The 230,686-nt window shown below is 25.4% G+C and carries 206 protein-coding genes, 9 tRNA genes and 2 other RNA genes (1 of these 217 cut by a window edge); 123 read left to right on the forward strand and 94 right to left on the reverse strand.

Going from position 1 to position 230,686, the window contains the following annotated elements; genetic code table 11:
- From nusA to aspS, 3 genes are read left to right on the forward strand one after another with little or no spacing between them, the layout of a single operon-like run.
- Positions 1-1,254 carry a transcription termination factor NusA gene (nusA, locus tag BGIGA_RS00005; protein WP_014726332.1) on the forward strand — a complete coding sequence of 418 codons (1,254 nt, stop codon included), beginning with the start codon at positions 1-3 and terminating at the stop codon, positions 1,252-1,254.
- Between the two features lie 47 nt (positions 1,255-1,301).
- Positions 1,302-3,923: a translation initiation factor IF-2 gene (infB, locus tag BGIGA_RS00010; protein ID WP_041178358.1), complete on the forward strand. Its 2,622-nt coding sequence runs from the start codon at positions 1,302-1,304 to the stop codon at positions 3,921-3,923.
- Entirely contained in the window at positions 3,923-5,635 is a 1,713-nt protein-coding gene (aspS, locus tag BGIGA_RS00015) for an aspartate--tRNA ligase (RefSeq protein ID WP_014726334.1), read from the forward strand. The genes infB and aspS overlap by 1 nt, the downstream gene beginning before the upstream one ends.
- Here the strand turns inward: aspS and BGIGA_RS00020 are convergent.
- Together BGIGA_RS00020 and BGIGA_RS00025 are read right to left on the reverse strand one after the other, a co-directional pair.
- Positions 5,621-6,118, reverse strand: a complete 498-nt coding sequence (locus tag BGIGA_RS00020; RefSeq protein ID WP_014726335.1) for an inorganic diphosphatase — start codon at positions 6,116-6,118, stop codon at positions 5,621-5,623. The two genes, aspS and BGIGA_RS00020, sit on opposite strands and share 15 nt — an antisense overlap.
- A gap of 2 nt (positions 6,119-6,120) precedes the next feature.
- Positions 6,121-7,311, reverse strand: coding sequence for a dihydrolipoamide acetyltransferase family protein (locus BGIGA_RS00025; protein WP_014726336.1), 1,191 nt, complete (start codon positions 7,309-7,311; stop codon positions 6,121-6,123).
- 97 nt (positions 7,312-7,408) lie between these two features.
- On the opposite strand from BGIGA_RS00025, the gene BGIGA_RS00030 reads away from it, so the two are divergent.
- Positions 7,409-8,953 (forward strand): bifunctional ADP-dependent NAD(P)H-hydrate dehydratase/NAD(P)H-hydrate epimerase, encoded by a 1,545-nt coding sequence (locus BGIGA_RS00030; RefSeq protein ID WP_014726337.1) that lies wholly within the window; start codon positions 7,409-7,411, stop codon positions 8,951-8,953.
- A gap of 6 nt (positions 8,954-8,959) precedes the next feature.
- On the opposite strand, the gene lnt is transcribed toward BGIGA_RS00030, so the two are convergent.
- The 7 genes from lnt to BGIGA_RS00060 form a co-directional block, all read right to left on the reverse strand.
- The gene (lnt, locus tag BGIGA_RS00035; protein WP_014726338.1) at positions 8,960-10,609 is read right to left on the reverse strand and encodes an apolipoprotein N-acyltransferase; all 1,650 of its coding nucleotides are present in this window, start codon (positions 10,607-10,609) and stop codon (positions 8,960-8,962) included.
- A gap of 33 nt (positions 10,610-10,642) precedes the next feature.
- Positions 10,643-11,043, reverse strand: a transfer-messenger RNA (tmRNA) gene (ssrA, locus tag BGIGA_RS03090).
- A 46-nt stretch (positions 11,044-11,089) separates the two neighbouring features.
- Positions 11,090-12,337, reverse strand: coding sequence for a rod shape-determining protein RodA (rodA, locus tag BGIGA_RS00040; protein WP_014726339.1), 1,248 nt, complete (start codon positions 12,335-12,337; stop codon positions 11,090-11,092).
- Positions 12,321-14,228, reverse strand: coding sequence for a penicillin-binding protein 2 (gene mrdA, locus BGIGA_RS00045; protein WP_014726340.1), 1,908 nt, complete (start codon positions 14,226-14,228; stop codon positions 12,321-12,323). The genes rodA and mrdA overlap by 17 nt, the downstream gene beginning before the upstream one ends.
- Positions 14,225-14,737 (reverse strand): hypothetical protein, encoded by a 513-nt coding sequence (locus tag BGIGA_RS00050; protein WP_014726341.1) that lies wholly within the window; start codon positions 14,735-14,737, stop codon positions 14,225-14,227. Before BGIGA_RS00050 ends, mrdA begins: the two co-directional genes overlap by 4 nt.
- Positions 14,737-15,570 (reverse strand): rod shape-determining protein MreC, encoded by an 834-nt coding sequence (gene mreC, locus BGIGA_RS00055; protein ID WP_014726342.1) that lies wholly within the window; start codon positions 15,568-15,570, stop codon positions 14,737-14,739. Before mreC ends, BGIGA_RS00050 begins: the two co-directional genes overlap by 1 nt.
- 11 nt (positions 15,571-15,581) lie before the next feature.
- Complete coding sequence (locus BGIGA_RS00060) at positions 15,582-16,622, reverse strand: rod shape-determining protein (RefSeq protein WP_014726343.1); 1,041 nt, start codon at positions 16,620-16,622, stop codon at positions 15,582-15,584.
- 97 nt (positions 16,623-16,719) lie between these two features.
- On the opposite strand from BGIGA_RS00060, the gene folK reads away from it, so the two are divergent.
- From folK to BGIGA_RS00095, 7 genes are read left to right on the forward strand one after another with little or no spacing between them, the layout of a single operon-like run.
- Positions 16,720-17,217 carry a 2-amino-4-hydroxy-6-hydroxymethyldihydropteridine diphosphokinase gene (gene folK, locus BGIGA_RS00065; RefSeq protein WP_014726344.1) on the forward strand — a complete coding sequence of 166 codons (498 nt, stop codon included), beginning with the start codon at positions 16,720-16,722 and terminating at the stop codon, positions 17,215-17,217.
- Entirely contained in the window at positions 17,210-19,414 is a 2,205-nt protein-coding gene (locus BGIGA_RS00070) for a putative LPS assembly protein LptD (protein ID WP_238526737.1), read from the forward strand. Before folK ends, BGIGA_RS00070 begins: the two co-directional genes overlap by 8 nt.
- Before the next feature lie 6 nt (positions 19,415-19,420).
- The gene (locus BGIGA_RS00075) at positions 19,421-19,804 is read left to right on the forward strand and encodes a Rid family detoxifying hydrolase (RefSeq protein WP_014726346.1); all 384 of its coding nucleotides are present in this window, start codon (positions 19,421-19,423) and stop codon (positions 19,802-19,804) included.
- A 30-nt stretch (positions 19,805-19,834) separates the two neighbouring features.
- Positions 19,835-21,478, forward strand: a complete 1,644-nt coding sequence (locus BGIGA_RS00080) for an OstA-like protein (protein WP_014726347.1) — start codon at positions 19,835-19,837, stop codon at positions 21,476-21,478.
- A 16-nt stretch (positions 21,479-21,494) separates the two neighbouring features.
- A complete protein-coding gene (locus tag BGIGA_RS00085) occupies positions 21,495-22,682 on the forward strand; it encodes an aspartate aminotransferase family protein (protein ID WP_014726348.1) in 1,188 nt (395 codons plus the stop codon).
- A 15-nt stretch (positions 22,683-22,697) separates the two neighbouring features.
- Positions 22,698-23,465, forward strand: a complete 768-nt coding sequence (truA, locus tag BGIGA_RS00090) for a tRNA pseudouridine(38-40) synthase TruA (protein ID WP_014726349.1) — start codon at positions 22,698-22,700, stop codon at positions 23,463-23,465.
- Positions 23,446-25,197, forward strand: a complete 1,752-nt coding sequence (locus BGIGA_RS00095; RefSeq protein WP_014726350.1) for an ABC transporter ATP-binding protein — start codon at positions 23,446-23,448, stop codon at positions 25,195-25,197. Before truA ends, BGIGA_RS00095 begins: the two co-directional genes overlap by 20 nt.
- Here BGIGA_RS00095 and BGIGA_RS00100 read toward each other — a convergent pair.
- Positions 25,194-26,456, reverse strand: a complete 1,263-nt coding sequence (locus BGIGA_RS00100) for a peptidylprolyl isomerase (protein WP_014726351.1) — start codon at positions 26,454-26,456, stop codon at positions 25,194-25,196. The genes BGIGA_RS00095 and BGIGA_RS00100 overlap by 4 nt on opposite strands.
- A 65-nt stretch (positions 26,457-26,521) precedes the next feature.
- Between BGIGA_RS00100 and lptB the strand changes: the two genes are divergently transcribed.
- Both lptB and BGIGA_RS00110 read left to right on the forward strand, forming a co-directional pair.
- Positions 26,522-27,262: an LPS export ABC transporter ATP-binding protein gene (gene lptB / locus BGIGA_RS00105; RefSeq protein WP_014726352.1), complete on the forward strand. Its 741-nt coding sequence runs from the start codon at positions 26,522-26,524 to the stop codon at positions 27,260-27,262.
- The gene (locus BGIGA_RS00110; protein WP_014726353.1) at positions 27,259-27,891 is read left to right on the forward strand and encodes a thiamine diphosphokinase; all 633 of its coding nucleotides are present in this window, start codon (positions 27,259-27,261) and stop codon (positions 27,889-27,891) included. Before lptB ends, BGIGA_RS00110 begins: the two co-directional genes overlap by 4 nt.
- 4 nt (positions 27,892-27,895) lie before the next feature.
- On the opposite strand, the gene mdh is transcribed toward BGIGA_RS00110, so the two are convergent.
- The gene (gene mdh / locus BGIGA_RS00115; protein ID WP_014726354.1) at positions 27,896-28,813 is read right to left on the reverse strand and encodes a malate dehydrogenase; all 918 of its coding nucleotides are present in this window, start codon (positions 28,811-28,813) and stop codon (positions 27,896-27,898) included.
- A gap of 59 nt (positions 28,814-28,872) precedes the next feature.
- Here mdh and gcvP point away from each other — a divergent pair, with 59 nt between their 5' ends.
- Positions 28,873-31,752, forward strand: coding sequence for an aminomethyl-transferring glycine dehydrogenase (gcvP, locus tag BGIGA_RS00120; RefSeq protein ID WP_014726355.1), 2,880 nt, complete (start codon positions 28,873-28,875; stop codon positions 31,750-31,752).
- A gap of 15 nt (positions 31,753-31,767) precedes the next feature.
- Here gcvP and tsaD read toward each other — a convergent pair whose 3' ends face one another.
- The gene (gene tsaD, locus BGIGA_RS00125; protein WP_014726356.1) at positions 31,768-32,799 is read right to left on the reverse strand and encodes a tRNA (adenosine(37)-N6)-threonylcarbamoyltransferase complex transferase subunit TsaD; all 1,032 of its coding nucleotides are present in this window, start codon (positions 32,797-32,799) and stop codon (positions 31,768-31,770) included.
- A 24-nt stretch (positions 32,800-32,823) separates the two neighbouring features.
- Here tsaD and BGIGA_RS00130 point away from each other — a divergent pair, with 24 nt between their 5' ends.
- The 6 genes from BGIGA_RS00130 (at position 32,824) to BGIGA_RS00155 (ending at position 39,924) form a co-directional block, all read left to right on the forward strand.
- Entirely contained in the window at positions 32,824-36,687 is a 3,864-nt protein-coding gene (locus BGIGA_RS00130; RefSeq protein WP_014726357.1) for a translocation/assembly module TamB domain-containing protein, read from the forward strand.
- Positions 36,688-36,908: 221 nt separating this feature from the next.
- Positions 36,909-37,451 (forward strand): Lrp/AsnC family transcriptional regulator, encoded by a 543-nt coding sequence (locus BGIGA_RS00135; protein WP_014726358.1) that lies wholly within the window; start codon positions 36,909-36,911, stop codon positions 37,449-37,451.
- A gap of 103 nt (positions 37,452-37,554) precedes the next feature.
- Positions 37,555-39,588, forward strand: coding sequence for an HD family phosphohydrolase (locus BGIGA_RS00140; protein ID WP_014726359.1), 2,034 nt, complete (start codon positions 37,555-37,557; stop codon positions 39,586-39,588).
- 80 nt (positions 39,589-39,668) lie between these two features.
- Positions 39,669-39,753, forward strand: a tRNA-Ser gene (locus tag BGIGA_RS00145).
- Between the two features lie 20 nt (positions 39,754-39,773).
- Positions 39,774-39,848, forward strand: a tRNA-Pro gene (locus BGIGA_RS00150).
- Between the two features lie 2 nt (positions 39,849-39,850).
- A tRNA-Arg gene (locus BGIGA_RS00155) sits at positions 39,851-39,924 on the forward strand.
- Here BGIGA_RS00155 and clpP read toward each other — a convergent pair.
- Entirely contained in the window at positions 39,922-40,596 is a 675-nt protein-coding gene (gene clpP / locus BGIGA_RS00160; RefSeq protein WP_014726360.1) for an ATP-dependent Clp endopeptidase proteolytic subunit ClpP, read from the reverse strand. The two genes, BGIGA_RS00155 and clpP, sit on opposite strands and share 3 nt — an antisense overlap.
- Before the next feature lie 117 nt (positions 40,597-40,713).
- On the opposite strand from clpP, the gene BGIGA_RS00165 reads away from it, so the two are divergent.
- The 13 genes from BGIGA_RS00165 (at position 40,714) to BGIGA_RS00225 (ending at position 58,782) form a co-directional block, all read left to right on the forward strand.
- The gene (locus tag BGIGA_RS00165; RefSeq protein ID WP_014726361.1) at positions 40,714-42,174 is read left to right on the forward strand and encodes a lipopolysaccharide biosynthesis protein; all 1,461 of its coding nucleotides are present in this window, start codon (positions 40,714-40,716) and stop codon (positions 42,172-42,174) included.
- 9 nt (positions 42,175-42,183) lie between these two features.
- On the forward strand, positions 42,184-42,564 hold the full coding sequence (locus tag BGIGA_RS00170) for a hypothetical protein (protein WP_014726362.1): 381 nt from the start codon (positions 42,184-42,186) through the stop codon (positions 42,562-42,564).
- Positions 42,565-42,573: 9 nt separating this feature from the next.
- On the forward strand, positions 42,574-43,590 hold the full coding sequence (locus tag BGIGA_RS00175) for a sugar phosphate nucleotidyltransferase (RefSeq protein ID WP_014726363.1): 1,017 nt from the start codon (positions 42,574-42,576) through the stop codon (positions 43,588-43,590).
- 41 nt (positions 43,591-43,631) lie between these two features.
- The gene (locus tag BGIGA_RS00180; RefSeq protein WP_014726364.1) at positions 43,632-43,835 is read left to right on the forward strand and encodes a twin-arginine translocase TatA/TatE family subunit; all 204 of its coding nucleotides are present in this window, start codon (positions 43,632-43,634) and stop codon (positions 43,833-43,835) included.
- Positions 43,836-43,913: 78 nt separating this feature from the next.
- Entirely contained in the window at positions 43,914-45,011 is a 1,098-nt protein-coding gene (locus tag BGIGA_RS00185; protein WP_014726365.1) for a lytic transglycosylase domain-containing protein, read from the forward strand.
- A gap of 60 nt (positions 45,012-45,071) precedes the next feature.
- Entirely contained in the window at positions 45,072-46,058 is a 987-nt protein-coding gene (gene recA / locus BGIGA_RS00190; RefSeq protein WP_014726366.1) for a recombinase RecA, read from the forward strand.
- Positions 46,055-46,825, forward strand: coding sequence for an MBL fold metallo-hydrolase (locus tag BGIGA_RS00195; RefSeq protein ID WP_014726367.1), 771 nt, complete (start codon positions 46,055-46,057; stop codon positions 46,823-46,825). The genes recA and BGIGA_RS00195 overlap by 4 nt, the downstream gene beginning before the upstream one ends.
- A 38-nt stretch (positions 46,826-46,863) precedes the next feature.
- The gene (gene ccsA / locus BGIGA_RS00200; RefSeq protein ID WP_014726368.1) at positions 46,864-50,025 is read left to right on the forward strand and encodes a cytochrome c biogenesis protein CcsA; all 3,162 of its coding nucleotides are present in this window, start codon (positions 46,864-46,866) and stop codon (positions 50,023-50,025) included.
- A gap of 43 nt (positions 50,026-50,068) precedes the next feature.
- A complete protein-coding gene (locus tag BGIGA_RS00205; RefSeq protein WP_014726369.1) occupies positions 50,069-50,836 on the forward strand; it encodes a 1-acyl-sn-glycerol-3-phosphate acyltransferase in 768 nt (255 codons plus the stop codon).
- A 14-nt stretch (positions 50,837-50,850) separates the two neighbouring features.
- Entirely contained in the window at positions 50,851-53,538 is a 2,688-nt protein-coding gene (alaS, locus tag BGIGA_RS00210) for an alanine--tRNA ligase (RefSeq protein WP_014726370.1), read from the forward strand.
- A gap of 52 nt (positions 53,539-53,590) precedes the next feature.
- Complete coding sequence (locus BGIGA_RS00215; RefSeq protein ID WP_041178329.1) at positions 53,591-56,323, forward strand: 2-oxoglutarate dehydrogenase E1 component; 2,733 nt, start codon at positions 53,591-53,593, stop codon at positions 56,321-56,323.
- Positions 56,324-56,361: 38 nt separating this feature from the next.
- Entirely contained in the window at positions 56,362-57,582 is a 1,221-nt protein-coding gene (odhB, locus tag BGIGA_RS00220; protein WP_014726372.1) for a 2-oxoglutarate dehydrogenase complex dihydrolipoyllysine-residue succinyltransferase, read from the forward strand.
- Positions 57,583-57,621: 39 nt separating this feature from the next.
- Positions 57,622-58,782, forward strand: coding sequence for a hypothetical protein (locus tag BGIGA_RS00225; protein WP_014726373.1), 1,161 nt, complete (start codon positions 57,622-57,624; stop codon positions 58,780-58,782).
- Here BGIGA_RS00225 and BGIGA_RS00230 read toward each other — a convergent pair.
- Genes BGIGA_RS00230 through BGIGA_RS00240 form a run of 3 tightly spaced genes read right to left on the reverse strand, consistent with a single transcriptional unit; the run spans position 58,779 to position 60,713 of the window.
- Positions 58,779-59,339, reverse strand: coding sequence for a hypothetical protein (locus BGIGA_RS00230; RefSeq protein WP_014726374.1), 561 nt, complete (start codon positions 59,337-59,339; stop codon positions 58,779-58,781). The two genes, BGIGA_RS00225 and BGIGA_RS00230, sit on opposite strands and share 4 nt — an antisense overlap.
- A 12-nt stretch (positions 59,340-59,351) precedes the next feature.
- Complete coding sequence (locus BGIGA_RS00235; RefSeq protein WP_014726375.1) at positions 59,352-60,023, reverse strand: alpha/beta hydrolase; 672 nt, start codon at positions 60,021-60,023, stop codon at positions 59,352-59,354.
- Between the two features lie 9 nt (positions 60,024-60,032).
- The gene (locus tag BGIGA_RS00240; RefSeq protein ID WP_014726376.1) at positions 60,033-60,713 is read right to left on the reverse strand and encodes an ABC transporter ATP-binding protein; all 681 of its coding nucleotides are present in this window, start codon (positions 60,711-60,713) and stop codon (positions 60,033-60,035) included.
- Between the two features lie 96 nt (positions 60,714-60,809).
- Here BGIGA_RS00240 and sucC point away from each other — a divergent pair, with 96 nt between their 5' ends.
- The 4 genes from sucC to nth are packed head-to-tail and all read left to right on the forward strand — an operon-like array spanning position 60,810 to position 66,263.
- Positions 60,810-62,015: an ADP-forming succinate--CoA ligase subunit beta gene (gene sucC, locus BGIGA_RS00245; RefSeq protein WP_014726377.1), complete on the forward strand. Its 1,206-nt coding sequence runs from the start codon at positions 60,810-60,812 to the stop codon at positions 62,013-62,015.
- A gap of 14 nt (positions 62,016-62,029) precedes the next feature.
- Positions 62,030-63,520, forward strand: a complete 1,491-nt coding sequence (locus BGIGA_RS00250; RefSeq protein ID WP_014726378.1) for an AAA family ATPase — start codon at positions 62,030-62,032, stop codon at positions 63,518-63,520.
- Positions 63,520-65,622 carry an ATP-dependent Clp protease ATP-binding subunit gene (locus BGIGA_RS00255; protein ID WP_014726379.1) on the forward strand — a complete coding sequence of 701 codons (2,103 nt, stop codon included), beginning with the start codon at positions 63,520-63,522 and terminating at the stop codon, positions 65,620-65,622. Before BGIGA_RS00250 ends, BGIGA_RS00255 begins: the two co-directional genes overlap by 1 nt.
- A complete protein-coding gene (nth, locus tag BGIGA_RS00260; protein ID WP_014726380.1) occupies positions 65,619-66,263 on the forward strand; it encodes an endonuclease III in 645 nt (214 codons plus the stop codon). The genes BGIGA_RS00255 and nth overlap by 4 nt, the downstream gene beginning before the upstream one ends.
- On the opposite strand, the gene BGIGA_RS00265 is transcribed toward nth, so the two are convergent.
- The 5 genes from BGIGA_RS00265 to BGIGA_RS00285 all read right to left on the reverse strand — a co-directional run bounded on the left by BGIGA_RS00265 (position 66,260) and on the right by BGIGA_RS00285 (position 70,715).
- Positions 66,260-66,619, reverse strand: a complete 360-nt coding sequence (locus tag BGIGA_RS00265) for a DUF3127 domain-containing protein (RefSeq protein WP_014726381.1) — start codon at positions 66,617-66,619, stop codon at positions 66,260-66,262. The two genes, nth and BGIGA_RS00265, sit on opposite strands and share 4 nt — an antisense overlap.
- A gap of 12 nt (positions 66,620-66,631) precedes the next feature.
- On the reverse strand, positions 66,632-67,573 hold the full coding sequence (locus BGIGA_RS00270; RefSeq protein WP_014726382.1) for an SPFH domain-containing protein: 942 nt from the start codon (positions 67,571-67,573) through the stop codon (positions 66,632-66,634).
- 10 nt (positions 67,574-67,583) lie between these two features.
- Complete coding sequence (locus BGIGA_RS00275) at positions 67,584-67,898, reverse strand: iron-sulfur cluster assembly protein (protein WP_014726383.1); 315 nt, start codon at positions 67,896-67,898, stop codon at positions 67,584-67,586.
- A gap of 5 nt (positions 67,899-67,903) precedes the next feature.
- On the reverse strand, positions 67,904-69,274 hold the full coding sequence (locus BGIGA_RS00280; protein ID WP_148265045.1) for a pitrilysin family protein: 1,371 nt from the start codon (positions 69,272-69,274) through the stop codon (positions 67,904-67,906).
- A gap of 61 nt (positions 69,275-69,335) precedes the next feature.
- Positions 69,336-70,715, reverse strand: a complete 1,380-nt coding sequence (locus BGIGA_RS00285; protein WP_148265046.1) for a pitrilysin family protein — start codon at positions 70,713-70,715, stop codon at positions 69,336-69,338.
- A 130-nt stretch (positions 70,716-70,845) separates the two neighbouring features.
- Here BGIGA_RS00285 and BGIGA_RS00290 point away from each other — a divergent pair, with 130 nt between their 5' ends.
- The 6 genes from BGIGA_RS00290 to BGIGA_RS00315 are packed head-to-tail and all read left to right on the forward strand — an operon-like array spanning position 70,846 to position 78,910.
- Positions 70,846-72,183 carry a c-type cytochrome gene (locus BGIGA_RS00290; RefSeq protein WP_014726386.1) on the forward strand — a complete coding sequence of 446 codons (1,338 nt, stop codon included), beginning with the start codon at positions 70,846-70,848 and terminating at the stop codon, positions 72,181-72,183.
- Positions 72,184-72,200: 17 nt separating this feature from the next.
- Positions 72,201-75,173 carry a 4Fe-4S dicluster domain-containing protein gene (locus BGIGA_RS00295; RefSeq protein WP_014726387.1) on the forward strand — a complete coding sequence of 991 codons (2,973 nt, stop codon included), beginning with the start codon at positions 72,201-72,203 and terminating at the stop codon, positions 75,171-75,173.
- An 8-nt stretch (positions 75,174-75,181) separates the two neighbouring features.
- Entirely contained in the window at positions 75,182-76,561 is a 1,380-nt protein-coding gene (gene nrfD / locus BGIGA_RS00300) for an NrfD/PsrC family molybdoenzyme membrane anchor subunit (protein ID WP_014726388.1), read from the forward strand.
- Positions 76,558-77,091, forward strand: a complete 534-nt coding sequence (locus BGIGA_RS00305) for a DUF3341 domain-containing protein (RefSeq protein ID WP_014726389.1) — start codon at positions 76,558-76,560, stop codon at positions 77,089-77,091. Before nrfD ends, BGIGA_RS00305 begins: the two co-directional genes overlap by 4 nt.
- A 16-nt stretch (positions 77,092-77,107) precedes the next feature.
- Positions 77,108-77,704, forward strand: coding sequence for a cytochrome c (locus tag BGIGA_RS00310; protein ID WP_014726390.1), 597 nt, complete (start codon positions 77,108-77,110; stop codon positions 77,702-77,704).
- Positions 77,705-77,707: 3 nt separating this feature from the next.
- Complete coding sequence (locus BGIGA_RS00315; protein ID WP_014726391.1) at positions 77,708-78,910, forward strand: hypothetical protein; 1,203 nt, start codon at positions 77,708-77,710, stop codon at positions 78,908-78,910.
- A 45-nt stretch (positions 78,911-78,955) separates the two neighbouring features.
- Here the strand turns inward: BGIGA_RS00315 and BGIGA_RS00320 are convergent, their stop codons facing one another.
- The 3 genes from BGIGA_RS00320 to tsaB form a co-directional block, all read right to left on the reverse strand.
- Complete coding sequence (locus BGIGA_RS00320) at positions 78,956-79,642, reverse strand: TrkA family potassium uptake protein (protein ID WP_014726392.1); 687 nt, start codon at positions 79,640-79,642, stop codon at positions 78,956-78,958.
- A 20-nt stretch (positions 79,643-79,662) separates the two neighbouring features.
- Positions 79,663-81,411 carry a TrkH family potassium uptake protein gene (locus BGIGA_RS00325; RefSeq protein ID WP_014726393.1) on the reverse strand — a complete coding sequence of 583 codons (1,749 nt, stop codon included), beginning with the start codon at positions 81,409-81,411 and terminating at the stop codon, positions 79,663-79,665.
- A 202-nt stretch (positions 81,412-81,613) separates the two neighbouring features.
- A complete protein-coding gene (gene tsaB, locus BGIGA_RS00330; RefSeq protein WP_014726394.1) occupies positions 81,614-82,270 on the reverse strand; it encodes a tRNA (adenosine(37)-N6)-threonylcarbamoyltransferase complex dimerization subunit type 1 TsaB in 657 nt (218 codons plus the stop codon).
- A gap of 50 nt (positions 82,271-82,320) precedes the next feature.
- On the opposite strand from tsaB, the gene nadE reads away from it, so the two are divergent.
- The 3 genes from nadE (at position 82,321) to cysS (ending at position 85,367) form a co-directional block, all read left to right on the forward strand.
- Positions 82,321-83,115 carry an NAD(+) synthase gene (gene nadE, locus BGIGA_RS00335; protein WP_014726395.1) on the forward strand — a complete coding sequence of 265 codons (795 nt, stop codon included), beginning with the start codon at positions 82,321-82,323 and terminating at the stop codon, positions 83,113-83,115.
- Positions 83,116-83,189: 74 nt separating this feature from the next.
- A complete protein-coding gene (gene folE, locus BGIGA_RS00340; protein WP_014726396.1) occupies positions 83,190-83,864 on the forward strand; it encodes a GTP cyclohydrolase I FolE in 675 nt (224 codons plus the stop codon).
- Positions 83,865-83,873: 9 nt separating this feature from the next.
- A complete protein-coding gene (cysS, locus tag BGIGA_RS00345; RefSeq protein WP_014726397.1) occupies positions 83,874-85,367 on the forward strand; it encodes a cysteine--tRNA ligase in 1,494 nt (497 codons plus the stop codon).
- On the opposite strand, the gene BGIGA_RS00350 is transcribed toward cysS, so the two are convergent.
- A complete protein-coding gene (locus BGIGA_RS00350) occupies positions 85,337-86,497 on the reverse strand; it encodes a PLP-dependent aspartate aminotransferase family protein (RefSeq protein ID WP_014726398.1) in 1,161 nt (386 codons plus the stop codon). The two genes, cysS and BGIGA_RS00350, sit on opposite strands and share 31 nt — an antisense overlap.
- A 171-nt stretch (positions 86,498-86,668) precedes the next feature.
- Between BGIGA_RS00350 and atpB the strand changes: the two genes are divergently transcribed.
- The 15 genes from atpB (at position 86,669) to ilvA (ending at position 102,149) form a co-directional block, all read left to right on the forward strand.
- Positions 86,669-87,736 carry a F0F1 ATP synthase subunit A gene (atpB, locus tag BGIGA_RS00360; RefSeq protein ID WP_014726399.1) on the forward strand — a complete coding sequence of 356 codons (1,068 nt, stop codon included), beginning with the start codon at positions 86,669-86,671 and terminating at the stop codon, positions 87,734-87,736.
- Positions 87,737-87,748: 12 nt separating this feature from the next.
- The gene (atpE, locus tag BGIGA_RS00365; protein ID WP_014726400.1) at positions 87,749-87,976 is read left to right on the forward strand and encodes an ATP synthase F0 subunit C; all 228 of its coding nucleotides are present in this window, start codon (positions 87,749-87,751) and stop codon (positions 87,974-87,976) included.
- A 5-nt stretch (positions 87,977-87,981) separates the two neighbouring features.
- Positions 87,982-88,488 carry a F0F1 ATP synthase subunit B gene (gene atpF / locus BGIGA_RS00370; protein ID WP_014726401.1) on the forward strand — a complete coding sequence of 169 codons (507 nt, stop codon included), beginning with the start codon at positions 87,982-87,984 and terminating at the stop codon, positions 88,486-88,488.
- Between the two features lie 6 nt (positions 88,489-88,494).
- Positions 88,495-89,031, forward strand: coding sequence for a FoF1 ATP synthase subunit delta (locus BGIGA_RS00375; protein ID WP_014726402.1), 537 nt, complete (start codon positions 88,495-88,497; stop codon positions 89,029-89,031).
- A 22-nt stretch (positions 89,032-89,053) separates the two neighbouring features.
- On the forward strand, positions 89,054-90,634 hold the full coding sequence (gene atpA / locus BGIGA_RS00380) for a F0F1 ATP synthase subunit alpha (protein ID WP_014726403.1): 1,581 nt from the start codon (positions 89,054-89,056) through the stop codon (positions 90,632-90,634).
- A gap of 8 nt (positions 90,635-90,642) precedes the next feature.
- Positions 90,643-91,503: an ATP synthase F1 subunit gamma gene (atpG, locus tag BGIGA_RS00385; protein WP_014726404.1), complete on the forward strand. Its 861-nt coding sequence runs from the start codon at positions 90,643-90,645 to the stop codon at positions 91,501-91,503.
- A 71-nt stretch (positions 91,504-91,574) separates the two neighbouring features.
- The gene (trpS, locus tag BGIGA_RS00390; protein ID WP_014726405.1) at positions 91,575-92,570 is read left to right on the forward strand and encodes a tryptophan--tRNA ligase; all 996 of its coding nucleotides are present in this window, start codon (positions 91,575-91,577) and stop codon (positions 92,568-92,570) included.
- 109 nt (positions 92,571-92,679) lie between these two features.
- A complete protein-coding gene (locus tag BGIGA_RS00395) occupies positions 92,680-93,255 on the forward strand; it encodes a nucleotide exchange factor GrpE (RefSeq protein ID WP_014726406.1) in 576 nt (191 codons plus the stop codon).
- 18 nt (positions 93,256-93,273) lie between these two features.
- Entirely contained in the window at positions 93,274-94,395 is a 1,122-nt protein-coding gene (locus tag BGIGA_RS00400) for a DnaJ C-terminal domain-containing protein (protein WP_014726407.1), read from the forward strand.
- A gap of 113 nt (positions 94,396-94,508) precedes the next feature.
- A complete protein-coding gene (mnmA, locus tag BGIGA_RS00405; RefSeq protein WP_014726408.1) occupies positions 94,509-95,735 on the forward strand; it encodes a tRNA 2-thiouridine(34) synthase MnmA in 1,227 nt (408 codons plus the stop codon).
- A 311-nt stretch (positions 95,736-96,046) separates the two neighbouring features.
- The gene (gene ilvD / locus BGIGA_RS00410) at positions 96,047-97,732 is read left to right on the forward strand and encodes a dihydroxy-acid dehydratase (RefSeq protein WP_014726409.1); all 1,686 of its coding nucleotides are present in this window, start codon (positions 96,047-96,049) and stop codon (positions 97,730-97,732) included.
- Positions 97,733-97,741: 9 nt separating this feature from the next.
- Entirely contained in the window at positions 97,742-99,442 is a 1,701-nt protein-coding gene (ilvB, locus tag BGIGA_RS00415) for a biosynthetic-type acetolactate synthase large subunit (protein WP_014726410.1), read from the forward strand.
- 28 nt (positions 99,443-99,470) lie between these two features.
- Entirely contained in the window at positions 99,471-99,776 is a 306-nt protein-coding gene (locus BGIGA_RS00420) for an acetolactate synthase (protein ID WP_014726411.1), read from the forward strand.
- 20 nt (positions 99,777-99,796) lie between these two features.
- Entirely contained in the window at positions 99,797-100,849 is a 1,053-nt protein-coding gene (ilvC, locus tag BGIGA_RS00425; RefSeq protein WP_014726412.1) for a ketol-acid reductoisomerase, read from the forward strand.
- 34 nt (positions 100,850-100,883) lie between these two features.
- Positions 100,884-102,149 (forward strand): threonine ammonia-lyase, encoded by a 1,266-nt coding sequence (gene ilvA, locus BGIGA_RS00430; RefSeq protein WP_014726413.1) that lies wholly within the window; start codon positions 100,884-100,886, stop codon positions 102,147-102,149.
- A 13-nt stretch (positions 102,150-102,162) separates the two neighbouring features.
- On the opposite strand, the gene BGIGA_RS00435 is transcribed toward ilvA, so the two are convergent.
- Positions 102,163-102,247 (reverse strand) — tRNA-Leu (locus BGIGA_RS00435).
- Between the two features lie 123 nt (positions 102,248-102,370).
- Between BGIGA_RS00435 and dapB the strand changes: the two genes are divergently transcribed.
- Both dapB and lepB read left to right on the forward strand, forming a co-directional pair.
- Entirely contained in the window at positions 102,371-103,081 is a 711-nt protein-coding gene (gene dapB / locus BGIGA_RS00440; RefSeq protein WP_014726414.1) for a 4-hydroxy-tetrahydrodipicolinate reductase, read from the forward strand.
- An 8-nt stretch (positions 103,082-103,089) separates the two neighbouring features.
- Positions 103,090-104,559 (forward strand): signal peptidase I, encoded by a 1,470-nt coding sequence (gene lepB, locus BGIGA_RS00445; RefSeq protein WP_014726415.1) that lies wholly within the window; start codon positions 103,090-103,092, stop codon positions 104,557-104,559.
- Here the strand turns inward: lepB and BGIGA_RS00450 are convergent.
- From BGIGA_RS00450 to BGIGA_RS00475, 6 genes are all read right to left on the reverse strand, one after another.
- Complete coding sequence (locus BGIGA_RS00450; RefSeq protein WP_014726416.1) at positions 104,553-105,257, reverse strand: rhomboid family intramembrane serine protease; 705 nt, start codon at positions 105,255-105,257, stop codon at positions 104,553-104,555. The two genes, lepB and BGIGA_RS00450, sit on opposite strands and share 7 nt — an antisense overlap.
- A 3-nt stretch (positions 105,258-105,260) precedes the next feature.
- Positions 105,261-106,985, reverse strand: a complete 1,725-nt coding sequence (gene mutL / locus BGIGA_RS00455; protein ID WP_014726417.1) for a DNA mismatch repair endonuclease MutL — start codon at positions 106,983-106,985, stop codon at positions 105,261-105,263.
- Entirely contained in the window at positions 106,982-107,470 is a 489-nt protein-coding gene (ribH, locus tag BGIGA_RS00460) for a 6,7-dimethyl-8-ribityllumazine synthase (protein ID WP_041178332.1), read from the reverse strand. Before ribH ends, mutL begins: the two co-directional genes overlap by 4 nt.
- Positions 107,471-107,482: 12 nt before the next feature.
- Entirely contained in the window at positions 107,483-108,094 is a 612-nt protein-coding gene (locus tag BGIGA_RS00465) for a tol-pal system YbgF family protein (protein WP_014726419.1), read from the reverse strand.
- Between the two features lie 38 nt (positions 108,095-108,132).
- Complete coding sequence (gldE, locus tag BGIGA_RS00470) at positions 108,133-109,476, reverse strand: gliding motility-associated protein GldE (protein WP_014726420.1); 1,344 nt, start codon at positions 109,474-109,476, stop codon at positions 108,133-108,135.
- Between the two features lie 89 nt (positions 109,477-109,565).
- Positions 109,566-110,618: an A/G-specific adenine glycosylase gene (locus tag BGIGA_RS00475; protein WP_014726421.1), complete on the reverse strand. Its 1,053-nt coding sequence runs from the start codon at positions 110,616-110,618 to the stop codon at positions 109,566-109,568.
- 82 nt (positions 110,619-110,700) lie between these two features.
- Here BGIGA_RS00475 and BGIGA_RS00480 point away from each other — a divergent pair, with 82 nt between their 5' ends.
- The 3 genes from BGIGA_RS00480 to BGIGA_RS00490 all read left to right on the forward strand — a co-directional run bounded on the left by BGIGA_RS00480 (position 110,701) and on the right by BGIGA_RS00490 (position 112,800).
- The gene (locus tag BGIGA_RS00480; protein ID WP_014726422.1) at positions 110,701-110,994 is read left to right on the forward strand and encodes an HU family DNA-binding protein; all 294 of its coding nucleotides are present in this window, start codon (positions 110,701-110,703) and stop codon (positions 110,992-110,994) included.
- 181 nt (positions 110,995-111,175) lie between these two features.
- Positions 111,176-112,693, forward strand: coding sequence for an Rne/Rng family ribonuclease (locus BGIGA_RS00485; RefSeq protein ID WP_014726423.1), 1,518 nt, complete (start codon positions 111,176-111,178; stop codon positions 112,691-112,693).
- A gap of 24 nt (positions 112,694-112,717) precedes the next feature.
- Positions 112,718-112,800, forward strand: a tRNA-Leu gene (locus tag BGIGA_RS00490).
- Here the strand turns inward: BGIGA_RS00490 and BGIGA_RS00495 are convergent.
- From BGIGA_RS00495 to fabD, 3 genes are read right to left on the reverse strand one after another with little or no spacing between them, the layout of a single operon-like run.
- Positions 112,801-114,051 (reverse strand): citrate synthase, encoded by a 1,251-nt coding sequence (locus BGIGA_RS00495; RefSeq protein WP_014726424.1) that lies wholly within the window; start codon positions 114,049-114,051, stop codon positions 112,801-112,803.
- Positions 114,052-114,098: 47 nt separating this feature from the next.
- Positions 114,099-115,034, reverse strand: a complete 936-nt coding sequence (locus BGIGA_RS00500; protein WP_014726425.1) for a GYDIA family GHMP kinase — start codon at positions 115,032-115,034, stop codon at positions 114,099-114,101.
- A 9-nt stretch (positions 115,035-115,043) separates the two neighbouring features.
- Complete coding sequence (gene fabD, locus BGIGA_RS00505; RefSeq protein WP_014726426.1) at positions 115,044-115,904, reverse strand: ACP S-malonyltransferase; 861 nt, start codon at positions 115,902-115,904, stop codon at positions 115,044-115,046.
- 44 nt (positions 115,905-115,948) lie between these two features.
- Here fabD and BGIGA_RS00510 point away from each other — a divergent pair, with 44 nt between their 5' ends.
- Positions 115,949-116,716, forward strand: a complete 768-nt coding sequence (locus tag BGIGA_RS00510) for a TatD family hydrolase (protein WP_014726427.1) — start codon at positions 115,949-115,951, stop codon at positions 116,714-116,716.
- Between the two features lie 17 nt (positions 116,717-116,733).
- Here the strand turns inward: BGIGA_RS00510 and fumC are convergent, their stop codons facing one another.
- Positions 116,734-118,119 carry a class II fumarate hydratase gene (gene fumC, locus BGIGA_RS00515; protein WP_014726428.1) on the reverse strand — a complete coding sequence of 462 codons (1,386 nt, stop codon included), beginning with the start codon at positions 118,117-118,119 and terminating at the stop codon, positions 116,734-116,736.
- Positions 118,120-118,302: 183 nt separating this feature from the next.
- On the opposite strand from fumC, the gene BGIGA_RS00520 reads away from it, so the two are divergent.
- The gene (locus BGIGA_RS00520; protein ID WP_014726429.1) at positions 118,303-118,611 is read left to right on the forward strand and encodes a septum formation initiator family protein; all 309 of its coding nucleotides are present in this window, start codon (positions 118,303-118,305) and stop codon (positions 118,609-118,611) included.
- On the opposite strand, the gene mnmG is transcribed toward BGIGA_RS00520, so the two are convergent.
- On the reverse strand, positions 118,608-120,482 hold the full coding sequence (mnmG, locus tag BGIGA_RS00525; RefSeq protein ID WP_014726430.1) for a tRNA uridine-5-carboxymethylaminomethyl(34) synthesis enzyme MnmG: 1,875 nt from the start codon (positions 120,480-120,482) through the stop codon (positions 118,608-118,610). The genes BGIGA_RS00520 and mnmG overlap by 4 nt on opposite strands.
- Positions 120,483-120,488: 6 nt before the next feature.
- On the reverse strand, positions 120,489-120,908 hold the full coding sequence (gene ybeY / locus BGIGA_RS00530; protein WP_014726431.1) for an rRNA maturation RNase YbeY: 420 nt from the start codon (positions 120,906-120,908) through the stop codon (positions 120,489-120,491).
- 39 nt (positions 120,909-120,947) lie between these two features.
- Here ybeY and BGIGA_RS00535 point away from each other — a divergent pair, with 39 nt between their 5' ends.
- Together BGIGA_RS00535 and BGIGA_RS00540 are read left to right on the forward strand one after the other, a co-directional pair.
- Positions 120,948-121,658 carry a phosphatidylcholine/phosphatidylserine synthase gene (locus BGIGA_RS00535; RefSeq protein WP_014726432.1) on the forward strand — a complete coding sequence of 237 codons (711 nt, stop codon included), beginning with the start codon at positions 120,948-120,950 and terminating at the stop codon, positions 121,656-121,658.
- A 4-nt stretch (positions 121,659-121,662) separates the two neighbouring features.
- Positions 121,663-122,430, forward strand: coding sequence for a 3'-5' exonuclease (locus BGIGA_RS00540; protein ID WP_014726433.1), 768 nt, complete (start codon positions 121,663-121,665; stop codon positions 122,428-122,430).
- Positions 122,431-122,434: 4 nt separating this feature from the next.
- On the opposite strand, the gene htpG is transcribed toward BGIGA_RS00540, so the two are convergent.
- From htpG to rpmB, 5 genes are all read right to left on the reverse strand, one after another.
- A complete protein-coding gene (gene htpG / locus BGIGA_RS00545) occupies positions 122,435-124,306 on the reverse strand; it encodes a molecular chaperone HtpG (protein WP_014726434.1) in 1,872 nt (623 codons plus the stop codon).
- A gap of 84 nt (positions 124,307-124,390) precedes the next feature.
- On the reverse strand, positions 124,391-125,350 hold the full coding sequence (gene ftsY / locus BGIGA_RS00550) for a signal recognition particle-docking protein FtsY (RefSeq protein WP_014726435.1): 960 nt from the start codon (positions 125,348-125,350) through the stop codon (positions 124,391-124,393).
- Complete coding sequence (locus tag BGIGA_RS03095) at positions 125,350-125,526, reverse strand: DUF4295 family protein (RefSeq protein ID WP_014726436.1); 177 nt, start codon at positions 125,524-125,526, stop codon at positions 125,350-125,352. Before BGIGA_RS03095 ends, ftsY begins: the two co-directional genes overlap by 1 nt.
- Positions 125,526-125,708, reverse strand: a complete 183-nt coding sequence (gene rpmG, locus BGIGA_RS00555; RefSeq protein WP_014726437.1) for a 50S ribosomal protein L33 — start codon at positions 125,706-125,708, stop codon at positions 125,526-125,528. Before rpmG ends, BGIGA_RS03095 begins: the two co-directional genes overlap by 1 nt.
- Position 125,709: 1 nt before the next feature.
- The gene (gene rpmB, locus BGIGA_RS00560; protein ID WP_014726438.1) at positions 125,710-125,937 is read right to left on the reverse strand and encodes a 50S ribosomal protein L28; all 228 of its coding nucleotides are present in this window, start codon (positions 125,935-125,937) and stop codon (positions 125,710-125,712) included.
- Between the two features lie 64 nt (positions 125,938-126,001).
- Here rpmB and BGIGA_RS00565 point away from each other — a divergent pair, with 64 nt between their 5' ends.
- The 3 genes from BGIGA_RS00565 to BGIGA_RS00570 all read left to right on the forward strand — a co-directional run bounded on the left by BGIGA_RS00565 (position 126,002) and on the right by BGIGA_RS00570 (position 127,117).
- The gene (locus tag BGIGA_RS00565) at positions 126,002-126,715 is read left to right on the forward strand and encodes a YebC/PmpR family DNA-binding transcriptional regulator (RefSeq protein ID WP_014726439.1); all 714 of its coding nucleotides are present in this window, start codon (positions 126,002-126,004) and stop codon (positions 126,713-126,715) included.
- Between the two features lie 4 nt (positions 126,716-126,719).
- Positions 126,720-127,032: RNase P RNA component class A (gene rnpB, locus BGIGA_RS03085), an RNA gene on the forward strand.
- Between the two features lies 1 nt (position 127,033).
- A tRNA-Ser gene (locus BGIGA_RS00570) sits at positions 127,034-127,117 on the forward strand.
- A gap of 6 nt (positions 127,118-127,123) precedes the next feature.
- Here the strand turns inward: BGIGA_RS00570 and BGIGA_RS00575 are convergent.
- From BGIGA_RS00575 to rho, 3 genes are all read right to left on the reverse strand, one after another.
- Entirely contained in the window at positions 127,124-128,290 is a 1,167-nt protein-coding gene (locus BGIGA_RS00575; protein ID WP_014726440.1) for a DNA recombination protein RmuC, read from the reverse strand.
- A gap of 9 nt (positions 128,291-128,299) precedes the next feature.
- Positions 128,300-128,372, reverse strand: a tRNA-Met gene (locus tag BGIGA_RS00580).
- Positions 128,373-128,428: 56 nt separating this feature from the next.
- Entirely contained in the window at positions 128,429-130,006 is a 1,578-nt protein-coding gene (rho, locus tag BGIGA_RS00585) for a transcription termination factor Rho (RefSeq protein ID WP_014726441.1), read from the reverse strand.
- 173 nt (positions 130,007-130,179) lie between these two features.
- On the opposite strand from rho, the gene BGIGA_RS00590 reads away from it, so the two are divergent.
- Complete coding sequence (locus BGIGA_RS00590) at positions 130,180-130,590, forward strand: DUF4293 family protein (protein WP_014726442.1); 411 nt, start codon at positions 130,180-130,182, stop codon at positions 130,588-130,590.
- 49 nt (positions 130,591-130,639) lie between these two features.
- Positions 130,640-131,713: a peptide chain release factor 1 gene (prfA, locus tag BGIGA_RS00595; RefSeq protein WP_014726443.1), complete on the forward strand. Its 1,074-nt coding sequence runs from the start codon at positions 130,640-130,642 to the stop codon at positions 131,711-131,713.
- Between the two features lie 20 nt (positions 131,714-131,733).
- Here prfA and accC read toward each other — a convergent pair whose 3' ends face one another.
- Genes accC through rpmF form a run of 3 tightly spaced genes read right to left on the reverse strand, consistent with a single transcriptional unit; the run spans position 131,734 to position 133,763 of the window.
- Positions 131,734-133,077 (reverse strand): acetyl-CoA carboxylase biotin carboxylase subunit, encoded by a 1,344-nt coding sequence (gene accC / locus BGIGA_RS00600; protein ID WP_014726444.1) that lies wholly within the window; start codon positions 133,075-133,077, stop codon positions 131,734-131,736.
- 5 nt (positions 133,078-133,082) lie between these two features.
- Complete coding sequence (gene accB, locus BGIGA_RS00605) at positions 133,083-133,568, reverse strand: acetyl-CoA carboxylase biotin carboxyl carrier protein (RefSeq protein WP_014726445.1); 486 nt, start codon at positions 133,566-133,568, stop codon at positions 133,083-133,085.
- A 6-nt stretch (positions 133,569-133,574) separates the two neighbouring features.
- On the reverse strand, positions 133,575-133,763 hold the full coding sequence (gene rpmF / locus BGIGA_RS00610) for a 50S ribosomal protein L32 (RefSeq protein WP_041178334.1): 189 nt from the start codon (positions 133,761-133,763) through the stop codon (positions 133,575-133,577).
- 101 nt (positions 133,764-133,864) lie between these two features.
- Between rpmF and proS the strand changes: the two genes are divergently transcribed.
- Positions 133,865-135,334 (forward strand): proline--tRNA ligase, encoded by a 1,470-nt coding sequence (gene proS / locus BGIGA_RS00615; RefSeq protein ID WP_014726446.1) that lies wholly within the window; start codon positions 133,865-133,867, stop codon positions 135,332-135,334.
- Here the strand turns inward: proS and BGIGA_RS00620 are convergent.
- Positions 135,321-136,274 (reverse strand): dihydroorotate oxidase, encoded by a 954-nt coding sequence (locus BGIGA_RS00620; RefSeq protein ID WP_014726447.1) that lies wholly within the window; start codon positions 136,272-136,274, stop codon positions 135,321-135,323. The genes proS and BGIGA_RS00620 overlap by 14 nt on opposite strands.
- Before the next feature lie 68 nt (positions 136,275-136,342).
- Between BGIGA_RS00620 and pyrF the strand changes: the two genes are divergently transcribed.
- Together pyrF and BGIGA_RS00630 are read left to right on the forward strand one after the other, a co-directional pair.
- Complete coding sequence (gene pyrF / locus BGIGA_RS00625; protein WP_014726448.1) at positions 136,343-137,710, forward strand: orotidine-5'-phosphate decarboxylase; 1,368 nt, start codon at positions 136,343-136,345, stop codon at positions 137,708-137,710.
- A gap of 149 nt (positions 137,711-137,859) precedes the next feature.
- A complete protein-coding gene (locus tag BGIGA_RS00630) occupies positions 137,860-138,435 on the forward strand; it encodes a MarC family protein (protein WP_014726449.1) in 576 nt (191 codons plus the stop codon).
- Here BGIGA_RS00630 and BGIGA_RS03180 read toward each other — a convergent pair.
- The gene (locus BGIGA_RS03180; RefSeq protein WP_083829893.1) at positions 138,426-138,602 is read right to left on the reverse strand and encodes a hypothetical protein; all 177 of its coding nucleotides are present in this window, start codon (positions 138,600-138,602) and stop codon (positions 138,426-138,428) included. The genes BGIGA_RS00630 and BGIGA_RS03180 overlap by 10 nt on opposite strands.
- Positions 138,603-138,792: 190 nt before the next feature.
- The gene (gene fbp / locus BGIGA_RS00635; protein ID WP_014726450.1) at positions 138,793-139,788 is read right to left on the reverse strand and encodes a class 1 fructose-bisphosphatase; all 996 of its coding nucleotides are present in this window, start codon (positions 139,786-139,788) and stop codon (positions 138,793-138,795) included.
- A 108-nt stretch (positions 139,789-139,896) separates the two neighbouring features.
- On the opposite strand from fbp, the gene BGIGA_RS00640 reads away from it, so the two are divergent.
- Both BGIGA_RS00640 and BGIGA_RS00645 read left to right on the forward strand, forming a co-directional pair.
- Positions 139,897-140,655 (forward strand): 1-acyl-sn-glycerol-3-phosphate acyltransferase, encoded by a 759-nt coding sequence (locus BGIGA_RS00640; protein ID WP_014726451.1) that lies wholly within the window; start codon positions 139,897-139,899, stop codon positions 140,653-140,655.
- Positions 140,646-141,152 (forward strand): ribonuclease HI, encoded by a 507-nt coding sequence (locus tag BGIGA_RS00645; RefSeq protein ID WP_014726452.1) that lies wholly within the window; start codon positions 140,646-140,648, stop codon positions 141,150-141,152. The genes BGIGA_RS00640 and BGIGA_RS00645 overlap by 10 nt, the downstream gene beginning before the upstream one ends.
- Here the strand turns inward: BGIGA_RS00645 and BGIGA_RS00650 are convergent.
- Positions 141,140-141,901 carry an RNA methyltransferase gene (locus BGIGA_RS00650; protein ID WP_238526740.1) on the reverse strand — a complete coding sequence of 254 codons (762 nt, stop codon included), beginning with the start codon at positions 141,899-141,901 and terminating at the stop codon, positions 141,140-141,142. The genes BGIGA_RS00645 and BGIGA_RS00650 overlap by 13 nt on opposite strands.
- Positions 141,902-141,963: 62 nt before the next feature.
- Here BGIGA_RS00650 and BGIGA_RS00655 point away from each other — a divergent pair, with 62 nt between their 5' ends.
- Both BGIGA_RS00655 and BGIGA_RS00660 read left to right on the forward strand, forming a co-directional pair.
- On the forward strand, positions 141,964-142,380 hold the full coding sequence (locus tag BGIGA_RS00655; RefSeq protein ID WP_014726454.1) for a deaminase: 417 nt from the start codon (positions 141,964-141,966) through the stop codon (positions 142,378-142,380).
- A 5-nt stretch (positions 142,381-142,385) separates the two neighbouring features.
- A tRNA-Leu gene (locus tag BGIGA_RS00660) sits at positions 142,386-142,468 on the forward strand.
- Positions 142,469-142,477: 9 nt separating this feature from the next.
- Here BGIGA_RS00660 and ureC read toward each other — a convergent pair.
- On the reverse strand, positions 142,478-144,184 hold the full coding sequence (gene ureC / locus BGIGA_RS00665) for an urease subunit alpha (RefSeq protein ID WP_014726455.1): 1,707 nt from the start codon (positions 144,182-144,184) through the stop codon (positions 142,478-142,480).
- Positions 144,181-144,810, reverse strand: a complete 630-nt coding sequence (locus BGIGA_RS00670) for an urease subunit gamma (RefSeq protein WP_014726456.1) — start codon at positions 144,808-144,810, stop codon at positions 144,181-144,183. Before BGIGA_RS00670 ends, ureC begins: the two co-directional genes overlap by 4 nt.
- 299 nt (positions 144,811-145,109) lie before the next feature.
- Between BGIGA_RS00670 and thrA the strand changes: the two genes are divergently transcribed.
- From thrA to thrC, 3 genes are read left to right on the forward strand one after another with little or no spacing between them, the layout of a single operon-like run.
- Entirely contained in the window at positions 145,110-147,557 is a 2,448-nt protein-coding gene (thrA, locus tag BGIGA_RS00675) for a bifunctional aspartate kinase/homoserine dehydrogenase I (protein WP_014726457.1), read from the forward strand.
- 5 nt (positions 147,558-147,562) lie between these two features.
- Positions 147,563-148,516, forward strand: a complete 954-nt coding sequence (locus BGIGA_RS00680) for a homoserine kinase (RefSeq protein ID WP_014726458.1) — start codon at positions 147,563-147,565, stop codon at positions 148,514-148,516.
- Positions 148,517-148,531: 15 nt separating this feature from the next.
- Positions 148,532-149,854: a threonine synthase gene (gene thrC, locus BGIGA_RS00685; RefSeq protein ID WP_014726459.1), complete on the forward strand. Its 1,323-nt coding sequence runs from the start codon at positions 148,532-148,534 to the stop codon at positions 149,852-149,854.
- A 7-nt stretch (positions 149,855-149,861) separates the two neighbouring features.
- On the opposite strand, the gene BGIGA_RS00690 is transcribed toward thrC, so the two are convergent.
- Positions 149,862-150,656, reverse strand: a complete 795-nt coding sequence (locus BGIGA_RS00690) for a thymidylate synthase (RefSeq protein WP_014726460.1) — start codon at positions 150,654-150,656, stop codon at positions 149,862-149,864.
- 55 nt (positions 150,657-150,711) lie between these two features.
- Here BGIGA_RS00690 and BGIGA_RS00695 point away from each other — a divergent pair, with 55 nt between their 5' ends.
- From BGIGA_RS00695 to BGIGA_RS00705, 3 genes are read left to right on the forward strand one after another with little or no spacing between them, the layout of a single operon-like run.
- Positions 150,712-151,650, forward strand: a complete 939-nt coding sequence (locus BGIGA_RS00695) for a ribose-phosphate pyrophosphokinase (protein ID WP_014726461.1) — start codon at positions 150,712-150,714, stop codon at positions 151,648-151,650.
- Positions 151,647-152,243 (forward strand): 50S ribosomal protein L25, encoded by a 597-nt coding sequence (locus tag BGIGA_RS00700; protein ID WP_014726462.1) that lies wholly within the window; start codon positions 151,647-151,649, stop codon positions 152,241-152,243. Before BGIGA_RS00695 ends, BGIGA_RS00700 begins: the two co-directional genes overlap by 4 nt.
- A gap of 22 nt (positions 152,244-152,265) precedes the next feature.
- On the forward strand, positions 152,266-152,697 hold the full coding sequence (locus BGIGA_RS00705; protein ID WP_014726463.1) for a nucleoside deaminase: 432 nt from the start codon (positions 152,266-152,268) through the stop codon (positions 152,695-152,697).
- Positions 152,698-152,706: 9 nt separating this feature from the next.
- Here BGIGA_RS00705 and BGIGA_RS00710 read toward each other — a convergent pair whose 3' ends face one another.
- The gene (locus tag BGIGA_RS00710) at positions 152,707-153,366 is read right to left on the reverse strand and encodes a DedA family protein (RefSeq protein ID WP_014726464.1); all 660 of its coding nucleotides are present in this window, start codon (positions 153,364-153,366) and stop codon (positions 152,707-152,709) included.
- Positions 153,367-153,644: 278 nt separating this feature from the next.
- Here BGIGA_RS00710 and aroB point away from each other — a divergent pair, with 278 nt between their 5' ends.
- Both aroB and gyrA read left to right on the forward strand, forming a co-directional pair.
- Positions 153,645-154,712, forward strand: coding sequence for a 3-dehydroquinate synthase (aroB, locus tag BGIGA_RS00715; protein WP_014726465.1), 1,068 nt, complete (start codon positions 153,645-153,647; stop codon positions 154,710-154,712).
- Positions 154,713-154,762: 50 nt separating this feature from the next.
- Complete coding sequence (gyrA, locus tag BGIGA_RS00720) at positions 154,763-157,204, forward strand: DNA gyrase subunit A (protein WP_014726466.1); 2,442 nt, start codon at positions 154,763-154,765, stop codon at positions 157,202-157,204.
- Positions 157,205-157,220: 16 nt separating this feature from the next.
- Here the strand turns inward: gyrA and BGIGA_RS00725 are convergent, their stop codons facing one another.
- Complete coding sequence (locus BGIGA_RS00725) at positions 157,221-159,350, reverse strand: carboxy terminal-processing peptidase (protein WP_014726467.1); 2,130 nt, start codon at positions 159,348-159,350, stop codon at positions 157,221-157,223.
- 60 nt (positions 159,351-159,410) lie between these two features.
- Here BGIGA_RS00725 and surE point away from each other — a divergent pair, with 60 nt between their 5' ends.
- From surE to guaA, 13 genes are all read left to right on the forward strand, one after another.
- Complete coding sequence (gene surE / locus BGIGA_RS00730) at positions 159,411-160,220, forward strand: 5'/3'-nucleotidase SurE (protein ID WP_014726468.1); 810 nt, start codon at positions 159,411-159,413, stop codon at positions 160,218-160,220.
- Positions 160,221-160,230: 10 nt separating this feature from the next.
- The gene (ruvB, locus tag BGIGA_RS00735) at positions 160,231-161,196 is read left to right on the forward strand and encodes a Holliday junction branch migration DNA helicase RuvB (protein WP_014726469.1); all 966 of its coding nucleotides are present in this window, start codon (positions 160,231-160,233) and stop codon (positions 161,194-161,196) included.
- Positions 161,197-161,262: 66 nt separating this feature from the next.
- Positions 161,263-162,558 (forward strand): adenylosuccinate synthase, encoded by a 1,296-nt coding sequence (locus BGIGA_RS00740; RefSeq protein ID WP_014726470.1) that lies wholly within the window; start codon positions 161,263-161,265, stop codon positions 162,556-162,558.
- 17 nt (positions 162,559-162,575) lie between these two features.
- The gene (gene purB / locus BGIGA_RS00745) at positions 162,576-164,012 is read left to right on the forward strand and encodes an adenylosuccinate lyase (protein ID WP_014726471.1); all 1,437 of its coding nucleotides are present in this window, start codon (positions 162,576-162,578) and stop codon (positions 164,010-164,012) included.
- 8 nt (positions 164,013-164,020) lie between these two features.
- Positions 164,021-167,698, forward strand: a complete 3,678-nt coding sequence (locus BGIGA_RS00750; RefSeq protein WP_014726472.1) for a phosphoribosylformylglycinamidine synthase — start codon at positions 164,021-164,023, stop codon at positions 167,696-167,698.
- A 17-nt stretch (positions 167,699-167,715) separates the two neighbouring features.
- A complete protein-coding gene (gene purE / locus BGIGA_RS00755; RefSeq protein WP_014726473.1) occupies positions 167,716-168,210 on the forward strand; it encodes a 5-(carboxyamino)imidazole ribonucleotide mutase in 495 nt (164 codons plus the stop codon).
- On the forward strand, positions 168,207-168,929 hold the full coding sequence (gene purC, locus BGIGA_RS00760) for a phosphoribosylaminoimidazolesuccinocarboxamide synthase (protein WP_014726474.1): 723 nt from the start codon (positions 168,207-168,209) through the stop codon (positions 168,927-168,929). Before purE ends, purC begins: the two co-directional genes overlap by 4 nt.
- 39 nt (positions 168,930-168,968) lie before the next feature.
- A complete protein-coding gene (purF, locus tag BGIGA_RS00765) occupies positions 168,969-170,408 on the forward strand; it encodes an amidophosphoribosyltransferase (RefSeq protein ID WP_041178367.1) in 1,440 nt (479 codons plus the stop codon).
- Entirely contained in the window at positions 170,405-171,397 is a 993-nt protein-coding gene (purM, locus tag BGIGA_RS00770) for a phosphoribosylformylglycinamidine cyclo-ligase (protein ID WP_014726476.1), read from the forward strand. The genes purF and purM overlap by 4 nt, the downstream gene beginning before the upstream one ends.
- An 11-nt stretch (positions 171,398-171,408) precedes the next feature.
- Positions 171,409-171,987, forward strand: coding sequence for a formyltransferase family protein (locus tag BGIGA_RS00775; RefSeq protein ID WP_014726477.1), 579 nt, complete (start codon positions 171,409-171,411; stop codon positions 171,985-171,987).
- Positions 171,988-172,061: 74 nt separating this feature from the next.
- Entirely contained in the window at positions 172,062-173,591 is a 1,530-nt protein-coding gene (gene purH / locus BGIGA_RS00780; RefSeq protein ID WP_014726478.1) for a bifunctional phosphoribosylaminoimidazolecarboxamide formyltransferase/IMP cyclohydrolase, read from the forward strand.
- Between the two features lie 4 nt (positions 173,592-173,595).
- Positions 173,596-174,831 carry a phosphoribosylamine--glycine ligase gene (purD, locus tag BGIGA_RS00785; RefSeq protein WP_041178368.1) on the forward strand — a complete coding sequence of 412 codons (1,236 nt, stop codon included), beginning with the start codon at positions 173,596-173,598 and terminating at the stop codon, positions 174,829-174,831.
- Positions 174,832-174,836: 5 nt separating this feature from the next.
- Complete coding sequence (guaA, locus tag BGIGA_RS00790) at positions 174,837-176,387, forward strand: glutamine-hydrolyzing GMP synthase (protein ID WP_014726480.1); 1,551 nt, start codon at positions 174,837-174,839, stop codon at positions 176,385-176,387.
- A 5-nt stretch (positions 176,388-176,392) separates the two neighbouring features.
- Here the strand turns inward: guaA and accD are convergent, their stop codons facing one another.
- Both accD and fbaA read right to left on the reverse strand, forming a co-directional pair.
- Complete coding sequence (accD, locus tag BGIGA_RS00795) at positions 176,393-177,232, reverse strand: acetyl-CoA carboxylase, carboxyltransferase subunit beta (RefSeq protein ID WP_014726481.1); 840 nt, start codon at positions 177,230-177,232, stop codon at positions 176,393-176,395.
- A gap of 9 nt (positions 177,233-177,241) precedes the next feature.
- Positions 177,242-178,312: a class II fructose-bisphosphate aldolase gene (gene fbaA, locus BGIGA_RS00800; protein WP_014726482.1), complete on the reverse strand. Its 1,071-nt coding sequence runs from the start codon at positions 178,310-178,312 to the stop codon at positions 177,242-177,244.
- A gap of 106 nt (positions 178,313-178,418) precedes the next feature.
- Between fbaA and BGIGA_RS00805 the strand changes: the two genes are divergently transcribed.
- A complete protein-coding gene (locus tag BGIGA_RS00805; protein ID WP_014726483.1) occupies positions 178,419-181,013 on the forward strand; it encodes an exodeoxyribonuclease V subunit beta in 2,595 nt (864 codons plus the stop codon).
- Position 181,014: 1 nt separating this feature from the next.
- Here BGIGA_RS00805 and lipA read toward each other — a convergent pair whose 3' ends face one another.
- On the reverse strand, positions 181,015-181,869 hold the full coding sequence (gene lipA / locus BGIGA_RS00810; protein WP_014726484.1) for a lipoyl synthase: 855 nt from the start codon (positions 181,867-181,869) through the stop codon (positions 181,015-181,017).
- Between the two features lie 91 nt (positions 181,870-181,960).
- Between lipA and BGIGA_RS00815 the strand changes: the two genes are divergently transcribed.
- From BGIGA_RS00815 to BGIGA_RS00825, 3 genes are read left to right on the forward strand one after another with little or no spacing between them, the layout of a single operon-like run.
- Entirely contained in the window at positions 181,961-183,064 is a 1,104-nt protein-coding gene (locus BGIGA_RS00815) for a Nif3-like dinuclear metal center hexameric protein (RefSeq protein ID WP_041178369.1), read from the forward strand.
- A 2-nt stretch (positions 183,065-183,066) separates the two neighbouring features.
- Positions 183,067-183,858: a zinc ribbon domain-containing protein gene (locus BGIGA_RS00820; protein ID WP_014726486.1), complete on the forward strand. Its 792-nt coding sequence runs from the start codon at positions 183,067-183,069 to the stop codon at positions 183,856-183,858.
- A gap of 3 nt (positions 183,859-183,861) precedes the next feature.
- Positions 183,862-184,416: a thioredoxin family protein gene (locus BGIGA_RS00825; RefSeq protein WP_014726487.1), complete on the forward strand. Its 555-nt coding sequence runs from the start codon at positions 183,862-183,864 to the stop codon at positions 184,414-184,416.
- Here BGIGA_RS00825 and BGIGA_RS00830 read toward each other — a convergent pair.
- From BGIGA_RS00830 to BGIGA_RS00845, 4 genes are read right to left on the reverse strand one after another with little or no spacing between them, the layout of a single operon-like run.
- Positions 184,400-185,422, reverse strand: a complete 1,023-nt coding sequence (locus BGIGA_RS00830; RefSeq protein WP_014726488.1) for a bifunctional oligoribonuclease/PAP phosphatase NrnA — start codon at positions 185,420-185,422, stop codon at positions 184,400-184,402. The genes BGIGA_RS00825 and BGIGA_RS00830 overlap by 17 nt on opposite strands.
- A 5-nt stretch (positions 185,423-185,427) precedes the next feature.
- Positions 185,428-186,846, reverse strand: coding sequence for a CCA tRNA nucleotidyltransferase (locus BGIGA_RS00835; RefSeq protein WP_014726489.1), 1,419 nt, complete (start codon positions 186,844-186,846; stop codon positions 185,428-185,430).
- Positions 186,847-186,858: 12 nt separating this feature from the next.
- On the reverse strand, positions 186,859-187,437 hold the full coding sequence (locus BGIGA_RS00840; protein ID WP_014726490.1) for an L-threonylcarbamoyladenylate synthase: 579 nt from the start codon (positions 187,435-187,437) through the stop codon (positions 186,859-186,861).
- Positions 187,438-188,265 carry a 2,3,4,5-tetrahydropyridine-2,6-dicarboxylate N-succinyltransferase gene (locus tag BGIGA_RS00845; RefSeq protein ID WP_014726491.1) on the reverse strand — a complete coding sequence of 276 codons (828 nt, stop codon included), beginning with the start codon at positions 188,263-188,265 and terminating at the stop codon, positions 187,438-187,440.
- 84 nt (positions 188,266-188,349) lie between these two features.
- On the opposite strand from BGIGA_RS00845, the gene ruvX reads away from it, so the two are divergent.
- Positions 188,350-188,784 (forward strand): Holliday junction resolvase RuvX, encoded by a 435-nt coding sequence (ruvX, locus tag BGIGA_RS00850; protein ID WP_014726492.1) that lies wholly within the window; start codon positions 188,350-188,352, stop codon positions 188,782-188,784.
- 11 nt (positions 188,785-188,795) lie between these two features.
- On the forward strand, positions 188,796-189,332 hold the full coding sequence (def, locus tag BGIGA_RS00855) for a peptide deformylase (protein WP_014726493.1): 537 nt from the start codon (positions 188,796-188,798) through the stop codon (positions 189,330-189,332).
- On the opposite strand, the gene rplT is transcribed toward def, so the two are convergent.
- The 11 genes from rplT to BGIGA_RS00910 all read right to left on the reverse strand — a co-directional run bounded on the left by rplT (position 189,320) and on the right by BGIGA_RS00910 (position 202,502).
- The gene (gene rplT, locus BGIGA_RS00860) at positions 189,320-189,670 is read right to left on the reverse strand and encodes a 50S ribosomal protein L20 (protein WP_014726494.1); all 351 of its coding nucleotides are present in this window, start codon (positions 189,668-189,670) and stop codon (positions 189,320-189,322) included. The genes def and rplT overlap by 13 nt on opposite strands.
- Before the next feature lie 6 nt (positions 189,671-189,676).
- Positions 189,677-189,865, reverse strand: a complete 189-nt coding sequence (gene rpmI / locus BGIGA_RS00865; RefSeq protein WP_014726495.1) for a 50S ribosomal protein L35 — start codon at positions 189,863-189,865, stop codon at positions 189,677-189,679.
- A gap of 10 nt (positions 189,866-189,875) precedes the next feature.
- On the reverse strand, positions 189,876-190,451 hold the full coding sequence (gene infC, locus BGIGA_RS00870; RefSeq protein WP_014726496.1) for a translation initiation factor IF-3: 576 nt from the start codon (positions 190,449-190,451) through the stop codon (positions 189,876-189,878).
- Between the two features lie 12 nt (positions 190,452-190,463).
- A complete protein-coding gene (gene thrS, locus BGIGA_RS00875; protein WP_014726497.1) occupies positions 190,464-191,738 on the reverse strand; it encodes a threonine--tRNA ligase in 1,275 nt (424 codons plus the stop codon).
- Positions 191,739-191,763: 25 nt separating this feature from the next.
- The gene (locus BGIGA_RS00880) at positions 191,764-192,516 is read right to left on the reverse strand and encodes an MIP/aquaporin family protein (protein ID WP_014726498.1); all 753 of its coding nucleotides are present in this window, start codon (positions 192,514-192,516) and stop codon (positions 191,764-191,766) included.
- 23 nt (positions 192,517-192,539) lie between these two features.
- Complete coding sequence (glpK, locus tag BGIGA_RS00885) at positions 192,540-194,042, reverse strand: glycerol kinase GlpK (RefSeq protein ID WP_014726499.1); 1,503 nt, start codon at positions 194,040-194,042, stop codon at positions 192,540-192,542.
- A gap of 18 nt (positions 194,043-194,060) precedes the next feature.
- A complete protein-coding gene (locus tag BGIGA_RS00890; RefSeq protein WP_014726500.1) occupies positions 194,061-195,674 on the reverse strand; it encodes a glycerol-3-phosphate dehydrogenase/oxidase in 1,614 nt (537 codons plus the stop codon).
- Positions 195,675-195,784: 110 nt separating this feature from the next.
- On the reverse strand, positions 195,785-197,137 hold the full coding sequence (gene ffh / locus BGIGA_RS00895) for a signal recognition particle protein (RefSeq protein ID WP_014726501.1): 1,353 nt from the start codon (positions 197,135-197,137) through the stop codon (positions 195,785-195,787).
- A gap of 18 nt (positions 197,138-197,155) precedes the next feature.
- The gene (argS, locus tag BGIGA_RS00900) at positions 197,156-198,916 is read right to left on the reverse strand and encodes an arginine--tRNA ligase (protein WP_014726502.1); all 1,761 of its coding nucleotides are present in this window, start codon (positions 198,914-198,916) and stop codon (positions 197,156-197,158) included.
- Between the two features lie 15 nt (positions 198,917-198,931).
- Positions 198,932-199,993 carry a branched-chain amino acid aminotransferase gene (locus tag BGIGA_RS00905; RefSeq protein WP_014726503.1) on the reverse strand — a complete coding sequence of 354 codons (1,062 nt, stop codon included), beginning with the start codon at positions 199,991-199,993 and terminating at the stop codon, positions 198,932-198,934.
- Positions 199,994-200,060: 67 nt separating this feature from the next.
- Positions 200,061-202,502, reverse strand: coding sequence for a thiamine pyrophosphate-dependent enzyme (locus BGIGA_RS00910; protein ID WP_041178372.1), 2,442 nt, complete (start codon positions 202,500-202,502; stop codon positions 200,061-200,063).
- Between the two features lie 86 nt (positions 202,503-202,588).
- On the opposite strand from BGIGA_RS00910, the gene ndk reads away from it, so the two are divergent.
- The 3 genes from ndk to BGIGA_RS00925 all read left to right on the forward strand — a co-directional run bounded on the left by ndk (position 202,589) and on the right by BGIGA_RS00925 (position 204,480).
- Positions 202,589-203,038, forward strand: coding sequence for a nucleoside-diphosphate kinase (gene ndk / locus BGIGA_RS00915; protein ID WP_014726505.1), 450 nt, complete (start codon positions 202,589-202,591; stop codon positions 203,036-203,038).
- An 18-nt stretch (positions 203,039-203,056) separates the two neighbouring features.
- Positions 203,057-203,659: a LemA family protein gene (locus tag BGIGA_RS00920; protein ID WP_014726506.1), complete on the forward strand. Its 603-nt coding sequence runs from the start codon at positions 203,057-203,059 to the stop codon at positions 203,657-203,659.
- 77 nt (positions 203,660-203,736) lie between these two features.
- The gene (locus BGIGA_RS00925) at positions 203,737-204,480 is read left to right on the forward strand and encodes a YgcG family protein (RefSeq protein WP_014726507.1); all 744 of its coding nucleotides are present in this window, start codon (positions 203,737-203,739) and stop codon (positions 204,478-204,480) included.
- Between the two features lie 9 nt (positions 204,481-204,489).
- Here BGIGA_RS00925 and BGIGA_RS00930 read toward each other — a convergent pair whose 3' ends face one another.
- Positions 204,490-207,153 (reverse strand): valine--tRNA ligase, encoded by a 2,664-nt coding sequence (locus BGIGA_RS00930; protein WP_014726508.1) that lies wholly within the window; start codon positions 207,151-207,153, stop codon positions 204,490-204,492.
- 33 nt (positions 207,154-207,186) lie between these two features.
- On the opposite strand from BGIGA_RS00930, the gene BGIGA_RS00935 reads away from it, so the two are divergent.
- Complete coding sequence (locus BGIGA_RS00935; protein WP_014726509.1) at positions 207,187-207,684, forward strand: dihydrofolate reductase; 498 nt, start codon at positions 207,187-207,189, stop codon at positions 207,682-207,684.
- Here BGIGA_RS00935 and BGIGA_RS00940 read toward each other — a convergent pair whose 3' ends face one another.
- Positions 207,685-208,314, reverse strand: coding sequence for a bifunctional nuclease family protein (locus BGIGA_RS00940; RefSeq protein WP_014726510.1), 630 nt, complete (start codon positions 208,312-208,314; stop codon positions 207,685-207,687).
- 168 nt (positions 208,315-208,482) lie between these two features.
- Between BGIGA_RS00940 and BGIGA_RS03150 the strand changes: the two genes are divergently transcribed.
- Both BGIGA_RS03150 and BGIGA_RS00950 read left to right on the forward strand, forming a co-directional pair.
- The gene (locus BGIGA_RS03150) at positions 208,483-209,208 is read left to right on the forward strand and encodes a hypothetical protein (protein WP_014726511.1); all 726 of its coding nucleotides are present in this window, start codon (positions 208,483-208,485) and stop codon (positions 209,206-209,208) included.
- 91 nt (positions 209,209-209,299) lie between these two features.
- Positions 209,300-210,283, forward strand: a complete 984-nt coding sequence (locus tag BGIGA_RS00950; protein ID WP_014726512.1) for a pyruvate dehydrogenase complex E1 component subunit beta — start codon at positions 209,300-209,302, stop codon at positions 210,281-210,283.
- A gap of 5 nt (positions 210,284-210,288) precedes the next feature.
- On the opposite strand, the gene metF is transcribed toward BGIGA_RS00950, so the two are convergent.
- Positions 210,289-211,251 (reverse strand): methylenetetrahydrofolate reductase [NAD(P)H], encoded by a 963-nt coding sequence (gene metF / locus BGIGA_RS00955; RefSeq protein ID WP_014726513.1) that lies wholly within the window; start codon positions 211,249-211,251, stop codon positions 210,289-210,291.
- Positions 211,252-211,264: 13 nt separating this feature from the next.
- Entirely contained in the window at positions 211,265-212,527 is a 1,263-nt protein-coding gene (gene serS, locus BGIGA_RS00960) for a serine--tRNA ligase (RefSeq protein ID WP_014726514.1), read from the reverse strand.
- Positions 212,528-212,605: 78 nt separating this feature from the next.
- Between serS and rsmA the strand changes: the two genes are divergently transcribed.
- Genes rsmA through BGIGA_RS00975 form a run of 3 tightly spaced genes read left to right on the forward strand, consistent with a single transcriptional unit; the run spans position 212,606 to position 214,871 of the window.
- Positions 212,606-213,379: a 16S rRNA (adenine(1518)-N(6)/adenine(1519)-N(6))-dimethyltransferase RsmA gene (gene rsmA / locus BGIGA_RS00965; protein ID WP_041178337.1), complete on the forward strand. Its 774-nt coding sequence runs from the start codon at positions 212,606-212,608 to the stop codon at positions 213,377-213,379.
- Entirely contained in the window at positions 213,376-214,239 is an 864-nt protein-coding gene (locus BGIGA_RS00970; protein ID WP_014726516.1) for a bifunctional 5,10-methylenetetrahydrofolate dehydrogenase/5,10-methenyltetrahydrofolate cyclohydrolase, read from the forward strand. The genes rsmA and BGIGA_RS00970 overlap by 4 nt, the downstream gene beginning before the upstream one ends.
- A gap of 20 nt (positions 214,240-214,259) precedes the next feature.
- A complete protein-coding gene (locus tag BGIGA_RS00975; protein ID WP_014726517.1) occupies positions 214,260-214,871 on the forward strand; it encodes a 7-carboxy-7-deazaguanine synthase QueE in 612 nt (203 codons plus the stop codon).
- Here the strand turns inward: BGIGA_RS00975 and hisIE are convergent.
- The 8 genes from hisIE to hisG are packed head-to-tail and all read right to left on the reverse strand — an operon-like array spanning position 214,868 to position 222,041.
- The gene (gene hisIE / locus BGIGA_RS00980) at positions 214,868-215,455 is read right to left on the reverse strand and encodes a bifunctional phosphoribosyl-AMP cyclohydrolase/phosphoribosyl-ATP diphosphatase HisIE (protein WP_014726518.1); all 588 of its coding nucleotides are present in this window, start codon (positions 215,453-215,455) and stop codon (positions 214,868-214,870) included. The two genes, BGIGA_RS00975 and hisIE, sit on opposite strands and share 4 nt — an antisense overlap.
- Before the next feature lie 16 nt (positions 215,456-215,471).
- Complete coding sequence (gene hisF, locus BGIGA_RS00985) at positions 215,472-216,239, reverse strand: imidazole glycerol phosphate synthase subunit HisF (RefSeq protein ID WP_014726519.1); 768 nt, start codon at positions 216,237-216,239, stop codon at positions 215,472-215,474.
- A gap of 2 nt (positions 216,240-216,241) precedes the next feature.
- Entirely contained in the window at positions 216,242-216,979 is a 738-nt protein-coding gene (gene hisA / locus BGIGA_RS00990; protein WP_041178375.1) for a 1-(5-phosphoribosyl)-5-[(5-phosphoribosylamino)methylideneamino]imidazole-4-carboxamide isomerase, read from the reverse strand.
- A 10-nt stretch (positions 216,980-216,989) separates the two neighbouring features.
- A complete protein-coding gene (hisH, locus tag BGIGA_RS00995; RefSeq protein ID WP_041178376.1) occupies positions 216,990-217,580 on the reverse strand; it encodes an imidazole glycerol phosphate synthase subunit HisH in 591 nt (196 codons plus the stop codon).
- A 21-nt stretch (positions 217,581-217,601) separates the two neighbouring features.
- A complete protein-coding gene (gene hisB, locus BGIGA_RS01000; RefSeq protein WP_014726522.1) occupies positions 217,602-218,765 on the reverse strand; it encodes a bifunctional histidinol-phosphatase/imidazoleglycerol-phosphate dehydratase HisB in 1,164 nt (387 codons plus the stop codon).
- 7 nt (positions 218,766-218,772) lie between these two features.
- Positions 218,773-219,855, reverse strand: coding sequence for a histidinol-phosphate transaminase (hisC, locus tag BGIGA_RS01005; protein ID WP_041178377.1), 1,083 nt, complete (start codon positions 219,853-219,855; stop codon positions 218,773-218,775).
- Between the two features lie 22 nt (positions 219,856-219,877).
- Complete coding sequence (gene hisD / locus BGIGA_RS01010; protein ID WP_014726524.1) at positions 219,878-221,173, reverse strand: histidinol dehydrogenase; 1,296 nt, start codon at positions 221,171-221,173, stop codon at positions 219,878-219,880.
- A 10-nt stretch (positions 221,174-221,183) separates the two neighbouring features.
- Positions 221,184-222,041 carry an ATP phosphoribosyltransferase gene (gene hisG / locus BGIGA_RS01015; RefSeq protein ID WP_014726525.1) on the reverse strand — a complete coding sequence of 286 codons (858 nt, stop codon included), beginning with the start codon at positions 222,039-222,041 and terminating at the stop codon, positions 221,184-221,186.
- Between the two features lie 182 nt (positions 222,042-222,223).
- Here hisG and BGIGA_RS01020 point away from each other — a divergent pair, with 182 nt between their 5' ends.
- The gene (locus BGIGA_RS01020) at positions 222,224-222,985 is read left to right on the forward strand and encodes an exodeoxyribonuclease III (RefSeq protein ID WP_041178338.1); all 762 of its coding nucleotides are present in this window, start codon (positions 222,224-222,226) and stop codon (positions 222,983-222,985) included.
- 13 nt (positions 222,986-222,998) lie between these two features.
- On the opposite strand, the gene BGIGA_RS01025 is transcribed toward BGIGA_RS01020, so the two are convergent.
- Positions 222,999-223,071 (reverse strand) — tRNA-Lys (locus tag BGIGA_RS01025).
- A 73-nt stretch (positions 223,072-223,144) separates the two neighbouring features.
- Here BGIGA_RS01025 and BGIGA_RS01030 point away from each other — a divergent pair.
- The 4 genes from BGIGA_RS01030 to BGIGA_RS01045 all read left to right on the forward strand — a co-directional run bounded on the left by BGIGA_RS01030 (position 223,145) and on the right by BGIGA_RS01045 (position 226,831).
- Positions 223,145-223,672 (forward strand): shikimate kinase, encoded by a 528-nt coding sequence (locus tag BGIGA_RS01030; protein ID WP_014726527.1) that lies wholly within the window; start codon positions 223,145-223,147, stop codon positions 223,670-223,672.
- Entirely contained in the window at positions 223,669-225,015 is a 1,347-nt protein-coding gene (gene tilS / locus BGIGA_RS01035; protein ID WP_014726528.1) for a tRNA lysidine(34) synthetase TilS, read from the forward strand. Before BGIGA_RS01030 ends, tilS begins: the two co-directional genes overlap by 4 nt.
- An 80-nt stretch (positions 225,016-225,095) precedes the next feature.
- Positions 225,096-226,160 carry a 3-phosphoserine/phosphohydroxythreonine transaminase gene (serC, locus tag BGIGA_RS01040; RefSeq protein ID WP_014726529.1) on the forward strand — a complete coding sequence of 355 codons (1,065 nt, stop codon included), beginning with the start codon at positions 225,096-225,098 and terminating at the stop codon, positions 226,158-226,160.
- A gap of 2 nt (positions 226,161-226,162) precedes the next feature.
- Positions 226,163-226,831, forward strand: a complete 669-nt coding sequence (locus BGIGA_RS01045) for a YggS family pyridoxal phosphate-dependent enzyme (protein WP_014726530.1) — start codon at positions 226,163-226,165, stop codon at positions 226,829-226,831.
- On the opposite strand, the gene trpA is transcribed toward BGIGA_RS01045, so the two are convergent.
- The 5 genes in view from trpA to trpD are tightly spaced (at most 52 nt apart) and all read right to left on the reverse strand, a layout consistent with a single transcriptional unit that may run on beyond the window.
- Entirely contained in the window at positions 226,824-227,591 is a 768-nt protein-coding gene (gene trpA / locus BGIGA_RS01050; RefSeq protein WP_014726531.1) for a tryptophan synthase subunit alpha, read from the reverse strand. The two genes, BGIGA_RS01045 and trpA, sit on opposite strands and share 8 nt — an antisense overlap.
- Positions 227,584-228,777, reverse strand: a complete 1,194-nt coding sequence (gene trpB / locus BGIGA_RS01055) for a tryptophan synthase subunit beta (RefSeq protein WP_014726532.1) — start codon at positions 228,775-228,777, stop codon at positions 227,584-227,586. The genes trpA and trpB overlap by 8 nt, the downstream gene beginning before the upstream one ends.
- The gene (locus BGIGA_RS03155; protein WP_014726533.1) at positions 228,774-229,400 is read right to left on the reverse strand and encodes a phosphoribosylanthranilate isomerase; all 627 of its coding nucleotides are present in this window, start codon (positions 229,398-229,400) and stop codon (positions 228,774-228,776) included. The genes trpB and BGIGA_RS03155 overlap by 4 nt, the downstream gene beginning before the upstream one ends.
- Positions 229,401-229,452: 52 nt before the next feature.
- Positions 229,453-230,247: an indole-3-glycerol phosphate synthase TrpC gene (gene trpC, locus BGIGA_RS01065; protein ID WP_041178379.1), complete on the reverse strand. Its 795-nt coding sequence runs from the start codon at positions 230,245-230,247 to the stop codon at positions 229,453-229,455.
- Positions 230,247-230,686, reverse strand: the 3' portion of a protein-coding gene (gene trpD, locus BGIGA_RS01070; RefSeq protein WP_014726535.1) for an anthranilate phosphoribosyltransferase. 559 nt of this gene lie beyond the right edge of the window; the window shows 440 of its 999 coding nt (coding positions 560-999); its start codon lies beyond the right edge, outside the window — the gene reads right to left on this strand; the stop codon is at positions 230,247-230,249. Before trpD ends, trpC begins: the two co-directional genes overlap by 1 nt.

The raw sequence follows: 230,686 nt of genomic DNA on the forward strand, positions 1-230,686 counted from the left end.
ATGGATAATGAAGCTTTAATAGATTCTTTTTCAGATTTTAAATATGAAAAAAATATTGATAGAGTAAGTCTTATCGGAATATTAGAAGAATCAATACGATGTGTTTTAAGAAAAAAATATGAATCATCAAAAAATTACGATATTATTGTAAATCCAGATCAAGGAGATTTAGAAATATGGAGAAATAGGATAGTAGTGGAAAATGGAAAAGTTAAAGATAAAAATAAGGAAATAGAACTCTCTATAGCTAGAAAAATAGAACCTGATTTTGAAATCGGAGAAGAAGTTACAGAAAAAGTGGAATTACAATCTTTAGGAAGAAGAGCTATTTTATCACTAAGACAAAATTTGCTATCTAAAATTAATGAACATGATAATACAAACACTTATAAAAAATTTAAAAATAAAATAGGAGAAATCATTAACGTGGAAGTCTATCATATTTTGCCAAAACAAATTATTATGAGAGATGATGAACAAAATGAAATGGTTTTGCCTAAACAAGAGCAAATTCCAAGTGATTTTTTTAGAAAAGGAGATCCAGTTAGAGTATTAGTTAAACGAGTAGACTGGAAAGATAATAAACCTTTTGCTATTCTTACCAGAAAAGATGAATCTTTTTTGGAAGAGCTTTTTAAACTGGAAATCCCAGAAGTTTCTGATGGATTAATTACAGTAAAAAAAGTAGCACGTATTCCAGGAGAGAAAGCGAAAGTAGCTGTAGAATCTTATGATGATCGTATTGATCCAGTTGGAGCTTGTGTGGGGATGAAAGGATCTAGAATTCATCCTATTGTTAGAGAATTAAAAAATGAAAATATTGACGTTATTAATTACACCTCCAATACACAATTATATATAACACGATCTTTAAGTCCTGCTAAAGTTTCCATGATGGAAGTGAATGAAGAACACAAATATGTTAATGTATATGTTAAAATGGAAGAAATATCAAAAGCAATTGGAAAAGGAGGTCAAAATATAAAATTAGCTAGTCAATTAACCGGATACAAAATTCATATATTCAGAGATTATCCTTACGAAGATGATGTAGAACTAACAGAATTTTCTGATGAAATAGAATCAGAAGTTTTGGAAAAATTCCATAAAGTAGGTTTAAATACTGCAAAATCAGTTTTAAATTACAGAAAAAATGATTTAAGTAGACGGACAGATCTTGAAGAAGAAATTATAAATAAAGTATTTACGATATTAAGAAAAGAATTTGAAGAAGAATTAAATATAAATACATAATTTTTTTCTTTTATTTTATTTATAAATATATTTTTATATTTATGTTTATGACTGATAAAATCAGATTAAAAACAGTATTAACCAAATTTAATATTTCCTTAAAAAGAGTAATTAGTTTTTTACAAAAAAAAGGAATTGAAATAGAAAATAATCCTAATGCAAAAATAGAAGAACAAGTATACAAATCTCTTGTTCGAGAGTTTCAAACTTACAAAGATATACGAGATGCATCTGAAAAAGTTTTTTTGCAAAAAAAAATGGAAAAAGAAAAAATAAAAGAAGAATTATTAAAATCAAAACATATTCATAATCATAAAGATTATAAAATTATACGAGTTAAACCAGAAAATTTAATTGAGTTAAAAAAAATAGGAAAAATAGATTTAGATAATAAATATGGGACTAAGGAAGAAAAAAAAAATAATTTACATCAATATAAAGAGAAAAAAATAGAGACAAATAAACATAAACCTGAACATATTGATACAATTTATCAAAAATTAGATGGCGTTATGTTAACAGGAGATAGAATAGATTTATCTCAATTTGAAAAAAAAAGAACGAAATCAGAAATTAAAAAAAAACGAAAAAGAATTAAACAAGAAATTTTCATTGAAGAAATAAAAAATATTTCTACAACAGGAAAAAAACAAAACAAAGAAAAAATCCCTTCCTTCAAGAAAATCAATAAAGAACATTCTTTTCATGCTAATGATAAAAAAATAGATAAACTAAAAAACAAAAAAAATACAAAAAAATCTGGGATTACTGATGAACAAATAAAAAAACAAATTAAAGAAACTTTGGAAAAGTTATCTTCCAAAGGAATAAAGTCAAAAGCTTCGAAAATTAGAAAAGAAAAACGTCAATCCAAAAAAGAAAAAAAGCTGATACAAAATGAAATAGAAAATAAAAAAGAAGAAAAAATTCTGAAATTGGCTGAATTCACTACAGTTAATGAACTAGCATCTATGATGAAAGTCAATGCGACGGATGTGATTGTTTCTTGCATGTCTTTAGGAATTATGGTTACTATGAATCAAAGATTAGATGCAGAAATATTAACTTTAGTTGCCGATGAATTTGGATTCAATGTAAAATTTGTAGGATTAGATTTAGAAGAGGCGGTTCAAGATGAGAAAGATTTAGAGGAACATTTAAAACCTAGATCCCCTATTATTACTGTCATGGGACATGTAGATCATGGAAAAACGTCTTTATTAGATTATATAAGGAATACCAATGTTATTGCAGGTGAAGCTGGTGGAATTACTCAACATATAGCAGCTTATAGTGTAGAATGTTCTGATCACAAAAGTATTACTTTTTTAGATACTCCAGGTCATGAAGCTTTTACTGCTATGCGAGCTAGAGGGGCTCAAATAACAGATATAGCAATCATAGTTATAGCCGCTGATGATCAGGTTATGCCACAAACTAAAGAAGCTATTAGTCATGCTCAAGCCGCTGCTGTTCCTATTCTTTTTGTTTTTAATAAAATGGATAAATCTAATGCAAATTCTGATAAAATTAGGGAACAATTAGCTAATTTAAATTTTTTAGTCAAAGAATGGGGAGGAAAATATATTACTCAAGAAATATCAGCAAAATTAGGATATGGGATAGATCAGTTATTAGAAAAAGTTCTTTTAGTTGCAAAATTATTAAATTTAAAAGCAAATCCAAATAAACCTGCAATAGGAACAGTTATAGAAGCTTCTTTAGATAAAGGGAGAGGATACATTACAACTTTGCTTTTACAAGGAGGGACATTAAAAGTTGGAGATTATGTTTTAGCAGGAAGTCATCATGGTAAAGTAAAAAGTATTTTAGATGAACGAGGAAAATCTATTTCTTCAGCAGGGCCATCTAAACCTATTACTATATTAGGATTAAATGGAGCTCCTACTGCTGGAGACAAATTTAAAGTATTTAAAGATGATAAAGAAGCGAAACAGCTCGCTTCTAGAAGAGAGCAGTTACAAAGAGAACAAAATATACGAGCTCAGAAACATCTGACATTAGATGAAATAGGAAGACGTATTGCATTGGGTGATTTTAAAGAATTGAAAATTATTATTAAAGGAGACGTAGATGGGTCTGTTGAAGCTATTGCTGATGCTCTTCAAAAATTATCTACAAATACTATTATGGTGAATATTATTTACAAAGGAGTAGGTCAGATTACAGAATCTGATGTTTTATTAGCAAGTGCTTCAGATGCTATTATTATAGGATTTAATGTTCGTCCTAATATTGGAGCTAAAAATATAGCAAAAAAAGAAAACATAGAAATACGAACATATTCGATTATATATAACGTAACCAATGATATTCAAGAAGCTATGGATGGAATGTTAACTCCAGAGATTAGAGAGAAAATATTAGGAAATGCTGAAGTTAGAGAAATTTTTAAAATCCCAAAAACAGGAACTATAGCTGGATGCATGGTTATAGAAGGAAAATTATTACGTAAAGCAAAAATCAGATTGATTAGAGAAGGAATTGTTATTCATAATGGAGAATTTACTTCTCTTAAACGTTTTAAAGAGGATGTAAAAGAAGTTTCAAAAGGATATGAATGTGGATTAGGAATAAAAAATTATCATAATATAAGATCTGGAGATGTTATAGAAGTTTATGAAGAATTATCTGAATATAAAAAATAATGTATAGAACACATAATTGTGGAGAATTGAGTCTAAAAGATATTGGAAAAAAAGTGATATTATCTGGATGGATTCAAAAAATAAGAAATTTAGGATCTTTATTTTTCATAGATATTAGAGATTATTTTGGAATCACACAATTGATTATTTATAAGAAATCAGTGAAAAAAAATATTTCTTTGGGAAAAGAATTTATAATTCAAGTAAAAGGAAAGGTAGTAGAAAGATTATCTAAAAACTACAATATTCCTACTGGGGAGATAGAAATTTTAGTCTATCACATAGATTTGTTAAATTCATCTTTGTCTCCTCCTTTCACTATAGAAAATCAAACAGATGGAAATGAAGAAATTAGAATGATTTATCGGTATCTTGATATTAGGAGAAATCCTATTAAAAATAATTTGATGATTCGTCATAATTTAGCTTTGGAAACACGTAATTTTCTTTCTAAAAATGGTTTTCTAGAAATAGAAACACCTGTTTTAATAAATTATACCCCAGAAGGAGCTAGAAGTTTTGTTGTTCCTTCTAGAACATCTCCTAATAAATTTTATGCATTAGCTCAATCTCCACAATTATTTAAACAATTATTGATGATAGGAGGAATAGATAAATATTTTCAAATTGTAAAATGTTTTAGGGACGAAGATTCTCGTTCGGATAGACAAATCGAGTTTACGCAAATAGATTGCGAAATGTCTTTCGTAGAAGTTCATGATGTATTGGTATTTTTTGAATATTTTATTAAACATATTTTCAAAAAAATTAAAAACATTCAATTAAATTCTTTTCCTTGTATTTCTTATTCTGAAGCTATAAAAATGTATGGAACAGATTCTCCTGATATTCGTTTTGACATGACTTTTGTCGAATTGAATGATTTAGTTAAAAGAGAAAAAATTAATTTGTTGAAAACGCAAGAATTAGTGATAGGAATTAAAATTCAAAAATGTCATAATATCCATGATAATGATCAAATCAATTTCTTTTTAAAAAAAATAGAAAATAAAAATTTTTTTTGGATAAAATGTTTATCTAATCAAACTTTACCTTCTTCCAATATAAATTTTTTAAACGAAAAAAATTTAAAAATTTTTGTAAAATATTTTAAAGCTTTACCTGGTGATTTATTATTTTTTTCTTATGGTAAAAAAAGAAAAACTAGAGAAGAACTTGGAAAAATACGATTGAAAATAGCAGATTTTTTAAATCTTAAAAATTCTAAAACTTTTCAACCTTTGTGGATTACAGATTTGCCCCTATTAGAATGGGAAGAACAATCTAAAAAATATAAATCTGTACATCATCCGTTTACAAGTCCAAAAGAAGAAGATCTTCATTTATTAGAAAAATATCCAAAAAATATTCGTTCTAAATCTTATGATTTAATTATAAATGGAATAGAAATTGGTAGTGGATCTATCCGTATTCATAATAAAAATATACAAAATATAATCTTTAAACATTTAGGATTATCTCAGAAAGAAATAGAACATAGATTCGGTTTTTTTATAAAAGCTTTTGAATATGGAGTTCCTCCTCATGGAGGAATAGCTTTTGGATTAGACCGATTAGTTAATCTTTTAGAAGGAAATAAAAACATAAAAAACTTCATTGCTTTTCCAAAAAATAATTATGGAAAAGACATCATGACAAATGCTCCATCTTTTTTAGAAAAAGACAAATTAAAAGAGCTACATATTCGTTAAATGATTTTGATATCGTAAACGAGATTGCTCATATACATAAATAGCTTCTTGTTTATCCTTCCAATTTCCTATTTTTACTTTTTTATTTTCCAAATCTTTATATACCAAAAAAAAATGTTCTATTTCTTTTTTAGTATGTAAAGCGATTTCATCAATATTATTGATAACATTATAATTAGGATCTGCTACAGGGACACAGATAATTTTTTCATCTTTTCCTTTTTCATCAATCATGAAAAAAATTCCTATAGGTTTTACTTCTATTAAACAACCTGGCACTGTAGGTTCTGTTAAAAAAACTAATACATCTAATGGATCTCCATCCATAGAAAGAGTTTTTGGAATAAAACCATAATCTGTTGGATAACTCATAGGAGAATACAAAACCCTATCTAATCGAATTAAGTTATTTTTTTTGTCAAATTCATATTTATTTCTGCTTCCTTTGGGAATTTCAATGAGAGCATCAAAACTGATTTTCATAATTATATTTTTGTATAACAATTAAATTTTTCTAAATATAAAGCTACTTTTTTAGCGAAAAATCCACCTAAAACACCATCTATTACACGGTGATCATAAGAATGAGATAAATAAATTTTATGTCTTATGCCTATTAAATCTCCTTCTGGAGTTTCTATTATAGACAATTTTTTTTGAATTAATCCTATCGCCATAATAGCAACCTGTGGTTGATGTATAATAGGTGTACCAAAAAGATTTCCAAAACTTCCTATATTACTTATAGTATAAGTTCCACCTTGAGTTTCTTCAGGTTTTAATTGATTAGATTTAGCTCTTTTTATTAAGTCATTTATAATTTTTATTAATCCTACTAAATTATAAGAATCTGCATTTTTTATTACAGGAACAACCAAATTACCATTAGGTAATGCTGTAGCTAATCCTATATGAATATTTCTTTTTTTTATTATGTTTGTTCCATTTACGGAAATATTTATCATGGGAAGATCTTTTATAGCTTTTACAACACATTCTACAAAGACGGACATTAAAGTTAATTTTTCTCCCGTATTTTTCTGAAAATTATCTTTTATTTTATCTCTCCATTTTACTATGTTAGTAACATCCGCTTCAACAAAAGAAGTTACATGTGCAGAAATATTTTTACTATTAATCATGTGTTCCGCAGTAATCCTACGTATTCTATCCATTTCAATGATTTCTTCATTTTCATCATTATTTATACTACTTTTAATATTTCTATCGCATTTAGGAATAACAATACTATTTTTTTTAATACGAATATATTTTAATATATCTTTCTTAGTAACACGTTCTTTTTCTCCAGTTCCTTTTATCGTTTCCAATTCATAAAAACTAATTCCTTCTCTATGAGCAATTGTTCGTACAAGAGGAGAATAAAAACGTTTTTTATTTTTTTCTATTGATATATCCTCTAAAGGAAATTTTTCTTCTATTTCTAAAATAGCAATGAAACTTCCCACTTTAGCAACTTCATTGGGAGCGAATAGTTTCTTTTTTAATATCCCATTTACAGGGGAAGATATTTCAGAATCTACTTTATCTGTAGCTATTTCAACTAAAACATCTTCTTTTTTTATAGAATCTCCCTCTTCTTTTAACCAACGAATGACAGTAGCCTCAGCTATACTTTCACCCATGGCTGGAAGGGGCAAATTATACTCGGCCATCTAGATAAATCGTTTTATATTTGCAGATATTAATTCTAATCAGATATCACAAAAATAAAAACTTATAAAATCAAAAATAATAAATTCATTTTAAAAAATGAAAATTCTTTCTTTAAATCAAATTAGAAAAGCAGATCAATATTGTATTGATTCAGAATCAATTTCTTCTGTTCAATTAATGGAAAGAGCCGCAAAAAGTTGTTTTAACTGGATGATTCATAATAAATATTTTAAAATTAAAGAAATTCCATTTATAATATTAGTGGGAAATGGAAACAATGGAGGAGATGGATTATCTTTATCTTATATGTTACATTTATACGGAGCAATGGTTTCGGTATATTTAGTTAACATTTCTAGTCATTTTTCAAATGAATTTTTAATCAAAAAAAATGAAATATTACAGCATGGAATAAATTTTAAAACGATTTTTGAAAATGAAAAATTTCCTTACTTTTATAAAGAAAGTTATATTATAGATGCTATTTTCGGAATAGGATTCAATCGTACAATTAATTCATATTGGAAATCTTTTTTTCGTTATATAAACGAAAAAAAATTTAAAGCAGTTATATCCATAGATGTTCCATCCGGACTTTTTATGGAAAAAAATCATGAAAATTTTGAAGGAATCATCAAAGCCACTCACACTTTAACTTTTCAAGTTCCAAAATTACCTTTTCTATTCCCAAATTATGCAGACTATGTTGGAAAATGGTATTTGATAAATATAGGGTGGAAAGAAGATTTTCTTCGTAAAATACAAACTAAAAATTTTTATATAGATAATGCATATATTCACGCTATATATAAAAAAAAAAGAAGACAAAAATTTTCACATAAAGGAAATTATGGACATGGAATGATTATAGGTGGAAGTTTTGGCATGATGGGATCTGTTGTTCTTTCCGCAACGGCTAGTTTTCGTACTGGAATAGGAAAATTGAACGTATACGTTCCTTATTATGGATATAAAATTATCCAAAATGCACTTCCAGAAGCTATTGTAAATACAGATAAAACGAAACAACATTGGATCAATAATATTGTTATTTCTAATGAAAATAATATAAACGCAATAGGAATAGGAATGGGAATGGGCGTGCATCCTAAAACGGTGTACGCTCTAGAATCTTTTTTATTAAAAATAAAAAATAAAAAAATACCAATGGTAATTGATGCTGACGCTATAAATATATTATCACATAAATTGCAATTATTGGATCTTCTTCCGGAAGAAACTATTTTGACTCCACATCCAAAAGAATTTCAAAGATTATTATGTAGATCATGGAAAAATGATTATGATAAATTACGTTTATTAAAAGAAATGTCTAAAAAATATAAAATTTTTATTGTGTTTAAAGGAGCTCATACCATTATTTCAACACCTAGTGGAAATTTATACTTTAATAGTACAGGAAATCCCGGAATGTCAACTGCTGGTAGTGGAGATATTCTCACGGGAATGATAATGAGTCTATTATCTCAAGGATATTCTACAAAAGAATCATGTATAATGGGAGTTTATTTACATGGATTAGCAGGAGATATTGCCTCAAAAAAATTAAGCAAAGAAGCTATCATTGCTAATGATATTATTAATCATATAGGGGAAGCTTATCTAAAAATAAAAATTTAAATCTATTTATTCAAATTTTATGTTTATAATTTTATTATATGTGATCGCATATAATAAAATTATAATTGTTGTCAATAAACTAATTCTAGAAAAAAAATCTCCATATTTAATGTAAAAAGTTTTCTTTTTATTTAAATATATTTTATCATACAAAATTCCTTCTTTTCCATAAGGAATGGATGATATAATTTCTCCTTTTTCGTTAATAAAACAAGAAATTCCTGTATTTGCCGATCTAGCTACACATTTTCGATTTTCAATCGCTCTAATACGAGCGTAACACATATGTTGTTTATGTCCTTGTGATGTCCCCCACCATCCATCATTAGTAACAACAACCATTAATTCTGCATTTTTTTTTCTAAAAAAATTCGAAACATATTCTCCGAAAACAGATTCATAACAAATAATAGGAGCTATTTTTATTCCTAAATAAGGATGTTTAAAAACAGAAGGATAATTTTCTTTTCCAAGTTCCATTATAGTTCCTCCAAAATTAAGTAATATATTTCCTAATATAGGTGAAAAAATTTTCCTATAAGGAAAAGTCTCCACTGCTGGTACTAGTTTAGATTTATGATGAAATTCAACATTTTCATGAGTTCCTATTTGAATTACAGAATTAAAAATATCTATCCATTGCATATTTTTTTTGTCTTTTGTAAAAATAGGAATGGAAGTTTTACTTTGATTTTTACGATATAAAGTAAATAATTCTATTCCTGTTATAAATACTGTATTTGGAGATTTATTTCTTAAATAATCTTTAAACGCGGAAATAATTTTATTTTTATTTATATCTTTTATTTGTATTTTATTTCCTTTTCCTGGAAACATAGTTTCTGGGGCTATGATTATCATCGGTTCTTCAGATATTTTTTTATCTATTAATTTTTTTAATTTTGAAATTAATTTATCTGTAGAAGTGTAATATTTTTGATTATATGGATCTATGTTAGGCTGTAAAATTAATACATTTGCAGTACGTTCATTGTGATTTCTTCTATATTTTATATATATAAGATTTGAAATAAAAATCATGAAAAAAATTATTCCTATATTAAAAAATATTCTTTTATATAAAAAAAAGATGTTTTTATCATTTTTATACTTAAAAATGGATTCTGTAAATCCAATATTTACTATCCATATCCATATAGATCCTCCTAAAATCCCCGTATATTCATACCACTGAATCCATTCTGTACGATTAGCAAAACCATTTCCTAAATTCAGCCATGGCCAAGATAACTCCCATTCTAAATGCATTTTTTCGAATGAGATCCATAAACAAACTAAAAATATATATCCTATTCTTTTATTTTTTATATGTTTTTTAATCCATGAATAAAAAGAAAAAATGATTGACATAAAAGAAGCATTAAGTAAAACTGGAACTAAATAAGCTTCTATTGCAAAAGTTCCATTAGGTCTTTTTGCATAAAATAACCACCATGTAGAAATAGCATTCCAGGTAAAAAAAGTAATAAAAGAAAATAATAAAATAGAAAATAAAGAATGATTTAAATAATTTTCTATATATAATAAAGGAATAAAGGCAATAAATAAATATATGGGAAATCCATCAGTAGGCCATCCAAATCCCAACAAAATACCCGAAAACACACTGTATATAAAAAACTCAATTTTACTCATTTTATGTAAAATTTTAATGAAAAAAAAATAAATAAATGGAGCTGGCGGGATTCGAACCCGCGTCCAAACAAGTCGTATAAAAGATTTATCCATATTTATCCAAAAAAATTTTTTACATTTTTATCCAAGTTTTGGATCCAGAATAAAAACTTAAGATTCAAAATATAATTCAGAAAACTTAAGAATCATCTGTTTTCTTATCCTTAATATTTTTAAGTACCTCTATATCAGAAATTATAAGGAAAAATTTCTGAGAGATATTTTGCTTCTGCGTTTTTTTGCAGATGAAGCTATAATGTTAACATTAAGCAGCAAAAGCGTATTCTTTTTCGCCATTTATATATTTGTAACGCTTGATTTTCGTGTAATACCTTACGTGACACGATATGCTTTCTTTTATGACTTATCTTGCTGTCAAATCCAAAATCAGCCCCTTATTAATGAAATTTCAAATCATTATTTTACTTAAACCTAAGTTCATCAGATCAAACTAGTTTGATCTGATGAATCCATTTTTATAAATATAAATAATAAAACAGTAAAAGACCAAAGAGAAGATCCTCCATAACTGAAAAAAGGCATAACAATCCCTATTGTTGGGAAAAGACCCATAACCATTCCTAAATTAATAATTATATGAATGAAAAAAATATTTCCAACTGAATACCCAAAAATCCTTCCAAAAACATCTTTTTGTCTTTCAGATAAAAAATAAATACGACTAATAAATAATAAATAAAATATAATTAAAATTACACTTCCTATAAAACCCCATTCTTCTCCTACAGTACAAAAAATATAATCAGTATGCTGTTCAGGAACAAATTTTCCTTTTGTCACAGTCCCTTTTTTATATCCTTTTCCAAAAAATTTTCCTGAACCAATAGCTGTTTTAGAATATAATAAATTATATCCTACATTATCTCTATATTTTCTATCAAATTCATTTTGAAATAAAATATTGATTCTATCTTTATGATGTTGTTTAAAAAATTTTTGAAAAAAAAATGGAGAAAAAATAGAAAAAACTGAAAAACTAATAAACAAAAATATGTAAAAAAATAAATCAGCAAGAGATGTATTTTTTTTAATTTTAAAAAGAAAGAAAAAAATAAAAATAATAAATAAAAGTAAAATAACAATCCAAGGAGATAAATTTAACGAAACCACAAACAAAAAAATATAAAATAAAAAATAAAGTAGAAAAGAAATAGATAACCCTTCTCTATATAAAGTAAGAAGAAAAGAAGAAAAAACTATAGAAGAACCAGGATCAGGTTGTAAAAATATCAAAAAAGCAGGCAATACTAATATAATAAATATATGGAATAATGCTTTATGATTATTTTCGATATTTTCTTGACTCATTACATGAGCTATTATTAAAGATGTTGATATTTTAGCTAACTCAGACGGTTGAAAACTAATAGGACCAAAAACATACCAAGATTTTGAACCATTTATATTTTTTCCAAAAAAAAAGACTCCAATCAAAAGAAATAACGTAAATAAAAAGAAAAATGGAGCTATATGTTTATAATGAATAGGTTTAAACAGAAAAACAATAAATATGAAAACAAAACTAAACAATATCCATATTAACTGTTTTTCTGCTTTTTCTGGAGATACAGAATATAAATTCATATATCCAAAAAAGATCATAATAATATAAATGATAACAACTCCCCAATCTATGTTTTTAAATAATATTTTATTTCTTTTTACCATTATATGTATAAGTGTAAAAGTTATTTAATTTCTTCATTTTTGCTATTGAATTATATACTTTTTGCAGTCCTGAAGTCATTATTTTTTTTTCAAGATTTTTTCTAATCACATTATTTTTGATATACTTTTCTGCAATAAGACTAGCAATAGGTCCGGCCCAACGAGATCCAAATCCTCCATTTTCTATTATAACAGAAATAGCAATTTTAGGATCTTCTATTGGAGCAAACAATATAAAAATAGAATGATCGGGTAAAGAAACTATTTTTTTATGATTCACTTTAATAAAATTCTGAGCCGTTCCTGTTTTTCCAGCCATTCTAATATCGTATGATCTAAAACTTCTTCCAGTTCCGATAATAAATACTTTTTCCATTCCATTAATAATTAAATCAAAATATTTCTTTTTTACTTTAGTCTGTTTAGCTACAGTGTAGTTAGGATTTGATATAAGTTGATGATTTATTCGTTTTACTATATGTGGAGTATAGAAAAAACCCCTATTTGCTATAGCGCAAACCATATTAGCTAATTGTATAGGAGTCACATTGATCTCTCCTTGACCTATACTATTAGAAATAATTGTAATAGCATTCCATTTTGTTGTTCCATATTTTTTATTATAATAGTCTCCAGAAGGAATAACACCTTTTTCTCCTGTAGCTAAATCGTTATACAAATAATTTCCAAAACCAAAACTTTTTATAATATCACACCATTCATTAACTCCTTTTGTCAAATCTTTAGGATATTTTTCTATCACACGTTTATAAACTTGTGCAAAATAATTATTACAAGATACAGCTACTGCTGTTTCTATCCCTATAGGAAATCCATGAATTCCAGAATGACAATGAATTCTCTTTTTCCCATATTTAAATCCCTTATAACATATAAAAGTCGTATTAGTGTCTACTACTCCCATTTGAAGACCTGCTAATTCAGTAAGCAATTTAAATGGAGAAGCTGGTGGATAACGAGCTTGTGTAGTTCTATCAAATAAAGGATTATCTATTGTATTTTTCATTAATTTTTTAAATTCTTTAGATCTATTTATACCTACAAATAAATTGGGATCATTAATGGGACTAGATACTAAGGATAAAATTTCTCCATTTTTAGGATTTATAGCAACGATTCCTCCCTTTTTTTGATACATAAGCTGTTCTGCGTAATTTTGTAAATTCCAGTCTATAGTTAAAGAAATATCATTTCCACTTATAGCTTTTATATTATTTTTATTATTATTATAACTTCCTATAATACATCCTTTTCTATCTCTTACCCAATATTTTACTCCTTTTTTTCCTCTTAAAATTTTTTCATAAGATTTTTCTACACCGGCCCAACCAATAAAATCTCCCATTTGATAATAATTAGATTCTTTTTTAATTACTTTTTGAGTAACTTCTCCTATATATCCTAATATATTGGATGAACTTTCTACTTTGTAATCCCTAAGAGAACGTTTTGTCCAATCAAACCCTTTGTATTTATAAAGTTTTTCTTGTATAGTAGCGAACTTTTCTTTTGAAATAAAAGGTAAAAAAACGGATGGCAAATATTTAGAATAAGCTTTTGCTTTTTCTAAATTTTTAGAAAAAGTATTTTTATCAATTCCTACGAGATTACAAAATTCTATAATGTTAAAATGTTCATCTATAAGAATAGGAATAACTATTAATTCATAAATAGATTTGTTAAAAACCAATAGATTCTCATTTCTATCAAAAATAGACCCTCTTTCAGGAATAATAATTTCTTGTTTTATAGAAGTATTAAAAGCATTCAAAATATACTTTTCTGTATATATTTGGATATAAAATAATCTGATTATGAGAATTATACCTATAAAAATTAACAAAATGTAAAATTTATATAATTTTTTCATTGTTTAATTTTTTTGAAAAAAAAATATATAATACATAAAATAGTTGTAAAAATACTGCTAAATGTTGTTCTAAATAAAACAATTTTGTTGAAAATACTACCTTTCAACATTCCTAATATTAACAAAGAAAAATGATGTGTAACAACTAACGAAAATATATAAAGCACTTTTCTTATAAAAGACAATTCATAAATTGAAAAATCGTTTCTATTTATAAAGTTTTTTCCGTCAAAAAATTGTAAAAATTTCAATCTTAAAAAAGCAGATAAAGTAGAAGAAAAAGCATGAATTCCTCCAGAATTCATGCAATGATCAATTATCCATCCTATTAAAAATGATAAAAACAAAAACAAAAATCTATTTTCATTGTATGGATATATTAATATAAAAAGAATATATATATAAGGATATAATTCTGATGAAAATAAAGAATTTAATATTGATACTTGAATTAAACAAAAAATGAAAATATAAAATACAGAAATAATAAAACTTTTAATTAGATTCATTACTTATTTTCAACTTTATAAAGTTGAACATCATTCCATTCTTTTTTAAACAAATTTTTTACAACATAAGCATTTTCTATGGTAGAAAAATTAGCCATGAGTTTCACTTTTATAATATAATTAGCATGTTCTTCATCCAATTTATAAGAATGAACTCTTCCAATTGTAATTCCTTCAGGAAAAGTGGAAGATTTACCATCTGTTTCGACAATATCTCCTTTATGTATCGTGGAATGTCTTGGTATATCATATAAAACTACATATTCATGATCCAATCCATTCCAACTAAGAGTTCCAAAATACTTATTTTTTTTTAGTCTGGCATTGACCTTAATTTTTGGATTTAAAAGAGAAATTGCTATACTAAAATGTGGAGAACTTTTTATAATAATCCCTGCAATTCCATCTGACAATATAATCCCCATATCTGGGGAAATTCCATCTATATTTCCTTTGTTTATGGTTATATAGTTGGATTGTTCGTGTATACTATTATTTATAATTTTTACTGGAGTAAAAGTATACTGTTGTAAATAATGAATATCCTCTTTTTGAAAATCTTTAGATATTTTTCTTATTTTAGAAGATATTTGAGCTTCATGTAATCTTTTATTTTCATTTAAAAGTTTTTTGTTTTCAATTTCTAATAAAAAATAACTACGCAATTTGTAGATGGATTCATAAATTTTTCCAATTATAAAATTTGAAGAACCTGCATAAATATATTGATGAAATTTTGAATTTGAAAAGGAAAGAAAAACAGCGAAAAATTCTAGTAAAAAAAAGAAAATCAGGAAACGCCATTTTAAAAAAAAATTAAAAATTTCACGCATAAAAATCAATCCTATTTCATTAAAAATGTAAATTTATCAATATTTTTTAACGCAACTCCTGTTCCTTTTACTACAGCTCTCAAAGGATCTTCTACTAAATAAACAGAAAGACCGGTTTTATTGGAAATTCTTTTATCTAATCCTCTTAATAGAGATCCTCCACCTGCCATATATATTCCTGTTTTGTAAATATCTGCGGCAAGTTCTGGGGGAGTTCTAGAAAGAGTTTCCATAACGGCATCCTCAATTCGTAAAATCGATTTATCTAAAGCAGGAATTGTTTCCTTATAAGAAAGATTCATTTCTTTAGGTTTTCCTGTTGGAAGATCTCTTCCTTGTATATGAATTTCCTTTGGAGGAGTTTCTATAGATTCCATAGCCGCTCCTATATCTATTTTTATTTTTTCTGCAGTTCTTTCTCCAATATACAGATTATATTTAGAACGAAGAAAATAAGCAATATCATTAGTAAAAACATCTCCAGCTATTTTTATAGATTTTTGACATACTATTCCACCTAAAGCTATGACTCCACATTCTGTGGTTCCTCCTCCTATATCAATAATCATATTTCCTTCAGCTTTGGTGACAGAAATACCTGAACCTATAGCAGCGGCCATGGGCTCTTCAATAAGATATACTTCTTTAGCATTAAGATGCTGAGCTGAATCTTTTACGGCTCTTTTTTCCACTTCTGTGATTCCGGATGGAATACAAATAACCATTGTTAATGATGGAGTAAAAAATTTGTTATTTACACCTGGAATTTTTTTAAGAAATTCTTTAATCATAAGTTCTGCCACTTGATAATCTGCAATGACTCCATCTTTCAATGGTTTGTAAATTTTTATATTTTCATGTGTTTTTCCTTGCATTTGTTTAGCTTCTTCCCCTACTGCTAATACTTTTTTTGTTCTTACATCTATAGCTATTATTGAAGGTAAGTCTACTATTACTTTGTTATTATGCATAATCAGTGTATTTGCTGTACCTAAATCTATAGCTATTTCTTGAGTAAAAAGATTCTTCATAAAATCTATTACTAATCCCATTAATATTTTTTTTATGAAAATATTTACCTAATTTAAGTAAAATAAGAATACAGTTTTTCTGTATATTATGAATATGTTGTAATAATTTTGTTTTAATATGAAAGAACACGATGTATTCTTGTTGCAAGGAAGTAATAAAAAAGATAAAAAAAAATATTTAGATAAATCTTTAATTTTAATTTCTAAAAAAATAGGTAAAATTATTAGAATTTCATCATATTTTGAAAGCGAAGCATGGAATATGAAAAATTATTCTATTTTTTATAATAGAGCTTTATACATAAAAACAGATTATTCTCCTATTGATCTTTTAAAAAAAATTTTTAATGTAGAATTTATTGTAGGTAGAAGAAAAAATATTTGTACAGGAGAATATCAAAATCGAGAAATAGATATAGATATTTTATTTTATGATCATATTATTATATATAGTTTCATTTTGACAATTCCTCATCCATTATTACATTTACGAAGATTTGTTTTAGAACCTATGTGTGAAATCGCACCAAATAAAAATCATCCAATATTTAATTTAACTATTTTAGAAATGTTAGGATTATGTATGGATAAATTATATGTAAAAAAAATTGTATAAAATTCGAATTTCTGTTTATATCATATTATTTATGTTTTCTATATCCATTTTTTACGGAAACGAAAAAAAAGAAAATCGTATTCTTGATAATCATCATAAAATAAAAAATGATTTTTCTTTTTTGAAAGATGTTTTAAAATATAAATCGGATATACAAGAACATGATATAAAAGAAGGAAAATCATATTTAAAAGGACAAGCTTCTGTAGAATATGATAACACAAAAATTGAAGCTGATTATATAGAATTAAGCTGGAAAACTGGAGATTTATATGCGAAATCAAAAGAACAATCTGTTTTTTTACAAAAAGGAAATCAACTATATTTTTTAAATAAAATTCATTTCAATTTAAATCATAAAATAGGAGAAGCAAAAAACTTCTATATAAAAGAAAAAAATCATATTGTGATAGCTAATGATATTTTAAAAAAAAAAGAGGATATTTTAATGAAAAAAATTACATATATATCAGATTCTTTTTTTTTAGAAAAAAAAGATAATTCTCCTGATTTTTATTTAAAAACAGATTATTTAAAATATTCTTATTTAAAAAAATATATTTTTTCTGGTCCAATTTTTTTTTATTGGTATAAAGTCCCAATGCCTATTTTTTTACCTTTTTTATATATGCCTATAGAATTGAAAAAAGCATCTTATGGTATTTTGTATCCAAAATTAGGAATTCAAGACAAAAAAATTTATATGGAAGATTTAGGATTATTTTTTCCTATTTCTGATTTATTCAATTTTAGAATAAATACTTCCATATATAATACTAAAAAATGGAAAATTCAAACAAAAATAGAATATAAATTGAGATATGCTTATGATGGATTGATTAATTTTGATTATCAAAATATGTTCAATGAACAAAAAAATTATTTATTTCAATGGAAACATAATTCAGATTTTAAATCGAATTCTGAAATAAGTTTTAATGCGAATATTAATTATGATAATATTTTTTTACATAATAAAAATATTAATTTTTCTTATATAAACATAAGAAAAAAGTTTTATAATTATTTATGGTTTATAGATTTTTATATGATTCAATATCATGATAAAAAGAAAATTAAATTTATCATTCCAGAATTTATTTTCCATACAAATAATATACTTTTTCATGATAAAAAAAATTCTTTTTTAAATCATATAAATATCGAAAACAGATTCCAATTCAATAATTTTATAGATGTTCATAAAACAATATATTTTCATGCTGGACTGAATCATAATATGAGCATGACTACTTATTTTTATTTTTTTTATCCTTATTTAAAGGGTTCATCTAAAATTTTGTATAAAGATTTTTATACATGGAATTTCCAAGATTTTTATGTTTCAAGTTTTCAAAACTTAGATTTTTCAACAAATATAGTATCTATTCCGTTCTATAAAATTTGGAATTTTAAAAATATTTTTTTATTAAAACATCAAATAAAACCTATTTTATCTTTTCATGTTAAATACTTTCCTCCTGTTTTTTATAACGTAAAAAATCATTTTGAGAAAAGAATAAATTTTATTTTAGATAACGATTGTATAAGTACAATAAAAAATCCATGGAATGGTGTTGAGAAAAAAATAGAAATTTTTAAAGAAATAAATACCTCATTTCTTATTGATCATAATTTTATGAAATGGGAAAATTTTCATATTACGGGTAATACTGATTTAGCAAAAAATTCGGAAATCAAATATAAAGTAGGAATAGATTTTGGAAAAAAAGAAAAAAAAAATAAAATAATATATTTTGATTTTTCTTTTTCTTCTAATTATAAAATAAATTTTTTTCCTGTTAAAAATAAATTTCAAAAAAAAGGGAAAAATCGTTATGATTACTTTTTTTTCGATAGAAAAAATTATGCAAAATATTCAATCCCGTTAAATTTAAAAATTGATTTTCATTCCAATTATGAAAAAAATTTTTTTAACAAAAAACAATTATTTCATACTCTTTTAAATTTTAATGGATCTATAAATATTACAAAATATTGGAAAATAAGTTTTAATACAGATTACAATTTGTTAAAAAATCAAATCATATTCGCTAATATTATTTTTGATAGAGATATAAGAAGCTTTGATATGAGTTTTAATTGTGTTCTTGCAAAAAATTATTCCTGGTCTTTTTTTATTGGATTAAAAGATCCAAACTTCAGAAATATTATACAATACAATGAAAAAAACTAATTAATCATGATACCAAAAAAATTTTCAATAGAAAAAATTCCATCTTATGGACCATATAATACATGTGTTCTTGTTGCAGGTTTTTTATTTATTTCTGGACAAATAGCTGTAGATGAAAAAAAAGAAATGCTAATATCAGGGAATATAGAAATAGAAACAAAAAAAGTTATGGAAAATATAAAAATTATTCTTTCAGAAAATGGAATAGGATTTTCAAATGTTGTAAAGACTTCTATTTTTATAACAGACATAAGTTTTATTTCTAGAATAAATAATGTGTATTCCAAATTTTTTCATGAAGGAAATTATCCTGCTAGAGAAACTATACAAGTTTCTGCTCTTCCAAAAAATGCTAATATTGAAATATCCTTAATAGCATATAAAAATTAATTATTTTAATAATTTATTGTGAAATATGTAATGTTAATTTTTATTTTTATTTTTTTTTTAAAAGGATTTTCTTCTACTTCTAATGAAGTAAAAAAAATTGTACAAATCGTTCATGCTGATATAATACGAAACAATAATAATCATGATCAAACTTTTGTTTTAATAGGAAACGTTCATTTAAAATATGATAAGTATCATCTTTTTTGTGATAAGGTTATATATAATAAAAAAAATAATAAATATTATGGATATGGAAATGTGAGATTAGAGTCAAAAAAAACTAAAATAGTATCTAAAAATATAACAGGTAATTTTTTTGATTTTCAATTATCAGGTAAGGTAATTCTGTATCAAAAAAAAATAAAATTAACAGCGGAAATTATTAATTATAATTTTCAAAAAAAATCACTTCAAGCTATCAATAATGTTGTCCTATTTTTTGATAAAACCAAATTAACTACTAATATATTAGAATATAATTTTATACTAAATCAAATTTTTTTACAAAAAAATAGCATTATATATTATGGAAATTATACTATATATAGTAAAAAAGGTTTTTTTTATTTTAATAAAAAAAAGATAGAATTAAAACATGAAATTAAATTGATTAGCAAAAATTATACTGCATATGCCAATACGTTAGAATATCTGTTGGAACAAAATCAAGTAAATTTTCGTGACACCGTGATTATAGTGCAAAATACAAATCTTAATAATTTTATTTATGCTAAAAAAGCACTATTCTCATTTAATAAAAAAATATTTTTATTTAAAAATTATGTAAGTATTTATTATAATGGAAAAATTGTGAGAGGAGAATATTTATTTTTTGATCACAAAAAAAAGTATGGATTTATTAAAAATGTTTTGTTTGAAGATTCAAAAAGAAAATATTTTTTGATGAGTGGACATGGAAAATTTGATTTTCATTCTGGATCCTTAATTTTCGAAAAAAATCCGAAAATTATAAAAATATTAAAAAAAAATAATTCTGTTTTCATTTATTCAAACATTTTAAAAATAAATATAAAAAAGGACTATACATATTCGATTCAAGCTTTTTCTGTAAAAAGTTTTTTATTGAATGAATCTATTCAAGGAAAATGTGATTCTTTTAATTATGAATCTTCAAATGATTATGTTCAATTTGATGGAAATCCCATATTTTGGTTTCAAAATAAACAAATTACTGGAAAAATCATATATATACATTTTGAAAAGGAAAATAATGATATTTTGAAATATATAAAAATTGTTAAAAATGCTTTTTATATAGAAAAAATAAACTCAAAAGAGTTTAATCATATAGAAGGAGATATTATGACTGGATTTTTTAACAAAGAAAATATTTTAGAAAAAATAATAATTAAAGAAAATATTAACAGTATTATTTTTTTTAATAAAATAATTAATAAATTATCCTGTGGTGTTCTATCTATAGATTTAGATAAATTAAATAAAATAAAAAAAATCTCTTGCATAGGAGAAGCATATTCAGAATTAATTCCTATTCATAAAAAAAGTCCTAAGGAACTCCTTTATTTTCATAAATTTTGGAAAGAAAAAGATAAACCGAAAAATGATAAAAAACTTTTTATATATAAAGAAATAAACAAATATAAAAAAGAAAGTTTATTAGAAAAAAAACAAATTAAAATTATGGTTAAATAGAATAAAATCCTTCTTTATGAAAGAATTAGAAAAGGACTTTCTTCAATATCAAACTCAAATCAATCCATCTCCCATGAATATCATAGTCAATCACGCGGAAGGAAGCTATATTTATGGAAAAGATGGTAAAAAATATTTAGATTTTGTAGCAGGAATTTCCGTAAATGTATTAGGACATGGAAATAAAAAAATAAAAGAAGCTATAAAAAAACAAGTAGATAAATATCTACATACCATGGTATATGGAGAATTTATACAAAATCCTAGTGTGATGCTTTGTAAAAAAATATCAGAAAATATTCCATATCCACTAACTACTACTTATTTAGTTAATTCTGGAACAGAAGCTGTAGAAGGAGCTTTAAAATTAGCTAAATGTTATACTGGAAGAGAAGAAATTATATCCTGTAAATGGTCTTATCATGGAAATACTCATGGCTCCATGAGTGTTATGGGTAATGAAAATTATAAAAGGTCTTTTAGACCTTTGTTACCTTTAATTAAATTTATCACATTTAATCATGTAGAAGAATTAATTAATTCTATTACAAACAAAACTGCTTGTATTATTTTAGAAACAATTCAATGTTCTGCTGGAATTATATTACCTAATATTTCTTTTTTAAAAGAAGTAAGAAAACAATGTAATTTAAAGAAAGCTTTAATGATCCTTGACGAAATCCAAACTGGATTTGGAAGAACAGGAAAACTTTTTGCATTTGAACATTATGGAGTCATTCCTGATATATTAATAATGGGAAAAGGAATGGGAGGAGGAATGCCTATCAGTGGTTTTGTCTCTTCTAGAAAAATTATGAAAACTTTTCGTGATATTACTCCTTTAGGACATTTAACTACTTTTGGTGGAAATGCTGTTTCTGCTTCTGCTTCTTTAGCTACTTTAAATCAACTTATTAATTCCAATATAATGGAACAAGTATCTGTGAAAGAAAAATGGATTAGAGAATATTTGGTTCATAATAAAATTAAAAATATTCATGGAAAAGGTCTTATTTTATCTTTTGAATTAAAAAATAAAGAGACAGTAGAAAAAGTTTTTAAAAATTGTATAAAAAAAGGATTAATATTATTTCGTTTTTTATTTCATAACAATTCTTTACGTATATCTCCTCCATTAACAATTACAAAAAAGGAAATCCAAAAAGGATGTTCTATTATTCTAGAAAGTTTAAATAAACTTTAAAAAAAAATAATATAAATGAGATTTTTCATTGAATTAGCTTATAATGGAAAACATTTTTTTGGATGGCAAATTCAAAAAAAAGTAAGTACAGTAGAAGAAGAATTAGAATATTGTTTATCAAAATTATTGAAAACATCTATAAATGTTGTAGGGGCTAGTAGAACAGATAAAGGAGTTCATGCTAAACAAATGTTTGCTCATTTTGATTATGAAAGAAAAATTAAAAATAATTTCGTAGATAGATTAAATGTTTTTTTACCTAAATCTATTAAAGTATTCAATATTTTTCCAGTAAAAAAAAATATTCATGCAAGATTTGATGCTATAAAACGAACATATAAATATTATTTAACGCGCGAAAAAAATCCATTTAATGAAGATTTATCTTGGTACTGTTTTTATCCACTCAATATTCAAACAATGAATATAGCTTCAAAAAAACTCATGGAGTATAAGGATTTTAGTTCTTTTTGTAAAAAAAAAAAAAAAAGAAAAAATGAAGAAGAAAACAATATATGTCAAATTTATCATGCAAGTTGGTCTGAGAATAATAACATTTTATGCTTTACAATTGAAGCTAATCGATTTTTAAGATCGATGGTTAGAGCTATTATAGGGAGGCTTATTGATGTAGGAAGAAATAAAATCAGCATAAATGAATTTGTAAAAATTATAGAATTAAGAGATTCTAATTTTTGCAAATTTATAGTCCCTGCATGTGGTTTGTTTCTAACTAATATTCTCTATACAGAAGAGATTTTTTATGAAAAAAAATTGGAATAAACAAAATTCATCTTTAAAACAGCTTATTATAATTAGTTTAAATTATAAACTTATATTAATATCAACGATTACAACTTCTATATTAATTTCTTTTATTTCAGCTTATCGTCCTAAGTTAATACAAAAAGCTATAGATACTCATATTCTTTACAAAGATTTTTTAGGATTGAAAAATATATTAATATTAATCAGCATACTTCTTTTTTTAGAAAGTATATTTCATTTTATTTTATTATATCTATCTAATGTATTAGCACAAAATGTAATTGAAAAAATTAGAATTCTTTTATTTGAAAAATTATTACATTTTAAAAATTCTTTTTTTAATAAAACTCCAATAGGAAAATTAGTATCTTATTCTGTATCAGATATAGAAACCATAACTGTAATATTTAATGATGGAATCTTGCTTGTTTCTGGAGATGTTTTTAGGATTATTATGATTATTATTATGATGTATACAGTTCATCAAAAACTATCTTTTATAGTTTCCCTAACTATTCCTTTTATGTATATCATAACTCGTTTTTTTCAAAAAACGTTAAAAAAAACGTTTCGTGAAGAACGGATTCAAACCTCACGTTTAAATAGTTTTTTACAAGAAAATATTATAGGAATGTCTATTATTCAACTTTTTCATAAGGAGAAAGAAGAATATTTAAAATTTAAATCTATTAATCATAAATTAATGAATGCTCATTTTAAAACCATCTTTTATTTTTCTATTTTTTTTCCTATAGTAGAAATAATTTCTGCTGTAACAATAAGTATTATCATATTTTATGGAGGATTTCATGCAATTGAAATAGGAAATGTTAAACCGGGACAAATTATTGCTTTTATTTTTTTTATTTATCTTCTTTTTCGTCCTATGCGACAAATAGCTGATAGATTTAATATAATACAAAGAGGAATAGCTGGTATTGAACGTATATTTTCTATATTAAATTCTAAAGAATTTATTATTAATAGAGGGAATTTACGTTTCAAAAAGTTAAAAGGACATATTGTATTTAATAATGTTTATTTTTCTTATATAGATAATGAAATGGTATTGAATGGAATTTCTTTTGAAATTAACCCAGGGGAAAAAGTAGCAATAGTAGGATCAACAGGTTCTGGGAAATCTACAATCACTCATTTAATTTCTAGATTGTATGAAATAAAAAAAGGAAATATTCGGATTGATGGACATTTAATTCAAGATATTGAACTGAAAAATTTAAGATCTCATATAAGAGTGGTTACACAAGAAACTTTTTTGTTTAATGATTCGATTATTAATAATATTACTTTAGGAAATCCATCTATTAGTCTTGATCAAATAGAAAACATGGCAAAAAAAATAGGAATCCATAATTTTATTACATCTTTACCTAACGGGTATAAATTCATAGTAAAAGAAAGAGGAAATTTACTTTCTATTGGAGAAAAACAATTGATTTCTTTTTTAAGAGTTCAAATGCATCCTTATTCTGTACTTATATTAGACGAAGCAACTGCTTCATTAAACAATGAATTAGAAAAAATGATCTATCATGCCACAGATATTTTAACTAAACATAAAACTTCTATCATCATCACTCATCGTCTTTCTACATTAGAAAATGCGGATAAGATATTGGCTATTGATAAAGGATGTATTGTAGAAAAAGGAACTCATAAAGAATTGATTCAATTAAATGGATATTATTCCGGATTATATAAAGAATCTTTGAACAAAAAAAATTAACAATTCATCTTTTTTGCATAATAAGTCTTTTTTAATATTTCCTTTGCCCAATTTTTTACTTTATCTTTTTTTTTAATGTCTATTACAAAATTTTTGAGTATTGAATAATTTTTTTCAAAAGAAACAGGTTGGGATGGAATTTCATCTAATAATTTAAATATAACAAATGCTTCTTTTCCGTTTATAATTTCTTTGTAAGGATAAGTAATTTTTCCTTTTTTTAAAAGAATAAATGCTTTTTTCATATTTTTTGATAGTTGATTTTCATCAATCCAAATTTTATTCTGCACTATTACATTTACTATTTTATTTTGACTTAATAAATTAGGTATTTGATCTATATTTATTTTGTGACTGATAATACGTTTTCTAAAAAATTCTGCAAATGATTTTGTTTTGTATAATTCATATTTAGAATATTTAGGTTTGATTAAAATGTGTTTAAAATCAATATCATTTTTCCTTTTTTTTTCCATCTTTATAAGATGAAATCCTAAATCTGTTTCGAAAGGTTCAGACATTTCTCCTTCTTTTAAGGATAAAACTAAATGTGCAAATTTTTTTGATAGATCGTTGATTTTTATATCCTTTACAAAACCACCCTGTAATGCAGAAGCTTCATCTTCAGAATATAAAATAGCTTTGATATAAAAATCAGTATCAGAATGTATTTCTTTTTTGATTTTATTCAAAAAACCAATTATTTTTTTTTTGTTAGTTTGACTTAATTTAGGATAAAAAATTATATAAGAAATACATATTTTTTTTGGGTAGTAAGGAATTTTATTCTGTTTTTTTAACAAAAAATATTTTACTTCTTCTGGAGAAGTTTCCACCTCTTTTGTAATTTTATTGTAGTATTTTTCTATATACTGTTGATTTATAATTTTTTCAGTTATTTCTTTTAAAAAATTTTTATTTTCTAATTGTGTTAAAAATTCTTCTCGATTAACATATTTTTTTTTCATTTCTGATATAAACATTTGAGTTCTTAATTCTAACTCTCGATCATTGATTTGTATGCTTTTATCTTTTTTTGCATAATAAAGCATAAATCTTTGAATCAAAAAATCATTTATAATATCAGGATTGCACAACGATTTTTTATCATCAAGGTTCCCAATTTCAGAATCTAAAATGATATCATTTCCAATTATTACAGAAATACCACTAAGTTTTTCTAAACTAGAAGAATATAAAAAATCAACATATAAAAATGCAACAAAAAAACATTTTATAATTATAATAAAGTTTTTCATCACATACAAATATTCATATTTTTTTATTAAATAAAAAAATAAAAAAAAATTTTAAAAATTAATTTATGACTTTAAAAGTCAAAAATATATATAAAAAATATAAAAATAAATATGTAGTCGAAAATGTTTCACTTCAATTAAATAAAGGTGAAATAGTAGGATTAATAGGGCCTAATGGGGCAGGAAAAACAACTTCTTTTTACATGATTATAGGATTAATTAAACCAGATAGAGGAAAAATATTTCTTTTTAACCAGGATATTACATCAAATCCAATGTATCAACGTTCTAAAAAAGGAATAGGATATCTAGCTCAAGAACCATCTATATTTAGAAAATTATCTGTAAAAGATAATATTTTATGCATATTAGAAATGCAAAAAATACCGGATCAAAAAAGAAAAAAAATAGCAGAAAAACTTATTGAAGAATTAGGATTACAAAAAATCATAAATCATCGGGGAGATATTATTTCTGGGGGAGAACGAAGACGTACCGAAATTGCTAGATGTTTAGCTATAAATCCTAAATTTATTTTTTTAGATGAGCCTTTTTCTGGGATAGATCCAATAGCTATAGAAGATTTACAAAAAATAATTCTTTCTCTAAAGAAGAGAAATATAGGTCTATTAATTACAGATCATAATGTGCAAGAAATTTTTTCAATAACAGATCGTATTTATTTAATGTTTAATGGTAAAATTATTAAATATGGATCCACCGAAGAAATTATGCAAGATCCTGTTGTAAAAAAAATTTATTTAGGGAATCGAATCATAAATTTTAATAATTACAATAAAAAATGAATCATCGATTTTATGGTCCGGAAGTGGGATTATTTCTTAATGGAGAAACTCCTCCTTTCTTGGAAAAAAAATTTTCTTTTTATAAAAAGATTTTTGCAGTGGATGGAGCTTTTTATTATTTAAATAGATATGGTATTTCAGTAGATTATGTTATTGGAGATTTTGATTCTCTTTCTATTTCAAAAAAGGATGTTCCTTTAGAAACTCTTTTATTAAAAACTTATGATCAAAGATATACTGATTTTGATAAAGCTTTAAATATTATTTATCATAAAGGATTTTTAAACATAAATGTTTGGGGAGCAAGTGGAATGGAACAAGATCATTTTTTGGGAAATTTATCAACAGCTTTAAAATATAAAAAAAAATTATCTATCATATTTCATGACAAACATCATTTCTATTTTTTTTCTGATAAAAAAACTTCTTTTTACCATAAAAAAAATAAAAAAGTATCTTTATTTCCATTTCCTAAAGTAGAAGGATTATATACCTATGGACTCAAATATTCTATAAAGAAAGGATTATTAAAAATAGGAAAAAATATAGGCATAAGAAATGAAGCTTACAGTCAGAGAATAGAAATTAATTACAAAAAAGGAGAATTGTTAATATTTATAGAAAGATAAAATTTTATAGTTTTTTGATCATATTTTTTACATGAAAAGCTGATCTTTTCAAAAGATTGTTTTCTTTTTGATTCAATTGTAGTTCTACAATTTTTTCTATTCCATTATTTCCTAAAATAACTGGAACTCCTAAACACATATCTTTCAATCCATATTGTCCTTTTAAAAAAACCGAACACGGAAAAATACGTTTAGAATCTTTTAAAATCGCTTCTACTATTTTTACAACAGATGCACTAGGAGCCATCCAAGCAGATGTGCCTAAAAAATTTACTATTTCTTCTCCTCCTTTTTTTGTTTTTTCAATAATTACATTATTATCTTCTTCTGATAAGAATTCTTTTATGGGAATTCCTGATACAGAAGTATATCTATATAAAGGAACCATTGTGTCCCCATGACCTCCTAATAATAAAGATTGTATATCAATAGGAGAAACATTTAATTTTTTTGATAAAAAAAAACGATATCTAGTAGAATCTAATATTCCGGCCATTCCAATGATACGAGAAGAATCCACTTTAGCCGTTATATAACTTACATACGTCATAACATCTAATGGATTGGATACAATGATCAATTTAGCTTTTGGAGAAAAGAAAATAGATTTTTCAGTTACAGAACGAATGATTTTTGCATTAGTTTTTACAAGATCATCTCTGCTCATTCCAGGTTTTCTCGGAATTCCACAAGTAATAATAATGATTTCCGAATTTTTGGATTTGGAATAATCATTGGAAATTCCAATAATTTCAGTATTTGATTGAATCATAGGAAGCATTTGAGATATGTCTAAACTTTTTCCTTCTGAAAGTTTTTCTATAATATCCAACAAAACAATTTTTTTGACTATATCTTTCTGAGCTAATAAACTAGCACAAGAAGCACCCACATTTCCTGCTCCAATAATAGTTACTTTCATTTTATTTTTATTTTAATAGCTAAATTTGTAATGTAATAAAGATAAACACAATTTCTATTATGAAAGAGGGTTCCGTTAAAAAATTCTATTATAGACATATAGGACCGTCTAGTCACGAAATCCGTAATATGTTAAAAAAATTAAAATATTCTTCTATTAAGGATTTTATAAATAAAACTATTCCAAAAGAAATACGTTTAAAAAAAAAATTAAATCTTCCTAAATCTATTTCTGAATATCAATATTTAAATCACATTTATAGAATAAGCAAAAAAAACAAAATTTATCGTTCTTATATAGGATTGGGATACAAAAATACCATAACTCCAAGTGTTATTCAAAGAAATATTCTGGAAAATCCTAGTTGGTATACTCCTTATACCCCTTATCAATCAGAAATATCTCAAGGACGTTTAGAAGCTTTAATTAATTTTCAAACTATGATTTCAGATATAACCGGAATGAAAATCAGTAATGCTTCTATGTTAGATGAATCCACCGCTGCAGCTGATGCGATGTTCATGATTTATCAAGAAAAAATCAAAAAAAAACAAATAGATAATAATTATCATTTTTTTATTTCTAATGAAATACTTCCACAAACTTTTTCTGTTTTAAAAACAAGATGTTTTGGATTGGGGATACATGTCATATATGACAGTCACAAAAATTTAAAAAAAAAATATGAAAATGAAAAAATATTTGGATTAATAATATCTTATCCTTCTAGCTTAGGAGAAATATACGATTACAGTGACACAATTGAATATGCAAAACGTCATAAAATCTCAGTAATAGTTTCTACAGATCTTTTATCTTTATCTTTGTTAAAACCTCCTGGGGAGTGGGGGGCAGATGTTGTTGTTGGATCCAGTCAATCTTTTGGTATTCCTATGGGATTTGGTGGGCCTCATGCCGCTTTTTTTTCTACTCATGAACGATATAAACGTTTTCTTCCTGGAAGAATTGTTGGAATATCTGTGGATAAAAAAAATAAAAAAGCTTTTCGTATGGCTTTACAAACAAGAGAGCAACATATCAAAAGAGAAAGAGCAACTTCTAATATTTGTACATCACAAGTACTTCCCGCTATAATGTCTTCTATGTATGCTTTATATCATGGAAAAAATGGATTAATAGAGATCGCAAAATGTATTCATGAATATGCTAAAAAATTAGAATTTTTATTAATAAATAATATAAATTATCTTTTTCAAGTAAATGCTTTTTATTTTGATACTCTAAGAATTAAAACAGATTACGTTAGTAAAATAAAAAAAGTGGCAGAACGTAGAAAAACTAATTTTAGGTATATAAATGAAAATTATTTAACGATTACTCTAGATGAAACAACTAGACAAAAAGATATCAATCATATTTTATCTATTTTTTATGAAGCATATAATCAAGATAAAAAAACGTATAAAAAAACATATAATACGAATATTCATGATAAATTTCCTAGTTTTTTAAAAAGAACTTCTAATTTTTTAGAACATGAAGTTTTTCGTAAATTTTATTCAGAAAATGAGCTAATACGTTATATAAAGAGATTGGAAAAAAAAGATATTTCCTTGACTCATTCCATGATTCCACTTGGATCATGCACTATGAAATTAAATGCTTCTGCGGAGTTATTTTCTTTAAGTCAACATGAATGGAAAAATATTCATCCTTTTGTTCCTGATATACAAGCAATGGGATATCATTTTGTCATTAAAAATTTAAAAAAATATTTGAAAGAAATTACTGGATTTTCTGGAATTTCTTTACAACCAAATTCAGGTGCACAAGGTGAATATGCAGGGCTCATGGTTATAAAACATTATCACAATTCATTACAAGAACATCAAAGGAATATAGCATTAATTCCTTATTCTTCTCATGGAACCAATCCTGCTTCAGCAAATATGGCCGGTATGAAAGTCGTATTAATAAAGACAACCAGTGATGGATCAATTAATAAAAACGATTTATTAAAAAAAGTAAAAGAAAATAAAAATTTATTATCTGTATTCATGATCACTTATCCTTCTACTTACGGAGTATATGAAAAAGATATTAAGGAAATTACAGATATAATTCATGAAAATGGAGGACAAGTTTATATGGATGGAGCAAATATGAATGCTCAAGTAGGATTAATTCAACCAGCATATTTAGGTGTAGATATTTGTCATCTTAATCTTCATAAAACTTTTGCCATTCCTCATGGTGGAGGAGGACCTGGAATGGGTCCTATTTGTGTAGCTTCACATTTAAAACCTTTTTTACCAAATCATCCTTTTCAAAAACAAAAAAAGAACGAAAGAGACAAAAATACATTAACTGTTTCCTCTTCTCCATATGGTTCTTCTTTAATTTTAACAATTTCTTATGCTTATATCCGTCTATTGGGACCAAATGGACTTCGAAAATGTACGGAAATATCTGTGTTAAATGCAAATTACATAAAAGAAAGATTGAAAAAGTTTTATAACATATTGTATGTAGGAGAAGACAACACTGTTGCACATGAATTAATTATAGATTGTAGAATTTTTAAATATATGGAAATAGGAGTTATAGACATAGCAAAAAGAATGATGGATTATGGGTATCACGCTCCCACTATCTCTTTTCCTGTAGAAGGATGTATGATGATAGAGCCAACAGAAAGTGAATCTAAAGAAGAATTAGATCGTTTTATTGAAACTCTTATCAGCATAAGAAAAGAAATTAAAGAGATTGAGGATGGCAAATTTTCTAAAATAAATAATGTATTAAAAAATGCTCCACATAGTATAGATATTTTGACTAAAAATGAATGGATATATCCTTATAGTAGAGAAAAAGCAGCTTATCCTTTACCTTGGATTAAGGACAGAAAATTTTGGCCTCCAATAAATCGTGTTGACGATGGATATGGAGATAGAAACTTAATATGTACATGTATGTAAACAAAAAACGAACAATTAAAATGTTTTAAATTTTGAATATGGTGTAACATGAATAGAGTCAAATAAATTTTTTTCATATTTAAGTAATCCTGTAATGGCGATCATAGCTCCATTGTCAGTGGTGTATTCTTTTTTTAGAATAAAAATTTTACATCTTTTGTCCTTTTTTTCAAAAGACATAAATGTTCGTATAATTTCATAGTTTGCAGAAACTCCTCCTGCTAAAGCTATTCTATAAATTCCAGTTTTTAAAATAGCTTTTTGTACTTTTTCTGAAAGTATTTCAGCTGTGGTTTTTTGTATAGAAGCACAAATATCAGATAAATTTTGTTTTATAAAAAACATATTTTTATTTAACCTTTTTTTTAGAAATCGAATGACATCGCTTTTAAATCCACTAAAACTAAAGTCTAGTCCAGTTACTGTAGGTTTTGAAAAAATAAATTTTTTATTATTTCCATTTTTAGAAAAATATTCTATCATGGGTCCACCTGGATAATCCAATCCCAATGCTCTAGCAATTTTATCTAAAACTTCTCCTACAGAATCATCTAAAGTAGATCCTAATATTTTCATTTTAAAAAAATCATCAACTTGTATAATTTGAGTATGACCTCCACTTATAACTAAACTTAAAAATGGAAATTTTGGATAGGAATTATTAATATTAGCATTTTGTATGAAATGAGAAAGAATGTGTGCTTGTATATGATTTACAGTCAATAAAGGAATTTCTAATCCCATAGAAAATGATTTTGCAAAAGAAGCCCCTACTAATAATGGGCCAATTAATCCTGGTCCTAAAGTAAAAGATACAGCATCAATTTGATTGATAGAAACTTTTGATAATAAAATAGCTTGTTTAACGGCTTTTGTAATATTTAAATCATGCTGTCTTGAAGCTAATTCAGGAACAACTCCTCCATATTTTTTATGAATTTTTTGATGAATAATAATATTAGACAAAACATTTCTATTTCGAATAATAGAAACTCCCGTATCATCACATGATGATTCAATCCCAATAATTATAGGTTTTTTTTTCATTAAAAAATAACAATATATTTGAAAATGAATAATGTTTATTTCCATAAATTTCAAAAAACAAAAATATTTATTTTATTTATTTTGTTAGGATTGTTTTTTTTTATTTTTTATCAAAAACAAGAAATAGAAAAAAAAGCTTCCACATTTTTTTTGAAATTTATTTTAAAAAAAGTAAAGAATCATTTGAATGAAAAAATTATTATAAAACATGCTTCTATTGATTTTTTAAAAAAAGAATTTATTTTTTATAATGTACAAATTTTAGATCATCATCATTTTTCTTTTATTCATTTCCCTAAATGTAAAATATCTATTGATAATTTGCTTTATTTTATTTTTATAAATTCGGGACATTTAAAAATAAAAAATATTTTTATTGAAAATTCTTCTTTTTTTATAAAAAAATATTTTCGAGAAAAAGAAAATAATATTCTTTTTTTTATAAAAAATTTTTTTATTCATAAAAAATTTGGGAAATATAATCTTATTACCTGTACTAAATTAACAATAAATAAATCTTTTCTAAAATATAATAACACAAATTCTAACAATCAATTTCAACATTTTTTTTCTAGTTGTATAAAAAATATTCGAATTGATAATAAAAAAATAAAAGCTTCTATTTTTTCTATAAAATATAAAGGACTCATGAAAGAGAATTCTTTCACAGAAAATAAATTTTATAATTTAATATATCATCATCCTTTAAAATTGGAAATTAACAATTTTTTTATAAAAACACCTAACAGCTATTTGAAGGGGTCTCTAATTTTGTATAAAGACAAAAATATAAATATACGATGTAAAATTTTTGATGGATCAAAATTAGGGTCAGATATAGGAACATTATTTTATAGAAAATGGAATTTTTGTTACAAAGTATTTATTCATGGTTATATTCATGGGGAGTTTAATGATAAAAAAAAAATATTTTCTCTTTACAATATTTTTATAAAAGATTCACAAGAAAACAAATTATTTTCAGATCGAATTCATGTTATTTATGAAAAGAAAAAATGTAAAAAAATCAAGTTTTTTAAAACTTTTATCAAATTTAATACTCATGAAATAATAAAAATAATTTCATATAATTTGAATTACAAATTCAAATTTTCAAGATTCATTTCAGATTTTAAACAATCTATTATCTATAAAGGAAATTTAACCTTATCCTTATCTGGTCATAATTTTTTTAAAGTCAAAGGACTTATAAAATATCGTGATTTTGTAGCCAGAATCTATACTTTTGTTGATTTATTAAATAACCAATATACAGGTAAAATTTCCATAGATAAAAAATATCTTTTCCTTTTGCTTAAAAAAAATAATATTTTTTGTTTTTTGTCAAAAAAAATACCGTTTTCCGATATATGGAACAATACATTATCGGATTTATATATTCTGAATTACAAAGGTAATTTTTCTAAATTTTTTATGTCTCTGTTGTTTTCCCATTCAAAATATAAAATACATTTCACAGGAAAAATACTTCCTTATTTTCAAAAAATATATGTTTCTATATATAATAATAATAGAAAAAACATTAAAATAATGTTTATCAATAATGAAAATCAATTTATTAGAAATATCAGTATAAATATATATGATATAATTATTGGTCGTATTTATGAATGTATAAAATGGAAAAATAAAATTTATGGATTAAAAAATCAAAATATATGTAAAAAAAAAATAAAATATGTAAACTTTAATTTTTTGATTAAAAAATCTTTTTTTGATTTGATCAAACCAATAATACCAAAAAACAAAAATACGTTTTCTGATATTTCTATTTCAGGAGAAAAAAAAGAAAATAAGTTTAAAATGACCTTTTATACAAAAGCAATGCAGTTAAACCAAATTTTTTTTGATAAATTATTTGTAATGGTGGATTCTCATTCTATAGATCAAATACAAATTCATATAGAAAAAATTGTTTTCAAAAAATTTTTTTCAAAAAAAATAAATATATTTGTTTCAAATCAAAAAAATTTTTGGATAATAAATTCTAAGTTTTTTCTAAAATTAAAAAAAGAAGAATACAAAGAGCAAATGCTCAATTTTATATGCAATAAAAAAGGGGATTTTTTAATATTTTATCCTTTATTTTCGAAATTAAACATAAATGGATATGATTGGATGATTGATTCCAATTATCCAAACTTGGGAATGGTGAAAATTGATTTCATCAATCAAAAATATATTATTGATAATATAATTTTTTTATCTGAAAAACAGAAAATTATTATTAATGCAAATTATATTAATAATCAACAGAAAACGTTTCAATTTTATCTAAAAAATGTGCAATTAAAAAAAATTATATTTTACAAAAATATAGATGGTTTTGCAAATGGTTCTTTTTTGTATAAAAGTATATCTAATAAAATAAAACCTAATATTAATATCGTAATTCAAAATTTTTCTATTGGAAAAAAAATTTTAGGAAATTTTTACATTTTTTCTTTTCATAAACATAAAAACAAAAACAATTATGAACTCAATGGAGTTATTAGAAAAAATTCTAATTCTGATGATATTTTAAAAATATCCGGAAATATTATAAATGAATCAAAAAATAAATCCAAACTGAACTTGGATATCATAGTTCAAAATTTTAGAATAGATAATTTTTCTTTTTTTTGGAAAAAAATGAAAAGTGAAGTAAGAGGATTTTTAACTGGTAAAATACAAGTTTTTGGTTATTTAAATGATCTTCATTATTTTGGAAAATTAAAAATTAAAAAATTTGGAATCAAAATTAATTCTGCAAATACAGATTATGAAATTCCAAATACAGCTTATCTCAATGTTATTTCTGAATATTGCATACTATCTACTTCTTCTTTTATAGACACTAAATATAATACTAAAGGATATATTAATGGTTTTTTTTCCCATAAAAACCTTATTAAATGGGATTTAATAAAATTATCTATCAATACAAATAATTTGCTTGTTTTAAACTCTAATGAAAAACAAAATAATTTTTTATTTGGGAGGATATTTACTCATGGAGAAATTCAAATAACAAAAAAAGAAAATAAAATTTGTATTTCTATGAATAATGGAAAAATTTTAAATTCTTCTCATTTATGCATTAACCCTAAAATGTTAAAAAATCATAAAAAAAATGTATCCTATAAATATGATTACAAAGAAAAAGAAGAAAATAATTATTTATTAATAGATATAAAAACTGTCATAGATAAAAATACAAAAGTATCAATATTCTTAAATAAAAATCATTTTATTGAATTTAGAGGAGAAGGAGTTTTTTTTATAGAAAAAACATATAAAAAAAATGTACAAACTAGTGGTAAATATTTTGTAAAAGATGGACTATATCATTTTTATAATAATGAAAAAATACCAATAAAATTAGAAAAAAAATTCAAAATAAAACCAGGAGGATTTATTGTTTGGAAAAACAATTTACATAAATCAAATATTGATTTGATTGTTTATGAAACTAAATACGTATACAATGTTATTGAATATATAGATTTCATCGAAAAACCAGAACATAATGTAATATTTACAGAATTAAGAATTAATATTTATGGTAAAATACAAAGACCTAATATTAACATGGAAATTTTGTTTCCTGGAAGTAATGAAGATATACAAAAAAAATTATCAGAAAAATTAAATTCTTTTGAAGAAAAAACTATGCAGTTTATGTCTATTTTAACATTAGAAAAGTTTTTTTTAAAAAAAGATATTATAAAAAATTTTTTATACTTTTCTATATATGGAAGTATTTTAAAAAAATTAAAAAAATTATATAATAATAAATCTATCAATCATTCTTCTATTTATTTAAATACTAAAAATCATTGTTTCTATAGTTTAATAAAAAAAAATTCAATATATAAAATAAAATGATTTTTTCAATTGCATGTTAATATTAAAAATCAATATGAACTCATGCATATCAACTATGAAATTATTTTCTATTTTTATTTTTATATAGAATATAAATTCCAAAATTTCTTGATAAACAAGAACCTATCTCTTCAAAAGAAAGTTTTGTACCTTGGGATTTTTATTTATTTAATACCTTTAATACCTTTATTCAAAAAAAATAAAAACAAAAATATAAAACAATGATTCTAAGATATAATACAGACGAAATCGACAATACTATTGTAAAAAAATTAAATATAAATGCGAGAACTCCATATACTGAAATTAGTAAACAAATAAGTAAAGAAGTTAAACCATTATCTGTTGGAACAGTTCATGTTAGAGTCAAAAAATTAGAAGATGCAGGAATTATAAAAGGAAGTACTTTAATTATAGGATATGAGTCATTAGGTTTTCATTTAATAGCTTTTGTAGGAATTTTATCGGATTCTCGTGAATCTAAATTAGTAAAAGAAGAATTAAAAAAAATACCGAATATAGTACAATTATATATTACTTCAGGTAAGTACAATTTATTTTGTAGAATTATAGCCAGAGATCCTTCAGATGCAAGAGATGTTATTTCTAAAATAGGAGAAATAAAAGGGGTGCTTAGGACAGAATCTACTATTTGCTTAGAAGAAAGCATAAATGATGAAAATAGATTGTTATCCAACATGTTACAAAAACATAAAACTGCTTATAAATATAAAAAAGAATATAATAAATATAATAAAAGTTAATTGATAATTATTATGATTATCATCATTATACTATGAACTTCTTATTTAAAGAAAAAAAAACTCATCCTTCCGAAAAAATTGTATAAGCTTCAATTTTTAGGTAATGGCTAACTTCTTCAAATTTTATAATAAAAATATTGCATATAAAATTTTAGTTATAATTATTGCAATCTTATTATTGACATTTTTTTTCCCGAAAAAAGAAATTTTTAAATATGAATTTTCAGAAGGAAAAACTTGGTCTTATGGAAATTTATTTTCTCCATTTAATTTTTTAGTTCCAAAAAATAGTCAAGATATAAACCTGGAAATCAAATATTTAAAAAATAATCCAAAAATATTTTGTATTAAAAATGAAGAAATAGTAAGAAATATAAAAAAAAAGATAAAAAAAATTTCATTTATACGAAAAAATAAACATTATTATAATGTTATTTATAGAATAATCAATACGGTATATAAATATGGATATATAGAAAATTATAATAATAATTTTATAAAACAAGAAAATAAAACTTACATAATTTTTTTTAAATATAAAAAAAAATGGATTCCTATTTCATATAAAAAAATTTTTACTCACAGTAAAGTGAGTAAGATTATCGAAAATAATTTTCGTTCGAAAAATTATCGTGCTAATATTTTAAAAAAAATTTTAATAAAGATTATCGTTCCTAATTTATTTTATAGTCAGTATCATACCGATTTTTTTTTTCATAAAAAAATACAATCTATTAAAAAAATTAAATATTCATTTACAAAAGGAGATAATATTATTAATAATCACGATATTATCAATAAAAATAAATTTAAAATTTTATCCTATTTCAAAAAAGAATATGAAAATAAAGTATGGAATCAAAGAAAATATTATGGTCTTGTTATAGGATATTTTTTAATGATAAGCATCATATTCTCTTTATTTATATTATATATTTTTTATTTTGAGAAAAAAATATTTCATAATAACAGAGAAGTTAATTTTTTAGTTATTAATATATTATTAATATCATTAATTACTATTACAATTTTGAAGTATCATTCAAAAATATTATATATAATTCCATTTTGTATACTTCCTATAAGTATACGTGCTTTTTTTAATTTTAATTTGAGCATTTTTATTCATTTAATAACCATTTTATTATTATCCTTAATTACACCAAATAGTTTTGAATTTATTTTTCTTCAAATCACTGCAGGTTTTTTAGTTATGTTGACAAAAAAAAATATCTACAAAATGGCAAATCTATTTATGGCTGCAGTAAAAATAACTATTACTTATACCATTACTTTTAGTTTACTTACTTTAATTCGTGAAGGATCTTTAGTAAAAATTTCTTTATATACTTTTTATTTATTTTTTTTTAGTGGAGTCCTAACTTTATTTGTTCATCCATTAATATTTCTTTTTGAAAAATTATTAAATTTAACTTCAGATATATCATTATTAGAATTATCTGACACAAATACTCCTATATTAAGATTATTATCTCAAAAAGCACCAGGAACACTACAACATGTTTTAACAGTAGCAAATATCGCAGAAGAAGCTGCTGTTGCAATTGAAGCCAATTCTTTACTAGTGAGAATCGGGGCTATTTATCATGATATAGGAAAGATCAAAAATGCTATATTCTTTACTGAGAATCAGTATAATATTATTGATCCTCACGAAAATTTAAGTCCAAAAGAAAGTGCTAAAATTATTTTAGAACATGTATCAATAGGAGTAGAACTTGCAAAAAAATATCATTTACCTGATTCTGTTACTGATTTTATACGGACTCATCATGGAAATAGTGTTGTTCATTATTTTTATGATAAACAAAAAAAAATACATCCAAATATAAAAGTGGATAAAAAACAATTTCAATATTCTGGACCAAAACCATTTTCCAAAGAAACTGCTATTGTGATGATAGCTGATTCTGTAGAAGCGGCTTCAAAAAGTATAAAAAATCCATCTACGAAAGATTTAGAAAATCTAGTAGAAAATATAATAAAAAAACAAAAAATAGAGAATCAATTTTCCAACGCAGATATTACTTTAAAAGAAATAGAAAAAATAAAAGAAGTTCTGAAAAAAAAATTAATGAATATCTATCATACTAGAATAGTATATCCTAATCCATAATTCTATATTATATAGGAATAAATTAAAGGAATTATTTGTTAATTTAATTTAATAGATCTATTTTAGATTTGTCTCTTTTTGGAGAATTGCCGGAGTGGTTAACGGAACAGTTTGCTAAACTGTCGGTATATAAATACCGCGTGGGTTCGAATCCCACATTCTCCGCAAAATAAATCAAAATAAAACGGGGTATAGCGTAGTTTGGTTATCGCGCCTGGTTTGGGACCAGGAGATCGTAGGTTCAAATCCTGCTACCCCGATAGATCACGTAGCTCAAATGGATAGAGCAACTGCCTTCTAAGCAGTAGATTACAGGTTCGAATCCTGTCGTGATCATTTTTTTCTTCCTTCTAATATTTCATCTATCATACCATATTCTTTCGCTTCTACAGAAGTCATCCAATAATCTCTGTCTGAATCTTTTTCTATTTTTTCAATAGGTAATCCTGAATGTTTTGATATAATATCATAAAGTTCTCTTTTTAATTTTAAAATTTCACGGACTGTTATTTCAATATCTGAAGCTTGTCCTTGTGTTCCTCCCATAGGTTGATGAATCATGATTCTAGAATGTTTTAATGCAGATCTTTTATTTTTAACACCTGCACAAAGCAATACAGCTGCCATAGATGCAGCCATTCCAGTACATATAGTTGCAACATCTGGTTCTACGATTTGCATGGTATCATATATACCTAATCCAGCATAAACATCCCCTCCTGGAGAATTAATATATATTTGTATATCCTTTATAGAATCTACAGATTGTAAAAATAATAACTGAGCTTGTACTATATTTGCTACTTGATCTTCTATTGGAGTTCCTAAAAAAATAACTCGATCCATCATTAAACGAGAAAAAACATCCATTTGAGCTACATTTAATTTTCTTTCTTCTACAATATAAGGAGTCATGAACTTAATATATTCATCAATTTTTAAGCTACTAATTCTCTTATGTTTTATGGCATACAGCATAAACTCTTCTGATTTTTTATGATAATCCATTTTTTTTATATATGTTGAAAACTTTATCAAAGTTACTTTCTTCTATGTAAAATTTTTCAAAAAAATTTGTACATAAAAATACAGAAATTATAAACTTTTAAATTTAAAAAATTTACTATGTACAAAAAATTAGCAATACAAACTATTGTCTACTCAATAGGATTCATATTTCCCAGAATTGTTAATTATGCATTTCTAAAATTTTTTACTATTTCTTTTAAAAGAGAAGAATTCTCTCTTTATACAGATATGTATGCATTATCTTTCATGATTATAGGATTTCTTTCTTTTGGATTAGAAAGTACCTATTTTAGATTTTTATATAAAAAAAATTATAATAAAGAAATAGTTTTCTCAACGGGAGTGATAATGCAACTCTTGATAAGTTCTTTTTTTTTCATCATTTCTATAAATTCAATAAAATACATATCCTACATTGCTGGATATCAAAATCATACAGAATATTTTTTAATGTTTTTTTTAATTATATTTTTTGATACAGTTTGTATACTTCCAATGGCTTGGCTTCGCGTAAATGATAAATATTTACAATATTCCGCAATAAATATAATTAATATATTAATACAATCATTTATAATAATATGTTTATTTTTTTGTGAAAATGGGATGGATGGCAGAAAAACTTTCTTTTTTTTCATTTTTAAATGGGTTAATTCTTTTACAGATAAAATCGGTTATATATTTTTTGCAAATATGATCTCTTCTTTAATCAATTTATTTTTAATATTTCCTATTCTTTTAAAAAAAGTAACTATAAGAAAATTTAATAAAATTCTTGCTATAAATATGTTAAATTATGGGGGGCCTATTATGCTAGGAACTATCGCTTTTTCTATTAATGAAAATTTGGATAAAATTTTGATTAAAAGATGTGTTTCAGATGAAATTAATGGATCTTATTCTGCTTGTTATAAAATAGCTACTTTTATGAGTCTGTATATAAGAATGTTTAGATTGGGGATTGAACCTTTTTTTTTTAAAAAATCTAAAGACTCTGATGCAAGATATTATTATGAAGAAATCACTTATATATTTGTTCTATTTGGATTAATTTTTTATGTATTAATATGTGGAAATATTAACATGTTTATGAAATTTTTAATTGATAAAAAATATCATATAGCAATTCCTATTATACCTATAATAATGATGGGAAATCTTTTTCTAGGAGTTTATACTAATTTATCTATATTTTATAAAATTATAGATAAACCTATTATTGGAACTTATATTTCTTTAATCGGAGTATTAATTACTTTTTTATTTAATACTATTTTTATTTTCATTTTTAATAATAGTTTTATGATTCCTGCTTGGGGTACTTTTACATCCTATGGAACTATGCTAATAGTTTTATACATTTGGGGTAAAAAAAAATTTATTAAATTTTGTAACAAAAAAATAAGAAACATCATCATTCATTTTTTATTTGCTATTTTTATCGTTTTTATGATAAAAATAAAAAAAGAAATGGAATTAAATTTATTTTTACAATTTTTATATTTAATAGTTATTTTTCTTTTAGAAAAAAAAAGATTGATTAATTTAATCAAATAAAAGAGAATTATGCGTAAAAAAATATATCAATCCACTTTAATCGCTAATATAGATAAATCTATTTCCATTAATTTTTTGGAAAGAAAATTAATTTCAACAGGTGTTTTTATTAAAATTTTAAAAGAGACTAGATATTCTTTTTTTTTGAAAAAAAAATTTATAGAATCTATTTGTATCATTCATACTACAAAGAATAAAAATAAATTTATTTCATGTAAAGAAATTCAAATTCTTGTAATCAACGTTTTTTTTAAAAATATAATGATAAAACCTCAGGAAAAATTAGGAATATTAGAGATTATTAAAAATGTTAAAAAAATAAAATGGAAAAAATGTTCTTTAAACATCAGCATAAGAGGAAGTAATGGATTTGGAAGTACTGGAATATAATAAAATGATATGAAAATCATAATTCCCATGGCTGGAAAAGGATCTCGTCTTCTTCCACATACTTTAAATACTCCTAAACCATTGATGTCTATTGCAGGAAAAACAATTTTAAGAAGACTAGTGGAAAATTTATACAAAATTATTCAAGTTTTTTCTATACAAGAAATTATTTTTATTATAGGAAATTTTGGAAATCAAGTTGAAAAACAATTAATAAGATTATCCCATGATCTGAGTCTGAATCCTATTATATATTATCAAATTATCCCACTTGGAACGGCCGATGCTTTGTTAAAAGCTAAAAATTCTTTAACAGGAGAACCAATTATTGTTGCTTTTTCTGATTCCTTATTCTATCAGAATTCTTTTGATAAAGAAATTACTCATGATAATATTATATGGACAAAAAAAGTAAAAAATCCTCATTTGTTTGGAATTGTGAAATGTGATTCTTCAGGGGTTATTACTCATTTTATAGAAAAACCAAACAATTATGTATCAAATCTTGCAATTGTGGGTCTTTATTATTTTAAAAATAGTTTGCTTTTAAAAAAAGAATTACAATCTATATTTGATCGTAATATTAAAAATGAAAAAGAATATCAATTAACATCTGTTTTAGAAAATATGAGAATCAAAGGAGAAAAATTCATCAGCAAACAAGTTAAAGAATGGATGGATTTCGGAAATCAAAAAAGAACTATTTATTCCAATTCAAGAATATTGTCCATTGAATCAAAAAATTCAAAATTAATTCATGAAAAAGTGATGATAAAAGATAGTTTGATTATAAAACCTTGTTCAATAGGAAAACATACAAGTATTGAAAATAGTATTATAGGTCCTTACGTTTCAATAGGAAAACATACAAAAGTAAAAAATAGCAATATAAAAAAATCTTTAATTCAAGATTATACAATAATTCAATATGCAAATTTAAATCATTCAATAATAGGGAATCAATCTATCTATATAGGAGAAAAATTCAAGAAAGTAAGTTTAAGTGATTATTCTGTTTATAAATAAATAGAAAATTCATAATTTTTTTTATATTTGATAAAAATTCCATGTATATGGATTTTATTTTCATTTTTTCTATATTAATATTACTTGGGACTTTCGGGACCACAGAAATCGTAGTCATTGTAATTCTTGCACTTTTGTTATTTGGAGGTAAAAAAATTCCAGAGCTAATGAAAGGATTAGGGACTGGATTAAAAGAATTCAAAAAAGCTTCTGAAGAAAAAGATTCAGAATCTGAAAAAGAATAAAAATTTCGCTTTCATTTTACGTTTGTTTATTAGTCCTTTTTTTTCTAAAATTTTAGAAACTAATCAAACTAATAAATAATGGGAACGACAACGATAAGAAATATTATGTTTTTTATGTTCATATTAAAAAGCTTGGTGATTCAATCTGTATCAAAACCATTTTTAGAACAAAAAAATGTGATAAACTTCCATAAGAATATTCGGAATCCAAAATTAGATTTAAATAATATATATCTCGAAAAATTATGGAAAAAAATGTTATGGGGAAAGGAAAAATTTTTATCTGTAAGAAAAATATATCATAATAATAAAAAAAATACTATTATTACCAATATAAAACCTGAAGAACTAAGACAAAGACTTAATTTTCTTAATCAAAAATCTCAAATTAAAATATTAAAATACAATAGTATTGTACATGCTTCCGTAGAAAGTTATCTTCGTATGGGAAAATATATAGGAAAAATCATTTCATTATCAGATTTTTATTTTCCTATGTTTGAAGAAAAACTTGAAAATTATCGTCTTCCAAAAGAATTAAAATATTTAGCTATTATAGAATCAAATTTAAATCCTGTTGTAACTTCTAAAACAGGAGCGCAAGGTATTTGGCAATTTATGCCTGAAACCGGAAAAATATATAATCTTAATGTGAATAATATTTATGATGAAAGAAATGATCCTATTCAATCTACAGAAGCTGCTTGCCGATATTTAAAATTTTTATATAAAAAAATAGGAAACTGGGAATTAGTATTAGCCGCTTATAATGCAGGACCCGGAACTGTAGATAAAATATTACAACGTCATAAAAATAGGAAAAATTTTTGGGAATTATGGGAATCATTTCCGAAAGAAACTCAAAGTTACATTCCAAAGTTTATTGCTATAAATTACATAATGAATTATTACAAGGAACATAATATTTATACACATTATCCTTCACCTTACAAATATAAATATACAGAAACTGCACTCATTCCTATAAAAGAAAAAATTTCATTGAAATTTTTTGCTTATAGTTTAAATATTTCCTATAAAGATTTAATTCTTCTCAATCCAAAATATCTTGTAGACCTCATCCCTTCTGGGAATAAATTAAGACTTCCAAAAAATAAAATTTTACTTTTTAAAAGTAAAGAGGGATTTTTTTCAAAAAAAATCCATAAAAATTAACTGTCATTTATGTATTTATAATAAAATGAATTTCTTGAAGAAAAATTTATTTTCAAAATTATGAACGAAAAAATTGAACAAAAAAGAAGATCTTTGCAACTTGTATTAGAAAAAATGGATAAAATGTATGGAAAGGGAACAGTTATGAAAATGGGAGATTCTAATACAGAAAATTTAGAAATCATTTCTTCTGGATCTTTAAGTTTAGACATTGCTTTAGGTATAAAAGGCTTTCCAAAAGGTCGTATTATTGAAATATTTGGACCAGAATCTTCTGGAAAAACAACTCTAGCCTTACATGCTATCACTCAATCTCAAAAAATAGGAGGGTTCGCCGGTTTTATCGATGCGGAGCATGCTTTTGATCGTGTTTATGCTCAAAAAATAGGTGTGAATATAAAAGAATTAATAATATCTCAACCAGACAATGGAGAACAGGCTCTAGAAATCGTGGATAATTTAATTAGATCTGGCGTTATTGATATGATAGTGGTTGATTCTGTAGCTGCTTTAACGCCTAAAAGTGAAATAGAAGGTGAAATGGGAGATTCTAAAATAGGATTGCAAGCAAGATTGATGTCTCAAGCTTTGAGAAAGCTAACTTCAAGTATAGGAAAATCTAAAAGTATATTGATATTTATTAATCAACTCAGAGAAAAAATAGGGGTTTATGGAAATCCAGAAGTAACAACAGGAGGGAATGCTTTAAAATTTTATTCATCAATACGGTTAGATATCCGAAAAGGAAATCAAATCAAAAATGGAGAAAAGATATTAGGAAATAAAACAAGAGTCAAAGTTGTGAAAAATAAATTATCTCCTCCTTTTAGAACGGCTGAATTTGACATTATGTATGGTGAAGGAATTTCAAAAATTGGAGAAATTTTGGATATAGGAGTGGATTTAGGAATTATTAAAAAGAATGCATCTTGGTTTAGTTATGGAGATATAAAATTAGGTCAAGGAAGAGATTCTGTAAAAGAGTTTTTGAAAGAAAAACAAAATATTATAAATGAAATACAAAAAAATATATATAAAAATATATGAAAATTACTTTTTTAGGAACTGGAACTTCTCAGGGAATTCCTGTTATTGGATCCAAACATCCAGTATGTTTATCTAAAAATTCAAAAGATAAAAGACTAAGAAGTTCAATTTTAATTGAAAAAGAGAAAAAAATTTTTTTGATAGATTGTGGACCAGACTTTCGTTATCAAATGTTAAGAAGTAACCATGAAAAATTGAATGCGATTTTTATAACGCATGAACATCAAGATCATATAGGAGGATTAGACGATATAAGGTCAATTAATTTGAATATGAATCAATCTATTCCTATTTATGGGTTGCGTAGAGTTATAGAAAATTTAAAAAAAAGATTTTTTTATATTTTTTCAAAAAACAAAAAATCAAATATTTCTGTAATTACTGTTCATGAATTAGATGATTGTAAAAAATTTTTTTTTGTAGAAAATTCTAAAATTTTTCCTTTATCCATATGGCATGATTATCTTCCCATTTTAGGATTTCGTATAGAAAATTTTGCGTATATCACAGATGCCAGTCGTATTCCCATTCAAACAATACAAAAATTAAAAGGAATCAATATTTTAGTTTTAAATGTATTAAGAAAAGTTCCGAAAAACCCTTTTTCCATCATACTTGATGATACCTTAAATATCATTCGTGAAATATGCCCTCAAAAAACTTATTTGACACATATTAGTCATACATTTGGATTTCACGAAAAAATTGAACCACAGTTGCCTAAAAATGTTTATCTAGCTTACGATAAGCTAATTCTGAATTTATAAATGAGGAAATAACATGCAATGTTAAAAAATACAAGTAAATGCAAAAAATATTAAAATATATCCTTTTTTCCACAAAAATTACTTCTTTTTTATTCTTATTATTGGCTTTATCTATGGCTATAGCTACTTTTATAGAAAAGAAATACTCTACAGATGTAGCGAAAATATTTGTTTATGAGTCCACTTGGTTCGAAGGAATTATGTTATTTATCATAATAAATTTAATAGGGAATATATGGAAATATAAATTATGGAATTATAAAAAATTACCTTTGTTCTTTTTTCATTTATCATTTGTATTAATTTTTATTGGGGGAATTTTTTCTAGATATTTCAGTTTTGAAGGAACAATGTCGATTAGGGAGGGTGAAATAAATGGAAAAATTATTTCTAGAACAAATTACATGAAGTTAAAAATAAGTAAAGGTTCCTACACTAGATTCTATCATGATCCTTACATACTTTCATCTTTTCATTATGGATATCAAGGGGAATTTGATTTTCAAAAAAATCCTTTGAAAGTAAAAGTCATAGATTATATATCATGTGCAAAAATGATTTTATCAAAAGAAAAACCAGAAGAAAAAATTATAAAAATAGTTTCAACCAATCAAAGAGGAAGAATAGATTATTTTATCAAGAATGGAGAGATAATAAATATAAATGGAATTTTATTTTCTTTTAACAAAGAAATCCCTTTTGGGATCAAAATTTTTGAAAAGAATAATAAACTTTATATCAAGTCATCTTTTTCAGGTAAAAATATTAACATGGTAAATAGAAAAATAAATATTTTTTTTAAAAATACCAATCATGTTCTGAAAATAAGAAATTTATATCAAATAAAAATAAATAAAGATCATGAAATTATGCAATGGGTTATCCCTGATGGAGTCGTGAAAGGAAAATTAAAATATATAAAATTATGTGATCATGAAAAAAATAATCAATTAAGTGCTATTACAACAAAAATATCCTTTAGAAATCAATCTAAATTAGTAACCTTTTTAGGAGGAACAAATACAATAAATATGAGTCGTCCTTTATTCTTTAAGGATTATAAAATATCTATTGGATATGGATCGATCTTTTGTAATCTTCCTTTTTTATTAAAATTGAAAAAATTCAAAGTAGAAAATTATCCTGGTTCTGAATTTCCATCTACTTTTATGAGTAATGTAACATTAATAGATAAAAATAATAGGAAAGATTATTTAATTTATATGAATAATGTTCTAAATTATAAAGGATTTAAATTTTTTCAATCTGGATACGATCCAGATGGAAAAGGAACTCATTTTTCTGTTAATAATGACTATTACGGAATGTATTTCACCTATATAGGTTATATTTTAATGAGTATAGGAATGTTTTTTACTTTGTTTTGGAAAGGAACTAGATTTAGTTTTCTTAAAAAAAAACTAAAATATTTAGCTTCTAAAAGCTATTCAATATTATTTTTTATAGTATTCTTTTTTTTGTTCATGATACATAATTCTGTGTCTGCTCAAATGCACGAATTCAAAAAAATTCCTTTAGAAAATGTTTTTGATGCTGTTCATATTCCCAAAAAACATGGTGAAAATTTCGGTCGTTTGTTAGTTCAAGATCAAAAAGGGAGAATTAAACCTATTAATACAATTGCTATTGAATTACTTAGTAAAATACATAAAAAAAATCATGTAGGAGGATTAAATGCTAACCAATGGTTCATATCTATACATCAAGATAATATTTTTTGGACAAAGATTCCTTTTATTAAAGTTGATAAAAAAGGAGGACATAAACTTTTAAAAAAAGTGAAAGCAAATAGACAATTTTATGTTTCTCTTATAGATTTATATTTTATTGATTCAATAACTTCGAAACTTAAATTTCTTTTACAAGAAGATTATCAACTAGCTTTTTCTAAAAGTCCGGTTCAAAGAAATGAATATGATAAAGCGGTACTTAATCTTAGTGAACGTGTAGGAATCATGCATGAAATTTTTCAAGGGAAATACACACGTATTTTTCCTATTCCTCATGATATCAATCATACTTGGTCTAGTTGGATTAGATCCGATTCAAACAAATTGAATCCTTTAGGGTTATCCATGTTTAATAGTTATCTTAAAGCTTTATTATTTTCTCAAAACGAAAAAAATTGGAACATTGCAGATAATGAAATTCAAAAAATACGATTATATCAACTAAAGCATGCCAAATCTATTTTACCTTCAGAAAATAAAATATCTGTAGAAATCATTTATAATAAATTAAATATATTTTATGTATTATCTTTTCTATACGCTTTATTTGGAACAATTATTATTATAAATTCTTTTTTTACAATTTTTTTAGAAACAAAAAACGTGTTTTTTATTTATAAAACACTCATTTTCATTTTATTTATTCTATTTATTTTAAATTTTTTAGGGTTAGTTTCTAGATGGTATATTTCTGGACACGCTCCATGGGCAAATGGATATGAATCTGCAATTTTTATTAGTTGGGGTTTAATTGGGATCGGCTTCTTATTTTATAAAAATCAATTTGTTTCAGGAATCACATCTTTAGTTTCATCTATTTTATTAATGATAGCGCATGGAAGCGCAATGGATCCAGAAATCACCAATTTGGTTCCTGTTTTAAAATCTCATTGGTTAATTATACATGTAGCAACGATAACATCAAGTTATGGTTTTTTCTTAACAGGATCATTTTTAGGATTTTTAGTATTGATTCTTTTTACATTAAAAATGTGTTTTCGTAATTATAGTGAAAGAATTCATGTTCATATTGAAAAATTAACTATTATTAATGAAATATGTTTGACTATAGGACTTTTTTTATTAACTATAGGAACTTTTTTAGGTTCTGTTTGGGCCAATAATAGTTGGGGGCGTTATTGGAGTTGGGATCCTAAGGAAACCTGGGCTCTAATTAGCATAATGATTTATGCTTTTGTATTACATATTCGCTTAGTTCCATATTTAAGAAGCATATTTACTTTTAATTTTTACAGTATATTATCAATTAGTTCTATTTTAATGACTTATTTTGGAGTAAATTACTATTTATCAGGATTGCATTCTTATGCAAAAGGAGATCCTGTTTCTATTCCTTGTTGGATATATTATAGTTTATTAATTTTGTTAATTATCGCTATTTTAGCTTATTACTCATTCAAATTTCATAAAAAAAATATAATAAAATAAATTGTAAACAGTGAGTTTTCATTCGTATTTTTTGAAAAAATATATGAAAAAAAAAGAAAGTACTCTATTTAGAGATGCATTTGGAAATTTGCATTTTATAAAACGTTTTTTAATTTTTACTTTTGGATGCTTTTCTTATAATCGTTATAATGGATTCAATCAGTTGCATTTAGAAGGAACTGAATATATAAAAGATTTGCCAGATAAAAAAGTTCTTTTTGTATCTAATCACCAAACTTATTTTGCAGATGTTTTTGCTATGTTTCATGTATTTTGCAGCGTAAAAAATGGTTTTATCAATAGCATTAAAAATCCTATTTATCTTTTAAATCCTAAAGTCAATTTATATTATGTGGCAGCTCAAGAAACTATGAATCAAGGATTTTTAACTAAATTATTTACTTATTCAGGAGGAATAACTGTAAAAAGACCTTGGATAGAAAGAAATAAACAAATTAATCGTTCCGTATATCTATCTGATATAACTCGTATGGGAATAGCTATTAATGATGGTTGGTTAATTACTTTTCCACAAGGAACTACTCAAGCTTTTGCTCCTGGACGAAGAGGTATTGTTCATGTAATCAGGAAATACAATCCTATTGTTGTTCCCATTGTTATAGATGGATTTCAAAAAGCTTATGATAAAAAAGGAATTCGGATTAAAAAAAAGGGAATTTTGCAAAAAATGAAATTTAAAGAACCTATTAAATTAGATTTAAAAAAAGATACGACAGATTCTATCATGGAAAAAATAATGGACGCTATAGAACAGTCTTCTAAATATAGATATAGAAAGGATAATTTATAAAATCTGTAAAAATAATGAAATATAAATTGATAAAGAACACTTTTCTCAGTTTTTTTCAAAAAAAAAAACATAAAATCATTCCTTCCTTTCCTATTTACTTGAAAAATGACCCCTCTCTTCTTTTTATTAATGCCGGAATGAATCCTTTTAAAGACTATTTTTTAGGACATATAAAACCTGAATATACAAGAATAGCGAATATTCAAAAATGTCTTAGAATTACTGGTAAACACAATGATTTAAAAAATGTAGGGTATGACAATTATCATCATACCATGTTCGAAATGTTAGGAAATTGGTCTTTTGGTGATTATTCTAGAAAAGAGACTATAGAATGGGCTTGGGAATTATTAATTGAAGTATATAATATTCCAAACAAAAATATTTATGTATCTGTTTTTATTGGAGATAAAAAAGATGAATTGTCTATGGACAAAGAAACATTGAAATATTGGAAAACTTTAATTAACAAAAATAATATTCTTTTTTTTGGAAAAAAAGAAAATTTTTGGGAAATGGGATTAACAGGGCCTTGTGGTCCTTGTTCAGAAATTCATATAGATTTACGAAACGATAAAGAAAAAAAGGTTTTACCCGGAAGATATCTTATTAATAGAAATCATCCTGAAGTCATAGAAATTTGGAATCTTGTTTTTATAGAATTTATACGTAAAACAGATGGAACCTTGAAAAAGCTTTCTACAAAACATATAGATACAGGAATGGGATTGGAGAGATTATGTATGATTTTACAAGGAAAAATTTCTAGTTATGAAACTGATATTTTTTATCCTATTATTCAAGATTTAGAAGATGATTTGGGAAATATTTATAATAGAGAAGATTTTCATCAAAAAGTGTCTATACAAATTATAGCAGATCATTTAAGGGCTATTGTTTTTTCTATATCGGATGGAAAATTACCGTCAAATAACGGCGCTGGTTATGTTATAAGAAAAATACTTAGAAGAGCTATTATTTTTGCTAACCGTTTTTTATATAAAAAAGAACCTTTTATTCATAAATTTGTAGATTCTTTAGTAAGAGAAATGAAAAATTCTTTTCCAGAATTGTTGAAAAAAAAAACATACATACAAGATATTATTAAAGAAGAGGAATTATCATTTTTCAATGTTATTGAAAAAGGAAACAAAAAAATTCAACATATCATTACTAAACATAAAGAAAAAAATGAAAAAATTGTTGGTGGAGAGACAATTTTTCAATTATACGATACTTATGGATTTCCCATTCAATTATCTAAAATATTAGTTGAAAAAAATAACCTGTTTATTGATGAAAAATCATTTCAAAAAAAATTATTAGAACAACAAGATAGATCAAAAAAAGAAAAAAATTCAATTCTAAAAAAAGATTGGATAAATGTTCATAATAATAATAATTTTGATAACAATCAAAATTTTATAGGATATGATTTTACAGAATGTGATATTTTTATATTGAAATACAGAGAAATAGAAAATAAATTCAATAAAATACATTACTATGAATTAGTTTTTTCTAAAACTCCTTTTTATCCTGAAGGAGGAGGACAGTTGGGTGATACGGGGATCATAGAAAATGAAATTGATAAAATTGATGTTTTTAATACTAAAAGAGAAAATTATATTATTATACATTGTGTAAGAAAATTACCTTTAAATATTTTTTCTTCTTTTAAGGCTATAGTAAATAAAGATAGAAGATCTAAAATAGAAAAAAACCATACATCCACACATTTATTACATTTTGTTTTGAAAAAAGTTTTAGGAGATCATATTCAACAAAAAGGATCTTATGTAGGAGACAATTATCTAAGGTTTGATTTCTCTCATTATAAAAAAATAACGATTCAAGAATTGCATCATATAGAAAACTTAGTTCAAGAACTAATTTTTTCTGATCTTGTATTAAAAGTAAAAACATTTAATTCTTTACAAGAAGCTAGAAAAAATTATTCTTTTAGTGAAATATTTGAAGAAAAATATAAGAAAGAAGTTAGAGTTGTTATTTTTGGAAAATCTTCCGAATTATGCATTGGAACTCATGTTAAACGAACTGGATTAATTCAAATTTTTGAGATATTATCAGAATATTCCGTATCGCATGGAATACGAAGAATTAAAGCTATCACTTCAAAAGAAGCAGTTCAACATTTGAAATCTATTCGTGATCAATATCAATCTTTAAAAAAGATGATAAAATATCCAGAATCTCCCATAAAAAGTTTTTTAACTTTACAAAAGAGTAATGAAAAATTTAAAAAAGAAATATCGAAAGTTCATTTACAAATTATAAAAATATTAAAAAAAGAATATTATTTGAAGGCTGTAGAATTATCTCCTATAAAAATAAAATATATATGTGAAATTGATCCTGATCAAGAAAAAGAAATAAATATTATGAAAAAAATAGTCTTAGATTTAAGATATGAAATTCATAATTTATTTATGATTATAGGATTTGTGACAAATGAAAAAGCAGTTATTTTTATATCTATTTCCGATTCTGTTATTAAAAATAATAATATTTATGCTCATAAAATAATATGTAAAATGGCTCCTCATATAGGGGGGAAATACTGGGGAAACTCTTTTTTTTCTACAGCTATGGGACCTAATAAAAATGGATTGAATTTAGTTTTAAAAGATGCTATAGCATATCAAAATCATTTTAAAAAAATAAACAATGAGATCAAATAAACTTTGATAGATATTTAAAATGTTTAAATTTGAAGTAAAAAACAATATATGTATGAATGATAGATATTCTTTTCTAAATTCCATTCATGATATAGAATTTCTGTATAATAAGTATAAAGAAAATCCTAATTCAATAGAATCAAGTTGGAGTGCTTTTTTTCATGGATTTGATTTTGGAAAAGAAATTTATGAATATGAAAATGTTGTAAAATCAGAATATGAGATTAATGATATCATAGAAAAAGAATTTTTAGTATTTAATTTAATTTATGCCTATAGAAAAAGAGGTCATTTTTTCACAAATACAAATCCTATACGAAAGAGAAGAAAGCATTTTCCTTCTTTAGATTTAAAGAATTTTGGATTATCTGAAAAAGAATTAGATACATGTTTTGAAGTTGGAAAATTAATAAGTGTAGGAAAAACTTCATTGAGAAATATAATTCATCATCTGAAAAATATTTATTGTGGATCTATAGGAATAGAATATATGTATATATCTAATCCTGAAAAAATTAATTGGATAGAACAATGGTTTCAGAAAGAAAAATTGCAATTTTCTCCAGAAGAAAAAAAATTTTTTTTAAAAAAATTAAATGAAGCAGTTACATTTGAAAATTTTATTCATACCAAGTTTGTAGGTCAGAAGAGATTTTCTATAGAAGGAAATGAATCTACATTACCTGCATTGGAAGAAATGATAGAATATACATCCGATAAATATCTAACTGAAGATTTTATAATTGGAATGTCACATAGAGGTCGTTTAAATATACTTTCTAACTTTTTTAAAAAAAATTATTCTCAAATATTTAGTGAATTTCAAGGAAAAGAATATAAAGAAAAAACTTTTTCTGGAGATGTTAAATATCATTTAGGATTTTCTAAAATAAGAAAAACACGTAAAGGTAGATATGTTAAAATGAATTTGGTTCCTAATCCGTCTCATTTAGAAACTGTAGATGCTATCGTAGAAGGAATTACACGTGCGAAAATAGATATAGTCTATAATCAAAATAGTAATTCAAAAAAAATAATCCCTATTTTGATTCATGGAGATGCGGCCTTATCTGGTCAAGGAATTGTATATGAAATTCTTCAATTATCTCAATTAAAAGGATATAAAACTGGAGGAACAATTCATATCGTAATTAATAATCAAATCGGATTTACCACGGATTATACTGAAGGGCGTTCCAGTATATATTGTACAGATATAGCCAAAACTATTATGTCTCCAGTATTACATGTTAATGCAGATGATGTTGAATCTGTTGTACGAGCTATTTATTTTGCTGTAGACTTTAGAATGCGTTATCATGAAGATATTTTTATAGATTTATTGGGATATAGAAAACATGGTCATAATGAAGGAGATGAACCTAGATTTACTCAACCCTTCTTATACAAAGCTATCTCGAAGCATCCTAATTCTTATAATTTGTACAAAAAAAAATTGGAAAAAGAGAGAATTATTAATAGTAATGACGTAAAAAATATGGAAAAAGAATATGAGAATATTCTTAATGTAAAATATCATGAGGCGAATAATATAAAATGGAATGTACTGAATTCTTTTTTAGAAAAAGAATGGAAAAATTTTCCTATAGTATATAATAATGAAGAAATTTTTAAAAAAGTTGATACACGATTTTCTATTGAAAATATTATAAAAATATCTAATAAAATTTTCTCTCTTCCCAAAAAGAAAAAATTTTTTAGGAAAACGGAATTCATTTTTAAAAAAAGATTAGAAATGATTAAAAAAGAATTGGTAGATTGGAGTATGGCAGAATTATTATCTTATGGAACACTTTTGTATGAAGGAATTCATATTCGTTTATCAGGAGAAGATGTAGCAAGAGGAACGTTTTCTCACCGTCATGCTGTTGTAAAAACAGAAGAAGAAGAAGAAATTGTTCTCCTTAATCAAATTGGATCAAAACAAGGAAAAATACAAATATTTAATTCTCCTCTTTCAGAATATGGAGTTTTGGGTTTTGATTATGGATATGCCATGTATTCTCCTCATGTTTTAACTTTGTGGGAAGCTCAATTTGGAGATTTTGTAAATGGAGGACAAATTATAATCGATCAATATATTTCTTCTGGAGAAAATAAATGGAAAATTAGAAATGGAATTGTATTGTTGTTGCCTCATGGATATGAAGGACAAGGTCCAGAGCATTCTTCTGCACGTATTGAACGTTATTTACAACTTTGTGCTAATAATAATTTATTTGTAGTGAATTGTACTACTCCAGCTAATTTTTATCATCTTATCAGAAGACAAATGAAATTAAAATATAGAAAACCTCTCATAGTATTTACACCTAAAAGTTTGCTTAGAAATACGAAATGTTTATCTACAATAAAGGATCTTGCTACAGGGATTTTTCAGGAAATATTGGATGATCCTTATGTAAAAGATGTAAAAAAAATTACAAAATTAATTTTTTGTTCTGGTAAGATATATTATGAATTACTAAATGAGAAAGAATCCGTTCAAGATGAAAAAACTGCATTGATACGCATAGAACAAATATATCCATTAAAAGTGAAAAGAATCCAAGAAATTATCAAAAAATATAAAAATAAAAAAGAAATTTTTTGGGTACAAGAAGAACCAGAAAATATGGGATTATGGAGTTTTATTTTAAGAAAATTAAAAAATGTTATCTCATTTAATTTAATAGCTCCATCTGAAAATTCTAGTCCGTCTACAGGATCTTATTCTTATTTTTTAAAAATTCAAAACAAAATATTAAAAAAAGCTTTTCTTTGAAATTTAAATTATAATAAAATTTATTGAAAATTTAAATTATGATAATAAAGGTAAAAGTCCCTTCTCCAGGAGAATCAATTACAGAGGTAGAAGTTTCTACATGGCTTGTGAAAAATGGAGATTATGTTAATAAAGGTCAAACAATTGCAGAAATAGATTCAGATAAAGCTACTTTAGAAATTTCTGCAGAAGAAAATGGAAAAATAACCTTAATGGTTAAAAAAGGAGAAAGAGTAAAAGTTGGAGATATTTTATGTCTGATTGATTCATCCAAAGAAAAAACGAAAGTACATAAGGAAAAAATAGTTCATGAACAAAAAAACCATGTAGAAAAAATATCTTCTATAAATCTTAAAATTCCTTCTCCAGCTGCAAAAAAAATTTTAAAGGAAAAAAATATTTCTATAGAATCTATTCAAGGGACTGGTAAACATGGAAGAATTACAAAAGAGGATTGCATTAATCATTTAGAAAAAAATAAAAGATCTTTTATTTCTAATATGGATAGATTCGTTCCTACAATATATAGATCAAAAACAATAACTCCACTTTCTTCTCTCAGAAGAAAACTTTCCGAAAGGTTAATTCATGTAAAAAATCAAACTGCTTCTCTTACCACATTTAATGAAGTAGACATGTTAGAAATTTTTCTCATTAGAAAAAAATATAAAGATTTTTTCAAAAAAAAACATGGAGTGAATTTGGGTTTCATGTCTTTTTTTACTTTGTCTTGTATAAGAGCTCTAAAACTTTATCCAGATGTCAATGCTATGATTAGTGGTAAAGAAAAAATTCATTTTGAATATTATGATATTAGTATTGCGATATCTGGTCCTAAAGGATTAATGGTTCCCGTAATTAGAAATGCTGAGCATTTATCATTTCGAGGAATAGAACAAGAAATATATAAATTATCAACACGGGTTCATGATGGAACAATATCTATAGATGATATGACTGGAGGAACTTTCACAATTACTAATGGAGGCGTTTTTGGATCTATGTTATCTACTCCAATCATAAATCCACCACAAAGTGCTATATTAGGAATGCATAAAATTATGGAAAGACCTGTAGTTATAAATGGATCTATTGAAATACGACCTATTATGTATTTAGCTTTATCTTATGATCATAGGATCATTGATGGAAGAGAATCTGTAGGATTTTTAGTATCAGTTAAAGAGTCCATAGAAAATCCTATAAAATTTTTGATGGAAGGAAGTGAAAAAAATATTTCCAAAAAATTAGAATTATGAAATTATAAGTTCAAAAAAAAGATTAGAACATGAAAATCCATGAAAAAAATTTTTATCATCCTTTTTTCTTTTGTTATTTTATTGGTTGGATGGAAGAATAAAAAGTCGGAATATAATAAAGAAAAATTAAAAATCATAAAAAAAGAAGATAAATTATATCCTATAACTCCTATCAAAACTATTAATATTATTTTTATGCTACCTTTGTTTTTTAGTTCTAGTTCTACAGAAATGAATCAGGAAAATAAAAAATTAAGTGATCATGCTATATCCTTTTATATTGGAGCTAAAACTGCAATTGATTTTATTTGTTCTTCTCTTGAATTGAATAAAAAAAAAAAAATAAATATTAAAATTTTTGATACTAAAAATGAAAAAAAAAGGATTATTAACTTTATACATTCATATGATTTATCTAAAATTCATGCTATTATAGGTCCTTTTTTTCGTTCTTCTTTAGAAGAAGTAGCAAAAAATAATAAAAAAATACCTATTATTTCTCCTTTCATATCTTCTGATGATTTAGACAATTATCCTAACATTATTCAATCTGAAACAAAAAATGTTTATTTAATAGAACCTATTCTGGAAGAAATTAAAATTCTTAACCAAAAAGAAAAAATAAAAACTTTATATCTATTAGGAGAAGATCCATCTAAAAAAATAACAAATTTTGTAAAAAAAAAATTGTTACAATGGAATCTTCATATTCAAATTTTTTTTCAAAAAAAAAATTTTTCTCATATTATTATAACAAAAGACGTTCCTTTTTTTGCAGTTTTTTTAGGAGGAAATTCTTCTTTAGGAGAAAAATTTATTGAATTTATTCAGAGATTTCCTGAAAAAAAAATTATCCCTTTTGGGATAGGTTATAATAATGTTTATTATAAAAATGTATCCTTTTTAAAAAAATATAAATTTTTATTTACAACTAAATATCATTTCAATCAAAATGATGAAAAAAAAAGAAAAATGTTTTTTTTAATAAGAAAAAAACTTGGATTTGATTTAAATAAATATCAATTATTTGGATTTGATTTATCTTATGATATATTATATAAATTGATTGAAAATAACAATTTATTTGAAATTATAGATAAAAAATCCTTTTCTGGATTAATTAGCAAATATAAGTACGAAAAAATTAGTCCAAATGGGGGATATTTTAATAAAGGATTATGGATTATTCGTTTACATTAAAATTTTTTTCTAATATAAGGGTTAGGTCTATTTATGTTTCCTATATTCATTTTTTTTATTTGTATTTTTATAATTTGAATTTGATCATGCAATAAACCAGTAACATCCATTTTTTTTGCTTCTAACAGTAAAGATTCAGCTTTTTTTTTATTTCCTTTTGATAAGGATGCTATTGCCAAATTCAATTTTGCAATAGCTATATTTTGTTTGAATTTTAAACCTAAATCCAAAGCTTTCTGCATGTAATTTTCTGATTGAAAAATATTATTTTCCGAATATAAAATTCCATTCAAAAAATAGTAATAAGCCATTTGATTTTTCGTTAATTGTAATTTAGGATTTTTAACATATCCTAAATATTTTTTTAATCCTTTCATATCCTTTTTTCGTATTTTAATAAAGGCTAATAATAAAAATTCATTTCTAAAAATGAAAAAAATAGGAATTAAACTAAATAAAAGTAAAATGAATCCATACAAATAATTTTTATGAAAAAATGAAAAAATAGATCCCAATAATATTAACAAAAACAATACTATTTTTGAATATTTACTCATAATTCAAATTTTTTAATTAATATTAGAATAAATATGTTTTTCTTTAATCCAATTAATAAGATCTTGATAATTTAGATTATTTAAAGTATGTCCAGATTCATATTCCTTATAAAATAAAGAAAGTATTTTTTTCTGTTTTAAAAATTTCAATCCTTTTTTTACCCAATTAATAGGAATTATGGTATCATGTTTTCCATGAGATACAAAAAATTCTAAATCGTTAAAAGAATTGTTATCTGTTGAAAACAAACTATTTTCTAAATATCCACTTAAAGCAATTACTTTTTTTATTTTATCAGAATTTTTTAATGCAATAGCATAGCTTAAAATAGCTCCTTGGCTAAATCCACATATCCATACTGGATTTTTTTTTAATTGGTATTCTTTTATAGCTTCATGTATAAAAAATGATATTTTTTCAACAGTTTTTTTAGCCTGTATTATATTAATAAATTTTTTTTCATTATTAAAATTTATATCATACCAAGAATACTTATCGACTCCAATAGAGTATAAACCTTGAATGCTAATTATAAAAAAATCTTCTGGAAGATCTTTTTTTAAGAAAAAAAGATCTTTTTCATTACTCCCATATCCATGAATCATTAAAAAAAGAGTATTTTTATTTCCATTTACAGATTTTTTTATAATATGTTTAATAGAAAGTTGATTTTTTAGTAGCATAAAATATTTTTATTGATCAATCTTGTAAACAATTCCATTTTCTATTTTTAATTTTTCATCAGCCATATCTGCTAATTGTAGATTATGAGTGACAATTAAAAAAGTTTGTTTAAACTTATAATTAAGTAAAGAAAAAAAATTATGTAAATTTTCTGCATTTTTTTCATCTAAATTACCAGAAGGCTCATCCGCAAAAATAATTTTTGGATTATTAATCAAAGCTCTTGTCACAGATAATCTCTGTTTTTGTCCTTCAGATAATTCTTCTATTCTAGAATTTTTGTACTTATATAGATTCAATTCTTTTAATAAATTTAAAGCTTTTTTTTTTACATGTTCTTTACTTTTTTTTTTGTTGATAAAACCTGGTAAACAAATATTTTCCAATACCGTGAATTCAGAAAGAAATTGAGTATTTTGGAATATAAAACCTATTTTTTGATTTCTTAAAATAGAAAGCTCTTTATCTGTAATAGATAATATTTCTTTTTTATCAATTTTGATAATAGTTTTTATTTTTTTCTTAATAGTTGGTTTTTCTAAAGTTCCTAAAATATGTAATAAAGTACTTTTTCCTGCTCCAGACTCACCTAAAATACACACCATACTTCCTTCTTTGATCATGATATTTACTCCTTTTAAAATTTCATCTTTTCCAAAAGATTTGTAAATATTTTTAGCTTGAATCATTTTTTCGTAAATTTAAAATTCTTCTTTTTTTTTGTAATAAATCAAATCGTTTCAAAAACGAATTTTAGTTTAAATTTACTTTTAAAATTATTTTTAATGAATTTATATGAATACCAAGGTAGAGAAATATTGAAATCTTTCTCAATTCAAGTTCCTGACGGAATGTTGGCTTATTCTCCTGAAGATGCTGTAAGAGTGGCTAAAATTCTTTTTAAAAAAACTAAAAAAAAATCTTTGGTTATTAAAGCTCAAATTCATGCTGGAGGAAGAGGGAAAGCAGGTGGTATTCAAATCGCAAAAAATTTGGATGAAGTTTATGAAAAATCTAAAAACATTTTAGGAAAATTTTTAATCACCCCTCAAACTTCTAAAAAAGGAAAATTAGTTAAAAAAATTTTATTGTCTGAAGATGTTTATTTTTCCGAATTAAGTCCTCCCACAGAGTATTATTTATCCATATTATTGAATCGTGATATAGAAAAAAATATGATTCTTTATTCTCGAGAAGGAGGGGTTAATATAGAAGATATTTCAAAAAAAAATCCAAATCAAGTATATACAGAAGTAATAGATCCTATATTAGGACTTCAATTCTTTCAAACAAGAAAAATTGGTTTCAATTTAGGAATATATAGCAATGATTTTTTAAAGAATTTTAGCTTTTTTTTATTCTCACTTTATAAGTCCTATATAAATTACGATGCTTTGTTATTAGAAATCAATCCTTTGATAAAAACATTTGATGAAAAAATCGTACCAGTTGATGTAAAAATTATTTTGGATGATAATGCTTTGTTTCGTCATAAGAAATACAATTTAATACGTGACAAAGATAATGATATTAATACGATTGAAAAAGAAGCTATTGAAGCTAAATTAAATTTTTTAAAATTAAAAGGAAATGTAGGATGTATGGTGAATGGAGCTGGTTTAGCTATGGCTACCATGGATATGATTAAATCTTGTGGAGGAGTTCCTGCTAATTTTTTAGATATAGGAGGATCTGCTGATCAAAAACGTGTAGAAACTGCTTTTGATCTTATTTTAAAAGATAAATCTGTGAAAACAATATTCATCAATATATTTGGAGGAATTGTACGTTGTGATACGGTTGCAGAAGGAATTATAAATTCTTATTCTAAAATAAATCAGAACATTGAAATTCCTGTAGTTGTTCGTTTACAAGGAACAAACGAAAAAATAGCAAAAAAATTGATCAAAAAAAGTTTATTACCTATTTATTCTACTGATTCTTTAAAAGAAGCTTCCTATAAAATTCAAGAAATTTTACATATAAAATAAGATTTATTTTTTTTATGAATAAAATTTTTTATGGATTATCTGAAAAATATAAACCCTTAAAATGGAATGAAGTAATAGGACAAAGTGATATAATTTTTATTTTAAAAAAAACAATACAAGAAAATTGTTTATCTCAAATTTTATTTTTTTTTGGTCCTGAAGGAGTTGGAAAAAATACATGTGCACGAATTTTATCAAATGAATTAAATTCTAGTTCAGAATTAGAAGATTTTTCTTTGAATACATTTGAGATTCATGAATTTTTTAATAATTCATCAGAATATATTTATAAAATTGTAAATCAATCTCGTTTTTATCCTAAAATAGGAAAATATAATGTTCTTATTATTAATAATATACACACTTTTTCTCAATATATATTCAACTATTTTCTTAAACTTATAGAAGAGAAACATCCGCATATATTATTTATTTTTTGTAGTTCGGAGGAAAAAAAAATTCCGAAATTGATTTTATCACGTAGTCAAGTTTATGAATTCAAAAGTATTTCTACAAAAGAAATTTTTTTACATTTAAAAATGATTGCTAAAAAAGAAAATATAGAAGTAGAAAATGAAGCGTTATTTATTTTATCAAAACATGTAAAAGGATCTATTAGTAAAGCTATTCATTTATTTGACAGATTAATTTTGTATAAAGAAAAAAGAATATCCAAAGAATTTATAATTAAAAAATTAGGAATCATTAACATTAAATACTATTTTGAAATAGTAGATTATTTAATAGACAAAAAAATACACAAAATATTGATTTTGCTAGATCAAATTTTACAAGAAAAAATTGATTTTTATGATTTAATTATAGGATTAACCAAGCATTTTAGAAATTTATTTTTATCTAAAAATTATGAAACAATTTCTATTTTGAAATTTAAAAAAGAAATAATATTTTCTTACATTGCACAATCAAAAAAAGTGTCATATTTTTCTTTAATAAATGCTTTTAGCATTTGTAACCGTTTTTCAAACGAATATAAAAAATTAAATAAAAATAATAGATTAACAATTGAAATTTATCTGATACAATTGGCGTATTTGTTCTATAAAAATTCTTCTTCTCTTGAAGAAAAAAAAAAAAAAAATGAAGAATTTTATGATTATAATAATCATGAAAAAATTAAATTTTTACAAAAAAATTGGATAAAATTTGTACAAAAACTTTCCAATAAAATAAATCCTATTTATTTATATTTTTTGGAAAATGAAATACAATTTGAAATAGAAAAAAACAAAATATATTTTATCATTCCCTATAAATTAGAAAATTATGGGTTTTCGCTAATTCAAACACGTTTTATAAAATATTTAAAAGAAAAATTCAAAAATTTACATATAGAATTTGAAGTTGTGAAAAAAAATTCAAATATAATAGAACAATATAATCTTTTGTATAAAAAGAACAAGTTAATCGAAACATTAATAGAACGATTAAATCTAAAAATTTCTTCTTCTAACATACAAGAAGATAAAAATTCTTATAATTAATGATTTATCATTATTCGTACAGTAAAAAAAAAACTTTCTTCTCATTTGCTTATTCAGATGAAGATATTGAAAATGATAGTTCTACCTCTTCTTATGGATCTGGAGGAAGTGGAACAGGTTATTATGGAGGAACTTCAATAAGAAGTAAAACTCCTGTTTTGGATAACTTTGGTAGAGATCTGAATTCCATAGCTATGGAAGGAAAACTAGATCCAGTGGTAGGTAGAGATAAAGAAGTTGAACGTGTATCTCAAATATTAAGTAGAAGAAAAAAAAATAATCCTCTTCTTATAGGAGAACCTGGAGTAGGAAAATCTGCTATTGCTGAAGGATTAGCATTGCGTATTGTACAAAAAAAAGTATCTAGAGTATTGTATAATAAGAGAGTAGTAGTATTGGATTTAGCAAGTTTAGTAGCTGGAACTAAATATAGAGGACAATTTGAAGAAAGAATGAAAGCAATTATAAATGAATCAGAAAGAACTACAGGTTTAATCCTCTTTATAGATGAAATTCATACTATGATTGGAGCAGGAGGAACTACAGGTTCATTAGATGCATCTAACATATTTAAACCTGCACTAGCAAGAGGATACATTCAATGTATTGGTGCTACCACATTAAATGAATATAGATTATATATAGAAAAAGATGGAGCTTTAGAAAGAAGATTTCAAAAAATTATAGTGCAACCTTCTTCTGAAGAAGAGTCTATAGAAATTTTAAAAAAAATAAAAGGTAAATATGAAAGCCATCATAATGTTCTTTATACAGAAGAAGCAATAAAAGCTTGTGTCCATCTTACTGTTAGACATATTGTAGATCGTTTTTTACCAGATAAAGCAATTGATGCTTTAGATGAATCTGGATCGCGTGTTCACATAAAAAATATAAAAGTTCCACAAGAAATTGTTCTTTTAGAAAAAGAATTAGAAAGTATTCGAAAAGATAAATCTAAAGTTGTTAAAAGTCAAAAATATGAAGAAGCGGCACGTTTGCGTGACACAGAAAAACGTATAGAACAACAATTAATCAAAGCTCAAAAAGAGTGGGAAGAGTCTTCTAAAAAGAATAAAGAAATTGTATCTGAAGAAAATGTTGAAGAAGTAGTTTCTATGATGAGTGGGGTTCCAGTAAATAAAATAGCTCAAGCTGAAATGAAAAAATTGAGCAAAATGATAGACAGATTGAAAGAAAAAATAATAGGACAGAATAAAGCTGTAGAAAAAATAGTAAAATCAGTTCAAAGAAATAGAACTGGATTGAAAGATCCTAATTCTCCTATAGGTTCTTTTATTTTTTTAGGACAGACAGGAGTAGGAAAAACTTATTTAGCAAAAATTTTTGCAAAAGAACTATTTGACTCAGAAGAATCATTAATTCGTATAGATATGAGTGAATATATGGAGAAATTTTCTGTATCTAGATTAATAGGAGCACCTCCAGGTTATGTAGGTTACGAAGAAGGAGGACAATTAACAGAGATTATCCGTCGTAGACCTTATTCCGTAATATTATTAGATGAGATAGAAAAAGCACATCATGAAATATTCAATCTTTTGTTACAAATATTAGATTATGGATGTGTAACAGATAGTATTGGAAGAAAAATAAATTTCAAAAATACCGTAATTATTTGTACTTCGAATACAGGAACCCAACAATTAAAAGAGTTTGGTCAAGGAATAGGGTTTCATACTAAAGCGAGAAAATCTAATAATTATATTAATAATATACTAGAACTAGCTTTGAAACGAACTTTTTCTCCTGAATTCTTAAATAGAATAGATGATATTATCATTTTTAATTCTTTAACAAAAGAAGATATATCAAAAATAACTTGTATAGAACTAAAAAAAATAATTATTCACATATCAAATTTAGGATATGAATTGGTATTATTCCCTGAAGTAATAGATTTTATTCAAAAAATGGGATTTGATCAAAAATATGGAGCACGTCCTTTAAAAAGAGTGATAGAAAAATTTATCAAAAATCCTATATCGGAATATATAATTAGTGAAAAATTGAAAAAAGGAGATAAAATTTCATTAAAAATGAATTCAAATAGTGACAATGTAGAAGTATTTATAAACAAATGAATTTAATTTCGAAAAAAATTAAAATTATTGAAAAAATATTGGATTTTTTATATCCTAATCCAACTAGTACTTTATATTATGTAAACGAATATACTTTACTCATATCTATAATATTAACAGCTAAGAGTAAAGAAGAAAGAGTCAATAAAATAACAAAATCTTTATTTAATAAGATAAATACTCCAATGGATACAATTCGTTTTTCTATTGAAGAAATCAAAAATATTATAAAAAATATTGGACTTTATAATATAAAATCTAAAAATATTTATAATTTATCTGTTATATTAATCAATAAATATAATGGAATTATTCCTAAAAATATTTTGAAATTAAAATCTTTACCTGGAGTAGGACATAAAACAGCATCTGTTTTTTTATCTCATGTATCTAATGAATTTGTATTTCCTGTGGATACTCACATTCATAGAATGATGTTTCGTTGGAAACTAAGTAATGGAAAAAATGTGGTACAAACAGAAAAAGATGCAAAACGTGTTTTTAAAAAAAAAAACTGGAAAAAATTACATTTTCAAATTATTTCTTATGCTAAAGAATACTCTCCATCTTATAGATGGGATTCAAAAAAAGATGTGATTTATCAAGAATTGTTAAATAATAATTTATTATTTTTAAATTAAAAAGGTAAATCATCAAAATCATCAGAAGATAAAGAAGAAGATGTAATAGAAGTTTTGTTTTCATCCCCTGTTTTTGTAGAACGAGAATAATGTTCTATTTTCCATCCTTGAATGGAATTAAAATATTTTATAATTCCTTCAGAATTTGTCCACTCCCTTCCTTTGAGATTAATGAAAATTTTTACTTTATCTTTTGGTTTTATATTTACTAACAAATCTATTTTATCTTGAATAAATTCAACTAATATATTTTGAGGATATGGCTCTTCAGTCGTAAGAACTATTTCTCTTTTTTGAAATCCGCTATTAAATTTTTGAACATCAAACAGTTTTTTTATTATTCCTATGATTTCCATGAAATTTAAAATTTATTTTTTTTTACTGTTATTTTTTTTTTTATTTTTAAGAGTTTCTCCAATTTGATTAGAAATATTAAATGAAGTGATCATATTGTTTAACATTTCACTAGCCGATCCCGGTGAATTAGGTAATAAAATTAAATTAGTATTTCCACTCTCTCCCATAGATTGAAGAGTGTCATAATGTTGTGTTACTACAATTAAAGCAGAAGCCTCTTGTGAATTAATTCCTACATTATTTAACACTTCCACAGAATCTAAAATTCCTCTAGCTATTTCTCTACGTTGATCTGCTGTTCCTTTTCCTTGTAATTTCTTACTTTCTGCTTCTGCCTTTGCTTTAGCTACAATTTTAATTCTATCTGCTTCTGCTTTATATTCAGCTGCAACTTTTTCTCTTTCAGCTGTATTAATCCGATTCATTGCCTGCTTTACTTGATCATCTGGATCAAGATCTGTAACTAATGCTTTAATTATAGAATATCCATAATCTAACATAGATCCTTCCAATTCTCCTTTAACAGCTAGAGCTATATGATCTTTTCGTTCAAAAACATCATCTAGACGCATTTTTGGAACCTCGGCTCTAACTACATCAAATATATAAGAAGTGATCTGAGCATGAGAATTATCTAATTTATAAAAAGCTTCATATACTTTATTTTTGATCACCTTGAACTGAACTGACACTTTAACTTTAACAAAAACATTATCTTTTGTTTTGGTGTCTACTAATACGTCTAATTGCTGAATTTTTAATGTAAGTTTTCCTATTATATTATCCATAATAGGAACCTTAAAATTCAATCCAGCATAACGAATACTATGAAATTTTCCCATTCTTTCAAGAATAGCTGCTGTTTCTTGATTTACTGTAAAAATAAAACTAGAAAAAATAGATAAAATTAAAAGAACTAACATTCCATAAAACAGAAAACTGAAAATACTCATATTCAAAAATTTATAATAATCCTAGTTCTAAACGAGCTTCTTCGCTCATAAATTCTCTACTCCAAGGCGGATCAAATGTTAAAACGACATCTACTTCCTTTATATTCTGTATAGATAGTACTTTATCTTTTACTTCCAAAGGTAAACTTTCTGCCACGGGACAATTAGGTGTAGTTAAAGTCATTATTATTTTAACTTTTTTTTTTTCAAAAACTTTTACATCATAGATCAAACCTAACTCATAAATATCTACTGAAATTTCTGGATCATATATACTTTTTAACACAGAAATAATACGTTCTTCTAAATCAGAATATTGATTCATTATTTTTATTTAATTAAATATCCAAATTGATTAAAGTAACGAATGGGATAACCTAGTTTTTTTATATTAGGTAATATATCACTAACTTTTCCTACAATTATAATTCTACCATTCTTTGTCAAAAAAAATTTTTTACATGATTGATAAACATCATCTATAGTAACTGATTCTATTTTATTTAAATAATTTTTATAAAATCCACTTGGAAGATTATTTTTTAATTCACATATGAAAAGATCACTCATTCTATTAGGATCTTCAAAATCAAGAATAAATTGACCATTTATTTCTTTTTTCTTTATGTTTAATTCTTCTAAAAGAATTTTATTTTCTGTTATTTTAACAATCTCTTTTATAATATTCTTTATCGCTTTTTCTGTTACTTCATTTCTAACTTGAGTATAAACTGAAAAATAACCAATATTTTTGTCAGATTTCAAAATGGAATAAGCGCCATATGTATAAGCTTTATCTTCTCTAAGATTTAAAAATAAACGACTTTGAGGCCCTCCACCCAAAATTCCATTTGCTAACATAGAAGAAAAATATTCAGGATCACTTTTTTTCAAACAAATAGGACCTCCAAAACAAATGGTAGATTGAGTTAAAAAAGGCAAATCCACTACATTTATTTCTATTTTAGATGGAATCATATACTCATTTACAATAGGATTATCTATATATGATTTTCTTTCCCACTTAGAAAAATAAAGATTACACAATTTTTCTGCTTCTTTTTTAGAGATGTCTCCAATAAAAGAAAGATAGGATATATTGGGAATATAATATTTTTCGTACAATTTTTTTAAATCATGAAGGGTAATATTTTTAATCGTATCACGAGTTTCGTATTCCCCATAAGGATGATTTTTTCCAAAATATAAAACGTTTCGTACTCGTTGTAAAATAGCATTTGGATCCTTTTCTGAAAGATCGATATCTATGATTCTTTGTTTTATTATTTTATTTAATTCTTTAGAATTATCAAATTTACTATTCATTAAAATATCACTCATTATAGATACAGATTTATCCAAATGTTTTTTCATAGTAAAAATAGATATCTCAGAAAAAGAAGTGTATAAACTACATCCTATATAATCAATAATATCATCCAATTCTTCTTTAGTATGATTTTTTGTTCCAGAACGAATCATTTGACCAAAAACTTTTTTTATCCCAGCTATTTCTTTCTCTAAAAAAGGGTTATAATCTAACTCTAAACCAACTCTAACTAAAGGAAGTTTATGATTTTCTACGACTAAAACTTTTAGTCCATTTTTCATCTGAAAAAATTTAGGAGGTTCAACATTTATAGTCGTTTTTCTTTTTAGAGATTCAGGGGGATGATTTCTGTTAAACGTATGAGCAAACATAATTATTGTATGAAAAAAAATTATTACGGTAAGGATAATTTTTATAAAAAATTTATTTAATTTATTTATTATTTGTGTTATTGTTATCTGGTACATTATACAAACGAACTCTGTTATTTTTATTTAAATATTTGTTAGCAACTCTTTTTATATCTTCTATAGTTATTTTTTGATATTTTTTTATATCAGTATTTATTAAATTTGCATCATGATAATATAAATAATAATGAGATAAATTAGCAGTGATCCCACTCATAGAATAATTATCGGAAATAAATTTTTTTTCAAAATAATTTCTTTGTTTTTCCAATTCATATGGTGTTATTCCTTTTTCTTTTAAAACATCTATTTCCTCATCTATTATTTTTGTTAATTTTTCCAATGAAATTCCAGGATTTATTAATCCATATATAATAAAAATCCCATAATCTTCCATTGTATCAAAAAATGAACCAGCATAAGAAGCTATTTGTTTTGTATTTACTATATTTTTTATTATACGAGAACTTTCTCCAGAAGACAATACGTGATCAATAATTTTTAACACATAAGAATCTTTACTTGTTATTTTTGGAGCTCTATATGATAAAAAAACTCCAGGTACTTTAGTATTTTTATCTACGTAAGTAAAAAATATTTCTTTTTTCATCGGCTCTTCTTCTATTTTTTTCATTTTAAAATTCATTATCCCTTTAGGGATAGATGAAAAATATTTTTTAATCAACATTCTCGCTTCATTTATATCAAAATCGCCTGATACAACTAAAACTGCATTATTTGGAACATAGTAAGTTTTATAAAATTCTTTATAATCCGTTTCTGTTGATGCATCTAAATCTTTATCAAATCCAATAATTGGATATTTATATGGATGTTTTTTAAATAATAAAGAAGGAACAATTTCCGTTATTGCTTTTACATAAGGTTGATTTTCTACACGCATTTTTTTTTCTTCTTTTACTATTTCTCTTTGTATATTAATACTTTCTTTGTCTACTTTAGCATGAAACATTCTTTCCGATTCCAACCACAAAGCTAATGGAAGACGATCAGATGGTAATGTTTCATAATAACAAGTTTCATCATGATTTGTATAAGCATTATTCTTTCCTCCATTAGAAGCTATATACTTAAAATATTCTCCTTTTTTAACGTTTTTGGAGCCTTCGAACATAAGATGTTCGAAAAAATGAGCAAAACCCGATCTTCCAGGAGTTTCGTTTTTACTTCCTACATGATACAAAACAGAAACAGAAACTAAAGGGTATGTTTTGTCTTGATGCAAGATAACATGTAATCCATTCGATAATTTTTCTTCGAAAAATTTAATTTTATATAAATCTATAGTTCTAGTAGGACTAGAATGATTAAAATCTTTGGAACTCAAAAAGTTAAATACCATAATTAATAACATTAAGAAAAATAAATAAATCCTATTCATATTCATGAAACAAAGTTAAAGATTAACAAAAGAAATTTACGAATTTTTTTTTCCAAAAAATGGGATTTTTTTCTTTTATTCTATTTTTGTTGAATTATGAATTTAAATTATAATAATAATTAGTGTTAGTATGAGAATAATTTCGTTTTTTATTTTCACTTTTTCTTTTTTTTTAATAACAACAGGAGGAGGAAAAATAAAAGTCAATGCCAATAATGAAGAAATTATAAAAATAAAAGGAGATGTTGAAAATGGGATTGAACTTTTTAAAAAAAATTGCACGGCATGTCACTCTATAGAGTTAGAAAAAAAAATGATAGGCCCTGCTCTACATGGCGTTACTAAAAAAAGAAGTCGTAAATGGTTACATCAGTGGATAAAAAATAATAAATCTTTAAGAGATAGTGGAGATCAGGAAGCTATAAGCATTTATAAAGAATATGGAAATATAGAAATGAACTCTTTTCCTCAATTATCAGATAATCAGATAGATGATATATTATCTTTTATAAAAAATCCAGATTCAATAAAAAAAAAAGAAAATCATGAATATGAAATCAACAAAAATGAAGAAAAAGAAGAAAATAAATTTTTAATAAAATTCATTGTTTTTTGTTTTATCATTTTATCTTTAATCTTATTTTGGATTTTATACAGAATACAAATATTAATTAGATTAATTAATGAAAATGAAGAAGAAAAAATTCTTGTAAAAGAGAATTTTATCATAAATTTTTTATACAAAAAAATATTAGGGAATGATAAAAAAAAATGGTATTTATTTTCTTGTTTTACTGGTATTTTTTTGTTACTAGGAACATATGAAACTTGGAATTTTTTAATGAAAATAGATGTTAACAAGGGATATAAACCTGAACAACCTATTTATTTTTCTCACAAAATTCATTCTGAAATTAATAAAATTGATTGTCAATATTGTCATTCTTCGGCAAAATATGGAAAAGTTTCTGGTATACCATCAGTTAATGTTTGCATGAATTGTCATATTACTATTCATGAATATAATGGAGATTATTTAGAAAAAGGAAAAAGTAGAGATGAATATAATAGAGAAATACAAAAAATATATAAGGCTGTAGGATGGAATCCAGAAACAAGAAAATATTCTAATAAAACTTATCCTATTCAATGGATCCGAATTCACAATATGCCAGATTTTGTCTATTTTGATCATTCTCAACATATCATAACAGGAGAACAAAAAATAAAAAAATTAAAAAAAGTAAATTTAGTTTGTAATGCTTGTCATGGAGAAGTTCAAAAAATGGATACTGTAGAAATGTCTAATGATTTTACCATGGAATGGTGTCTATCTTGTCATAGACAAGTTGAAATAGATAGTAATAACCCATATTATAAAGAATATTTTCCTAATAATACTAATAATAAAAATAAAATAACTGTTGATATGGTTGGAGGGACTGAATGTGCTAAATGTCATTACTAAACTGAAAAAAAAGAAATATGAAATCAAAAAAAAAAGATAAAAAGGAAAAAATATTAGAAAATTATAATCCTATAAAAAATCTTCTAAAAGGAGAAACATCTAGACGTGATTTTATTAAATGGTTAGGGTTTAGTACAGCATCTGTCACTTTAGCCGCTTGTAAAGGTCCAGTTATAAAATCTATTCCTTATGTGGTTAAACCAGATAATATAACTCCAGGAATTCCTAATTATTATGCATCAACTATGATTGATTCTTTTGACATAGGAAGTGTACTGGTAAAAACGAGAGAAGGTCGTCCTATAAAAATAGAACCTAATTCTTCTTCTGAATATTTTAATACAACTTCTGCAAGAATACAATCTTCTTTGTTATCTCTTTATGACGAGGAGAGATTAAAAAATCCTTTTTTAAAAGGAAAAAAAAGCTCTTGGAAAGAAATAGATAATTATATTATCCAACACTTAAAATATTTATCTCAAACAAAGAAAGATATAATTTTTCTTTCTTATTCTTTTCCAAGTTTTTCTACAAAAAAATTGATTCAAGATTTTAAAAAAAAATATCCTTATACTAATTGGATTACTTATGATCCTATTTCATATTCTAAAGTTTTAGATGCTTCAGAAAAAATATTTGGAATTCGTGGTTTTCCTTTTTTTGATTTAAAGGAATCAGAATTAGTAATTTCGTTTGATGCTGATTTTTTAGGAGATTGGAGTCCAGAGAATATGGCAAAATCTTATGCTCTGAACAGAGTTCCTAAAAGAAAAATGATGCAACATATTCAAATCGAAAGTAATATGACAATAACTGGAGCTAATGCAGATATTCGCATATCTAGAAAACCTTCTGATATCAAAAAAATGTTGATTGAAATTTTTCAAAAAATTTTTTTTGGAAAAAAAATTAAAGATAAAAATACGGAAAAAATAGCTTCATTAATAAAAAAAATAGGATCTAAAAGTGTGATTCTTGCAGATGGAGATCAAGAATCTTATGAATTGTCTTTTTTAATTAATAAAAAAATTAATAGTCATGCATTACAAAAAGATAAATATCTTTTTTCAAAAGAAAGTAATGATAATAAATTCAAAAATTTTTTGAAAAATTTAGAAGAAAATAATATTGGAGGTTTATTTATTCATAATGTTAATCCTATTTATAGTTTACCATTATCCATTTCTAAAAAAGTAAAAAAATTTATAAAAAAAATTCCTCTAACTGTATCTTTTTCTACAAAAGTAGATGAAACTAATGAAATTATGGATGTATTAGCTCCTACTACTCATTGGTTAGAAAGTTGGGGGGATACTTATCCTATGAGTAATGTTTATACATTAATTCAACCTACGATTCAACGTATTTTTAATACAAGACAATTTCAGGATTCACTAATTATTTGGAGCGGAATTAAAGAAAAAAATTATTACGAATATTTGAAAAAAACTTGGGAAAAAAATATTATACCTAAATCTAATGTTTTTTCTTTTAATGAAGCTTTATTTCACGGGGTAGTAAAAATTACAAATCACAAATCTATTTTCAATAATTTTTCAGTAAATGAAAAAAAAATACAAGAGTATGAAAAAAATATAGAAAACGAAGAAATAAAAAAAAATTTTGAACTTAAATTATACCCTAAAATTAGTATGGGTGATGGATTTCAATATAATAATCCTTGGTTACAGGAGCTTCCGGATCCCATTACACGCACAACATGGGACAATTATTTAACTGTATCACGTTTTGATGCAAATAATATGGGATTGAAAAATTGGAATTCTGGAGATGGATCCTTAAATGGAAACTGTGTCGATTTAATTAAAAATAATAAAATAATAATCCGAAATATTCCTGTTTTTATTCAACCTGGACAAGCTATAGGATCTGTAGGTTTATCTTTTGGTTATGGTCAAAAAAAAGGTAAACTGTCGAAACTAGTTAACGGAAAAAATGCTTACAGGATTTATGAAAATTTTCTTATAATACAAAATAATATACAACTCAAAAAAGTTGATAAAATACATAAATTTGCTTGCGTACAACTGCATAATATAACGGAAGGAAGAGATTTAGTGAGAGAAACAGATTTAGAAATATTTTTAAAAAATCCTAAAGAAATTTGGAATGAAGAAGAAAAAATTTTAACTCATGAAGGAATGCTTTCCCAAGAAAAAATTTCGATTTGGAATCAAAGTTCTAAAAAAATGGAAAATAAAAATGGACATCATTTCAATTTATCTATAGATTTAAACGCTTGTATTGGATGTGGAGCTTGTATCATTGCATGTCATTCAGAAAATAATGTACCTGTTGTTGGAAAAGAGGAAATAAAAAAATCTAGAGATATGCATTGGTTACGTATAGATAGATATTATTTTTCAAATAATCATCAAGAAGAAAACATTTTTGAAAATCCAAAAGTATCTTTTCAACCGATTATGTGTCAACATTGTGAACATGCTCCTTGTGAAACTGTATGTCCAGTTGGAGCCACTTCTCATGGAAAACAAGGTCAAAATATGATGACTTACAATCGTTGTGTAGGAACTCGTTATTGTGCCAATAATTGTCCTTATAAAGTAAGACGGTTTAATTGGTTTAATTATGCTAATAATCAAAAATTTGATTTTAACATGAATAACACTTTAGGTAAAATGGTATTAAATCCAGATGTAGTTGTCAGAACCAGAGGAGTAATGGAAAAATGCTCTTTATGCATACAAAGAACACAATATGTTATAGGAATAGCAAAAAAAGAAAACAGAAAAGTTAAAGATGAAGAATTTGAAACAGCTTGCAGTGTTTCTTGTCCTACTAAAGCCATTACTTTTGGAGATACTTACGATTCTACTAGCCTTATTTCTAATAAAATAAAAAATACTAGATCTTATAAATTATTAGATTTTATAGGAGTAAGACCTAATATATCTTATCAATTAAAAATTAGAAATAAGAAAAAAAATGAAATAGAGAAAATGAAATAGAAAAAATTATGTTTAATCATTATGAATCTCCGATAAGGAAACCCCTAATTTTAGGAAAAAAAACATTAAAAAATATTACCGATGATATATTAAATCCTGTAAAAAATAAAGCTGGAAATCTATGGTGGATTTCTTTATCTATCTCTATTTTAGCATTTTTATGGGGATTAGGATGTATTTTTTACACAATCGGAACAGGCATAGGTGTATGGGGATTAAATAGAACAATTAATTGGGCATGGGATATAACAAACTTTGTTTGGTGGGTTGGAATTGGTCATGCGGGAACTTTAATTTCAGCTGTTTTATTATTATTTCGTCAAAAATGGCGTTTATCTATAAATCGTTCAGCAGAAGCAATGACAATTTTTGCAGTAATCCAAGCTGGATTATTTCCCATCATTCACATGGGAAGGCCATGGAATGCTCATTGGGTTTTACCCATTCCTAATCAATTTGGAACTTTGTGGCCAAATTTTAATTCTCCTTTATTGTGGGATGTCTTTGCAATTAGTACTTATTTTTCTGTTTCTACAGTTTTTTGGTTTATGGGATTAATTCCAGATTTTGCAATGATTAGAGACCGAATTTCAAACCCTTTTCAAAAAAAAATCTACAATATTCTTAGTTTTGGATGGGGAGGAACATCAAAAGATTGGCAAAGATTTGAAGAAGTATCCTTAATTTTAGCTGGTTTATGCACTCCATTAGTATTTTCTGTACATACTATAGTTTCTTTTGATTTTTCTACTTCTGTAATTAAGGGTTGGCATAGCACAATATTTCCTCCTTATTTTGTAGCAGGAGCTATATTTTCGGGTTTTGCTATGGTACAAACTTTATTAGGCGTAGCGAGAAAAGTTCTTTCTTTGGAAAATTATATCACAAGAAATCATATTGAGTATATGAATATGATTATATTATTAACAGGAGGAATTGTTTTATTAGCTTATATCTCAGAATTTATTCTTGCTTGGTATTCAGGAAATCCTTTTGAAAAATTCATTTATTTTTCTGTAGAAGCATCTAAAGGACCATTTTGGTGGGCGTTTTGGACTTTGATCATTTGTAATATTATTATTCCTCAATTTTTATGGATAAAATCTGTAAGAAGAAGTTTTTTTTGGTCTTATGTTATAGCTATTATTATAAATATTGGAATGTGGTTTGAAAGATTTGATATTATAGTTTTAAATCTAAGTCATGATTATCTTCCTTCTTCTTGGACTGGATTTATTCCTTCGTTTGTAGATGTAGGAATTTTTGTAGGAACTATTGGGCTATTTTTTGTTCTTTATTTATTATACATACGTGCTTTTCCTGTGATTTCACAATCGGAATTAAAAACAATATTGAAACCTGATCATAATCAAAAAATAATGAAATGAATAATTATGTATATGTACATGCATTATATAATAATGATAATACGCTAATAAATAATATAAAAATTATACAGAATCACAATTATAATATACATGAAGTTTATTCTCCTTTTCCTATTCATAATTTAACTGAACTGTTAAAATTAAAAAAAACGAATTTATCTTTTTTATCTTTTATATATGGATTGATAGGTTTTTGCATAGCTTGTGTATTGACTTGGTATACTATGATTTATAGTTGGCCTCAAAATATTGGAGGAAAACCCTCTTTCTCCTGGATTATAAATCTTCCTTCTTTTATTCCTGTTATATTTGAATTATCAATTTTTTTTTCTGCACATTTTATGTGTATAACTTATCTTATTCAATGTAGATTATTTCCAGGACGTATGCCTAAAAATCCAGATTCAAGAACTACAGATAACATGTTTTTAATAGAAATTTATGCTGAAAAAAATAACGAAAAATTAGTGAATCTATTGAAAAAAAATGGAGCAATAGAGATCAATTTAATAAAAACTAAATCTAATTAGAAAAAGATAAATAAGTATGAATAAATATTTTCAAAGAATTTTTATTATTTTATTGGTGTTTATTTTAGAATCTTGTTGGTTTGATAAAACTAAACCTAATGTTGTGTATATGCCTGACATGTATTATTCAGAAGCATATGAACCTTATTCAGATCCTTATTTTAGTTATAACAAAAAAGCTAGAAAAATTGAAATTCCATTTTTTTCAAAAGGAAAAACTTCTTCATTATTACCAGTAAAAGGTACAATTTCTAGAAAAAAATTTTTTTATAAAAAAAATATCAAAAATAAAAAATTTAATTTTTCAAAAGATATAATAATTCAAAATCCATTATACGAAAAAAAAGAAATTACAAATAAAGGAAAAAAATTATATAAAATTAATTGTTCTATATGTCATGGTGAAAATGGGGATGGACAAGGAGAATTGGTGAAAAACGAAAAAATTTTAGGAATTCCTAATTATAAAGATAGAAATCTTACTGTTGAAAGTGTTTATCATGTTGTTACTTATGGTAAAAATAATATGAATTCCTATGCCTCGCAATTAAATGAAAGAGATAGATGGATAGTATCAGAGTATGTTTTATTTCTAAAAGAAAAAAATAAATAAAATATGTATCAGTTTTCTAGAATTAAAATTAATAAAAAAATTATCATTTTTTTAATGATAATAACTGTAGGTTTTATTATTATTTTTTTAGACAGAATATTTAACGTAAAAAATAATCACAAATCTTGGACCGTATTATATATTTCCATTTTTTATTTTACTTCTATATCTCTAGGAGCATTATTTTTTTTAGGAATACAAAATGTATCACAATCAGGTTGGTCCGTGATAATTCATCCTGTTATGGAGAAAATTTCTTCTTTCATACCATATGGAGGTGTTATGATTCTTATCATTTTATTATTAAATACAATGGATATCGTGCATATATTTTATTGGATGAATTCAAATTTATATAATCCTATTTTTTTAGAATATGATAAAATTGCTGCAAGTAAGAGAATATTTTTAAATATTCCATTTTTCTTGATAAGAAGTGTGATTTATGTATTAGGATATAGTTTTTTTTATTTAAATATTAAAAATATATCTCGTACATTATATATATCACATTCTTTAAATGATTATAAAAAATTATATTTTAGATCTATTATTTTTATAATATTTTTTTCTGTTATTTCTATATTTATGACATGGGATTGGGTCATGTCTTTAAATCCACATTGGTTTAGTACTTTATTTAGTTGGTATGTTTTGAGTAGTTTTATTATAACAGGTATAAGTACGATCACAATAACAGCTATTTATCTTAATAAAAAAGGATATTTCCCTTTATTTAGTAAAAGTCATTTACATGATTTAAGCAAATACTTATTTTCTAGTAGTTTGTTGTGGACTTATCTTTGGTTCTCACAATTTTTACTTTATTGGTATGGAAATATTCCAGAAGAAGTTATATATTTTATTAAAAGAGAAAAAATATATAACTCCATTCATTTTTGGATGCTCATTCCTAATTTTATAATTCCTTTTTTTGGATTAATTAGTAGTAAAAATAAATCAAATTATAAAATAGTATTTTCAATATCTTTAGTTTTACTTATCGGACATTATATAGATATATACAATTTAATTGCTCCAGATGTTAATGAGAGATTTTGTATATTTGAAATAATAGGTTCATTATTAATAATAGGAGGATTTTTTATTTATATTTTATATTCAAATTTGAATATAAAATTCAATTCATCTGAAGGAAATCCTTTTTTCAAAGAAAGCAAAAATTATAAATATCCTTACATGTAAATTAAATAGTAATTTGAATAAATTTTTCAGTATTTATTATTTGTACTATTTTTTATCTTTTATAAAATTCATGATTGATTTGTTAGAACCAAAAATAGTTAATATATCTCCTGTTTTTAAAACAGTATCTCCTGTAACTAATCCTATGACTTTTCTTGTATTAGTCCCTTTAGAAGACATTGGATTATTGATATCTCGTATTACGGTAATTAAAGAAACAGAATATTTTTGTGTTAATGTCAAACTTTTTACAGATTTTCCATTGAAAGAATATGGAGAAAAGACTTCTGCTATAGAATATTTATTATCTACTCTAAAATAATCTAAAGCATAATTAAAAGATATTTGTTTAGTTAGTCGAAATGCAGCATCTTGCTCCGGATGAATTACATCATTAATTCCCATAGCTTCTAATATTGTATCGTGTATTTTTGATAAAGATCGGCTTACAATTCTTAAATGCTTATACTTTTTAAGTATAGCTGTAGTTACTATTGACGATCCCTCATTTTCTCCAATAGCCACAATTCCTAAATTTGCTTGTTGAATAGGTAAAACTTTGTAAGCCGCCTCATTATTTGCATCCATACATACTACATTTGCTATATGATCTTTCAATAAATCTACTTTTTCCATTTTTTGATCTATACCAAAAACTTCATGTCCATTATCTGTTAAATTAAGAGCTAAAGATCTTCCAAAATTTCCTAACCCAATAATTATAATTTTCATAATTTATATACTTCTAACTTCTAATTAATAAGAATATTTCCTTTAGGATATCTGTAATAATGATGAGAACCAATTTTATTTTTTCTTAAAAAACCGATCATGATATTAAAAACACCTATTCTTCCTAATAACATCAAAAGTATTAAAACTAATTTACTTCCGTTTGATAAATTAGAAGTAATGCCTAAAGATAATCCTACTGTAGAAAAAGCAGAAAAAACTTCAAAAGAAATAGATAAAATATCTTCTTTTGGATCTAAAAAAATTATGATTAAAATACTTATATATATAACTATTATGGATAACATGATAATAGAAAAAGATAATCGAATAGATTCCGAAGATATTTCTTTTTTTTGTATTTCTAATCTATTTTTTCCTCTAGCCAATGAAATAATATTTATTAATGCTAATGCGAAAGTACTTGTTTTAATTCCTCCACCAGTAGACGCTGGAGAAGCACCTATCCACATCAAAAAAATAGTAAACAAAATAGTAATTGGGGTTAAAGAATTAATGTTTAATACATGAAACCCCGCTGTTCTAGATGTAGCTGAAGAAAAAAACGAAGCTATCCATTTTCCATGAAAAGAAGAATGTTCTGAAAGAGAAAAATGATATTCACTTATATAATAAAAAATAGTTCCAAAAAAAAGTAAAAAAAAAGTAGTATAAATAACAACTTTTGTATTTAAAGTTACTACATGTGCAGGACGCCTAAGATCTTCATCTTTAAAAATTTTTAAAAAATATTTTTTTACAGTTAACCACATATATGTAAAAAAATTGAATAAAATATTAAAACCTATACCACCCAATATTAGTAAAAAAGCAATAATGATATGTAATAAATAATTAAATCTCACAGATTCGGAATACAAGCCTTGGCTTAAGGTAGAGAATCCACTATTACAAAATGCGGAGATAGAATGAAAAATAGAAAAAAATAAAATACTATCACATTCTATTATGTGTTTTTCTTTAATAGAAAAATAAATTAATAAAGCACCTATAAATTCTACTGTTAAAGTGAACATGACTACTTTTACAGCTAAACTAAGAACATTACTTGTTGTTTTTGTATTTAAAAAATTGCTAACAAAAATAGCTTCCTTAAAAGAAAATCCATCTCTAAAAAAATAACTAAAAAAAGAAGTTATAGTTAAAATCCCAAGTCCTCCTAATTCTATTAATATAAGTATAAAGATTTTTCCTAAATATGTAAAATCTTTAGCTGTATCTAAAACTACTAATCCTGTCACACATACAGCACTAGTAGAAGTAAATAAAGCGTCTATAAATGATATTTTTCTTACTGTAGATGCAGGAAGCATTAATAAAGAAGATCCTAAAAAGGATAAAAAAACAAAACTTGCAACAAATATGAAAGCAGGATTATGAATTTTAACGTATACGATCATTCGCATAAAATAAGTTGCACGAATTAACACATATAGAATCAAACTAATAAGTGTAGATATTTTTATATCTGCAGTTATTTTTATGTTATGAAATAAAATTTTTACAAAAGAAAAAATAAGAGAAAGCAACAATATAAAGAATGATAAAAAAATCATGGATCTATAACCTTTTTCAAGGTTTTTATCAAAAAGAATGAAAAAGTGTAAAGAACTTATTATTAATACAATTCCTAAAAGAATTTCTACATTAAAAAATATGAATGGATTCCATCCTAAAGATAGAATTATATAAATAAATATAATTGGAGTAGACATATCCAAAAAATTTCGTAATCTAATTTGGATCATGATTTTTTTTGATAATATTCTCCTTTTTTTTTGAAAAATTTATTATAAAATAATGTTAACCAATGTAAATAAATTACGGTAAAATAAATAATTATATTTTGAATCACTGCATGTCCTTTTATTTTATAGAACTTATGTATAAAATTTTTGAAAAAAAATTTAGTTTATTGATCAAAACTATTTTATTAATTATGTCCGTATGTTATAAATAAAAAGGAATAAATCTTTCAATATTATTAAATTTTTTCTTACGAAATTCTTTATAAGAAATGAGAGACATATCTATCGCAGATGGATTTTTATATAAAAATCTATTTTTTACGACATAAAAAAAAATTTTTTTATCTATATCTATAGAAGAGAGAATATTTCCTATTATAAAATATATTTTTTTGTATTTCGAGAATAAAGATTTAAAAAAATTGTCATTTAATTTTATAATTTGAATAGGATTCAATTTTTCTTTTGATTCATTAAATACTGAAGTGTAGAAAAAATTAGATTTTGCATGTATCATAGAAATTAAAACTCCTTTTTTTATATTTATTTTATAACTCATTATAGTCAATGTATCTATAGACAATAAAGGAATATCTAAAGCATAACATAATCCTCTTGCAGTCGATGCTCCTATTCTCAATGAAGTGTAGGATCCTGGCCCTTTGCTCACACAAATTGATTTTAAATCTTTAATATGAATTCCAGAAATTTTTATTGCATATTCTATAAATGTATGTAATTTTTTTGAATGAAAATATTCTTTCGAACATTCTTCTACAGAAGTTAAACAGACTCCATTTTTAGCAATAGAGACTGAGCAATTTTTGGTAGAAGTTTCTAAATTTAAAATTAAAGACATGTTATATTAAATTTTTAAATTTTAAAATTAATGCATTCAAAAAAAATAAAATGATAAAAACAGAAAAAGTAATTAAATATATTGTATCCTGGTTAAAAGAATATATTCAAAAATCTAAATCTAATGGTTTTATTATTGGAATATCTGGGGGAATAGATTCTTCAGTTACATCTTTTTTGGCAGCTATGACAAGATACCCTACTATTATATTAGAAATGCCTATTTTTGATAAAAAGAAAAATTTTTTGCCCATAAAACATGCAAAATTTTTAAAAAAAAAATTTTCAAACGTTTATTATTTAGAGAAAGATTTATCTTCTCTATTTAAAATATTTTGTCATATAACAAATGAAAATGATTTTGAAGATTCAAAACGATCTTTAGCGTTAGCTAATGTAAAATCTAGGATTCGTATGTTAACTTTATATTATTATGCGAATGGAAAAAATTATCTTGTTGTTGGAACTGGAAATAAAGTAGAAGATTTTGGTGTAGGTTTTTTTACAAAATATGGAGATGGAGGCGTGGATTTACATCCTATCGCTGATCTGACTAAAAGTGAAATCCGTTCTTTAGCTAAAAAATTAAATATTATTGATGAAATTCAAAAAGCAAAGCCTACGGATGGACTTTGGGAAGATAATAGATCGGATGAAGATCAGTTAGGAGCAACTTATGAAGAGTTAGAATGGGCCATGAAAATGGAGATTATGAAAAAAGAAGATTATATATTTTCTGAAATAGAATATAAAATTTTAAAAAAATATCAGATTTTACATCATAAAAATAGACATAAAATGATTTCTATCCCTATATGCAAAGTCCCTGATGATATCAAAAAATGAAAATTCCGTTATATTTTTAATCATACAGAATCGTTTTTGTAACTTTGTTTTTCATGATGGATTAAGTTAATTCTATGATAGAAGAGAAAAAAATTTTAAAAAAAGAAAAATCTAATTCGATTTTAAATCGATCAATCAGTCCGGATCCTATTTTACATAAGGATGTTTATTTTATGAGTGATGAAGAGAAAATTGAAAAAATAAAAAAACATTTTTTTCAAATTATGAAAATTTTAGGTTTAAATATGAATGATGATAGTTTACAAAGAACACCTAAACGAGTAGCAAAGATGTTTATAAAAGAAATATTCAGTGGACTAAATCCTAAAAATTTGCCGAATTTTTCCATTTTTGAAAATAAATATAAATACAAACAAATGTTAATAGAAAAAAATATCACAGTTTATTCTACTTGTGAACATCATTTTCTTCCTATTGTAGGAAAAGCTCATGTAGGTTATATTTCAAATGGAAAAGTTGTAGGTCTTTCTAAAATTAATAGAATTGTAAATTTTTACGCAAAAAGACCACAAGTACAAGAACGTTTAACAATACAAATTGTTCAGTATTTACGAAAAATGTTAGAGACACAAGATGTAGCTTGTGTTATAGAGGCAAAACATTTATGCGTGAATTCTCGTGGAATCAGAGATATAGATAGTAGTACCATTACTACTGAGTTAATAGGATCCTTTAAAAATAATTCAGAAATAAGAGAGGAATTTTTACATCATATTGGAATTTCTTAAATGTAAGAAATGGAGGAAAAAAATTATCAACAAAAAAACCGAAATTATCTAAAAATATACAATTCTTTAACAGGAAAAAAAGAATTTTTTCATCCTATTTATAAAGAATCTGTTGGAATTTATGTATGTGGTCCCACAGTTTACAATCATTTACATTTAGGAAATTGCAGAACTTTTATATCATTTGATATTGTTTTTCGTTATTTAAAACATTTGGGATATAAAGTTCGTTATGTAAGAAATATTACTGATGTAGGCCATTTGGAAAATGAATATAATGATCTAGAAGATAAAATTTCTAAAAGATCTCGCATAGAAGGTCTTGAACCTATGGAAATTGTTCAAAAATATACTCTTTCTTTTCACAATTTATTAAATGTTTTAAATGTACTACCTCCAAGTATAGAACCTACAGCTACAGGTCATATTGTGGAACAAATAGAGATGATTCAAAAGTTAATTAAAAAAAAATTAGCATACGAAATAAATGGGTCTGTGTATTTCGATTTAAAAAAATATAAAGAATTATATCCTTATGGTATTATTAGTAAAAATAATATGGATAAACTTTTTCATAAAAAATTAAAATTTTCAGAAGAAAAACGTGGATTTCATGATTTTTCTCTTTGGAAGAAAGCACCTTATAATCATATTATGAATTGGAATTCCCCATGGGGAAAAGGATTTCCTGGTTGGCATATAGAATGCACAACTATGAGTACAAAATATTTAGGAGAAACTTTTGATATTCATGGTGGAGGAATCGATTTAAAGTTTCCTCATCATGAATGTGAATTAGCTCAAGCTATAGGAATTTATAATAAAGGTTCTTTTGCACATTATTGGATGCATGCAAATTTGTTTACTTTAAATGGAAAAAAAATGAGCAAATCTACAGGAAATTTTATGGAATTAAAAGATATAATTCATAATAAAGAAATTTGCAAAAAAACTTTTTTTCCTAGTATTTTTAGATTTTATATTTTACAATCTCATTATAGAAATGTTATGGATTTTTCCAGTAAAGGACTTACAGATGCTGAAAAAGGATTACATCGCATAATGCAATCTATAGAAATATTAAAAAATTTTGAACCTAAAACTAAAAATAATATAAGTAGTCATAACATATGTCATTGGATAAATATTTGTTATCAAGCTATTAATGATGATTTTAATATTCCTTTATTGATTACTTATTTATTTAAAGCTGTCCATATTATTAATACTTCCCTTCACAATATAGATATATATCATGTCGATTTATTAAAAAAATATATGACTTATTTTGTTTTCGATATTTTAGGAATTCAAAAAATCAATCATCACAAAGAAAACTCTAAAAAATTAAAAATACTTATTGAAAGATTAATCAAACTTCGTTCAGAAGAACGAAAACAAAAAAATTGGATTATTTCAGATAAAATTCGGAAAGAATTGTCTTACATTGGTGTTTCATTACATGATAAAAATTATTGTGATGATAATGATTTTAAAGCTTGATCAATATCTTTTATAAGATCTTCCACATTTTCTATTCCAATAGATAAACGAATCAGAGAGTTTTGTATTCCTGCATTTATTCTTACTTCTGTAGGAGTGGATTTGTGAGTCATTGTTGCTGGATGACAAATTAAACTTTTTGTTCCTCCCAAACTTTCCGCTAATTTAAATATTTTAGTAGAAGTAACAACTTTTTTTGCTGATTCTATTGTATTCTTTTTAAGACTAAAAGAAACTATTCCTCCAAAATATCTTTGTTGTTTTACAGCAATAAAATGATTTTTATGATTAGATAAGCCAGGATAAAAAACTTGGTCTATTTCTGAATTTCTTTTTTTGTTTAAAAAAGAAGCAATTTGAAATGCATTTTGAGATTGTTTTTTAATACGTAAATATAACGTTTGGCTTCCTCTTATAGTTAACCAAGAATCGATAGGAGATAAAACTCCTCCCGTTGCATTTTGAATATACTTTAATTTTTCATATAAATCTGTATTTTTTACTGTAATTAATCCAGCTAATACATCTGAATGTCCTGCTAAATATTTTGTTGCACTATGAACTACTATATCTGATCCTAATTTTAAAGGATTTTGAATGACAGGAGAAGCAAAGGTATTATCCACAACTACTAAAATATCTGAATTTTTCTTTTTGGATTCTTTACTAATATATTCTATATCAGATACTTTCAATGTGGGGTTGGTTGGAGATTCTAACCAAACTAATTTTGTTTTATTAGAAATAGTAGAAATAGTTTTTTTTGCATCCGTTGTATCCACAAATTTAGTATTAATACCTAACTTTTTATACAAATTTAACAAACGAAATGTTCCTCCATAAATATCATCTACGGCTACTATTTCACTTCCACTTTCTAACAATTTTAATATTGCATCTACGGATGCAAGACCCGAAGAAAATGCTAAACTAGCATAACCATATTCTAAATGAGTTATTAGATCTTCAAGTATTTTTCTTGTAGGATTATTTGTTCTAGTGTAATCAAATCCTTTATGTACACCGGGGGCTTCTTGTACGTAAGTTGAAGTTTGATAGATTGGTGTAGAGATTGCTCCTGTAAGAGGATCAGATAAAATGTTTTGAATAAGCTTTGTTTCTTCCTTCATCATGTGATACGTTATAATAAATTGATGTAAAATTCAATAATTCTAATTCTATTGCAAATGTACTAAAAATGAAAATACAATTTTTATAAAAATTTTTTTTTAAAAAAATATAAATTTGTTTCCTATTTTTTTTTAAAAAAATATAAATTTGTTTCCTATTTTTTTTTAAAAATGATTTCAAGAAAAACAATATGTTCTTTGTTCTTTTTTTTATTTTTGTTCGTTGAATCTGTTGAATCTTCTAATGATAAAAATCATGATGTAATAAAGAAAAAAGATAAAGTGGATGTAGCTAGTACTATTTTTAATCATATAAGTGATTCTCATGAATGGCATATTCTTGGAAATCGAAATTATGGAGTTATTCTTTATTTACCAATTATTTTATGGAATAATGGATTAGAAATTTTCTCTTCCTACAAATTTTCGTATGGAAATGTAGTGAAGGGTAAATATGGATATTATAAAATGTTTAGAGGAATAATATACAAAACAAATAGTGTTGGTTCATTCTATATAAATTCGAAAGGAATTCCAAAAAATGATAAACCTTGGGATTTTTCTATTACAAAAAATGTGATATCTATTTTAATTTCTTCTTTTTTGTTATTGTATTTTTTCATACGAATGAAATATAGTTATCAAAATCATCAAAATAAATGGAGTTTAGGTATTCTTTTAGAATTTTTAATTTTATTTGTAAGGGATGAGATTGCAATTCCTTATATAGGAGATAAAAAATATAAAACTTTTCTTCCTTTTTTGTTAACATCTTTTTTTTTCATACTAGCTAATAATTTAATAGGGATGATTCCAGGATTTCCAAATGTAACAGGAAACATAAATATGACATTAGGATTAGCTTTGATAACATTTATTGTTACCAATATAAATGCAAATGTGAGTTATTGGAAACATATTTTTTGGATGCCAGGAGTTCCAATAGGGATTAAATTAATATTAGCTCCTATCGAATTCATAGGAATTTTTATTCGTCCATTAACTTTATGTATCAGATTGTTTGCTAATATGACTGCTGGGCACATAATTATTTTAAGTTTTATTTGCCTAATTTTTATTTTTAATAATTTTCTTATAACTGGTTTTTCCATAATTTTCGGTTTTTTTATTTCTATGTTAGAAATTATGGTTTCTTTTTTACAAGCTTTTATTTTTACAACTTTATCTGCCTTACTTATAGGAACATCTGTTAAAAATTATGATAATGAAACACGTTAAATAAAAATAAATATGGATATAGATTTAACTTATTCAGGGTTGGCCGCTTTAGGATCTGGTCTTGCCGTAATAGGTGCTGGATTAGGAATTGGAAAAATTGGAAGTTCTGCAATGGATGCGATAGCGAGACAACCTGAAGCTTCGAATAAAATACAAAATGCTATGATTATAGCATCTGCATTGATCGAAGGAGCTGCATTATTTGGAATTGTCACTACATTGTTAGCTGTATTTAAATAATAATAATGCCAATGGATTTAATAACTCCTTCTATTGGACTATTTTTTTGGCACATAATAATATTTATAATACTCATGTTTTTTCTTTCAAAATTTGCTTGGAAGCCAATAATGAATTTTATTGATCAAAGAGAAGAAAAAATTAAAATATCTCTTGAAAAAGCTGATCAAATGAAAGAAAAACTGAAATATGTAGAAGATCAAAAAAATAAAATTTTAAAGGAAACTCGTATAAAAAGAGATATGATTTTGAAAGAAGCTATTCAAATTAGAGAAAAAATAAAATTGAAAGCAAAAGAAGAAGGAATGATCGAAAAAAGAAAAATAATAGAAGAAACAAAAAAAAATATTCAAGTAGAAAAAGAAGTTGCTATTCATAAATTAAAGAATAAAATAGGAAAAATTTCTATTCAAATAGCTGAAAAAATATTAAAAAAAGAGTTAAATCAAAATCAAGATAAGTTCTTTATAAAAGAATTAGTAGATATGAATTGTACTAATTTTAATAAATAAATAAAAATGTTTTCGAATAAAAAAATAATTCAACATTACGCTAGAGTTTTTTTTGAACACTCTATTATAAATGTGAATGATAGTGAATTATTTTATCATAAAATTAAAAAAATGTCTTTTTTATTGAATAATGATATATATATCAATGAAATTATTTACACAAATTTGTTAAATTCAGAAAAAAAGATAAAAATTTTTAAAAAAATACTTTACAATTTCGATATTTTACTTTTTAAATTTGTTAAACTATTAATCATAAAAAAAAGAGAACTTTTTTTAAAAGAAATTTTTTTAAAATATCAAAAAATATATGAAGAAAATCAAAAAGGATTTATAAAATCTGTAATCATTTCTGCTTTTCCTTTGAAAAAGGATATGCAAAAAATGATTGCACAAAAAATAATATCCAATAAAAAATTTCATATTTTCAATAAAATAGATAAATCTATTGTTGGAGGTTTTATATTCCGTGTAGGATATAAAGAATGGAATTTTAGTGTTCAAGAACAATTGTTACATATTAAAAAAATATTTTATAACTAAAATATAAAGCTTTTATTTTCATATGTCAGATTTAAAATATTCTGAAATATCGTCAATTCTTAAAAAAGAATTATCAAATTTTCAATTTGAATCAAAATTGTACGAATATGGTGTGATAGTTCAAATAGGGGATGGAGTTGTTAGATCTTTTGGGCTAAATTCTGCTTTTTATGGAGAATTGGTAGAATTCCATGATGGAATAAAAGGTATGGTTCTTAATCTAGAAGAAGATCATGTGAGTATCGTTTTACTTAGTCCATCAAAAAATTTGAAAGAGGGAGATATAGTCAAAAAAACTGGAAAAATTTTTTCGATAAAAGTAGGAGAAAATATGTTAGGTCGAGTAATAGATACATTAGGAACCCCTATAGATGGAAAAGGGCCTATAGAAGGAAAATTGTTTGAAATGCCCTTAGAAAGAAAAGCCCCAGGTGTTATTTTCAGAGAACCTGTTAAAGAACCTCTTCAAACTGGTATAAAATTTATAGATTCTATGATTCCTATAGGAAAAGGACAAAGAGAATTAATTATTGGAGATAGACAAACTGGAAAAACGACTATAGCTATTGATACGATTATCAATCAGAAGAGATTTTTTGAAAAAAATCAGCCTGTTTATTGTATTTATGTAGCTATTAGTCAAAAAGGTTCTACAGTCGCTAGAATTAAAAAAATTTTGCAAGAAAAAGGAGCTATGCCTTATACAATTATAGTTTCTGCAAATTCTTCTGATCCAGTTTCTATGCAAGTTTTTGCTCCTTTTTCTGGAACTGCCATAGGAGAATACTTTAGAGATACAGGTCGTTCTTCCTTAGTTGTATATGATGATCTTTCAAAACAAGCGGTTTCTTATAGAGAAATATCTCTATTATTACGACGGCCTCCTGGTAGAGAAGCCTATCCAGGAGATGTTTTTTATTTACATTCTCGTCTTTTAGAACGAGCATCAAAAATTATAAAAGATCAAAAAATGGCTGAAAGAATGAATGATATTCCATTTTCTATTAAAAAACAAATAAAAGGAGGAGGATCTTTAACTGCATTACCTATTATTGAAACTCAATCTGGAGATATATCTTCTTACATTCCTACCAATGTGATTTCAATTACAGATGGTCAAATTTTTTTAGAAAAAGATTTATTTCATTCTGGAGTTCGTCCTGCTATTAATGAAAATATATCTGTTTCTCGTGTAGGAGGATCTGCACAAATTCAGTCTATGAGAAAAATATCTGGAACTTTAAAATTAGATCAAGCTCAATTTAGAGAATTAGAATCTTTTTCAAAATTTGGTTCAGAATTAGATTCATCTACTATGAATATTTTAAAAAAAGGAAGAATAAATATAGAAATATTAAAACAACCTTCTCATACTCCTTATGATATAGCAGATCAAATAGCTATTATTTATGCTGCAACTAGAAATTTACTTAAAAAAATTCCTATTGATAAAATTTCAGATTTTGAAAAAGAATATCTTTTCTATTTAAATGAAAAACATGAAAATGTTTTAAATTCTTTAAGAAATGGAATTTTTAACAAAAAAATATCTGATACTTTAGAAATAGTTGCTTTAGAATTGAGTGATAAATACGTTTCATAAATTTTTTTATGTCTAATCCAAAAGAAATTAAAAGAAGAATATCATCTATAGAATCAGTTATTAAAACTACAGAAGCGATGAAAATGATTTCTATAGCAAAATTAAGAAAAACAAAAGATTTATTAATACAAGTGAAAATTTATTTCAATTATATTGAATCAATCCTTTTAGATCTTTTGTCTACAGAAAAATATAAAGAAAATTCTGAAAGCAATAAATATTTTTTAGGAAAAGGAAAAATAAAATTATTTGTTGTATTTACTTCTGATCGGGGTTTATGTGGTTCTTTTAATTCTTCTATTTTTGAAAAAATTAATCATATTTTAAAAAAAAAAAAGTACTCATATAATGAATGTGTATTTTTATCTATTGGAAAAAAAGGATTTGATTTTTTATATAAAAAATATAATATGTACAGCAATAAAAATTGGATTGTTAATAATTTATCAAATCAAAAAATAGAATTTTTAGTATCAAAATTGATTTTTGATTTTTTTCAAAAAAAATTTTATGCAATTTATTTAATATACAATCATTTGAAACAATCTTTATTTCAAGAAATAGTTATGGAAAAATTTCTTCCAATTTCAAATTGGAAAAAAAAAACATCGGATTATATTTTAGAACCTTCTAGAAAAGAAATATTAAATTTCTTAATTCCTAAATTTTTAAATGCAAAATTATTAAAAGTTTTTTTGGAATCTACTACAGCAGAACATACATCTCGCATGAGATCTATGCATAAAGCAACAGAAAATGCATATGATATTAAACATGATTTAATATTAAATTATAATAAAGAAAGACAAACGACGATTACCAAAGAGATACTTGAAATTATTAGTGGGTTAGAATCTTTAAAAAAATAATAAGAATTCTAACAATTTATTTAGAATTATATATTTGTTTTTTTTTACAAAAAAAACATAATTTATTAATTATGGAAAAAATGTTAACAGGGATTAGAAGTACAGGGGGACCTCATTTAGGGAATATTTTAGGGGTTATTATTCCGTCTGTATTCAGAGCTAATAAAAGTACAAAACATTCTTCATTTATATTTATAGCTGATTTACATTCTATGGTTCAAATAGATAATTTAGATAATTTAAAAACAATAAGAAATAGTACTTATCAAATTGCAGCAGCATGGTTAGCTTTTGGATTAAATATAGAGAATTGTTTATTTTACAGACAATCTGATGTTTCATATGTTACTGAATTAGCTTGGTATTTTAATTGTTTTTATCCATATCGAAGACTTACATTAGCTCATGCTTTTAAGAAAAAAGAAATGATAGATAAAAAAAAAATAAGTACAGGTTTGTTTACTTATCCTATTTTAATGGCTGCTGATATTTTACTATATAACGCAAAAATTATTCCAGTAGGAAAAGATCAATTACAACATATAGAAATAGCTCGTTGTATTGCTAATTATTTTAATAAAAAAGTAGATAAAAAATTATTTGTGAGACCTAATGCTCTTTTACAAAAAAATAAATTTGTATTAGGAACAGATGGAAAAAAAATGAGTAAATCTCAAAAAAATTGTATTGATATTTTTTCTTCAGATGAAGTTTTGAAAAAACAAATTATGAGTATTCGTACAGATAGTAAATCTTTAGAAGAAAAAAAAAATCCAGAAACTGATTATATTATGTATTTATATAGTTTGATAGCTCCTTTAGAAAAAATAGAGATTATGAAAAAAAAATATATAAAAGGTGGATATGGATATTATGAGGCAAAAATTGCATTATACGAATATATCATTCATAAATTTTCATCGGAAAGAGAAAAATTTTTTTCTTTTATGAAAAAAAAATCTTTATTAGATCATATTTTATCTTTAGGAGCTAAAAAAGCAAAGAAAATTGCTTATGAAAGATTAAATTGCATTAGAAAGCATTTGAAATTCAATTCTATAATTTAATTGATCAAATGTCATTATGACATATGATAATTTTTGGCAAATCTTTTGCTGTTTATTATTCCATATAACTATAGAATTGTATTAAAATATTTTTATATTATTTTGTATTATGGATATCAATCAAAAAAACATTGGAAAACAGTCCAAATCAGATATAATATCTGATTCTGATGGAGTATCTTCCTCTTGCTCTTGTCAAGAAGAAAAGCATAATCCATTAAAGAAAGAAAAAGAAATCCAGTTTATAAATATAAAAGAAGAACTAAAAAAAGAAAAAGATAAATTTTTACGTCTTTTTGCAGAGTTTGATAATTATAAGAAACGTATTCAAAAAGAAAGATTTGATATTTTCAGAAATATTCATGAACAAATTCTTATAGATTTAATTCCAATTTTAGATGATTTTGAACGAGGAATTAGAGAATTAAAAAAACATAAAGATGAACTTCTTGTAAAAGGAGTTTTTTTAATACAGGAAAAACTTATTAAAATTTTGAAAAAAAAAGGATTAAACAAAATAAAAATAAAAAAAGGAGATGATTTTAATACGGATTTTCATGAAGCAATAACACAAATTCCAGCTATAACAGAAAATTTAAAAGGAAAAATTATAGAAATTATAGAAGCTGGATATATTCTAAAAGAAAAAGTGATCCGACATGCTAAAGTCATTATCGGAAAATAATTAATAATTTTTATTTTCATGATGAAAAAAGATTATTACGAAGTATTAGGAGTTTCTAGAAACGCTTCTTCAGAAGAAATTAAAAAAGCTTATCGAAAATTAGCAATAAAATATCATCCAGATAAGAATTTAAATAATAAAAAGAAAGCAGAAGAAAAATTTAAAGAAGCAGCCGAAGCTTATGAAGTTTTAAGTAATACAGAAAAAAGACAACGTTATGATAAGTTTGGACATTCTGGAATCAGAGGAAGTAGTTCGGGTTCAGGAATGAATATGGAGGATATTTTTTCAAATTTTGGAGATATTTTTGCTGATGCATTTGGGGAAAGTTTTTCTAGTTTCGGATTTGGAAGATCCACTAGACATAAAACTATTAAAGGAAGTGATTTAAGAATAAGAGTAAAACTTTCATTGGAAGAAATAGCTAACGGAGTAGAAAAAAAAGTTAAAGTTAAAAGACTAAAAGTAGCCAAAGGAGTACAATTTAAAAGTTGTCTATCTTGCAATGGAACTGGTCAAATAACACGAATAACCAATACTATTCTAGGAAGAATGCAAACAACTTCTCAATGTGGAATCTGTTATGGAACTGGAAAAATTATTGAAAATATTCCTTATGGAGCTAATAAACATGGATTAATTAAAGAAGAAGAATTAGTGAATATTAAAATTCCTGCAGGTCTTACCGAAGGGATTCAATTGAAAGTGACTGAAAAAGGAAATGAGGCTCCATTTGGAGGTGTTTCAGGTGATTTGATTGTGTTAATAGAAGAAATTCCTCATCCTAAATTGAAAAGAGAAGGAAGTAATCTCCATTATGATTTATACATATCATTTCCAGATGCAATATTAGGAACTTTAAAAGAAGTTCCCACCATCAATGGAAAAAAAGCGAGAATCAAAATTGATCCAGGAACACAATCAGGAAAAACTCTGAGATTAAAAAATAAAGGATTACCTAATATTGAAGGATATGGATATGGAAGTCTTTTAATTCATGTGAATGTTTGGACTCCAAAAAAAATTAATGATGAACAAAGGAAATTCTTTGAAAAAATGAGAAAAAATGAAAATTTTCTTCCTCATCCCGGAAATTCAGAAAAATCGTTTTTTGATCGTGTAAGAGAAATGTTTTCCTAGGAAATTTAATGATAAAAAAGTTTGAAATTTTTCATTTTATCTAATATAGAAGCCTTCAGTAATTATTTTTACTGCACTATTTATTTCATTTTTATTTTAATATAAAGATCAATATGCAAAAAGTAGTAGTTGGACTTTCAGGTGGAGTAGATTCAAGTGTTGCCGCATTAATTCTTAAAAAAAATGGTTATGAAGTAATTGGTTTATTTATGCATAATTGGGAAGAGGAAAATTCTGATAAATGTACTTGGAAAGAAGATAGTATTGATGCTATGTTAGTTGCTAAGCAACTAAATATACCTTTTCAAATTGTAGATATGAAAAATGAATACAAAAAACATGTTATAAACTATATGTTTAACGAGTATAAATTAGGAAAAACTCCTAATCCAGATATTTTGTGTAACAGAGAAATAAAATTTAACATTTTTTTAAGAAAAGCTCTTGATTTAGGAGCAGATTTTATTGCTACAGGACATTATGTAAATAAAGAAAAAATTAGAAAAAATAAAAAAACAATTTATCGTCTTTTAATTGGAAAAGACATAAATAAAGATCAATCATATTTTCTATGTCAATTAACGCAATTTCAATTGAAAAAATCCCTATTTCCGTTAGGGTTACTAACTAAAAATCAAGTTAGAAAAATAGCAGAAATTAATAAATTATGGAATGCTCATAAAAAAGAATCTCAAGGTTTATGTTTTGTAGGAAAAATTAATTTATACAATTTTCTTAAAAAAAGAATAATTCCAAAAAAGGGAAAAATCATATCCATTCATTCTGATGACTCAATATATAAAGAAAAAAAAATCTTTTTTTCTAAATCTAAAGAAGAAGAATTATTTTTTTCATCTAGAAAAAAAAAATACAAAAAATCAGATGGAAAAATAATTGGATACCATAAAGGAGCCCCCTATTTTACTAAAGGTCAACGAAAAGGAATAGCACTAGGTGGTTATAAAGAACCTTTATTTGTGATAGATACTGATGTTAAAGAAAATATTGTTTACACAGGAATGGGAAAAAAACATCCAGGTTTATATAGAAAATCTTTGTTTATTCAAGAAACAAATATTCATTGGATACGGGAAGATCTTACTCTTTTTGAAGGAGAAAAAATGGATGTATTTTGTAGAATTCGTTATCGACAAACATTACAAAAATCAAAATTATATAAAATAAAAAAAGGAATGTTTATTGAATTTGATCGTCTTCAATGTGCTATAACAGAAGGACAATTTGCAGTTTGGTATCTTGGAAAAGAATTAATAGGATCAGGTGTTATTTCTGTAATTTTACATTTTATATTTTTTTTGAAAATTGAACATATTTTATAAATATAAAATTTTGTTTTATATTTTTTTTAAAAAAACATATTTTTTTTGATAAAAAATAAAAAATACGTTGTACAAGTAATTTCTTATTGCAAAGTTTGCAATATATTCATTAATATATCAAAAAATAATAATATTATAAAAATAAATACTTAAAAACCACTTTTATATAATCTATTTTTTTCATATTTTTGCACATTATATAATTCAAAATTTGTATAGTTTATTTTCATAATACTATTCAAGTTCGGTGTTATTTTTTTTTATCCCTACTTGATAGATTAGTAGGCCTTTTTGATTTATTCAAATATTTCATGAAAAGAAGAATTAACGATTTTAGCAAAAAAATTACAAAAGAACCTAATTTACCAGCAGCACATGCTATGTTGTATGCAACAGGAATGAAAGAATCAGATTTTTGTAAAGCTCAAATAGGAATAGTCAGTAATTGGTATGAAGGAAACCCTTGCAACATGCATTTAGATAAATTAGCTAAAAAGATAAAATTATCGGTTATAACTAAAAATTTAATAGGATTTCAATTTACTACTATTGGAGTAAGTGATGGAATTACCATGGGAACATTAGGAATGAGATATTCACTCCCTTCTAGAGAATTAATTGCAGATAGTATAGAAACTGTAGTAAGTTCTCATTATTATGATGGAGTAATAGCTATTCCTGGATGTGATAAAAATATACCAGGAGTTATGATCGCTTTGTTAAGATTAAATAGACCATCTATAATTGTATATGGAGGAAGTATTTCTTCTGGTTATTATAATGGAAGAAAATTGGATATTGTTTCTTCTTTTGAAGCTTTAGGAAAAAAAAATACTTGTCAAATTACTGAATATGAATATAAAAATATAGTAAAAAATTCTTGTCCTGGACCTGGGGCTTGTGGAGGTATGTATACAGCAAATACTATGGCTTCGGCTTTAGAAGCTATGGGAATGATGCTCCCTTATTCTTCTTCTTCTCCTTCAACTAGTGAAAATAAAAAAATGGAGTGTGAAAAAGTTTCTAAGTATATTAAAAATCTTTTAAAAAAAGGAATCAAACCAAAAGATATAGTAACAAAAACTTCTATAGAAAATGGAGTGAAATTAGCTATGTGTTTGGGGGGGTCTACTAATTTAGTTTTACATTTTTTAGCTATTGCTAAATCAGCAAATATTGATTTTTCTTTAAAAGATTTTCAAAAAATTAGCAATCAAATTCCTCTTATTGGAAACCTTAAACCTAGTGGAACTTTTTTAATGGAAGATATACATATGTATATAGGAGGAATGCCGATTATTATAAAATATTTATTAAATGAAGGAATATTATCAGGAAATTGTTTAACCGTTACGGGAGAAACATTATCTGAAAATATGAAAAATATACCCAATATAACTTTTAATCAAAAAATTATTCATCCCTTAGAGAATCCTATTAAAAAAAACGGACATATTAGAATTTTATATGGAAATTTATCCCCAAAAGGTGCCATAGCTAAAATAACAGGAAAAGAAGGAACCATTTTTAGGGGAAAAGCTAATGTTTTTAATTCGGAAGAAGAAGCTAATCAAGCTATTTTGAATAATAAAATTTTACCTGGAGTCGTCATTGTAATTCGATATGTAGGTCCAGTAGGAGGTCCAGGAATGCCAGAAATGTTAAAACCAACATCTTACATTATGGGATCTGGACTAGGAAAAAAAGTAGCTCTTATTACAGATGGTAGATTTTCAGGAGGATCACATGGTTTTGTTGTAGGACATATCACTCCAGAAGCACAATCTGGAGGCTTAATTGCTTTAGTCAAAAATGATGATTTTATTAAAATAGATACAGAAAATAATACCATCACTCTTGAAGTGGAGGATCAAGAAATACAAAAAAGGAGAAAATCATGGACTCCTCCTTCATTAAAAGTTAGAAAAGGTTATCTATACAAGTATGCAAAAATGGTCTCTTCAGCATCTGAAGGATGCATTACAGATCAATTTTAGTTTTGTAATATGGAAAAAAAGTTATTTTCTGGTTCAGAAATAGTAATCAAAACTCTATTACATGAAAAGGTAGAATACATATTTGGATATCCAGGTGGGGCTATTATGCCTATATATGATTCTTTACACAATTACTTAAGTTCTATTTCGCATATTCTTATGCGTCACGAACAAGGATCTATTCATGCGGCACAAGGATACGCTAGAGCTACTGGAAAAATTGGCGTATGTTTTACGACTTCAGGTCCAGGAGCTACTAATTTAATTACTGGATTAGCAGATGCTTTGATAGATAGTACTCCTATTGTTTGCATTACTGGACAAGTATCTTCTCATTTATTAGGAACTGATGCTTTTCAAGAAACAAATATTATAGATATTTCGATTCCTGTAACTAAATGGAATGTTCAAGTTTTAAAAGCTAAAGATATTTGTGAATCAATTCAAAAAGGATTTTTCATTGCCAAAAAAGGAAGACCAGGACCTGTATTGATAGACATAACTAAAGATGCTCAGATTCAAAAATCTGTATTTCATTATACACGTTGTAAGTATATAAAAAATTTTAGTCCATATCCTTGTATAAAAGAAAAAATAATAATAGAAGCTGCAAATTTAATCAATTCAGCTGAAAGGCCTTTAATTCTTGTAGGGCAAGGAGTGATTTTAGCTGAAGCAGAAAAAGAATTTAAAGAATTTGTTGAAAAAACTGGAATACCAGTAGCGAGTACTCTATTGGGATTAGGAGCTTTGTATAGTAATCATCGTTTATATGTAGGTCTGTTAGGTATGCATGGGAATTATGCCCCCAATATTTTAACTAACCAATGTGATATTATCATTGCGGTAGGGATGCGATTTGACGATCGTGTAACTGGAGATATCAAAAGATATGCTAAACAAGCTAAAATCATTCATTTGGAAATAGATTCTTCCGAGATCAACAAAAATATTTTGTGTTATATTCCCATATTGGGAGATTGTAAAATTTCTCTAAGAAAATTGGTTTATTATGTTCACAAAAATAAGTCCGTTCATCAAAAATGGATAGATAAATTTTTTCATCTTAAAAAAAAAGAGAAAAGCGTAGTTATACAAGGAGATCTGAATCCAAAAAAAGAAGGGATGACCATGGGAGAAGTAATTAAATGGATAAATCAATATAAACAAAAAAACGCCATTCTTGTAACTGATGTAGGACAACATCAAATGATAGCTTCAAGATATTTTAATTTTACCTGTAAAAAAAGTCAAATTACTTCTGGAGGATTAGGTACAATGGGTTTTGCTTTACCTGCTTCTATCGGGGCTCAATTAGGATCTAAAAATAGACAAGTTATTTGTGTTGTAGGAGATGGAGGAATTCAAATGACAATACAAGAAATGGGCACTATATTACAAAATAATATTTCCGTAAAAATTATATTATTAAATAACAATTTTTTGGGAATGGTGCGTCAGTGGCAACAGCTTTTTTTTAATAAACGTTATTCGTGTACAGAATTAGTTAATCCAGATTTCATAAAATTAGCGAATGCTTATAACATAGAAGCAAAAAAAGTAAAAAAAAGAGAAGAATTAAAAGAATCAGTAAAAAAAGCGTTAAATCATGAAAAAGCTTTTTTATTAGAAATTGTAATAGAAAAAGAAGACAATGTTTTTCCTATGATTCCTGCAGGAGCAGCTGTAGATGAAATTCGTTTAAAATAAAAAAATATATAAAAACAAATATTACATTATGAAGCATCAATTCAGAATAATAATTTTAGGAGAAGGAGAAAAAGAAACAAGATTATTAAGTAGAATTCTTATTATATTAAATCGAAGAAATCTAAAAACTAATCATATTAATGTATCCAATCATAATGAGAATGAAACAATCAATAATGTTCAATATATTGTTGATTTAGAATGTAAAGAAGAACAATTGTTTAAAATAACAAAATTAATTGAAAAATTAATTGGAATTATTCATGTTTACTATTATAATCTAAAAGAAAAAAATTCATGGAAAAAAATAGATTTACCACTAGCAACATATTAAATTTTAATTAAATCAATACTATGAAAATTAAATTTGGATCTATAGAAGAAACAATCATTACAAGAGATGAATTTCCATTATGGAAAGCTAAAGAAATTTTAAAAAAAGAAACTATTTCTGTTTTAGGTTATGGAATACAAGGGCCTGGACAATCTCTTAATTTAAGAGATAATGGATTTCAAGTGATAGTTGGTCAAAGAAAACATTCTTTTTCTTGGGAAAAAGCTTTAAAAGACGGATGGATAGAAGGAGAAAATCTGTTTTCTTTAGAAGAAGCTTCTGAAAGAGGAACTATACTCATGTATTTGTTATCAGATGCAGGACAAATATCTTTTTGGCCTACTCTTAATAAATATTTAACTGAAGGTAAGTCCTTATATTTTTCTCATGGATTTGGATTAACTTTTTGTAATCAGACAAAAATCTATCCTTCTAAAAACATAGATATTTTTTTAGTAGCACCTAAAGGATCGGGGACCAGTCTAAGAAGACTTTTTCAAAAAGGGAAAGGGATTAATTCTAGTTATGCTGTTTATCAAGATTATAGTGGAAACAGTTTAGAAAAAACTTTATCAATTGGAATCGGAATAGGATCTGGATATTTATTTGAAACAAATTTTAAAAATGAAGTATATTCTGATTTAGTAGGAGAAAGAGGAACTTTGATGGGAGCAATACAAGGAATTTTTGCTGCACAATATCAAATTTTAAGAGAAAATGGACATTCTCCTTCAGAATCTTTCAACGAAACGGTAGAAGAATTAACTCAAAGTTTGATGCCATTAGTATCGGAAAAAGGAATGGATTGGATGTATGCCAATTGTTCTACTACTGCACAAAGAGGAGCTTTAGATTGGTGGAAAAAATTTAGAAATGCAACACTTCCAATATTTCAAGAGTTATATCATGAAGTTTCATTTGGAAATGAAGCAAAAAGAATTATTAAAGCTAATGGTGACATAAATTATAGAGAAAAATTACAAAAAGAATTGAAAGATCTTAGAAAAAGTGAATTGTGGGAAGTAGGATCCATAATTCGTAATCTGAGACCAGAAAAAAAAGATCAGAATTAACAACATTTAATTTACTCATTTTATTTTTAAAATAATGAATAATAAGATTAAAGGATATTTTCCTTCTTACAAAGAAATAATTAAAGCAAAAAATATATTAAAAGATATCATTGATGAAACTCCATTACAAAAAAATTTTATTTTATCAGAAAAATATAAAGCTAATGTTTTACTAAAAAGAGAAGATTTACAAATTATACGTTCATATAAAATTAGAGGAGCTTATAATAAAATAAAAAGTTTATCTCATGCAGAGTTGAGAAAGGGTATTGTTTGCGCAAGTGCAGGAAATCATGCACAAGGTGTTGCTTATTCTTGTAATATATTAAAAATACCAGGAAAAATCTATATGCCTAGCACAACTCCTAAACAAAAGGTAGAAAGAGTAAAAATGTTTGGAAAAGAGTATATTGAAATTGTTCTTATAGGAGATACCTTTGATGCAGTTAGTGATGTAGCTATGAAAGATTGTAAAAAAAATGAAAAAATTTTTATTCATCCTTTTGATGATATTAAAATCATTGAAGGACAAGCTACTGTTGGTTTAGAAATTTTACAACAATCTATTTTAGATATAGATTATGTTTTTATTCCTATTGGAGGAGGAGGATTAGCTTCTGGAGTCAGTAGTCATTTTAAAGAATTTAGTTATGAAACTAAAATTATAGGAGTAGAACCTAAAGGGGCTCCATCTATGAGTTATTCTTTAAAAAAAGGAAAAATTGTTGAATTAAAAACAATAGATAGATTCATTGATGGAGCTTCAGTAAAAAAAGTGGGAGAATTAAATTTTAATATATGTAATCAAACATTATTTGATATTATCACTGTTCCAGAGGGAAAAGTTTGCACAACTATTTTGGATTTATACAATTTAGAAGCGATTGTAGCAGAGCCTGCTGGAGCTCTTTCAATAGCAGCTTTAGATTTTTATTCTAATGAAATAAAAGGAAAAACTATTGTATGTATTTTAAGTGGAGGAAACAATGATATTACTAGAATGGAAGAAATTAGAGAAAGATCTCTTTTATATGAAGAAAAAAAACACTATTTCATTGTTAAATTTCCACAAAGAGCAGGCGCTTTAAAAGAATTTGTTAACAATATTTTAGGGCCAAAAGATGATATCGCTTATTTTGAATATTCAAAAAAGACTTCTAAAGAAGAAGGGCCAGCAATAATAGGAATAGAATTAGCAAATAAAAACGAATTTTCTGGATTGCTGGGAAGAATGAAAAAACATAAAGTTCATTTTCAATATTTAAATAAAAATCCAGATTTATTTCGTATTCTCATATAAATGAATTTATTTGTACCCACGACTGGATTTGAACCAGCACATCCTAATCGGATACCACTCCCTCAAAGTGGCGTGTCTACCATTTTCACCACGTGGGCATGACATTCAAATGAAAATTTTATCTATTCAAAAATATATAATTTATTGATATTTCATCAAAAAAAATATAAGTTATCTTTGTTTGTATTATGAATTTATGAATTTCATTCAAATTAAATAATATGAATATAGCAATAATAGGATATGGAAAAATGGGAAAAGCTATAGAAAAAATAGCTAAAATTAGAAATCATAAAATTTCATTATGTTATGATGGAACTCCTTCTTTACAAATATTGAAAAATTCAAATTCAGATGTAGCAATAGAATTTAGTCAACCTCATTCTGCTTTCGATAATGTAAAAGTTTGTATAGAAAATGACGTTCCTGTAGTCAGTGGAACTACGGGATGGATGGAAAGATTTGAAACTATTAAAAAAATATGTAAAGAAAAAAATGGATCTTTTTTGTATTCGTCCAATTTTAGTATTGGAATGAACATTTTTTTTGAAATTAATAAAAAATTGTCAAAACTATTACATTTATATTCTAAAGATTATGAAGTTATAATAGAGGAAATTCATCACAAAGAAAAAATAGATAAACCTAGTGGAACCGCACTTTCTTTAGCAAAAGATATAGTTCACAATAAAATGAAAAAAACATGGATTTTGGATCAAAAAAAGACAAACAATCAAATTTTGATTTTATCAAAAAGATTAAATAATGTTCCCGGAATACATATAGTAAAATATGAATCTAAAATAGAGGATATTAAAATACAACATCAGGCTCATGGCAGAAAAGGATTTGCTTTAGGTGCTATTATTGCAGCAGAATGGATTCAAAATAAAAAAGGTATTTTTTCTATGAAAGAAGTTTTAGGAATATAATTTTATTTATGTACCAATATTTTATTTTTAGTGGTATTTTTTTATTTTTTGCACATGTTATTCATGTTTTAGGAACATGGAAATTTTATAAAAAATTGGGTGTAAAATCTTGGAAAATTTTTATTCCTATATATAATATTTTTATTCTTTTAAAAATTTATAAAAGATCCATATGGTGGATTTTTCTACTATTTATTCCATTAACTAGTATAATTTTAATTTTTATTTTGTGGAGGGATTTAATTTTCACTTTTTTAAAAAAAACAAATATAAATGTTGTTTTGTTTTTATTATCTGCAGGATTATACATTTATTATGTAAATTTTTTCAAAAATATACAATTATTAAAAATTGAAAATATAAAAAAAAAAGAAAATAATATAGGAATTTTATTAGCTGTTATTTTTTCTTTTATAATTCATACTTACATAGTTCAACCTTTTGTAATCCCTACTTCTTCAATGGAAAAAACTTTATTAGTAGGAGATTTTATATTAGTCAGTAAAATTCATTATGGATTGCGAATGCCTATGTCTCCTATTTCTATTCCTTTTACACATAATAATATTATTGGAAATATAAAATCTTATATTTCTATTTTTCAATGTCCTTACTTTCGTTTTCCTTCTATACAATCTGTGAAAAGAAATGATATTGTCGTTTTTAATTATCCTAAGGATTATAATCATAAAATAATAGATCGAAAAGATCATTATATTAAACGTTGTGTAGGATTACCTGGAGATATAATTTTGATTAAAAAAGGTGTTTTATTTGTGAATCATCATAAAGAAAAATATTCTTCAGAAAAACAACAAGCTTATTTTATTAAAACAAAAGATATTCCTTTGAATATAGAATATCTTAAAAATAAAATGGATATTGAAGATATTGAATGTATTGAAGAAAAAAATGATGAATATTTTTATCAAATTATGTTAAATGAAAAAAAAGTAACTCAAATACAAAATTTATTTAATAACATAGTTTTTATAAAAAAGTATATTCTTCCTATTCATTTTAAAGAAAAAAGTATATTTCCTAATCACTCTGATTGGAATAGAGATTTTTTTGGTCCATTACACATTCCTAAAAAAGGAGAATTTATAAAATTTAATTCTCATATTTATAATGAAATTTTTACTTATGAAAAAGTTAACAAATTAGATATAATTTTAAAAAAATATTATAAAGTAAAAAATAATTATTATTTTATGATGGGAGATAATAGACATAATTCATCAGATTCTCGATATTGGGGTTTTGTTCCAGAAGATCATATAGTAGGGAAACCTATATTCATATGGATGAGTATTGATTGGGATCGAAAAAATCCTTTAAATATATTTAGTTGGAAATTTCGTTGGGATCGCATGATGAAAACAATAAATAATCAACATTCTTATTTATCTTTATTTTTTTTATTTTCATTTGTATATTTAATCTATCTCTTATTTAAGAATGAAAAAATTCAATAAAAAATATTTCTTTCATTTTTTATAAAAAAACTTCCTATAAAATAACCTGATAAAATTCCTCCAATATGAGCGAAATGAGCGACTCCAGGTGCAAAATTAAAAATAGCCGAGGCTAAACTTCCAAAAATAAAAATTATAAGAGCTTTTCTAACTGCTATTGGAAAAGGAAAAGGAAGAATAAAAATTTTATGTTCAGGAAAAAATTTAGCAAAAGCTCCTACAATTCCACTTACGGCTCCAGAAGCTCCCATCATAGGAGAATACATAGAAGTATAAAGATTTATTTTTTGTTCTTCATTTAAATCATCTAACATTTTTTTGGCTTGTGAAAAATCTAAAGTTTGAACAAAATAATATAAAATACCAGTATTAAAAATGATTTGAAATAATGCGGCTAAAATTCCCGATAAAAAATATATAATTATAAATTTTTTGACTCCTAATAGAGTTTCTATCTGTCCTCCAAACATAAATAAAGCTAACATATTAAAGATTATATGCAAAAAAAGTCGTTTAGAGTGTACGAACATATGAGTCAAAATTTGATAGAATTCAAATCTTTCATCTAAAGGATGATATAAAGAAAGAAGACTCTCTATTTTATATTGTGAAAAAACAAAAGCAGCTGTGTACACAAGTATATTGATACTAATTAAATGTTTGACAGCATCTGAATTGAAATTTGTATAAAAATTCATTTTTTAAAAAAGGTTTTTGCTTAAAACAAAAAATATGGGATCTCCTGAATATGTATAATTTGGATTATGACAAGAAAATAAATTTTTAATTATATACTCCATTTTTTCAGGATATAATTTTGTTCCGTATTTTATAGATGCGGATTTGGATATAATTTGAATAAGTCTTTCTTTATTATTTTTTTTTCCTTGAATAAAATTATATGTTATAATATTTTGAATGATTTCAACCAACATATTTTGTTGTATATTTTCAGGAACGGAATACAAATAAGCTGATTTTTTACAAATATATAAATGAAATCCAAAATTTATCAAATCATTTTTTATATTATTCAAAGAAATAAATTCTTTTTTCAAAAGTTTTACTTTTATAGGAAAAATAAATTGTTGACTTATCAAATTTTTTTTGAGAAAAAAAAATTCAAATAATATGTTTTGATGTGCTTTATGTTGATCCACCAATATCATATATTCATTATTTAATACAAAAATTATGTATTTTCTATTCATCTGAATAGTTTTTATTTTTTCTTTATGAGAAACATAATGAGATAATTCTTTTATAAATTGGAAATCGTTATTGAATGTATCAAAATTAGATTCATTTATTTTATGAAACCAATTTTCTAGTTGTATAATTTTTTCTTGATCAGAAAATTTATCACAAAATAAATAATCTTTTTTGAATGATTGACAAGATAAAAAAATATCATAGTTTTTCAACTCATTATTTTTTACTTTATATTGATAAAATAAAATATTTTTGATTTCTTGTTGAATCATTTCACCAATAGTCTCTTCTTCTTCTAATTTTACTTCTTTTTTTGCTGGATGTAGATTCCAATTTACTAAATTGGAATCTACAAAAATAAAAATAAAATAAGATACTGTTTTCAAATCTCTTAAAAAACCATCATAAGCATGAATAATTTTTTTATGTATAAGTAAATGTGTAACACAACGTTGATTGATCAATAAGAATTGATCTCCTTTTTTTATAGAAATATCTGGAACACTAACAAATCCTTCTACAAGAATTCTATTTTTACTTACAAAAATAGGTACTAAATTTTTTCTTTTATTTCTAAAAATTTCTTTAATCCTTTCTATTAAAGAAGTTTTTTTTAAATGAAAAATAATTTTATCATTATGATAAAATCGATATGTTATATTTCTGTGTGCTAAAACAATTTTATAAAATTCATAAATAATATGTTTAAATTCTATTCTATAAGATTTTAAGAATTTTCTTCTGGCAGGAAGTTTAAAAAAAATATTTTTTACTGAAATTCTTGTTCCTTTCAGCATATTTATAGGAATTTGTTTTTTTATTTTTCCTTCTTCTACAATAAGATGAATTCCAACTGCATCTTTTTCATTTTTAGTTTGTATTTCTAATTGAGAAATAAGAGCTATAGAAGCTAAAGCTTCTCCTCTAAATCCTTTTGTTTTAATTCTGAAAATATCATCATATTTTTGAATTTTAGAAGTAGTATATCTTTGAATGCTCATTTTAGCATCATCAATACTCATTCCTATTCCATCATCTATTAATTGAATCAATGTTGTTCCTGAATCATTTATAAAAATGTCAATCATTTTTGCGTTTGCATCTATTGCATTTTCTAAAAGTTCTCTTAAAATAGAAGAAGGACGATGTATGACCTCTCCTGCAGCTATTTGTTGAATCACTTTTTCAGGCAAAAATTGAATAATATTTTTCATTTTATTTTTATAGATTTTTTAAATAAAGACATATGTATAGCTGTTTTAGCACATTCTATCCCTTTATTTCCATTTTTTCCGCCTGATCGATCAAAAGATTGTTGTTGATTTATATCAGAAAGAACACAAAATATAACAGGAACATCATACATGATATTAATATCTTTAATTCCATTCGAAATAGCTTGACATAAATATTCAAAATGAGGAGTTTCCCCTTGTATGAGGGATCCTATTGCAATAATTGAATCAAAATTGCAACAATGGGCTATTTTTTTAGAAGAATAAATTAATTCATAACTTCCAGGAACTTCCCAAGTTTTAATTTTTTCTTTTAATACTCCTAATTTAATTAAAGTATCGTAAGCACCTTTATATAATCTATTTGTAATTTCTATGTTCCATAAAGAAACAATAATCGCTAACTTTAAATTAGCGTTTTTAACTTTTTTTTTATTTAATGAATAAACAAAACCTGCCTTCATAAACATAATAATTTATAACTTATTTTCAATAAACATAAGATATTTTTCAACACTTTTTTTATACAAAAAAAAAGGATATTTTCTTTCTATTTTTTTAAAAAAAAATTTAGAATCTTTATACTTTTTCATATAAAAATTTAATAATGCTGCTTTGTAATAATAAAGAGGAGTCGTTATTTCATTTTCTCTTATATTTGCTGCAATGATGTAATTTTTTAGAGCTTCTTTTTTATTTTTTATTTGAATGAAAGCGTCTCCTATAATTCCGTATTTCATAGAAGATAAAATTTCATCTTTTGCGGAAAAACTTTTCATTATTTTTATGGATTCTTTGTAATCACCCAATTTATAATAGCAAATTCCTGCATAAAATTTAGATATATTTCCTGCTTTGGAAAAAGGAAATTTAGAAACAATACCTGAAAATCCTAAATAATTGATTTTAATATTTTTTCTATTTAATGCTTTATCTATTTCTCCTTTAGAAAGATATTGTTGAGCATAATTCAATTCTTTTATCGCCTTTTTCTCTGATGTAGAGAAAAAAATTGTTTTTAAAAAAAAACATGTCCCAACTATTATGATTAAAAATATAATATAAAAAAAAATTGTATTTTTTTTCATGACAAAAAAAACTATAACATTATATAAATTTAATTTTTTTATAATACATTGTCTAATTCATTTTTTTTTCTTATTACTTCTATAGTTTTGATTCTTTTATGATCAATACTTTTTATTATAAAAGAATAGTTTAAAAAATTTATTTTCTGTTTTTTTTTTGGAAACTCTTTATTTATTTCCATAATAAATCCTCCTAAAGTATCTGCATCACCTTTTTTATTTTCAAAAAAAACTTCTTCTTTAATATCCATAATACGATAAAAGTTAATTAAAGATGTTTTTCCATCAAACAAATAATTATTTTGATTTAATTTAGAGTAAGACATGTCATCTTCATCAAATTCATCAATAATATCTCCCACAATTTCTTCTATCACATCTTCAAGAGTGACTAATCCACATGTTCCTCCGTATTCATCTACCACAATAGCTAAATGTATTTTCCTTTTTTTAAAATCGTTTAAAAGATCATCTATCTTTTTTTTTTCTGGAACAAAAAAAGGACTATGAATTAGTCTATTCCATTTAAAATTTTTATCATAAATAAACGGAAGCAAATCTTTAGCAAAAAGAACTCCTTCTATATCATCAATACTATCTTTATAAATAGGAATACGAGAATAACCTTGATAGGTTACTAATTCTAAAACATCAGAAAAATTTATGGTTCGATTTAAAGCAAACATATCTATTCTTGGAGTCATAATTTGATGTGTTTCTGTATTTCCAAAATCAACAATTCTTTGCAAGAATTGACATTCTTTAACATTTTTTTGATTTGGAGATGTAATTTTTAAAGCCTTTGAAAGTTGGTCTACAGAAATAATATTCTTTTTTTTTATTACTTTTTTTTCTATAGATTTTGAAATCAAAATTATAATTTTACTAATTGGATATAATATTTTGCTAAGAACCATTAAGGGTTTTGCCATAAAAATAGCAAAACGAAAATTATTTTTACTCGCATATATTTTAGGTATTATTTCTCCAAATAAAAGTAAAATAAAAGTAAGAACGACTACCTCTAAAATAAAATTAACAGGAACATGAAATCGCTTATAAACAAAAAAATATTTGTTTTGTAAAAATTCTGTAATTAAATAAGAACTTAATATGACAATTCCAATATTAGAAAAATTATTAGATATTAATATTGTTGCTAATAATTTTTTTTTATCTCTTAGAATTTTAAATACAATATTTCCTTTCCAAGAGTTTTTTTTTCTTTCTCTATCAATGGTTTTTTTTTCAATACAAAAAAAAGCAGTTTCTGATCCAGATATTAGTGCGGAGAATAATAACAGTATTATGATTAATGCAAAATAAAAAACAAAATATAAAGTTTTTTCTAAAAAAACATTCGTCGAAGATTCTTTTTCCATGAGATTAAATTTTGATAATAATTTTTATAAAATAAATATGATAAAAAAAAGGATCTTAAATTCATACTAAAATTCATTGAAAATAAAAACTAAATCATTTTTTCATGTTTTAAAAATAAGACAATAGGACGAGGAAAAGGGTATTCGTTTATTTTATTATATGGTATAAAAAAAAAATTATCAAAAAATGTATTTTTATCAAAATTTTGTAAAATTTCACAATTTAAAAATCTAATTGATAAAATTTGATGAGTAAGTTTATGTTCTATTTGATAAATCAAAGTGTTAAAAAAAATCACTCTAAATTTTTCCCAAATTTTATCAGCTATTTCATAAATTGAAAGATTTTTTTCCGATTCTATTAAAGGAAAATCATAAAGACCCCTCCATATATCTTTTTTAGTAGATCTTTTGTTTAAACAAATATTTTTATTTTGATCACATACGAAAAGATAATAAAAAAATCTATGTTTTATAAACTTTTTTATTTTTTTTACAGGTAATTTATATACAGTTCTATTTTTAATGGAAAAACAAGAATTTTTAACTGGACATAATAAACATTTAGGACTTCTTGGAGTACATAAAATAGAACCTAAATCCATAATTGCTTGATTAAAAATTCCTGGTTGTTCAAAATCCATCATTTTTGAAACGATAACTCGAAACATATTTTTTGTAGTTGTAGATGTAATATCATTATAAATTCCTAAGTATCTGGAAAATACTCTGCAAGCATTTCCATCAATAGCAGGGATAACTTCATGAAAACATATAGATGCAATGGCTGCTGCTGTATATGGACCTATTCCTTTATATTTTATTAATTCTTGATATTTTTTAGGGAAAAAAATTTTTTCATTTTTTAATTTTATAGCAAAAGAATGTAAATATTTTGCTCTAGAATAATACCCCAGACCTTCCCACTTTTTCAACACATCTTTTTCTTCTGCTTTAGCTAGTTTTTCTAAACTTGAAAATTCTTTTATAAAATTTAAATAATACTTTATGGTTTGTGATGTTCTTGTTTGCTGTAACATAAACTCTGAAACCAATATATAATATGGATTTTTAGTTTCTCTCCAAGGAAATTTTCGATAATTTTTTTTGTACCAATTTATTATTTTTTTGTTAAAATCCATATACCTTTAATTTTAGAGCAATTTTATAAAAAATTGGTATATTTAGGAAACCAAATTTTGTTATTTGATATAATGATTTAACATGACAAAAGCAGATATAATAACAGAAATCATATCAGAAACTGGATCTGAAAAAATTGATACACAAAAGGTTATAGAAATATTTATGAAAAAAATAAAACAAAGTTTAACGTCTGGAGAAAATGTTTATTTAAGAGGATTCGGATCATTTATTATTAAATATAGAGCGAAAAAACTTGGACGTCATATATCCAAAAATATGTCTATTGTAATTCCTGCGCATAATATACCAGCATTTAAACCTGCAAAATCTTTTACAGAATTAGTGAAAAAAAATGTTCCTATAAAGAAATAGGAATGAAATAATGAGTATCTATGAATTAAATTACTAAATGAAAATTATGCCAAACGGAAAAAAAAGAAAAAGACGTAAGATAGCAACTCATAAAAGAAAAAAAAGAAATAGAAAAAATAGACATAAAAAGAAATAATAAATTATTGTAAGTTATAAAACTTTTTTCCTTGTTTTTGTGTGTATGAATAAAGAGTTAATTATAAATGCAGAAGAACAAGAAGTTAAGATAGCTCTTTTAGAAGAAGGAAAATTACTGGAGCTTCATATAGATATTTTTGATAAAAAATTCTCTGTAGGAGATATATATTTAGGAATAGTTAAAAAAATTCTATATGGATTAAATGCTGCTATCATAGATATAGGACATTCAAAAGGAGCTTTTTTACATTATGATGATGTTGGATTTCAAATAGATAAAATGTTGAATTTTATATCCAAAAATCACGTAAAAAAAGAATATAATCATTTAGAAGATAATAATTCTATAGATCATATATTGTATATTGGACAAAAAATATTGGTTCAAATCTCCAAAGAGCCGATTTCTAATAAAGGGCTAAAACTTACTACAAAAATTTGCATTCCAGGGAGAAATTTAATACTTATTCCTTTTTCAGAAAAAATTTTTATTTCTAAAAAAATAAAGAATGTAAAAGAAAGAAGTAGATTAATTTCTTACATAAAGAAAATAATACCTCATAAATTTGGTGTTATTATTCGTACAGTTGCGGACAATGAAACAGAAAAAGTTTTGAATGAGGAACTCATTTTTTTAATCAAAAAATGGAAAAAAACATTAAACAATTTAATGAAACTTTTGCCTCCAGTTCGAGTATTGAGTGAAAGTAGTAAAACTTATTGTTTGTTAAGAGATATATTCAATAACGATTTTCAATCGATTTATTGTAATAATAGTTTTCTTTGCCAGGAAATTCATTCATATTTATCTTTAATTTATCCAGAAAAAACCAACATAATTAAATATTATAAAGGAAATGTTCCCATATTTAAAAAATATGGAATAGAAAAACAAATACAAATTTTTTTAGGTAAAAATGTTCCTCTTGAAAATGGAGCTTATCTTATTATAGAACATACTGAAGCTTTACATGTTATAGATGTTAATAGTGGAACGAGTAATCACATGATGAAAAATTGTACAGAATCAGAAAGAAAAGATAATATTTTGAAAATCAATTTATTAGCAGCAACAGAAATAGCCAGACAACTTAGATTGAGAGACATGGGAGGTATAATTGTCGTAGATTTTATAGATATGTCTGATTCTGTACAAAAAAAACAACTATATGAACATTTAAAGGAAAAAATGAAAAACGATAGAGCAAAACACCACATTTTACCTCCTAATAAATTTGGATTAGTTCAATTTACCCGTCATAGAGTCAGACCTGAATTAAAAAAAATAAATATAAACAATAAAAATTCTCCTGAAAATTATATTCATCATTTGGAATTTGTTTTAGAAACTATTGTAAAAAATCATAAAGGAATACAATTACATATTCATTCTTTTGTTTCAGCTTATTTAAAAAAAGGATTTCCTTCAATTCAACAAAAATGGTTATTAAAATATAAAAAATGGATTAAAATAATTCCAATAGACTCATTTGAATACACAGAATATCGTATTATGAATAAAAATCACAAAATTATATCATCTTCTTTTTATTTTCATTAAAATTCATTATAAATTTTAAAACAAGTGGGCGTGGTGAAACCGGTAGACACGTCAGAATTAGAATCTGATGCCAATTAGGCGTAAGGGTTCGAATCCCTTCGCCCGCACTATTTTTTTATATTTCTTTTTTTATATCCTATATAAATTTGTCTGGGTCTACCTATAGGATCTCTGTTCAATTTCATTTCTTTCCAATGAGCCATCCATCCTGGCAATCTACCTAAAGCAAACATAACAGTAAACATATCTTTTGGAATCCCTATGGCTTGATAAATAATACCAGAATAGAAATCAATATTAGGATAAAGTTTTTTTTCTATAAAATAGGAATCTCGTAGAGCATTTTCCTCAAGATTTTTTGCTAATTCTAATATTGGATCAGAAATTCCTAATTCTTGAATCACATTTTCAGCTACTTGTTTAGCTATTTTAGCTCTAGGATCAAAATTTTTATAAATTCTATGTCCAAATCCCATAAGTCTAAATGGATCTTTCTTATTTTTTGCTTTTTCTATCCATTTTTTTATATTCCCTCCACTTTTTAAAATATCCTCTAACATTTCAATTACAGCTTGGTTCGCCCCTCCATGTAATCTACCCCAAAGAGCAGTCATCCCTGCAGATATAGATGAAAATAATCCTGCATGAGCAGAACCCAATAAACGAACGGTAGTTGTGGAACAATTTTGTTCATGATCTGCATGTAATATTAAAAGTTTGTTTAAAGCATCCGCAATAATCGGATTATGTTCATAAGATTGATTAGGAACAGAAAAAAACATTTTTAACAGATTAGATATATAATCCAGATGATGATCTGGATGAGTTGGAGGTCCCCCAACTTTTTTCCTGTAAGTTAAAGCTGCTAACATAGGTAATTTGGCTAACAAATGAATATACATATCTTCTTCTTGTAAACAATCTATAAATGCATCTAAAATATAGGTCAAAGAAGATAAAATTCCCATTGGATGATAAAAATTAGGAATATGATCAAGGATTTGATTCATCTCTTTATGAAGATGATTAAATTTTTTTATTCTTTCAGAAAAAGACTTTAGTTGTGCAGTATCAGGAAGTTCTCCATTTAAAATAAGATAACTCGTTTCTATAAACGAACATTTTTTAATGATTTGTTCAATAGGATATCCTCTATATAATAGTTCTCCTTTTTCTCCATCTATAAAACTAATGGAACTTTTAGTCATTCCTGTGTTTTTAAATCCTGGATCAAATGTAATAAAGCCTGTACTTTCTCTTAATTTAGAGATATTAATAGCTTTATCATAACAAGTTCCATAAATTACAGGAAATTTGTAATGATATCCATTGATATTAAAATTTACGACACTGTACATAATAATAAATTTTTAATTATATATGATTAATATAAATAACTTTTATTTTATATTTTGAAAATCATTTCATCAAATGAAATTAGAGTATTAAATCCTTTCTTAGAAAAATAATTTTTCATTCCTTTTCTAGAACTTATCAAAACAAAATCTCCTCCCCAAGCACCTAAACTTTTGACAATTCCTAAATAATCTGGAAAATATATTTCTTTAATAGTAGGAATATTAAGTATTTTTGATATAATTTTTTCATGTTTTAGCAATAACTCTTCGAATTCTTTTAATGTTTTACAAAAAGGAATTTTTAAAGTTATATAAGATATGGATTCAATATTTTCATGAGATATGTTAGATATATTAGAGTAAAAATATTGTATTTCATCACAAGTATTCTGTTTTTTATTGAGATGAAGAAAAAAAAGTTGATCTTTAAATGGTGGATTAAATTCTATGGGAATTATATGAGGTTTTTTATTACATAATTTATAAATTATAGGTTTTGAAATTGAAACACAAGCAATATCATATCCACTTCCTGGAAAAGAATGACCTAACAACATGTAAGGATCTATTTTGGCCCATTTTGCGATATTGTTAATTAATGTGGAACTACTCCCTAACCCCCAATTTCTTGGAAATTCTAATTGTGTTTTAACATATATTCCTAATGAATTAGGAAGAAAGTTTTTTTGAATTTTTTTAGATTTTAATAATAAATCTCTTAGTTTAAGAGCTGTATTTTTTTCTGTTTCATAGCAAATATCTAAAGAAGGAAGCTGAAATATTCCTTCAAACCAAAGTTTATTGATTTCATCGTAACATTTCCAATGTAAAACAGAAGAAAAATTCTGACCTAAGATAGTTAATGACTGTCCTTTAATTGTAGGTAAAGCTAATCCACAGGCTCCACACAAAATAAAATATTCTCCTGTTAACAATAGTTTTCCATGACTATAAAAAAAATGTCTATATCTATGTCGAGGCATTTTATATTTTTAAGCAAAATTTCTTGAAATTTTTTTAATTAAACCTTGTAAAATATTGCCTGGACCTATTTCTGTAAATAAAATGGCACCATGATCCATCATATTTTTTATAGATTGTTTCCATTTAACTGGAGCCGTCAATTGTTTTACAATATTATTTTTTATTTCATTAGATTTTTTAACAGGTAGAGCCGTTACATTTTGATATATTGGATATTTAGAATCTTTAAAATCAATTTTATTTACAATTTTTTGAAATTTTTTTTGGGCTGGTTCCATAATTGGAGAATGAAAAGCTCCATGAACAGGAAGAGTCAATATTTTTTTAGCTCCTATTTTTTTTAGATAGGAACAAACTCTTCTTAAAGCTTGAATTTCTCCAGAAATAACTAACTGTTCAGGACTATTATAATTAGATGGAACTATAATTCCATGATCTTTTTTACAAACATATTCTATAACTGAATCTTTTAACCCAAACACTACAGCCATCCCTCCAGAAGTTAATTCACAAATATTTTGCATAATTGAAGCTCTTTCATTCACTAGTTTTAATCCATCTTCAAAAGAGAAGACATTAATTGCTGCTAAAGCAGATAATTCCCCTAGAGAATGTCCAGCTACCATATCAGGTTTAAAATTTTTTGATATTTTTGCTTTTATAACTGAATATATATAAATCGATAATTGTGTATATTTTGTATTTTTTAAAGTATCGATAGATCCTTCAAACATTATAGATGTAATTTTAAAACCTAAAACTTCGTTAGATAATTGAAATAATTTTTTTGCTAAATGAGAATTTTTATATAAATCTTTTCCCATTCCTACAAATTGAGATCCTTGACCAGGAAATAAATAAGCTTTCATAAAATTTTTTAATTTAAAAAAAAAAACTTGAAATTAATTATTACATGAAAATTACTGATACTCATACCCATTTATACATGAAAGAATTTGATGAAGATATTAGTTTTGTAATACAAAAAGCCTTTCATAAAGGAATCAATAGATTTTTACTTCCTTCTATAGATAGTTCTACTATTCCTAATATATTAAAATTAGAAAAAAAATATCCTAATGTATGTTTTTCTATGATAGGGTTACATCCTAATAAAGTAAATCCAAATAGTTTAGATAAAGAATTGAAAAATATTAAAACATGGTTATGTAAACATTCCTTTATTTCTATTGGAGAAATAGGAATGGATTTACATATAGAAAAGAAATTTGTTTCTGAACAGGAATATGCTTTTAAAACTCAAATACAGTGGGCGAAAAAAAAAAGATTACCTATAGTTATACATTGTCGAAAAGCTTTTGATCAAGTTTTTCATATCTTATCAAAAGAAAAAAACTCTTCTCTTAAAGGAGTTTTTCACTGTTTCTCCGGAACTTTGGATCAAGCTAAAAAAATTATTGATTTTGGAATAAAAATAGGTATTGGAGGAATGATTACTTTTAAAAATAATCATATTAGCCAATTTTTACATAAAATAAGTTTGAATCATATAGTATTAGAAACGGATTCCCCTTATCTTGCTCCACATCCTTTTAGAGGAAAAAGAAATGAACCGGAATATTTAAGAATTATCTTGAAAAAACTATCACAGATTTATTCTATGTCAGAGGAAAAAATATCCGATATTATTCATTTGAATGTAGAAAAATTGTTTTTTTAAAAAAAATAATTTAATTTTTATACCATTTTAGATGGATTCACTAATTTTTCGAATTCATGAAGTGTTAAATATCCTAATCGAATCGCTTCTTCTTTTAATGTACTATTATTTTCATAAGCAGATCTCGCTATTTTTGCTGATTTTTCGTATCCAATATGAGGATTAAGAGCAGTTACTAGCATCAAAGATTTATCCAAAAATTCTTTAATTTTCTTATAATTTGGTTTTATTCCTTTTACGCAAAAAGAAGAAAAAGAAGTACAAGCATCTGAAAGAAGTTGGGAAGATTGTAAAAAATTATATGCCATTAATGGTTTAGCGACATTCAATTCATAATTTCCTGAAGATCCGGCCATAGAAATAGCTATATCATTCCCTATAATTTGAGTACAAACCATAATAATAGCCTCACATTGAGTCGGATTAACTTTTCCTGGCATTATAGAAGATCCGGGTTCATTTTCCGGAATATGTATTTCTCCAATTCCTGAACGTGGTCCAGAAGCTAAGAAACGAATATCATTTGATATTTTTATTAAAGAAACAGCTATTTGTTTAAGGGCACTATGAGATTCCACTATTGCATCATGAGATGATAATGCTTCAAACTTATTTTTTGCTACTTTAAAAGGAAAACCAGTATATTGACATATATATTCGGTTATTTTTGCATCATATCCTTTAGGAGCATTCAATCCTGTTCCAACAGCTGTCCCTCCTATAGCCAATTCAGAAAGATGATCTAAAGTTTTTTTTATAGCATTTAATCCATGATCTATTTGAGAAACATATCCAGAAAATTCTTGTCCTAGAGTAATAGGAGTTGCATCCATAAGATGGGTTCTTCCTATTTTAATAACATTATGAAATAATCTTGATTTTTCTTCCAAAGTTTTTTTTAATTTCTGTATAGAAGGAATAGTTTTATTTACTAATTTTTGATAAGAAGCTATATGCATTGCAGTAGGAAAAGTGTCATTAGATGATTGAGACATATTCACATCATCATTGGGGTGTATAAAAGGTTTAGAACTTCCTAATTTTTCTCCCATTAAAACATGAGACCTGTTAGAAATCACTTCATTGATATTCATATTGGTATGAGTCCCTGATCCCGTTTGCCATATCACTAAAGGAAATTGATCATTTAATTTTTCCTCTATAATTTCATCACAAACTAAGGATATCATGTCTTTCTTTTTTTTAGATAAAAGACCTAACTCAAAGTTAACATGAGCGGCTGCTTTTTTTAAAAAACCAAATGCATGAATAATTTCTATTGGCATAGAAGCCATTGGTCCAATTCTAAAATTATTTCTAGATCTTTCTGTTTGTGCCCCCCAATATTTATTAAAAGGAACTTTAACTACTCCCAAAATATCTTTTTCTATTCTATATGTCATTGTTATATTTTTAACGAAATTTATTAAAAATTATAATATCCATGATTATTAAATTTATAGGATTTTTGTTTTTTTTATTCATAACTATATCTGGTTTTTGGTGTGTATTTTTTTTATCCTTTTTTATTATTTACTGGATTATGAGTATGTTAATTCACACATTTTTAACCCGTTTTTTTGATCATGATAAAAAAAAAATATAAAATATTTAAAAATAAATATTTTTGGATTAGCATTTCTTTCTTTATATGGATATCTTTTTTTGATTCTAATTCTTTAGTTTTACACTATAAATTTAAAAAAAACATTCAGAACATGACACACAATAGAGATTGTTTGAAAAAAAAGGTTTCATTAGAAGGAACTCAATTAAAGAAATTAACTACAGATTCTAAATATATTGAAAAATTAGCAAGAGAAAAATTTTATATGAAAAAAGAAGATGAAGATTTATTTATTGTATCCAATAAAACAAAAGATAGAACAATTTAACGACCCATATGAATAAGTAAAATACTTAAATCAGAAGGAGAGATTCCACTAATTCTTGAAGCTTGAGCTAATGATATTGGACGATAATAATCTAATTTTTCTCTTGCTTCTGAAGAAAGAGATTTGATTGATTTATAATCGAAATTATTCGGAATTTTAAGACTTTCTAATTTTAATAGCTTTTTTGCATTTTCTTTTTCTCTATCTATATATCCCTTATATTTAATCCGAATCGAAACTTGTTCCAATATTTCCTGAGAAAAATCATTTTTTTTAATTTCTTTCATTAAAAATGGAATGGATATAATATCTTTAATATCAATTTCAGAACGAGATAAAATAGTTTCTATTCTTTTATCATGATATATTTTAGGAGATTTTTTAGCATCTAAAATAAAATTTATGGTTTTTGGATCAAAATTTTTATTCTGAAATAAATACATACATTTCTCTATCTTAGATTTTTTTCTATCTAATTGTATCATTTTTTCTTCTGAAATTAAACCTATATTGTATCCCATAGGGGTCAATCTTTCATCAGCATTATCTTGTCGCAGTAACATTCTATATTCAGCTCTTGAAGTAAACATTCTATAAGGCTCTTCTGTTCCTTTTGTAATCAAATCATCTATTAAAACTCCAATATAAGCCTGATTTCTTTTTAGAATAAATGGTTCCTTTTGATGAATTTTTAAATGAACATTAATTCCTGCTATTAATCCTTGCGCTGCCGCTTCTTCATATCCAGTTGTTCCATTAATTTGTCCAGCAAAAAAAAGATTTTCTATCACTTTACTTTCTAAAGTAGCTTTTAATTGTTCTGGTGGAAAATAATCATATTCAATAGCATATCCAGGTTTCAATATTTTTACATTTTCAAAACCGGAAATTTGTTTTAAAGATTGATATTGTATTTCTTCTGAAAAAGAAGTAGAAAATCCATTTATATATACTTCAACGGTATTCCATCCTTCTGGTTCAACGAAAATAATATGTTCTTTTTTATCCGAAAATCGAAAAACTTTTTCTTCTATAGAAGGACAATATCGGGGACTAGCACCTTGAATGGATCCAGTATAAACGGGAGAATCATTGAAATGATTACGTATAAAATCATGTATTTTTTGATTAGTATAAGTAATGTAGCATTTCCTTTGTTGTTCTAGTTTTTTTAGATTATGAAAAAAAGAAAATTTTTTTGGATTTATGTCTCCATTTTGAGATTTCATTTTATCATAATTTAAAGAACGTCCATCTACTCTTGGAGATGTTCCTGTTTTCATTCTTCCAAATTTTAATCCAAAACTTCTAGTTAATTGTTCCGTAAGTCCTCTGACTTCTTGTTCTGAAATTCTTCCTCCATTAATTTTTTTTTCTCCAATATGTATTTTTCCATTTAAAAAAGTCCCATTTGTAAGAATTACTGTTTTTCCTTTAATTTTTAATCCAAAATAAGTTTTTACTCCTTTAATTTTATATTTTTCTATTATTAAAGATGTTACTGTATCTTGGTATAGATATAATTTAGCATTTTTTTCTAAAAAAGATCTCCAATAACAGGAATATAATCTTCTATCACATTGAGCTCTAGGACTCCACATAGCTGGTCCTTTAGATTTGTTTAACATTCTAAATTGAATTGTACTAAGATCTGCAATGACTCCAGAATAACCTCCTAAAGCATCTATTTCTCGAACAATTTGACCTTTAGCAATTCCTCCTATAGCCGGGTTACATGACATTTGACCTATCGTTTGTAAATTAGTAGTAATGAGCAAAGTTTTTGATCCCATATTAGAAGCGGAAGAAGCAGCTTCTACTCCAGCATGTCCTCCTCCAACCACAATAACATCATATACATCTAAAAACATAATTTTTTAGAATTGAAATAAATTTAAATAAAACTCTTCTTTTTTTTTCATGATTTTTTTTTCTATATGATTATGATCATCATATCCTAAAAAATGTAATATAGCATGTATCATAACACGTTTTAATTCACTGATAAAAAATTGATTCCATTGTTTGGAATTATCATAAACACGATCTATACTAATAAATATATCTCCAGAAATATATTTATTGATAGAATAATTAAACGCAAGTACATCTGTGTAAAAATTTTTTCTCAAATATTTTTTATTCATATCTAAAAGATAATCATCATTACAAAAAATATAGTTAATATTTCCAACAAACATCCCTTCATTGTTTAATAAAATACAAATTTCTTTAATAAAGAAAGATTCTTCTTTAATAGAAAAATTAGAAATTTCACAAAATAATTTAATCATCATAAAATAATATTTACTATTTTAGAATAATTTTATTTACATATGTTGATTACACTAAAAATAATTCCTAACATATTTACTTTATTAAATTTATTTTGTGGATGCATATCTATTATATTTTTGCAATATAAAAATTTTAATCATTCTGCTGTTTTTACTTTATTTTCAATAATTTTTGATCTTTTGGATGGTTTGTTTTCTAGATTGATAAAAAACAAAAATCCATTTGGAAAAGAATTGGATTCTTTAGCAGACATGGTTTCTTTTGGATTAGTTCCATCTATAATAGTTTTTATTTTACTGAAAAAAATAACACCAATTCCATTTATTGAATATTCAGCTTTTTTTATTTCCATTATTTCTGCATGGCGTTTAGCTAAATTTAATATTACTCCTAATAATAATTATGTCGTAGGACTAACAACACCCGTTAATGCCTTGTTTTTTTCTTCTTTATCTGTCATAATTACAAATCATGCTATCTTTTTTAGCAATAAAAAAATCATATATTTTATTACAATGCTTTTTATGATATTCTTCTCATGTTATTTTTTAATATCCAAGATTACAATGTTTTCTTTAAATTTTGAAAATTTTTCTTGGAAAAAGAATAAAATGCGCTATTTTTTTTTATTGATTAGTACATTTCTTTTATTAACTTTACATGTAATAGCTTTGCCATGTATTATTGTTTTTTATATAATAACCTCAATCTATTTTCATAAAAAATTAAAACAAAAAAATTCATACTAAAAACATGAAATTAAAACTGCATCGTCCTATTTGTTTTTTTGATATAGAAGCAACAGGAATCAATATAGGTAAAGACAGAATTATAGAAATATCCATATTAAAAATATTTCCTAATAGAAAACAGGAAGATAAAACTTGGTTAATTTGTCCTGGTATTCCTATTCCACCACAATCTACAGCTATTCATGGCATTAAAGATGAAGATGTAGAAGGAAAACTAAAATTCAAAGATGTAGCTTTTTCTATTTTAAAAATGATTGAAAATACAGATTTAGCAGGATATAATTCTAATAGATTTGACATACCTATTTTAGCAGAAGAAATGCTTAGAGCAGGAATATCTTTTGATATTAAAAAATATCAAACTATAGATGTTCAAGTTATTTTTCATAAAATGGAACCTAGAACTCTTTCTGCTGCTTATAAATATTATTGTAGTAAAGATCTAATAAAAGCTCATAGTTCTAAAGCGGATACATTTGCTACATACGAAATATTATTAGCACAATTAGAAAAATATGAAAACTTAAAAAAAGATGTAAAAAGTCTCAACCAATTTTCTCATCAAAAAAATATAGCAGATCTCGCTGGATTCGTGAAAATTGATGAAAAAGGAGACGAAATATTTAATTTTGGAAAATATAAAGGAGAAAAAGTTTTTGAAACCTTCGAAAAAGATCCCAATTATTATGGATGGATACAGAATTCAGATTTTCCATTGTACACAAAAAAAATATTAACAGGAATTAAATTAAAAAAATTTAATAAATAAATACTTATTCTTGTTCTTTAGTAAGATCTTTAAATTTTTTTGATATAAAATTCGTAAGATTTTTTCCATAGAGTAACCCTTTGGATAATAAAGTTAAATTTAAAGCTTCTTGTATAATTTTTTTTCTTTTTTCTTCTGATGTTTCTTTTAATATTTTTTTCATCAAAATATGATTTGTATTTGTTATCAATTGATAATATTTTTCTTGATCTTTTTCTTCCATATTTTTTCCTACGATAGTAGAATTCATTTCTTTTATCCTTCTTAAAAATTCTGGGATGATAATCAAAAAAGGATTGTCTGTTTCTGACAAATCTTCTAATTGTATAGAAAATTTCAAATTTTTTTCTGTTATATGATGCTTAATGAAATTCTTTAAATCTTGTTTTTCTTTTTCAGAAAGTTCTGAATAAGGTTTATTCTCTTTTTTATGAAAATTAATTAACTTATCAATATGATCTGAGTCCACTCGAACAAAACAAATATCTTGATAAGAAAATTCTAATTTATGTATTAAATGAACTGAAAGTGGACTGTCAAAAATCAAAATTTCATAACATCTGTCTTTGGCATCTTTTATGTAACTATACTGTTCCTCTTGATCTGAGGAATATAGAAAAACAATTTTACCTTCTTTATTTTTTTGAATTTCTTTAATCTTATTTCTAAATTCTTCTAGAGTAAAATAATTATTATCTACAGTATAAAAAACAAAAAATTTTATAGCTCTTTCAAAGAAATTTTGCGTACTAATCATTCCATACTCTACTATAATTTTTATATTTTTCCATATTTTTTGAAAATCTTCTCTTTTATTTCTAAACATAATATCCAACTTATCAGCTACTTTTCTAGTGATATATTTAGATATATTTTTAACAGATGCATCAGATTGCAAATGAGAACGTGACACGTTAAGAGGAATATCTGGAGAATCTATAACTCCTCTTAATAAACTAAGAAAATCTGGGACTATCCCTTCTAAATTATCCGTAATATAAACTTGATTTTGATACAAATGAATTTTATCTTTTTGTATATCTATTTTTTTATCTATTTTAGGAAAATATAAAATTCCTGTTAAATGAAAAGGATGATCTATGTTTAAATGAATCCAAAATAAAGGATTTTCTAACTGATTTGGATATAATTCGTGATAAAAATCTAAATAATTTTTATCGTTCAGTTGAAGTGTATTTTTTTTCCAAGCTGGATTAATATTATTGATCACTATTTCTTTTTCTTTATCCTCATTGTCTTTTGAGGACAAATAAATTGTGATCGGCATAAACTTACAGTATTTTTTTAACAATTTAAAAATACGATCATATTCTAAAAATTCCTTGTATTCTTCATGAATAGATAAAATAATTTCTGTTCCTCTATCTTTTTTATCAATTTCTTTCATGATGAAATTTGGATTGCCTTCACAAGACCAAAATATGGATGATGCGTTTTTTTTATAAGATTGAGTAAATATCATAACTTTATTTGCTACCATAAAAGAAGAATAAAAACCTAATCCAAAATGTCCAATAATGTTAGAATCTGTCGTATTTTTATATTTTTTAATAAATTCTTCAGCTCCGGAAAAAGCTATTTGATTAATATATTTATCTACTTCTTCTTTCGTCATTCCTATTCCATTGTCTAAAATATGAAGTGTATTATTTTTTTTATCTACGATAATTTTTACTTTAAAATTATCAGCAATGTCATATAAATTTTCTAACTTTATTAAAGTTTTTAACTTAACAACAGCATCTATAGCATTAGAAACTAGTTCACGTAAAAAAACTTCTTGATCTGAATAAAGAAACTTTTTAATAATAGGAAAAATATTGTCTGAAGTAACACTAATTTTATTTTTTACCATGATAATACTAAATTTTCAATTCAAAATACAATGATCATATCTCAAAAATCATACCGTCATCTACATAATGACCATATGACATTTTTATTTTATAAAAAAACAATCAATAAATTTTTTATCATCAAACACTTTTAAATCTTGTATTTTTTCTCCTGTCCCCAAATATTGTATAGGAATTTTAAATTGATCCATGATTCCTATTACCACTCCTCCTTTGGCTGTTCCTTCGATTTTTGTTAAAATAATAGAAGAAACTTGAACAAAATAAGTAAATTGCCTTACTTGTTCAAAAGCGTTTTGACCTGTTGTTGCGTCTAAAATAAGCATAATTTCATGAGGAGATTCAGGTATTATTTTTTTCATGACTCTACATATTTTAGAAAGCTCTTCCATAAGACTGATTCGATTTTGTAATCGACCAGCAGTATCAATTAGAACTACATCTGTTTGTTTAGATTTTGCAGATTGTAAAGTATCATATGCAACAGATGCTGGATCCGAATGCATATGTTGTTTAATTAAAGGAACTCCAGCTTTATTTGCCCATATTTCAAGTTGGTCTATAGCAGCAGCTCTAAATGTATCTGCCGCACCTATAATAACATGAAACCCTTTTTTTTTTAGAAAAAAAGCTAATTTTCCAATTGTAGTTGTTTTTCCTACTCCATTAACTCCTACAATCAGGATTACATATGGTTTTTTTTTGTTATTTTTTGAAATCTTTTTTTCTAAACATAGATTTTCAATATGTATAAAAAGATTTTTAATTTCTTCTTTAAGAATATTATAAATATCTTGCAAATTTTTATATTTATCTATTCGAATTCTTTCTTCTAAATTGTTAATAATTTTGATAGTAGTTTGTGTTCCAATATCTGCAGATAACAATATTTCTTCTATGTGATCGACTATACTTGTATCTATTTTTGATTTTTTCAAGAATAGATTTTTTATTTTTGAAAAAAAGGATTCTCTAGTTTTCTTTAATTCATGATTAAATGTTTCATGGATTTTTGTTTCTTTTTTTAAATTTTTAAAAAACATTATGATTCCATCATTTTTTTGTAAAAAAAATTTTTTATTTCTTCATAAGAAATCATCTTATTTTCAAAAATATAAGAATCTGATTTTTTGGATTTCACTATTTTTATAGCCAAAATCATTTTTTTTGAAATCTTTTTTTTTTGGTTTTCTGCTTCTTTTACTCCTTTTTTAGACATTATTTAATCTCTTTATGAATTGTATATTTTCTTAATATTGGATTATATTTTTTTAATTCAATTCTATTTGGAGTGTTTTTCTTATTTTTCGTTGTAACATATCTAGAACAACCAGAAATTCCGGTTTTTTTTTGTTCAACACATTCTAGTATAACTTGTATTCTATTCCCTTTTTTTCCCATTTTAATATTTATATTTAAAACGTTTTAAAACTTTTTCTATTCCTATTTTATTAATAAGTTTTACGGTAGAAATGCAAATTTTTAAGGTAATCCATTTTTTTTCTTTTATTAAAAAGAAACGTTTTTTACATAAGTTAATGTTGAAACGACGTTTTTTTTTGTTATTTGCATGAGAAACTCTATTTCCTATCATTGCTTTTTTTCCTGTAAGTTCACAAACTTTTGACATAAGAATTTTTTTTGTTATCTTGCCAAAGATGGTGAGTAAATATATGAAATAATTAAGACATTTCATGTCAGGGCATAGCAAATGGTCAAATATACAACATAGAAAATCAAATCAAGATTTCAAAAAGTCTAAAATATTTTCTAAAATTATTAAAGATATATTCATGGCTGTAAAAGAATCAGGGACAAATAACACTCGTTTCAAAAATGCGGTCTTAAATGCTAAATCAGTAAATATTCCTAAAAAAACTATAGAAAAAACTATAAAAAAAGCTTTGCAAATCAAAACAGATGATTATAGAAATTTTGATTTAGAAGGGCTTATTCACGGAGTGAGTATAATTATAGAATGTATGACGGACAATAGCATTCGAACAAGTTCCAATATTAGAACTCTTTTTAATAAAAATGGAGGTAGATTATGCCATAATGGTGAATTAACTCATTTTTTTCGTAAAATGGGTGTTTTTTATATAAAAAAAAAAGATATCCATTCCTCTATGGAGGATTTTGAACTTATGACAATAGATTTTGGAGCTAAAAATTTTGAAAAAGATCATCATCTTATCTATTTGTATACAGATTTTGAATATTTTGGATATATGAAAAGTAATTTGAAAAAATTAAAAATACTTCATGAGTATAAAGTGAAACGAATCCCTAAACAGGTTAAATGTCTTTCAGAAGAAAAAAAAAATAAAGTTTTAGATTTCATTCAAAAACTTTATCTAAATGAAGACGTAGAAAATGTTTACTCTAATCTTAAAAAAGACAAATAAAAAAAAAGTAGAATGCCCTATCGCATTTTTTGATAACGAAAAAATGAGGAAAGTCCGGACACCATAGAGCAACACAATGGGTAACTCCCATCCATCGTAAGATGAGGAATAGTGCAACAGAAAGAAAGTACAGATTCATTTCATTGAATTGTTCGTAGTGAAATCATGTAAACTCTGTGTGGTGAAATGCCATGTATACCGGTATACTAGCTCGGTTGAAACCGGGGGGTCGGCAGATTGAGATCATGGGTAACCTAGATCCTAGATAAATGATAGGTATAAAAAAACAGAATCCGGCTTATAATTCTACTTTTTTTTGGAGAGGTGGCCGAGAGGATTAAGGCGCACGTCTGGAAAGCGTGTTCACAAAAAGTGTCAAGGGTTCGAATCCCTTTCTCTCCGCTTTTTTTATATTTTTTCTATGTCTTTTAATTTTTTTTCTATCAAATTACTTTTAACTCCTAATAGTCTATCAATATCTTTAGATGCGCCTTGCAATTTGTCTTGAGCTTGATGAAGTAACAATCCAAATTTTGTGAATTCCTGTTTTACCGTTTCTAAAATTTTCCATACTTCAGAGCTTCTTTTTTGAATAGCTAAGGTTCGAAATCCAATTTGTAAACTATTTAATATAGCAGCCAATGTAGATGGACCTGCTATTACTGTTTTATGTTTTCTTAATAATTCTTCTAGTAAACTAGAATTTTTTGTTATTTCAGCATATATACCTTCAAAAGGTAAAAAAAGAATAGCAAAATCAGTAGTATGTGGAGGATCTACATATTTATCTTTAATATCTTTTGACATTTTTTTTAGTACAGATTCCATATTTTTTGTTGCTATTTCTATATTTTTTTTTTCTCCATTATTATAAGCTTTTTGTAATTTTTCATAAGTTTCTTTTGGAAATTTTACATCAATAGGTAACCATATTATGTTTCCATCTTCAAGACCTGGAAGTTTAATGGCGAATTCTACTACAAAATTTGTATTAGATTTAGTTACAACATTAGAGGCATATTGTTCTGGAGATAATATTTGTTGCAAAAGCATTGAAAGTTGCATTTCGCTAAAACTTCCACATATTCTTACATGATTTAAAGTTCTTTTTAAAGAACTCACATCTTTAGCTAAAATTTTCATCTCTCCCAACCCTTCTTGTAAAAAAAATAGTTGATTTCCAATAATTTCAAACGATTTTCCCAAATGTCGATTTAAAGAAGTTTGAAGTTTATCATTAACATTTTCTCTTATTTCCTCAAGTTTTTTTTCAAGAATTTTAAGATACTTTTCCTGTGACACATAAAAAGAACCCAATTTTTTATCTTGATTTTCAGTATAAAATTGAACTTTTTTATCAAAAATATCCTGAAAAACTTTGATAGTTTGTATCAACCCGTTTTTTAGTTCGATCAGAGAATCTCCAATTTCTGTTCTACTATATTTAGATAATTTTTGAATTTCATTTTGTTGATCTTTAAACTCTTTTCTAAAAAAGAATTCTAATTTTCTAAAGAAATATATACATATGAATAAAATAAAAAATAAAAAAGTATAAACGAATAATATATTCATATAAAAAAATAGCGGGAATAGGACTCGAACCTATGACCTTCGGGTTATGAGCCCGACGAGCTACCAACTGCTCCATCCCGCGCATATTATATTTGTGAATATAATGTTTTTCATTTACAAAATCAAATATTAAAAATATTATCCATTCATAGATATTAAAAATTCCTCATTATTTTTAGTTCTAGCAATTCTAGATCTTAAAAATTCCATAGCTTCTACTGGATTCATATCAGAAAGATGCTTTCGCAAAATCCACATTCTTTGTAATGTATTTGTATCAAGTAAAAGATCATCTTTTCTAGTACTAGAAGAAACAAGATCAATAGCTGGATAAATTCGCTTATTAGCTATTTTTCGGTCTAATTGAAGTTCTTTATTTCCTGTTCCTTTGAATTCTTCAAAAATTACTTCATCCATTTTTGATCCTGTATCGATCATAGCTGTAGCAATTATAGACAAAGACCCTCCATTTTCTATGTTTCTAGCCGCTCCAAAAAATCTTTTGGGTCTGTGTAAGGCATTTGCATCTACTCCTCCTGATAATACCTTTCCAGATGCAGGGGCAACAGTATTATACGCACGTGCTAAACGTGTAATTGAATCTAATAATATCACTACGTCATGTGAACATTCTACCATTCTTTTTGCTTTTTGCAAAACAATGTTAGCAACTTTTACATGTCTATCTGCTGGTTCATCAAAAGTAGATGCAATAACTTCTCCTTTTACATTTCTTTGCATATCTGTAACTTCTTCTGGACGTTCATCTATCAATAATATAATTAAATATACTTCAGGATGATTAGCCGCAATAGCATTAGCTATTTCTTTTAATAAAGTAGTTTTTCCCGTTTTAGGAGGAGCTACGATCATTCCCCTCTGTCCTTTTCCTATAGGAGTAAAAAGATCTACAATTCTTGTAGAAAGAGTAGCATTTTTTTCAGCTAATTTGAATTTCTCATTTGGAAATAATGGAGTCAGATGCTCAAAAGAATCTCTTTCTCTTACAAAAGAAGGAGATCTTCCATTTATCTCAAGAATTTTAATTAGTGGAAAATATTTCTCTCCATCTTTAGGTGGACGAACTTCTCCTCTTATTGTATCTCCTGTTTTCATTCCAAAAAGTCTAATTTGAGATTGAGAAACGTAAATATCATCGGGGGAAGACAAATAGTTAAAATCGGAAGATCTCAAAAATCCATAATTTTCTGGCATTATTTCCAATACTCCTTCACTTATTATTATTCCTTCAAATTCATATTCAGGAACACGGTATTTGTTCAAAGAAGATTTTTTAGGTCCTATTTCTGTTCCGTGAAATGATGATATATTTTGAGTTTCGAATCTATCATTTCTATCATTTTTTTTCCAATTATAAAAATTTTGATGTTTTTTTTGAAATTTTTTGGATTCTTCTAAAAGTTTAGAATTAGAAATTTTTAAATGTTCTTGAGATTTTTTTTTTCCATTTATACTTTTATTTTCTAAAAATGAATTTTTAGATTCAGTATTTTTTCGCATTTTAAATCCTTTCTTTAAAGAATTTTCTCTTTTTGAATATACAGAAGTATTTTTATTATTATTATTAAAAATAGAAATAATTTTTTCTAAGAGTTCGTTCTTTCGTAATTGTGTACATTTTTTTAATCCTGATGAACGAGCAATCTCCTGTAATTCAAAAAGTTTCTTACTTTTTAATTCAGTAATATCAAACATAAAGTGATTGGGTTTTATATATGTATGTATACGTTTGGTAAGTAATATACTTTTTAGTTAGTTAGTGTGTGTAATAACTTATGAAAAATAACTTAGATATGAGATAAATACAATTATACAAAAATTAATTTGAAAATAACAAAATAACAAATTATAAAAACAATTTAATCAATATGCTATATAGAATACAAACATTATATTTATTTATTTCTATTTTTATTTATTCTGTTTTCATATATTTCTTATATTCTTTTAATATTAATAAAAAAAATCTAGCTTATTTTTTTTATTTGAATTCATATTTCAAAAATATAATTATAATTTTTATAATTATATGTCTATTTCTATCCATTTTAAGTTTTCTTTTTTTTAAGAAAAAAAAACTGCAAATATATTTGAATAAAATTAATATACTTGTCAATATCCTTGTATTAATCCTTTTTTTTTCATATTCATATTATCACACATTATATTCAATAATCATACTTTTTCCTATGATATTATGTATATATATTTTGTGGATATCAAACATAGCTATAAAAAAAGATATAGAATTAATCGATTCTATAAATCGAATACGATAAACAAGTGTCTTTATCTGTTTTTGATCTCAATTTCATAAAAATTTAAAAAATGAAAAAAACTTCATTAATTCAAAAATTAGAAGTTTCCAAAAAGGAATTTCATGAAATTTCAAAATTAATCATACAACCCAATGTTGTATCTAATCAAAAAGAATATAAAAAATTATTAAAAAAATATACAAAATTAGAAAAAATAGTTTCTCTTTATGAAGAATACAATAAAAAATTAGCTTTTCTTAAAGAAATAAATTTCATTTTAGAAAATGATTCAGATACGGAAATGAAAGAATTAGCTTCAACAGAAAAACACAAGGTTTTAGAAAATCTATCTTCTATTGAAAAAAAATCCTACAATCTTCTATTTGTATCGGACTATACAACAGAAGATCATAGAGATGCTGCTATAGTAGAACTTCGTTCTGGAACAGGAGGAGATGAAGCATGTATTTTTGTTGAAGATATATTAAGAATGTATACAATGTATTTTAAAAAATCAGGTTGGAAATATAAAATTATACATGCTCAAAAAGGAGGAATAAAAGGATACAAAGAGATCATCTTAGATATTAATGGAAAAGAAGGAGTTTACGGAAATTTAAAATTTGAATCTGGAGTACATAGAGTACAAAGAATTCCAAAAACAGAATCTCAAGGAAGACTTCATACATCTGCTATAACAGTAGCTGTCCTCCCTAAAGTCAAAGACACAGAAGTTCGTATTAATTCATCCGATATAAAAAAAGATACTTTTAGATCTAGTGGATCTGGAGGTCAACACGTAAATAAAACTGAATCTGCAGTCCGATTAACTCATATTCCAAGTAAAATTACAGTAGAGTGTCAAGAAGAACGTTCTCAACATAAAAATTTTGAAAAAGCTATGAGTATTTTACGATCACGTATTTATCAAAATGAAAAAGAAAAAAAATTAAAAAAAATATCTATTGAAAGAAAATCTTTAATTTCTACAGGAGATCGTTCCGTAAAAATTAGAACTTATAATTATCCAAAAAATAGAGTTACGGATCATAGAATTCATAAATCTATTTATGATCTTGAAGGATTTATGAATGGAAATATTCAGGATATGATTAATATATTAAAAATTTTTGAAAAAAAATAATATTTATATATTTTTTGTATTTATAACAATTCTAAATTATCTAAAAAACTTGTATTGTAATTTCCTTTTAAAAAATTATGATTTTGCATAAGTTTTCTGAGTAAAGGAAGTGTAGTTTGTATCCCCTCTATGACTAATTCATCTAAAGAACGACGCATTTTTTCAATAGTCTCTTTTCTACTTTTTGCCGTAGTAATAATTTTAGCGATCATAGAATCATAATAATGTGGGACAAAATATCCTGCATAAATATGTGTGTCAATACGTACGCCTTTTCCTCCAGGTAAATGCATTTGAGTTATTTTTCCAGGAATAGGACGAAAATTTAAAGATGGCTCTTCTGCATTTATTCTACATTCTATAGAATACATTTTTGGATAATAATTCTTATTTATAGAAAGTTTTTTTCCATAAGCTAAAAATATTTGTTCTTGAATTAAATCTAACCCTGTTATTTCTTCAGTTATAGTATGTTCTACTTGTATTCTTGGATTCATTTCCATAAAATAAAAATCCTTATTTTGATCTACTAAAAATTCTATAGTACCTACTCCTTCATAATGAATATACTCAGCTGCTTTTATAGCTTCTTCTCCCATTTTTTTTCTAAGAGTTGCAGTTAAAAATGGAGAAGGCGCTTCTTCTACCAATTTTTGATTTCTTCTTTGAATAGAACAATCTCTTTCAGATAAATGATATGCTTCTCCATATTTATCTCCTATAATTTGAATTTCTATGTGTCTTGGATTCAAAATAAATTTTTCTATATACATATCTTTTTTTCCAAAACAAGACCAAGCTTCTTTTTTAGCTTCTTCCCAAGAATTTTTTAAATGGCATTTATCCAAAACAGATCGAATTCCTTTTCCTCCACCTCCAGAAACAGCTTTTATAATTATTGGGTATCCTATTTTATCTGCAATTTTTTCAATATCTTGATAAGATGATTCAACAAAACAATCCGATCCAGGTAAACAAGAAATGCCAATTTTTTTCATGGTTTTTTTAGCTGAAATTTTATTTCCCATTTGAATCATATGACTTGGTTTAGCCCCAATAAATTTTATTCCATGTTTATGACACATAGAGGAAAAATATGCATTTTCAGACAAAAATCCATATCCAGGGTGAATTGCATCTGCGTTTGTAATTTCTGCCGCAGAAATCAAATTTGGAATATTTAAATAAGATTGATAGGGATGGGGAGGTCCAATACATACAGCTTCATCCGCAAAATAAACATGAAGACTATGTTTATCTGCTGTAGAATAAACAGCTACAGTTCTAATTCCCATTTCTTTGGCTGTTCGTATAATTCGTAAAGCTATTTCTCCTCTATTAGCTATTAATATTTTTTTAAACATAAAATTTAACAGTTAGGATCTATAAGGAATAAAGGTTGATCATAATCAACAGGAGAAGCATCTTCTACTAGAACTTTAATCAAAGTTCCATTTATTTCAGATTCAATGTCATTAAACAGTTTCATTGCTTCTATAACACATACTTTAGTTCCTATTTTTATTTTATCTCCTATTTTTACAAAAGGATCTTGATCTGGATGAGGTTTCCTGTAAAATGTTCCGATCATAGGAGATTTTATGGTTAAATATTGATTTTTATTTTCTTTTTCTTTTTTATAAAAGATATCATGAAAATCATAAGTAGAAGAAGAAGATGACGAAGAGGATATTTTTTTAGAATTAATAGTAGGAGAATTACATGGATCTTTTTGATTTTTTATCAATGTTCTATTTTTCATGTAAATTTCCATGTTTTCCATTTTTATCCTTATCTCATCTATATTCGAATCTGAAATAAATTGAATTAAGGATTTTATTTTTTTTAAATCCATAATTAATTAGGATTCTTTTTTATTACATACAATTTTTCCTCTATAATAAAGTTTGTTTTCATACCAATATGCATGATGATATAAATGTTTTTTCTTTGTTAAAGCACATTTTGTTAATAAAGGTTCTTTGATTTTAAAATGACTTCTTCTTTTATTTCTTCTCGACTTAGATTGTCTTCTTTTAGGATGGGCCATATAAAATATTTAATAAATTACTAATTTAGAAGAAATAAAGTTAAATGTGTTAAATAATTTTTATATCTTTTACATATAAATGGAATCATTTATTATGTTTTATGAGCCAATTAACTAAACGTAATGAAAATTATTCAAAATGGTACAACGAAATAGTTGTTAAATCCGGATTGGCAGAATTTTCCGGAATACGTGGTTTTATGATTATTAAACCATATGGATATTCTTTATGGGATAGAATGAAAACAATACTAGATAAAATGTTCAAGTTAACTGGACATAAAAATGTTTATTTTCCTTCACTCATTCCAAAATCAGCTTTCTCAAAAGAAAAAGAACATACTGAAATTTTTTCTGAAGGATGTGCCGTTGTAACACATTCTAGACTAATAAAAAAAAATAAAGATCAAGAAGAATTAATCGTTGATCCTGAATCTAAGTTACAAGAAGAATTAGTAATTAGACCTACTTCTGAAAGTATAATATGGAATACTTATAAACGATGGATTCAATCTTATAGAGATTTACCTATTTTATTTAATCAATGGGGAAATGCACTAAGATGGGAAATGCGAACTCGTTTATTTCTTAGAACAACTGAATTTTTATGGCAAGAAGGACATACTGCTCATTCTACAAAAAATGAAGCTATAGAAGAAGCTATAAAAATATTAAATATATATACCGATTTTTCAGAAAATTTTATGGCTATACCTGTATTACAAGGAATTAAACCATATATGGACAAATTTTATGGTTCAGAGAAAACATATTGTATTGAAGCGCTTATGCAAGACGGAAAAGCTTTACAAATTGGAACTTCACATTTTTTAGGACAAAACTTTTCGAAAGCTTTTGATGTAAAATTTACCAATTTTAATGGAAAAAAAGAATATGTATGGGGAACGTCTTGGGGAGTATCTACCAGATTAATAGGTGGATTGATTATGTCACATTCTGATGATAAAGGATTAATTTTACCTCCAAAAATAGCTCCCATACAAATCATTATTATTCCTATATATTATGAAAAAAAATATGATATAATTAATGAAATATCTAAAAAAATTTTAAATATTTTAAAAAAAGAAGGAATAAGAGTAAAATATGATGATAGAGTTTTACTAACTCCAGGATGGAAATTTCATGAATATGAAATGAAAGGAATCCCCATACGAATCAGTATAGGAAAAAATGAAATACAAAATGAAAAAGTAGAAATTTTTAGAAGAGATACATGTGAAAAAACATATCTCTATTGGGGAAATTTAAAAAATTCAATATTAAAATTGCTAGAAAAAATACAAAAGAACATTTATAAAAAAGCTTTTCAAAGAACTCAAGAATTAATTATTAAATTAGATCATTACAATGATTTTAAAAATCAAATAAAGCGTTCAGGAGGATTTATTTTTGCTCACTGGGATGGAACAAAAAACACAGGAAAAAAAATTCAAGAAGAAACAGAAGCAACTATACGTTGTATTCCAATAAATAACATGGAAAAAGGAAAATGTATTTATTCTGGGAACCCTTCTTTGCAAAGAGTAGTTTTTGCTAAATCTTATTAAATGTTTTTAATTTTCCTTTAAAAATATTGATAGATGAATAATTCTTTTTTTCTAATATGAAAATTAATTCTTTTTTTAATCTTTCAAATACTGAAATCCCCTCTTTCATAAATTGTGTTCCAATCTGCACAGCGGAAGCTCCACATAATATGTGTTCAAAAATATCTTTTCCAGAAGAAATACCTCCACATCCTATAATAGATATGTCTTTTCTTATATAAGTATAAAATTTATGAATATTGGCTAACGCAAAAGGCTTTATGACAGATCCACCTATTCCTCCAAATCCTTTTTTAGGTCGTATTACTACAGCTTCTTGATTTAGATCAATGAAGAGACCATTAGGTAAACTATTAATACAAGTAATAAAAGAAATAGGAAATTGATTTAAAATCGAAGCCATATTCTTAATCTGTGTTTCATAAAAATAAGGAGGGAGTTTAATGCCTAAAGGTATTTTGTTAAATTTAAATATGTTTTCTATAAAATTTGAAATTTTATAAAAATTATAATCTAATATTTCTTTCTTTTCAAGAATATTAGGACAAGATAGATTTAATTCTATAGCAGTAATCTTTGAAGACTGATTTGCTTTTTGAATGAGAAAATAGTTTTCTTCTGGAGATAATCCGGATATAGAAAGAAAAATAGGTTTATTTATTTTTTTTTTTTCTAAAAAACTTATGTAAAAATTTATGCCACGGTTAGGTAATCCCATAGAATTAATACTTCCTGCATTCCATTCAAAATATCTAGGGGAAACATTTCCTTCTCTAGGTTTAGATGTACAACTTTTTGTAACAACTCCACCAGAAAAACTATTTAATAAATTAGATAGTTCTTGATCTGTAGAACAAAGTACGCCTGAAGCGTTCATAATACATAATGGAAGTTTAATTCCATTTATACTAGCAGAAATATCTATTTTTTTCATAATCATATCAATTGTAATAATAATAAATAATATCCAAGTATAAAATTTTTAACTTTACCAAAACAGTTTTTTTTATGGAAGAAAAAGAACAATTTTTTTTAGAAATTTACAATTTAGGAATCATAAAATTTGGAAATTTTACATTAAAAAGTGGAATGAATTCTCCTATATATATAGATTTTCGTCCAATAGCTTCTAGACCAGATTTATTGATCAAATTATCTGATTTACTAATCCATGAAGTTATATCTTATGATTTTGAATTAATTTGTGGAGTTCCATACGCAGCTTTGCCTATAGCTACTACTTTATCTTTAAGATCAAAAATTCCACTAATTATTAAAAGAAAAGAAAATAAAGGATATGGAACAGAACGAATGATTGAAGGGATATATAAAATAGGACAAAATTGTCTTATTATAGAAGATGTAATTACAAGTGGAGATAGTTTATTAAAAACAGTAATCGATCTTGAAAAAGAAGGATTAATAATTAAAAATATTATGTCGATTCTTGATAGAGAGCAAGGGGGAATAGAAAATATAAGAAAAAAAGGATATAACATTCGAACTTTATTTCGAATAGGAGAAGTTTTAAAAATATTAAAAAAAAAACATTTTTTAAAAAAAAAAGAAATACATATGATTCAATTTTTTTTCAAAAAAAAAAATATAAAGAATATTCAAAATAAGCGGATTTCTTATGAAGAAAAAAAAGAAAAAATTTCTCATCCTATAGGAAAAAAACTTATAGATATTACGTTGAAAAAAAAAACAAATTTGATAGTTTCTGCTGACTTAATCCACACTGAAAATATTTTAAAATTAGTCAATTTGATTGGAGATAGAATTTGTGGATTAAAACTTCATGTAGATATTATAAATGATTTTTCATATTCATTTATAAAATGTCTTAAAAATATTTCTATAGAAAAAAATTTTTTATTATTTGAAGACAGAAAATTATGTGATGTTGGTTATACTAATTATCTTCAACTTCATTATGGAATACATAAAATTTCTTCTTGGGCAGATATTATTACGGTACATGTACTTGCTGGAAGTATGAGTATACAAAATTTAGATATTCCTTATAGTATGGGATTAATTACAATATCTGAAATGTCTTCTTATGGAAGATTATCAGATGATCATTACATAAGAAAAGCACTAAATATTTCTTTGAAAAATCCAAAAGTAATTGGGACTGTGGCACAAAGAAAAGTGGATGATCGATTATTATTGTTTACCCCTGGTATTCATTTTTATAAAAGAAATAATAATAACATAGGAAATACCTATATTCATCCTGTTCAAGCTTTTGAAAAAAATGGAAGTGATTTTATTATTGTGGGAAAAGCAATTTATCAATCTGATAATCCAGAAATAACAGCAGAAGAATATAGAAATGCAGGATGGAAAGCTTATAAAAATGGACTTTGAATAAGTCTATTTGATTTACATAATAAAATTTTTTTTAAAAAAAATTAATGGTACTGATTATATTTTTATTTAATTTGTGTATGTGTATTGTGTTCTTACAATAATTGTTTTGTTTCAATCATAAAAAATTCTTTGAATAAATTTTGAGTATGGAATGGATAAATTCATTAATAAGTTGTTTTATGATCCTTTTTAGCATTATAGATATATTAGGAAATGCTCCCATAATTATGGGGTTTAAATCAAAGGGGAACGTTATAGAGACAAATAAAGTTATAATTACTTCTCTTGTCATATTTTTATCTTTTCTTTTTTTAGGGCAACCTATGCTTAAAATCATTGGAATTGACGTTCATTCTTTTTCTGTTGCTGGATCTATAGTATTGTTTTTGATAGGGTTAGAAATGATATTAGGAATAGATCTTCATAAGGTAACAGAAAATGCTCAAACTTCTATTGTTCCAATAGCTTTTCCACTTATAGCTGGTCCTGGATCTTTAACTACTTTAATATCATTAAGAGCAACTTACGACGTAAATATTATTCTTTTATCCCTTATTTTAAATATGATAGTTGTCTATTTTGTAATAGATAGATGTGATTTTATAGCCGAAAAAATAGGAAATAACGGTTTAGATATTTTAAAGAAAATATTTGGAATTGTTTTATTAGCTTTTGCAGTAAAAATTTTTGGGGCTAATGCAAGAGAATTGTTTCAACAGTAATTATTTATTATTTTATTGAAAATGTTCGTAACAGATGAATTGATATCTTTAAATTTAGATAAATGAAAAGCTTTATAAATCAATATAATATAAAAATTTTTATTAAAAAGATCTTTTTTCAGAATCGATTTGTTCAAAAAAAAAGAAGCTTTTAATAAACGTTTGATTTTATTTCTATGAACTGATTTTTTTAAATTTTTTTTTTAACTAAAGTTCCAACTAGGCTGAATGAAAAATTTTTTTCAAAATTTCTATCTTTAAATAGAAAAACAGATAAAACAGGATATACAAATAAATATTTTCCATTTTTTATTACTTTTTCAAAAATTTTTTTTTCTCTAAACTGCATACTCAAATTTATTCATAATCTATCATAAATTTTTCTAACTTGGAAACCATCCCCAATGGACCACAAACAAATGGAGTTCTTTGATGTAATTTAGTAGGTTCTATATCTAGAATCCGTTTTTTTCCATCAGAAGCTTTTCCTCCAGCTTGTTCTGCTAAAAAAGCCATAGGATTACATTCATAAAGTAATCTCAATTTTCCTTCCGGATAAGAAGCTGTTTCGGGATAAATATATATTCCTCCTTGTATCATGTTTCTGTGAAAATCTCCCACTAAAGATCCAATATATCTTGCTGTGTAGGGAGGTTTTTTTTCTTGACAATATCTAATAAATTTTCTAATTCCATTAGAGAATTTAGCATAATTTCCTTCATTAATAGAATAAATTTTTTCTTTTTTAGGAAAACAAAGATTAAAATGAGATAAGTAAAATGTTCCAACTGAAGGGTCTAAAGTAAATTCATGTACTCCATTACCAGTACTATATACTAATATAGTAGAAGATCCATAAATAATATATCCTGCAAGAATTTGTTTATTTCCTTTTTGCAAAAAATCTTCTATTGTTAAATTCATTTGAATAGGAGATTTTCTCATATATACAGAAAATATAGTCCCAATAGATACATTCACATCTATATTAGATGAACCATCAAGTGGATCTATTAAAACAATGTATTGATTTTGAAAAATATTTTCTTGTTTTTCTTTAATTACTATAAAATCTTTACTTTCTTCAGAAGCAATTCCACAAACAACATTTCTACTTTTAAAAGATTCAATAAAAGCTTTATGAGCAAAATTGTCCAATTTTTTTTGATTTTCTCCTTGAACATTAGTAATACCGGAACTTCCTATTATTTTTTCTGTTAATCCTGCTTTATTGACTTCTTTATGAATTGCTTTAGAAGCCAATTTTATAGAGCTAAACAATCGCAACAATGCTTCTGTTGAATATGAAAAACGATCTCTATTTTTTATAATAAATTCTCCTAATGTGCACATGGATCACTAAAAAAAAAGAAAACATTTTTTTTCATAAAAATCATATTTTTTTAAAAATTTTACAATTATGTTTCAATTTATATAAAATTATTATTTAAAATAAAACGAATGAAAATTATAAAAATATTATTAATATTGTTGTGGCGTATATGGTTTTTTATTATCAACATATTTTTGATTCCCTTATGGGCAGGAGCTTCTATTCCATTTCTTTTCAAAGAAAAATATTATCCCATAGCGTATTGGTTTCATCAAATGTGGGCTAGAAGTAATCTTTTTCTCATGGGTTTTTGGTATTTTTTAGAAAAAGATCAGGAAATATTAGATAAAAATCAACAATACGTAATTATCAGCAATCACAGTTCTATTATGGATATTATGTTAATTTATTCTTTGATGAGAAACCATCCTTTGGTTTTTGTTGGAAAAGCAGAATTAGCTAAACTTCCTTTTTTTGGATTTGTTTACAAAAAGAGTAATATTCTTATTGATAGAAAAAACTTATCAAGTTGTATAACAGTATTTAAGAAAATAGAAAATAAAATCGATTCTGGAAAAAGTGTTTGTATTTTTCCAGAAGGTGGTGTCCCTAAACCTTATATATTTTTAGATCGTTTTAAGAATGGAGCTTTTTTTATCGCTATTTTAAAAAAAATACCTATTATTCCTTTTAGCATAGCTGATATAAAAACAAAATTTCCTAGTTTTTCTATTATAAAAGGAAAACCAGGAAAAATAAGAATAAAACAACATCATTCCATATCAACAAAAAATTTATCCATAAAAGATAAAAATAATTTGAAAGAAAAATGTTTCAACTTAATCAAATCTCAATTAGAAAAATTTGAATATGAAAAATGGAATTAGATGAATCATTCGTGAAAAAAAAAATTCATATTTACACTGATGGTTCTTCAAAAGGAAATCCTGGACCAGGAGGATATGGAGTTTTTATAGAAATATTTTTTGGACGTTTTTATAATAGAAAAATAATTTCGGAAGGATTTCGTTATACAACGAACAATAGAATGGAACTATTATCAGTCATAGTGGGATTAGAAAAAATAGAAAATAAAAAGCAAAATATTATTGTTTTTACTGATTCTAAATATATAGTTAATACGGTACAAAATAGATGGATTTATAAATGGAAAAAAAATAATTTTCATAATAAAAAAAATGTAGATTTATGGAAAAGATTTTTAGATTCATTTTGTAAACATTTTGTGAAATTCTATTGGATAAAAAGTCACAATTATCATTATGTCAATGATTATTGCGATAGATTATCTGTAGAATCTTCCAAAAGAAAAAATTTAAAAATAGATTATGTATATGAAAAACAAAGAAATTATCTAACATAATTTCTCTGTCTAATAATTTCATATATGATTATAGACATAGCATTGCTAACATTTAATGAGTCTATATTTCCAAACATAGGAATAGTTATAATTTTGTTAGCTTTTTTTAACCAAATATTGGATACTCCTTTATTTTCAGAACCAAAAACAATAGCTATATTATTAGAATGTGAAAATTGAGTATGATATAGATTTATTGCTTTTTTATGTTTATAAAACCCTGTTGTTATAATTTTTATTTTATTTTTTTGGATCCAATCCATGATTGATTCTATTTTTTCCATAAAAATATTTCTTGTAAAAATAGAACCTAAACTACATCTGATAATATTAGAATTATACACATTCGTTTTCATATTACATAGGATAATGATATGTATATTTACAGCATCAGCTATTCTTAGCATTGCACCTATATTTCCAGGTTTTTCTATTCCATCTAATATAAGTATTAAAGAAGAATTTTTATTATCAACTTTAATATTTTTCAATTGATTCATATATTTTTTTTCTTGAAATAATGCAATAATTCCACCAGAATTATCTCTATACGCTAATTTTTTAAAAATTTTAATGTTAATAAAAAATATTTTAGAATAAAATGATTGGATCATATTATATTCATGGAATATTTTTTCGCATATGAATATTTTTTTTGGTAAAAAATTACCTTTTATAGCCATTTCAAATTCTTTGATTCCTTCAACAAGGAAAACATTCATATAATTTTTTTTTTTATAAATTTTCATCAAATCTTTTATTTTCGTATTTTGAGTGCTATATATTTTTTTCATATATATTTCTATTAAAAATGAATTATAAAATTGATAAAAAATACGATGATATGATATATATGAATATAGCTGTTGAACGTTCAAAATTATCTTCTTGTAAAAAAAAAAAAGTAGGAGCTGTTATAGTAAAAGATAATCAAATCATATCTTACGGATATAATCGTACTCCGAATGGATTTGATGACATATGTGAAGATCATAATGGAAATACAAAATGGTATGTTCTACATGCAGAAGCAAATGCTATATTAAAAATGTCTTATTCTTCTTCATCTTGTAAAGGCGCTTCCATATATATTACTCATTTTCCATGTAAAGAATGTTGTAAACTAATTTATTTATCTAATATAAAAAGAGTTATTTATTTACATACAAAAAATAATGAAGAATTTTATTTTTTGATGAAATTAAAAATAGAAATAGACAAATTATAAGAAAAGCCCAGGTGGCGAAACAGGCAGACGCGTTGGACTCAAAATCCAGTGATTTTACATCATGCGGGTTCGAATCCCGCCCTGGGTATTTTTATTTTCAGAATAAAAAATATCTCTGAGAAAGTGGTAAAATTTCAGAAGGATGAGAAATTATTTTTTCTCCATTTATATAAACATTATAGGTTTTGGGATCCACTTCTAAATTTGGAATTTCTCCATTTAGTATCATATTTTTCTTGGATACTGTACGACATCCTTTTAATATTTTTACTTGTTTTTTAATTTTATTTTTTTCGAAAAATCCATTGTTTATGGCATGTGTTGATATAAAAACACTGCTTAATTTTGGCTCAAAATATCCAAACATTTTTCGATACATAAATGGTTGAGGGGTAGGAATGGTGGCATTAGGATCTCCCATACTAGCATAGACAATCATACCACTTTTTATAACTAATTCAGGTTTTACTCCAAAAAAAGAAGGTTTCCATAGAACCAAATCTGCCATTTTTCCGATATGAATAGATCCTACATATTCAGAAATACCATGAGTAATAGCAGGATTGATAGTATATTTTGAAATATATCTTTTGACTCTAAAATTATCATTTTTTATCTGCCCTTCATTAAGATATCCTCTTTGTTTTTTCATTTTATCAGCGGTTTGCCATGTTCGCTTGACTATCTCTCCTATTCTACCCATAGCTTGAGAATCTGAACTAGTCATACTAATAGCTCCCATATCATGTAAAACTCCTTCTGCACTAATAGTTTCAGATCTTATACGTGATTTAGCAAAAGCTATATCTTCTGGTAAATGAGAATCCAAATGATGACAAATCATTAACATATCTAAATGTTCATCTATAGTGTTACAAGTGTAAGGCATGGTAGGACTCGTTGATGAAGGTAAAATGTTAGAAAACGATATTACTTTTAATAAATCAGGTGCATGTCCTCCTCCAGCTCCTTCTGTATGATAAGTGTGAATTGTTCTATTTTTAAATATTTTTAAAGTATCTTCTACATAACCTGATTCATTTAGTGAATCTGTATGAATATTAACTTGTATATCTAATTTTTCTGCAACATTTAAACATTGATCTATAACATGCAAAGTGCTTCCCCAATCTTCATGTATTTTGAATCCACCTGCACCAGCTTTAATTTGTTCAATTAAAGCTTCGGGATGAGAGCTATTTCCACTTGCAAGAAAAATAAAATTAATGGGAATATGATCTGTACTTTTCAACATTCTTTGAATGTTCCATACTCCTGAAGTACAATTGGTAGCTATAGTTCCAGTGGAAGGGCCGGATCCTCCACCAATAATAGTTGTCGTTCCACTTTCTAATGCAACTTCAAACAATTGGGGACATATGTAATGAACGTGACTATCTACACTTCCGGCGGTAACTATCATATTTTCTGAAGAAATGACTTCTGTTCCTGCTCCAATATACATACTAGGTGTTACTCCATCCATAAAATATGGATTACCAGCTTTTCCTATTCCAACAATGACTCCATTTTTAATTCCTATATCTGCTTTTATAATTCCCCAATAATCTACAACAATAGCATTAGTTAACACTAAGTCTAAAACTCCTTCATTTCTTGTTGCAAATGGATGTTGTCCCATTCCGTCTCTAATAACTTTTCCTCCTCCAAAAACACATTCATCTCCATAAATAGTATAATCTTTCTCAATTTCAATCCATAAAGATGTATCCCCTAAACGAATTTTATCTCCCTTAGTGGGACCATACATACTTGCATAAGATTCTCTATCTATTTTTTTCATATAGTTGTATTTTCTTTTCCTGAAAATCCATAAATTTTTTTACTTCCTCCAATTTCGACTAACATAACTTCTTTTGTTTCACCTGGTTCAAAACGAACAGATCTACCAGAAGGTATATCTAATCTATACCCTTTAGTCCCTTTTCTATCAAAAATAAGAGCCGTATTTGTTTCATAAAAATGAAAATGAGATCCTACTTGAATGGGACGAGTTCCAGTATTGGATACTATTCTTTCGATACGGGATCGTCCAGGAAGTAATACAATATCTTCTTTCATAAGATCATATTGTCCTGGAACGAGATTAGAATTTTTTTTTATATTTTTTTTTATAGGATGATGTACAGTGACCAATTTTGTCCCATCAGGAAAAGTTGCTTCTACTTGAACATTATTCAGTAATTCATATACTCCATCCATAACTTGTTCATCGTTCAGAATATTTCCTGCTTCAAACATAAGATCTTTTACTGTTTTTCCATCACGAGCACCTTCCATTACATAATGAGTGATTAAAGCTAAAGATTCAGGATAATTCAATTTTAATCCTCTTTTTAAACGTTTTTTTGCCAATTCTCCAGCCATGTGTAGAAGAATTTTTTCCTTTTCATAAGAAGTTAAATGCATATACTTTCTTTTTCTTGAATTTGATTCATAAACATAATATTCGTTGAAAACAAACAATAGTCAACGGTTACATAACTTGGGTTTAAAGTTATGAAATATTATAATAATGAAAGATAATTTTAGTCAGTCATTATTTCATAATATTTGATCATAATCTATTTCACAAAAATTTCAACTATTTTATCAGTTAAATAAAAAAAACTTCAATCTTAAAAATAATAAAAAGTACGTCTCCACAAATTATCATTATTTTTGTTAACATCTTTAGTAATGGGATAATTGTTAAAAATAATTGAAAAATGCAAGTTTTAAAATTTGGGGGAAGTTCCGTAGCTCATTCTGATGCTATAAAACGTATTTGTTTTTTATTAGAAAAAAAACCAAAAGGAAGATATGCTATTGTTGTATCTGCATTAGGAAATATCACGGATCAGTTAATACAATGTGGGCAATTAGCTTCTGAAAGAAAAAATATTTATAAAAATATATTAGAAAAAATAGAAATTCGACATCTTAACATAATAAGAGAATTGTTTCCTATCACTTATCAAAGCCATTTAATAAGCTGGATAAAAAAAAATATAAATGATTTAGAAAGTTTATGTGATGGAATTTTTCAAGTTGAAGAACTTTCAAAACGTTCTCTAGATAAAATTATGAGCTTTGGAGAATTAAGTTCTTCTTTTCTTGTTTCAGAAAAATTAAAACAGTCCGGGTTAGATGCCATTTGTAAAGACAGTAGAGATTTAATTATTACCGATTCTCAATTTGGATGCGCACAAGTAGATTTTATAACAAGTAACCATCATATTATTCAATTTTTTCGTGAAAAGACATCAGAATATGTTGTTTTACCAGGATTTATAGGTTCTACGTTAGAAAACGAAACCACTACTCTTGGAAGAGGAGGATCTGATTATACTGCTTCTATTTTAGCCGCGGCTATATCTGCAAGTTTACTTGAAATATGGACAGATGTAAGTGGAATGATGACTGCAAATCCAAAAGTTGTGAATCAAGCTTTCCCTATAAAAGAAATATCTTATGAGGAAGCAATGGAATTATCCCATTTTGGAGCAAAAGTCATTTACCCTCCAACGATTCAACCTGCTATGAAAAAACATATTCCTATACAAATTAAAAATACGTTTTCTCCTTTAGATACAGGAACTTTGATTTACATTAACAAAAATACAAATATTAGTCAACCTGTAACCGGTATATCTGGAATTCAAAATATGGCATTGTTAACATTGGAAGGAAGTGGAATGGTAGGAATTCCTGGATATTCCAAACGTTTATTCGAAGCGTTATCACGTGAAAAAATCAATGTAATATTTATAACTCAAAGTTCTTCAGAACATTCAATCACTACAGGAATTCATGAAACAGATGTTATAAAAGCAAAAGCTGTAATAGATAGTGAATTTGCTCAGGAAATACATCAAAGACATATAGATCCATTAAGAATAGAGAAAGATCTTTGCATTATTGCTGTGGTGGGAGAGAATATGAAGAATCTTCATGGAACCAGTGGTAAAATGTTTTCTTCTTTAGGAAGAAACAGCATTAATGTTAGAGCAATAGCACAAGGTTCTACTGAAAAAAATATATCGGCTGTTATTAGAAAAACCGATTTTAAAAAGGCATTAAACACTTTACATGAAGCTTTTTTTGAAAGCCCACCAAAACAAATTAATCTTTTTATTTGTGGTGTAGGAAAAGTAGGAAGCAAATTACTTGAACAGATAGATCAACAACAAAATTACTTATTAGAAGAATTAAAGCTTCAAGTTCGAATCATAGGATTAGCGAATAGCAAAAAAATGTATTTCAATGATCATGGAATCAATTTAAGTAATTGGGAAAAATATCTAAATCAAAAAGGGATTAAAATGAATATATATTCCTTTATGGAAGAAGTATGGCGATTTAATCTTAGAAATAGTTTATTTGTAGATAATACAGCTAGTGAAAAAATGGCCATGACTTATGATAAATTTTTAAAAAATGGAATTGGTGTTATTACTTGTAATAAAATTGCTTGTTCTTCAGACTATGATCATTATAAAAAATTAAAAACACTTTCTAGACATTTTAAAGCTCCATTTTTATTTGAAACTAATGTAGGAGCAAGCCTTCCCGTTATCAGCACATTAAATGATCTAATTAATAGCGGAGATAAAATAAACAAAATAGAAGCCGTGTTATCAGGAAGTTTAAATTTTATATTTAATCATTTTATAGAAAAAAAATCTTTTTTAGAAGTCGTAAAAGAAGCGCAATTAAAAGGATACACAGAACCTGATCCTAGAATTGATTTAAGTGGATTAGATGTTATGAGAAAAATACTAATATTAGCAAGAGAATGTGGTTCTCCATTAGAACTGAATGATATTCATAAAAAATCTTTTCTTCCAGAAACTTGTTCTAATTCTACTTCTATAGATAATTTCTATCAAGAATTACATAAATATAGGGATTATTTTTTAAAAATCAGAAGTGAAGCTGAAAAAGACAAAAAACGTTTGCGTTTTATTGCTCGTTATGAAAATGGAATAGCTTATGTTGGATTAGAATCTGTAAAAGAAATTCATCCATTTTTTCAATTAGAAGGAAAGGATAATATGGTTTTATATAACACATATCGTTACGCAGAACAACCTCTTATCATAAAAGGAGCAGGTGCTGGAGCAGAAGTTACTGCATCTGGAGTTTTTTCAGATATTATTAAAGCTACTAAGTAAAAATCATGAAGGGAGTTAAAATATTTTCACCAGCTACTGTTGCTAATTTAGCTTGCGGTTTTGATGTTATTGGATTAGCTTTAGATTTTCCTAAAGATGAAATTTTTTTATATAAATCTAATAATCCAGGAATACATATCAATCGAACACATGGATCATCGTTACCTAACGACCCAAGAAAAAACGTAGCTTTTGTTGCTTTACAATTTTTATTGAAAAAATATAAACAGAGACACAAATTTGATAAAAAAGAAAAAATAGGATTTGAAATAGAATTAATTAAAAATATTCACCCTGGAAGCGGAATAGGATCTAGTGCCGCAAGTGCAGCTGGAGTTGTTTATGGTGCTAATATTCTATTAGGAAAACCTTTTAGTACCATGCAGTTAATACGTTTTGCTATGGAAGGAGAACGTGTAGCAAGTGGGACCGCACACGCTGATAACGTTGCTCCTGCTATTATGGGTGGAGTCACATTAGTAAGAAGTTATAAACCATTAGATATCACTAAGTTACATTCTCCCAATAAATTATGGGTCAGTATTATACATCCACAAATTGAAGTAAAAACATCAGATGCTAGAGAAATTCTAAAACAAAAAATATTAATGACAGATGCGATTAGACAGTGGGGAAATATAGGTGCATTAGTAGCAGGATTATATAAAGAAGATTATGAATTAATCAGTAGATCCTTAGAAGATGTGATTGTAGAACCTATACGAGCTATGCTTATTCCAGCTTTTTATGAATTAAAAATAAGATGTAAGGAAATAGGAGCTCTGGGAGGTGGAATTTCTGGTTCAGGTCCTTCTGTTTTTATGCTTAGCAAAGGAAATCATACGGCAAAAAAAGTTACTGAAATCATGAATCAAGTATATTCTCCACTAAAAGTCGATTATAAAACTTATACTTCTCCTATCAATCAACAAGGAGTTAAATGGACTAAAATATTGTAAAATAAAATAATTAATATGTTGTATTATAGTTTGAAAAATTATAAAAACTTAGTTTCTTTTGAAGATGCTGTTTTAACAGGTTTATCACCTGATGGAGGATTATATATGCCTAAATGGATTCCTAAATTAGAACCTAAATTTATTCGGAAACTTCCAATTTATGATATTTATACAATTGCCATGTTCGTAATAAAGCCTTATATTGGAAAATATATTCCTGAAAAATTTATTAATAATATTATTCATGATACTTTGAATTTTTCTTTTCCATTAAAAAAAATACATGATAATATTTATGTATTAGAGCTTTTTCATGGACCTACTTTAGCTTTTAAAGATGTAGGAGCAAAATTTATGGCAGGATGCTTAAGTTTTTTTTCTGAAAAATTAGAAAAAAATGTAACGGTTTTAGTTGCAACTTCAGGAGATACCGGAGGTGCAGTTGCTAAAGGATTTCATAAAAAACCTGGAATAGAAGTTATTATTTTGTATCCATATAATGGAATTAGTTCTTTACAAGAAAAACAAATCACTTCTTTAGGAGATAATATATTAGCATTGGAAATCCATGGAAATTTTGACGATTGTCAAAATATGGTTAAAAAAGCTTTTTTAGACAAAGAAGTAAATAAAAAATATTCATTAACTTCTGCCAATTCTATAAATGTAGGAAGATGGCTTCCTCAAATGTTTTATTATTTTTTAGCTTATAGACAAATCATAATAAAAAATCCGATAGAATTAATTTTTTCAGTTCCTAGTGGTAATTTTGGAAATCTTTGTGCGGGAATGATAGCTGAAAAAATGGGTTTACCTATAAAATTTTTTATTGCATCTACAAATATTAATGATACTATTCCTAGATTTTTAAAATCTGAAAAATATCATCCTTTTCCCGTACAAAAAACTATATCAAATGCTATGGATATATCTGATCCCAGTAATTTTTCTAGAATATGGCATTTATATCAAAAAAATATATTTCAATTAAGAAAAAAACTATCTTCCTATAAATTCACGGATGAAGAAACTTTATCAGTTATAGAAATGATATGGAAAAAATATAAATACATGTTAGATCCACATGGGGCTATTGGTTATTTAGGCCTTAGACAATATTTACAAGAAGTGAATATCACTTCTTTAGAACCAGGTATTTTTTTAGAAACAGCTCATCCCATTAAATTTTTTGATCATATGCCACTTTTCTTACAAAAAGAAATCATTCCTACTCAAGAAGTAGAAATATTTTTGAATACAAAAAAAAGTAAAAACAAAAAAATATCATTATCCAATGATTTTAATGTTTTCAAAAATTGGTTATTAGAAAGAAAATAAATTCATATTAAAGGGCTACATCTCCTTGAATATGAGGAAAAGGATTATAGTTTTTCAATTCAAAATCTTTGAAGCCAAATTGAAAAATATTTTTTACAGAAGAATTGATAATCATTTTAGGAAGCGGTCTTGGAGTTCTTTTCATTTGTAATTTTACTTGTTTAATATGATTATTATAAATATGAGCATCTCCTATAGTATGAATAAATTCTTTTTCTTTTAAATGAAGAACATGTGCTAGCATTTTGAGTAACAATGCGTAAGAGGCAATATTAAATGGTAATCCAATAAAAATATCTGCACTTCTTTGATATAAAAGTAACGATAATTTTTTTTTATGTACATAAAATTGAAATAATAAATGACATGGAGGTAATGCCATATTTTGAATCATTCCTACATTCCAAGAAGAAACTATTAAACGTCGAGAATTCGGATTAAATTTTATTTCTTTTATAATATTCACTATTTGATCAATAAAATGTCCATTATAGTCTGGCCATTTTCTCCATTGAAATCCATATATAGGACCTAATTCTCCATTTTTATCCGCCCATTTATTCCAAATATTAACTTGATTGTCTATTAAAAATTGAATATTTGTATCTCCTTTTAAAAACCATAATAGTTCATAAATTATAGATCGTACATTTAATTTTTTAGTAGTTAAAACAGGAAATCCTTTTTCTAAGTCAAATCTCATTTGATATCCAAATAGACTTATTGTTCCTACGCCAGTACGATCTTTTCTTTTAATTCCCTTTTTAAATACGTCTTTTAATAAATTTAAATATTGTTTCATAATCTCAAGATTTATTTTTTTAATTTAAAGAGTATTTTTGCATAAAAATATAACTATGAATCAAAAAGTTCTCTTCTTTTCTACAAGAAGCGGGTTAAAATTATCAAAAAATATAGCTTATTTTTACGGAAATTTTCTGGGAAAAGTCCAATTTCTAGAATTTAGTGATGGAGAATATACTCCTTGTTTTGAACAATCTGTTCGTGGTTCTCAAGTATTTTTGATTGGTTCTACTTTTCCTCCAGTAGATAATTTAATGGAATTATTATTAATGTGCGATGCCGCTCGTAGAGCTTCAGCTTATAATATCACACTTGTAATTCCGTATTTTGGATGGGCTAGACAAGATCATAAAGATCAACCTAGAACTCCTATTGCAGCAAAACTTATAGCAAATTTAATAGTAGCGTCAGGGGCAACTAGAGTCATGACCATGGATTTACATGCAGATCAAATTCAAGGGTTTTTTGATATACCTGTGGATCATTTATATGCATCTAGGATATTTATTGATTATATTAAAAAGTTAAACATAGATCAATTGACCATTGCTTCACCAGATATGGGTGGAGCTAAAAGAGCTAGAAGCTATGCAGGTTATTTAGGTACAGATGTAGTAATCTGTTATAAAGAAAGAAAAAAAGCAAATGAAATAGAATTCATGAATCTCATAGGAGATGTAAAAGAAAAAAATATTATACTTATAGATGACATGGTAGATACGGCTGGTACTTTAACAGAAGCTGCTAATTTAATAAAAAAACAAGGAGCTAAAAGTGTACGTGCTATAGCGACTCATCCTGTTTTATCAGGTTATTCATATGAAAAAATACGTCAATCCGCGATTGAAGAATTGGTGGTTACAGATACGATTCCTATCAATCAAATAAAGAAAAATGATAAAATTAAAATTTTATCTTGTGCTCCACTTTTTGCAGAAGTAATGCAATCAGTACATAAATACGAGTCTATTAGTAATAAATTTATAATATGAAATATGTAAACATATACGGTAATAAAAGAAAAATTGGGAAAAAAGCAGTTCGTTCAATTCGATTTTCTGGAAAAATACCATGTATTTTGTATGGAAAAAATGTAAATATTCCATTTTCTACTTCATTAGAAAATTTAAGAAAAATAGTATATACTGCAGAAGTATATGGGGTTATTCTTAAAATAGAAGGATATAATCAAAATATAAATGCCATTCGAAAGGAAATACAATTTGATCCTGTTAACGAAAAAATATTACATGTGGATTTTTATAAAATTGATAAATCTAAACCTATTATATTAGAAATTCCTGTTAAATCTTTTGGTAGACCTATTGGAGTAGCAAAAGGAGGAGAATATTATTCTTCTATTAGAAAATTAAAAGTAAAAGCATATCTTCATAATATTCCAGAACAGATTAAATTTAATATTAATGATTTGGACATAGGAAATAGAATAACTGTAAAAGATTTACATAATGATCAATACACAATATTACATCCTTCTCATACATTGATAGCAAGTGTAAAAAATTCCCGTACAAGTACAACAACTATTAAAGAAGTTCAAGAAGAAAAAGAAGATAAAAAATAAAATGTCTTTAGATTTTGATTTTATGAAAATAGCTTTAAAGGAGGCTTTTATTGCTTTTCATAAAAATGAAATTCCTATAGGAGCTGCAATTATATATAAAAATATGGTTATAGCAAAAGCTCACAATTTGACTGAAACTTTATGTAACATGACTGCGCATGCAGAAATGTTAGTAATTAATTTAGCATCTAATTACTTGAAAAATAAATACATAAAAAAATGTACTTTATATGTCACATTAGAGCCATGTGTAATGTGTGCTGGGGCCTTGTTTTGGTCTCAAATAGGAAGAGTTGTTTGTGGAGCTTCTAATCCATCAAAAAGAGGATTTTTGTGTTCTGGTATTAAATTACATCCTAAAACAGAATTTGTATCTGGAATCATGAAAAATCAATGTAAAGCTCTTATACAAGAATTCTTTTTTTATAAAAGAAACTGTACTGTAATAAAATAAAAGAAAAATTTAGATAAATATTTTTTTCTTTTTATTCTTGCTTATTTTCATTTTGAAAATAATTGGTAAAGTTGTAATCAACACAATCAATAAAATAATCCATTCAAGATGATTTTTTAATTCAGGAAAATTCTTATCTAAATAATGTCCAGCTAACATAATAGAAAAACTCCAAGCAAGAGCTCCAATAATGTTATATATCATAAATTTTTTAAAATCTATGCGAATTGCTCCTGCTACAATAGGAGCAAAAGAACGAAACATAGGGAGAAAACGACTCATGATAAGAGCCGTTTTTTTATATTTATTATAAAACAATTTTGCCAGAATTAAATGTTTTTTTTTAAAAAAAAAGGAATCCTTTTTTTTGTATAACAGTTTTCCAGATTTGTATCCTAGCCAATAACCTTGTATATTTCCAAGAATAGCAACACCAGCTACGATTAAAATAATTACAAAAAAAGGTACATTATAAAAATTTTTACACAAATCTTCTCCAAAAATTCCAGCAGTAAATAATAAAGAATCTCCAGGTAAGAAGAAACCAATAAATAACCCTGTTTCCGCAAAAACAATAGCTAAAAGAATGAATAAAGCTGTATTTCCAAAATATAAAAATATCCATCTAGGATTAAATAAGTGCTGAAAGAAATCCCAAATATCTGACATTTTACAAATATAATTATGAAAATCAAAGTTAAATATTTCCATTTTTCTAAAAAATAAAAATATTTATTTTCATATTTTCATCTTCAAATTCAAAGAACTTTAAAAGTTATGGAATGTTTATTTAAATTTATTAATGTTTTAGGATGGATTCCTAATATATTTTTTTTCATAGTCGGTTTAATTTTTATCATTTTTTGGTTATACAAAATATTTTATTTCATTGATTAATAAAAAAAAAATTGGTTAATTTTGTTGTTATACAGGGTTAAATTAAATTCATGAAAATAAAAAAAAGGGGGGAATTCATATATTTTAATAAAAAAGCTTATGATGTGCTTAAAAATTATCTACTTCATAAAGTTGATTCCATAAAAAATATATTCATTTTGGTGGATGATATAACTCACGCACATTGTCTTCCCATTCTTTTTCAGAACATAAATTTTTTAAAAAAATCTAATGTAATTAAGATTAAATCAGGGGAAGAAGAAAAAAATATAAATACGTGTATTCAAATATGTAAAAATTTAGAAAAATTTAAAGCAACTAGAAAAAGTTTAATTATAAATTTAGGAGGAGGGGTCATAACAGATATTGGAGGGTTTGTTGCTTCTATATTTAAACGAGGAATTCGTTTTATTAATATTCCTACTACTTTGTTGGGAATGGTTGATGCAGCTATAGGATACAAAACAGGAGTAAATCTAAATTATATAAAAAATGAAATAGGATCTTTTTATATTCCAGAATTTTTAATCATTGACACACATTTTTTAAGAACACTTCCAAATAAAGAAATTGTTTCTGGAATGGCTGAAATGTTAAAACATGGATTGATAGCTAGTCAAAATTTTTGGGAACAAATGATTCAAATACAAACAGATATTATGATTCAAAATGAAAATAAATGGATGAATTTAATTCATCAATCTATATTGATTAAACAAAATATTGTTAATCAAGATCCTAAAGAGGAAGGGTTAAGAAAAATTCTTAATTTTGGGCACACTATTGGACATGCTTTAGAGAGTTATTTTATGAATATTAATAAAATATTACATGGAATTGCTGTAATTATGGGGATGATTTATGAATCATGGATTTCTTGTAAAATTAATGGTTTATCTATATCTGATTATAAAGAAATCAAATCAATACTTTCAACATTATGTCCAATAGAAAATAAAATTTCTGGTTTAGAGATTAAAAAATTATTGTTTATTATGGAACATGATAAAAAAAATGAAAAAAATAAAATTCAATTTTCTTTATTAAAAGAAATAGGAAAATGTTCATATAATTGTCAAGTTCCGTCTTCCTTAATTAAGGAAAGTTTTTTGAACTAAATGTTTCAATTTTTTAATAATTTAATTTATTTATTAATATTTCAAAAGACATGAATAAAAGTGAAGGAGAAAAATTGATTCCTATTAATATTGAAGATGAGATGAAATCATCTTACATAGATTATTCTATGTCTGTTATTGTATCCAGAGCTCTTCCTGATGCTAGGGATGGATTAAAACCTGTCCATAGAAGAGTTCTTTATGGAATGTATCAATTAGGAATACTTTCTAACAGTTCTTATAAAAAATCTGCTCGTATTGTGGGAGAAGTATTGGGAAAATATCATCCACATGGAGACGTTTCTGTTTATGATACTATGGTCCGTATGGCTCAAAAATGGACATTACGTTATCCATTAATAGATGGACAAGGAAATTTTGGATCATTAGATGCGGATCCTCCGGCAGCTATGCGTTATACCGAAGTCCGAATGAAAAAGATATCAGAAGAAATGTTATTGGATATTAAAAAAGAAACAGTGGATATGCAACTAAATTTCGATGATTCTTTGGAAGAACCCATTGTTTTACCTACACGAATACCCAATCTTTTGATTAATGGATCTTCTGGTATTGCGGTTGGAATGGCTACAAATATGCCTCCTCACAATTTAAAAGAAACTATCAATGCTATTTGCGCTTATATAGACGATAATAATTTATCTGTAGAACAAATCATGAAATATATTAAAGCTCCTGATTTTCCTACAGGGGGAATTATTTACGGATATGATGGAGTAAAAAATGCATTTCATACTGGTAAAGGACGTATTGTTTTACGTGCAAAAGTCCATTTTGAAGAAATTCATGGTAGACAGTGTATTGTTGTAGATGAAATTCCTTATCAAGTCAACAAAGCTGATATGATCACTAGAACGGTGGAATTGATGAAAGAAGCAAAAATGGAAGGCATTTATCAAATTCGGGATGAGTCCGATAGAAATGGATTACGTATTGTTTACATTTTAAAACAAAATACAAATCCTAATATATTATTGAACAAGTTATTTCAATATACTTCTTTACAAACTTATTTTAATGTAAATAATATAGCATTAGTGAATGGAAAACCTGTTCAATTAAATATAAAAAGTATTATTCAACATTTTGTTGATCATAGGCATAATGTGATTATTAGAAGAACTAAATACGAATTAGAAAAATGTAAAAATCGTGTTCATATTTTATTAGGGTTCTTAAAAATATCAGATCATTTAGATATCATGATTCAATTAATTCAAATATCTAAAAATCATTATGAAGCTTGTGATAGATTGATTCAAAAATTTCAAATATCCAAAAATCAATCTAAATCTATTTTAGACATGAAGTTACAAAGTCTTACATCTTTAGAAATCAATAAACTTAAAAAAGAATATGACGAACTTGTTAAAAAAATAGAGTTTTTTAAAAATATTTTGGAAGAGCATTCTACAAGAACTAAAATCATTAAAGATGAACTTTTATATGTCAAAAAAAAATATCAAGATACACGTCGTACACAAATTGATTATTCAGGAGATAAAGTCAACATAGAAGATCTCATTGAAAACGAGCAGGTAGTTCTTACTATTTCCCATGCTGGTTATATTAAAAGAACATCTTTATCAGAATATAAACGTCAAGGAAGAGGAGGAGTGGGTAATAGAGGAGCGACTGCTAGAGAATCAGATTTTTTTAAACATTTACTTGTAGCAACCAATCATCAATATCTACTTTTTTTTACAGAAAAAGGAAAATGTTTTTGGTTAAGAGTATATGAAGTTCCAGAAGGAACTAAAATTTCTAAAGGTAGAGCGATACAAAATATTATTCATCTCCAGGAAGGAGATAAAGTGAATGCTTATATATTAACTGGAGATCTTACTAATAAAAAGTATGTTAAAGATTATTATGTTATGATGATTACGCAAAAGGGGATTATAAAAAAAACATCTTTAGAAAGTTATTCTCGTCCCAGAAAATATGGAATCAATGCTATTGTTATTCGTAAAGGAGATTCTTTATTAGAAGCGATTCTGACTAAAGGCAGATTGACGAACTTTATTGCTGTAAAAAGTGGAAGAATTATTCGTTTTTCAGAAAATAAAGTTCGTTCAACTGGAAGAACTTCTTCTGGAGTTATAGGAATTAATATCAATCATGAAAATATGGAAGATATGGTAATTGGAATGATATGTGTAGATATTGAAGGAAAAGAAAAAGGGCAATTATTAGTTGTTTCTGAAAAAGGATTCGGAAAAAGATCCCATATAAAAGATTATCGGATTACGAATCGTGGGGGAAAAGGAATTAAAACAATAAATGTAACCCAAAAAACAGGTAGTTTAATTTCTATTAAATATGTTACGGATCAAGATGATTTAATGATTATTAAAAAATCAGGAATTATTATACGTATTCCTGTATCAGATATAAGGGTTATGGGAAGAACAACTCAGGGGGTTAGATTAATTCATTTAAAAGAAAACGACTTTAATGAAATCCCATAATCGGTTTATAAACCGATTATGGGATTTCATTAAAGTCTCGTAATATGTTGATACATTCTGTTATATAAAAATCTTCTTTCAGATTTTTTTTCCATTTTTTTTGTTCTTCTGATTTTTTTTCATTCGAAATGATTTTATAGTAAGAGGGTAAAATTTGTAATCCGTATATGTTAAAATAGTTTTTTAATTTTTTTAAATTTTCATTTCTTTTTTTTATTTTTAGGTTTTCATAATAAAATTCTTTCCAATTTAAAGAAAATCGTTTTTTATTGTATAATTTTTTTTCTAATGATTGTATTGTTTCATTAATAGTGATTAAATTCTTATTTTTTTTCAAACGTTCTATACTTTTATGTTTAATGTTTTCTAAGTTATTATAATAATAATGAATAGAAGGAATTGGACTCGTGTAATCCCATTTCATAGGATTTTTTTTATTTTTTTCCATATACTTTAAAAGTATACTTGTAGTATTACTTGGAATGACTATGTCGGAATTCACTCCCTTTAATTGAGTAGAATTTCCATTCACACGATAAAATTTATTTATCGTAAATTTTAAAGCTCCGAGCTTTTCATTAGAAAACTTTTCATTAGAAAATAAAAATCGATTTAATGGATAAATAGTTTGTATTGTTCCCTTTCCATATGTTTGAGAACTTCCAACAATAATTCCTCTTTTATAATCAATTATAGCTGCAGCAAGGATTTCGGAAGCAGAAGCAGACAATTCATTCACAAGAACAACAAGGGGGCCTGTCCATATAATTTTATTTTCATGACTTTTGAGTATATTTTTTTTTTGATTAGGCTTTCCTATTTGTACAATAGGAACTTTTCCTAAAAAAAAACCAGCAATTTCTATTACAGTGTTTAAAGATCCTCCTCCGTTATTCCTTATGTCTATTATAATTCCTTTTATATTTTCTTTTTTTAATTCTTGAATAATTTTTTTCATATCTTTAGCTGAATTTTTTCCATTTTTATTTTCAGGATTAAAATAAAATTCTGGTAAACAGATTAAACCATATTTATTTTGATTTTTATCCAGTATTATAACACTTTTTGCAAAAATTTCTTTTTTTTCAATTATATCTCTAATAAGAATCACTTCTTCTATAGATCCATTTTTCTTTTGAATAGTAAGTTTGACTTTACTTCCTTTTTTTCCTCTTATTAAAAAAATCGAATTTTCTAGTAACATACCTACAACATTTTTTGATTCTGAATTTATGTTTTTGGCTACTCGTATAATTTTATCTCCTATTTCTATTTTTTTATTTTTCCACGCAGGACCACCAACAATGAGTTTAACTATTGTGGGATATCCTTTATCATCTTGCAATTTTACACCAATTCCTTCTGTTTGTCCAGATATGTTTAAATCAAAATTTTTTTTCTCTTCATAAGAAAAATAATTAGTATGAGGATCATATTGAGAAGTTATAGTATTAACATATGTAGAGAACCAATCTGATTTTTTTTTTATTTTTAATTTTCTGAAATATTCCTTAATATATTCTTCTACTTTTTTTCTTGAATTTTTTTCTTTATTAAAAAAAGCATTTTTCCAAATTTTTTTTTGGTTTATAGAAGTGATTTTTTTTTGGTTTATAGAAGTGATAATTTCTAGTAGAGTCAAATATTTTAAGTATTTTCTCCATTTTTCTATACATTCTTTTTTGTTTTTTGGATAGGAAAATTTTTGTTCTTCAAGTATATACATTTCTTTTTTATTAAAATTAAAAGATGTTTTCAATATTTGGATACATATTGATTCTACTTCTTTCACTCTATAAAAAAAACGTTTCATAATAACATTAAAAAATGTGAGATCTCCATGAATCCAAAAATCGTCTATTTTTTCTTTATATAAAGAAAGATCTTCTACATCTTTTTGTAGAAAAAAACGTTTTTGATAATCTAATTTTTCGAAATATTCATTATATACTTTTTGTGAAAAATCATCACCTACATAAATAGGTTTTGGATGTAAAAAATTAAGTGTTTTATATATTGTTTTTAGCACTATACGATGCTTTTCCTGTTCTCCTAGTGGGGAACATAAACTTAATGAAAAAAAAAGAATAAAACCAATTATGATATATTTAATATCATTCAATTTTTTTATTTTTTTAAGATTCATAATTATGTATTGGTTGAAAAATATTAGTAAAAATAATAAATAGCTATATATTATTAATATATGAATAGAAAACCAATTATTTTAGTCACAAATGATGATGGAATTATAGCTCCAGGTATTAGGGCTCTTATTCATTATATGAATCTTTTAGGAGACGTATATGTTGTGGCTCCAAATAAACCTCAATCTGGAGTTGGACATGGAATAACAATGAATTCCGTATTATATTGTGATTCAGTTAAAATAGATAATGGAAATCAAAAAGAATGGGAATGTTCTGGAACTCCGGTAGATTGTGTTAAGTTAGCAGTGAGTGATATTCTTCCAAGAAAACCTGATATTTGTGTATCAGGAATTAATCATGGGTCAAATTCTTCTATAAATATTATGTATTCTGGGACTGTTTCTGCTGTACTTGAAGCAAGTATAGAGGGAATTCCATCCGTAGGATTTTCTCTTTTAGATTTTGATATGAATGCAGATTTTGAACCATCAAAAAAATATATATGTCAAATTGTAAAAAAAATTCTTTACAATCCTATTCCTGATAAAACAATAAGTTTGAATGTTAATATTCCTAAATTAAAAAAAGAACAAATAAAAGGAATTAAAATATGTAGACAAGCAAAATCCAAATGGAAAGAAAGTTTTGATAAACGCTATAATCCTAAGGGAAGAACTTACTATTGGTTGATAGGAGATTTTTTTAATTTGGATGATAAAGTAGATACGGATGAATGGGCATTAAAAAATGGATACGTATCTATTGTTCCCATTCAATTCGATCTAACAAATTATACTATATTAAATATTTTAAAATCTTGGAATTTTGTATTATTTTTTTTTTGCATAGTATACTCTAAATTTTAATGTTAAAATAATGTCATCTTTTTTAGAGGGATATTTAAATCCCCAAAATATTCAAGATTTTGTTGGACAACATGAAATATTAGATAATCTGAAAATTTTTATTCAGGCTGCTAAAAAAAGAAAAGAAGCCTTAGATCATATTTTATTTCATGGACCACCAGGATTGGGGAAAACAACACTTGCTCATATCGTGGCTAATGAATTACGTGTGAATATCACTGTGACTTCAGGATCTGTTTTAGATAAACCTGGAGATTTAGCTGGATTATTAATTCATTTAAAAATAAACGATGTTATTTTCATTGATGAAATTCATCGTCTTTCTCCAATAGTTGAGGAATATTTGTATTCAGCTATGGAAAATTATAAAATAGATATTATCATAGATTCCGGATCCAATGCTAGATCAGTACAAATAGATTTATCTCCTTTTACTTTAATAGGAGCAACTACTAGATCAGGTTTACTCACAGCACCTATGCGTTCTAGATTTGGTATTAATTTTCGTCTTAGTTATTATGAAAAAAAATTATTAAATAATATTGTAAATCGTAGTGCAAAATTGCTAAATATTCCAATTACTAAAGATGCTTCTTCTGAAATTGCAAACAGAAGTAGAGGAACTCCACGTATAGCCAATGCTTTATTACGTAGAATTCGTGATTTTGCACAAATAAAAGGAAATGGAACTATTGACATTAATATATGCAATTTAGGATTACAAGCTCTGAATGTAGATAAACATGGACTAGATGAAATGGATAATAGAATTCTTTTATACATCATAGATCATTTTCAAGGAGGTCCTGTGGGTATTAATACTATAGCAACAGCAGTTAGCGAAAATTCAGATACTATAGAAGAAGTTTATGAACCTTTTCTTATTCAGGAAGGATACTTAATTAGAACCCCTAGAGGAAGAAAAGCTACAAAATTAGCTTATCAACATATAAAACAAAATTTAAAAAAAAAATAAACTGAAATGTTTTTTTATTATATGTTCATAATAATTAACTTTGTTACAATATAAAAATGGACAACCATGCCTTCAAATGTTATTGTCGGTCTCCAATGGGGTGACGAGGGAAAAGGAAAAATTACAGACTTATTTGCTAAAAATTCGGATTATGTAATCCGTTATCAAGGAGGAAATAATTCAGGTCATTCTATTCATATTAAAAATCGTTATTTTGTTCTTCATTTAATTCCCTCTGGAGTTATTTATTGTGGAGTTAAATGTATTGTTGGACCTGGAGTTGTAATTGATCCTAAATCTTTTATACAAGAAATCCAAAATTTGGAATCAATGGGCATCAATACATCTAAAGTTTTTTTAGCAAAAAGAGCACATATCACTATGCCTTATCATCGTTTGTTGGATCAATATCAAGAAGAAGCTTTAGAAGACAAATCAATTGGAACCACACATAAAGGAATTGGCCCCACTTATGTAGATAAGATAAATCGGATAGGAATTCGTGCTTTAGATTTATTGGATTTAAAAATTTTTTATAAAAAATTAAAATATAACATTGATTTTAAAAACAAAATCATCACAAAAATTTTTAAAAAAAAACCTCTTTCTTTTCAATCTATTTATGAAGAATATACAGAATATGCAAAAATTATTTCTAATCGAATTATAGATGCTGTTTATGAAATACATGATGCTTTTCATAATAAAAAGAAAATTTTGTTTGAAGGAGCTCAAGCAATGTTGTTGGATATAAATTATGGAACATATCCATATGTAACCACTTCTTCTACTTCTACAGGAGGGGTATGTACAGGATCTGGAATTCCTCCTAATTTTTTAGGAAATTTTATAGGAATCACAAAAGCATATTGTACTCGTGTAGGATTTGGTCCTTTTCCTACAGAGATTCAAAATGAAATTGGAAATGTTATCCGTAAAAAAGGAAATGAGTATGGAGCAACAACTCACCGTCCAAGACGATGTGGTTGGTTAGATTTGATTGCTCTTAAATATTCTTGTATGATTAATGGTATTAATTATTTAATTATTACAAAATTGGATGTTTTAAGTGAATTGGATATTATTAAAATATGTATTAAGTATAAATATGACGATAAAATTATTCAATATTTTCCAGCGAATATAAAACAATATGTAAAAGGAATTTACATTGATTTTCCTGGATGGAAAAAAGATATATCTCATATTCGTGAATATGAAAATTTACCAAAAAATTGTAAAAAATATGTTAAATTTATAGAGGATTATCTAAATTTAAAAATTATATTAATTTCTGTAGGATCTGAAAGAAATCAGAACATCATTAAAAATAAATCTTTATTTTTAGAAATTTTTACTTAAAAAGATTTTTTGTGTGTGTGGAAAAATATAAAAATCCTTTAGTAGAACGATATAGTAGTAAAGAAATGTTATATAATTTTTCTCCAAAAAAAAAGTTTATTACTTGGAGAAAATTGTGGTTATATTTGGCAGAAATTCAAAAGGAATTAGGATTAAATATTAGTGAAAAACAAATATTTGATCTAAAAAATCATTTATACGACATTGATTGGAATCAAGTTTCTTTTTATGAAAAAAAATTTCGTCATGATGTTATGGCTCATTTATATGCTTTTGGAGAAAAAGCAACGGTAGCTAGACCTATTATTCATTTAGGAGCTACAAGTGCCTTTTTAGGAGACAATACGGATATCATATTAATTCGTGATGGATTGGAAATTTTATTGAAAAAATTAATTAATGTTATTTTTCGTATCAGAAATTTTACTTTAGAATATCATAATATCCCGACTTTAGCTTTTACTCATTATCAACCAGCTCAATTAACTACTGTAGGAAAACGTTCTGCTTTGTGGTTACAAAGTGTTCTTCTAGATTTAGAGGAATTAGAATTTAGATTGAAAAATCTTCATTTTAGAGGAGTAAAAGGAACTGTAGGTTCAGCAGACAGTTTCAAAGAATTATTTAATGGAAATTTACAAAAATTAAAATATTTAGAAAAAAAATTATCTAATAAATTTAGATTTCAAAATGTTTTTTCTATAACAGGACAAACTTACGATAGAAAAATCGATGCTCAAATATTAAATTTATTATCTAATATATCTCAATCTTCTCATAAATTTAGTAACGATTTGCGTTTGTTACAAAATTTAAAAGAAATGGAAGAACCTTTTGATAAAGAACAAATTGGATCTAGTGCTATGGCTTATAAACGAAATCCAATACGTAGTGAACGTATGGCTTCTTTATCTAAATATGTTATTTCTTTATCCAATAGTTCAGCTTTAGTTGCAGCTACTCAATGGTTGGAACGAACTTTAGACGATTCTGCAAATAGAAGATTGGTTATAGGACAATCATTCTTAGCTGTAGATTCTATTTTAATGATTTGGAATAATATATTAGAAAATATTATTGTATATCCTAAGATGATTGATAAACATATAAAAGAAGAGCTTCCTTTTTTAGTTACTGAACATATTATTATAGAATGTGTAAAAAACGGAGCAGATAGACAGGAAATTCACGAAAGAATACGAATTCATTCTATGGAAACAAATGATAAAATTAAATTAGAAGGAATAGAAAATGATTTTATTCAACGTATTTTACATGATAAAAAAATCCCAATTCATGAAAAAAAAATAAATCAAATTCTAAACCCTAAAAATTTCACAGGATTTTCTTCAGATCAAACCTTAGAATTTATTGATACAAAAGTTAATCCTATATTAAATCGTTTTTATCATCTAGTTGATTCTGATATCTCTAATATGGATAGACAAATTTGATATAAATAATGAATTTCAGAATTTATATACAAAAAAAAAATCCTTTTGATATTGATTCTAGAAAATTATATAATGAATTAAAAAAAATGAATATATCATTGTGTAATGTAATTATTTATTATACATATGATATATTTAATATAAATAAAAAACTTTTTTTAGAAAGTTTATCAAAAGTTTTTATAGATCCTGTTACTGATATTTTACACGAAAAAATACATTTGAATACTTCATATATAAAATTTTTTCCAGAAAAATATAATGATCGAGCGGATGCAGCTATGCAATGCATAAAAATTTTAGATCCTAAATCAACTAAAATTTCCATAAAAACTGGACAATTAATTGAATTAATTGGAATGAAAAAAAAACAGGATTTTAATAAAATTAAAAAATATTATTTTCAGTCATGTTTGAGTACAAAAAATCAAAAAAATGATACAAAAATTATAGATAATTTCATTAATTTTTCTGTTGATAAAATAAAAGAAATCCATAATAAATGGAATCTTTCTATGAACGTTAATGATTTACTATTTATACAAAAATATTTTTCTGAAGAAAAACGAAATCCAACAAAAGCAGAATTACGTATATTTGATGTTTATTGGTCTGATCATTGTCGTCATACAACATTTTTTACAAAATTGTCAGATATATCTTTTTATGGATCCTTTAAAAAAATATATCAAAATGTTTTTAGAAAATATTTAAAAGATAGAGATTTAATAGGAAGATCAAAATATCCTATCAATCTTATGGATTTATCCTGTCTTCCTGCTAAAATTCTTTATAAAAAAGGAAAATTGAAAAATTATGTTTTATCATACGAACATAATGCGTGTATTATGATGATAAATGTAGATTTTGAAAATAAAAAAAAAGAAAAATGGTATTTATTATTTAAAAATGAAACTCATAATCATCCTACCGAAATAGATCCTTTTGGAGGGGCTTCTACTTGTGTAGGAGGAGCTATTCGTGATCCTTTATCGGGTAGAGCTTTTGTTTATCAAGGGATTAGATTGAGTGGAGCTGCTGATCCTATAAATTCAAAAACTTTTCATAAAAAATTACCACAACGTAAAATTTGTCTAGAATCAGCTCGTGGGTATAGTTCTTATGGAAATCAAATAGGATTGGCTACAACTCATGTAAACGAAATTTATCATGAGGGATATAGAGCTAAAAGAATGGAAATAGGGATGGTCGTTGGAGCTGTTCCTGTAGATTTTGTAAAACAGGATAAACCAAAAAAAGGAGATATTATTTTGTTAATTGGTGGTTTTACGAGAAGGGAAGGAATTGGAGGGGCTACAGATTCTTCTAAAGAACAGAATTCTGATTTCGAAAATCATATACAACAGCAAAAAGGAGATCCAATAATAGAAAGAAAAATTCAGAGATTTTTCAGAAAAAAAAAAGTTATTTCTTTGATCAAAAAATGCAATGATTTTGGAGCAGGAGGAGCGTCCGTTGCTGTAGGGGAATTAAGTGATAGTTTAGTCCTTTATTTGGACAAAATACCAATAGAAAATACAGAAAAAAATATAGAAGCTATAGAAATTGCGCTTTCTGAGTCTCAAGAACGTATGGCAGTAATATTAGATCCCAAAGATGTAAAAAAATTTATTCATTTTTCTCGTGAAGAAAATATCATGTCTTTTCCAATAGGAAAAGTGACTGATAATCATCGTATTATTTTTTCTTATAAAGAAAAAGAAATTTTTAATGTGAAAAGTTCTTTTCTTAATACAAAAGGATTTCATAAAGAAAAAACTGTTCGTGTAAATTCCCCTACTTCATTTTCTCCTTTTCATAAATCAAAAAATCTTTTTTTCAACAAAAAAATATTTTTAAATACTCTTTCTAAATTAAATATAGCTTCTCAAAAAAGCTTAGTGGAAATGTTTGATAGTACTGTAGGTGGGACTACAGTTTTGATGCCTTTTGGAGGGAAATATCAAATGACTCCATCTGAAGGAAGTGCACAAAAAATTCCTGTTTTTAGGGGAAATACAAATACAGTTAGTTTAGTTTCTTGGGGGTTTCATCCTGAAGTTTCTGTTTGGAGTCCTTTCCATGGAGGAGCTTATGCCATTGTGGAATGTATTTCTAAAATTGTTTCTATGGGAGGAAATTATAGAAATACTTATTTTAGTTTTCAAGAATATTATCAAAAATTGGGAGATAATCCAGAAAATTGGGGAAAACCTTTTTCGGCTTTGTTAGGTGCTTATCATGCTCAAATGTCTTTAAAATTAGCTTCTATAGGGGGAAAAGACTCTATGTCTGGAACGTATAAAAAATTTCATGTTCCGCCTACATTTATCGTTTTTGGAGTATCAACAGGTTCCTGTTTCAATATTATATCTCCTGAATTTAAAAAAGTGGGAAATAAAATTTATTTGTATTATCACAATTCATTAAAAAATGAAATGCCCGATTTTAATTCTATAAAAAAAGCTTATGACCAAGTTTATGAAGGAATTTGTTCCGGAAAAATTGTTTCGGTTAAAACAGTAAAAGATGGAGGCATTTCTGTTGCTGTCGCCAAAATGTCTTTTGGAAATCGTTTAGGAGCAATCATTGACTATAAAGATCATTTACTTGAAACGAACATAGGTTCCTTAATTATAGAATCTTCATCTCCTATTTTAAACAATGATTTTATTCAAATAGGAGAAATCGTTTCTCATAAATATTTAGATTTTAATGGAATATCTATTGATATAGATGAATCTATAAAAAATTGGTTAAAAACTTTTTCTCCTATTTTTTCTTCTAATGAAAATGAAAAAGAAAAAATAGGAGAAATAAAACAAGTAAAAAAAAATAAACAAAAGGAAAAACACAATTCTATCATATGGAAATGTAAATTTCCAAAAAAAGGGACTCCTCGTGTATTTATTCCTGTATTTCCTGGTACAAATAGTGAATTTGAATCAATTCGTGCATTTGAAAAAGAGGGGGCTATCGTAAACACATTTGTATTTAAAAATCTAAGTAATCAAGATATTATAGAGTCTATATTTTATTTCAAAAAGCATATAGAATCTGTGCAAATATTTATGCTATGTGGAGGATTTAGTGCAGGAGATGAACCAGATGGTTCTGCTAAATTTATTGTATCTATATTACATAATCCATATATTAAAGAGGCTATTAAATATTTTCTCGATCAAGATGGATTAATTTTAGGTATTTGTAATGGATTTCAAGGATTGATCAAATCCGGATTATTACCTTATGGTAAAATTTGTTTGAGAAATCATGATTCTCCTACATTAACTTACAATAAAATAGAAAAGCATATATCTCAATGCGTACACATTAAAGTTATTTCTGATCATTCTCCATGGTTAAATGGTATGAAAAATAAAATGTATACTCTTCCTATATCTCACAGCGAAGGAAGATTTTATGCAAGCCAAGAAACAATAAATCTTTTATTGGATAGAAACCAAATTGCTACACAATATGTAGATTTAGAAGGGAAACCTAGTTCAAATAGATTATATAATCCTAATGGATCTGTTGGAGCCATTGAAGGATTATTAAGTGAAGATGGTAAAATTTATGGAAGAATGACTCATCCAGAACGTTATGGTCATGGATTATTAAAAAATATTCCTAATGTTCATGAACATTCTATTTTCAAAAATGCAGTACAATATTTTTTGTAAAAAAATTAAAATAAATTATGAAAGTGGCTATATTTTTTGGGAGTATTTCTGATAAATCAATTATGAAAATAACAGCGGAAGTGCTAAAAAAATTTAGCATAAATTATAAATCTTATGTGATTTCCGCTCATAGATTACCAGATATTTTATCTAGTACTATTAAAGAAATAGAATCAGAAGGAACAGATGTAATTATTGCAGGAGCTGGATTATCTGCTCATTTACCTGGAATAATTTCTTCTAAAACAATTTTACCTGTCATAGGAGTACCAATTCATTGCCATAATAACTATGGTTCCTTAGGAGGTATAGATGCTCTTTTTTCTATGGTACAAATGCCAAAGGATGTTCCCGTTGCTACAGTAGGAATTAATAATTCATATAATGCAGCTTTATTTGCTGTTCATATTTTAGCTATAAAATATCAAAATATAAGAAAATTATTGCTCAAATTTAGAACAAAAAAAAAAGAAAAACTGATAACTGAAATCAAGCAACATTTATTACCATGAACTGCACAATTAAAAAAAATCTTTTATCAGAAGGAAAAACAAAAAAAATATATACGACCAATAATCCATTTGAAGTACTCATTCATCATACAGATAATATAACGGCTTTAAATGGATTAAAAAAAAATATTTTACAAAATAAAGGAGTTTTAAATAATGAAATAACGGCATTGATTTTTCAATTTTTAAATTCTTGTGGAATTAAAACTCATTTTATACAAAAAATAAATAATAGAGAACAATTATGTCATAAAGTAGATATGATTGCTTTAGAATTTGTTGTTCGCAATATTGTTGCGGGAAGTATGTCTAAACGTTTGGGAGTAAAAGAAGGAGTTCATTTGTATAATCCTATTTTTGAAATATTTTATAAAAATGATAAATTAAAAGATCCTTTGATTAATGATCATCATGCAGTGTTTCTAGAAATTCTTTCTTATGAAGAATTAAGAATCATTTATAGTATGACGTCTAAAATAAACCATTTTATAAAAAAATATTTTTTAGATAAAAATATTATATTGGTAGATTTTAAAATAGAATTCGGTAAAAATTATAAAAACGAGATTTTACTGTCTGATGAAATCAGTCCAGATACTTGTCGTTTTTGGGATAAAGAAACAATGAAAAAATTGGACAAAGATTCATTTAGAATGGGATCAAAAGAAAAAGTCTTTGATATTTATATGGATATATTAAAAAGGTTAAATGTAAGTTAACCATTTATAATGGAAGAAAGATATTTTTTTTCCAAAAAGATGATATCTCAATTATTCCCTTCTATTCTGGAAAATAATTATTTTGATAAGTTTCACGATGAATGTGGTGTTTTTGGGATTTATTCTCCTGACAAAGTAGATACCTTTTCTTTAGTTCAATTTGGTTTATTTGCATTGCAACATAGAGGACAAGAAGCTTGTGGTTTTTCTGTTTTAAGAGATGGTTTTATTATATCACATAAAAACGAAGGACTTGTTTTGGATTTTTTTAGAAAAATTTCTAATTCTGAATGTTATCATGGAAATGCTGTAATTGGACATACTCGTTATTCTACAGAAGGAGGACAAAGTAAAAAAAATATTCAACCTTTTTTTGGAGAAGATTCCTATGGAAGAAGTACTATATCTATAGTACATAATGGAAATTTGGTCAATGCTCAATATCTTCGTAAAAAATTGGAATCGATAGGTGTAAATTTTATATCCGAATATTCAGATTCCGAAGTTATTTTACGTTTAATACAAAAATATTTACTAGAATCTGATAATAGTTTAGAGAAAGCAATTCAAAAAACAACTATCGATATTAAAGGAGCTTATTCTGTGATTGTCCTAATGGATAATAAAATGGCTGCATTTAGAGATCCAAACGGAATCCGTCCTTTATGTTATGGTATGTTGAATGAAAAGACTTACATATTTAGTTCTGAAACTTGTGGAATTGATTCTGTTGGAGGATTTTATGTTAGAGATCTATTCCCAGGAGAAATTATAATTGTGGATAAAAAATCAATTCAATTTTCTACACTTACAGAAAAAAAAAATACAAGAAAAAGAATTTGTTCTTTTGAATATGTTTATTTTTCTCGTCCTGATTCCTTAATTGAAAATATAAATGTTTATGAAATTCGTGAAAAAAGCGGAGAGAAACTTTATGAACAACATCCGGTGGAAGCTGATGTAGTTATTGGAGTTCCAGATTCTGGAGTTCCAGCTTCTATTGGTTATTCTAAAGCTTCTGGAATTCCTTTTAAACCAATTTTAGTAAAAAATAAATATATTGGAAGATCTTTTATTATCCCTCAACAGGAAATGCGTGAAAAAATGGTTAATTTGAAATTAAATCCTATATTATATGAAATAAAAGGGAAACGAATTGTTATTATTGATGATTCTATAGTTCGTGGAACTACTAGTCGTAGATTAGTTCACATATTAAGAAAAGCAGGAGCTAAAGAAATTCATTTTAGAAGTGCTTCTCCTCCTATTATAGGTCCATGTTATTTGGGAGTAGATACTCCAAGTAAAAAAGATCTTATATCATATAATCATATTGATAAAAAAAGTATAGCAAAAATCCTAAATGTAGATAGTTTAGAATTTTTAAGCATGGATAACTTTATAGATATTCTTGGAAGCACTCATTATTGTTTTGGTTGTTTTACCGGAAATTATCCAGTTAAAAAAAATATAATATGAAAGTAAAAAAAAAAAAAAACATGACCATATACAAGATTAGTAATATCTTAGAAAGTACTTATAATGATAAGGTTATGAGCGTATTAGATCATTTTTCTGGTTTTTATAAAATATATGAATCTGGATATAAGGAACCTGTTTTAGTATCTGGAGTTGATGGTGTTGGAACCAAATTACGTTTAGCTATAGATTACAAAAAATATGATGTTATTGGAGAAGATTGTTTTGCAATGTGTGCAAATGACGTTTTATGTCATGGAGCTCTTCCTTTATTTTTTTTAGATTATTTAGCTTGTGGAAAACTAGATTATACTATTGTAAAAAAAATTATACAAGGAATAGCAATTTCTTGCAAAAAGAATAACACTTGTCTTATTGGAGGGGAAACAGCGGAAATGCCTGAAATTTATAAAAAAAATGATTATGATATAGCGGGATTTTGTGTAGGCATTGTAGAGAAAAATCATATTATAGATGGAAGAAAATTAATTCAAGAAGAAGATATTTTAATAGGTCTTCCTTCGTCAGGAGTACATAGTAATGGTTTTTCTGTAATTAGAAATATCTTTTCTACAGAAGATTTCATGAAATCTTTTCAAGAAAAACCGTTTTATGAAACGCTTTTAATTCCAACTAAAATTTATCATTTTCCTATTCATACTTTATTAAAAAAATTTCTAATTCACGGATTAGCTCATATTACTGGAGGAGGAATATCAGATAATTTATATCGAATTCTTCCAGAAAATTTATCAGCTGTAGTAAAAAAAGAAAAAATTCCTATTCAACCTGTTTTCAATTATATTCAAAAAAAAGGAAATCTATCAGAACATGAAATGTGGAATACTTTTAATATGGGAGTAGGGATGATTATAGTAGTTTCTTTTAAAGAAAAATATCATATTTTGAATAAACTACATATTTTAGGAGAAAAACCTTTCATTTTGGGAAATATTGTGAAAGGAAATAAAAAAGTATTTTTGAAATAAAAAATATTTTCATGAAAAAAATAGCTATTTTAGTTTCTGGAAATGGAACTAATATGAAACATATTTTACAAGAAATTAAAAACGGGAAGCTTTATAATTCTATGATAAATTTAGTGATTTCTGATAGATGGTGTATGGGAATTCAATATGCACTGAAAAAAAACATACCAGTATTTTCTTTAATAAAAACTAATAAAAAATTTCTTTCTAAAGAAATAGATAATATACTTATAAGATATATTCCGAATATTATAGTTCTTTCAGGATTTCTTTCTATACTTGATACAGAATTTTGTAAAAAATGGTTTAGTAAAGTTATAAATATTCATCCTTCTTTATTGCCTAAATATGGGGGAAAAGGAATGTATGGAATGAAAGTACATCAAGAAGTCATTAAAAATAAGGAAAAAATATCAGGAGCTACAGTTCACTATGTAACAGAAAACGTGGATTTAGGAGATATAATTTTGAAAAAAACATGTAAAATTGATTTAGAGGAGACTCCAACATCTTTATCAGAAAAAATTTCTATGATAGAAAAAGAAATATTAATTCAATCTATTAATAACCTTTTATTTAATATTAATTAAATAGTTAATAATTGAGTTAATAATTATTCTGAATAATAAAAAATCAAAAAGTAACAATGAATTAAATTAGTAGTATGAAAAGAGCTTTGATCAGTGTTTATGAAAAAAATGAAAAATTGTTCAATTTTGTCAGTTTTTTAGATAAAAAAGGATATCAAATTATTTCTACTGGAGGTACCTACCAATATTTTATTAATAAAGGATTATCAAATATCATAGAGGTATCTGATTATACTTCTTTCCCTGAAATTTTAGATGGAAGAGTTAAAACAATTCATCCTAATATATATATAGGGATTTTAGCGGATCGTTCTGTTGAAAAACATATGAAATCTATTCATTATCACAATATTCATCTTATTGATATTGTATTGGTAAATTTTTATCCATTTTTTAAAAAAATACATCATAAACCTACTATCAATATTAATTCCTTAATAGAATTTATTGATGTTGGAGGTCCATCCATGCTGAGAGCCGCAGCTAAAAATTTTTTACATGTAACTGCTATTACAGATAATAATGATTATGAACTAGTTCAATATGAAATTGAACATTATGGATTTACTTCATTAAAATTGAGAAAAAAATTAGCAGGAAAAGCGTTTAATTTTACTTCTTCTTACGATTCTGCTATTTCTCAATGTTTTTTAGAGGATAAATTTCCTATTTATTTACACTCTTCTTATGAAAAAAAAATGAATCTTATTTATGGAGAAAATCCTCATCAAAAAGCCGCTTATTATGTTAATACAATTCATGAAGGATCGATGCGAAATTTTCATCAATTAAATGGAAAAAAATTATCGTTCAATAACTTAAGAGATATGGATATAGCGTGGAAAGTTGTTTCTCAATTTTCTGAACCTGCTTGTTGTACAGTGAAACATTCCACTCCTTGTGGAGTGGCATTAGGAAAAAACATTATTGAAGCATTTCAAAAAACTTATTACGCTGATCCAATTTCGTCTTTTGGAGGAATAATGGCTGTCAATGTACCAATTACAAAAGAATTAGCAAAAGAAATTAATCACATTTTTTTAGAAGTAGTTCTTTCTCCGAATTACGAAACAGATGTTTTAAATATTTTAAAAATCAAAAAAAATCTTAGAATTATTAGCATTAATGAACCTATTTCAGATAAGCTAGAATATGTGAAAATAGACGGAGGGATTTTAGTGCAAGAATCAGATTATTTTTTTCCTTATGATAAAAATTACAAAATAGTTACTAAAAAAAAATTTAGCGATCAAGAATTAAAATCTTTATTTTTCGCTCAAAAAGTAGTAAAATATGTGAAATCTAATGCTATTGTAGTGTCAAAAGGAACGCAAACCTTAGGTATTTCTGGAGGTCAGACTAACAGAATTTGGGCAGCTCGTCAAGCTATAGAAAGGGCTTTAGAAAAAAGTAAAGAGGAATTAGTCCTTGTATCTGATGCTTTTTTCCCTTTCAGAGATGTTGTAGATGAAGCTGCTCGTTCTGGTAAAATACGTGCTATTCTTCAACCAGGAGGATCTATACGTGATGAAGAGTCTGTTAAAGCTTGTGATGATCATGGAATTGCTATGGCTTTTACTGGAAAAAGACATTTTAAACATTAAAATCATGAAAATTTTAGTTCTTGGAAGTGGAGGACGTGAACATGCTATAGGTAAAAAATTATTGGAGGATGATCATTCAATTCATCTTTATTTTTATCCTGGAAATGGAGGTACAAGTTTAATAGGAAAAAATATTGAAAATCATCATACAACATTAGATTTATGTTTTTTCGCTAAAAAAAATGCAATAGATATAACTATTGTAGGATCCGAAACTTTTTTGTTAGAAGGAGTTGTAGACATTTTTAAATATTTTGGATTAAAAATAGTTGGTCCACATTACTTAGCGGCTAAACTTGAAGGAAATCGCATTTTTGCTAAATCTTTTATGAAAAAATATGGAATTCGTACTCCTAAATATAATATTTTTTTTTGCTATGAAAAAGCTATGAATTTCTTAAAGAAAAATGAAAATTCTGTTGCTATCAAAACTAATGGAATTGCTGCAGGAAAAGGAGTTTTTTTAGCCCATAATCAAAATGACGCTATAAAAGCTTTAAAAAATATTATGATAAAAAAAAAATTTGGAAAATCTGGAAATCAGATTATTATAGAAGAATTTTTACAAGGAAAAGAAGCTTCCATTATATCTATTTTTAATGGAAAAGAGATTATCCCTTTTTTATCGGCTAAAGATTATAAAAAAATTGGAGAAAATGAAAAAGGATTGAATACAGGAGGAATGGGCGCAATTGTTCCTAATCCATATTGGACAAATTCTATTTGGATAGATTTTAAAAAAAATATTTTAGAACCTACTTTAGAAGGATTAATTATAGAGAAATTAACTTTTTTTGGATTCCTATATTTTGGATTAATGATAACTTATAACAAAGTTTACTTATTAGAATATAACACTCGCATCGGAGATCCTGAAGCTCAAACATTATTTCCATTAATGAAAAGTAACTTTTTAAATATCATTCAATCTACTTTTCAACATAAAAAAATATTTATTGATTGGAAAAAATTATGTTCTTGTTGTGTCGTTTTATCATCTATAGGATATCCTGAAAAATATGAAAGTGGAAAAATTATATCAGGATTAAATTCTTTAAAAGAACCTTTTTATATTGCTGGAGCAAAAATAGAACAAGAAAAATGGATAACATCAAGTGGACGAGTTATGAATGTAGTCGGAATAGGAAATTCTATTCAAGAAGCCAGAAAAAAAGCTTATGATCAGGTTCAAAAAATTCAATTTGATAATTTGTATTTTAGAAAAGATATTGGTTTATAAAATAAATGAAAAAAGATTTTATACTCATATTAGATTTTGGATCTCAATATAGTCATATGATTGCTAGAAGAATTCGAGACATAGGAGTATATACTTTATTATATCATTATAATGAAATTTCTATATCTCATATAATTTCAAAAAAACCTAAAGGAGTGATTCTATCAGGAGGCCCTTTTTCTGTTTATGAAAAAAATTCTCCATTAATCTCAAAAAAAATTTTTCAACTAAATATTCCTATATTCGGGATTTGTTATGGAATGCAACTTATTTCTTTTCTTTTTGGAGGAAATATACAAAAATCGAAGTTCAAAGAATATGGAAAATCTTATTTGATCATTGATCATTCTAATAACAATTTATTTCATGGTATCCCCAATAAGTCTGTTGTTTGGATGAGTCATTTTGATGAAGTAAAAAATATTCCTAGAGAATTTAAAGTGATCGGACATACATCATATTGTGATATTGCCGCTTTTAGTCATATCAATAAAGACATTTATGCAGTTCAATTTCATCCAGAAGTCAAAAATACAGAATATGGAAAATCTATGCTGAAAAATTTTGTTTTTCATATTTGCAAATGTAACTCAAATTGGAAACTAAATAATTTTGTACAAAAAACGATAGATAATATTAAAAAACGTGTAAATCAAAAAAAAGTGGTGCTAGGTTTTTCCGGAGGAGTTGATTCTTTTGTTACAGCTTACATTATTCATAAAGCTATTGGAAATTCTTTAAATTGTATTTTCGTAGATACAGGATTGCTGCTAAAAACCGAAAAAGAAAAAATATCTTTTTTATGTAAAAAAATGCATTTTCCTATAAAAATAATAAATGCTAAAAATCATTTTTTATCTAAGTTAATTGGCATTACAGATCCTGAAAAAAAAAGAAAAATTATAGGGGAAGAATTTATCTATATTTTTCAAAAGGAATCAGAAAAAATTAAAAATGTTGAATTTTTAGCACAAGGAACTATTTATTCAGATATTATTGAATCTTCTGTTTTTTCAAGAACTTCAATAAGTGATTCCATAAAATCTCATCATAACGTAGGAGGAATTCCGAAAACATTAATGAAATTAAAACTCATTGAACCATTAAAAGAATTATTTAAAGATGAAGTCAGGAAAATAGGAGAAAAATTAGGACTTCCAAAAGAAATTTTATATAGTCATCCATTTCCTGGTCCCGGTTTAGGGATTCGTATTATTGGAGAAATAAATGAAAAAAAAATTTCTATTTTAAAAGAAGCAGAAAATATTCTTTTGCAGGAATTGAAAAATTATAATATTTATGATTCTGTAAATCAAGCTTTTATTCTTTTGCTTCCCGTAAAATCTGTAGGAGTTAAAGGAGATAAACGAACATATGAGTATGCAGCTATATTACGTGTAATAAATACTGAAGATTTCATGACTGCGACTTTCTCACATTTGCCTTACGATTTTTTAGAAAAAGTTTCAAGTAGAATTACTAATGAAGTTGATGGAATTAATAGAATAGCATATGATATAACCTCTAAACCTCCATCTACTATTGAATGGGAATAATTTTTTTATATCATCATAGAAATTAAATTATATATATTTTTTTTTAATTCGGTTCTAGGTGAAATTAAATCTATAAATCCATGATCCATTAAAAACTCTGCTGTTTGAAATCCTTTTGGAATATCTTTTCCTATTATTTCTCTAATCACTCTAGGGCCAGCAAATCCAATAAGAGCTCCTGGTTCAGCTATATTTATATCTCCAAGTAAAGAATAAGAAGCTGTAACACCTCCTGTAGTTGGATCCGTTAAAACAGAAATATAAGGGATTCTAGCATCACGTAATTGGGTTAATCTAGCCACAGTTTTAGCCATTTGCATTAATGAAAAAGAGGATTCCATTATTCTTGCTCCTCCAGATTTAGAAATTAATATATATGGATATTTTTTATCTATACAATGTTTTATAGCTCTAGATATCTTTTCTCCAACAACGGATCCCATGGATCCTCCTATAAATGAGAAATCCATACAAGATATCACTACATTTATAGTTTTAATTTTTCCAACTCCTGTTCTAATTGCATCATATAAATTTGTTTTTTTTTGTGCTTCTTGAATTCTATCTGTGTACTTTTTATAATCTTCCCATTTCATAGGATCTTTGCTCATCATTTTTATATTCATTTCTATAAATTCACCATGATCAAAAAGAATTTCAAAATATTCTTGACTATGAATTCTTACATGATATCCATCTTCTGGACTAACATAAGCGTTTTTTTTTAATTCTTCCGTATCTATAATTTTTCCGCTAGGAGTTCTGTACCAAATACCTTTTGGTAAATCCTTTCTTTCATCTATAGATGTTAATATATTCTTTTTTTTTCTTAAAAACCAAGACATGGTTATTTTTTATAAAGTATTAATATTATTCATGAATTCAAAATATTTTTTTAAAAGAATTTTAAAAGATTTTTCTCCTTCTCTGAGCCACACTCTAGGATCATAATATTTTTTATTAGGAATATATTCTCCTTTTGGATTTCCTATTTGTTTTTTTAAATATTCCCTATTTTGATTCATGTAATCTCGGATACCACAAGTAAAAGCATATTGTAAATCAGTGTCTATATTCATTTTTACAACTCCATAACTAATAGCTTTTTGTATTTCATTTTCTGTAGATCCTGATCCTCCATGAAATACTAAAGAAACAGGTTTAGTATTATGAGTATGAAATTTTTTTTGTATATATTCTTGTGTGTTTTTCAAAATTTCAGGACGAAGCATAACATTTCCAGGTCTATAAACTCCATGTACGTTTCCAAAAGAAGCTGCTATAATAAAATTATCACTGATTTTCATGAGTTTTTCATAGGCATAAGCAACCTCTTCTGGTTGTGTATAAAGTTTATTGTTTTCTATATTGGAATTATCTATTCCATCCTCTTCTCCTCCTGTTACACCAAGTTCTATTTCAATAGTCATTTTACTTTGATTCATTCTATCAAAATATTGCTCACAAATGTTAATATTATCTTTTAAAGATTCTTGAGATAGATCTAACATATGTGAACTAAACAACGTTTTTCCAAAACGTTTATAATATTTTTCATTGGCTTCGATTAATCCATCGATCCATGGAAGAAAAGGTTTAGAACAATGATCTGTATGAAGAATAACCGTTGTTTTATAGTATGAGGCCAATTCATGAACATGCATAGCACAAGCTATTGCACCTTGAATTGCTGCTTTTTGTTTTTTATTGTTTAATCCTTTTCCAGCATTGAAAATAGCGCCACCATTAGACAATTGAATAATAACAGGAGAATTTACTTCTGCCGCAGTCTCCATAACAGCATTCATTGTATTAGATCCAATCACATTTACAGCAGGTATGGAAAAGACGTTTTCCTTAGCATATTCAAATATTTCTTTAAGAATATTACCAGTAGCGACCCCAAAAGGAAATTTTTTAGACATGTGTTTAAAATTTTTTAACAAGAATTAACAAATGTAAAAAAAAGTATTTTTTATATTATACAAAAAAATATATGAAAAAATTTTTTATTAATTAAATTTAATTAATATGCTAGTTACACCATCTACGTTAAAAATATACAATGCTTCAGCGGGTTCTGGAAAAACTACTTTTTTAGTTATCAATTATCTTTATGTTTTATTAAAAAGTTCTTATCCTGATGAATTTAAAAGAATTTTGGCTTTAACTTTTACTAGAAAAGCTTCCGAAGAAATGAAAAATCGCATTTTACAGTGCATAAAAGAATTTTCAAATAAAAAAGTTAAAAAAGAATATCGTTTTTTGTTTGATTATATTACAAAAAACTTAAGTTTAACAAAGGATCAACTGTATCAACGTTCTAAAAAAATATTGTTTGCCATATTGCATGATTTCTATTTTTTTTCTAGAAATATAAGTACAATAGATAAATTTACTTATCATATTATAAGATCTTTTTTTTCAGAAAGAGAAATAAATTTAGAAATGGATACAGATAGATTTCTATTGAAAATTGTAGAAAATATATTATACAGATTAAAAAATTCTGAAAAATGGTCAAATATTTTGATTCAATCTTCTTTAGAAAAATTAAAAAAAGGAAAAAATTGGGACTTAAAAAAAGAGCTATTAAAAATAGCTCATATAATGGTTGAAGAAAATAATTTTTTCTATATAGAAAAAATTAAAAATTATTCTTTAGAAGATTTTATGCGTTTAAAAAATATTTTGATCAAAAGAACTAAAATTTTTGAAAAAAAATGTAAAAAAAAAGGAGAAAATTTTTTTCAACTTTTAGAAAAAATTTCTATTCAAAAACATTCGTTCATTCATTTAGATTTACCAAGATGTTTCCAAAAATTGATAAATGGAAATATATTTTCTAATCCTTTTAATGAACGTCTTGAAAAATATATTCAAAAAGGAATATTTTATTCTAATTTTTTTTCTGATAAAAATCAAAAAATACTAATAGAAAAAAATAAAGAAAAAATACTTTTTTTATATAAAAAAACAAAATCTATATATAAAAAAAATATATCAAATTATCTTTTGGATAAACTTTTCTTAAAAAACATAAACATACTATCAGTAATACATGAAATTGAAAAAGAGTTTCATTATATAAAAAAAGAAAAAAAAATTATTTTAAATACAGAGTTAAATAAAATTCTTTATGAAAGAATTGTTCAAGAAACATATCCAAAAATATATGAAAAAATAGGGATGCAATATAAACATTATTTCATAGATGAATTTCAAGATATTTCATTTTTACAATGGCAAAACATTAGAATGTTAATTGAAAATGCTCTATCTGAAAATGGATCTGCTATGATAGTAGGAGATCCAAAACAATCTATATACAGATGGAGAGGCGGTGATGCTAAACAATTTATAAAATTAATTTACTTTAAATCAAAAAATTACAAAAAACAAATACAAACCATAGAAAAAAATTTTCGTAGTTATGAAGAAATTGTAAAATTTAATAATTTACTTTATCAATCTATATCTAAAACATTCAATTCTACTATTTATCAAGATATATATAAAAATTACAAACAAAAAATAGATAAAAAGAAATATGGAGGATATGTAGAAATCAATTTTATTCATGATTATTTTAATCAAAATTACAAAGAACATATTTATTCAAGTATAAAAAATAAAATAGAAAAATTATTAAAACAAAAATATGCATTATCAGATATTGCAATTTTAGTCAGAAATAATGAAGAGGGTCATTTTTTATCTGAAAAACTAGTAGAAGATGGGATTCATGTAAATACTTCTATTTCTTTATTAATAAAAAATCATTTGGAAATACAAATCATAATAAATTTTTTGAATATTATTGCTTATCCACATTGTTATCAAAAAAGAGTTATTTTAATTTTTTTACTGTTAAAAAAAAGATTTTTTCGTACTCAAACAAAAATAAATGATCATGATTTCATTATAAAAATACTTTTTTTACCTTTAGATTTATTCTTAAAAAAAATTATATTGAAAAATTCATTAACATTAAACAAATTATATAATAAATCTATATACAATATATCAGAAGATGTTATTGAAGTTTTTGGTTTATTGAATAAACAAAATTCTACATATATCTATTCTTTTTTAGATTTTGTTTATAGATCTATGAAAAGGGTAGGAAATTCCATTATAGATTTTTTAGATGATTGGGAATTAAAAAAAGAAAAAGAAAGCATTGTGATTTCTGATCACATCAATGCTATTCGTATTATGACTATTCATAAATCTAAAGGATTGCAATTTCCTGTGGTACTCATTCCTTTCACCGATTGGAATATTTATTCCAAAAATAAAGAAGAAACCTGGATAGATGTCAATCCTCATTTATATAATGGATTAAATACTATTTATTTAGAAATAGAAACCTATTTAAAACATATGAAATATGATAATAATATTCGTAATTTTTATGAATATCATCTATCAGATATTAAATTTGATAACATTAATTTGTTATATGTAGCAACGACCCGTTCTATTGAACAACTCATTTTATTTTCTAAACTTGGAAATGATCAATCTGTGTCATTTTACATTAAAAATTTTTTATGTGAAAAAAAAATGTGGAATAAAAAAAAATGTAAGTATTTATTCGGCATAGAAAAAAAAAGTTCTTAATTTACTTTACATGTTTTTCAGCATGATAAGAAGATCTAACTAATGGTCCACTTTCTACATATTTAAATCCCATTTTTAATCCAATTATTTTCAATTCTTCGAATTGCTCTGGAAAAACAAAAAAACGAACAGGGTAATGTTTTAAGGAAGGTTGTAAATATTGTCCCATTGTCAGAATATCTACTTGAGAACTTTTGATATCTTTCATTGTTTCTATTATTTCTTCTTTTGTTTCTCCTAATCCTAACATGATTCCTGTTTTTGTACGTATATTTTGATTTTTTTCTTTTATATATTGTAATACTTCGAGACTACGACCATATTTAGCTTGAATACGAATTTTTTTTGTTAATCTAGAAACCGTTTCTACATTATGAGAAATCACTTCTGGATGAACATCAATTATTTTATCTATTATTTTTTTTTCTCCTTTAAAATCTGGAATTAAAGCTTCTATTGTAATGTTTGGATTAAAATATCGTATTTTTTGTATGGTTTTAATCCATATAGAAGAACCCATATCATGTAAATCATCTCGATTTACAGAAGTCAATACAGCATGTTTTATTTTTAGTATTTTTATAGATTTTGCCACTTTTTCTGGTTCTGTCCAGTCTATTTGATTAGGACGTCCTGTTTTTACTCCACAAAATCTACAAGATCTTGTACAAATATTTCCCAATATCATAAAAGTAGCTACTCCTTTTTCCCAACATTCTCCCATATTGGGACAATTTCCACTTTGACAAATTGTATGCAGTTTATGCATAGAAACTAATTTCTGCAATTCATGATAATTTTTACTTATTGGTAATTTTACTTTTATCCACTTTGGTTTTTTTCGAATTACGTTCATATATTTTTAATTTTTATTATTATACTATAAAAAATATAAAAATCAATTTTTTTTGATAAATTTGTCAAAATGTATGTTTTTATTGATTGATATGGAAGTGTTTGTTAGGGATATAGCTAATAGATTAGAAAATATTGCTCCTATAGAATATGCAGATTCTTATGATAACGTTGGATTAATAGTAGGGTCATTTCATAAAAAAGTAAAGAATGTATTAGTAACTTTAGATCTCACTGAAGAGGTATTTTATGAATCTATCAATAAAAAATGCGATTTGATAATTTCTTTTCATCCTATCATTTTTCAACCTATTAAGAATATAACTGGAAAAACATTTTCAGAAAGAGTTATAATTCAAGCATTAAAAAATGATATATCTATTTATGTGATTCACACAAATTTAGATGTCATATGGGAAGGAACATCATCTTATATATCCAAATTATTAAAAATTAAAAGAGAGAAAGTTCTTTTTCCAAAAAAAGAAACCATAAAAAAATTAATCACATATGTTCCAATAGATTATGCTGATAAAGTTAGAAATGCTTTATTTGAAGCAGGAGCTGGAAATATTTCTAATTACAGTCATTGTAGTTATAATTTTGATGGATTTGGAAGTTATATGGGAAACAAAGAAACAAACCCTTTTATTGGAAGAAAAGAAATTTTTCATATGGAAAAAGAAACCTGCATTAGTGTACTATTTCCTGATTATAAATTAAATATAATAAAAAAGGCTCTATTTAAAAATCATCCTTATGAAGAAGTAGCTTACGAAATTTATAATCTTGAAAATATAAATCCTTATATAGGAATAGGTTTTGTAGGAAATATTTTTGAAAAAATGAATGAATATAATTTTCTTCTTTTTATCAAAAAAAAAATGAATGTTCCTTGTATTCGTCATTCTAATTTTACAGAAAGAAAAATTAAAAAAGTAGCTATGATTACAGGGTCAGGACGTTTTGGAATAGAATGTGCAATCAAAGAAGAAGCTGATGTTTTTATATCTTCTGATTTAAAATATCATGATTTTTTTAAATATGAAAAAAAAATATTAATAGTGGATGTCGGACATTATGAATCTGAAAAATTTACTAAAAATTTACTGAAATCTTTTTTAAATAAAAATTTTACTTCTATTTATGTTTATGAATCAGAAATTCATACTAATCCAGTTAAATATTTTTATTAATTATGGTCCATAAAATACAAGAAGCCGTCACTGTAGTAGATAAATTAAGAGTATTATACCATCTTCAATTAATAGATTCTCGTATAGATGAAATACGAAAGTTTCGTAGTAATATTCCTATGGAAATAAAAAGTTTAGAAGAAGAATTAGATCAAATGAAAAAAAAATTAGAAAATATTTATGAATATATTTTTTCTATAAAAGAAAATATAAATAAACATAACAAGAATATTAAATCTTCAGATATTTTAATCAAAAAATATGAAAAACAAAAAGATCATATAAAAAATCATAAAGAATTGTATTCTCTAGATAAAGAAATTGATTATCAAAGATTAGAAATACAATTAGCTAAAAAAAGAATTAATGAGTTAAGTGTTAAAATTTCTAAGAAAGAAGAAATTTTTAAAAAAAAAGAATATATTTTAAAAAATAAAGAGGAACACCTTTTTCACAAAAAAAAAGAATTGAATCATATTCAATCAGAAAACGATAAAGAAGAAAAAATTTTACTAGAGCAATCTTTATCTTTTTCTAAAAAAGTGGATAATAATTTACTGAAAACTTATCAAAGGATCAGAAATGGAGTCAAAAATGGAGTAGCTGTTGCTCCAGTTCAAAGAGGAGCTCCATTGGGTTCTTATCTAGCAATAACTCCTCAAAAATATTCTGAACTCATACAACGTAACAAGCTTTTAATAGATGAACATAGTGGAAGAATATTAATAGATGCGGAATTAGCTGAGGAAGAAAAGAAAAAATCTTTTGTTTTTTGTTATAATAAAAAATTATAGATCATGGTACAAACTTATTCTTCTAGTAAAATTAAAATTCAAATTAAAGATTTTGAATTGTTAGAAGTTTCTTCAGGAAAGAAGAAATTTTTAAAAGATTTTTTTTCAAATCAAGCAACTGTAATTATGTTTATTTGTAATCATTGTCCATATGTTAAACATATCAATACAGAATTAATTCGTTTAGCTAATGATTTCATGCCAAAAAATATTTCATTTTTAGCGATTAATTCTAATGACGAGAAAAAATATCCGGAAGATTCTCCTAAAAATATGAAAAAAATATATAATAAATTAGGTTATCCTTTTCCTTATTTTTTTGATGAAACACAGGAAGTTGCTAAATATTATTGTGCAAAATGTACTCCTGAATTTTTTATATTTTACGGAAATGGAAATTTATGTTATCATGGGCAATTAGATGATTCTAGACCTGGAAATGACATTCCTGTAACAGGGGTTGATGTGAGAAATGTATTACAAAACATTTTAAAAGGAAAAAAAGTAGATCCAACACTAAAATTAAGTTATGGATGTAACATCAAATGGAAAACATAAGATTTTTATAATAATAGGGAATAATGTTTAAAAAATATTCTATAGATTCTGATAAACTTTTTTCTGATATTCCTCCTGCAGCATTACTATGTCCTCCTCCTCCAAAATGCTTTCTAGCAAACATGTTTACATCAAAATTTCCTTTAGAACGAAAGGAAATTTTGATGGGATATTTTTCTTTTTCTTCAAAAAAGAAAACAGAAAAAACGATATTTTTAATACTTAATCCATAAGTAATAATTCCTTCTGTATCTCCTTGCTTATATGAATAAAAATTGACATCCGAAGCTTTTATGCTTGTATAAGCTGTACGATATTTTTTAATGATCTTTAATTTTTTTAAGGCTTTAGACAACAATTTTAATCTATTTTCATTGTATTTTTCTTGTAAATGATCATAAATAAAATTTATATCAATTCCTTTATCTATTAATTTTCCAGCAATAAAATGAGTTTCTGAAGTGACAGAAGGAAAACGAAAAAACCCTGTATCAGTCATCAATCCTACATACAAACATGTAGCTATTTCTTTGTCTATTTTATCTAAATTATTCATATTAGATATAAATCTAAAGACCAAAATACTGGTAGCTGCCACTGTAGGATCTGAAAACATAAAATCAAAAAAAAATGGAAAAGGATGATGATCTATCAATATTTTTTTTGCTTTTGAATATAACAAAAAATCTATTATATAAGGATTATTAATCCTTGATAGATTATTGAAATCTATAAAAAAAACATAATCGGAGTTTACAATTTTTTTTTTTATTAAAGATTGCGTTTTTTCAGAAAAAACAAGAATATTCTCGCTTCCAGGAAGCCATTGAAAAGATTCAGAATATTCTGTTGGAGATATTAAATCCACATTATGTTTTAATTTTCTAAAATAAAATAAAAGAGCTAAAGAAGATCCCAAAGCATCTCCATCCGGATTATTATGAGGCAATAATACAATTTTTTTTTTATTTGTTCCATTAATGTTAGTAATGTTAGAAAACAACATATATTTTATTTTTTTTTCAATCCCAATTCTTCTCCTTTTTTTAACATAAGAAAATAAGCAGAATGAAAATTATTAGCTATTTTTCCTTCTAAAATGGAATCTTTAACAAAATTTTTTATAATTCCTATTTTCTTACATGGATCAATATGAAATACCTTCATTATATCATTTCCTGATATGGGTGATTTCCAGTTTTGAATTCTATCTCTTTCTTCTAATTTTTTTATTCTTTCCATAATAAGATAAATATTTTTTTTATATTGATTTTTTTTATCTATGTTATTAGTAGTAATATCAGCGATACATAATTTCATTAAATCTTCTAAATCGTTTCCTATATCAAATAATAATCTACGTATAGCAGAATCTCCCGTATTATTTCCTATTAATGCAATAGGTCTATAACTATGCTGAATCATTTTTTTTACATATTTCATAGGATAACCTTTTGGAAGTTTTAATCGTTTAAATATGTTTGTAACCATTTTAGATCCTACAAATTCGTGAGCATGAAAAGACCATCCTATTTTCGGAAAAAATTTCTTGGTAGAAGTCTTTCCTATATCGTGAAGTAATGCTACCCATCTTAACCAAAGAGAATTATTTTTTTCTTTACTAATATTATCGACTACTTGCAAAGTATGATAAAAATTATCTTTATGTTTATATCCATTTTTTTCTTCTATCCCTTTTAACAGAACTAATTCCGGCAATATAATTGATAACAATCCAGATTTATATAATAAAAACAACCCTATAGAAGGTTTTTCAGATAGAAGAATTTTGTTAAATTCTTCTATAATTCTTTCTGTAGAAACAATATTTATTCTACTTTTATTTTTTTGAATCGACTGAAATGAATATTTTTCAATATCAAACTTAAGTTGAGTTGCAAATCTTATAGCTCGCATCATTCGTAATGGATCATCGGAATAAGTTAAATTTGCATCTAATGGAGTTCTTAATATTTTTTTTTTTAAATCGGACAATCCTCCAAATGGATCTATAAGTTCTCCATAATTGTTACGGTTTAAACTAATAGCCAAAGCATTAATTGTAAAATCTCTTCTATTTTGATCATCTTGCAATGATCCAAACTCTATAATAGGCTTCCTACTATAAAAATGATAGGATTCTTTTCTTGATCCCACAAATTCTATTTTTTGATTATCGTATTCCAACATGGCTGTCCCAAAACGTTTAAATATTCTGATTTTAGGATAAGGAATTATATATTTAGAAACCTCTTTGGCTAATCTTACTCCTTTTCCTATGGTTAAAATATCTAAATCTTTTGATTTCATTTTTCCCAACAAAAAATCTCTAACATAACCTCCTATAACATAGCTTTTTTGTTTTATTCTTTTAGAAGAATCACTTATAATATGGAATATTTTTCTATGAATAGCAGATGATAAATTCATGTCAGTCTCAGTCTACATGCGTAATATTTTTATATGATTGGAAACAATTTTTATAATAGAAGAACCAGTATAATGAGCTTTTTCTTCTCTACGAAAATTGACAACATAATCTGTTTTACTTAAAATACAAGGATTTATTTCTGAAAAAGATTTAGGTGAAACAAATCCTGAAAAATTAGCAGAAGTAGAAATAATGGGTCGATCCAAATTACGGATCAAACAAATACAAAATGGGTCATATGTTAAACGAACAGCTAAAGTATTGTCTCGTCTAAAACAATTAGATGCTATTCTTCTAGTATTTTCATATACTATAGTAATAGGTTTGTTTTTTTTGATAAGATTATCAACAATTATTTTTTTAGTGAAATTAGAAACTTTTCCTACTAATTGATGTAAACGATCCATGTTTTCTACCAAAACAATCATAGATTTATCTATACTTCTATTCTTAATTTTACATATTTTTTTTATAGCTTGTATATTAAATGCATCACATCCCAATCCCCATACAGTATCTGTAGGATACAACAAACTTTTTCCTTTTTTTAAAATTTCTACACTTTTTTCTATTTCTACGTAAAAAGACATTTAAATCACTAAATTATGAGTTCTTAATGCTTCATTTAAAGAAGTTTTTTTATCTGTACTTTCTTTCCTTTTTCCTATAATCATAGCGCATGGAAGATGATATATCCCTGAAGGATATTTTTTTGGATAAGATCCGGGTATAACTACAGAATATTTAGGGATTTCCCCCTTCATTTCAATAGCTTTTTTTTCATTAGTTACATCAAAAATTTTAGTAGAGGCTGTTAAAACAACATTTGCTCCTAAAACGGCTCCTTCTTTAATCAAAACGCCTTCCACTAAAATACATCTAGATCCAATAAAAACATCATTTTCAATAATAACTGGATAAGCTTGCAAAGGTTCTAAAACTCCTCCTATTCCTACACCTCCACTTACATGAACACGACTTCCAACTTGAGCGCAACTTCCCACTGTTGCCCATGTGTCTATCATGGTATTTTCTCCTATATATGCGCCTATATTTACGTAAGAAGGCATAAGAACTACTCCAGGTGATATACACGAACCATAACGTGCTATAGCATGAGGAACCACACGAACTCCTTTTTCTTTAAATTTGTTCTTGAGAGGAATTTTATCATAAAATTCGAATGGACCTAGTTCTATTGTATTCATTTTTTGTACATAAAAATACATAATAATAGCTCTTTTTACCCATTCATTGACGACCCATTTTCCATTTAAATAATTAGAGACTCTAATTGAACCTGTTTCTAAATGATCAATAACTTGAATCACGATATTTTTTATATTTGTATCAGTGTTCCATACACTTTTATGATTCCAAGCTTCTTCTATTTTTAATTTTAGTTTATTCACTTTCATATAGATGATTTAAATAGATGATCGACAGATAAGAAACAAAAACAAAACAAAAATAACAAAAATAAAATAAGATAACAAGTTACAATGGCAAAAATACTGGGAATAGATTATGGAAAAATTATTACTGGTTTATCTATAACAGATGTAAAACAAATATTTGCGTTTGGATTAAATGCTATTCCTACTAAAAATTTGATGAATTTTCTAGAATATTTTTTAGTTTATGAAAAAATAGAAAAAATAGTTGTAGGATTACCAAAAAAATTGAATAATCAAAAAGAAATTTTAATAGAATCAGAGATTCAGAAATTTATAAATAAATTTCAGATGAAATATCCTAAAATCATTATAGAAAGATTAGATGAACGTTTTACATCTAAAATGGCTTTTGATACTATGATAAAATTAGGTTTGAAAAAAAAAAAAAGAAGAAAAAAAGTAATTTTAAATCAAATTAGTGCCACTATAATTTTACAGTCTTATCTTACAAAAAAAGAAAAAAAAATTAATAATTCATAAAATAATACGGCATGGTGCTACCTATAATTTTTTATGGTAATCCTATTTTGAGAAAAAAATGTTTGGATATAGATTTTTCTTCTGGGGAAAACAGAAAGAAAATTAATCAATTGATTCAAAATATGTTTGAAACTATACACAAAGTAAAAGGAATAGGATTAGCGGCTCCTCAAATTGGAAAAAATATTCGACTTTTTATAGTCAAAACTCCTTATTTAAATGGAGAAAATATTAGCAATTATAAGGAAGTTTTTATTAATGCTAAAATATTGAAAATTCATGGAAAAGAGTATAAATTTAATGAAGGATGTCTTAGTATTCCTGGTATTATGGGATATATAAAAAGAAAATCCGATGTTATAATTGAATATTATGATCAAAATTGGAAAAAACAAAAGAAAACTTTAACAGGAATATGTGCAAGAATAATTTTGCATGAGTATGATCATATTGAAGGAAAACTTTTCATAGATTATTTTTCTGATACAAAGAAGAAAATGATAGAAAAAAAATTGATGAATTTGTTAAAAAAAATTCATTGTGAATAAACATTATCTACCATTTTTTTGAAAACATTAGGATCATTCATCGATATATGTGAAAGAATTTTTCTATTGATTTTAATTTTTTTTTTGCATAACTTATTTATGAATTCAGAATATGATTTTCCATATTGACGGACTCCTGCATTGATACGTTGAATCCAAAGAGATCTAAAATTTCTTTTCTTCTTCTTTCTTCCTGAGAAAGCATAAATAAAAGACTTTTCTACTGCATTTTTAGCAACTGTATAAACTTTACTCCTGGAACCATAAAATCCTTTAGCGGATTTCAATATTTTCTTACGTCTTCGTCTAGAGGAAACTGCATTTGTAGACCTTGGCATGAATTTTTAAATTTGTAGTTTTATATTTTTTTGATCTGATCTATTTAATAAAGTGAAAACAGAAAGATTTCGTTTTCTTCTTTTAGATTTTTTAGTTAACAAATGATTCTTAAATGCATGTTTTCTTTTTATATATCCATTAGCTGTTTTTTTAAATCTTTTTTTTGATCCTGATTTTGTTTTTAATTTAGGCATAATTATAACGTTAAAATTTTTTTGGGGCTAATATCATATACATTCTCTTTCCTTCCATGATAGGCATTTGCTCTACTTTTCCATATTCTTCAATTTCTTCTGCAAATTTTAATAATTTAATTTTACCTTGATCTTTGTATACTATAGAACGTCCTTTAAAAAAAACAAATACTTTCACTTTATCTCCTCGCATTAAAAATTTCTCTGCACTTTTAATCTTAACTTTTCCATCATGATCTCCAATTTGCGGGCCAAATCTAATTTCTTTAGTATTAACTTTGATTTGTTTAGCTTTAAATTGTTTTTTTCTTTTTTTTTGTTCATACAGAAATTTTTTATAATCCAGTATTTTACACACTGGAGGATTCAATTTAGGATTAATTTCAACCAAATCTAGTTCTCTTTCTCTAGAAAACTGAATAGCTTCTTGTATAGAGTAAATCCCATTTTCTATAAAGGAAGCTCCAACTAAACGAACTTTTGGTGTATCAATACTATCATTGATACGATGTTCTTCTTTTTTTTGTAAAAATGGCCGGTATATTCTATTTCTTTTATTACCTCTTGAAAATTTTTTTTTTATCATAGCTTTATAGTTTTAGTTTTTAAATTTATTTGTTTCATTCAAAATAGATTCTATTCCATTGAAGATAGAAAATACTCCTAAATGTCCGAATCCATGACGTCGTAATGACATCATTTTATTTTTTTCCTCTTTATTTCCCAAAATGACCATGTAAGGAATCTTATTTTCTTCAGAATCTCTAATTTTTTTATTAATTTTTTCATTTCTATTATCAATAAACACACGAATGTTATAATCTAGCATTAAATTTAGAATTTTTTTTGCATAAATTATGTATTTGTCACTTATAGGAAGTATAACGGCTTGATTGGGAACTAACCACAATGGAAGATTTCCTTTTGTATGTTCTATCATGATAGCAATCATACGTTCTAATGATCCTAAAGGAGCTCTATGGATCATCACAGGACGACATTTTTCATTATTTTTTCCTTTATAATATAAATCAAATCTTTCAGGTAGATTATAATCTACTTGAATTGTTCCAAGTTGCCAACTTCTTCCTAAAGAATCTTTAATCATAAAATCTAATTTTGGTCCATAAAAAGCTGCTTCTCCATAATTAATAGATGATTCTATTTTTTCTTCTTTTACTATTTGTAATATAGCTTTTTCAGCTTTTTCCCAATTTCTTTCTGATCCTATATAATCATCTATTTTTTTAGGATCCCTAAGAGATATTCTGATTGTATATGTTAAAAAACCTAGAGAACGAAAAACATAAAAAACTAAATTAATTACTTTCTTAAATTCTTCTAACAATTGATCTTGAGTACAAAAAATATGCGCATCATCTTGAGTAAAACATCTCACTCTAGTTAATCCATGAAGTTCTCCACTTTGTTCATAACGATAAACTGTTCCAAACTCTGCAAAACGTTTTGGAAGATCACGATAGGACCATTCTTGAGAACGATAAATTTCACAATGATGAGGACAGTTCATCGGTTTTAAAAGAAACTCCTCTTTTTTTTCTTTATGAGGACTGTGAATGGGTTTAAAATGATCTTTTCCATATTTACTCCAATGACCACTTTTTACATACAATTTTTTATGCCCAATATGTGGAGTCACAACCATCTCGTATCCTGACTTTTTTTGAACATCAGTTAAAAATTCTTCTAAATTTTTTCTAAAAATTGTTCCTCTCGGTAACCATAAAGGTAATCCAGTTCCCACTCTATCAGAAAAAACAAAAAATTTCAGTTTTTTACCTATTTTTCTATGATCTATATTAGGAGAATACTCCTCCTTTTTTAAAAAAGGAACTGACTTGTCTTGACCCATAAAAATAAGTTACAAATTTTTTATTTTATGATGATAAAAATAAATATAATGTAGCGGCTATTATACTTCCTACAATAGGACCAAGTATTGGAATCAAAGCATAATCCCAGTTACTTTTTCCTTTTCCAGGAATCGGAATAATGGAATATATGATTCTTGGACCTAAATCCCGAACGGGATTGATAGCAGCTCCTGTGGATCCTCCTAAAGACAAAATAATTCCTAACACGACCAAAGCAGAAGGAAGTGCTCCTAAAGATCCTAAACCTATAGGATATTTTTCTTCTTTAAAAAGAAGAGTTCCTTCTGTAGAGAGATACAAAAAAATGAATATAAAAATAAAAGTAGCTAATACTTCACTTAAAAAATTAGAAAATAAATTTTTTATAGAAGGAATAGTTACAAAAACAGATAATTTATCTTGTTTTTCTTGAGTTTCAAAAAAATGATCTTTGTATAAAAACCATACAAATAAAGATCCTAACATAGCTCCAATGAATTGAGAAAAAATATAAAAGGGGACCATTTCCCAACTAAATTTTCCAATCATGGCAAAACTTATTGTTACACAAGGATTTAAATGAGCTCCACTATAAGGAGCAGAAACTGTTACTCCCATAAAAACAGCTAATGCCCATCCTATAGCAATGGTTAACCATCCTATATCTATATTTTTACTATGACCTTTAGTTTTCGATAAAATAACATTTGCAACTACTCCATTTCCTAAAAATACTAAAATCATTGTACCTATGATTTCTGCACATATTTTTGTCATTTTATTTTTCTTTTTTTTGTTATTTATTTTATTTGACTAGACCAAGAACGAGTTGTTTTGATTGCTTTTTTCCATCCTTGAATTCGTTCCAATCTACTAGACATTCTTTTTGGTTTAAAAACCTGTTCCAATTGCCATTTATCTTGAATTTCTTCAAGACTATTCCAATAATTAACAGCTAATCCGGCTAAATAAGCCGCTCCAGCAGCTGTGAGTTCTGAAATTTTAGATTTAACAACTTTCACATTTAAAATATCAGATTGAAATTGCATTAATAATTTATTTACCGTGGCACCTCCATCTACACGAAGTTCTTTTATCAAAATTCCAGAATCAGCTTCCATAGCTTTCAGTACATCCATATTTTGAAAAGCAATACTTTCTAATGCTGCTCGAACAAAATGAGCCGAAGAAGTTCCTCTTGTTATACCCACAATTGTTCCTCTAGCTTTTTGATCCCAATAAGGAGCACCTAAACCTGAAAAAGCTGGAACCATATATAACCCTTCTGTATTATCTACTGAAGAAGCTAATATTTCCGCTTCATTAGAAGATAAAAGAAGTCCCAATCCATCTCTAAGCCATTGAACAACAGCTCCTGCAATAAAAACACTTCCTTCTAACGCATATTGAACTTGATTCTTAATTTTCCAAGCAACAGTAGTAATTAAATTATTTTGAGAAAAAACAGGATGATCCCCTACATTCATTAACATAAAACATCCTGTTCCATAAGTATTTTTCACCATTCCAATTTTAGTACACATTTGACCAAAAAGAGCTGCTTGTTGATCTCCAGCAATCCCAGATATTGGGATTTTATGTGATAGAATATGTCCTGTTGTATAACCAAAAATTTCACTAGAGGATTTTACTTCTGGAAGCATATTTACTGGAATATTAAATAAATCTATCAACTCTTGATCCCAACTAAGCGTGTGAATATTAAATAACATGGTGCGAGAAGCATTAGTAACATCTGTTACATGAATTTCTTTACCGGTTAAATTCCATATTAACCATGAATCTATTGTTCCAAATGCTAAAGATCCAGAATAAGCTTTTTTCTTTGCCCCAGGAACGTTTTCTAATATCCATTTAATTTTTGTAGCGGAAAAATAAGGATCTATAATCAATCCTGTTTTTTTTCGAATCATTTCGGTTAATCCTTCTTTTTTAATTTGATCACAATATTTTATTGTACGTCTATCTTGCCATACTATAGCATTAAAAATAGGTTCTCCCGTTTTTCTGTCCCATACAACAGTGGTTTCTCTTTGATTAGTTATTCCTATAGATATAATATTTTCACCTTCTAAATTTCCCTTTAAAACAGCTTCTAAAGCAACTGAAGCTTGCGTTGACCATATTTCTTCTGCATTGTGTTCTACCCATCCAGGATGAGGATAAATTTGTGTAAATTCTCTTTGAGCTATGGAAATAATATTTCCAATTTTATCAAAAATAATAGCTCGAGAACTGGTAGTTCCCTGATCTAATGATAACACATATTTTTTCATAAACATATAATAACTTTTCTACTATTAAACTACTGGATAATAGTATCGCATAGCTAGTTTTTTAAAATCAGCTACTTGTGATTGTTCCCATTTTTTATCTCTAGAAAGCTCTTTAGCCATTAATGCAGCTACTCTGGGTGCTATATCTATTGCTTTTTTAGCGTTTAAAAATAATAAACGAAACCTTCTCGCCAAAACATCTTCAATTGTTCTCGCCATTTCATTACGAACCATCCAAACTACTTCTGCTTCGGTATAATAATAAAAATCTTGTGGAATCAAAGAAACTCCCAACAACGGATTTTCCTCAATTAATTTTTTTATATGATATTCATCTTCTCCATATTTATTCCAATAATGATTTTTACTTTTATACGAAGAATATGAAGAATGGGATCCATAAATTTTAAGATCCTTTGTAACAGAAGGTCTTTTATTCAATTTTCCTATTTCAATAGCTTTATTGACAGTATCTTCTGCCATTTTTCTATATGTAGTCCATTTTCCGCCTATAATAGTAATTAGTCCAGAAGAACTAATCATCAGTTTATGAGATCTAGAAATATCTTTAGTTTTAGTAGGATCATAAGAACAAGAATTATGAGGAATAAAAAGAGGACGCAATCCAGAGAAAGCACTCAATATATCACTTTTTTTTGTATGAAGTACAAAATATTTATTAAAAGTTTGTAATATAAAATCAATTTCTTCTTCTAAAGGTTTTGGTTCAAGAACACTTTTTTCTAAAAAAGTATCTGTAGTTCCTACTAAAACATGATCATACCATGGAACACAAAATAATACTCTTCCATCCTGAGTTTTTGGAATTACTATAGCATTCGAACTACTGAAGAAAGATTTATCTAATACAATATGTGTTCCTTGACTCGGTTTTATGAAAACAGGACATGCAGATTCATCCATTCTTAAAATAGAATCAGAAAAAACTCCAGTAGCGTTTATTACTATTTTTGAATAAATAGAATATTCTTTTTTAGTTTCAAGATCACAAGCTACAACTCCAGAAATTTTATTTTCAACTTTTTTTAGTAAACTTTTAACTTGAAAATAGTTGAATAATATTCCACCTTTTTGAACACAAGTTTGAGCTAAATTTATAGCTAAACGTGAATCATCAAACTGTCCATCATAATATAAAATACCTCCTTTCAACTCTTTACTTTTAATTTCTGGAAAAATTTTGACTATTTCATATTTAGATAAAAACCTAGATTTTCCAAAACTTAAAGAACCAGATAGCCATTCATACAATTTTAATCCAGTCCAGTACATAATACCCATTCTCCAATTGAATACTGGAATAATAAATTTCTGTTTTTTAACTAAATGAGGTGCATTTTTTAGTAAAAAACCTCTTTCTCGTAATGCTTCATAAACTAATCTTATATTTCCTTGAGCTAAATATCGGATTCCTCCATGAACTAATTTTGTACTTCGACTAGAAGTCGCTTTAGAAAAATCAGACTGTTCCAATAGAAGAGTTTTATATCCTCTGGAAGAAGAATCTAAAGCTATTCCTAATCCTGTAGCTCCTCCTCCAATAATAATAACATCCCAAATATTTACATTTCTTAAAATGTCCAAAAACCTATCTCTATTTAAAAAACCTTTCATCATGTTTCAATCATATCAAATTTCAAATGGAATATACGATTGCATTGGGATTTTTAAAATATTAAATGAACAAAATTAAAAATATTTTCAATAAAAGAAAATTATAATTGAAATTATATATTATTTTTTTTATTAATCATTTGATATATAAAATCTTTTACAATTTTTTTTCCTGAATGAGCATGAATTTTTTTCATGATTTTATTCATATCATGAAATTGTTTAAAAAAAAGATCTATATCATTCAATGTTGTACCAGATCCTTTAGATATTTTTCTTTTCCTTTTTATACTCATATCAGTAATAATTTTAGGATGATTCCTTTCATAAGGAGTCATAGAATCAATAATAGCTTCTATTTTTTTTAAAGAATCTTTCTGATTCCCAGAAAAAGAAAAATAATTATTGATTCCAGGAATCATTGAAATAATATTTTTTATATTTCCTATTTTCTTGATTTGTTGAATCTGCTCTAATAAATCATTAAAATCAAAACGATTTTTTGAAATTTTTTGATAAATTTTTTTAGTCTTTTTTTCATCAAATTGTTCTTGTACTTTTTCAACTAAAGAAACTATATCCCCCATACCTAATATCCTATTAGCTATTCTTTCTGGATGAAAAACTTCTAAATCTTCTATTTTTTCTCCATTACTAATAAACTTTATAGGTTTTTTCACGACACTAGACATTGTGATAGCAACACCTCCTCTACTATCTCCATCTAATTTTGTAATTACAATTCCATTAAAATTTAACACTTTTGAAAAAGATTGAGCTGTATTTATAGCGTCTTGTCCTGTCATCGCATCTACAACAAATAAAACTTCATCTGGTTTAGATAATTGATTTATTTTTTTGATTTCTTCCATCATAATTTGATCTATCGCGAGTCTTCCAGCTGTATCAATAATAATTACATTTCTTTTTTTTTTCGAAGCATAAAGAATAGATTGATCCACTATTTCTATAACATTTTTACTTTCTAAAGAAAAAACAGGAATATTTACTTTTTCTGCAATCAATTTTAGTTGATCTACTGCTGCAGGACGATAAATGTCTGCAGCAACCAGTAAAGGATATTTATTTTTTTTTTTTAAAAAAAAAGCAAGTTTAGAGGAAAAAGAAGTTTTTCCACTTCCTTGTAATCCACAAATTAAAATAACAGAAGGATTATTAGAAAGATTCATTTCTACACTTTTTTCTCCCATAAGAGAAACTAATTCGTCATATACTATTTTTATAATCAATTGCTTTGGATTCAAAGAAGTAAGTACTTTTTTCCCAATAGATTTTTCTTGAACTTTTCTAATAAAATTTCGAACAATTTTATAGTTAACATCCGCATCGATCAACGCTCGTCCAATTTCTTTTAAAGAAGATGCTATATTAATTTTTGTAATTCTATCGTGTCCCTTCAAAATATGAAGAGCTTCAGATAATTTATTTTGTAAATGTTCAAACATAAGTATATATTTTATTATTTACATACGATCAAGCATTTTAATACCTAGTAAATTCATACCAGATTTTAAAATATTTCCTGTTACATGAATAATATTCATGCAAATATTGCTATGAATTATGTTTAAAGGATCTATTAATTTTTTATTTTGATAAAGGTGGTTAAAAGTTTTAGATACTTCATAAATATAATTTGCAATTAAAGAAGGATTTAAATGAATTGCTGATTTTTTTAAAATCAATGGATATTTTTGAAGAATTTTGATCATATTTTTATCATATACATCAAATTTTATATTTGACCAATAATCATTAAGGAATGAACTTAAATCGAAAAATTTTCGTTCTAAAGAACGAATCCTGGAATAAGTATATTGAATATATGTTCCTGTTCTTCCTTTAAAATCTATGGATTTTTCAGGATGAAAAATTATTTTTTTTCTTGGATCTATTTTAAGAAAATAATATTTTAAAGCTCCTAATCCTATTATTTCAGCATCCTGTTCTTGTTTTTCTTTTTTTTCTTTAGTATACTTTTTTATAAAATTTTTTTTTGCAAGAGAACACATTTCTAAAATAAGACTATCAGCATTTATAACATTTCCTTCCCTAGATTTCATCCTACCATTTGGTAAATATACCATTTCATATGATAAATGAGACAATTTATTTATCCATATATATCCTAAACGTTTCAATATATTAAAAAGAACTTGAAAATGATAATCTTGTTCTTTTCCTACTATATATATGATTTTGTCTACATTGTATTTTTTTAAACGTTCTATAGCTGTTCCAATATCTTGAGTGATGTATACGGAAGTTTGATCAGATCGTAACAAAAGTTTTTGATCAAATCCTTCTTGAATTAAATCAATCCAAACGGATCCATCTTGTTTTTGAAAAAAAATTCCTTCTCTAAGACCTTTTTTTACAATTTCTTTTCCAATTTCATAGATATCACTTTCATACTCTATTTTATCAAAAGTAATTCCCAATTTTTTATAAGTTTCTTCAAAACCATTATAAACCCATTGATTCATCTTTTTCCAAATGGTCCTGATCACAGGATCTCCTGATTCCCATTTTTTCAATAATTCTCTAGCTTGATTAAAAATTGAAGATTGAATAGGTTTTTTTTTAGATACTTCTTGAATCTCGTTATGATAAATTTTATCAAATAAATTATAATATTTTCCTACAAAATGATCTCCTTTGATTTTAACCCTATCAGGTGTTTCTCCTTTTCCAAATTTTTTCCAAGCTATCATAGATTTACATATATGTATTCCTCTATCATTAATAATTTGAATTTTTATTATTTCATAACCAACCGTTTTTAATATTTCAGCTATAGATGATCCAATAAGTATATTTCTAATATGTCCTAAATGAAGGGGTTTATTGGCGTTAGGAGAAGAATATTCTATCATGATTTTTTTAGTATAAGAAGATTTAATATTATAAAAATTTGTATTTAACATTTTTTTCAGAATATAAACATAATAATCATCTTTAAAAACAAAGTTTAGAAACCCTCTAATAATAGAAAATTGAATCAATCCTTTTAATTTATTTTGAACATAATTTCCTATATCTATTCCTATTTTTTCCACAGGTTTTTTTAATTTTTTAGATAAAGAAAATAAAATCAAAGTAATATCTCCTGGATATTCTTTTTTAGTATATTGAAAATTTAATTCAGGACAAAATTTTAATTTATATAAAACAAATATGGATTCTCTTACTATTTCCTCTATAGATTGAAAATGATCATTCATAGATGACGTAATATTTTATTTATATCTTTTTAACTGAATTCTCCATCTAAAAGGATCTTCTGATCGATTATGTTGTATATCTAATAATCTTTTTTTTAAATAAACAGATATTCTTTTTTTTTCTATAATTTTTGGTAAAAAAAAATTATTTCCTTTATAACTAATTGTTTCAAAATAATTTATAACAGCTGCAGTTCCACAACCAAAAGCCTCTTTTAATTCCCCAGTTTTAAATCCTTTTATGATTTCTGAAACGCTTAAATTTCGTTTTTCAACAAAAAAACCTTCTTTTTTAGCTAAAGAAATAATACTTTTGCAGGTAATTCCACTTAATATATTATCATTAGCTTTTGGAGTTATAAGTTTATTTTTTAAATAAAAAAAAACATTCATAGTTCCGGATTCTTCTATCATTGTATGAGTAGAAGAATCTGTCCACAATATTTGATCAAACCCTTCTTCATTTGCTAATCGAGTAGGATAAAAAGAAGAAGCATAATTTCCAGCAGCTTTAGTGAATCCAACTCCACCTGATGCAGAACGACTATATTTTTCTTCTATTTTAATTTTTAAGGGATGTTTGTAATAAACATCTGCAGGAGTAGATATTATCATAAACATGTAATCTTTAGAAGGTTTAGCAGATAAAACTCCATTGGTTGCAATTAGAAAAGGACGAATATATAAAGATTGTCCATAATTTTTTGGGATCCAATCCCTATCTATATCTATTAATTTTTTTAATCCATTCATAAAAACATTTTCTGGTATCGTAGGCATTTCCAAACGAATAGCAGATCTATTTATTCTCTTAAAATTTTCTTCTGGACGAAATAAAAAAACTTCTTCGTTTTTATCTTTGTAAGCTTTCATTCCTTCAAAAACAGCTTGTCCATAATGAAAAACAAGAGATATAGGGGAAAACATTATATTTCCAAAAGGCTTTATAATAGAATTTTTCCATTGTCCATTTTTGAATTCAGAACAAAACATATGATCAGAATACAAATTTCCAAAAGCTATATTATTAAAATCTACTTTTCCAATCCTAGATTGAAAGGTTTTTTCTATTTTCATAAATCAAACATTAGTAAAACAAATATAAATATTTTATTAAAAGATTATGAATAAAACACTTAGTATTTTAACTATCATGTATTATTTCTAGTACTTTTTCTACAATATTTTCAACAGAAGGTTTTGAAAAATAATCTCCATCAGATCCATAAGGAGGACGATGTTCTTGAGCTGTCATCGTAACAGGAGGATTATCTAAGTAATAATATCCATTTTGTTCTTCTAGTATTTTTTGTAAAATATAAGCAGAAGCTCCTCCTGGAACATCTTCATCTATAATCAATAATCTATTAGTTTTTTGTAAACTTTTCACAATATCTTTTTTCAAATCAAAAGGAATTAATGATTGAATATCAATTATTTCGGAATCTATATTAATATTAGATAATTCTTCTGCAGCTTCATCAACTATTCTCCATGTAGAACCGTAAGTTACCATAGTAATATCTTTTCCTTTTCTTGTTTTCTCTACAATTCCAATAGGAGTCCTAAACAAACCTAAATTATTTGGTAATTGTTCTTTGATTCTGTATCCATTAAGACATTCAACAACTAAAGCAGGATCATCTCCAGATAATAAAGTATTATAAAAACCAGCAGCTTTTACCATATTTCTTGGAACGAGAACCAAAATTCCTCTTAAATAATTAATAATTCCACCCATTGGAGACCCAGAATGCCATATTCCTTCTAAACGATGTCCTCTTGTTCTAATAATAACAGGAGCTTTTTGTCCTCCTTTTGTTCTGTATTGTAAACAAGCTAGATCATCACTCATGATCTGTAAAGCATATAGAAGATAGTCTATGTATTGGATCTCAACTATAGGACGAAGCCCTCGCATTGCAAGACCTATTCCTTGTCCAAGGATTGTTGCTTCACGTATTCCTGTATCAAAAACACGAATTTTTCCATATTTTTTTTGCAAACCTTCCAGTCCTTGATTCACGTCTCCTATTTTTCCCACATCTTCTCCAAAGATTAAAAGATCAGGGTGTAATTCCAATAATTTATCAAAATTTTCTCTTAATATAATTCTACCATCTACTTTAAAGTTATTCTCATTATACACAGGAAAAATTTCTGTTTTTTTTACAGAAGCTTTTTCCGAAACACTATATAAATGTGAAGAATAATTTTTTTGTTCTTCATGATATTTTTTTTTTATCCATTCTATTAGACAATTTTTTGTATCAAATTGAACTTCTGATAAAAAATATAATACTTTTTTAGCAATGCGAAATATTGATTTTTTTGTAGGATAATTTTTAGTTGCATTATGTAATTCTTGAATATATTTATTGATCCATTTTTCTTCTGTATAAGTATCTTGCATTTTACATAAAATATTTACAACTTCATTTTTAATTTTAAAAATAGGTTTTATAAAAGCTTCCCAAGCTTTTTCTTTTTCATCTTCAACATATTCTCTAGCTTCTAGATCTATTTTATCTAAAGAATCAGCATTAGCTATTTTACGATAATCTTTTTGATTAATTTCAAACCTAAAATCCAAAATCCAATCTCTAAATTTTTTGATTCCGTCATTATTCATTTCCCATTCTAAACGTTCTTTTGATTTATATCTTTCATGTGAAGAAGAAGTAGAATGTCCTTGAGGTTGAGTTAAATTTGTAACATGTATGATAACGGGAACATGTTCATAACGAGCGATTTTATCCGCTATAACATATGTTTTTGTGAGATCGATATAATTTGATCCATTTACACGAATTATTTCGATTCCTTTTTCTTTTTTATTTCTATGAAAACCAGATAAAAGATCACTAATATTTTTTTTTGAAAATTGATATTTATTCGGAACAGATATTCCATATTCATCATCCCAAATAGAAAGTATCATCGGAATTTGCAATACAGAAGCAGCATTCAATGTTTCCCAAAACAATCCTTCAGAAATACTTGCATTTCCAATAGTTCCAAACGCAACTTCATTTCCATTATGAGAAAACATTTTATGTGTTTTTTTTAAATTTTTAAGTTCTTTATAAATTTTAGAAGCCTGAGCTAATCCTAATAATCTAGGCATTTGAGCTGCCGTAGAAGAAATGTCCGCACTAGAATTTTTTTGTTTAATAAGATTTTTCCAATTTCCATCCTCATTCAAAAAACGTGTTCCAAAATGAGCTGTCATCATTCTACCAGACGAAACAGGTTCTGCTTTTAAATCTGAATGTGCGTATAATTGCGAAAAAAAACTTTTTACACTTAAAACTCCAATAGCCATCATAAATGTTTGATCACGATAATATCCAGATCTATAATCTCCATTTTGAAAAACTTTTGCCATAGCTAATTGAGGAATTTCTTTTCCATCACCAAATATGCCAAATTTAGCTCTTCCATTTAAAACTTCTTTACGCCCTAAAATGCTAGTTTCACGACTAATTCGTGCTAATTTGTAATCATTTAAAACCATTTTTTGAAATGAATCAAACTCAAAAAAGGGTTCTTCATCATCACCATATTTTTTATTGTTAAAATTCATAATATTTTTATATGAAAATACAGGAATTTTCATTTATGAATTTCTTTATTTAATTTTAAATGTTTTTTTCGATAAAATCGAAACTTATGATTGATCGTATGTTTGGAAAAATTACTCTTTCGATTATAAAACCGGATGCGGTACAAAAAGAATATGTTATTCCTATTCTATGTAAAATAATACACGCTGGGTTTCACATTGCAGCGCTAAAAATGACAGAACTTTCTAAAAAATCAGCTAAAAAATTTTATGCAGAACATAAGAATAAATTATTTTTTGAATCTTTAATAAGATTTATGTCTTCTGGACCAATTGTATCTGTCATATTAGAAAAAGAAAATGCAGTAAAAGATTTTAGAATTTTAATAGGGGAAACGAATCCAGTATATGCAAAAAAAGGAACTATACGAAACTTATATGCCTCCTCTTTAGAAAAGAACGCTATACATGGATCTGATAATAATCAAAATGCTTTGAAAGAATGTTTGTTTTATTTTTCTAATAGAGAAATTTTTTTAAAAGAAAATTTTTGTTAAAATAAAATTTTTTCTCGTATGAAAAAAAGTTTTTTGATAGCTATTTATTCCATTTTCATTTTGATATTTATAACTATATTATGGATAACTAACACATATAATCAATTAGTTAACCTTAACGAAAATATTAAAACACAATGGGGTCAAGTAGAAAATGTTTATCAACGTAGAGCTGATTTAATTCCAAATTTAGTGAATACAGTAAAAGGATCAGCAAATTTTGAAAAAAATACGTTAAATCAAATCATAGAAGCTCGAGCAAAAGCGACTTCTATTTCTATAAATACAAATGATTTGAATCAAAATCAAATAAATAAATTTCAAAAAGTACAAGATCACTTCAATAATTATGTCAGTAGATTACTAATGATTGTTGAAAATTATCCTAATTTGAAGTCTACGCAAAATTTTTATGAATTACAAAATCAATTAGAAGGAACAGAAAACCGTATCAATGTAGAAAGAAATCGTTTCAATGAAAAAGTAAATAATTTCAATATTTATAGAAACCAATTTCCAAAAATCATAATTGCAAACTTTTTTTCTCAATTTAAAGAAAAAGGATATTTTCAATCTAAAATAGGATCAAAAAAATCTCCAATTATAGATTTTTCGAATTAGGTGAATTCGATTTTTATTCATGAATAGGAGATTCAATAAAATAAATGGATTGAAATAAAATCAATTCAAAAAAAATCATGAAAAAAATTGTTCGATCTCTTTTAATTATTTTGATAATATTTTGTGCAAATTTTGGACAAGGACAATTGTATGTACCTGAATTTACAAAAAAAATATATCCTGTACAGGACTACGCAGGAGTTTTATCCAAAAAACAAATCGAAAAATTAAATCAAAAACTGATTTCATATTCTAAAATTACATCAACAGAGATTTTAATTCCTATTATTCAGGATCTTCATGGAGAAGATCCAAATTTATTAGCTTCTAAATGGGGAGAAAAATGGAAAATTGGAAAATATCATAAAAATAATGGCATAATTATATTGTTATCCATTCATGATAGAAAAATATCTATTCAAAACGGATACGGAATTGAGCCTTATATTACCGATTTTCTAACTATGAAGATTATTAAAAAAATGAAACCTATGTTAAAAAATAATCTTTATTATCAAGCTATAGATTATGGAACTCAAGAAATATTTCAAATTTTAAAAAATAAATATCAAAAAAAACATAAAAATAATAAAATTTTTTCCATATGGAATTTATTAACCAACATTAGTATTTTTTTGATAATATTTTTTTTATTTTATTTCTTCTTAATAAAAAGAACAACAAACGTTTCATTATCCACGTTATTTTTAACAAATTTTTTATTCAGAAATCAAAATTATCATAATGACGACGATGATAATTTTGATGGATTTGGAGGTGGAGGAAATTTCGGAGGAGGAGGTGGAAGTAGTAGTTGGTAATAATTTATTTTATCTAATTTTTTTTAAATACTCCAAGTATTCCTTGAGTCTAGTAATTTTATTTAGTGTATCATTCTCTTTTTTTCTTTCTTTAAAAAGTAAACTCTTTGATACAGAAGTCACATATTTATTGTTATATAAATTTTTTCTAACAATAGACAATAAATTATTCAAATATTGAATTTTATTTTCAATTTTTACAATATCTATATGATGGTTCAAATTACATTTTTTTTCATCTTTATAGGATAAAAAAAATTGATCTGTATTTAAAAAAAAAGAAAAAAACGGGACATTTTTGGGTTCTTTTAATACAGGAATTATTTTATCTAAATTCGCTAATTTTAATATAATGGAATCATATTTTCTCTCTTTTTTTTCTTTTTTTATCATATAAAATAAAATAAGACTTTCTTGATGAGAAATATGATTACGATTCCTAATATTACGAACTTTAGATATGATTTCAGTCGCTTGTCTGAAAGAAACTAAAATATCATGATCATATAATTTTTTTTTAGGCCAAGAAGAAATAATTAGAGCTTCTTTTGTCTCTCTTTTTTTAATAAGATTCCAAATTTCTTCTGATATGAAAGGCATATATGGATGTAATAATTTTAATATATTTTCAAAAAATTTAACAGTATTTAAATAGACTGTTTCTGATATAAATTTATTTCCACAAATAGGTTTAATAATCTCAAGATAATAAGAACAAAAATCGTACCAAATAAACTTATATAAAATCATTAATGATTCATCTAATTTATACTTTTGGAATGAGTTTTCAAAAATATCCAAAATATAATAAAAACGATTTTTTAACCACTGAATAGCAAGAGAAGAAGAATCAGGAACATCTTGATTTTTTATTACTTCCCAACTTTGAATTAAACGAAAAGCATTCCATATTTTATTAGAAAAGTTTCTTCCTTGTAAACATATTTTTTTTTCAAAATGAAAATCCTTTCCCGCACTATTGTGAAGCATCAATCCCATACGAATAGCATCCGCCCCATATTGATTAATTAAATCTATAGGATTTGGAGAATTATTTAATGATTTTGATATTTTATTGTTTTTATAGTCTCTAATAATTCCAGTAAAATAAACCCTTTTAAATGGTTTATGATTTTGTAATAAAAAACCAGACATAATCATACGTGCAACCCAAAAAAATAATATATCTGAACCTGTCACTATTTCTTCAGTAGGATAATAATAAAAAATTTCATGATTATAAGGATGGGAAATTCCATCAAATACAGATAAAGGTAATAACCAAGAAGAAAACCAAGTATCTAAAACATCTGGATCCTGCCATATTTCATTGTGACTTAAATATCGATTTTTACTTTTATGTCTTGCTTTTTCTAATGCTTTTTCTAAATTTTCTGCAACTACAAAATCATCAAGTTTTTTTCCATAATAATAGACAGGAATACGATGTCCCCACCATAATTGTCTAGAAATATTCCAATCACGAATTTGACTCATCCATTTAAAATAAATTTTCTTAAATTTTTTTGGATAAAATTGAATATCTCCATTTTTTACAGCTTCCATAGCAGGAATTGACATTTTTTTCATTTTTAAAAACCATTGAATAGATAATCTCTGTTCTATTACTGATAAAGTTCGTTCAGAAAAACCCACTTTATGATTAAATTTTTCTATATTTTTTATTACTTCCAATTTTTTGAGTTCCTCAATAATTTCTTTTCTTACTTTAAAACGATCCATTCCTTTATAATGAAGTCCTTTATCATTCAAAGTTGCATTTTCATTGAAAATATCTATGATATCTAATTTATGTTTATCTGCTATATTTTTGTCATATCTATCATGAGCCGGAGTAATTTTCAAACATCCAGTTCCAAAATTTGGATCTACATATGAATCTTGTATAATTGGAATATATCTATTTACAATTGGAATTTTAGCATATTTATCTTTCAAATGATAATAACGGGAATCCTCTGGGTGAAAACAAATAGCTGTATCACCAAATATGGTTTCAGGACGAGTCGTAGCTACAATCACATAATTATTTTCTCCTTTGATTTTATATTTCAAATAATAAAGTTTTCCAACATGTTCTTTATAAAGAACTTCTTCATCAGAAAGAGTAGTCCTAGCATCTGGATCCCAATTAACAACATGATAATCTCTATATATATACCCCTTTTCATACAAATCCATGAAAACTTTTGTTACAGATTGAGATAATTGTTTACTCATCGTAAATTGAGTCCGATTCCAATCGCATGAACATCCCAATTTTTTAAGTTGATCAAAAATCATGTTCTTATGCTTTTTTGACCATTCCAAAACATGATACAAAAATTTTTCTCTTCCTATCAAAATCTTGGATAATCCTCTTTTTTTCAATTGATGAACTACTTTAGCTTCCGTAGCAATGGATGCGTGATCCGTTCCTGGAATCCAACAAGTATTATATCCTTTCATTCTAGCATATCTAATCAAAACATCCTGTATTGTATTATTAAGCATATGTCCTATATGAAGAATTCCAGTTATATTTGGAGGAGGCATCACTATAGTATAAGGAATTCTTTCGTCTGGATAAGACGAAAAATAATTTTTTTTCATCCAATAATGATATCTTTTTTTCTCCACTGATTTGGAATCATATTTAATTGGAATATCCATATATTTAAAAATATAAAAAAAATTTTAATAATCATGAAAATTGTTTTGATTGCTGCTATTTCAGAAAATGGATTTATAGGAAAAAATAATCAATTAATGTGGCATTTACCTAATGATTTAAAACGTTTTAAAAATTTAACTATGGGAGAGACAATTATAATGGGAAGAAAAACCTTCGAATCCATTGGAAAAATACTTCCAAAAAGAAAAAATATTATACTAACAAAAAATAAAATGAATTTTTTATACTTGAAAAATAAAAAAAATATTAGAATTGTTTCTTCTATCAAAGAAATAGAAAATTTAACATGCAAAAAAATATTTGTTATAGGAGGAGAAAAGACATATGCCTCTACAATTGAAAAAGCAAATATCATAGAATTAACATTAATTCATAAAAAATTTCATGGAGACACAAAATTTCCAAAAATAGACACAAAAAAATGGAAAAAAACGTGTGAATTTGTTTACGAAAAAGATAAATATCATTTATTTAACTACAGTTTTATTAGATTTGAAAGAAAAAAATAATTATTCTCTTCTATCTAATTCTTTTTTTATTCGTGCAGCAAGCTCATAACATTCATTGATTACTGCATGATTTAATAAAGCATTCAAATCTCTTTCTGTCATATTTTCTAAATCTTGTTGACTTTTTTCTTTAAAAAAAAGAATCCCACTATTTTCCATACTTGTTTCAGTCGTATCATTAGATGATCCATTTTCAAAATAAATGCCCGCTTTATCAAAAATTTCTCTTGTTGTATAAATTGGAGCTTGAAAACGCACAGCTAAAGCAACTGCGTCCGATGTTTTAGAATCTATTTTGTGTTCTTTTTTCTTTATTTTTCCTTCTTCTTCTATGCCATTCCCTTCCAATAAAATATAAGAAAAAAATATTCCATTTACTAATTTATATATAACTACAGCTTTTAATATAATATGAAATTCTTTTGCAAAAGAAAGAAATAAATCATGTGTGAAAGATCTGGATAGATCTCTTTTTCCCAAAGCATAAGCAATAGATTGAGCCTGTAAACTCTCTATAATAATTGGAAGTTTTATTCTTCCAGATTCTTCTTCAAGCAATAAAACATATATACCAGATTGTATTTGACTTAAGGATATTCCCCGTATAGATAATCTAATAAACTTATCCATAATAATATATGAATTTTATAAATAAATCTTAATCAATTTAAACACTGTATTCAAATATCCTAAATAAGGATATTTAATTCATTTTTATTGTTATATCAATCAATAATAAAACAGAATAATGTAATAATTTTTTTTATATATTTAACAATAATATTAAAAATTTTTATTATGAATACTTCTTTTAAATTTTTGATTCCAACAATTTTTATATCGTTAGGATTTCTTATTTCTTGTAATGATAATATCACTTTTTCAGAAGAAGAAGAATCTGACGAAAATACTTCTTCTATAGAATACTCAAAAACATCTAAATTTTCCCAAGAAAATGTAGAGCCTACAGGAGATCCAATAACAGACTTTCCCCTAGATGATCCTTCTTATTATCGTTATTCTAATGTTGATTATGAAAATTATAATAAGATAGAGAATGACATAAATATAGAAGACTTATATATGGAAATTAGAGAAATAGGAGAAAAAATAGGAAAGCTAGAAGAAGAGAAAAACATACATTATAGTGAATTTCGTAAAATCGTAGAATTTCAAAAGGGGATTTTACAAGAAATTATAAATAAAAAAAAGATAATGAGGTCTAAGCCTGTAGGTTCAGAAGCGGAAAAAAAAGCTAAAAAAGATTTTGAAGACGAAAAAAAATTTAGTGATGAAAAATTCGAAATACTTAAAGATAAAAATGATTTATTGTATAATATAGTTAAATCAATAAGAGAAGCAAGAAGTGTAAAAATGGATTTACAAAAAAAATTAGCATTTTTTGTAAAAAAAGAAAGAGATAAAGAAGAAAAAGAAAGAAAAGAAAGAAAAGAAAAAGAAAGACAAGAAAGAAAAGAAAGAAAAGAAAAAGAAAGACAAGAAAGAAATAAAAATAAAAGTTGATCTAATTTTTTCATTAACGGAAAAGAAAGGAAAATCATTCTTTTCCGTTTTTTTATATTTTTTTTTATGAAAAATTGACACCTCATATATTATGAAAGAAAAAAGTTTCCGTGAAGTTATAGCAGAAGCTATGAGTGAAGAAATGAGAAGAGATGATAGTATTTATCTCATGGGCGAAGAAGTTGCTCAATACAATGGAGCTTATAAAGCTTCTAAAGGAATGCTAGAAGAATTTGGACCAAAAAGAATTATTGATACTCCCATATCAGAATTAGGATTTTCTGGAATAGGAGTTGGATCTGCTATGAATGGATGTAGACCTATTATTGAGTTCATGACTTTTAATTTTTCTTTAGTTGCTATGGATCAAATAATCAATAATGCTGCAAAAATACGCTATATGAGTGGAGGACAATGGAATATTCCTATTGTTTTTAGAGGTCCTACTGGCTATGCTGGACAATTAGGGGCTACACACTCTCAATCTTTTGAAAGTTGGTATGCAAGTTGTCCTGGATTAAAAGTAGTAATTCCATGCAATCCTTATGATGCAAAAGGTCTTTTAAAATCTGCTATCAGAGATAATAATCCAGTAATTTTTATGGAATCTGAACAAATGTATGGAGATAAAATGATGATTCCAGATGAAGAGTATATTATACCTATAGGAAAAGCAGAAGTCAAAAAAGAAGGAACCGACATAAGTTTAGTCTCTTTCGGAAAGATTATGAAAATAGCTTTAAATGTAGCATATAAATTAGATCAAGAAAATATTAGTGTAGAGGTCATAGATATTCGTACTATTCGTCCTTTAGACTATGAATCCATCTTATTTTCTGTAAAAAAAACTAATCGTTTAGTGATTTTGGAAGAATCATGGCCTTTTTCATCTATCGCTTCCGAAGTTTCATATTTTATACAAAAAAAAGCATTTGATTATCTTGATGCTCCTATTTATAGGATATCTTTGTTAGATACACCTGCTCCTTATGCTTATAATTTGATAAAAACTTGGTTTCCTAATGAAGAAAAAATAATCAGCGCCATAAAAAAAACTCTTTATTTAAAATTTTGATTAATTTAATAAACAGCTTGAACAATTTTGTAAATATTTTCTGGTCGATCCATGGTATAATAATGAATCACTTCTACTCCAGAGTTTTTTAATTCTTTAGATTGATGAATTGCCCATTCAATTCCAATATGAAATACATTTTTTTTATCTTTTTCTTTTTCTACTTCTTTAACCAATTCATTAGGAATATTTAAATTAAATCTAGAGGGTAACCCGTTTAATTGTTTTTTCGAAGAAATAGGTTTTAGACCAGGGATGATAGGAACAGAAATTCCTTCTAATCTGCATTTTTTTACGAAAGAAAAAAATTTTTTATTGTCGAAGAACATTTGAGTCACAATATAATCAGCTCCTGCTTCTACTTTTTTTTTCAGAAAAAACAAGTCACTTTCTATATTTGGAGCTTCCAAATGTTTTTCCGGATATCCTGCGACTCCAATACAAAAATCAAATAATGTAGATTTTTTCTTTTCAACAAAAGTTTTATCAAGATATTTTCCTATATTTAAATTTTTAACTTGTTTTACAAGTTCTGCAGCGTATTTGTGTCCATCTTTTTGTGCAAAAAAACTATTTTCAGATTTTAGAGGATCACCTCGGAGAACCAACACATTATCAATCCCTAAAAAATTTAGATCTATTAAAGCATTTTCCGTCATTTGCTTACTAAATCCTCCACAGATTAGATGAGGAACTGCGTCTATTCCATATTTATTCATAATAGCTGCACAAATTCCTACGGTCCCTGGACGTCTTGAAATTTTTCTTCTTTGTAAAAGTCCATTATCTTTTTCTACATAAATGAATTCTTCACGATGGTAAGTTACATCTATAAATGGAGGACAAAATTCCATTAATGGATCTAAAGTAGAAAAAATATCTTTAATATCACGTCCTCTCAAAGGGGGTAATATTTCAAAAGAAAATAAACTTTTCTTTGCTTTATCTATATGCTCAGTCACTTTCATAAAATAAAAATTTTTACTTAATATGATCAAATTTTGTATAAGGAACCAACACTTTAGGAATATTAATTTGATTTTTAGTTTGATTATTTTCTAATAAAGCTGCCATAATTCTTGGCAGTGCTAAAGCACTCCCATTAAGTGTATGACATAATTCTATGTTCCCTGTAATAGTTTTATATCTAAGATGTAATCTATTGGATTGAAAATTAGTACAATTTGATATAGAACTTACTTCTAGCCATTTTTTTTGTGCAATAGAATAAACTTCGAAATCATAAGTTATAGATGAAGAAAATCCAAGATCTGAACCACTTAAACGGACAAGACGAAAAGGTAAATTTAAAGATTTTAAAATACTTTTAACATGTAAAATCATTTCGTTCAGAGAAAAAGAAGAAGAATTTTGTGTAGTTATTTGAATAATTTCAACTTTATCAAACTGGTGTAATCGATTTAACCCTCTAACTTTAGATCCATAAGAACCTGCTTCTCTTCTAAAGCAAGAAGTATAAGTAGTTGCTTTAATAGGAAGATCTAAATCTGTAAAAATTTTATCTCTATAACAATTCATAATAGGAACTTCTCCAGTAGGAATCAAATAAAAATTATCTTTTTCTATGAAATACATTTGATTTTCTTTATCTGGAATTTGTCCCGTAGCATATCCAGATTTTTCATTAATAAGATAAGGTAAGTTATATTCTTTGTACGAAGCTTGTATATTTTGATCTAGAAAATATTGAATTAAACTTCTTTGTAATTTTGCTCCTTTTCCCATATAAACTGAAAAACCAGATCCACATATTTTTGTTCCCAAATTTGAATCAAATAAACAAAATTTTTTTGATAATTCCCAATGGGGTAAAGGATCTACAATGGAAGAATGAATCTCTCCTTCTTGAAGAAGAAGATCATTAGAATCTTTTTTTACTTTTTCATCTGGAACATTAGGAATTTGATTTAATTTTTTTTTTAAAATTTCTGAAATTTTTTCTAATCGAATATTAACACTTTTTCTTTCTTTTTTTAGGAAGACAGATTTTTCTTTCAAAGATTGGATTTGGTAATCATTATTATGTAAACTTAAAATTTTCCCTATTTTTTTTGATATTAAATTTTCTTTTTCTAATTTTTTATTTAAAATATTTTGAATTATTTTTTTTTTTTCGTCTAAAATTAATATTTCATTTATTAAATATAATTTATGAAAATTACGTTTTTCTAATCCCAATAAAATTTTTTCTTTGTTTCTTCGTATGAAAGAGATTTGAAGCATATTTCTTTCTCGTCTAGGTAATACGTTTTTATGCACACAAGATACAAAATAATATTTTTTTATATTTGCATTATGCGAATGCATAAATTTTTTTTTAAAAAAAAATTTGATCAGTATTTTTTAAAAGATCGAAATATCGCCAAAAAAATTGTCAATTATCTTTCTTTTAAAAATTATAATACAGTAGTAGAAGTTGGACCGGGATTAGGCGTTTTAACTCAATATTTGTTAACTAATCCATGCAATCATGTTTTTTTAATAGAAATTGATAAAGAATTAACTTTTTTTTTAAAAAAAAGTTTTCCGATTTTAAAAAATCGAATTTTTCATAAAAACTTTTTGAAATGGAATCCGGAAGAAATTAACTTGAAAAATTTTGCTATTATTGGAAATTTTCCTTATAATATTTCTTCTAAAATATTATTTCATATCTTAAAATATAACCAATATATTCCAGAATGTATTGGTATGTTTCAAAAGGAAGTAGCAAAACGAATTACATCTCATAAAGGAAAAAAAACTTATGGAATTTTATCAGTTTTAGTTCAAACATTTTACAACGTAAAATATCTTTTTACTGTAAAAAAAAAGGTATTTTTTCCGGTTCCTAATGTACAATCTGCAGTTATTTCTTTAATAAGAAAAAATGAAACTATTTACTGTAATAAAAATATGTTGTTTGAATGTGTTAAAGTTGCTTTTAATCAAAGAAGAAAAAAGTTAAAAAATTCTTTACAATTGTTTAATCATATTCAAAATTTTCACAAAATACCATTTTTAGAAAAAAGAGCAGAAGAATTATCTGTAAAAGAATTTATTCAATTAACAAAAGAAATAGAAATTAGGAAATGACTACTAAATTACTAGATGGAATTTTATTAGCTAAAGAAATAAGAAATGAAATATATAAAATTATAAAAAAAGAAATACTAAATAAAAACAAACGTGTCCCTCATCTTGGAATTATTTTAACAGGAAATAATAGTTCTAGTATAACATATGTTAATAACAAAATTAAAGAATGTAAAAATATAGGAATCAAATATTCTTTAAAACATTTACCTGTTAATTGTTTAGAAGAAGAATTGTTAGAAGAAATAATAAAAATGAATCAAAACCCATGTATAGATGGTTTTATTGTACAGTTCCCTATAGGAAAACATATAAATCAGGACAAAGTAATTTTATCTATCAATCCTAAAAAAGATGTGGATGGATTTCATCCTGAAAATTTTGGAAAAATGGCTTTGGATATGAAAACTTTTTTTCCTGCTACAGCATTAGGAATATTAACTCTTTTAGAAAGATATAAAATTCAAATATCAGGAAAATATACTGTTATCATTGGAAGAAGTAGAATAGTAGGAAGACCAATTAGTCTACTCATGAGTAGAAATAGTAATCTTGGAAATAGCACCGTTACATTGACACATAGTAAAACTAAAAATATAGAATATTACACTCAACAAGCTGATATTATTGTAGTAGCAGTAGGTATTCCAGGATTTCTTAAAGGAAAAATGATTAAAAAAGGAGCAATCATTATAGATGTTGGAATACACAATAATGAAAAAAAAATATTAGGAGATGTTGATTTCTATAGTGTTTATGGAAAGGCTTCTTATTTAACTCCTGTTCCAGGAGGAATAGGGCCTATGACCCGTGTTATGTTACTAAAAAATACTTTAATAGCAGCATTAAACAATAGATAAATAATATTTTAATTATAAGAATGAAAGAAATCAGCTATCCTATCAAAGAATCATTTTATTCTATTCAAGGAGAAGGACATTTTTATGGAATAGCTGCATATTTTATTCGTTTTGAAGGATGTAATATAAAATGCGATTGGTGCGATACTAAAGAAAGTTGGAATATAAAGAAAAAAGATTTTGTTCCAATTCATAAAATTATTGCTAATATTAACAATTATAAAGTGAAAACTGTAATAATTACTGGAGGAGAACCGATGATGTGGGACTTATATCCTTTAATTAAAAAATTAAAAAAAAAAGAATATCGTATTCATATTGAAACTTCAGGTTTTTATCCTATAAAAGAAAAATATGTGGATTGGATTACAATTTCTCCTAAAAAAATAAAACGACCTATACAAGAAAATTACAAAAAAATTAACGAATTAAAAATTATTATTTCGGATGAAAATGACTTCTTTTTTGCAGAAGAACAAGCTAATTATGTTAAATCTAAAAATTGTTTTTTATTTTTACAGCCCGAATGGACTAATATTTTTAGAATTATTCCAAAAATAATTTCTTATATTAAAGAAAATCCTAAATGGAGAATTTCTCTTCAAATTCATAAAATGTTAAATATTCCTTAGTAAGATTTCGAATGTCTGTTTTCAAGAATATTAATGACATCTTGTATTTCGAATCCCTTTTTTTTCAAAAGAATGAGATAATGAAAAAGTAAATCTGCAGATTCATTTAAAAACAAATTTTGATTATCATCTTTAGATTCAATGATAAGTTCTACTGTTTCTTCTCCTAATTTTTGGGATATCCTGTTGATTCCTTTTTTTGATAATTGATATATATAAGAGTTTTCTTTTTTTTTGTTAATTCTATGCGATATTATATTTTCTAAATGAAATAAAAAATTTTTATTGTTTATTTCTTTCCAACACGTATCCGAACCTTGATGACAAATAGGCCCTGCTGGTTTTGCTTTAATTAATAATGTATCTTCGTCACAATCTATTAATATATCTTCAATAAAAAGATAATTTTTACTAATTTCTCCTTTAGTCCATAATCTTTTTTTAGATCTGCTATAAAAAGTTACTTTTTTTTCATTAATACTCTTTTTATAAGCTTCTTGATTCATATAACCTAACATTAACACTTTATCGGTTTTTGAATCTTGAACTATAACAGGAATTAACCCTTTTTTAAAATCTATCATTTTTTTATATGTTTTTCTATTGCCCTTCTTCCCTTCTTACAGGGATGTGAAGATGATTTAAATAAAATTTTAATTTTGGGATTTCTATTTCTCTATAATGGAATATACTGGCAGCTAAAGCAGCATCTGCTTTTCCTTTTTCAAATATTTTATAAAAATCTTCTAATTTTCCAGCTCCACCTGAAGCAATAACTGGGGTGGAAATATTTTCAGATATTTTTTTGGTAATATCTAATGCAAATCCATTTTTTGTTCCATCATGATTCATTGAAGTTAATAATATTTCTCCTGCTCCTCTATTGGTTCCTTCCTTAGCCCAATCTAAGGTTTTCATTTGAGTAGAAATTCTTCCTCCATTTAAATATACCCACCATTCATTTTTCTCATATTTAGTATCAATAGCTAATACAATACATTGACTTCCAAATCTTTTAGAAAAATGTTCTAAAAGGTTTGGATTTTTAAAAGCAGCAGTGTTTACAGATATTTTATCTGCTCCCGCATTTAACAAAAGTTCTACATCTCTTTCCTCTTTAATTCCTCCACCAACCGTAAAAGGAATATTAATATGACGAGAAATATCTTTCACTAAGCTAATTAATGTTTTACGTTTTTCATTTGTAGCTGTGATATCCAAAAATATTAATTCATCTGCTCCTTGTTTTGTATACCAACAAACAAGTTGTATTGGATCTCCAGCATCTTTTAAATGTTTGAAGTTTACTCCTTTTACTGTTCTTCCGTTTTTTATATCTAAACAAGGGATGATACGTTTAGCTAACATATTTAATTATTATTATTTCTTTTTTTTTTCCAATTTTTTAGATGAGATAATGATATTTTATTTTCATATATAGCTTTTCCAACAATAACTCCACTACAACCCAAATTAAATAATTTGTCTACATCATCCATGGTACTAATTCCTCCACTTGCAATGAATTCAATGTCTGGAAATTTTTCGATAATTTTTTTATACAAAATAAAAGAAGGACCTGATAAAACTCCATCTCTAGAGATGTCTGTACAAAAAATTTTTTTAACTCCATGATTACTTTTTTCCTGTAAAAAATCTAAAAAAGGAAATTCAATGAATTTAGTCCATCCATTTATTGCTATTTTATTATTTTTAACATCTATCCCTAATAATATTTTATCTCCTCCATAAGTATAAATCCATTCTTTTAAAAGAAAAGGTTTTTGAACTGCTACGCTTCCAACAGTAGCCATATGTCCTCCACTTTCAAATACAGTTCGTATATCCTCTTCAGAATGAATTCCTCCTCCAAAATCTATAATTAAATGTGTATGTTTTGCTATTTTTTCTAAAATTTTCCAATGAATAACTTTTCCTTTTTTTGCTCCATCTAAATCTACTAAATGAAGTCTAGAAATTCCATGATTTTCCAATAAAAAAGCCATTTCTAATGGGTTGTTATTATAAATTTTTTTTCTTTTAAAATCTCCTTGTATTAATCGAACACATTTACCGTCAATCAAATCTATAGCTACTATAATATCCATTCTCATAAATTTATAATCGAATAAAATTTTCTAATATTTTATGTCCTACATAAGAAGATTTTTCTGGATGAAATTGTACAGCATAAAAATTATTTTTTTGCAATGCGGCACTGTAAGTGACTATATATTCTGTCTTTGCCGTAGTATATTTTCCTAAAGGGACATAATAACTATGAACAAAATATTGATAACTACCATTTGGTATATTCTCAAATAAAGGACCTTTCAGTTTGTGAATTGTGTTCCATCCTATTTGAGGAATTTTCTCATTTTTATCGCTAGATTGAAATTTTTTTACTAATAAATCAAAAATACCTATGCATGTAGTACTGCTTTCTTCTGAATATTTACAAAGTAATTGCATGCCCAAACATATTCCCAATACAGGTTGTTCTAATTTTGACAAAAGTAAATCCAATTTTTTTTCTTTTAAATATTTCATAGCAAAATTAGCTTCTCCAACACCAGGCAAAATAATTTTTTCTGCATTTTGAATTGATTCCTTGGAATCTGTTACTTTTGCTTGTACTCCTATTCTTTCTAAAGAAAAAAGAACCGATTGCACATTTCCTGCAGGATATTTTATGATAATCGTTTTCATATTCATAATATTTAAAAGTTTTTATACTATACCTTTAGTACTAGGTATTTTAGTAGAAGAGTTTTTTTGTATTGCCATTTTTATCGCTTTTCCAAAACATTTAAAAATAGATTCTATTTTATGATGATCATTTTTTCCTATAGCATGAATATGTAAATTACATCTGGCAGACAAAGAAAAAGATTTAAAAAAATGTGAAAACATTTCAGTAGAAATTTTCCCTATTTTCTCTCTTAAAAATTTTACTTTCCAAAATAATTGACTTCTTCCTCCAAGATCTAGTGCTATTGTAGATAAACTTTCATCCATAGGAAGAGAATAAAATCCATAACGTTCTATTCCTTTTTTATTTCCCAAAGATTGATAAAAAATTTCACCTAAAGTAATTCCAGTATCTTCTATAGTATGATGATCATCTATACAAAGATCTCCTTTAGTTTGAATATTCAAATCTATAGAACCATGAAATGCTATTTGTTGTAAAAGATGATCAAAAAATCTAAGTCCTGTTTGAATATGAGTTCTTCCTTTTCCATAAAGAGAAATAGTAATTTTAACATTTGTTTCTAATGTCGTTCTTTGATGAACGAATTTTTTAGTTGTGATGGATGATAAATATTCATAAATTTTTTCCCAACTGTCCGTTTTTAAGGATATTGTTTTTTTTAGGTCTTTTTCATCTATATTAGACAAGTAATTTTTTTCTTCTTGTGTTAAATTTTTATAATGAGGACTATTTTTAATCCATATAGATTTGCATCCTAAATTTTTAGCTAATAAAACATCTGTTAATCTATCTCCAATGACAAAAGATTCGGAAATATTGTAATAATCTGATTTTAAATAATTTTTTAGCATTCCTATTTCAGGTTTTCTATTGATTGATTTTTCTTCTGGAAAAGTTTTATCTATGTGAACAGAAATAAAATTTATGCCTTCAGTTTTTAAAATATTTAATATATGATTATGTATAGGCCAAAAAATCTTGTCAGGAAATTGATCTGTTCCTAAACCATCTTGATTAGATACCATTACTAAATCGTAATTTAGTTCTTGCACTATTTTTGACAAGAAAAATATAATTTTTGGATAAAAATTGATTTTATCAATAGAATCAATTTGATAAGTTGTATGGTTTTCTAATATAATAGTCCCGTCTCTATCAATGAACAATATTTTTTTCATCGTATTTTTATTTTTTGATTTGAATGGAATATTTTTGAATTTGATCTATTAAATACTCATTTTCTTCATGAGTTCCTACTGTAATTCTTAAACAATTATTACATAAAATGATTTTTGAACGATCTCTAACAACTATTTTTTTTTTCATTAGATATTGATAAAGGTTTTTTGAGGAATGATTAATTTTTGCTAATAAAAAATTGGCGGAACTAGGATATACTTTTTGAATGATAGGGATTTTTTTTAAATACTCTCGCATATATTCCCTTTCTGAAAGAATGTTTTTTAAATGAAAAAAAAATAAATCTTTATTTTCTAGAGCTTTAATAGCCATTTCTTGAGAAAGAACACTGATATTATATGGATATTTTACTTTATTCATCCATTGAATAATATCTTTAGAAGCAATGGCAATTCCTATTCTTAATCCTGCTAATCCCCAAGATTTAGAAAGTGTTTGCATAATGATTAAATTTGGATATTTATTAATTTCTATAGATAAAGATTTTTGATTTGAAAAATCTATATACGCCTCATCTAAAACGACAATTCCTGTAAATTTTTTTATTATATTTTCAATATATTCTCTTTTAATATCATTTCCAGTAGGATTGTTCGGCGAACAAATAAAAATAATTTTACTATATTGATTGATAATTTTTTCTATTTCATAAAAATTTAATTGATAATCTTCTTCTGTAAGAAAAATTTTTCTGATGTCCACTCCGTGAATTTTTCCACTAACTTCATACATCCCATAAGTGGGAGGAAAAATAATAGCATGATCCATTTTTGGACGAGAAAAAATGCGATATACCAAATCAATAATTTCATCACTTCCATTTCCCAAAAATATCTGAGATGAAGAAATATTTTTCAATTCCGATATTTTTTTTTTCAATTCCTTTTGCAAAGGATCCGGATATCTATTATAAGAATTTAAAAAAGATAAAGGAGATCCGAAAGAATTTTCATTAGCATCTAAAAAAATAGAATTTTTTTCTTTGTTATGTTCTATTCTCGCAGATATATAAGGATCTATATTTAAAATATTCTCTCTGATTAGAGAATTCAAATTAAACTTATTCATGCATTTACGTTTAAAATTCATTTTATTTTAATCGAATATTAATAGATTTTTTATGTGCTAATAATCCTTCTTCAGAAGATAAAACATTGACACATTCCGATAAATTTTTTAATCCTTTTTTGGATATTTTTTGAAAAGTAATTTTTTTTACAAAACTATCTATAGATAGTCCACTATAATATTTGGCATACCCATATGTAGGCAATACATGATTTGTTCCAGAAGCATAATCTCCTGCACTAACTGGAGAATAATTTCCTAAAAAAACAGATCCAGCATTAATTACTTTTTCTCCCCAATAAGAAGCATTTTTACAATTAATAATTAAATGTTCTGGAGCAATTTGATTTAGTAAAGTCAAACATTTATCTAAAGAGGTAAGAACAATTATTTTGCTTTTTTTCAAAGATTTTTTAACAATATCTCGCTTATTATAAAAAATATCCAAAAATTGTTTTTTTAATTCTTTTTTAACTTCTTCTACCCAAGATTGATTATTTGTGGTAACCAAAAGAATATAACTTTCTGAATCATGCTCAGATTGAGATAATAAATCAGCAGCAACGTATTCTGGATTTGCTGTATCATCAGCCATAATTGCTACTTCCGAAGGTCCTGCTGGCATATCTATAGATACAATTCCTTTTTGGAATACAATTTGTTTAGCAATCGTGACATAAGAATTTCCAGGACCAAATATTTTGTATACAGAAGGAATACTTTCAGTTCCATAAGCCATAGATGCAATTGCTTGTGCTCCTCCTACTTTATATATACGTGTAATTCCTACATATTTAGCTGTGTATAAAATAGATGGATGAATTTCTCCATCTTTATTTGGGGGGCTACATAATATAATGTTTTTACATCCTGATAATTTTCCAGGAATTCCTAACATTAACACAGTAGATAATAAAGGAGCAGATCCTCCTGGAATATAAAAACCTACTTTTTCGATTGGAATTGTTTTTCTCCAACAAGAAATTCCTTTTGAAATTTCTACTGAAGGTTCCTCATATATTTGTTTTTGATGAAAATGTTTTATATTCTGATATGCAATGTCAATAGATTTTTTTAAACGATTTGAAATTTTCACATGAGCTTTATCTAAATCTTCTTCTGTGACTTGAATGCATTTTATATCTGCATGATCATATTTTTTTGTATAAGCTTTTAAAGCAACATCTCCATAAATTTTAACATTATCAATAATAGGATCCACTAAATTTTTTAAGTGAGAAATATTTTGTAAAGCTCTATTTGAAATAGATTTCCATGTTTTTTCTGGAGGGTGAATATATACTTGAATCATATTCATATTTCTATTTTTATAGTATAATTTTTTCTATAGGAAGGACTAATATATCTTGAGCTCCAAGTGATTTTAAATTTTCTATTATTCCCCAAAAATCATTTTCATTGACAACAGAATGTACAGAACTACATTCTGAATTTGCTAAAGGTAAAATAACTGGACTTTTAATTCCCGGAAGATAAGATATTATTTTTTTCAATTTTTCATTGGGAACGTTTAATAGTATATACTTGTTATTTTTAGCTTTTTTTACAGCTCTAATTCGAAATAATAATTTTTCCATTATGATATTTTGTGGGGAACTTAAATGTAGATGTGAAGCTAATACTGCTTCAGATTGAAGGACTGTTTCCACTTCTTTTAATCCGTTCATAAAAAGCGTGGAACCGCTACTGACTAAATCACAAATACAATCTGCCAATCCTATTCCAGGAGCGATTTCTACAGCTCCAGATATTTCATGAATTTCTGCATTTATATATCTTTTTTTGAAAAATTCTCTAACCAAAAAAGGATAACTTGTGGCAATCCGTTTCCCATCTAAATCATTAATATTATTGTAAGATATAGATTTAGGAACGGCTATAGATAGCCTGCATTTTCCAAAACCTAAAGTTTCTTTGATTCTTATCTTTTTTCTTTTTTCTAGAAGAACATTTTTTCCAACAATTCCTATATCAGCTACTCCATCTTCTAAATATTGAGGAATATCATCGTCTCTAAGAAAAAGGACTTCTAATGGAAAATTAAGTGCCGTTGTTTTTAATTTATCTATGCCAATATTCACTTCAATGCTGCAGTCTTTCAGTAACTTGATAGAATCTTCATAAAGACGACCCGATTTTTGAATAGCTATTTTCAGTTTATCCATAATTCAAATAAATACATACAGGAAAAAATAATAAAAGCTTACTCTTGTAAGCTTTTTAAGTTTTAGTAGATCAAATTAATGCATTTCAATACATAACGGCAAATATAAAACTATTTTGAATATTTTATAATTAACCTTATGAAATAACTTAATCTAGTCTATTTTTATAAAAATTTAAAATGATGAAAATTATTAGTTATAATATAAATGGAATTCGATCAGGAATTCGTAAAGGATTATCAAATTGGATTGAAATCAATCAACCAGATGTTTTATGTTTACAGGAAATAAAAGCCTTTTCTGAACAAATAAATATGAGTATTTTTGATCATTTGGGTTATTATCATTATTGGTTCCCTTCAAAAAAAAAAGGATATAGTGGGGTGGGGATTTTATGCAAAAAAAAACCAATTCATGTAAAATATGGAATTGGATTGGATTCAATAGATAAAGAAGGAAGAGTATTACGTGTAGATTTAGAAGATATATCAATAATTTGTCTTTATGTTCCTTCAGGAAATGATATGGGAAAAAGATTAAATTTTAAATTTTTTTTTATGAAAAATTTATTTTTACATATAAAGAAAATAAAAAACAAATTGAATAATCTTATTGTTTGTGGAGATTATAATATTTGTCACCGTGAAATAGATATTTATGATCCTATTCGAAATCAAGTAGTTTCCGGTTTTTTACCAAAAGAAAGAAAATGGATGACTCATTTTTTAAATTTAGGGTTCATAGATAGTTTTAGAAATTTTGTTCAAGAAGAACATCATTATAGTTGGTGGAGTTATCGTTTTAATGCTAGGAAAAATAACAAAGGATGGAGAATTGATTATGCTATGGTTAGCGAGCCCTTAAAAAATAAAATAAAAAATGCTTATCTCATGCCCGAAGTAAAGTATTCTGATCATTGTCCTGTTGTGCTAGAAATTTTTTAAAAGAACTAGAAAATGACCTGACTGGGATTCGAACCCAGGACCCTTACATTAAAAGTGTAATGCTCTACCATCTGAGCTATCAGGTCTTCTATTGAGATACAAGAATAGTGATAGTGATTAGTTTGTTTCAGCAAATATAATTATAATTTTTATGTTTTTATGAAAATCACTTTAATTGGTTATATGGGAAGTGGAAAAACTACGATAGGAAAAATGCTATCTAAAAAGTTAAATTTAGATTTTTATGATTTAGATGCTCTTCTTGTTAAAAAAAAAAATGATTCTATTTGTAATATTTTTAAGAAAAAGGGAGAACTTTTTTTTAGAAAAACAGAACATTCTATGTTAAAAAAAATTTTGAAGAAAAAAAATAAATATGTTTTATCAGTTGGAGGAGGGACACCTTGTTTTTATAATAATATTTATTTGTTAAACAAATATTCAAATACATTTTATTTAAAAACAGATAGTTACACTTTATTTAAGAGATTATTTTTAGAAAAAAAAACAAGACCTTTAATTTCTCATTTATCTAAAAATGAATTATTTAGATTTGTAATAAAACATTTATATAAAAGAATCTATTTTTATGAAAAATCTTTAGAAAGAGTAAATGTATACGGAAAGTCTAAAAACGATATTGTTAAAGAAATTATTAAATCTATTAATTATTTGAAACTGTCATGAAAAAAATCTCATGTGATCATTTTTTTTTGGATGAAATTAAAAAATATTTTTCATTTGATTCGTTAAATAAAAAGAAAGTATGTGTGGCTGTAAGTGGAGGATTAGATAGTATGGTTCTTATAAATTTGTTCCTTAATATTCCTGAAATTGAATCAGAAGTAGCACATTGTAATTTTTCCTTAAGAAATAAAGAATCCAATGAAGATGAAATTTTTATCAGAAATTTTTGTTTTAAACGAAGTTTAGTATGTCATGTAAAAAAATTTGATACTTTAAATTTTTCTAAAAAACATAAATTATCTATACAAATGGCCGCTAGAAAACTCAGATATAATTGGTTTGAAAAATTGTTAAAAAAAAATTCATATGAATATATGGTATTAGGACATCATTTTGATGATTCTATAGAAACTTTTTTTATAAATATTTTTAGGGGAACAGGGATTAAGGGTTTATTAGGAATACCTAAAAAAAATGAAAAATTTATTCGACCTCTTTCTGATTTTACTAAAAAAGAAATTTTACATTATGCAAAAATAAAAAATATAAAATGGAGATCGGATAGCAGTAACCAAGAAGTTAAATATTTAAGAAATAAAATTCGTTCGGTTTTATCTACATTTTATTCTTTATCATTTTCTTTTCACAATGGATTAAAAAAAACTATAAATTATCTTCATTATGAAAATTTTTTAATAGAAAAAAAAATAGAAAAGGTTCGTAAAGAAATTACGATGGAAAAAAAAAATTCTCCATTTTTTTGGAGAATAGAATGTAAAAAAATAAAACAATTAAAACCTTTGTCTTTTTATTTATTTAAATTATTTTCTCCATATGGATTTAATGATATCAAAAGTATGAAACAGCTTATTGATGCACAATCTGGAAAACAACTTATATCCAAAACTTATCGTATTATTAAAAGTAGAAATGATTGGATTTTAGTTTCTCATAAATTTTTATCAGAAAATAAAAATAAGACTTACATAATACCGAACATTAAAATTTTTAAGAAAATGTTATTACCTGTTGATATGAAGATTTTTTTTGATCCAAAAAAAGAAAATAGAAAAAATATGTTTTTTATAGATTTTGAAAAAATTCAATTTCCATTATTATTAAGAACATGGAAAAAAGGAGATTTTTTTTTTCCTTTTAAAATGAAAGGAAAAAAAAAATTAAGCAAATATTATAAGGAAAAAAAATTTTCTCTTTTGGAAAAAGAACATACATGGTTATTAATTAATGGAAATGGATCTATTATTTTAATCATAGGAAATCGTTTAGATGATAGATTTAAGGTAACAGAAAATACAAAAAAAATATTAGGTATAAAAATATAATTCATTGATCTATTCGTTTTACAATTTCAATTAGTATTTTTTTTTAATTTTGAAAAGAATTAGTTGTTCTATTTATATTTATGAAAGTACACAATTTCAATGCAGGTCCTTCTGTTTTACCAAAAGAAGTTGTTAAAAAATCAGCTCAATCTGTCATTAATTTTAATGATACCGGATTATCTTTACTTGAGATTTCTCATAGAAGTATAGATTTTTTAGAAATAATAGAAAAAGCAACTTGTTTAGTAAAACGTATTATGAATTTAAATGATGATTATGCTATTTTATTTCTTCAAGGAGGTGCTACACTACAATTTTCAATGGTTCCATACAATTTAATGAATCAAAAAGCAGCTTATTTAGATACAGGATTTTGGGCCCATAACGCTATTAATGAAGCAAAAAAGTTTGGACAAGTCAAAATTTTATTTTCCGGTAAAAATAAAAACTATACGTATATATCAAAAAATTATCACATTCCATGTAATGTGGATTATTTTCATTGTACATCTAATAATACAATAGTTGGAACACAAATGAAAATATTTCCTAAAACATCTATTCCAATAGTTTGTGATATGTCTTCTGATATTTTTAGTAGAAAATTAGACTTTTGTCAATTCAGTTTAATCTATGCTTCAGCACAAAAAAATGTAAGCTCTGCAGGTATGACAATTGTAATAGTGAAAAAGGATATTTTAGGAAAATTGAAAAAAAATATTCCTTCTTATATGGATTATAAAATTCATATACAAAATAATAGTATTTTAAATACTCCAAATGTTTTTTCTATTTATACTTCTATGTTGACTTTAGAATGGATAGAAAATCAAGGAGGACTTACTATTTTAGAAAAAAAAAATCAATATAAAGCTAAATTACTATATGATGAAATAGATAAAAATCATTTATTTGAAAATAAAATACATAAAGAAAATCGTTCTAATATGAATGTTTCTTTCTTTTTAAAGAAAAAAAATTTAGAAGAAAAATTCAATAAAATGTGGAAAAAAGAAAATATTGTAGGATTAGATGGTCATAGATATTTAGGGGGGTATCGTGCCAGTATATATAATGCACTTCCATTAGAAAGTGTTCAATTTCTTATTGAAATCATGAGAGAATTCGAAAAAAAATTTTCATAATAATGAATAAAGTAATAGAAAATAGATTTTTTAGTATAAAAAAACTGATTCCAAAAAATGTAAAAATTTTGATAGTTTCTAAAAATCAAGATATTTCTTCTGTGGAAAAATTATATAGAATAGGGCATAGAGATTTCGGTGAAAATTATATTCAAGAAATGGTAGAGAAATATAAAAAATTACCCAAAAATATTCGATGGCATATGATTGGAAATATTCAAGTTAATAAATTAAAATATATAATACCTTTTATTCATTTAATTCATAGCGTTCAAAATATGAAACAAATTAATATAATAAATAAAATAGCGTTAAAATATCATGAAAATAAAATCATAAACTGTCTTTTGCAAATAAAAATTTGTAATGAAAAAAATAAATCCGGAATCACTAATCAAGAAGCTTCTAATATATTGGAAAGTGACGTTTTAAAAAAAATGAAAAATGTCAAAATAACAGGGATAATGGGAATGGCTTCTTTTCAAGAACTTAAAAAAGTACATAATGAATTTTCATATTTACGTAAGTTGTATAATGAATATAAAAAAAAATACGGACACGATGTTCTTTCTATGGGCATGAGTAGAGACTTTAATATAGCTATAAAATATGGAAGCACAATTGTAAGATTAGGTACTATAATTTTTGGTAAACGAAAAAAAACTATCTAATAGATTTTATATATTTTATTATACTTTCTTCCAATTTATTTTTATTCAATGATTGAATAAAAGAACTTCCAATGATCCCTCCATTAGCATATCGACATGATAAATCAAAAGTTTTTTTATCTCTTATCCCAAAACCAATCAATTTTGGAATATTTATAGACAATTTTTTGATTTGTTTAAAAAAAGATATTTGTTCCCCTCCAAAAGGATTAACATTTCCTGTCGTAGAAATAGAAGAAACAATATATAAAAATCCATCACTAATTTTACTTAACATAGATATTCTATTCAAATTGGTTTTTGGAGTAACTAAAAATATCATAGATAACAAATATTTTTCAAATATATTTTGATATTCATGCAAATAAATATCAATTGGAAGATCCGGTAAAATTAATCCGGAAATTTCTGATTCTTGACATTTTTTCAAAAATTTATCTTTTCCAAACTGATAAAATTGATTATAATACCCCATAAGAATAATAGGAATTTTTATTTTTTCTTTAAATTTTTCTATTTGATCAAATAATAAAGAGATATTCATTCCATTATTCAACGAAGTTTGATTACTTTTCTGGATTGTCATTCCATCTGCTAGAGGATCAGAATAAGGAATTCCTATTTCAATTAAATCCACATCAAGATCTTGCAATATTTTTATGATTTTTACTGTACTATTTACATAAGGAAATCCTGCTGTAAAATAAATGCATAATATATCTTTATTTTTATTTCTAAATAAATTATGTATTTTATTCATTTTTTGATAATTTAACAAAAAATTTATTGTAAATATCAATATCTTTATCCCCTCTTCCAGATAAAGTCACGATTACTACATCATTTTCTTTAAATGAGATTTTTTTTAATGCAGCTAATGCATGTGCACTTTCTAGAGCAGGAATAATTCCTTCTGATCGGATTAATTCATATCCCGCTTGCAAAGCTTCTTCATCTGTAGAATGTAAAAAATTTACACGTTTTTTTACAAAAAGATTCGCAAACATAGGTCCAATTCCAGGATAATCTAACCCTGGAGATATAGAATAAGCAGGAAGAACTTGACCGTCTTTGTCCTGTAAAATAAATGTCATACTTCCATGTAATACTCCTTTAGATCCACATTGAATAGCTGAAGCCGTTTTTTTTGTTGTAATACCTAATCCTGCAGCTTCTACCGCCACAAGATGAACCGAATCATTTTCTAAAAAATGATAAAAAGATCCTGCAGCGTTACTTCCTCCTCCAATACAAGTCACTACATAATTAGGAAAATTAAATCCTTCTGCTTCTTTTAATTGAACTTTAACTTCTTCACTTATAATAGATTGAATATCTGCAACCATTTGAGGGTAAGGGTGAGGCCCTACTGTAGAACCTATTAAATAATAACTTTCTGGATGATTTATCCAATAACGAATAGCTTCATTCACAGCATCTTTTAACGTTTTATTTCCACTTGAAACCGAAACAACTTCAGCTCCTAATCCCTTCATTTTTATAACATTACTATATTGCCGTTGGATATCTTTTTCTCCCATAAAAATTATACATTCTAAATGCATTAAAGCACAAACAGTTGCCGTTGCTACTCCGTGTTGTCCTGCACCTGTTTCCGCTACAATTTTTTTTTTCCCTAATTTTATTGCTAATAAAGCTTGACCTATGGCATTATTAATTTTATGAGATCCTGTATGATTTAAATCTTCTCTTTTAAGATAAATTTTAGCATGATATTGATCTGAATATTTCTTGCATAAAAATAAAGGAGTAGGTCTTCCTACATAATTTTTTAACAATTTTTTATATATTTTTTGATACTCATAACTTGTAATAAATTTTTTATATTTACATTGTAGTTCTATTACGTTATGATATAACATTTCAGGAATAAAAGTTCCTCCAAATTCTCCATAATATCCATTTTTATCAACAAAATATTTCATAATTTTCTTATTTTTTTCATAAATGCATTTAATTTGATATCATCTTTTTTTCCTGGAAAAATTTCAAATTTACTATTAACATCGACTCCAAATATTTTTGAATGCGAAAAATTGATAATTTTATCAAAATCTTGTGTTCCAATTCCTCCACTTAAAAAAAATGGAACTTGAAAAGTGTATTCATAAAGTTTGTTCCAACAAAATTTTTGTCCGCTTCCTCCATAATGAATTGTATTATTATCGAATAGAAAATAAGTACAGAAAGGAATGTAATCCACAATTTTTTTAAAAGAAAAAAAGTTATTTATTCTAAAACTTTTAATTAATTTCAATCCTTTTTTGGATAATTTTTCACAATAAAAAGGATTTTCAGTTCCATGTAATTGAATAAAATCTAATTTATTTTTTTCTTTTATTTTCAATATATTTTCTTCTGATTCATTTACAAAAACGCCTACTTTTAATATTTTTTTTCTTATTTTTGGAATAACGAAATCGAAACCTACAAATCTAGGAGAATTCGGATAAAATATAAAACCTATAAAATTAGGTAACAAATCAGAAATTTTTTGTACATCAAATTTAATTCCGCATATTTTTACTTTTAATAATTTTGACTTCATTTTATATTATATCATTTCATTTTGCATATTGCATACTGATTGATCAATTAATTTAATTAGTATCTTTTCTTGATAAAGATTCTATAAAATATTTACAAACTTTCCCGGGATCTTTTTCTTTCATAAAATATTCTCCAATTAAAAAACCTTTAAATCCTTGTTTCCTTAATTTTAATATGTGATTTATATCATCAATTCCACTTTCTGCAATTTTTACGTAACTATTAGGAATTTTTGAAGATAATTTTAAACAATTATTATAATCCACAATAAAAGTTTTCAAATTACGATTATTAATTCCTATAATATCTAAATTGTCTGTTATTTTATCAATTTCAAATTCATTATGAATTTCAATAATGACTTCTAAATTGATACTTTTTGCAATTTTAGAAAAATTGGCTATTTGATTTTTAGAAAGAATTCCAGCAATCAACAATATAACATCCGCTCCCATAGATTTAGATTCTATAATTTGATATTCATCAATAATAAAATCTTTTCTTAATATAGGAATAGAAGCTACAGAACGTGATTTTTTTAAATCTTCGTTTTTACCGGAAAAAAAATGTTGATCTGTAAGAATAGATATTCCACTTACTCCTGCATAGACATAATCCTTAACTACTTTTTCAACTGATGCTTTATTATTAATGATTCCTTTAGATGGAGATTTGCATTTAAATTCTGCAATGATACCCGTATAACTTTTTCTTATATTTTTTACTAGAGAAAAAATTTTTCTTTCAAAGAAAGAACTATTTTCTAATTTTTTTATAGGACATATAATTTTATTTTTGTATACTTCTTTTTGTTTTACATATACAATTTTATCAAGAATATTCATCATAAACTTAATAATTTTTTTAGAATATTCTTTGCTTTACCACTTTTCAATGAACGTTTTGCTTTATCGTAATTAGTTTCTAAACTATCTTGATTTAATAAACTTAATGCAAATGTGGCATTTGTTAAAACTACTTCATTTTGAGCTACAGTTCCTTCTCCAGATAAAACACTAACAAATATACGAATATTTTCTTCTGTATTTTTTCCTCCTTTCAATTCTTTTGGATTTACTTTAACCTTTTTTTTTCCTATTTCTAATTCTTCTACAGAATAAAATCGTTCTCCTTTTGGAGAATAACATTTTACATCACTAGTAAGTGTTATTTCATCATATCCATCTAAACTATGAACAATAACATAATTATTATTTGTATTTTGGTACATATAATAATATATTCTTGCTAATTCTAAATTATTGACTCCTAACAATTGATTTT

Origin of the sequence: Blattabacterium sp. (Blaberus giganteus) (assembly GCF_000262715.1) — a bacterium.
Lineage (GTDB): Bacteria > Bacteroidota > Bacteroidia > Flavobacteriales > Blattabacteriaceae > Blattabacterium.

Bases quoted from the DNA above. Each gene is read 5' to 3' on its own strand.
- proS (WP_014726446.1), top strand. From the start codon at position 133,865: ATGAGCCAATTAACTAAACGTAATGAAAATTATTCAAAATGGTACAAC.
- BGIGA_RS00935 (WP_014726509.1), top strand. From the start codon at position 207,187: ATGAAAATTGTTTTGATTGCTGCTATTTCAGAAAATGGATTTATAGGA.
- BGIGA_RS00275 (WP_014726383.1), bottom strand. From the start codon at position 67,898: ATGAATCAATATTCTGATTTAGAAGAACGTATTATTTCTGTGTTAAAA.
- trpC (WP_041178379.1), bottom strand. From the start codon at position 230,247: ATGAATATTCTTGATAAAATTGTATATGTAAAACAAAAAGAAGTATAC.
- BGIGA_RS00480 (WP_014726422.1), top strand. From the start codon at position 110,701: ATGACAAAAGCAGATATAATAACAGAAATCATATCAGAAACTGGATCT.
- BGIGA_RS00520 (WP_014726429.1), top strand. From the start codon at position 118,303: ATGATAAAAAAAAAATATAAAATATTTAAAAATAAATATTTTTGGATT.
- BGIGA_RS00375 (WP_014726402.1), top strand. From the start codon at position 88,495: ATGTTTTCGAATAAAAAAATAATTCAACATTACGCTAGAGTTTTTTTT.
- BGIGA_RS00905 (WP_014726503.1), bottom strand. From the start codon at position 199,993: ATGAAAATAGAAAAAACCTTTCAATCTAGGATTGGAAAAGTAGATTTT.
- clpP (WP_014726360.1), bottom strand. From the start codon at position 40,596: ATGGATTATCATAAAAAATCAGAAGAGTTTATGCTGTATGCCATAAAA.
- BGIGA_RS00485 (WP_014726423.1), top strand. From the start codon at position 111,176: ATGAATAAAGAGTTAATTATAAATGCAGAAGAACAAGAAGTTAAGATA.
- pyrF (WP_014726448.1), top strand. From the start codon at position 136,343: ATGGAAGAAAAAGAACAATTTTTTTTAGAAATTTACAATTTAGGAATC.
- atpF (WP_014726401.1), top strand. From the start codon at position 87,982: ATGCCAATGGATTTAATAACTCCTTCTATTGGACTATTTTTTTGGCAC.
- BGIGA_RS00805 (WP_014726483.1), top strand. From the start codon at position 178,419: ATGCTAGTTACACCATCTACGTTAAAAATATACAATGCTTCAGCGGGT.
- thrC (WP_014726459.1), top strand. From the start codon at position 148,532: ATGTTGTATTATAGTTTGAAAAATTATAAAAACTTAGTTTCTTTTGAA.
- trpB (WP_014726532.1), bottom strand. From the start codon at position 228,777: ATGAAATATTTTGTTGATAAAAATGGATATTATGGAGAATTTGGAGGA.
- aroB (WP_014726465.1), top strand. From the start codon at position 153,645: ATGAAAATAAAAAAAAGGGGGGAATTCATATATTTTAATAAAAAAGCT.
- purC (WP_014726474.1), top strand. From the start codon at position 168,207: ATGAACTGCACAATTAAAAAAAATCTTTTATCAGAAGGAAAAACAAAA.
- BGIGA_RS00165 (WP_014726361.1), top strand. From the start codon at position 40,714: ATGTACAAAAAATTAGCAATACAAACTATTGTCTACTCAATAGGATTC.
- dapB (WP_014726414.1), top strand. From the start codon at position 102,371: ATGAATATAGCAATAATAGGATATGGAAAAATGGGAAAAGCTATAGAA.
- BGIGA_RS00255 (WP_014726379.1), top strand. From the start codon at position 63,520: ATGATTTATCATTATTCGTACAGTAAAAAAAAAACTTTCTTCTCATTT.
- ilvC (WP_014726412.1), top strand. From the start codon at position 99,797: ATGAAAATTAAATTTGGATCTATAGAAGAAACAATCATTACAAGAGAT.
- BGIGA_RS01030 (WP_014726527.1), top strand. From the start codon at position 223,145: ATGAAAATCACTTTAATTGGTTATATGGGAAGTGGAAAAACTACGATA.
- BGIGA_RS00095 (WP_014726350.1), top strand. From the start codon at position 23,446: ATGAAAAAAAATTGGAATAAACAAAATTCATCTTTAAAACAGCTTATT.
- BGIGA_RS00100 (WP_014726351.1), bottom strand. From the start codon at position 26,456: ATGAAAAACTTTATTATAATTATAAAATGTTTTTTTGTTGCATTTTTA.
- mnmG (WP_014726430.1), bottom strand. From the start codon at position 120,482: ATGTTTTTAGATGTATATGATGTTATTGTGGTTGGAGGAGGACATGCT.
- BGIGA_RS00450 (WP_014726416.1), bottom strand. From the start codon at position 105,257: ATGAATTTTTATACAAATTTCAATTCAGATGCTGTCAAACATTTAATT.
- BGIGA_RS00575 (WP_014726440.1), bottom strand. From the start codon at position 128,290: ATGAATATATTATTCGTTTATACTTTTTTATTTTTTATTTTATTCATA.
- rpmB (WP_014726438.1), bottom strand. From the start codon at position 125,937: ATGTCAAAAGTTTGTGAACTTACAGGAAAAAAAGCAATGATAGGAAAT.
- BGIGA_RS00590 (WP_014726442.1), top strand. From the start codon at position 130,180: ATGCTATATAGAATACAAACATTATATTTATTTATTTCTATTTTTATT.
- BGIGA_RS00135 (WP_014726358.1), top strand. From the start codon at position 36,909: ATGATTCTAAGATATAATACAGACGAAATCGACAATACTATTGTAAAA.
- ftsY (WP_014726435.1), bottom strand. From the start codon at position 125,350: ATGTTTTTTAAAAATTTAAAAAAAGAAACAAAAATCCATGAAACATTT.
- BGIGA_RS00815 (WP_041178369.1), top strand. From the start codon at position 181,961: ATGGAAGTGTTTGTTAGGGATATAGCTAATAGATTAGAAAATATTGCT.
- lnt (WP_014726338.1), bottom strand. From the start codon at position 10,609: ATGAGTAAAATTGAGTTTTTTATATACAGTGTGTTTTCGGGTATTTTG.
- BGIGA_RS00270 (WP_014726382.1), bottom strand. From the start codon at position 67,573: ATGAGTATTTTCAGTTTTCTGTTTTATGGAATGTTAGTTCTTTTAATT.
- BGIGA_RS00890 (WP_014726500.1), bottom strand. From the start codon at position 195,674: ATGATGAAAGGTTTTTTAAATAGAGATAGGTTTTTGGACATTTTAAGA.
- tsaB (WP_014726394.1), bottom strand. From the start codon at position 82,270: ATGTCTTTAATTTTAAATTTAGAAACTTCTACCAAAAATTGCTCAGTC.
- lptB (WP_014726352.1), top strand. From the start codon at position 26,522: ATGACTTTAAAAGTCAAAAATATATATAAAAAATATAAAAATAAATAT.
- ruvB (WP_014726469.1), top strand. From the start codon at position 160,231: ATGTCATCTTTTTTAGAGGGATATTTAAATCCCCAAAATATTCAAGAT.
- BGIGA_RS00630 (WP_014726449.1), top strand. From the start codon at position 137,860: ATGGAATGGATAAATTCATTAATAAGTTGTTTTATGATCCTTTTTAGC.
- fumC (WP_014726428.1), bottom strand. From the start codon at position 118,119: ATGACATATAGAATAGAAAAAGATATTTTGGGAGTAGTTAAAGTTCCT.
- BGIGA_RS00020 (WP_014726335.1), bottom strand. From the start codon at position 6,118: ATGAAAATCAGTTTTGATGCTCTCATTGAAATTCCCAAAGGAAGCAGA.
- BGIGA_RS00295 (WP_014726387.1), top strand. From the start codon at position 72,201: ATGAAATCAAAAAAAAAAGATAAAAAGGAAAAAATATTAGAAAATTAT.
- BGIGA_RS00400 (WP_014726407.1), top strand. From the start codon at position 93,274: ATGATGAAAAAAGATTATTACGAAGTATTAGGAGTTTCTAGAAACGCT.
- BGIGA_RS00700 (WP_014726462.1), top strand. From the start codon at position 151,647: ATGAAATATGTAAACATATACGGTAATAAAAGAAAAATTGGGAAAAAA.
- BGIGA_RS00540 (WP_014726433.1), top strand. From the start codon at position 121,663: ATGAAATTAAAACTGCATCGTCCTATTTGTTTTTTTGATATAGAAGCA.
- BGIGA_RS00080 (WP_014726347.1), top strand. From the start codon at position 19,835: ATGTTAATTTTTATTTTTATTTTTTTTTTAAAAGGATTTTCTTCTACT.
- BGIGA_RS00705 (WP_014726463.1), top strand. From the start codon at position 152,266: ATGAAAATAGCTTTAAAGGAGGCTTTTATTGCTTTTCATAAAAATGAA.
- ccsA (WP_014726368.1), top strand. From the start codon at position 46,864: ATGCAAAAAATATTAAAATATATCCTTTTTTCCACAAAAATTACTTCT.
- gcvP (WP_014726355.1), top strand. From the start codon at position 28,873: ATGAAAGAGGGTTCCGTTAAAAAATTCTATTATAGACATATAGGACCG.
- mnmA (WP_014726408.1), top strand. From the start codon at position 94,509: ATGCAAAAAGTAGTAGTTGGACTTTCAGGTGGAGTAGATTCAAGTGTT.
- gldE (WP_014726420.1), bottom strand. From the start codon at position 109,476: ATGGAAAAAGAATCTTCGACGAATGTTTTTTTAGAAAAAACTTTATAT.
- BGIGA_RS03150 (WP_014726511.1), top strand. From the start codon at position 208,483: ATGAATACTTCTTTTAAATTTTTGATTCCAACAATTTTTATATCGTTA.
- BGIGA_RS00725 (WP_014726467.1), bottom strand. From the start codon at position 159,350: ATGAATCTTAAAAAAATAAAAAAATTGAATGATATTAAATATATCATA.
- BGIGA_RS00420 (WP_014726411.1), top strand. From the start codon at position 99,471: ATGAAGCATCAATTCAGAATAATAATTTTAGGAGAAGGAGAAAAAGAA.
- nadE (WP_014726395.1), top strand. From the start codon at position 82,321: ATGATAAAAACAGAAAAAGTAATTAAATATATTGTATCCTGGTTAAAA.
- BGIGA_RS00775 (WP_014726477.1), top strand. From the start codon at position 171,409: ATGAAAAAAATAGCTATTTTAGTTTCTGGAAATGGAACTAATATGAAA.
- BGIGA_RS00495 (WP_014726424.1), bottom strand. From the start codon at position 114,051: ATGTACAGTGTCGTAAATTTTAATATCAATGGATATCATTACAAATTT.
- atpE (WP_014726400.1), top strand. From the start codon at position 87,749: ATGGATATAGATTTAACTTATTCAGGGTTGGCCGCTTTAGGATCTGGT.
- BGIGA_RS00285 (WP_148265046.1), bottom strand. From the start codon at position 70,715: ATGAATAGGATTTATTTATTTTTCTTAATGTTATTAATTATGGTATTT.
- BGIGA_RS01020 (WP_041178338.1), top strand. From the start codon at position 222,224: ATGAAAATTATTAGTTATAATATAAATGGAATTCGATCAGGAATTCGT.
- nusA (WP_014726332.1), top strand. From the start codon at position 1: ATGGATAATGAAGCTTTAATAGATTCTTTTTCAGATTTTAAATATGAA.
- sucC (WP_014726377.1), top strand. From the start codon at position 60,810: ATGAATTTATATGAATACCAAGGTAGAGAAATATTGAAATCTTTCTCA.
- accC (WP_014726444.1), bottom strand. From the start codon at position 133,077: ATGTTTAAAAAAATATTAATAGCTAATAGAGGAGAAATAGCTTTACGA.
- BGIGA_RS00235 (WP_014726375.1), bottom strand. From the start codon at position 60,023: ATGCTACTAAAAAATCAACTTTCTATTAAACATATTATAAAAAAATCT.
- hisH (WP_041178376.1), bottom strand. From the start codon at position 217,580: ATGAAAACGATTATCATAAAATATCCTGCAGGAAATGTGCAATCGGTT.
- BGIGA_RS00265 (WP_014726381.1), bottom strand. From the start codon at position 66,619: ATGGAAATCATAGGAATAATAAAAAAACTGTTTGATGTTCAAAAATTT.
- BGIGA_RS00030 (WP_014726337.1), top strand. From the start codon at position 7,409: ATGAAAATTCTTTCTTTAAATCAAATTAGAAAAGCAGATCAATATTGT.
- BGIGA_RS00060 (WP_014726343.1), bottom strand. From the start codon at position 16,622: ATGGGATTAGTAATAGATTTTATGAAGAATCTTTTTACTCAAGAAATA.
- hisA (WP_041178375.1), bottom strand. From the start codon at position 216,979: ATGGATATTATAGTAGCTATAGATTTGATTGACGGTAAATGTGTTCGA.
- purD (WP_041178368.1), top strand. From the start codon at position 173,596: ATGAAAATTTTAGTTCTTGGAAGTGGAGGACGTGAACATGCTATAGGT.
- BGIGA_RS00215 (WP_041178329.1), top strand. From the start codon at position 53,591: ATGAATGATAGATATTCTTTTCTAAATTCCATTCATGATATAGAATTT.
- odhB (WP_014726372.1), top strand. From the start codon at position 56,362: ATGATAATAAAGGTAAAAGTCCCTTCTCCAGGAGAATCAATTACAGAG.
- mreC (WP_014726342.1), bottom strand. From the start codon at position 15,570: ATGCGTGAAATTTTTAATTTTTTTTTAAAATGGCGTTTCCTGATTTTC.
- purH (WP_014726478.1), top strand. From the start codon at position 172,062: ATGAAAAGAGCTTTGATCAGTGTTTATGAAAAAAATGAAAAATTGTTC.
- cysS (WP_014726397.1), top strand. From the start codon at position 83,874: ATGGAGGAAAAAAATTATCAACAAAAAAACCGAAATTATCTAAAAATA.
- mdh (WP_014726354.1), bottom strand. From the start codon at position 28,813: ATGAAAGTAACTATTATTGGAGCAGGAAATGTGGGTGCTTCTTGTGCT.
- ffh (WP_014726501.1), bottom strand. From the start codon at position 197,137: ATGTTTGAACATTTACAAAATAAATTATCTGAAGCTCTTCATATTTTG.
- BGIGA_RS00465 (WP_014726419.1), bottom strand. From the start codon at position 108,094: ATGAAAAAAAATACAATTTTTTTTTATATTATATTTTTAATCATAATA.
- BGIGA_RS00950 (WP_014726512.1), top strand. From the start codon at position 209,300: ATGAAAGAAAAAAGTTTCCGTGAAGTTATAGCAGAAGCTATGAGTGAA.
- BGIGA_RS00930 (WP_014726508.1), bottom strand. From the start codon at position 207,153: ATGGATATTCCAATTAAATATGATTCCAAATCAGTGGAGAAAAAAAGA.
- BGIGA_RS00620 (WP_014726447.1), bottom strand. From the start codon at position 136,274: ATGATTATGAAAAAAATAGATATTTCTGCTAGTATAAATGGAATTAAA.
- BGIGA_RS00565 (WP_014726439.1), top strand. From the start codon at position 126,002: ATGTCAGGGCATAGCAAATGGTCAAATATACAACATAGAAAATCAAAT.
- BGIGA_RS00315 (WP_014726391.1), top strand. From the start codon at position 77,708: ATGTATCAGTTTTCTAGAATTAAAATTAATAAAAAAATTATCATTTTT.
- BGIGA_RS00740 (WP_014726470.1), top strand. From the start codon at position 161,263: ATGCCTTCAAATGTTATTGTCGGTCTCCAATGGGGTGACGAGGGAAAA.
- BGIGA_RS00075 (WP_014726346.1), top strand. From the start codon at position 19,421: ATGATACCAAAAAAATTTTCAATAGAAAAAATTCCATCTTATGGACCA.
- trpA (WP_014726531.1), bottom strand. From the start codon at position 227,591: ATGAATAAAATACATAATTTATTTAGAAATAAAAATAAAGATATATTA.
- folE (WP_014726396.1), top strand. From the start codon at position 83,190: ATGATAGAAGAGAAAAAAATTTTAAAAAAAGAAAAATCTAATTCGATT.
- purE (WP_014726473.1), top strand. From the start codon at position 167,716: ATGAAAGTGGCTATATTTTTTGGGAGTATTTCTGATAAATCAATTATG.
- purM (WP_014726476.1), top strand. From the start codon at position 170,405: ATGAAAGTAAAAAAAAAAAAAAACATGACCATATACAAGATTAGTAAT.
- serS (WP_014726514.1), bottom strand. From the start codon at position 212,527: ATGCTTCAAATCTCTTTCATACGAAGAAACAAAGAAAAAATTTTATTG.
- nrfD (WP_014726388.1), top strand. From the start codon at position 75,182: ATGTTTAATCATTATGAATCTCCGATAAGGAAACCCCTAATTTTAGGA.
- BGIGA_RS00710 (WP_014726464.1), bottom strand. From the start codon at position 153,366: ATGTCAGATATTTGGGATTTCTTTCAGCACTTATTTAATCCTAGATGG.
- BGIGA_RS00510 (WP_014726427.1), top strand. From the start codon at position 115,949: ATGAAAATTACTGATACTCATACCCATTTATACATGAAAGAATTTGAT.
- infC (WP_014726496.1), bottom strand. From the start codon at position 190,451: ATGATAAAAAAAAAATTTTCAAGAGGTAATAAAAGAAATAGAATATAC.
- aspS (WP_014726334.1), top strand. From the start codon at position 3,923: ATGTATAGAACACATAATTGTGGAGAATTGAGTCTAAAAGATATTGGA.
- BGIGA_RS00280 (WP_148265045.1), bottom strand. From the start codon at position 69,274: ATGTTTGCTCATACGTTTAACAGAAATCATCCCCCTGAATCTCTAAAA.
- BGIGA_RS00310 (WP_014726390.1), top strand. From the start codon at position 77,108: ATGAATAAATATTTTCAAAGAATTTTTATTATTTTATTGGTGTTTATT.
- BGIGA_RS00820 (WP_014726486.1), top strand. From the start codon at position 183,067: ATGGTCCATAAAATACAAGAAGCCGTCACTGTAGTAGATAAATTAAGA.
- mrdA (WP_014726340.1), bottom strand. From the start codon at position 14,228: ATGAAAAAATTATATAAATTTTACATTTTGTTAATTTTTATAGGTATA.
- BGIGA_RS00395 (WP_014726406.1), top strand. From the start codon at position 92,680: ATGGATATCAATCAAAAAAACATTGGAAAACAGTCCAAATCAGATATA.
- prfA (WP_014726443.1), top strand. From the start codon at position 130,640: ATGAAAAAAACTTCATTAATTCAAAAATTAGAAGTTTCCAAAAAGGAA.
- rplT (WP_014726494.1), bottom strand. From the start codon at position 189,670: ATGCCAAGGTCTACAAATGCAGTTTCCTCTAGACGAAGACGTAAGAAA.
- ruvX (WP_014726492.1), top strand. From the start codon at position 188,350: ATGGCAAAAATACTGGGAATAGATTATGGAAAAATTATTACTGGTTTA.
- guaA (WP_014726480.1), top strand. From the start codon at position 174,837: ATGAAAAAAGATTTTATACTCATATTAGATTTTGGATCTCAATATAGT.
- BGIGA_RS00250 (WP_014726378.1), top strand. From the start codon at position 62,030: ATGAATAAAATTTTTTATGGATTATCTGAAAAATATAAACCCTTAAAA.
- BGIGA_RS00230 (WP_014726374.1), bottom strand. From the start codon at position 59,339: ATGAGTAAATATTCAAAAATAGTATTGTTTTTGTTAATATTATTGGGA.
- ureC (WP_014726455.1), bottom strand. From the start codon at position 144,184: ATGAAAAAAATAGATAGAGAATCTTATGCAAGTATGTATGGTCCCACT.
- BGIGA_RS00180 (WP_014726364.1), top strand. From the start codon at position 43,632: ATGTATATGGATTTTATTTTCATTTTTTCTATATTAATATTACTTGGG.
- serC (WP_014726529.1), top strand. From the start codon at position 225,096: ATGAAAGTACACAATTTCAATGCAGGTCCTTCTGTTTTACCAAAAGAA.
- BGIGA_RS00970 (WP_014726516.1), top strand. From the start codon at position 213,376: ATGACTACTAAATTACTAGATGGAATTTTATTAGCTAAAGAAATAAGA.
- thrS (WP_014726497.1), bottom strand. From the start codon at position 191,738: ATGGGTCAAGACAAGTCAGTTCCTTTTTTAAAAAAGGAGGAGTATTCT.
- BGIGA_RS00050 (WP_014726341.1), bottom strand. From the start codon at position 14,737: ATGAATCTAATTAAAAGTTTTATTATTTCTGTATTTTATATTTTCATT.
- BGIGA_RS00500 (WP_014726425.1), bottom strand. From the start codon at position 115,034: ATGCCTCGACATAGATATAGACATTTTTTTTATAGTCATGGAAAACTA.
- BGIGA_RS00975 (WP_014726517.1), top strand. From the start codon at position 214,260: ATGAAAGAAATCAGCTATCCTATCAAAGAATCATTTTATTCTATTCAA.
- trpS (WP_014726405.1), top strand. From the start codon at position 91,575: ATGGAAAAAATGTTAACAGGGATTAGAAGTACAGGGGGACCTCATTTA.
- rpmI (WP_014726495.1), bottom strand. From the start codon at position 189,865: ATGCCTAAATTAAAAACAAAATCAGGATCAAAAAAAAGATTTAAAAAA.
- BGIGA_RS00290 (WP_014726386.1), top strand. From the start codon at position 70,846: ATGAGAATAATTTCGTTTTTTATTTTCACTTTTTCTTTTTTTTTAATA.
- hisG (WP_014726525.1), bottom strand. From the start codon at position 222,041: ATGGATAAACTGAAAATAGCTATTCAAAAATCGGGTCGTCTTTATGAA.
- ribH (WP_041178332.1), bottom strand. From the start codon at position 107,470: ATGAAGGCAGGTTTTGTTTATTCATTAAATAAAAAAAAAGTTAAAAAC.
- rpmF (WP_041178334.1), bottom strand. From the start codon at position 133,763: ATGGCCCATCCTAAAAGAAGACAATCTAAGTCGAGAAGAAATAAAAGA.
- glpK (WP_014726499.1), bottom strand. From the start codon at position 194,042: ATGTTTATGAAAAAATATGTGTTATCATTAGATCAGGGAACTACCAGT.
- BGIGA_RS00920 (WP_014726506.1), top strand. From the start codon at position 203,057: ATGAAAAAAAGTTTTTTGATAGCTATTTATTCCATTTTCATTTTGATA.
- ybeY (WP_014726431.1), bottom strand. From the start codon at position 120,908: ATGATGATTAAATTATTTTGTGAAATTTCTAATTTTTCTATTAAAGAA.
- BGIGA_RS00185 (WP_014726365.1), top strand. From the start codon at position 43,914: ATGGGAACGACAACGATAAGAAATATTATGTTTTTTATGTTCATATTA.
- BGIGA_RS00320 (WP_014726392.1), bottom strand. From the start codon at position 79,642: ATGAAAATTATAATTATTGGGTTAGGAAATTTTGGAAGATCTTTAGCT.
- BGIGA_RS00825 (WP_014726487.1), top strand. From the start codon at position 183,862: ATGGTACAAACTTATTCTTCTAGTAAAATTAAAATTCAAATTAAAGAT.
- BGIGA_RS00130 (WP_014726357.1), top strand. From the start codon at position 32,824: ATGAATAATGTTTATTTCCATAAATTTCAAAAAACAAAAATATTTATT.
- fbaA (WP_014726482.1), bottom strand. From the start codon at position 178,312: ATGTCTAAAAAATTTCCTTTTGGGGTCGCTACTGGTAATATTCTTAAA.
- BGIGA_RS00925 (WP_014726507.1), top strand. From the start codon at position 203,737: ATGAAAAAAATTGTTCGATCTCTTTTAATTATTTTGATAATATTTTGT.
- BGIGA_RS00025 (WP_014726336.1), bottom strand. From the start codon at position 7,311: ATGGCCGAGTATAATTTGCCCCTTCCAGCCATGGGTGAAAGTATAGCT.
- BGIGA_RS00325 (WP_014726393.1), bottom strand. From the start codon at position 81,411: ATGATCCAAATTAGATTACGAAATTTTTTGGATATGTCTACTCCAATT.
- mutL (WP_014726417.1), bottom strand. From the start codon at position 106,985: ATGAAAAATATTATTCAATTTTTGCCTGAAAAAGTGATTCAACAAATA.
- fabD (WP_014726426.1), bottom strand. From the start codon at position 115,904: ATGAAAGCTTATTTATTTCCTGGTCAAGGATCTCAATTTGTAGGAATG.
- BGIGA_RS00880 (WP_014726498.1), bottom strand. From the start codon at position 192,516: ATGACAAAAATATGTGCAGAAATCATAGGTACAATGATTTTAGTATTT.
- accB (WP_014726445.1), bottom strand. From the start codon at position 133,568: ATGGATTTAAAAAAAATAAAATCCTTAATTCAATTTATTTCAGATTCG.
- BGIGA_RS03155 (WP_014726533.1), bottom strand. From the start codon at position 229,400: ATGAAGTCAAAATTATTAAAAGTAAAAATATGCGGAATTAAATTTGAT.
- BGIGA_RS00170 (WP_014726362.1), top strand. From the start codon at position 42,184: ATGCGTAAAAAAATATATCAATCCACTTTAATCGCTAATATAGATAAA.
- purF (WP_041178367.1), top strand. From the start codon at position 168,969: ATGATATCTCAATTATTCCCTTCTATTCTGGAAAATAATTATTTTGAT.
- BGIGA_RS00835 (WP_014726489.1), bottom strand. From the start codon at position 186,846: ATGAATTTATCATCTGCTATTCATAGAAAAATATTCCATATTATAAGT.
- metF (WP_014726513.1), bottom strand. From the start codon at position 211,251: ATGAAAGTGACTGAGCATATAGATAAAGCAAAGAAAAGTTTATTTTCT.
- atpG (WP_014726404.1), top strand. From the start codon at position 90,643: ATGTCTAATCCAAAAGAAATTAAAAGAAGAATATCATCTATAGAATCA.
- BGIGA_RS00195 (WP_014726367.1), top strand. From the start codon at position 46,055: ATGAAAATTACTTTTTTAGGAACTGGAACTTCTCAGGGAATTCCTGTT.
- BGIGA_RS01045 (WP_014726530.1), top strand. From the start codon at position 226,163: ATGAATAAAGTAATAGAAAATAGATTTTTTAGTATAAAAAAACTGATT.
- BGIGA_RS00695 (WP_014726461.1), top strand. From the start codon at position 150,712: ATGAATCAAAAAGTTCTCTTCTTTTCTACAAGAAGCGGGTTAAAATTA.
- BGIGA_RS00640 (WP_014726451.1), top strand. From the start codon at position 139,897: ATGAAAATTATAAAAATATTATTAATATTGTTGTGGCGTATATGGTTT.
- ilvB (WP_014726410.1), top strand. From the start codon at position 97,742: ATGGAAAAAAAGTTATTTTCTGGTTCAGAAATAGTAATCAAAACTCTA.
- BGIGA_RS00240 (WP_014726376.1), bottom strand. From the start codon at position 60,713: ATGATTCAAGCTAAAAATATTTACAAATCTTTTGGAAAAGATGAAATT.
- BGIGA_RS00840 (WP_014726490.1), bottom strand. From the start codon at position 187,437: ATGTCTTTTTACGTAGAAATAGAAAAAAGTGTAGAAATTTTAAAAAAA.
- hisF (WP_014726519.1), bottom strand. From the start codon at position 216,239: ATGTTAGCTAAACGTATCATCCCTTGTTTAGATATAAAAAACGGAAGA.
- BGIGA_RS00910 (WP_041178372.1), bottom strand. From the start codon at position 202,502: ATGAATTTTAACAATAAAAAATATGGTGATGATGAAGAACCCTTTTTT.
- BGIGA_RS00830 (WP_014726488.1), bottom strand. From the start codon at position 185,422: ATGTTGTTTTCTAACATTACTAACATTAATGGAACAAATAAAAAAAAA.
- htpG (WP_014726434.1), bottom strand. From the start codon at position 124,306: ATGGTAAAAAATAAAATTAGTGTTACTTCAGACAATATTTTTCCTATT.
- rodA (WP_014726339.1), bottom strand. From the start codon at position 12,337: ATGGTAAAAAGAAATAAAATATTATTTAAAAACATAGATTGGGGAGTT.
- tsaD (WP_014726356.1), bottom strand. From the start codon at position 32,799: ATGAAAAAAAAACCTATAATTATTGGGATTGAATCATCATGTGATGAT.
- recA (WP_014726366.1), top strand. From the start codon at position 45,072: ATGAACGAAAAAATTGAACAAAAAAGAAGATCTTTGCAACTTGTATTA.
- atpA (WP_014726403.1), top strand. From the start codon at position 89,054: ATGTCAGATTTAAAATATTCTGAAATATCGTCAATTCTTAAAAAAGAA.
- atpB (WP_014726399.1), top strand. From the start codon at position 86,669: ATGATTTCAAGAAAAACAATATGTTCTTTGTTCTTTTTTTTATTTTTG.
- infB (WP_041178358.1), top strand. From the start codon at position 1,302: ATGACTGATAAAATCAGATTAAAAACAGTATTAACCAAATTTAATATT.
- accD (WP_014726481.1), bottom strand. From the start codon at position 177,232: ATGTCTTGGTTTTTAAGAAAAAAAAAGAATATATTAACATCTATAGAT.
- BGIGA_RS00845 (WP_014726491.1), bottom strand. From the start codon at position 188,265: ATGAAAGTGAATAAACTAAAATTAAAAATAGAAGAAGCTTGGAATCAT.
- BGIGA_RS00680 (WP_014726458.1), top strand. From the start codon at position 147,563: ATGAAGGGAGTTAAAATATTTTCACCAGCTACTGTTGCTAATTTAGCT.
- gyrA (WP_014726466.1), top strand. From the start codon at position 154,763: ATGAATAAAAGTGAAGGAGAAAAATTGATTCCTATTAATATTGAAGAT.
- BGIGA_RS00175 (WP_014726363.1), top strand. From the start codon at position 42,574: ATGAAAATCATAATTCCCATGGCTGGAAAAGGATCTCGTCTTCTTCCA.
- surE (WP_014726468.1), top strand. From the start codon at position 159,411: ATGAATAGAAAACCAATTATTTTAGTCACAAATGATGATGGAATTATA.
- BGIGA_RS00205 (WP_014726369.1), top strand. From the start codon at position 50,069: ATGAAAAAAAAAGAAAGTACTCTATTTAGAGATGCATTTGGAAATTTG.
- lipA (WP_014726484.1), bottom strand. From the start codon at position 181,869: ATGAACGTAATTCGAAAAAAACCAAAGTGGATAAAAGTAAAATTACCA.
- argS (WP_014726502.1), bottom strand. From the start codon at position 198,916: ATGAATGATCATTTTCAATCTATAGAGGAAATAGTAAGAGAATCCATA.
- truA (WP_014726349.1), top strand. From the start codon at position 22,698: ATGAGATTTTTCATTGAATTAGCTTATAATGGAAAACATTTTTTTGGA.
- rpmG (WP_014726437.1), bottom strand. From the start codon at position 125,708: ATGGGAAAAAAAGGGAATAGAATACAAGTTATACTAGAATGTGTTGAA.
- ilvD (WP_014726409.1), top strand. From the start codon at position 96,047: ATGAAAAGAAGAATTAACGATTTTAGCAAAAAAATTACAAAAGAACCT.
- rho (WP_014726441.1), bottom strand. From the start codon at position 130,006: ATGTTTGATATTACTGAATTAAAAAGTAAGAAACTTTTTGAATTACAG.
- thrA (WP_014726457.1), top strand. From the start codon at position 145,110: ATGCAAGTTTTAAAATTTGGGGGAAGTTCCGTAGCTCATTCTGATGCT.
- ilvA (WP_014726413.1), top strand. From the start codon at position 100,884: ATGAATAATAAGATTAAAGGATATTTTCCTTCTTACAAAGAAATAATT.
- BGIGA_RS00350 (WP_014726398.1), bottom strand. From the start codon at position 86,497: ATGAAGGAAGAAACAAAGCTTATTCAAAACATTTTATCTGATCCTCTT.
- BGIGA_RS00140 (WP_014726359.1), top strand. From the start codon at position 37,555: ATGGCTAACTTCTTCAAATTTTATAATAAAAATATTGCATATAAAATT.
- BGIGA_RS00940 (WP_014726510.1), bottom strand. From the start codon at position 208,314: ATGGATAAGTTTATTAGATTATCTATACGGGGAATATCCTTAAGTCAA.
- BGIGA_RS00475 (WP_014726421.1), bottom strand. From the start codon at position 110,618: ATGGATTTTAACAAAAAAATAATAAATTGGTACAAAAAAAATTATCGA.
- BGIGA_RS00535 (WP_014726432.1), top strand. From the start codon at position 120,948: ATGTTGATTACACTAAAAATAATTCCTAACATATTTACTTTATTAAAT.
- def (WP_014726493.1), top strand. From the start codon at position 188,796: ATGGTGCTACCTATAATTTTTTATGGTAATCCTATTTTGAGAAAAAAA.
- hisD (WP_014726524.1), bottom strand. From the start codon at position 221,173: ATGAATATGATTCAAGTATATATTCACCCTCCAGAAAAAACATGGAAA.
- BGIGA_RS00670 (WP_014726456.1), bottom strand. From the start codon at position 144,810: ATGCATTTAACTTCTTATGAAAAGGAAAAAATTCTTCTACACATGGCT.
- nth (WP_014726380.1), top strand. From the start codon at position 65,619: ATGAATTTAATTTCGAAAAAAATTAAAATTATTGAAAAAATATTGGAT.
- BGIGA_RS00655 (WP_014726454.1), top strand. From the start codon at position 141,964: ATGAATTATAAAATTGATAAAAAATACGATGATATGATATATATGAAT.
- hisB (WP_014726522.1), bottom strand. From the start codon at position 218,765: ATGAAAAAAATATTGTTCATTGATAGAGACGGGACTATTATATTAGAA.
- BGIGA_RS00110 (WP_014726353.1), top strand. From the start codon at position 27,259: ATGAATCATCGATTTTATGGTCCGGAAGTGGGATTATTTCTTAATGGA.
- hisIE (WP_014726518.1), bottom strand. From the start codon at position 215,455: ATGATAGATTTTAAAAAAGGGTTAATTCCTGTTATAGTTCAAGATTCA.
- BGIGA_RS00305 (WP_014726389.1), top strand. From the start codon at position 76,558: ATGAATAATTATGTATATGTACATGCATTATATAATAATGATAATACG.
- BGIGA_RS00750 (WP_014726472.1), top strand. From the start codon at position 164,021: ATGAATTTCAGAATTTATATACAAAAAAAAAATCCTTTTGATATTGAT.
- BGIGA_RS00690 (WP_014726460.1), bottom strand. From the start codon at position 150,656: ATGAAACAATATTTAAATTTATTAAAAGACGTATTTAAAAAGGGAATT.
- tilS (WP_014726528.1), top strand. From the start codon at position 223,669: ATGAAAAAAATCTCATGTGATCATTTTTTTTTGGATGAAATTAAAAAA.
- folK (WP_014726344.1), top strand. From the start codon at position 16,720: ATGAAAGAACACGATGTATTCTTGTTGCAAGGAAGTAATAAAAAAGAT.
- BGIGA_RS00645 (WP_014726452.1), top strand. From the start codon at position 140,646: ATGGAATTAGATGAATCATTCGTGAAAAAAAAAATTCATATTTACACT.
- alaS (WP_014726370.1), top strand. From the start codon at position 50,851: ATGAAATATAAATTGATAAAGAACACTTTTCTCAGTTTTTTTCAAAAA.
- hisC (WP_041178377.1), bottom strand. From the start codon at position 219,855: ATGAATAAGTTTAATTTGAATTCTCTAATCAGAGAGAATATTTTAAAT.
- lepB (WP_014726415.1), top strand. From the start codon at position 103,090: ATGTACCAATATTTTATTTTTAGTGGTATTTTTTTATTTTTTGCACAT.
- rsmA (WP_041178337.1), top strand. From the start codon at position 212,606: ATGCATAAATTTTTTTTTAAAAAAAAATTTGATCAGTATTTTTTAAAA.
- BGIGA_RS00650 (WP_238526740.1), bottom strand. From the start codon at position 141,901: ATGAAAATTTATAAAAAAAAAAATTATATGAATGTTTTCCTTGTTGAA.
- fbp (WP_014726450.1), bottom strand. From the start codon at position 139,788: ATGTGCACATTAGGAGAATTTATTATAAAAAATAGAGATCGTTTTTCA.
- BGIGA_RS03095 (WP_014726436.1), bottom strand. From the start codon at position 125,526: ATGTCTAAAAAAGGAGTAAAAGAAGCAGAAAACCAAAAAAAAAAGATT.
- BGIGA_RS00225 (WP_014726373.1), top strand. From the start codon at position 57,622: ATGAAAAAAATTTTTATCATCCTTTTTTCTTTTGTTATTTTATTGGTT.
- ndk (WP_014726505.1), top strand. From the start codon at position 202,589: ATGATTGATCGTATGTTTGGAAAAATTACTCTTTCGATTATAAAACCG.
- BGIGA_RS00085 (WP_014726348.1), top strand. From the start codon at position 21,495: ATGAAAGAATTAGAAAAGGACTTTCTTCAATATCAAACTCAAATCAAT.